Below are 230,686 nucleotides of genomic sequence, written 5' to 3' on the forward strand. Positions count from 1 at the left end.
CACACACAAACACAACATGATCACGCGGTGGCCACTCCACGTCCAGCCCGCTGACCAGCAGCATCATCGATCACAAAGTCCGGCTGGAGTACTAGGCTAGCTATCGCTTGTTCACGTTCATGCGAATACCATTGGGGGGATTGATATCCCAGTTCGTCGGTGATCGGGTGTAACGTTCGAGCAACTCGGAGTGAAGCCATGATGAAGGTGCCGCGCCGCGCGCGGCTGACGATTGGAGTGCCACGGGATGGGCATTGGGGACGAAGTTCGGCGCAACGTAGAGCTGAAGAAGCCGCTCACCGCGCTGATCAACAGGGGGTGCCTACCGGTCGGGGGCATCTTCAGGCTCGACTATGATTCTGCGGTTGTCCTCACCGACGACTTCAAGAAGCGCGAGGCGGGCGGCGTGCCCCGGGGCGGATTCCTACTCGCGGTTGCGGGCGATAACACCGACTCCGGGTTCATTCTCGAGGATCAGGAGATCATTTTGCTCCGAGTGCGTGGGACGGCACCGCTGCCCAACGAGTCGGAGCTGATCCAAACTCGGTTGGCGGTTGTTCGTGACGCTGGTGCGTCGGGCGTCGGATTCGACGATGTCACCGACGTGCTCACTCGGAACGAGCTGCAGCAGTCCGCATTCGATTGCGAGGTGCTCGGCACGTTCTATACCGAGACTGACGATCGAGAGGCCCGGATCGAGTACGGCGCCGATATCGACAACGTTGTGGTATCTGCTCGCTATCAGGTGTTCCTGCCTTCGACGGAGGTTCTGTCCTGGCTGAGTTCGTACCCGGAGCCGACCGAGGCTCGCGATTCCTTGCCTATCGGAAAAGTTCGATTCGCTGCGACTCGCAGGAAAGCGCTGATCGCTGGCACCGACCAGGCCGAGGTCCGCATCGACGTTTCGGACTTCATCGGCCGTAAAACTGCGGTCTTCGGCATGACCCGGACTGGAAAGTCTAACACGATCAAGACTTTGGTCACCGCAGTCCATCGGTATGGCTCGGAGCACGACCGGGCCATTGGTCAGCTGATCTTCGACCCTCAGGGTGAATACGCCAACGTCAACAGGCAAGACGGTACTGGGCTTCGCCTGCTGGGGGACGACGACAGCACGGTCCGGATATACAAGGTGGAGCCGAGCCAGTCAGACAGCCGCGAGAAGTCACTTCGGATCAACTTCTACGACCGTGAGGTGTTGGAAGCCGCCTGGAGCCTGGTAAGCGAGGCCACCGCGACAGTAAACACGAACTACGGCAAGACCTTCCGATCTGCGGTACTTTCCGAACCCGAGACCAATGACCACAGCGCGAAAAGTCGATGGGGCTGGGCACTGGTCGCGTTCTACGGTCTGCTGGCCAAATGCGGCTTCCATGGCGACTCGCTACCACAGAACCTCACCGTTGCCGCTCCGGCGGCATCGATGAACGCCTTCATCGCCGCGAATCCCGGCGCTGCTGCACAGGCCGGCCGGGCTGGAAGCTATCGCGTGCAATCGCCCTCCGGGGCGCGGGCTCTGGCGGAATGGGTGGGCGAACACCCCGACGACTTCCCCAAGTGGCACGAAACCGAGAAGTGCCACTTCAGTGCTTTGTACGGTGTCTACAAGTACACGGGTGTGACCGCCGCGATCCGATCCATCCGTGCATTCCATGGTGCCCAATCCGCTGGAGATGTCAGTGAACATCTGTGGCAGGACATGCTTGCCGGTCGGCTGGCCATTGTTGATCTCTCCAGCGGCAACGACCAAGTGGCCAAGGTCATGTCGGAGCGGATTGTCAGTCACCTCCTGAACCGGGCAGGGGAACGATTCCGGGCCGACCACGAGCCGATAAACATGCAGATCATCGTCGAAGAAGCCCATAACCTGTTCGAACGCGGCGGGCGCGACGTGGCCGACGACCCTTGGGTGCGGCTGTCCAAGGAGGCTTCCAAGTACCGGATGGGACTGATCTACGCGACTCAGGAGGTCACCTCCGTCGACAAGCGAATCCTGTCGAACACTTCGAATTGGCTGATCGCCCATCTGAACTCCGGCCATGAGACGCGAGAGTTGGCGGACTACTATGATTTCAAGGTCTGGACACCCAGCATCATTCGAGCCGAGGATGTCGGCTTCGTCCGGATGAAGACCTACTCCGGCAAGTACATCGTGCCGGTGCAAATCGCCAAGTTCGACCACAGTATGGTCAACGGTGCTCGCAAAGCTGCTGGTCTCGCGGCCGTGGATGTTCAGGCCGAAAGCGAGTAGTCGATGCCCTATCCAGGAGAGAAAGCCTCCCGTCTGGGGCACGTCGGTACAGCCCGCAACAAGGCCGTCAAGGATGCCCTTGAACGGTGGGCCATCACTAGCGCTCGCCCCACCAGCGATGATGACATCGGCGCGCTTTGCGCTCCGCTCGAAGAACTCCCCATGGTCGGAAACCCTGGCGATGTCGACTACTCGATCACGGTCGACGGTTCGGACACTGAGGTTGAGGCCACCCGCGACCACCCCACCGTTAAGGTTGGCTACCTCCGGGTCGCGGGATCAATGGTTCGACTGGACGTATTCCGAGAACTTGCCCGTGTCCGATACATTGACCCGCAGGACGTCCGGCAAGCCCACAGCGAGTATGCGTTCGACGTTGCCCTCCCAGGCTCCCAGCTCGCGCGCCCCGGCCTGAGCGGTGTCGAAACCTGGCGCGCCGAGCTCGATGAGTTCCTTGGCAGCGCGCGGTTCGACTCGAGCACCGAAATGACGCTCGCTGATGGACTTTTGGCTTTGCATGGCACCCGTGATGCTCCTGCCCGTCAGATTGAACTACGGGTCTGCCCTAGTTGTGGGCTCAAGGCTGCGGGCGCGTCAACCCTCACCGTTACCCACACCGGCGGGTCCTGCCCGTCGTGCAAGATGCCTTTGTTTCTCGCGGATGTGCTCCGCACACATGAGGAGTACAAGGTCGAGGGATCGAACTTCGAGCCGCTCGGGCGCGTCATGACAGCAGCTGAGCGCCTGATGTCGTTGTGCTACTTGAACTTCTTTGCTGATACCGCGCCCGATGTGCTGCGGCATACGATCTTCATCACCGATGGTCCGCTAGCACTCCATGGGCCCTTGGCCCCGCTCAAGCGACGGTTCCAGGAACATCTCAGCGATCTGAGTGGTTGGTGCGTGCAACAGGGGCTGGCGGCTCCGCTCATGGTAGGCATCGAGAAGCAGGGGGCCTTTGTCGAACATGCCGAGCTGATCAAGGATTTGATCCCGGTTGGTCAAGTCATGCGGCTCCCGACCAGCTACATCAACCGCGTCCTGGGAAGGGCGGAGACAAATCAATACGGTGAGGACGAGTTCTACGGTCGGCGCTTTATCTATCGCACGCGTGCCGGCGATCCGTTGGTGATCACGGTCCTGCCAGCAGCAGGATTTGCACCCTACGATGGAGGCATCGAGGTCGAGGGCTGGAAGGCGTACCCGACACTGCGCCTGATCTGCGAGGTTCTGGACTCGCTCAGAACGCGGATGTATCAGCACGCGGTCATACCCGTCGCCCTTGCGCACTCGGCTGCCGCGCTGCCGTTGGGTGTCGGACGATCTGTGCTGACCATGATGGCGCAGCAGAACATTCCGGGACTGAGATCCGACTTCCAGGCGGTAAAACCACCGACCTACTTCACCAGGTAGGCGGACGGTGTGCCCGAACGTTCAGCTGTCCGGCAAAATACCACTATGCCGTCATTGATCTTGCCGCCAGCCAACCTCGTCGCTCGCGAACTCGCCCAGGGCGCAAATCTTTTCGGCTCCAGTGAAGCGATCAACGCTGAGGCGCGTCCGCTGGTTGCAGAGTTGGAGCCAGTAGCACACGACCTCGCCCGCGGCCGCTACCAATCGCCCTTGCGCTACCCCGGGGCCAAGTCCTCACTCGCGCCCGTCATCGGGCGAGTGATTACATCGGCGAAGCGATCACGGGAAGTGCCCGAAATCAACCTCCTCGTCGAGCCGTTCGCGGGAGGCGCGTCAGCATCACTGCGCATGATCGGAGACGGCACCGTCGAGCGCATACTTCTCGCCGATGCCGACCCCCTAGTCACCGCATTCTGGCAGACCGCAGCCGATGACACCGAGCGACTGGTCGATCGAATGCATGACGAGTGGAAGCGATACGTCCGGGCCGGTGGCCAGAAGGCCGTTGAACGATGGGACTACTGGCGTACCTGGACACCCCGGTCGAGGATGGCTCGACGTAGCCGTCGGCTGGCCACCGCGACGCAGTGCTTGTTCCTCAATCGGACCACCTTCTCGGGTATCCTGCACGGCAAAGCAGGGCCCATAGGCGGGCGAGCTCAGACCAGCGCGTACCCCATCAGCTGCCGTTGGAATCCTGATGCACTCGCAGAACGAATCCGATATATCGGCCACCTCTACAACACGGGCCGCCTTGTCGACGTGTGGTGCAAGGACTGGCGCCAGACTTTGGACGACGTTCCCGAGTATTACCCACAACTACTTCCCTCACGGGTGGTCGCCTACCTGGATCCGCCCTACGTCGAGAAGGCATCGCACCTGTACCGGGCCTCGTTTGATCCCCTCGGGGGCTACGGCGGAGATGGACTTGGGTCAGCCCGGCCCAGCGATTACACCCTCCACCTCAGCCTTGCTGACTACCTGAGAACGAAGGCACAGTTCCGGTGGTTGCTCAGTTACGACGACCACCCATTGCTCACCGAGAGCGAGTGGCTGTACGCCCGCGACCAAATGACGCCGTCGCGCGCTGACCGCGAGGTACTCGGCGTGCGCTGCTGGCGGATCAGCAAGCGCCTGGTCAGCACTCGATACTCGGCGGCGGGCCGAGTCGGAAAGCGATCTGCCGAGGAGCTGCTGATAACAACCCTCCCACCGGCAACCGTTCCGATCGACGACGAGCTGCGAGTCCTCCAGGGCCCTCCAAAGTAGGGATATCCTGCTGACTTCCCTGGTGAATCTCGGCGAACAAGCGCAATCGGACAGCGCCCGAACCGGGGCGAACCCTGGCGGGATGATCCTGCGACCCGAGGGAATGCAACCATGATCAGTGCGGGGATCGAGGCGGGCCGCGTCGCTGCCGCGAATGCTGCGGCTCGACCACCTGTTGAGTTGCCGTCGGCGATGCCTGGAATCATCCCGCCGGATAGGCTGACCGCGACGGCTGCGGCCGCCGCTTGACAATGGAGCACCCTGGGTCTCAGACGGGATACGCACCCACGATGACCAGGCGTTTTCCAGTTGCCCATGTTTTGCGTGTCCTGCCAAGGGCTCGAACCTGCGACCTGATCTTGATTAGGGTCGCCCCCGCGTTGTCAGCCCCTCATCCAAGACCGCCGACCCGGTTGCTGACCACACGGCGCGACTTGCCATCAATCACGCCATTTAATGTCCCACGCCAGCCAACAGCGTCCACGCACGCCAACGCCAGTAACCATGAGCGCCACGACCGCAGGGCGGGATCGTGCTGTTTCCGCAGTTCAACGGCCAATACCGCCAACGCGATCCAACGCCGGGAGCCCTTGACAACGATACCGATCACGCGCTAGGCCCATGTGAGCACATGGAGTTACCCATGTTCTCGCCGGATCAGTTGTCGCGTATGCATCGACTGATCCGGCGAGGACGGTGCTCAGAAGTTGATCATGTGGCCCGCGAGGCCGTGGATCGCTTCCTGGAGGGCTTCGCTGAGCGTGGGGTGGGTGTGCACGTTGCGCGCCAGCTCGTTGACCGTGAGGTCCCACTTCTGGGCCAGGGTCAGCTCCGGGAGGAGTTCGGAGACGTCGGGGCCGATGAGGTGGCCGCCGAGGAGTTCCCCGTACTTGGTGTCGGCGATGAGCTTGACGAAGCCGGTGGCGTCACCGAGGCCGTGCGCCTTGCCGTTGGCGGTGAACGGGAAGGTGGCGACCTTCACGTCGTAGCCCTCGTCGCGGGCCTGCTGCTCGGTGAGGCCGAAGCTGGCGACCTGCGGCTGGCAGAAGGTGGCGCGCGGCATGAACCGGTAGTCGCCGAGCGTGACGGTGGGGGCGCCGCCGATGGTCTCGGCCGCCACCACACCCTGCGCCTCGGCGACGTGCGCCAGCTGGAGCTTGGCGGTGACGTCGCCGATGGCGTAGATGTGCGGCACGTTGGTGCGCATGTAGTCGTCGATCGCGATGGCGCCGCGGTCGGTGAGCTGCACACCGGTGTTCTCCAAGCCGTAGCCCTCCACGCGGGGCGCGAAGCCGACGGCCTGGAGCACCTTGTCGACGGTGACGGTCTCCACCGAACCGGACTTGTTGTCCTTGATGGCGACGGTCACCTTGCTGCCGTCGTCGTCGATGGACTGCACGGCCGCACCGGTGGTGATGGTGATGCCGAGCTTCTTGTACGCCTTGGTGATCTCCTTGGACACGTCGGCGTCCTCGTTGGGCAGCGCGCGGTCGAGGAATTCGACGATCCGCACGTCGACGCCGTAGTTGCGCAGGACGTAGCCGAACTCCATGCCGATGGCGCCCGCGCCGACGATGAGGATCGAACCCGGCAGGTCACGGGTGAGGATCTGCTCCTCGTAGGTGACCACGTTGGCGCTGAGCTGGGTGCCGGGCAGCAGCTTGGTGACGGTGCCCGTGGCGATGATCACGTTGTCGAACGTGACGGTCTCGGTGCCGCCCTTGCTGAGCTCGACCGACAGCGTGTTCGCGTCGACGAAGGTGCCCTTGCCGTCGAACTCGTCGATCTTGTTCTTCTTCATCAGGAAGTGGACGCCCTTGACGCGGCCGTCCGCGACCTTGCGGCTGCGGTCGAACGCGGCCCCGAAGTCGAAACTGGCTTCACCGGAGATGCCGAAGGTCTTGGCCTCCTTGGTGAAGATGTGCGCGAGTTCGGCGTTGCGCAGCAGCGCCTTCGACGGGATGCAGCCCACGTTCAGGCACACACCGCCCCAGTATTTCTGCTCGACGATCGCTGTTCGCAGGCCGAGTTGAGCGGCGCGGATAGCGGCGACATATCCGCCGGGACCAGCGCCGAGGACGACGACATCATAGTGAGAAGTCACGCCACCGAGCCTAACTCCGCCGCCCCGACTTCACCCACCGTCCCCCCGCATCGGTGAGATCGGCGACGGCGGGCGGTGACGATCCGGCGAACGAGACCGTTTCATACGCAACAGCTATTGACGGGCAATCGGGGCGCGCGTCTCCGGATTGCGGACGGCGCCGTGGGCGGTGTTGCACTCACACCGGCTGGGTGAGCCGCTCGTCGACCCGGACCGACACGCCGAACTCCCGCAACCCGTCCAGCAACCGTGGCGAGTCGACCAGGGTCTCCGGCAGGTACAACCCCGGCGCCGGCGGCGTCTGCCCATCCAGCCCGAGCAGCCGCTCGATGGCGAAGGCGATGCCGCGCGCGCTCAGCGACGCGTACCCCTCCGGGTCCACGATCTCATAGCGGAATCGGCCTCGCCCGCCGGAGCGGTGTTCGCCTTCGATCTCGATGACCGCCTCGTGCGACGGGCTTCCCCCGGTGCGCGAGGTAGTCGACAACCCCTCGGCCAGGTCGATACGCACCGAGGTCGCGGTGCTGCCCGCGCCCAGGCTGAGCACGTCGAGCAGGCCGGCCGCGTGACCTTCGTACTCGGTGCCGTCCACGCCGGCGAACCGGCGGGTGGCGAATTCCGGTCCGGTCCAGTGCCAGCGGCCGTCCCGCACGATCAGCGGCAGCGGGCCGACGCGCTGGATGTGCTCGAGATCCACCGCCGAGACGGGCCCGAAGGGATCACCCGGATCGAACAGCAGGCCGATCTCGATCGCGTCGACGATGCGGAACTCCTTCGCGAAATGCAGTGCGGCGACCAGGGGTACACCGCCGTCGCTGTGCCCGAGCAGCACCACGGGCACGGCCGGGTTGTGCAGGTGGTGCGCCACGGTGGGCCCGATCTCGAACACGCCGTCCGACAGCGCGAGATACGGAATCCCCTGTGCCTGCGCGAATTTCAGCGTGTTCGGCGACCGGTCGCGCACCGCCGTGACCACCACGCCGAACCGTGGGTCCGCGCCGAGCCCGAGATCGGCGCGATCCAGATCCACGGTTGTGGTTGTCGCATAGCCGATTTCGGCGGCCAGCGCCTCGGCCCGGTCGATATTGCGGGCGGCGAGGGTGATCGGCAGGTCGGGGTGGAGCTTGCGCAGCAACCGGGCCGTGCGGGAGCCGAGACTGCCGGTGCCGCCGAGCAGGAGAACGGGAGCCTGGTTCGTCATGCCGACACCGCCTCGTCCGAGCTGGTCGCGACGGTGGCGCCGAACTCTTCCATGCGCCGCACGAAATCGACCGGCGCCAAGATGTTTTCGGGCAGATACAGGCCCGGTTCGGGCGCGGGCCGCCCGTCGAGTCCGATCAGCCGCTCCACCGCCAGCGTCACGCCCAGCGCGGTGAGCGGGGCCTGCCCCTGCGGGTGGACGATCTCGGCGTGGACGCGCGCCCGCGTGCCGTCCTTCCTGACACCGGACAGGTCGGCGATGATCTCCGTGGAGAACGGTTCGCCGCGCCGCGTGCTGGCCGAATCGCCGAAGGCGAAGTCGAGCCGGATGTCGCGCGCGTCGGTGGCGGCGTGCAGGCCGATGATGTCGAACGGCGAGTACGCCTGCCCCTCCAGCTCGACGCCGTCGACGCTGCGCACGGTGGCCGCGGCCTCGTCGCCGGTCACCCAGATGACCTTGCCGTCGCGAATGGTGAGCGCGGCGGGCGCCACGGTGGTGAGGCGCTCGTAATCGTCGGCCGCGGCCTGTCCGCCCATGTCCTGGCCGTCGAGCACCACGCCGATGCGGATGTCGTCGACCCGCTCGAAGTCGGCGGCCAGCTTCAGGACCGGGAAGATCGCCGCGCCGGCCAACCAGTGGCTGCCGAGCACGACCGCGGACCGGCCGGGGTGATGGATGTGCAGCGCGACCTCGGGGCCGATCTCGTAGGTGCCGGTGGAGACGCTGATGTAGGGCAGCCGGTGGGTGAGCGCGTAGCGCAGCGAGTTCGTGGTCGCGTCCTTGACGAAGACGGCGACCGCGCTGAACGCGGCGTCGGCGGGCAGGCCCAGGTCGGGGCGCGCCAGGTCGACGGTGACGCCGACGGCGTTGCCCACCTCGGCGGCGACCGCTTCGGCGCGGGCGAGATCGCGCCCGCCGATGGCCAGCGGCAGGCCGGGATGCAACCGGCGCAGCTGGCGCGCCGTGAGCGACCCCACCACCCCGGACCCGCCGATGATCAGCACCGGATCGTTGCTGTTGGACATGGCCGAACTCCTTACCTCGCGGGACGCATCGTCCCTACTATCCGTAACCTACGATTGGTAGGTTACGGATAGTAGGTTATAAACGAGAAGGCGCTGCAGTCAAGTCCGATGAGGAGGTTCCGTTGTGACAGCCCCCACCCGGCCGCCGAGCAAGCGGATGCCGAAAGCCGAACGGCACGAACAACTCCTGGAAACGGCGCTGGCGATCATCGGCGAACAGGGCGCCGACGCGCTCACCCTCGGCGTGCTCGCCGAACGGGCGGGCGTGAGCAAACCGGTGACCTACGAGCACTTCGGCACCCGCTCGGGCCTGCTGATCGAGCTGTACAAGCGCATCGACGACCGGCAGGCCGCCGATATGACCGAGGCGCTCGCGCACGCGCCGCGGGAATTGGCCGCGGTGGCGCGCGTGATCAGCGTGTCCTACCTGACCTGCCACATCACGGCAGGCCCGGAATGGCACGCGATCTCGGCGGCGCTCAAGGGCAACGCGGAGATGGCCGCCGTCCAGCAGGAACTGGTGGAGCGCTGCATCGAGATCCTCCGCGACGCGCTGGCGCCCTTCTCGGCACTGCCCGCCGGCGAACTGCACGTGCGGTGCGTGGGCCTGATCGGGGCCGCCGAGGCGCTGTCCCAGCGGATCGCGCGCGGACTGCTCGGGGAGGCGCGCGCGATCGACAACCTCACCGCGCTGATCGTCGGCGGCATCGACGCGAAGAACTGAATCCCCCCAGCGAAATTCGGCGCCGACGCGGCGTAAGCCGCGTCGGCGCCGTGGTTTTCACTCCTCCCCGGTGCGCCCCTCCATGAGCATCTGGGTGAAGAACTCGTAGATGAGCGCGGCCTGGAAGGCCATCTGCTTGTTGTCGGCCGCGCCGCCGTGGCCGCCCTCGATGTTCTCGTGGTACCAGAAGGTGTGGCCCTGCTCCTCCAGCAGCGCCGCCATCTTGCGGGCGTGCCCGGGGTGCACGCGGTCGTCGCGGGTGGAGGTGGTGATCAGGATCGGCGGATAGTCGGCGTCGGCGCGCGCGTTCTGGTACGGCGAGTACTTCGAGATGTACTCCCACTCCTCCGGCTTGTCCGGATCGCCGTACTCGGCCATCCAGGAGGCGCCCGCCAGCAGCAGGTGGTAGCGCTTCATGTCCAGCAGCGGCACCTGGCAGACGATGGCGCCGAACAGTTCCGGGTAGCGGGTCAGCATCACGCCCATGAGCAGGCCGCCGTTGGAACCGCCGACGGCGCCGAGCCGGCGCGGCGTCGTGATGCCCCGCGCCACAAGGTCTTTGGCGACCGCAGCGAAGTCCTCATAGACCTTGTGCCGGTTGGCCTTCTGCACCGACGTGTGCCACTCGGGTCCGTACTCGCCGCCGCCGCGGATATTGGTCATCACCCAGGTGCCGCCACGCTCCAGCCAGCCCATGCCCGACGCGCCGCTGTAGGCGGGGGTGCGCGACACCTCGAAACCGCCGTAGCCCGACATCACCGTGGGGCCGGGCGCGCCGTCGTGGTCGCGATGGCGGATCACGAAGTACGGCACCCGCGTTCCGTCGTCGGAGCGGGCGAAGAACTGTTCGGTCTCCACGCCCTCGGCGTCGAAGAACGCGGGCTCCTGCTTGAGCCGGGTGGTGGTGCCGCCGACCGAACCCGCCAGCAGCGTGGCCGGGGTGGTGAATCCGCTGGTATTGAGCATGAATTCGTCGCCGCCCTCGAGCGGGTCGAGGTTCATCACGCTGGTGGTGGCCATCGGCGGCGCGTCGGCCAGCGGTTCCACGGCCCAGCCGTTCGGGCCCGGGGTGAGCACGTGCAGTTTGGTCTGCACGTCCTGCAAGGTGATGAGCAGCAGGTGGTTCTCGGTCCAGCCGTACCCGTGCAGCGAGGTGTGCGCGTCGGGGGTGAACAGCACGTCGAAATCCCGCTCGCCGTCGAGGAAGGCGGCGAAATCGGTGCCGAGCAGCGCGCCCGCCGGGTAGCTCACGCCGCCCACCTCCCACGGCGACTTCAACCGGATCAGCAGCCAGTCCTTGTACCAGGATTCGCTCGCGTCGGTCGGCACGTCCAGGTGCCGCAGCGACCCGTCCTCCTCGAACAGGTACACCTCTTCGTTGAAGAAATCCGTTGCGCGCCCGACGAAGTGGCGCTCGTAGCCGGGGGTGCGGTCGTAGCCCGCCGAGACTGCCACATCGGTCGCCTCGCCCTCGAACACCGTCTCGGCCGCCGCGAGCGGCGTGCCGCGCAGCCAGCGCTTCGCGATGCGGGGGTAGCCGGAGTCGGTGAGCGAGCCGGGCCCGAAGTCGGTGCCCACATACACCGAGTCGATATCGATCCAGCGGATCTCCGACTTCGCCTCCGGCAGGTAGTAGCCGCCCTCCGACGGGTCGACGAACTGTCTTGTCTCCAGGTCGAATTCGCGCACGACCTTGGCGTCCGCGCCGCCCCGCGACAGACTGATCAGCGCGCGCGACTGCTCGGGACGCAGCACGGCCGCGCCGCCCCACACCCAGTTCTCGCTCTCCGCCGCGCCCAGGGCGTCCAGGTCGATGAGCACGTCCCACTCCGGGGACTCCTTGGCGTACTCGGCGAACGTGGTGCGCCGCCACAGCCCGCGCGGGTGCGCGGCGTCGCGCCAGAAGTTGTACAGCCACTGCCCGCGCCGGCCCGGATAGGCGATCTTGGTGTCGGTGTCGAGCATGTCGAGGATCCGCCGCTCCAGTTCGGTGAACCGCTCGGTGGCGGCGAAGCGCCGTCCGACCACCTCGTTGTGGGCGCGAGCCCAGTCCAGGGCCCGATCGTCGGTCACTTCTTCGAGCCAGAGGTACGGGTCGGTCACGTTCTGTGGGGCGCCGGTCATGCTCCACATTGTTGCCCAGCCTCGGTCACATCGCGTGCGCGGTTACCAGAAGTGTGCGACGTCGATCACGACCCGCGACCCGGCGCCCGGCCCGTCCAGGGTGAACACCCGCACCGGCAGCCGGGCCCGCACCCCGAGCCCCAGCGTGGTGCTGCCCTCGAACGAGCCCGCCCACGCGACCTGGCGGAAGGTCGCGTACCCCGCGACCGCCGCCAGTTCCGCCCGGTCGGCGGGCGAATAGGTGGCGCGGCCCGCGTGGTCGTAGGACGGCGCGTGCGCGGTGACGACCAGGAACGCCCCGCCGCGCAGCGGCACCGGCTCGCCCGAGCCGTCCTTGGTGACCGCGTCGGTGTAGGCCACGTGATAGCCGGGCGCGGGGCCCGCGAGATCGACGACGAGCCGGTCGAAGCAGTCGTGACGGCCGGCGCGCACCCCGGTCACCGTGGCCGCCGAATGCTTCGGCACCGATTTGTCGAGCGAGCCCCAGACCAGGCCGCAGTAGGGAGACGCGCCGGCGGCACCGGGGACGAGCAGGAGCCCCAGTGTCGTCGCGAGCGCGGAGATCAGGACGAGTACGCGACGCACGTCGCACCGCCTTCGGCAGAGAATGGTCGATCACCTGGTCCATCGGCCGGCGGAAAGTCGGTGTTAGGCACGGTTGTGTCGCGGAACCGTCTCGGATCGATGGCTTCGTAGGATCAAAGATCCGAGACAACACCCGAGGAGTCCGCCGTGGCACCCTTCTTATGGGAACAGCACTGCTGTCTGCCCTTGCTGCCGAGCGCGGACATCGCCGAGCTCGCCCGGTACCCGCGCGGGTCGTACCTGTCGGTGAACGTCGGGTACTCGCTGCACGACACCGAGCGGGCGCTGGCGCTGGTGCGCCAGTTCCGGCGGGATGCGTTGGTGGACGGACGATTCCGTCTCGTCGACGGGGTGGACGACCTCGGCGACCCCGACACCATCGCGCTGGCCTTCGATCTGGAGGACTCCCGCCCGCTCGGCGGCGACCTGGCCAACGTCGAGGTGTTCGCCGAACTGGGCGTGCGCTCGCTGCTGCCGGTCTACAACCACGCCAACGCCGCGGGCTGCGGCTGCCTGGACACCGACGACACCGGATTGACCGCCTACGGCAAGGATCTGGTGCGCGCGCTGAACGAGGCGGGCGTGTTCGCCGACGGCGCGCACTGCTCGCGGCGCACCGGCCTGGACATCGCGGCGCGCACGCAGGTGCCGATGATCTACAGCCACGCGAATTTCGCGGGCCTGTGGGCCCATCCGCGCAATATCACCGATGAGCAGGCCAGGGCGTGCGCGGAGACGGGCGGCGTGATCGGGGTGAACGGCGTGGGAATCTTCCTGGGGCGCAACGGCGCCGACGAAAGCGTCGAGCGGGTGGAGGCGATGGCCGACCACGTCCAGTACGGCGCGGAACTGGTGGGCATCGACCACGTCGGCATCGGCTCGGACTACTCCTTCGACGGCGACGACTTCAACGCCGAGATCGCCGCCCACCCCGAAGCGTTCTCCGAGGAGTACACGAAGTACGGCCCGCTGCAATGGACCCCGCCGGAGGATCTGATCGGCACCGACTCGGCGCCGGGCCTGGACGAGGTGCTGGCGGCGCGCGGGTTCACGCCGGCGGAGATCGCGGCGGTGTTCGGCGGGAACTTCCTGCGCGTCGCGAAACAGGTCTGGCGCGGCTGATTCGGCCCACCGGAACTAGAACACGTTCTACGATCGAGCGGTGATCAATTCGACTCGAAGAGCACGACGTGGATCCGCCAGGGGGACGCACCGATCTCCGTACCGGCGATTCCTCGGATACATCACCGCCGCCGCCGTCGCCCTCGGCGTCTCGATGACGACCGGCGCGCCCACCGCCTCGGCGATCCCCGATACGACCGACCCCTTCTACATGCCACCCTCGACGCTGGCGCAGGTGCCGCCGGGCACCATCCTGCGGGTGCGCGAGATCCAGTCCAGCGCACTGCAATTGGTGCCGATGCAGGTGCGCGCGTGGCAATTGCTCTACCGCACCACCGATTCCGAGGGCAATCCGTACGCCGCGGTCACCACCGCCCTGGCCGGGCCCGGCGCGCCGACCGCGATCCTGTCGTTCAACAGCATGATCGACGCCATCGCGCCCGATTGCATGCCCTCGCGCACCCTGCGCACCGGCTCGGGGTGGCTGGACCCGGCAAAGTTCGGCGGGCCGGTCACCCTGTCCACCACCGCGAACGAAGCGCCGATGATCGCGGCCGGGCTGCAACAGGGATGGGTGGTGTCGGCCCCGGATCTCGGTGGTGTGCAGAACCGTTTCCTCACGCCGAGGGAACCGGGGTACGTCGCGCTCGACGGCGTGCGCGCGGTGCGGAACTTCACCGCGCTCGGGCTGCCCGCCGATATCCCCAGCTTGTTCTGGGGGTACTCCGGCGGCGGCATCGCGACGGCGTGGGCGGCCGAACTCCAGCCCACCTACGCGCCGGAACTGAACGTGGCCGGGATGGCGGTGGGCGCACCCGTCGCCGACCTGGCGACCGCGCTGTACAACGGAAACGGTTCTCCGGTGGCGGGATTGGTCGGGATCGGCGTGGCCGCGCTGCGCCAGGACTCACCGGAACTCGCCGCGCTCGTCGACCGCTCGACCACGCCGGAGGGCAAGCACCTGATCGACCTGGCGGCGGCGAGCTGCACCCCGCAGAACCTGCTGAACTTCATGCTCCGCGATGTGAATACGCTGCTCACCGTGCCGCTCTCCGACCTGGTCGAGCACCCGATCACCCGCGGCCTGCTCGCCGAACGCCAACTCGGCCGCGGCGCGCCCACCGCGCCGCTCTACGTGTACAACGCCGTGGACGACGAGTTGAGCACGATCGCCTCGGCCGACGCGCTGGTCGAAAGATACTGCGGCACGGGCACACCCGTCACCTACCGGCGCGACGTGATCCCGTCGGCGGTGTCGGCGCACGTGTTCGGCTGGGGCCTCGGGGCGCCGGGCGCCTTCGCCTGGCTCAAAGAGCGCGCCGCCGGGCCCCGTCCGGCCGGGTGCGACGTGCGGACGATGTCGACCCCGCTGAGCGCGCCCGCGCTCGGCACGCTCGGGCCTGACTATCTCGCCGGACTGTTCGCCGCGATCACCGGGGTGCGCTGATCGCGCGCCGCCGGGTCCGGACACATCGGGCCCGGCGGCGTGAAATCAGCGGTCGCGCAACCACTTCTCGATGCGGTCCACCGTGGAGTCCGGGTCCGGAATCCAGCCGTTGTGGCCGAGCCGTTCGGGCTGGCGCCAGGTGGTGATGTCGGCGTCGGGCATCTTGCCCAGCAGGTGTTCGGCGGAGCCGCGCGGGGTGAGTTCGTCACCGGCGATGGTGATCGAGAGCACCGGCAGCTTCAGCCGGGCGATGCGCTCCTCGTAGTCGATATCCGCGCCGACCGGGACGAACCGGCCGGTGCGGGCCAGGCGCGCCCAGTCCGAGACGAGCACCTTCGACTGCGGGCCGAACCCGCCGACGGTGATCTTGTCGCCCGGCCAGAACCCCGCGACGCTCGCGGCCAGCGAGGCCGCCGTGGTGCCGAAAAGCATTCCGGGCGCGAATAACCCGCGATAACCGCGGTAGTAGGGCGTGCCGGAGGCGATGAGGATCAGCCCGCCCAGCCTGCCGCGCACGCGCGCCGCGTACAGGACGGCGAGCTGGCCGCCCATGCTGTGCCCCAGCAGGTAGGGGGTGCTGGCCGGGAACCGGTCGCGCACCACCTGCATCATCGCCGGGAAATCGACGGAGACGAGTTCGTGGTAGCCGTACGTGCTGGTGGGGCTCGGCCGCGGGCGGCTGTCGCCGTTGCCGCGCAATTCGCCTATGGCGGCGTCGAATCCGCGCGCGGCCAACCGCTTGGCGACGAGTTCGTAGTAGGCGCCGGGCACCCCGAGACCGGGCACGATCACCACCACCGGACGCGGCGCGTCGGGGGTCACGGGATGGCGATGCTCGCCCCGCGCCGCGACCAGGCGCACCGGAATGGTGCTGCCGTCGGGCACCTGGATCGGCACTGTCTGCATGCCGCGCACCGTACCCCGCGCGGCGCCGGACTCTCCACGCACGTCGCGGACGCCGGGATCAGGCGCCGACCGCGCCCATGATCACCCGGCTCAGCACCCGGATGACGTCGTCGAGCGGGGGGCGCGGGTCCGATCCGCTCCAGGAGTCGACCACGTAGTTGACCGCGCCGATGATGGCCAGCACCCGCATCTCGTAGTCGCCCGGCGGGATCTCGCCGTGCATGGCGGCGTCCTCGGCGGCGCTGGCCAGCAGCGCGCCCCAGACGCGGCGCAGCTCCAGGCGGAACTTCTCCACCTTGGGCCCGGCGCCGACGACCTCGACGAGGGCGACCCTGGCCTTGCGCGGGTCGGCGCCGATGGTCTCCACGTAGGCGCGCACGGCGGCGTCGATGATCTCGAGCGCGCCGGAGTCGGCCTTCTTCGCCAGGGCGGCGGTGACCGCCTCGCGCGATTCGCGATCGATCTGCTCGTACAGTTCGAGCAGCAGCGATTCGCGTCCGGTGAACTCCTCATAGAACTGGCGCGAGGAGAGCCCGGCGTCCTTACAGATTGCGCCCACCGAACTGTTGGCGTAGCCGTCGCGAGCGAAGACCGTCAGACCGGACTCCAGAAAACGCGCACGCCGCTGGCGCTGCCGGTCCTCGACGGGCTGCCCGGCGTACATACGTCCCGTATTCGCATCCTGTGACATTGGGGCAGACAATACCGAAGCGCCCGATCCCCTCGTCATGGATCGGGCCCTTCGTCTCGCGCCTCAGCCGGCAGCGCGTTAGCCGAAAGTTGGCAGAGGGGAAGGCGATGCCGCCCCGACGCCGCGGAACCGGAGCCGAGCACCGTCGTGTCGACTCGCACCAGCAGCACGAATAGGAAGCCGTTCCCGCGACCACTCCGATTCGTCCTCGGCCATTTCGGTGTCACTGATGATTTGCCGACACGGGAGGTTCCGAGCGTGGCAGCGCCCGCCGAGGCGTGAAGCCGACCCGCTGCGTCCGGCACCGTCGCGCCTGGTCGTAGCGCCGGCGGCGTCGGTTTTCGGCGCTAGCGGCCGGACTCCGCGAGGCGGGCCGCGTCGAAGGCGTCGGCGCAGCGGGTGAGCAGGTCGAGGAGGGTGTCGCGCTCGGCGTCGGTGAAGGCGGCGGCGACGGCGCGTTCGACGCGGATCGCGCGGGCGTCGGCGTCGGCCATGACGGCGTTGCCGCGCTCGGTGAGGCGGGTCTCCAGGACGTTGCGGTGCCAGGCGTGCGGCGTGCGCTCGATGAGCCCGCGGTCGGCGAGGTTGGCCAGCACCGTGTTGATGGTCGGCGGGGTGACACCGCACAGCCGGGCCAGCGCGGCGGCCGAGATACCGGGGTTCTCCGAGAGGTGCAGCAGCGCGGCGTACTGCGCGACCGTGACGCCCGCCGGTTTCAAGGCCGCGTGTTTTGCCGTGGCGAGGGCCTGTTCGGCGCGTTTGACATACGAACCGATGCGGTCCTCGGCGGGCATGGACGTCATGGAGGCATCGTATCCACCCTCCGATTCATTCGAATCTTGACGATCATTAGAATTCTAATCTAAATTCGTGCCGACATGTAAGACAGAGTTCTATTGATCGCAAGGGGTCACCCATGTCGGCCACCCGACTCACCGCCGTAGCCGTGCTCGCGGCCGTCCTCGCCGCCTGCGGCAGCGCCGAACCGGAAGCGCGGGTCCAGACCGCGTACGAATTGCCCGGCGACCGCGTCTATCCCGAGGGCATCGCGCTGGAGCCGAACACCGGCGTCACCTACGTCGGGTCCTACGAGGACGGCTCGGTGTACCGGGCCGAACCCGGCGCGCCGCGCGCCGAGGTCTTCCTGCCCGCGGGCGCGGACGGGCGAGCGACCGCCAACGGGTTGGCCGTGGACCCGCAAGGGCGGCTCTGGGTCACCGACTCGACCAAAGGGGTCACCGTCTACGACACGACCAGTCGCACGGCCTTGGCCCGGTTCGACGTCCCGGATGACGATCCCCGCTTCGTCAACGACGTGACGATCACCCCCGACGGCACCGCCTACCTCACCGACAGCGTGCGCGCCGTGCTCTACCGCGTCACCCCCGACCAGGTGCGCGAAGCCGCGGCGCAGGGCGGAAGTGGCGCGCTCACACCGGCATTCGACCTCACGCCCGAACTCGCACCGCGCGAGGCCGGCGCGGCCAGCCTCAACGGCATCGTGGCCGCGGAGTCCGGGCGGCACCTGCTGGCGGTCGACATGATCGCGGGCCACCTGTACCGCGTCGACCTCACCGGGGCCGCGCCCGCGATCCGCCGCGTCGCGCTGGACGGCGGCGACCTGCGCAACGGCGACGGGCTGGCCCTGCGCGGCGACACCCTGTGGGTGGTGCACAACATGGACGAGACGGTGTCGCGCTGGACCCTCACCGACGACGCCGCCGCGGCCCGGCTCGACGACCGATTCACCGACGAAAGCCTCGACGTGCCAACCACACTCGTGCGCAGCGGCGACCGGCTGCTGGTGGTGGCGTCGCAGTTCGACAAGGGCGGGCCCGCCGGGCCGGGGACGCCGGGACCGTTCCGCGTTGTGACGGTGGACGGGATCTGAGGGGGGTTGCGTGTGGCGCGCGCGAGATGCGCGGCCGCCGGGCCGGCCTCGGATGCGGATGCGGATGCGACCGTAGGTGAGCCCGGCGCGATAGCGAGGACACATGGCGGACAACGGCTGCGGGCGGGGTGGCGGTATTCGGCCGGGTGGCATACGCTTCGCGCGGATGAAAACCGCCTCATGGAGGGACGATTGACCACTCCGACCCTGCCGGACGACGGTGCGGACGGAACCGAGGTCCGGCGCACGGTGCCGCTGACGCAGCTGGTGCACCTGATGGCCGAGTACGAGAAGCTCGGCGCCCACCGCCAGACCTTCCTGGCCGCACCCGTCAGCGACACGTTCGTGCGCGGCTGCGGGATCGTCGCGGGCGGGCTCGCCGCCGTCGGAATCATCAGCGCCGCCGCGGGTTCCCCGGCCGGCGGGGCGGCGATCTGGCTGGTCGCGCTGGTGCCCGCCGTCATGGCGCTGCTGCGCGGCAGGCAGAACCGGCGCAACCGCGCCGCGCGGCTGGACCTGTTCGACAACGGCATGACGGTGTACCGCTCCGGTGAGCGAGTGGCCGGATTCCGGTGGGACACCGCCGAGGTGCGCCAGCAGGTGATCCCCTTCCAGAACACCGCCCGGGTGGACTACGCCATGGAGCTCACCGGGCCCGGCGGCGTCAAGGCCGCTTTCGACGACACCGAGTTCGCCGAGGCGCGCGAATGGGGCCGCGCCATCCAGTCCGCCGTCACCGGCACCCAGCTCCCCCGAGCCGTCGCCACCATCGACGGCGGCGGCAGCGTGCTGTTCGGCGACCTCGGCCTGGACCTGCACGCGCTCACCTACCGCGACCAGTTCTACCCGTGGGAGCGCATCCAGCTCATCGACGCCCGCGGCGGCCTGGTCCGCATCAAGGTCGACGGCACCTGGATCTCGCTGACACCCGTCGCCACCATCCCCAATTTCTACATCTTCAACGAACTCGCCGAGCGCCTGCGCCTGCCCGCCACCGCGTGAATCGCCCGCGGCGACAACGGCTCCCGCACCACACCCGGCGAATTCCCCACCGCGACAGCGCGAACCGATTCCAGCGCGCCAATCCCGAGCTACCGCACCGCAATCCCCCGAACGCGACAAAGGCCGGTCCACTTCGAGAGTGGACCGGCCTTCGCTACCAGCGAGAGCTAGCGAACTTCCGAGGGGATCAGAAGTCCATGCCGCCCATGCCACCGGTCGGGTCGCCCGCGGGAGCAGCGGCCTTCTCCGGCTTGTCGGCCACGACGGCCTCGGTGGTGAGGAACAGCGCCGCGATGGACGCCGCGTTCTGCAGGGCCGAACGGGTGACCTTGACCGGGTCGGCGACGCCGGCGGCCAGGAGGTCCTCGTACTCGCCCGAATCGGCGTTCAGGCCGGAACCCGCGGGCAGGTTCGACACCTTCTCGGCGACCACGCCGGGCTCGAGGCCGGCGTTGAAGGCGATCTGCTTCAGCGGAGCCGACAGCGCGACACGCACGATGTTCGCGCCGGTCGCCTCGTCACCGGTCAGGTTCAGCGCGTCCAGCGCCGGCGCCGACTGCAGCAGGGCCACGCCACCACCGGCGACGATGCCCTCCTCGACGGCCGCCTTCGCGTTGCGGACGGCGTCCTCGATGCGGTGCTTGCGCTCCTTGAGCTCGACCTCGGTGGCCGCGCCCGCCTTGATCACCGCGACACCGCCGGCCAGCTTGGCCAGGCGCTCCTGCAGCTTCTCCCGGTCGTAGTCCGAGTCCGAGTTCTCGATCTCGGTGCGGATCTGCGCGACCCGGCCCTTGATGGCCTCCGCGTCGCCCGCGCCCTCGACGATGGTGGTCTCGTCCTTGGTGACGACGACCTTGCGGGCCTGGCCCAGCAGCTCGACGCCGGCGGTCTCCAGGGAGAGGCCGACCTCTTCGCTGATGACCTCGCCACCGGTGAGGATGGCGATATCGGCCAGCTGCGCCTTGCGGCGGTCGCCGAAGCCGGGGGCCTTGACGGCGACCGACTTGAAGGTGCCGCGGATCTTGTTCACGACCAGGGTCGACAGGGCCTCGCCCTCGACGTCCTCGGCGATGATCAGCAGCGGCTTACCGGCCTGGATGACCTTCTCCAGCAGCGGCAGCAGGTCCTTGACGGTGGAGACCTTGGAACCGACCAGCAGGATGTAGGGATCCTCGAGGACGGCTTCCTGGCGCTCCGGATCGGTCACGAAGTAACCGGAGATGTAGCCCTTGTCGAAGCGCATGCCCTCGGTGAGCTCCAGCTGGAGACCGAAGGTGTTGCTCTCCTCGACGGTGATGACGCCTTCCTTGCCGACCTTGTCCATGGCTTCGGCGATCAGCTCGCCGATGGACGCGTCGCCGGCCGAGATACCGGCGGTGGCAGCGATCTGCTCCTTGGTCTCGACCTCCTTGGCGGTGTCGAGCAGCTTGGCGGTGACGGCCTCGACGGCCTTCTCGATGCCGCGCTTGAGGCCCAGCGGGTTGGCGCCGGCGGCGACGTTGCGCAGGCCCTCGCGCACCAGCGCCTGGGCGAGCACGGTGGCGGTGGTGGTGCCGTCACCCGCGACGTCGTCGGTCTTCTTGGCGACTTCCTTGACCAGCTCGGCGCCGATCTTCTCGTACGGGTCCTCCAGCTCGATCTCCTTGGCGATGGACACACCATCGTTGGTGATCGTGGGGGCGCCCCACTTCTTCTCCAGGACAACGTTGCGACCCTTGGGGCCCAGCGTCACCTTGACCGCGTCGGCGAGGCTGTTCAGGCCGCGCTCGAGGCCGCGGCGGGCCTCTTCGTCATACGCAATTGTCTTGGCCATGGCGTTTTTGAGATCCTCCATGTGGATGGCTGACACACGGGGCGACCGCAGGTCGGATCACCCCATATACGCTGGCCAGGTTCGGTGCCCGCGACGGACGACCGAGGGTGTCGATGGAACCCGGTCTCACCGTCCCGACCTGGCACTCACAGGTCGAGAGTGCCAAAGCCATTTCTAGCACTCTGGGGTGCCGAGTGCAAGGTCCGGGCGGCGCTCAGTGCCGGTCGTCGATGCGCAGCACCAGCGCGACGAACGCGTCGGTGCGCCGCTCCTCGGGGGTGCGCGGTTCCTCGTTGTCGACGGTGACGAGCTCGGCGTCGTGCAACAGCAACTCCGCCTCCACCCGCATGACGGCCCGGATGAACGGTGGCGCCACCTCCGGCGGCAGATTCCCGTTGACGATGTACTCCCCGTCCGGCCCCGCCTCGGTGGACACGTACGACAGCGCGAGCAGCAGATCCGCGCGACTCTCCCCCGCGACTAGGTCGGAATCCGTATCACCAGATTGATCCACCATTGCTATAGGTTACCGGGCAAACCCCCGGCAGCGGTGGTCACGCGCCCAGTACGGCGGCGGTTTCCCGCGGGTCGTCACGGCCCGGTTCCGAGGACCGGCCGGGCAGGCGACCGTCGTCCGGCGGGGCGACCGGGCCACCGACGCCGGGAAGGACCGCTTTACGGGGCATAAAGTGGCCGGGTGAGTGATGGAGCCGGCTGGGACGCGATCGACGGCGCCCTGGCGCAGTTGTACGGCGGGCAGGCACCGGTGCACTGGACGGTGGGGCATCCCTGGTCGCTGGGTGGCCCCGACCCGCTGGAGGGGATCAGCGCGTATCGGCGGGACGACCCGGTGCCGCACTGGCACTACGTCGGATACGGCATGAGCGAGCTGGGTGAAAAGGAATGGGACGACCCCGAGGTGTCGGGGTGGGGGTTCGAGTTCACCTTCCGGTTGACCACCGACGCGGAGCAGCCGCCGGTGTGGCCCGCGAACTTCATGCAGAACCTCGCCAAGTACGTCTTCCAGTCCGGCAAGTGGTTCGAACCGGGGCACACGATCAAGGCGAACGGCCCGATCGCGGCGGACCGGCCGGATTCGGCGATCCAAGCGGTGGGTTTCGTTCCCGATCCGGAGCTGGGGACCATCGCCACCGTCAACGGGCGGGTGGCGTTCCTGCAGATCGTCGGGCTGACCATGACCGAATACCGCGCCGCGCTCGGCGGCAAACTGCTCGGCCTGCTGGACGGGCTCGCGCCGCGGCTGCCGCTGTTCGTCACCGATATCGACCGCTCGTCGCTGGTCGCCGAGCCCAGACCACAGGCCACCTGGCCGAAATGGGGCGGCGGACTGCGCGGGCGGCCGTGACCGAGGCGTAGATTCCGCGGTGGATCATGATCGCCCGAGATCCCCGAGGGGGACGAGATGACCACACCGCCGTTCGATTCGCTCTACCGGCACGGTTTCGCGCGGGTCGCGGTGGCCGTGCCCCGGGTGCGGGTCGCCGATCCCGCCTACAACGCCGAGGAGACGCTCGCGCTGGCGCGCCGGGCCGCCGCCGACGGCGCGGTGCTGACGGTGTTCCCCGAACTCGGCCTGTCGGCCTACTCCTGCGACGACCTGTTCCACCAGGACGCCCTCGACGACGCCGTGGACGCGGCACTCACCCGGCTGGTGGCCGAGAGCGCCGGCATCGACACCGTGCTGATCGTCGGCGCGCCGGTGCGCGATCAGGGCCGATTGTTCAACTGCGGCATCGCGATCTGCCGCGGGCGGGTGCTGGGCGCCGCGCCGAAGAGCTACCTGCCGAACTATCGCGAGTTCTACGAGAAGCGCCAGTTCGCCGCGGCGCGGGAGAACCTCTCGGGCACGGTGACCATCGCGGGACAGCGGGTGCCGTTCGGGGCGGATCTGCTGTTCACCGCGACGAATCTGGAGGGCTTCACCTTCCACCTGGAGATCTGCGAGGACGGCTGGGTTCCGTTGCCGCCCAGCGGATACGCGGCACTGGCGGGCGCCACGGTGCTGGTGAATCTGTCGGCCAGCAATATCGTCATCGGCAAGGCCGAGTACCGGCGCGCGCTGTGCACCTCGCATTCGGCGCGGTTCCTGGCGGCATACCTGTATTCCGCTGCCGGGCACGGGGAGTCGACCACCGACTTGGCCTGGGACGGGCAGGCGCTGGTATGCGAGAACGGCGAATTGCTCGCCGAGGGTGAGCGTTTCGGCGACCACCCGCGACTGGTGACCGCCGATGTGGACCTGCGCCGCCTGGCCGCCGACCGCCTCCGCACCACCAGCTTCGCCGACAACGTGCACGACCACCGCGAGCGGCTGAGCGCGCTGCGGCGGGTGGACGTCGACCTGCCGGTCCCCTCCGGCGCGGTGGAGTTGCGACGCGAAATACCGCGCTTCCCATACGTTCCCGCCGATCCGGCCGCCCGCAACGAGCGTTGCGCGGAGGTGCACCACATCCAGATCGAGGGCCTGAGCACCCGGCTGCGCGCGACCGGGTTGCAGCGGCTGGTGATCGGCGTGTCCGGCGGACTGGATTCCACGCAGGCGCTGCTGGTGGCGGCCGGGACGATGGACCGCCTCGGCCTGCCGCGCACGAACGTCCTCGCCTACACCATGCCGGGTTTCGCGACGAGCGCGCGCACCCGCACCGACGCGCACCGGCTCATGGCGGCGCTGGGCGTGACAGCGAACGAGATCGACATCCGCCCGTCCGCCACCCAGATGCTGCGCGACCTGAATCACCCTGCGGCCGAGGGTGTTCCGCAGTACGACGTGACCTACGAGAACGTACAGGCGGGCGAGCGCACCTCGCACCTGTTCCGGCTGGCCAATCAGCACGGCGCGCTGGTGGTCGGCACCGGCGATCTGAGCGAATTGGCGCTGGGCTGGTGCACATTCGGCGTCGGCGACCACATGGCGCACTACAGCGTGAACGCGTCGGTGCCCAAGACCCTGATCAAGTACCTCATCGCGTGGGCGGCCGAGCGCGAGCGGTTCGGCGCGGCGGCGAGCGAAGTGCTGGAATCCATTCTGCGCACCGAGATCTCACCGGAGCTGGTGCCCTCCGACGATCAAGACAGCGAGGGCCCCGGCCAGAGCTCGGAGGCCGTGGTGGGCCCCTACGAGCTCCAGGATTTCCACTTGTACTACCTGTTGCGCTTCGGCTACCGGCCCAGCCGCATCGCGTATCTGGCGCGGCACGCGTGGGCGGACCCGGCGCGCGGGGCGTGGCCGGATCTGATCCCGGCCGACCAGCGCAACGCCTACGACTTGCCCGCGATCAAGCACTGGCTGGCGGAGTTCCTGCGCCGGTTCGTGCAGACCAGCCAGTTCAAACGCTCGACGCTGCCGAACGCGCCGAAAGTCGGTTCGGGCGGCTCGCTCTCGCCACGCGGCGACTGGCGCGCACCGAGTGACGCGTCGGCCGCCGCGTGGCTGGACGAACTGGCACGCAACGTGCCCTGAGGACTCACCCCTCCTGGGTTTTCGCGGCCAGGATCGAGGCCAGCGCCTCCTGGAGATTCGCCTCCAGGCGGTCCTTGTCCAGTCCGAGACCGGTGAGCAGTCCCTCGCCGTTCTCGCGCTCGAGCAGGGCCAGCAGCACATGCTCGGTGCCGATGTAGTTGTGGCCCAGGCGAAGTGCTTCGCGGAAGGTGAGTTCGAGGACCTTCTTGGCCTCCGCGTCGAAGGGGACGAGTCCGGCCGGGGCGTCGGAGCTCTCGGCGGGCGAGATCGCGGCGGTGGCGGCCTCGCGGACCGCGTCGAGGGTGAGTCCGGTACCGATGATCTGTTGCGCCGCAAGCCCTTCCGGCTCGGCGAGCAGGCCGAGCACCAGGTGCGCCGGGCTGATCCGCTGGTTGCCCGCGGTGCGCGCGGACTCCTGCGCGGCCATCACCACCGCGCGGGCGCGCGGGGTGAACTTGGCGAAGCCGGCGTTGGGGTCCATGGCGGCCGCGTCGGCGGGATCCTTGGGCACGAACCGCTTCTGCGCGGCCTGCTTGGAAACGCCCATGGATTCGCCGATGTCGGTCCAGGACGCGCCGGCGCGGCGCGCCTGGTCGACGAAGTGGCCGATGAGATGGTCGGCCACCTCGCCCAGGTGGCCCCCGACGACCACGGCGTCGGAGAGTTGCTCGAGCACGTTGTCGGGGCGAGCCTTCTTAATGCCGTCGATGAGGTCGTCGAGGCGAATGGAGGAAGTCATGCGTCAACCATAGGTTGACGATCCGGGAATCGTCAACCTATGGTTGACGCTTGGCGGAAACCCGCCTATTTCGCGCCCGCCGACGCCGCCGCGAAGCGCACGATCCGCTCCTTCACCCACGCGCCCGTGCGGCCGCGCAGCACGGTGCCGCGCGGGCTGTCGTCGGCGCGCACGAACTGAACCAGTCCGTCGTGCCTGCCCAGGCTCAGGCATTGCAGGACGTAGCGGAAGCCGAGCCCGCGCGGCTCCCGGCCGGCCAGCCGCGCCAGGGCCGCGTCGGCCGCGTATTTACCGGTGGGCAGCGCGGTGGCGCAGGCCATCCGCAGCTCCCGGTCGCCGGGGCCCGCGACGACGGCGCTGTCCCCGGCCGCGTACACGTTCGGGTGTGAGACCGAGCGCAGCGACGAGTCGGTGCGCACGCGCCCGGCGGCGTCCACCGCGAGTCCCGAGCGCGCCGCCAGATCCGGCACGCCGAACCCGGTCGTCCAGACGGTCACGTCGGTGGGCACGACCTCCCCCGAGGCCAACCGCACGCCGTCGGCGAGCACCTCGGTGACCTTCGCGTCCGGCCGGATCTCGACGCCGAGACGCTCCAGCACGCGGCGGATGTGCGCGACGGCCTTGGGCGAGAGCCACGCGCCCGGCTCGTCGGGGCTGAACAGCGTCACGCGCGAATCCGGCAGCGACTCGGCCAGTTCCGCGGCCAGTTCGATGCCCGTCGCGCCCGCGCCGACCACCGCGATCCGGCCCGCGCCCGCCGTCCAGGTCAGATCCTCCGGTGTGGCAACGAATTTCGCGTGTTCGGCCGCACCGGGCACCCCTGCGGTGTCGGCGATGCTGCCGAGCGCGTAGACGAGCGTGTCGTAAGCGAGCGTGGCGCCGTCGTGCAGCCGCACCTGTCCGGCGGCGGTGTCGATGTGTTCGGCGCGGGCGTGGACGAAGCCGATCCCCTTGCCCCGCAGCAACTCCGCGAGATCCCAGCGCCGCACCGACTGCCCCGCCGCCACCTGATGCAATCGCACCCGCTCGACGAACTCCGCGCGCGCGTCCACCACGGTGACCTCGGCGCCCTTGCCCGCGAACCGGCGCGCGGCCGACAACCCCGCGTAACCCGCGCCGAGCACGACGATCCGATGCTGTCCGGTCATGATGTGGCTCCTCTCGATTGGCCTACACCAGTTCGACCGGACAGCCCCGCGATCCCTGACAGATCCCCGGCGTGACCCGCGTCACCCGAACCCGGACTCCCCGGCCCGCGCCAGCCGCGCGAGCTTGTCGGGATTCACCACCAGGTACAGCGCCGACACCGCGTCGTCGGCCAGCTCGTAGGCGATCACGATCAGCGGTGCACCACCGACGCGCACCACCAGGCCGGGCGCGCCGTTGAACTCCTCGATCGCGAAGTCCATCTCCGGCACCGCCCAGCGCCACAGCCCGACCAGGTAGCGCGCGACTTTGCCGGCCCCGTGCACCGGCCGCCGCGCCGCGTTGACCTTCCCGCCGCCGTCGGCCACGGCGATGACATCGGCGGCGAGCACGCTCTCCAGCTTCTCGACGTCCCCGTTGCGCGCGGCCTCGAGAAAACGCTCGATGAGGGCGGTGGCCTGCGCGGGCGGCACGGTGAACCGCGACTTGCCATCGCGCACACGCTGACTCGCGCGGCGGTAGGTCTGCTGGGAGTTGGCCTCGGTGAGCGAGAGCATGTCGGCGATCTCGCGGTGGGCGTAACCGAACGCCTCACGCAGCACGAACACGGCGCGCTCCACCGGATTCAACCGCTCCATCGCGGCCAGCAGGGCCAGCGAGACGAGTTCGCGCTCCTCGGCCGTCTCCAGCGGGCCCAGTTCACCGCCCGAGGTGGGCACCGGTTCGGGCAGCCACACGCCCACGTAGGACTCGCGACGGGTGCGCGCCGAAACCAGCCAGGTGCGACACAGATTCGCGAGAACGGTGGTGAGCCACGCCTCGGCCGAGCCGATCGCGGCGCGGTCGGCGGATTCCCAGCGCAGGTAGGTCTCCTGCACCGCGTCCTCGGCCTCGGCGGCCGAGCCGAGCATCCGGTAGGCGAGCGCGTACAACCGGGGGCGGTGCGCCTGGAACGCGCTCAATCCGTCGGATTCCACGCCTCACCTCTTCCGCGGTACCGGGGCACACCCCGTTCGGCCTCGCCGCCGAAGCGAAGGGTACCCGCCCACGGCGACTACCTCGTGACGTCGTCGGATTGCTCCCGCTTACCGCCCGGCCTGCGCAGCCGCAGCCGGGCGGTGGACCCGCGCGCACCGGACCGCACCGCCGGACGACGCCGCTGCGCCCGCCGCTGGGCGCGGCGCTCGGCGGGCTTGTGCTGCCAGGTCTCCGGACGGGCCGCGACCCAGCGCTGCGAATGCCAGGCGAACGGGATGTGCGCCAGGTACAGCGCGACCAGGACGAGCAGCAGGACGATCGGGTAGGTCACCAGCAGCGCGGCCGCCAGCGCGACCAGCACCAGCAGGCCCGCGGCCGCCTGCGGCGCCACCGACACCGACTTCATGGCCAGCGTCGGGATGGTGCTCACGCACAGCGCCGCCGCGAACACCGTCCACGCCGCCACCTCGTAGAACCCGACCCACCAGCCGTCGCCGAACTGCACGTACAGCGCGATCGGCACCAGCGCGATCAGCGCGCCCGCGGGCGCGGGCACGCCGACGAAGTACTCGCGCGCCCAGTCCGGGCGGGTGTCGTCGTCGAGCAGGGTGTTGAACCGGGCCAGCCGCAGCACGATGCTCACCGCGAACAACAGCGCGATGATCCAGCCCGCGCTGTTCTCGTCGAGCAGCGTGACGTAGAGGACCAGCGCGGGCGCCACACCGAAGGAGATCGCGTCGGACAGCGAGTCCAGTTCGGCGCCCATCTTGGTGGTGGCGTCGAGCATGCGCGCCAGCCTGCCGTCGAGGGTGTCGAGCACCGCGGCCGCGCCGACCATGGCCAGCGTCAGGTCGAGCCTGCCGTCGAGGGCGAACTTCACCGCCGAGAGTCCCGCGCACAGCGCGAGGATCGTCACGATGCTCGGGAGCAACCGGACGCTGCGTCGCCTGCGCCGCTGCGCGGGCACAGCGGCTTCCATCATGACAACTCGGCCAGGACGGTCTCGCCGCCTATGGTGCGCTGGCCCGGCTGGACCAGCAGTTCGGTGCCCGCCGGGAAGTAGGTGTCCACGCGCGAGCCGAAGCGGATCAGCCCGTAGGTGTCGCCGATGGTGACCTTGTCGCCCACCACGGCGTCGCACACGATGCGGCGGGCGAGCAGACCGGCGATCTGGACGACCACCAGGCGCCTGCCGTCGGCGAGTTCGAGCACGAGGCTGGTGCGCTCGTTGACCGTGCTGGCCTCGGGCAGATCGGCCGAGCGGAACTGGCCGTCCTGGTGGCGCACGTCGACGACGGTGCCGGAGAACGGGATGCGCTGCACGTGCACGTCCAGCACGGACAGGAAGATGCTGACCCGGGGCAGCGGCTGCTCGCCCAGGCCGAGTTCGGCGGGCGGCACCGCGGTGTCGACGAGCGCGATCTCGCCGTCGGCGGGCGCGACGACCACGCCGGCGCGGTTCGGGGGCACCCGGTTCGGGTGGCGGAAGAAGGTGGCGCAGGCCGCCGCGGCGACCAGGCCGGTCCGGCGGACCCACTTGCGTTTGCCGCCGAGCACGGCGACGGCCAGCGGCGCGGCGACGAACGGCAGCCCGGCGGGGTGCAGCGGCGGAATGGTGCTGCGGACCAGATCGATGACATGCCCGATTCCGGTGGTCTCGGGCGTGCCGGGCGGGGTGGGACGGCGTGCCACAGGCTCCTCTTTCGTGCTGGTTCGTGGTCGGTTACGCCACTCCACGATAGGTCCGGCGTAAGCGATCACACACTACGGGAAAGGAGCCCGTGGCACGCGGGTCAGCCGTCAGGCCCTGCGGCCGGTCACCAGCTTGACCAGGAACAGCAAAATCACAGCGCCGCCGAGGCAGGTGAAGAAGCTGAACCACAGGCCGCCGCCCTCGACGTCCACGCCGAGCAACTTCAGCAGGAAGCCACCGAGCAGGCCGCCGATCACGCCGACCACGATGTTCAGCACGATCCCCTGCTGAGCATCCGTTTTCATGAACTTGCTGGCGATCCATCCGGCGAGGCCGCCGATGATGATCCAGCCGATGATCCCGAGACCGAGCATTGATTCCTCGCATCACTAGTTGGGGGCGCGCCGAACAGCAATCGATGCGCTATCCGCAGGTATACCCGGGAAAAGTGACCATACGCACGCCCGCCACGCCGCTGCGAGCTAATATGAGGGGGCCTCATGTCTACGCTCACGTAGCTTCGCCGGGCCTCCCCGGCCGGCAGCGCCGCAGGTTATTAGGAGACGCATCATGTCTGCTCGACTCGCCCAAACCATCGGGGCAGAGCACACCGCGATCCTCGGGCTCGGCGTTTATCGCCCCGCCCGGGTGGTCACCAACGACGAAGTGGCGGGTCCGATCGACTCGAGTGACGAGTGGATCCGGACCAGGTCGGGCATCAAGACCCGCCGATTCGCCGCCGAGGACGAGACGATCCAGAGCATGAGCGTGGCCGCCTCGCGCGGCGCCCTGGCCTCGGCGGGGGTGGACGTCGACCAGGTCGACTGCGTCATCGTCGCGACCTCCACGCACCTGCTGCTCACGCCCGCCGCCGCTCCGCGCATCGCCACCGAGCTGGGCATGACCGGGGCCGCCGCCTTCGACATCTCCGCAGGTTGTGCCGGGTTCTGCCACGCCCTGGCGCTGGCCTCGGACCTGGTGCGCGCGGGCACCTCGAAGAACGTGCTGGTGATCGGTGTCGAGAAGCTGACCGACACCATCAACATGACCGACCGCTCCACGGCGTTCCTTTTCGCCGACGGCGCGGGCGCGGTGGTGGTCGGCCCGTCCGACGAGCCGGGCATCGGCCCCACGGTGTGGGGATCGGACGGCACCCAGCACCACGCCATCCGCCAGGACAAGGACTGGATGGAGTTCTTCGCCGAGATCGAGGAGAAGGGCCTCGACGCCGTGCGGCCCTACCTGACCATGGAGGGCACGGCCGTGTTCCGCTGGGCCGCGCACTCGCTGGAGAAAGTGTGCCGCGACGCGATCGACCGCGCGGGACTGGCCACCGAGGACATCCAGGCGATGATCCCGCACCAGGCCAACGGCCGCATCATCGAGATCATGGCCCGCGTGCTCAAGCTCTCCGAGGACTGCGCGCTGGCCAACGACATCGAGGAGACCGGCAACACCTCCGCCGCGTCGGTGCCGCTGGCCATGGAGGCGCTGCTGCGCAAGGGCGAGTCCAAGCCCGGCGACACCGCGCTGCTCATCGCGTTCGGCGCCGGGCTCTCCTATGCCGCGCAAGTGGTGACGATGCCGAACTGGGCCTGACGACCCCAACCCGGTTCGGCCTGCCGCGCGCTGCCGGGCCGAACCGGGAAGGTCAGCCCAGGCCCCAGGTGACCGTGACGGTGAACGTCACCGTCCGGGTGCCGGGTTCCAGCGCGAACGAGTCGGCGGCGGCGCCGCGTTCCGGGCGGACCGGATCGCCGCTGGTCGATTCGGTGATCGTGATGACGTCCTTCAGATCGTCCCCGGAGAGGTCGGCGTACTGCTGGGCCCGCGCCCGCGCGTCCTCGAAGGCGCGGGTGCGGGCGTCGGCGAGCAGCTGCGAATCGTCGTCCAGATCGAAGGAGACCGAGCGCAGCCGGGTCTCGTCGCCGCCCGCCGCCACCGCGGCGTCCAGCACGGCCGAGGCCTTCGGCAGATCGCGCACCACCACGCGCACCGAGTTGGCCGCGCGGTAGCCGGTGACGGTGCGGCCGTCGCCGTCCGGGGCGTAGACCGGGGTGATGGTGACGTCGGTGGTGGTGATGTCCTCGCGGGGGACGCCCGCCGCGACCACCGCGTCGGTCATCGCGCTCGCGCGCTCGTTCGCGCGGCCGATCGCGGTGGACACGTTGTCGGCGGTGACTTCCACACCGAGATCGGCGGTGAGGATGTCGGGGGCGCCGCGCACCTCACCGGTGCCGACGACGGTGACCTCACGGGCGGGCGAATCCGAGGAACCGCAGCCGGTGAGCAGGACGGCCAGCGCGGCGGCGGCCGCGGCGCAGGGGATCGAAGGTCGCATGACCGGCAACCTACGCACCGCGGGCGTCGTCCGGCGGGCGAACACGCCGGACGACCCGCCGCTCACCCCTCGGCGGCGACCTTGATCTTGGCCAGCGTCTCGTTCATCCCGCGCACCAAGTTGTCCTCGAACGCGGGCTCCCCGCCGAGCACCACATCGATGACCTTGCGGACCACGGGGTTCACGCCTTGGGGCACCGACCGGCGCTCGGTGAGCTTGGTGCCGGTGGCGGTGGGCTCGAGCAGGTAGCTCCAGACGGTGAAGTTCTCGTTCATGCGGAACGCGAACTCGCGGTTGGGCTCCAGGCGCACGATGCGGGAGGTGGTCGGCCAGCGCTTCCAGCCGTCCTTGTTGAGGTTGACCGTCCAGGTGCCCACCTTCACCGAACCCAGCGGCTGCATCCGGACCGTCATGGGACTGAATTCGGGCATCCGCTTCAGGTCGGAGACGATCGCCCAGACCCGCTCCGGGGGCGCGGCGATATCGATGGTCGCTTCGAGATTGTTCGGCAACACTGCCTCCATGGTGCGGCCCGGTCGTCCGAGCTGGTGGGTACGACCAGCCATCCTATCGGTGTCCGGGACAGCAATCTCGGTCACATTCGGCAAATATTCCTTGGCACCCTCCGTAATACGGCGCGCACAATGACGGATAGACGAAGCAGTAGGCGATATCCGTTCGGTGAGGTGATCGGCCGTGAAACTTCGCTCGTTCTTACATCGGCGGCAGCCGGGCAAGGTCCCGCTGCTACCCTCCCTCGGACCCGACGACGGGCAACCGGTCCACGGCGCGGCCACGCGCCGCGCGCCGCGGGCGTTCGCCCAGGAAGAACGCCTGGAGCGGCTGCTCACCCCGTCGGAACTGGAATTGGTGCGCGAGCACAAGGTCTGACCTGCGCCGACATAGGTGCGACGGAGTCCGGCGCGGTCCGGACGCGGGGGTCGGGGTGACGGGGGCCGGGGGAATACATCGGCGACATCGGGGCCGCCGAAGCGACATACTCGTGGGGTGACTGCACCCGCTGCTACGAAGCCGGCGATTCTGAGCGTGGACGACGATCCGGGCGTCTCGCGCGCGGTCGTGCGCGACTTGCGCCGCCGGTACGGCGCCGACTACCGGATTCTGCGGGCGGAATCCGGCCCGCAGGCGCTCGACGCGCTGCGCGAGATGAAACTGCGCGGACAACAGGTCGCGGTGCTCATCGCGGACTATCGCATGCCCGGGATGGACGGCATCGAGTTCCTCGAGCAGGCCATGGACCTGCATCCGTACGCGCGCCGCGTCCTGCTCACCGCCTACGCCGACACCGACGCCGCGATCGACGCGATCAACGTGGTGGATCTCGACCACTATCTGCTCAAGCCGTGGGACCCGCCGGAGGAGAAGCTGTACCCGGTGCTGGACGGACTGCTGGAGGCGTGGCGAAGCAGCGAGCACCGGCCGGTCACCGAGACCAAGGTGGTGGGCAACCGGTGGTCGCCGCGCTCCTCGCAGGTGCGCGAGTTCCTGGCCCGCAACCAGTTGCCCTACCGCTGGTACCTGGCCGATGAGCCGGAGGGCGCGCGGCTGCTGGAGGCGGCGGGCGCCGACCCGGAGCGATGTCCGGTGGTGATCACCTCCGAGGGCGAGGCGCTGGTGCAGCCCAGCGACAGCCTGCTGGCCGAGAGCGTGGGCCTGACGGTGAATCCGGCGGGCGATTTCTACGATCTGATCGTCGTGGGCGGCGGCCCCGCCGGACTGGGCGCGGCGGTGTACGGCGCGTCGGAGGGCCTGCGGACCGTGCTGGTCGAGCGCACCGCCACCGGCGGGCAGGCCGGGCAGAGTTCGCGCATCGAGAACTATCTGGGTTTTCCCGACGGACTGTCCGGCGCGCAGCTGGCCGACCGGGCCCGCCGCCAGGCCGCGAAGTTCGGTGCCGAGGTCATCACCACCCGCGAGGTGGTGGGACTGGAGGTGAACGGGTCGGCACGCACGGTGCGCTTCGCCGACGGCGGACGGCTGTGCGGGCACACCGTCATCATCGCGACGGGCGTGGACTACCGGCGTCATCCGGCGCCCGGTGTGGACGAATTCACCGGGCGCGGTGTGTATTACGGCTCGGCGATGACCGAGGCGTCCGAATGCGCCGGCCACGAGGTGTACATCGTGGGCGGGGCCAACTCGGCCGGGCAGGCGGCGGTCTTCCTCTCCCGCAACGCGCGCACGGTGCATTTGGTGGTGCGCGGCGATTCGCTGGAGAGGTCGATGTCGCACTATCTGATTCAGCAGATCGAGCAGATCCCCACCATAGTGGTGCACACCAACACCGAGGTCACAGCCGCGCACGGCGACGAGCATCTGGGCCATATCGTGTTGCGCGACAACGTCTCCGGTACCGAAGAGAAGGCCGAGGCCGAGCGGCTGTTCCTCTTCATCGGCGCGGCCCCGCAGACCGACTGGCTCGACGGCGTGGTCAAGCGCGACGAAGCCGGTTACGTCCTGGCCGGGCCCGACCTGATGGTGGAGGGCGCGCGCCCGGCCGGCTGGGAGCTGCCGCGCCCGCCGCACCACCTGGAGACCAGCGTGCCCGGGGTGTTCGTGGCCGGCGACGTGCACGCCGAATCCGCCAAACGCGTGGCCTCCGCGGTCGGTGAGGGGGCCATGGCCGTCATGCTCGTCCACCGCTACCTGGCCTGATCGGAGACGCCGATGTCCGAGGAAACCGCCACGCGCACCACGCATCTGGTCTGCGATCCGGAAGAGCTGCGCCGGATGTTCCTGTTCGAGAAGCTGAACGACGAGCAGCTGGCCCGGCTCTGCGCGGAGGGCCGCATCGAGTACATCGAACCGGGACCGGTGTACCGGGAGGGCGATCCGGCGACCTGCTTCTACGTGCTGATGGACGGCGAGGTGCGCCTGACGAAGTTGTCCGGCGGCACCGAGATCGAGCTGACGCGCACCGATCACACCGGCTCCTACGCCGGCGCGTGGACCGCCTACCTGGGCGACAAGGCCGAGCAGAACTACTCGGGGTCGATGTACGTCACCCGCAAGTCGCGGTTCTACGTGCTGGATGCGGGCGCCTTCTCCGGCATGATGCACGACTGGTTCCCGATGGCCGTGCACCTGCTCGAGGGCGCGTTCTTCGGCAACCGCAGCGCCCACGAGCGGGTGGCCGAACGGGAGCGGCTGCTCGCGCTGGGTTCGCTGTCGGCGGGCCTGACCCACGAGCTGAACAACCCGGCCGCCGCCGCGGTGCGCGCCACCTCGGGCCTGCGCGAACGCGTCGCCGGGATGCGGCACAAGCTGGCGATGATGGCCGACGGACGCTTCCAGCCCGACATGCTGCTGACGCTGGTGCGGTTGCAGGAGGAGGCGGCCGCGCAGGTCGCCAAGGCCCCCGAGCTGACGCCGATGGAGGCCGCCGACCGCGAGGACGCCGTGGGCGACTGGCTCGAGCAGCACGACATCGCCGACGGCTGGGCGCTGGCGCCGAACTTCGTGCAGGCCGGCCTCGACGTGGACTGGCTGGAACGGGTGCAGGGCACGCTGGAGGGCTGTCCGGAGAAGGTGTTCGAGGGCGCGGTGCGCTGGCTCAACTACACCATCGAGACCGAGCTGCTGATGAACGAGATCGCCGACTCCACCACCAGGATCTCCACGCTGGTGGACGCGGCCAAGCAGTATTCGCAGATGGACCGGGCCCCGTTCCAGGTGGTGGATCTGCACGAGCTGCTCGACAGCACACTGGTGATGCTCAACCGCAAGCTCGGCGAGGGCGTGCGGGTGGTGAAGGAGTACGACCGCACCCTGCCGCCGGTGCCCTGCTACGCCGCCGAGCTGAACCAGGTGTGGACCAACCTGATCGACAACGCCGTCTACGCCATGCGCGGCGAGGGCACCCTGACCCTGCGCACCGGCCGCGACGACGACTGCGCGTTCGTCGAGATCGGCGACACCGGCCCCGGCATCCCCGAGGACATCCGCCGTCGCATCTTCGAACCGTTCTTCACCACCAAACCCGTCGGCGAAGGCACCGGCCTCGGCCTCGACATCTCCTTCCGCATCGTGGTCAACAAACACGACGGCGACATCCGCGTCGACTCCGAACCGGGCAACACCCGCTTCACCGTCCGCATCCCCCTCCAGAGACGCAACGAGTCCGAACAACCATTGAGCCCCCCGAACCCATGAGCGCCTACGCACGATCCGCACTCTCCCAGCCACCTCGGGGAGGGAGCCCGACGACCGACCGTTCGCGGCCGTCTCGCGTCCCAGCGCTCGAAGCGCATGCGCGCAGCGCGAGTCTCGAGCGCTGGGACGCGAGACAGGAAGGGCCGCGAACACGCGCGCCCCGGCGCGCCAACAACACAGCGCCGTAAACCCGCTTCAACCCGCCAAAGCATCAACAGAATGCGCCAACCACCCAGGAGGTCACACGATGTCCATCGAAGGGATCGATCCGACCGCGGTGCCCAGCGGCCCCGGCTGCCTGGAATGCGAAGCGGCGCAAGGCTGGTGGGTGCATCTGCGCCGCTGCGCGGAGTGCGGGCACGTGGGGTGTTGCGACAGTTCGCCGTCCCAGCACGCCTCCAAGCACGCGAAGGACACCGGGCACCCGTTCATCCAGAGCTACGAGCCGGGTGAGGACTGGTACTGGGACTTCCGCACCGACGAGATGTTCAGCGGCGGGCCCGAACTCGCGCCCCCGCACAGCCACCCGGCCGACCAGGGCGTCCCCGGCCCGCGCGGGCGGGTGCCCGCGGATTGGCAGTCGCACATCCATTGACCGCGTGCCCTGCGATCAGCGATCGTTTGGGCGTTCACAAGCCACCGGGCGCACGGTGGTGGCACAAGGCCGTGCCCCCACTGGACAGCCGCCCACCTCCAACCCCATCATTGCGACCCGACCAGTAACATCCGCACCCTCCCAACCACAACGGAGGGGGCCTGACGACCGACCGTTCGCGGCCGTCTCGCGGACCAGCGCTCGAAGCGCATGCGCGCCAGCGCGAGCCTCGAGCGCTGGGACGCGAGACAGGAAGGGCCGCGAACCCGCGCGCCCCGGCGCGCCAACAAACACAGAGGTTTTACGAAGAATGAAGCGAGTTTCCGTCCTAGTCCTGGCGGTCGGCGCGGTGGCCCTGGCGGCGACCGGGTGCGGCGGCTCCGACGAATCGACCGACGCCAGCGGCCTGCGCAAGGGCAACACTTCGGCGAGCGCGCCCGCGGACACGTCGACGCCCGCGTCCGCCCCGGCGGAACCGGCCGAGGACACGGAATCCCCGGAGTCCTCGCCCACCTCGCCGGTGGACACCTCGTCACTGGGCCCGGCCTCGCGCACCACGTGCGGTGAGTTCAAGGAGCTCGACGGCGACGCGGAGAAGGCGCTGATCGAGCGGATCCTCGCGGAGAACCCGGACAGCCCGTTCGCGGGCAGCCCGAATGTCGCCCTCGGCACGGCCAAGCTGGTGTGCCTGGCGCCGGACAACGAGGACAAGCCGGTCGCGGTCGCGGCGCGGATCGTCTAGGCGGCCCCCGCCACCGCGGCGGCGCGGGCACAATGGCGTGCGTGGCTGAACTGGCGTTGACCGCTCGACTGAATCCGTCCGCCGCCGATGCCAGGCGGGGGGTGGTGCGGCTGCATCCGGAGGCGCTGGCGGCGCTCGGGTTGCGCGAGTGGGACGCGATCGCGCTCACCGGTGCGCGGCGCACGGCGGCGGTGGCCGGTCTGGCCCCCGCGGGCACCCCGGCGGGCGTGGCGCTGCTCGACGATGTGACGCTGTCGAACGCCGGTCTGCGCGAGGACGCGACGGTGGTGGTGGCGCCGGCCCCGGTGGCGGGCGCCAAGCAGATCTCGGTGAGCGGCTCGGTGCACGCCACCCGCAGCATTCCGGCGGCGACGCTGCGCCAGGCGCTGCTGGGCAAGGTGGTGACGGTCGGCGACGCGGTGTCGCTGCTGCCCCGCGAGCTGGGCCCCGACATCCCGACTTCGACCGCGACGCAAGCGCTTTCGCGCGCGTTCGGCATCGCGTGGACGACCGAGCTGCTCACCGTCACCGCGACGGACCCGGCGCGCGGCCCGGTGAGCGTGCAGCCGAACACGGCCGTGGTGTGGGGCGCGGGCGCGGTGGCCGCGATGGACGCCGCCGACCGCGCGGCGACCGGGCGCCCCATCCCGGCGGGCGAGGCGTCGCTGGTCGCGACGGAGGCCACCCCGGATTTCGTGAACGGTCGCGCGGCGGCCGTGCGCGACGAACCGCCGGTGCCGGTGGAGGATCTGGTGGGCGTGCACACGCAGGCGGCCAAGCTGGGCGAGTGGCTGAGCCTGGCGCTGGACGAGCCCGAATTGCTCAAAACCCTTGGCGCGTCGCCGCATCTGGGCGTGCTGATCACCGGCCCGGCGGGCGTGGGCAAGGCGACGCTGGCGCGGTCGGTGATCGCGCCGCGCCGGTTGATCGAGCTGGACGGCCCCACGGTCGGCGCGGCGGAGAGCGGCGCGCGGCTGCGCGAAGTAGCCGCGGCGGTGGCCGAAGTGGGTTCGGGGCGCGGCGGCGTCCTGCTGATCACCGACGTGGACGCGCTCCTGCCCGCCGATCCGGAGCCGGTGGCCACGCTGATCCTGGACCAGTTGCGCGCGGCGGTGGCCGAACCGTGCGTGGCGTTCGTCGCGACGACGGCGCACCCGTCCGCGGTGGACGCGCGGCTGCGCGCGCCGGACCTGTGCGACCGCGAGCTGGCCCTGCCGCTGCCGACGGCGGCCACCCGCCGCTCGCTGCTGGAGCTGCTGCTGCGCAAGGTGCCGACCGGAGATCTGAAACTGGACGAGATCGCCTCGCGCACACCCGGTTTCGTGGTCTCCGATCTGGCCGCGCTGTGCCGCGAGGCCGCGCTGCGGGCGGCCTCGCGCGCCAGCAAGGAGCAGACCGATCCGCTGCTCACCCAGGAAGATCTGCTCGGCGCACTGGGGGTGATCCGGCCGCTGTCGCGTTCGGGCACCGAGGAACTCGCGATCGGCAGCCTCGGCCTGGACGATGTGGGCGATATGGTCGAGACCAAACAGGCGCTCACCGAATCGGTGTTGTGGCCGCTGCGGCACCCGGATTCGTTCGCCCGCCTGGGCATCGACCCGCCGCGCGGCGTGCTGCTCTACGGCCCGCCCGGCTGCGGCAAGACCTTCCTTGTGCGCGCGCTGGCCGGATCGGGCCAGCTCAGCGTGCACGCGGTCAAGGGCGCCGAGCTGATGGACAAGTGGGTCGGCGCCTCCGAGCGCGCGGTGCGCGAATTGTTCCAGCGCGCGCGGGATTCCGCGCCCTCGCTGATCTTCCTGGACGAGGTCGACGCGCTGGCCCCGCGTCGCGGGCAGAGCTCGGATTCCGGGGTCTCCGACCGGGTGGTCGCGGCGCTGCTCACCGAACTCGACGGCGTGGAGCCGCTGCGCGACGTGGTCGTGCTGGGCGCGACGAACCGGCCCGAGTTGATCGACCCCGCGCTGCTGCGGCCGGGTCGGCTCGAACGGCTGGTGTTCGTGCCGCCGCCCGACGCCGAGGCGCGCCTGGCCATCCTGAACACGGCGGGGCGTGCGGTGCCGCTCGCGGACGATGTCGACCTGGCCGCGCTGGCCGCGGATCTGGACGGCTACTCCGCCGCCGACTGCGCCGCGCTGCTGCGTGAGGCGGCGCTGGCGGCCATGCGCCGCGACGTGGACGCCGCCGATGTCACCGCCGCGGATCTGGCGCTGGCCCGCGCCACCGTGCGCCCCTCGCTGGAGCCCGAGCAGGTCGAGCGTTTGCGCAGGTACGCGCGCAATCGCGGCTGATCCGCGCCGCGCGGCCCGGTCGGGGCCGCAATCGCGAACAGCGGAGTGCGCGGCGGGTATGTTGCCGTAGTGCGGCAACGTATCGGTGCGGCGGTCGACGCGACAGCGGCGTTCTTCGGGGCCTCGGTCGCCGGTATCGCGCTGCTGTTGCCGATCGCGTTCTCCTGGACGGCCGCGGGCACCCCGACGCACGTCGCGGGCCTGGTGGCCAGCGTGCCGCGTGGCGCGACGATCGGCATGGTCGTCGCGGTCACCGTCGCGGTGCTCATCTGCTCGTTCGCACGGCCAGCCACGGGCTGGCTCGTGGCATTCGCCGGTGCGCTCGGCATCCTCGTCAATCATTCGGCCGGACGTGCCGCCACTTCCGCCGATCTGCTCATCACCCAGAACTACGTCGACTCGGTCTGCGCGGGCGTCGCGCTCGGCGCGCTGGGCGCCGCCGTGCTGCGCACCTCGTTGCCCGCCCTCGGTTTCGCGCTGGGCGCGGGCGGTGTCGTCGCTGTCGGCGACCTGGCCGACGTGCTCGGCATCCCCGGCCAGGACCCCTGGGCCGTCTTGGAGACGCCGCCGCGCTGGTTGATCGCGGCGGCCGTGCCGCTGCTGCTCATCGCGGCGATTCGCCACCGCGGTCGTGCGACATCGGACGAGGGCGACAGCGGTGCCACCACCACAATCGACCTGCCGATCACGCCGATCCTGGCCTCGCTAGTGCTGGGACTGGTGATACTCGCGGCCAGTGAGTGGCTGTCGCGTCAGTACAGCCACGTATCGGCGCCAGGTGACAACCGTCTCGACATCGCCATCGCCGTCGCGGCCACCGTGGTGGCCGCGTTCGTCGCGGCCATGCTACTGCCGGGCCGTGACGGGGCGGGAGTGCTGCTGGCCGTCGCGCTCACCGCGGCCGCCGATGCGCTCGGCGCCGCCCCGCGGCCGACGTGGAGCCTGTTCGCGGTGATCGTTCTCGTCGCGCTCGGGTTGTACGCGGGCTTGAAGGCGCCCGCGCCGTTCGCCGCGCTGGTGCTGATCGCGGGCTTGTGCGTGCTCGCATCCACCCTGACGAATCAGGGCGACAAGACATTCGTCGCGGGCACCGCCGCGCTCGCGCTCACGGTCGGCTACAGCTGCGGCGCGGCCCGTCCGCGTTACGGTCCGAGCGGCGTACTCGCCCTCGGCGCGTTGTACCTCCCGAGCGTGGTCACGGCCCTGCCGGTCGACGGAGCGGTGTGGCCGCCGCGCGACAACACCGCCGACCCGGCGACACCGGGCCGGGTCGCCCTGATCGTGACCGGCTGCTGCGCGCTCGCGTTACTGATCTTGTACCGGATGCGCCCACGCCCCCGGACCAGCGGCAAAGCCACCGATCCCGGCGTCGGCGGCGACGTGCGCAACACACGTTCCTGGCCGTAAAGAAATCATAAGTAGGGGGTGCGACCAATGATTTCGGCGGCACGTAGGATGAAACCGCACCACCTGGCCGAAACGACCGATGGAGCGCTGGTTTGCTCGTAATCCTTCTCGCACACGCTGTTGCCGCGGTCGCCGCACCGATGTGCGTACGAGCATTGGGGCGCAACGCGTTCGGCGTCCTCGCGCTCGCCCCGCTGGCCGGTCTGGGCTGGGTCGTCGCGAATTGGGGTACGACACAGCAGGTTCGGATCACCTGGGCGCCGTCCATCGAGATGAACATCGACCTGCGCTGGGACTCGCTCTCGGCGATCATGGCCGCGCTCGTCCTCGGCATCGGCACCCTGATCCTGATCTACTGCGCCCGGTACTTCACCGACGACGAACCGCGCCTCGGCGCATTCGCCGCACAGCTGGTCGGCTTCTCCGGCGCCATGTTCGGCCTGGTCACCAGCGACAACATGCTGTTGCTCTACATCTTCTGGGAAACGACCACGGTGCTGTCGTTCCTGCTGGTCGGCCACAACGCGGAGAAGGCCGCCAGCAGGCGCGCGGCCATCCAAGCGCTGCTGGTCACCGGCGCGGGCGGCTTGGCCATGCTGCTCGGCATCATCATCATCGGCCAGAGCTTCGGCACGTATCAGCTCTCGGAACTGCTCGCGATCGGCGTCGCCCCCGACAATGTGGCGGTGCAGGTGGGCGTGGTGCTGCTGCTGGTCGGCGCGCTCAGCAAGTCCGCGATCGTGCCGCTGCATTTCTGGTTGCCCGGTGCCATGGCCGCGCCCACCCCGGTCAGCGCGTACCTGCACGCCGCAGCCATGGTGAAGGCGGGTGTGTACCTGGTCGCGCGGCTGGCGCCGCTGTTCGCGTCCACCGCGCCGTGGCACCCGATGGTGCTGATCCTCGGCGCGGCCACCATGCTGCTCGCCGGTCTGCGCGCCCACCAGGTCACCGACCTGAAATTGCTGCTCGCCTTCGGCACGGTGAGCCAGCTCGGCTTCATGATCGTGATGGTCGGCATCGGCACGCCCGACGCGGCACTGGCCGGCGCCGCGCTGATCGTGGCGCACGCGCTGTTCAAAGCGTGCCTGTTCATGGTCATCGGCATCATCGACCACGGCACCGGCACCAGGGACCTGCGCGAACTGTCCGGGCTGGGGCGCAATTCACCCGTGCTGTTCGGTGTGGCCGCGCTCGCCGCGCTGAGCATGGCGGGCATCCCGGTGCTGCTCGGCTTCGTGGGCAAGGAGAGCGCACTCGCCGCCATCCTCGACGCGGGCAATCTCGCCGAACCCGCGCGGATCGCGCTGTGCGTGGCCATCGTGCTCGGCTCGGTGCTCACCGTCGGATACTCCGCGCGCTTCGTGTGGGGCGCGTTCGCGGACAAAGCGGGCATCCCCCCGTCGCCGTGGCACGCGCCGGGCCCGATCATGCTCGGCCCGGCCGCGCTGCTCTCGGCAGCCGGACTGGTGGCGGGACTCGGCGCGAGCCAGCTGGACAAGCTGCTGAACCCGTACGCGGAGACCCTGCCCGGCGTACTGCACACACACCTGGCCCTCTGGCACGGATTCACCGTGCCGCTCGCGCTCACCGCCGTGATCATCACGCTAGGTATAGCCCTTTTCCTGGTCCGCAAAACCATCGGCGAATCCGAACATCCGCGCCTGGGTAACGCCGACCGCGTCTACGACGCCACCCTGCGCGCGATGGACAAGGTCTCGCTGCGCATGACCGGTTCCGTGCAACGCGGTTCGCTGCCGCTGAGCCAGGCCACCATCCTCGGCACCATGGTGATCCTGCCCGCGGTGCTGCTGGCCCTCGGCACCCGCACCGGCGTGGAGCTGCGCCTGTGGGACTCGCCGCTGCAACTGGTCATCGCGGCCATCATGATCGCTATGGCGATCAGCGCCACCGTGTTGCGCAACAGGCTCGCCAGCGTGCTCGTCGTCGGCGTCACCGGCTACGGGTGCGGTGTGATCTTCGCGCTGCACGGCGCGCCCGACTTGGCGCTCACCCAATTCCTGGTGGAGACGCTCACACTGGTCATCTTCGTGCTGGTGCTGCGGGTCTTCCCCGCCGAGATCGAGGAAGGCCGGATGGCCAGCCGGTTCAAGCTGGGCCGCGCGGCGCTGGCCGTGGCCGTCGGCTTCACCGTCGCGGTGCTGGCCGCCTTCGCCACCGCCGCCCGCAGCGCCGAACCGATCTGGCACCGCATCCCCGAGGCCGCCTACACCTTCGGCGGCGGCAAGAACGCCGTCAACGTGCTGCTGGTCGACATCCGCGCCTGGGACACCCTCGGCGAGATCTCGGTGCTCATCGTGGCCGCCACCGGCGTCGCCTCGATGGTGTTCCGCACCCGCCGCTTCGGCAGCGCCCCGCGCGCGGCCGACGCGCCGAACTACAATCCGGACCTGGTCAGCTGGCTGCCCGCGGCCCGGTTGGTGGACCGCAAGGAACGCTCGATGGTCCTGCAGGTCACCACGCGCCTGATCTTCCCCACGATCATGGTGATGTCCATCTACTTCTTCTTCGCCGGCCACAACGCGCCCGGCGGCGGGTTCGCGGGCGGGCTGACCGCCGGTCTGGCGCTCACGCTGCGCTACCTGGCGGGCGGGCGCTACGAACTCGGCGAGGCGCTGCCCGTCGACGCCGGGCATCTGCTGGGTGCGGGCTTGGCGCTGTCGGCGGGCACCGCGGCGGCTTCGCTGCTGCTGGGCGCGCCGCCGCTGTCCTCGGCCATCATCGAGGTGACGCTGCCGATCTTCGGTGACGTGAAACTGGTGACCGCGCTGTTCTTCGACCTCGGCGTCTACCTCATCGTGGTCGGCCTTGTGCTCGACGTGCTGCGCAGCCTCGGCGCCCGCCTGGACACCGAACTCGGCGACACCGCCGCCGAGGAAGAGCCCGCCGCGATGTCGGGAGGCCGCTCGTGAGCGCGAACCTGATCCTGCTGATCCTGATCGGTGTGCTCACCGCGTGCGGTGTGTACCTGATCCTGGAGCGCGCCGTCTCGAAAATGCTGCTGGGCATGATCTTGTTCAGCAACGCGGTCAACGTGCTCATCCTGACCGTGGGCGGGCCGAGCGGCCATTCTCCGATCGGCGGCCCCGACCAACCAGTCGACGGCATGTCCGATCCGCTGGCGCAGGCGATGATCCTCACCGCGATCGTCATCACCATGGGCTTGTCGGCCTTCGTGCTGGCTCTCGCCTACCGGTCCTACACCCTGACCACCACCGACGACGTGCAGAACGACCCGGGCGACGAAGAAGTCGCCGCCCGGCGTGATGGAGAGGACCCGGAAGATTGAGCCTCTCCCCGGAACTGCTGCCCGCGCTCGCACCGCTGCCGGTGCTGCTGCCGCTGCTCGCGGCGGCCGCCACGCTGGTATTCGGCCGCAGGCCGCGCACCCAGAGCGCGCTCACCCTCGGTACGCTCAGCGCGACCGTCCTCATCTGCGGCGCGCTGCTCTTCCTGGCCGACCAGCACGGCACCACCGCGGTGCAGGTGGGCGGGTGGGACACCCCGATCGGCATCACCTTGGTGGTGGACCGGCTCTCGGCGTCCATGCTGCTCATCTCCTCGATCGTGCTGCTGGCCGTCTCGATCTACGGCGCAGGCCAGAACATCCGCGACGGTGACGACCGCCAGCCCACTTCCATCTACCGGCCGACCTACCTGGTGCTGACCGCGGGCGTTTCCGCGGCCTTCCTGGCCGGCGACCTGTTCAACCTGTTCGTCGGCTTCGAGATCCTGCTCGCCGCGTCGTTCGTGCTGCTCACCGTCGGCGCGACCGCCGAGCGCATCCGCGCGGGCATCGCCTACGTCATGGTGTCGATGCTGTCGTCGGTGATCTTCCTGGCGGGTATCGGTCTGGCCTACGCCACCACCGGCACCCTCAATATCGCCCAACTGGCGGTCCGACTCGGCGAGGCGCCCGAGGGCGTGCGGACCGCGGTCTACGCCGTGCTGCTCGTCGCGTTCGGCATCAAGGCGGCGGTGTTCCCGCTGTCGAACTGGCTGCCCGACTCCTACCCGACCGCACCCGCGCCGGTCACCGCAGTCTTCGCCGGCTTGCTGACCAAAGTCGGCGTGTACGCGATCCTGCGCACGCATACGCTGTTCTTCCCCGACGGCGGCTTCACCACCATCCTGATGGTGTGCGGTCTGCTGACCATGCTCGTCGGCATCCTCGGCGCGATCGCTCAGAACGACATCCGCCGACTGCTCTCGTTCACCCTGGTCAGCCACATCGGCTACATGATCTTCGGCGTCGGGTTGGCCAGCACCAGCGGCCTGGCGGGCGCGGTGTTCTACGTCGCCCACCACATTCTGGTACAGACCGCGCTGTTCCTGGTGGTGGGCCTGATCGAGCGACAAGCCGGGTCCACCTCGCTGCGCAGGCTCGGCGGACTGGCCACGGCGAGCCCGCTGCTGGCCATCCTGTTCCTGATACCCGCGCTGAATCTGAGCGGTATCCCGCCATTCTCCGGCTTCATCGGTAAAGCCGCGCTGCTACAGGCGGGCGCCCTGGATGGCAGCGTCCTGGCCTGGGTGTTGGCCTCCGGCGCGGTGGTGACCAGCCTGCTCACCCTCTACGTGGTGGCGCGCGTGTGGTCCAAAGCGTTCTGGCGGCCCCGCGTCGAGGCGCCCGAAGGGCACCTCACGGCGGCGCGCCCGCCGACGCTGGTCGAGGACTCGACGGATGTGCTCTACGACGAGCGCACCGATCCCGGGCGTATCCCGGCGCTGATGCTGTTCGCCACCGGCGCCCTGGTCGCGGTGAGCCTGAGCCTGACGGTACTGGCCGGGCCGATGCTGTCGATCGCCGACCGGGCCGCGGAAGATCTGCACAACCCGGCGGTCTACATCGGCGCGGTGCTCGGCGGTGGGGAGGAGGGCTCACAATGACGAACTGGCGTCCGAGCAAGGAGACGGTGCTGCGCGTCGCGCTCCTGCTGTGGCTGGCGTTCGTGTACATGCTGTTGTGGGGACATCTGACCGTCGGCAACCTGGTCGCCGGCCTGGCGGTCGGCGCGCTGGTCATGGTGGCGCTGCCGTTGCCGCGCATTCCGGTCGCCGGGCGGTTGAATCCACTGGCGATCATCGAGGTCGCCGCCGTGATGACCTATTACGGCATCGAATCGAGCTTGCAGATCGCCTGGTTCGCCGTCCGGCCGGGTCCACCGCCCGTTTCCGGAGTGCTGCGGGTGGGCCTGAGCACCCGGTCGGATCTGGTGTTGGTGCTGATCGTCGACCTGTTGAACCTCATTCCGGGGACCATGGCGCTCGAGATCGACCGGCACCGATGCCTGGTCTACGTCCATGTGCTCGACGTCGGCAGCGAGGCCGCGGTAGCGAAGTTCTACCACCAGACCCGCCGTATCGAGCGCCTGCTGATCTCCGCTTTCGAGCGGCCCGTTCTCAAACCAGTGCGGAGGTGATTCGGTGACTGTCGTCGCGATCGTCGCGGCCGTGCTGCTGTCGGCCGCCGCAATCCTCACCAGCTATCGGATCTTGGCCGGTCCCAGCACCCTCGACCGGGTGGTGGGCATCGACTCGCTGATGGCGATCGCCATGGCCGGGCTGGCGGTGTGGGCCGCCTACTCCGGCGACACCGCGGTGGTGCCCGCCATCGTGGCGCTGGCGTTGGTCGGCTTCCTCGGTTCCGCGGCCGTGACCCGATTCCGTGTGAGGGACGACCGATGACCGCTTGGCAATGGGTGTCCTCGGCCTTGATCCTGAGCGGCTCGGTGCTGGCGTGCACGGCGGCGATCGCGATCGTCCGATTTCCCGACACTTTCACCAGGATGCATGCGGCTACCAAACCGCAGGTCGTCGGGCTGGTGCTGGTGCTGACCGGCACCGGCCTCGAGATCAGGGACAAGAGCGCCGACGTCTGGATGCTCGCCTTGGTGGCGCTGTTCGCCCTGCTCACTGCCCCCGTGATCGCCCATCTGATCGGCCGCACCGCCTATCGCGAGCAGCGGCACCGCGACGGCCTCCTGCGTGTCAACGAACTCGGCGACGAGCTGGACTGAGGGCCCCGCGCTGTTCCCCGTGCCATTTCCCCCATGACCACGGACGAGGCGATGCTGGTGGGCACCGCACGCGCGCACCGGCGGACGTGAGCGAGTCCGCGGAGACCGGCTCGGCGAACTGTCGTGCGCGCCCGTGCCGCCGAGGCGCCGACCGACCTTACAGAGCACTGGAATGCCCAGCGGTGATATCCCTCGCCGCCGGCCTCGCACTCCGAGTGGCGTTCTCAGGAACGGGTCGACAGGGACGCCTTCTCGACGGGCGCCGCCACGGTCCGCTCCACGAACCACGTCGCGTGGAAGGCGGCCGCCATACCCGCCAGCATGGCGAGCAGTACGGTGCCCGCCGGGACCGCGTACTCCGCCATCGGCACCGCCAGGTATCGGTAACACAGCAGCAGGCCGACGAACAGCAGCGCGCCGCCCGCGACCAGCCGGATGCGGAACCAGCCCCAGCCGCGCTCCGGATCGCGTAGCGCCGACTCCACCGTCAGGCAGAGAACCGCGCCCGCGATCAGGTCGACACCGTAGTGGTAGCCGAACCCGAGGGTGGCGGTCACCGTGCACACCAGCCAGAACGTGCCGCCCCAACGCAACCAGCGCGGCGCGGGTGAACCGTCCGGGGCACGGCGGGTGTGCAGGAACACCGACAGCGCCCACGCCGTATGCATGGACGGCATGCAGTTGCGGGGGGTGTATTCGTCGAACGGCAGCGGCGCGGGGTTGCGGTCCAGCGGCGGCAGCGCGTCGGGCCAGTAGTTGCCGATCTGGAAGCCCTGCCCGTCGGCGCCGAACGCGAACATCGGGCCCACCACGGGGAAGAACACGTACACCAGCGGGCCGACCAGGCCGAGCACCAGGAACGTCCGCACCAGGTAGTGGCTCGGCCAGCGTCCGGAATCGGCCACTCGCCGCAGCTGCCAGGCCGCCACGACGATCGCCGCCACCGGCAGCTCGATGTACACCCAGTGCAGCACCGCGTACACGACCGGCCCGAGCGTGTCGATCACCCGGCCGAGCACCCACGAGGGATCGCCGAGCGCGTGGTCGGCCAGCAACAGGTACTCGTCGAGCACATCCGGCTGACTGATGACGGTGATGTGCAACCACACGTCGCCGACCTTGGTGGCCAGGATCAGCAGCGCGCCCAGGGCGGCGGCGTGCAGCGCGTTGCGGCGCTCGACGCCGGTCCACCGCCACCACGCGACGACCGCGAGTCCGGTGAGCACCAGGGTGGGACCGTTGCCGACGGCGAACGGCCCACCGGCCAGCAGCCGCGCCCCGGCGAACACCGCATCGATGCCGACGGCCAGTCCGACGGCGACGAGCCTGCGCCGCGCGGTGATACCCACCAACGCGAGCAGGAATCCGGCCCACGGCACGGACATGGATTTCGGGGTGCCCGCGTAGTCGCGCCACAGGCTCGCCAGCGGGCCTTCGAAACCTTGCCGGACGGCCACGACCTGTAAGCCGATCAGCAGGACGGGCACCGCGGCGACCGCGATCGTCAGCAGGAGCCGCGCCGGCGGTATCCCCCACCGCCGCACCGCACTTCCCACATCGGAATTCGGGTCTTCGACAAGCACCCGACCATAGTAAACGGGAGATTACGAGGGTCATCCGGCGCTGTGAACGGCCGGCGACCGAAAGGCGCTACTGGTTGAGCTCTTCGACCAGTGCGTCCACCACCGCGACCAGATCGCCCTGGGCGGCGGCCGCCACCTTGCGCTGACGCTGGTAGGAGGCCCCACGCTGGGGAATCTCGGCGACAGCTGCGAGCTCGTCGGCGCAGCCGAGTCGCTTCGCGGTGGGCTCGAGCCGGTTCAGGAGGTCGTTCAGGTCGTCGGTCACCAACCGCTCGTTGCTGGCCGCGTCTGTGATGACGATCGCATCCAAGCCGTAACGTGCGGCGCGCCACTTGTTTTCCTGTACGTGCCAGGGCGGCAGCACGTCGAGTTGTTCGCCCGCCTCCACGCGCCGGTCCAGATCCACCACGAGACAGTGGATGAACGCCGCGAGCGCCGCGAGTTCGCGCTGGGTCGAGATCCCGTCGCAGACGCGGATTTCGATGGTGCCCCACTTCGGGGCGGGCCGGATGTCCCAGTGCATCCCGCCGAGTTGTTCGAACACACCGGTTTTCAGCTGGTCGTGCACGAAAAGCTCGAACTGGCGCCAATTCTCGAACTGGAACGGCAGCCCGGCCGTGGGCAGCTGCTGGAACATGAGCGTGCGGTTGCTCGCGTAGCCGGTGTCGGTGCCCGCCCACATCGGCGAGGAGGCCGACAGCGCCAGCAGGTGCGGATACGCGGAGAGCAGCGAGTTCAGGATCGGAAAGACCTTCTCCCGGTGCGAGACTCCGACGTGCACGTGCACGCCCCAGATCATCATCTGGCGGCCCCACCACTGAGTGCGCTCGATCAGTTCGTCGTAATGCTCGGAGCGGGTGAGCTGCTGGGCCGACCACTGCGCGAACGGATGGGTGCCCGCGCAGAACAGGTCCACGCCGAGCGGGTCCGCGGCGCGGCGCACCGTATCCATGGTGGCGCGCAGATCGTCCACCGCGGCACCGACCGTGTCGTGCACACCGGTGACGATCTCGACGGTGTTGCGCAGCAGTTCCTTGGTGAGCTGCGGGGTGCCGTCCCAGGCGCGCACGTCACCGACGGCGTCGAACACCGCCGAGGCGGTGTTCGACAGGTCGCGCGTCACCTTGTCGACGAGCGCGATCTCCCATTCGATGCCGATCGTCGGCCGAGGCGATCCTGGAAAAGGAACATGCTGGATAGCCCCGCCCATCTGCGCCTGCCTCGTCTACTGGATCACGCCGCAGGCGACGCGGCCGCCCGCGTCACCTGTCGCGAGAGTGGTTTCATCCGGCCCCGTAGCGCCTTCGCCATGGGTGTACCGGTCCGGGATGTTGGCGAAGTTGTCGGCGCCCGCGTGGATGATCAGCGCGCGGTCGGTGAGGTCGTCCAGGGTGACCTTGTCGGTGGTGGTGACCAGCTTGCCGCGGCCGTCCTCGCGGATCTGCAGCGAGGTCAGATCACCGCTGGCCGGGTGGCCGGAGGCGCCGCCGACCTGCAGGTGGCCGCCCGCGGACAGGAAGTCGCCCGGCGCGCCGCCGGTCGGGGCCACCGAGTTGGTCTCACACCTGCCCACCTGGTGGAAGTGCAGGCCGTGGAAGCCGGGGCGCAGGCCGGTGGCTTCGACGGTGATGACGAGGTGCCCGCCCTCGGCGGCGATATCGGCGGTGGCGACCGTGTTGCCCCCCGCGTCCTTCACGTCCACCCGCTTGGCGTCGGAGGAGGACGAATGGCCGCCCTCGTCGCCGTGCCCGTGCCCGTCGCCGTCGCCGTGGGCGGGTTCGGGGGCACCGGTCCACACCGGCGGCGTCGTACCCTGGACGTCACTCGACTCCTGACTGTTCGTGCAGGCAGCGAGGCCGAGGACCGCGATCGCAAGCGCCGGGGTCACAGTCAACCAGGACGGGCGACGAGTTGTGGACGGGGCCATCGGAGAACTCCTTTACGAGTACCGAGTTTACGAGTAAAGCTGGGTGGACACGTTCGTTACCGGACAAGATGATGCCACGGCCGCCGTGTCGCGCCGCGCATGGGTTGGCCGCACGAGGCGTGGCTCTCAGTTGCCCGTCAAGATCACCACGACGCCCGGGGCGCCGCTCGCCAGCCCTGACGTCTTCGGTTCGGCCACCGCGCCGATTTCCTCGGCGATAGCCACCGCCGCTTCCCGCTCCCCGGGTGAATTCCCGTAGTACACAGTCGTTCTCGCCAGATTCTCGCCCGCGTAGTTGCCCGCGGTCACGTTGGTCCAGCCCGAGGCGGTCAGCTGGTTCGCGGTGCGCTGGGCCAGGCCCGCCACCAGACTGTTGTTCAGCACCCGCACCGGCACCGCGCGATCGGCGGCGGCCTCGGTGGTCGTGGTCGTCGTGGTGGTGGTGGTCGGCGCCGCCGTGGTCGTGGTGGGCTCATCGGTGGTGGTGGGCGCGGCCGTCGTCGTGGCGGGGGCCGCCGTGGTCTGCGAGGTGGCCTGCGGCGCGGCCGTGGTCTCCTCGCCGGGCGCCGCCTCGGAGTCCGAACTCGACAGCGACATCGCCCCGAGTCCGGCGAACACGATGGCCAGCGCGATCAACACCATCGCCAGCGCGCGCAGCGGCGGCCCGCCGGAGGTGGGATTGGGGTAGCTCACGCCATCGACCCTAGTCCCACACCGGGCTCTCGCGCCCGTGTCACGCCGGGATCGATCGCCGTCATACCTGGAAACCGAGACGCCGTGCCGCCCTGGCCTTCTGCCTGCTGGCGCGCAGCCTGCGCAGGCGCTTCACCAGCATCGGGTCGGCGGCCAGCGCCTCGGGGCGGTCCACCACCGCGTTGAGCACCTGGTAGTACCGGGTGGGCGACATGCCGAACAGTTCCCGGATGGCTTCTTCTTTGGCCCCCGCGTACTTCCACCACTGTCGTTCGAAGGCCAGGATGTCGAGTTCGCGGCGGCTCAGGCCGCTCTCGTCCGCCGTGTCGTGTTCGCTCGCGGGGCCGTTGGGGATCGCGGAAAGGTTCCGAGCCGCTGCGCCGTCCATCTTGCTCCCTCGCCGAGTTGCCACCAGACGAAAAATGGTGCTTGTACGTCGCGGATCATTGAACCACGCGGCGGCGGGGTTGCTCCCCCTTCACCCCGGCGTGTTGTGTACCCGCAGGTAGGATTCGTGCCCATGGCCATCCTCCCCATCGTCATCGTCGGTGATCCCGTGTTGCACAACCCGACCGCTCCGGTCACCGAGACCCCGGAGGAGCTGGCCGGGCTCATCGCGGACATGTACGAGACGCTGGACGCCGCCAACGGCGTCGGGCTGGCGGCCAACCAGGTCGGCGTCGGCAAGCGGCTGTTCGTCTACGACTGCCCCGATATCGGTGGCGACGGCGTGGCGGTGCGCAGGCGCGGGGCGGTGATCAACCCGGTGCTGGAGACCTCCGCGCTGCCCGAGACCATGCCCGACCCCGACGACGACGAAGAGGGCTGTCTGTCGGTGCCCGGCGAGCAGTTCCCGACCGGTCGCGCCGAGTGGGCGCGCGTCACCGGCACCGACGAGCACGGCGAGCCGGTGGATATCGAGGGCAAGGGTTTCTTCGCCAGGATGCTCCAGCACGAGGTGGGACACCTGGACGGGTTCCTGTACGTGGACATGCTGATCGGCCGCAACGCCCGCGCCGCGAAGAAGGCCATCAAGCGCAACGGCTGGGGCACGCCGGGGCTGAGCTGGGTGCCCGGCACCGTCCCCGACCCGTTCGGGCATGACGACTGAGCCCGCGCACCCGCAGATCCCGCTCGGCCGCCGCGTCGTCATGCGCTACCGGCTGCCCGCCGGCTATCCCCAACCGCTGACGGATGTGATCGGCGAGCTGCTGGCCACCGACCCGCCGACCGTGCGCGCAGCCGACGGCACCGTCGTGTCGGTCGCGCCGGATCAGGTGGTGGCGTTGAAAGCGCTGGGGCCCAGGCCGATTCGCACGCGCGAGATCCGGGCGCTGGAATCGGCCGCGGCCGACGGCTGGCCGGGGGTGGAGCACGCGTGGATCGACGGCTGGTTCGCGCGTGGCGGATACGATTACACGCAGCGAGCTAATTCTGCTGTACCGCTGGGGATCTCGGGACAACCCGCCGCGCTCACCGCCGACACGCTGGACCGGATCGTCGCGTGGTACGCCGAGCGCGGGCTGCCCGCGACGCTGCTGCTGCCCGACCGGCTCGCGTCGGCGCCGCCCGGGTGGAACACCTGGAACGAGACGCTCGTCCTCGGCCTGGACATCGAGAACTTCGTTCTGCCGCAAGGCCCTTCGATGGTGCGCTTCGCCCCCGAGCCCAGCGCCGAGTGGTTGCGGATGCACCGGTATCGCGGCGAGGACCCGGCCACCCACACCTCGCGCGAGCCCGTCGTCGAGGTGCTCACCGCCGTGCGCGACGGGAATGTCACCTTCGCCACGCTCGGCCTGCCGCAGCCGATCGCGATCGGGCGCGGCGCGCACACGGTGGCCACCGACGGGCGGCACTGGGTGGGCCTGACGTGTGTGGCGGTGGCGGCCGAGCACCGCAGGCGTGGCCTGGCCGCGCTGATCTGCGCCGAGCTGATCCGCTGGGGTCACGAGCGCGGCGCCACGCACGCGTACGTGCAGGTGGAGGCGGGGAACGCGGCGGCGCTGGCGCTGTATCGCGAGCTAGGTTTCGTGGAGCACCACTCCTACCGCTACGCGGTGCCCGGCACCGGCGGACAATAGACATCACCCACCCACTGCGAAAGGCATCTCGTGCGCTTGGCGACCTGGAACGTCAATTCGATCCGCTCCCGGCTGGACCGGGTGGCGGCCTTCCTGGACCGCCAGGACATCGATGTGCTCGCCCTGCAGGAAACCAAGTGCCGCGACGACCAGTTCCCCTTCGAGCGTTTCGAGGAACTCGGGTACGAGGTGGCGCACCTGGGCGTGAACCAGTGGAACGGCGTGGCCATCGCCTCCCGCGTGGGCCTGGCCGACGTGGAACTCGCGTTCCCGAACCAGCCCGGTTTCGACAAGGACGCGGGCGAATCCCTGCTCAGCACACCGGTTGTCGAGTCCCGCGCATTGGGCGCCACCTGCGGCGGGGTGCGGGTGTGGAGCCTGTACGTGCCCAACGGCCGCGCGCTGGACGACCCGCACTACACCTACAAACTGGAATGGCTCGCGGCGCTGCGGGACAACGCCGCCGCGTGGCTGGCCGCCGAGCCGGAGGCGAAGATCGCCCTGGTCGGCGACTGGAACATCGCCCCCACCGACGACGACGTCTGGTCGGTATCGTTCTTCGAAGGCAAGACCCACACTTCCCAGCCGGAGCGCGACGCCTTCACCGCCGTACTCGACACCGGCTTCGCCGACGTCATGCGCCCCTTCGCCCCCGGCCCCGGCGTCTACACCTATTGGGACTACACCCAGCTCCGCTTCCCCCGCAAAGAGGGCATGCGCATCGATTTCGTCCTCGCCTCCCCCGCCCTAGCCGCCACGGCCACCGACGCCCTGGTCGACCGCGAGGAACGAAAAGGCAAGGGCGCCAGCGACCACGCCCCGGTGATCACCGAATTCGCCCTCCCCGCAGACCTTTCCTGAGAAACGGAGGAGACCGCGCACCGGGGGTCCGCGGTCTCGCCGACTGACCGGTCGGCGACCGGATCAGCCCGTCGAGGCGGTGCCGCGGGCGGCGCGGCCGTAGCGGGTGCGGGCTTCGGCGGGGGTGACGGTCACAGGGTTGCGCGGGACGTCCGCCGCGAGGTGTTCGCGGTAGAGGCGGGCGGTCATGGGGCCCAGGAAGTTTCCGAGGACGGCGAGTTTGGCCGACTCGTTGTGCAGGGCCTTGACCGCCGTGCGGACCAGCGGGCGGTAGCCCTTGTCGACGAAGGCCGGGTGGTCGAATCCGCCGGTGACGCGCATCCACTTCGGGAGGGTGGCGATGGCGGCGGGGGCGACCAATCGGCTTCCCGCCCACAGCTTCACACCGCGGTCGCGCGGGGTGTGCAGCAGGTAGTGCATGCCCTGGTGGGCGCGTTCGGAGGTGCACAGGCGGGGACGCGCCTCGGCGAAGTACTCGCGCACCTCGGCGCGCGAGCGCGGCACGTCGGCGGCTTTGCAGGTCTGCAACTCGGCCGCGATCACGCATTCGGCCCAGTACCGGTCCTCCTCCTCGGGCGTCAGCGGCCCCGGCCCGTACATCTCGTAGCACTTGAGCACCGAGTGCCACCCGGTGACGTGGATCCACAGCTGCGAAGCGGGATTGTTGGCGCTGTAGCGCTTTCCGGTGATCGGCTCGATCCCCGTGGCCTTCGCGTGCACCGTCATCAGGTGCTCCGACGCCTCGATCGCCATGCGGCTGTCGGCGACGGCGGCGATGAGGAAGTAGGCGAAGGTGTGGTCGAGACGTCCTCGCGGATCGCGGTAGATGCCGTGGACATCGGCCACCGCGGCGGTGAGATCCGGATCGAAGTGCTCGAGCACGACCGACCGCTGGAACCCGATCACGGCGGTCGGCGCGGTCCACACCTTCCATGTCGGAGAGTCCGGCCCGAAGAAGCCGTAGTCGACTTCCCGGATGGTGCGCGCGGGCGCGGCGAACTGGGGGCGCGCGGTGTCCGTCATGGTCTGCTCCTTTGCTCGACCGTCGGTCCGTCTCAGGGGTTCATCTCGTAGGCGCCGGCGTTGGCGCGCGCCGCGCCGAACACCAGGGCGAACCGTTCGGCGTCGGCGGCGGGCCTGCGCACCAGGTCCAGCGCCCTGACCTGCTGCGCCTTCGTCGCGGCGGGCTTGCCGTGCAGGGTGAGCGCGTGCCGGGAGAAGTCCCGCACGAAGTTGTCGAAGAGCTGGTCCAGCACGGCCGGATCGGTGCCATCGAGCGCGGCCTGCTCCAGGATGAGCTGCGCGTACGGGATCGCGGTGAACAACTCGCCGAGCACGAACAGGAAGTCCACGTCACGCTGCTGGGTCGCGGTCGGCTCCGCCGCCACCAGCAGCGACTGGAAGGCGAGCGCCTGCTCCAGGAAGATCGCCACGTTCGGCACATGCGCGAACTTCTCGAACACCGGCCGCCAGTCGGCGAACCGGATGCGCCCGAGCCCGGCGCTGGGTCCCTGCCGGAACAGGAACTCGTCGTCGGCCGCGTCCCGGCGCGTGGGCACCGGAACATACCGCGCCGCAGCGAGTTCCGAGTGCAGCTTGGGCACCGCGCCGCCCGCGCGCGGCACCGCCTTGCGGCTGGCCCAGCTCAGCGCCGTCGCGGCCGCGCGCACCGCGCCCTTGGGTGTGGCCGTCGGCAGCGCGCGCAGCGCGACCAGTCCGGCGTCGGCGGGGTGGAACATGTAGTTGGCCATGAACTTCAGCGACAGCGCCATGTTCACGTGCACCGTGCCCTCCAAGCGCGGGAGCCCGAACAGCCCGAGAATCGCCATGGGGAAGTACATGTCGTTCTCGAACCCGCGCGCGGCGATCACGTCGGCCAGGTCCTCGACGATGCGCTGCCCCTGCCGCGTCACCGTCATCTTCTCGATGGCGTTGAACAACAGGTAGCGCCGGTCCCGCGGCGAGGCCGACCGCATGTAGTCGACGGCCCGCTCGCTGTAGAGCTTCATCCCGATCAGCCGCGCGTAGGAGTCGGTGAGCAGCGAGCGCACCTGCGGGAACTCGGTCACCTTGTGCCCGAACAGGATTCGATTGTCGGCGTGATTGATCGCCTCGTAGAAGGCGTGCTCGCAGGCGCCGATGGCGCCGAAGCCGAGGTTGAACTTGCCGACGTTCACCGTGTTCATCGCGGCGTGGAAGGCGGCCTCGCCCCGGTGCAGCACGTCCTCCTCGGCCACCGGGTACTTCTCCAGATCGAAAGCGGCCACGTACATCTGGCTGTCGACCACGTTCTTGCGGAGCTTGTAGTTCTTGTGCGAGCTGTCCGCGACGAAGAACAGATACCCCTCGTAATCCTCCTGCGTCGGTTTGCTTTCCAGCGCTTTGGCGCTGTCGATGATCGGCTTGTCGGCGCGGCGGCCGAACACCGAGACCATCGCGGCCAGGTTGCCGTTGCCGATGTAGTACTTGCCGCCGTCGGCGGTGAAGCCGCCGCCCCGGCGCGGTGTGAGGACCATATCGGTGGAGTACACGTCGGCGCCGTGCTCGCGCTCGGACAGACCGAACGCGAAGATCTCCCCGGAGTCGAGCAGCGCCGCGGCCTTGCGTTTGGCGGCCTCGTTCTCGCTCTGCCAGATCGGGCCGAGCCCGAGGATGGTGACCTGCCAGACGTACCAATACGACATCCCGTAGAAGCCGAGCACCTCGCTCATCTTCGCGATGCGCGCGGTGTCCCAGCGCTTGTCCGGGTCGCCGTCGGCCAGCGCGGCCGGGGTCAGGAAGGTCGCGAAGACCCGCTCACGCTTGACGAAGTCGAGGAACTCGGCGTACCAGACGCGATCCCGGTCATCCCGCTTGAGCGCCGCTTTGCCGCGCGTCTCGAACCAGTCGACGGTGGCGCGCAGAATGCGCCGGGTCGACTCGTCGAACTCGGCGAAATCGCAGGTCTTCGGGTTGAACAGGGTCGCGGTCATCGGTGACTCCTCGGCCGTGACGCTCGGCCACGGCGTCCGTTCGGGGCATTTTCCTTCACAAATGTAGCATTATTATTCATCAATGTAGGAACCTGAACGCGACAACGGATCCAGCGAGAACATGGGTAACTCGTCGGGTACGGGCTGACCCAACCCGCTCCACCGAGAGACGGCAGCTCGAGTCACCCCAACTCCTGACGCAGCCGCCTTATACGCGGAGAGGCGGACCAGCCAGCTATGTTGGTGGTTATGGGTTCCGAGCACGCCGTCCGTTCGCGTCGGCGCGCGGCCCATCTAGGTCCGGAGCGCCGCCGCCCGCAGGTGCTCGACACCGCGCTGGCCATCGCCGTGGAGCACGGCGTCGCGGCGGTCACCATCGCCGCGGTGGCCGAGCGCATGAACGTCACCCGCCCCGTGGTGTACGCGTGCTTCGCCGACCGCGTCGAACTCATCCAGGCGCTGCTCGCCCGCGAAGAGGACTACCTGGTGCGCGGCCTGTTCGAGGCCACGCCGAAGCGCGCGGTGGACGCGGGCGAGTCGGTGTTCGTGGAGGGCTTCCAGGCGCTGCTCCAGATCGCGGCCAAGCGGCCGGATTCGTGGCGGCTGCTCTACGGCAACCCCGATCCGGCCGTCGCCGGTTCGTTCGGGCGCGGGCGCGCGCTGGCGGTGCGGCGCTGCACCGAATTGCTGCGGCCCACCTTGCGCGCCTGGGGCACCGAGGACGCCGAACGCAAGCTGCCGGTGCTGGTGGAGCAGTGGGTGTCGGCGGGCGAGGGCGCGGTGCGCTCCCTGCTGGCCGACGAGGGCGACTGGACGCCGCAGACGCTGGGCGCGTTCGTGGGCGCGGCGGTGTACCGGGCGCTGCGCAACGCCTGAGGCGCGGCAGCCCGGACACCGCCGAACCCAACGCCGGCGTGCGCCGCCGATGGCGGCGACCGTGGACGGGCAGAGCCGCCGGCCTTCCCGCCCGCGCGGAAACCTGAGCGATCCGGCAATTATTCGGCCCTCGGGACTCGCAGCCGCTGATTCGACTCCCCAGTGCGCATCTCAGCGTCAATCTTTCTCCCGTCGCCGCAGCGATTTCCGATCATCGATCCACCCCGCTCACTACCATGGGTGGCGAGATCCGACCGGTGTCCTGGCGGGAGGTGCGACGATGACGTTCTACCGGCGCGTGGGTGCCGTGCCGCCGAAACGGCACACCCAGCATCGCGATCCGGACGGCGCGCTCTGCTACGAGGAGCTGATGGGCGAGGAGGGCTTCTCCGGCGACTCCTCGCTGCTGTACCACCGCGGACTGCCGCCCGCCATCGTGGACTCCCGGGTCTGGGAGCCGCCCGACCAGTCCACGACGCCGAATCATCCACTGCGACATCGCCATCTGCGCCTGCACGACCTGTTCCCGCCCGAGGTCGCCGCGCGCTCGGACCTGGTGACCGGCCGCCGTCTGCTGCTCGGCAACGCAGACGTGCGCATCTCCTACGTGGCGGCGAGCGGCGTTTCCCCGTTGTACCGCAACGCGATCGGCGACGAGCTGGTGTATGTCGAATCCGGCGCCGCGACGGTGGAGACCGTGTTCGGTGCGATCCCCGCCCGCCAGGGCGATCACGTGCTGATTCCGCGTGCCACCACCCATCGCTGGCTCCCCGAGGGCCCGGATCCGTTGCGCGCGTATGCGATCGAGGCCGCCAGCCACATCACGCCGCCCAAACGCTACCTGTCGAGATTCGGGCAGCTGCTGGAGAATTCGCCCTACTGCGAGCGCGACCTGCACGGACCGGACGAGCCCTTGCTCGACAGCGGCACCGACGTGCCGGTGCTGGTGAAGCACCGGCCGGGCGGACAGGTCGTGGGCACCGAGTTGATCTACGCCACCCATCCCTTCGACGTGGTGGGCTGGGACGGCTGCCTGTACCCGTTCACTTTCAATATCGCCGACTTCGAGCCGATCACGGGCCGCGTGCACCAGCCGCCGCCCGTGCACCAGGTGTTCGAGGGCGGCAACTTCGTGGTGTGCGATTTCGTGCCACGCAAGGTGGACTACCACCCGCTGTCCATCCCGGTGCCGTACTACCACTCGAACGTCGATTCCGACGAGATCATGTTCTACTGCGGCGGAAACTACGAGGCGCGCAAGGGTTCCGGGATCGGGCAGGGTTCGGTGTCGGTGCATCCGGGCGGCTACGCGCACGGCCCGCAGCCCGGCGCCTACGAGCGCAGCATCGGCGCGGAGTTCTTCGACGAGCTCGCGGTCATGGTGGACACCTTCCGCCCGCTGGAACTCGGCGAGGGCGCGCTGGCCTGCGAGGATCCCGAGTACGCGTGGACGTGGTCGGGCCGGGGGCCGCGGTGACGCGCCCGGAGGTGGCGCCGGACTCGCCCTTCGGGGCGGACAACCTGCCGTACGGGGTGTTCGCGCCGCGCGGCGGAACAGCCCGCTGCGGTGCGCGTTACGGGGATTACGTCCTCGATCTCGCGGTGGCGCTGGACGATCCGATGTTCGCCGCGCCCACACTGAATCCCTTTCTCGCGCAAGGCCCTACGCGCTGGCGCGAAGTACGCGAGCGGCTGCGCGCTCTGGTCGACGGCGAAATCCCGGCAGCCGCGGTGCATGCGCTGAGCGATGTGCTGCTCGGGCTCCCGATCCGGATCGGCGACTATGTCGACTTCTACGCCAGCATCGATCACGCCACCAATCTCGGCCGTCTGTTCCGCCCGGACGCCGAACCGCTGCTGCCGAATTGGCGGCACCTGCCCGTCGGCTACCACGGGCGCTCGGGCACCGTCGTGGTGTCGGGCACCGAGATCATCCGGCCGCAGGGGCAGCGCGCAACACCTTCCGGGACACCGGAATTCGGTCCGTCGCGGCGCCTGGACATCGAAGCCGAGCTCGGTTTCGTGGTGGGCGCCGGTTCCACGCTCGGCGTCCCGATCGGGGTGGACGACTTCGCGGAGCACGTGTTCGGCGTCGCCCTGGTCAACGACTGGTCGGCGCGCGATATCCAAGCCTGGGAGTACCAGCCGCTCGGCCCCTTCCTGGGCAAATCCTTCGCCACCTCGATGTCGGCCTGGATCACGCCGCTGGACGCGCTGGACGCCGCGCGCGTCCCGCTGCCGGAGCAGTCCCCGCCGCCACTGCCCTACCTCACGGCCGCCGAGCCGTGGGGTCTCGACATCGACCTGCGCGTCGACTGGGACGGCGTCACCGTCGCCCACCCGCCCTACCGCCGGATGTACTGGTCACCGGCGCAGATGCTGGCCCACCTCACCGTCAACGGCGCGGCCACCCGCACCGGCGACCTGTTCGCCTCGGGCACCATCTCCGGCCCCGGCCGCGACCAACTCGGCTCGTTCATCGAATTGACCAGGGGCGGAACGGAACCCGTCGATCTGAACGGTGCGCCGCGGACATTCCTCGAGGACGGCGACGAGGTGGTCATCACCGCCACCGCCCCGGGAACAGGCGGCACCCGCATCGGTCTCGGCGAAGTGCGCGGGCGCATCCTTCCGGCGGGCTGGATCCCGCCGCAGCCGCAATCGGAAACCTGAACTCCGCTCAGCGCGACTCGCGGCCCGCCTGCACCACCTGCACGAATTCCGTCAGGTCCGCGATGAGCGTCTCCACGCTGTCGCGGTCGCCACCGTCGTCGTGGTGGTGCAACCAGTCCGCGACGAGTTCGAACATGCCGCCGATGGTGGCCAGCGCGAGGGCGAGGCGCCGGCGCGCGGCGCGCTCGTCGGGGGCGGGGCCCGGTGACCACTGCGCGTCCAGGAACGCCGCGGCCCAGCGCCGGTTCTCGCGGCGCTGCCGCTCCACCGCGGGAGAGATGCCGCCCGCCTCGCCGAAGGTCACCTTGGCCAGGCGCGGATCGTCCGCGATGGCGTGCACGAACGCCTCGACCACGGTCGCCGCGAGCTCGGGCCACTCCTTGCCCGCGCTCTCGGCCGCCACTTCGGCGACCCGTTGCTGGATCTGCGCGGTGATCTGCCCCAGCAGGGCGACGTAGCACGCCTCCTTGCTGTCGAAGTGGTCGTAGAACCCCTTCGTGCCGACGTAGGCGCGCTGGCAGATCTGCTCGATCGAGGTGCCCGAATAGCTTTGCTCGGCAAACAGTTCGGTGGCCGCGGCAAGGAGCTGGCTGCGCCGCTGGGCGCTGCGCTGCTCGGCGTCGAGGCCGCGGATCCGGCGGCGCGCCGGTGCCGGAGCGGGCCGCGCGGCAGAGTTGCTGCGGGTCATGCCACGACGATAGTCGGCGCAGTTTCAGAAAGAAGTCTTGTTGATAACACGGCATCGTGCTGTAATCGCTGTCACAGTCGAGGAAGGGACCGCACGTGTCAGCGATCAAAGGCGATCCGGCCGGGCTCCGGCGCGCGTTCACAGCACTGCTGGCGGCGATGACGCTGGTGCTCATGGGCGCGGTCGCCGCCCCGCGAGCGGCGGCCGTGCCACTGCCGCAGCATGATTCGTTCTACGCGCCACCCGAGGGTTTCGAGTCGGCCGAACCCGGGACCGTGCTGCGGTCGCGTGAAGTCCAGCTCGCGGTGCTGACCGCGTTGCCGCTGAACGTGCGGTCCTGGCAGTTGATGTATCGCACGACCGACCTGTTCGACCGGCCGACCGTCGCGGTGTCCACCGTCGTCCTGCCCGCCGGGGCGGACCCGAACCGGTCGCGGCCGCTGGTCTCGCTCCAGTTCTATTACGACAGTGCGAGTCCCGCGTGCGCGCCGTCGTTCGTGTTGCGGCAGGGCGCCGGACTGCCCGGACTCGAAGGCATCCACTCCAACAGCGAGCTCATCGCGCTCGCGGCGCTGATCAGCAAAGGGTGGGCGGTGTCCATCCCCGACTACGAGGGGTTGAACGGGCATCTCGCCGTCGCGAAGGAACCCGGCTACATGACCTTGGACGGCGTCCGGGCCGCGCAGCGTTTCGAACCCCTGGGGCTCGACGGCGCGAATACCCCGGTGGCCCTGTGGGGTTTCTCCGGTGGCGGTATGGCGTCGGGCTGGGCCGCTGAGATGCACCCGGCCTACGCGCCCGAGCTGAACATTCGGGGCATCGCGATGGGCGCGCCCGTCTCCGACGTGGAATCGCTGCTGCACGTGAACGGTTCGATGTTCTCCAGCCTGATCGGCATCGGCATCGCCTCGCTGTCGAACGCCTACCCCGCGTTCAAGGAGGTCACCTACCGCCACCTCACACCGGAGGGCCGAGCCCTCATGGACCGCACGAACGCGCAGTGCCTGCCGCGCAACGCGCTCACCCAGATGTTCGTGGATTACCAACGGCTGCTGACGATTCCGATCGCCGAGTTCCTGGCGCTACCCGAGATCCGAGAGGTCTTCGACGCCACCGTGCTCGGCAAGAACACACCGACCGCGCCGATCTTCCTGTACCAGGGCGTATTCGACGAAGGCGTGCCCGTGTGGACGAATGATCGCCTGGCCCAACAGTATTGCGAGGGCGGCGCCTCGGTCGTCTACACCCGTGACCACCTCAGCGAACACCTCACCCTCCCCACCCTCGGCATGCCCGCCACCTTCAACTGGCTGAAACAACGCCTCGACCCGACCGCCACCACCCAGTCCGGCTGCCGCACCGACAACGTCGTCTCCATGCTCGCCGACCCCACCGCCCTGCTCACCCAACTGGAGATCAACCTCAACGCCACCTTCGGCGCCTTCGGCTACCCCATCGGCCCCCACGAACGCTGACCCGCCGCACCGGTCGGGGTGATTCACGGTGAATCACCCCGGCCTGTGAGCCCCGGACGTGCGCGGATCGGGGGTTGCGGGGCGCGGTATGGTCGGTCGGGACAATTTCATCGCCAACGGGGGCTCGCACCAGCGGGCTGAGAGGACGGCTAGCCCGCGAGGGCGGTCAGGGCCGTCGACCGTATGAACCTGACCGGGTAATGCCGGCGTAGGGAGGAAAGTATGGCTGACATCCGCGCGTCCGTGGACACCGTCACCACCGGCCCCATCGAGGGCAGCGTGAAGCACTACCGCGAGGTCGACGACCTGCGGATTCCAGTGCGCCGCATCAATCTCACCAACGGCGACACCTTCGACGTGTACGACACCTCCGGGCCGTACACCGACGACAACGCGACCATCGACCTGGAAGCCGGGCTGCCGAAGCTGCGCGCGAGCTGGGTGACGCCCGACGTGCCCGGCCCCCGCACCCAGCTCAACTGGGCCCGCCAGGGCGTCATCACCCCGGAGATGCGGTTCATCGCCGCCCGCGAGGAGGTCGCCCCCGAACTGGTGCGCGAGGAGGTCGCCGCCGGCCGGGCGGTGATCCCCGCCAACCACCGGCATCCGGAGCTGGAGCCGACCATCATCGGCAAGAAGTTCCTGGTCAAGATCAACGCCAATATCGGCAACTCGGCGGTGTCGTCGTCCATCGCCGAGGAGGTGGAGAAGATGGTGTGGGCCACCCGGTGGGGCGCCGACACCATCATGGATCTGTCCACCGGCAAGAACATTCACGAGACGCGCGAGTGGATCCTGCGCAACTCCCCGGTACCGGTCGGCACCGTGCCGATCTACCAGGCGCTGGAGAAGGTGAACGGCGACCCGGTGAAGCTCACCTGGGAGATCTACCGCGACACCGTGATCGAGCAGTGCGAGCAGGGCGTGGACTACATGACCGTGCACGCTGGCGTGCTGCTGCGCTACATCCCGCTCACCGCCAAACGCGTCACGGGCATCGTGTCGCGCGGCGGGTCGATCATGGCGGCGTGGTGCCTCGCGCATCACCGGGAGTCGTTCCTGTACACGCACTTCGAGGAACTGTGCGAGATCCTGGCCCGCTACGACGTGACGTTCTCCCTCGGCGACGGACTGCGCCCCGGCTCCATCGCCGACGCCAACGACGCCGCCCAGTTCGCGGAGCTGCGCACCCTGGGTGAGCTCACCAAGATCGCGAAATCCCATGGCGTGCAAGTGATGATCGAGGGCCCCGGGCACGTGCCGATGCACAAGATCGTGGAGAACGTGAAGCTCGAGGAAGAGCTCTGCGAGGAGGCGCCCTTCTACACGCTGGGCCCGCTGGCCACCGATATCGCGCCCGCCTACGACCACATCACCTCCGCCATCGGCGCGGCGATCATCGCGCAGGCGGGCACCGCCATGCTCTGCTACGTGACGCCGAAAGAGCATCTGGGCCTGCCCAACCGGGACGATGTGAAGGTCGGCGTGATCACCTACAAGATCGCCGCCCATGCCGCCGATCTCGCCAAGGGCCACCCCCTCGCGCAACGCCGCGACGACGAATTGTCCAAGGCCCGTTTCGAATTCCGCTGGCGCGACCAGTTCGCCCTGTCCCTGGACCCCGACACCGCGCGGGAGTACCACGACGAAACCCTGCCTGCCGAACCCGCCAAGACCGCCCACTTCTGCTCCATGTGCGGCCCCAAGTTCTGCTCCATGCGCATCTCCGCCGACGTCCGCGACTACGCCGAGAAACACAACCTCACCGACGTGGAAGCCCTCGAAGCGGGCATGGCCGAGAAGTCCGCCGAGTTCGCCGAAACCGGAGGAAAGGTGTACCTGCCGGTGGTGTCGTAACCGGACCGCCGCGCCGTCGCCCGAACGGCGGCGCGGCGCCCATCCGGCGCAAACCTCACGGATTCATGGAACCGATCCGACCGATCGTGCGTCGAAGAACTATGAACAGATGTACCGGGCGGTCGGTCGCCGCCCCCACGCCGTACGGGTGAAGGAGCGGACCGTGAGCGATCAAGTCCAAGTCAGCCCCCGGCAGTTGTCCGGGCACTCGAAGCAAGTGGCGGGCATCTCCGACCGCATCCACGCGGTCGCCGAGGCCGCCAGGAGCGCGACGCAGTCGGCGGATCTGGCCATGGCATTCGGCATCCAGGCACAGCCGATCGGCATCATGTTGCGGACCTTGATCCAGGAACCCGCCGCCGAGCAGATCGGCCAGATCAGCGCGGCGTTGCAGACCGCTGCCGACCGGCTCGCGACCTGCGCGGACCAGTTCTCGGCGGTCGACGAAACTGCCGCGTACCGGATAGGCAACCAGAAGGACGGTCTGACATGAGCCGATCCGACCGACCGCACCACAACACTGCGCATCAGCTCCCTCGGGAAGGTGGCCACCGGTGCTGAATCCGAGCACGATCGACGTACAGGGCAACGACGCAGGCGACTACATCGGCGTCACGGCGGTCGAGGCGCTGGTCCAGATCGGCCACGGCGCAAGCAGCGGCAGCATCTTCAATGCGTTCTCCGGTGCGGCGGCGCTGAGCATCGACATGCTCAGCGCCGCCACCGACCCCATCGGCTACGTCTCGGGGCAGTTGATCTCCTGGATGATCGAGCACTGTGAGCCGATACGCGAGGCGTTCAACTCGGTAGCGGGCGATCCCGGTGTAATCAAGGAATCCGCGGCCGCGTGGTCCGCCATCCAGCAGGAGCTCACCCAGCTCGTCGCCGACTTGTCCACGACGGTCGAAGCCGGTACCACCAACTGGACGGGCGCCACGGCCACCGCCTACGGCACTCGCTCGACGGACCTGGTGCAGCACCTCACGGCCGCCGCGCAGACCGCCGACATCACGGCGCAGCTCACTATGAGCGCAGGGGAATTCGTCGCGGGTATACGCACCGCGATCCGCGACGTCCTGGCGGCGCTGGCCGGCGGACTGGTCACCGACGCGCTCATCATCATGGGCACGCTGACGACCGGGACGCCCGCGGTCGTCTCGCGTGCCCTCGCGCGGATCGCCTCCTCGACGTCGAAGGTGGTGCAGATCTTGAACACGCTGATCCAGGCGATCAAAGCGCTCGGCCCCGCCGCGTCCTCAGTTCGTGACCTGATCGATGGCACGTTCAAGTCGCTGGCGGTCTTCGTGAACTCAAACCCGGCACTTGCCGGCGTCGCCGCCGACATCGGAAAGGATGTTCTGCTGCCGCCGGGGATCGGTGCGATGGTGCGCTGAGTTACGGCGCCTCCGCACGGGTGCGGAGGCGGTGGATGCGGCGGGTGAGGATCTCGGTGGCGGCGTGGGCGTCGTCGACGGGGATCGCGATGGGGTGCGGGGAACGGTGGGTGCGCAGGACGACGGCTTGATCGTGGTGGGGTGGCCAGGCGTAGCCGTCCGGGGATACGTACCAGCGATGGGTGCCGTCCCGTGGGGCGTGGACCGGCCATACCGCGGCGATGTCCGCGTACGGCACTTCGATGCGCTCGGCGGGGAACAGCGGTAGGTTGCCGCGCGCGTCCAGCCAGTGGATCCGGTCGCGGTACGCGTAGACGATGATCGCCCGGACCCCGTGCTTCATCGGGTCGATGCGGTGCTCGAGCTGACGGGTGAGCACGAGATCGATGTCGAGATCACCGAGTTCGGCGCACAGCGGCACCGTCATGCGTTTGCGCGCCAGCCCCGCGCAGATGTAGCCGACCATCGGCACCACCAGCCCGCCGGGAATCGCGGTCCGCACCTCGAACGCCGACAGGTTCGTCCCCGGCAGCGCCAAGAACAGCACCGCCGCCACGGCGACCTGCCCGTAGCCGCTGAGCATCACCCTGGTCCATTGCAACCAGTCCCGAATACCTTTGCGGTACAACCAGAGCAGTGCCCATACCGCCGGCACAGCCACGCACACCGCGCATACCACCCCCGCCGCGAGCCCGGCCGCGTCCACCGGCCTGCCCTCCGGCACCCCCGCCACACCGGCCCACACCACCAGCAGCGCCGGAATCCCGATATAGCTGAGGTAGAGGAGCCGACGAGCCCGCCGCCAGCGTCGCTGCAATTCCGGCGCGGCAGCCGGGTCGGTGAAGTTCGGCACGACCGCCGGGAAGAGGCTCATCGACGCCGATCGTATCGACCGGCCGAACGCACCGGGGCGCGGCAGCCGTCGCGCGTGAAGTTCGATCACCGGGTCGACCGGGACGGGATGTGGGTTGCCCCAACGAGGCCGCCTACGTCAGGGAAGCCGGTCGCCGTGCTGAGAACTGTCGAGTCGACGCGGCTTCGACCGCGCGCGGAGATGCCCGCGGGCCCCGGTCAGTCGACGGCGATGGCCGCCACAATCGGGAGGCGCACCGCGCGCAGTGCGGGCGGTACCGCGCCGATCAGCGCCAGGGCCAGCGCCGCGACGGCGTAGACGACCAGCAGGGGGCTGGGTTCGTAGCGCACGTCCACCGTCACCGCGTGCGACATCGCCGAGGTCGCGATGTACTGGGTGAGGGCGCCGACCGCCAGCCCCAGGCCCGCACCGGCCACCCCGATCCCCGCGGCCTCGGCCAGCACGGAACGCAGCACGAAGCGCCGCCCGGCGCCCATGGCGCGCAGGACACCCAGTTCGCGGCGGCGTTCCAGCACCGAGAGCATCAGCGTGTTCAGCAGCGCGACCGCCGCGACCAGCACCACGATCCACAGGATGGCGTTGCTCATCGCCGCGCCCTGGCCGACCGAGGCCGCGATCGCGTCCAGTGCCTGCGCACCCGACTCCACCGCGTACTGCGGTGGCACCACCGCGCGCACCCGCTCGAGCACCGCCGCCGCGTCGGCGTCCGGTTCGAAGAACACGTTGAGGACGGTCGCGCCGTCGCTGCGGTACCACTGCCTCATCACGTCCAGGTCCATGACGACGATGCCGCCCAGCGCGGAGAAGTACGGAACCACTTGGAGCACTTCGACATCGCGTGGCCCGGTGGGCGTCGGCAGCACCAGCCGCGCGCCGGAACCGGCGTCCAGCGAGGCGGCCACGTCCCGGGAGAGCACCACGCCCTCCCCCGCGATCATCCGTTCAGCCACCCCCGGCTCCAGCGCGTGCAGGACGTCGTTGGGCGTCCCCGGCTGGAAACCTTGCAGCACCACGCGATCGCGCCCGAGCGTGGCGTAGGCCATCTGCCCGGGACCGACGGAGTCGACGCCGGGCACCGCCTCGATCCGCGCGCCCAGATCGCCGGGCAGGGCGGGACCGGTCGGGAAACCCCGCATGCCCGACGGCGTGACGAACGCGTCGATCCGCGCGAGGTCGTCGAATGTCTCGGTGGCCGAATCGATCATGTTGGCCGAGGCGCTGCCCAGCGCCACCGTGGCGGCGACGCCGATCATCACCGTCATCGTGGTCGCCCAGACCCGCCGGGGCGCGCGCTCGAGCGTGACCGCGGCGAGCGCGCCCGGCGCACCGAAACGCCGCGCGACCGCCGCGCAGCAGGCGACGATGGGACCGGTCGCGGCGAAACAGGCCGCCAGCGCGGCGCCGAAGGCGAGCGTGATCGCCGCCAGGGAGTAGCGGCCGAAGTCGATCCACGCGACGGCGACCGCGGCTACCGCGGTGACCACCGCGACCAGCACCGCGCCCCACCGCAGCACCGGCGACACGGCGTCGGCGCGCCCGACCCCCACCGGCGCCAGAGCCTCGATGGGTTCGACCCGGTACACCTGCCGCGCGGCGACCGCGGCGGCGCACACGCCCGCCGCCACGCACGCGACGATCGCGATCGGGATGGCCGTCCACGGCACCACGTATTCGGTCCGCGCCTCCACCGAATCCACGATCGCGGCGGGCAGCGCCGCCAGGGACAGCTGCCCGGCGAACACGCCGACCACGGCCCCGCCGACGGCGCCGTAGGTGGCCAGCAGCGCCGCTTCGAGCAGCAGGTCGCGGACCATCGGCCGCTTGCGTCCACCGAGCACCCGCAGCGTGGACAGCATCGGGCGGCGTTGGGCGACAGCCATGCTCATCGCGTTGTAGATCAGGAACGCCGACACCACCAGCGCGGCCGCCGCGGCCATCAGCGTCGAGTACCGCACGAGCGCGATCGCCCCGCCCGCCTGCGCCGTGCGCAGGCCCGGATCCGCCACGACCGCCTGCCCGCCCACCGCGGTGACCAGGTCCGCGCGCAGCCGCTCCACGTCGGCGCCCGGTTCGGCGACGATCTGGATCGAGTTCAGCTGATCGGTCTGTCCGGCCAGCTGCTGGGCGCGGTCGAGGATCGCGACGACCAGGTGGCCGCCGTTGAGCCGGTCGGATACGTCCTCGGCGAGCACGCCGGTGACCCGCGCCGCCCGTCCGTCCACCCGCACCTCGTCGCCGACCTGGTATCCGGTCGCCGCGCCGACCACCACCCCGCTGAGCAGTTCGGTGGCCAGTCCGCGCAACGGCTCGGCGAGGTCGCTCTCCAGCGCGGTGACCGAGGCGTCGGCGCCGACCAGCAGCATCGGCCCGCGCTCGGTGCCGATCCTGGTCCGCACCATCGGCACCGCCGCGTCGACCCCGGGCACCGGCGCTACCCGCGCGAGAACCGCCTCGTCGAAACCGGTGCCGGTGATGCCGGTGATCTCGAGGGCGGCGTTGCCACCCAGGCCACGGGCCAGGCGGTCCACCGAACCGGTCACCGAGCCGGAGATGCCGAGCATGGCGACCAGCAGCCCGGCCGACACCCCCATGACGACCATGGCCATCAGCGTCCGGCCGGGATGGGCGATCAGCTCCCGGATGTGCAGGATCCGGAATCGCGTCCACGCCGTGATCATCGCGCCTGCGCCTCGACTCGATCGGCGTCCTCGTCCGCACCGGCGGTGCGGGATTCCACCGATTCCACCGACCCGTCGCGCACCCGCACCACCCGGTCGCAGTAGCGCTCGGCGGCGGGGTCGTGGGTCACCATGACCACGGTGTTCCCGCGCCCGGTGATCTCGCGCAACAACTCCAGGATCGAGGTGCCCGACGCGGAATCCAGATTGCCGGTCGGTTCGTCCGCCAGGATCAGCGGCGGGTCCATGATCAGCGCCCTGGCCACCGCGACGCGCTGCATCTGCCCGCCGGACAGTTCGGCGGGCCGGTGGTCGGCCCGCTCGGACAAGCCGACCAGGTCGAGCAGTTCGAGCGCCCGCGGCCGGGCGCGCCGCAGCCGCCCGCCGTCGAGCAGCACCGGCAGCGCGACGTTCTCCCACGCGGACAGGGTGGGCAGCAGGTTGAAGAACTGGAAGACGAAACCGACCTGGTGGCGCCGGAACTCCGACCGGCGCTCGTCGTCGAAGTCGCCGACCTCCTCCGCGCCGAAGCGGATCGATCCGGAATCCGGTGCGTCCAGCGCGCCGAGCAGATGCAGCAGCGTGCTCTTGCCGGAGCCGGAGGGCCCCACGATCACGGTGAACTCACCGACGGGGAAACTCAGCGACACCCGGTCCAGGGCACGCACCACATGGCCGCCGACCCGGTATTCCTTCACCACATCGGTCAGTTCCAGCATTCAACTCTCCCTGGGTGTTTCGGTGCGGGCGGACGGCGGTGAGCCCGCCGAATCGAACAGGCGCCGGACGGGTCCGCGCAGGAACGGCGGCAACAGTTCCAGCGCGCTCAGGCGGGCCGCGCGCAGTTGCGCCACCCGCCGGGCCCGCGCCTGCCCGATCCGGGCCGCGAGCTCGGCCTTGGCCGATTCCGGCAGGTCCGCAATGGATTTCGGCGCGCCGGCGAGCACTCCCGCGGCGAACTCGGCGTCGGTGCTCCCGCTCATGCCGGGCCGCCCTCGAGGTCGGAGCCGTCATAGAAGGAGGTCTCGGCGATCTCCGGCTCGGCGACCCCGGGCGCGGCCAGCCCGGCCCGGCCCCGGCTGGAGTAGGACTGGCCGCGCGCGACCGTGGTGGGGGCGAACCGCGCCCACCCGACGGTGTTGTCCATATCGGTGTAGAGCAGGTCCACCCCGCCGGAGATGAAGTACGCCTCGTGCCAGGCCGCGGTCGAGCGTTTGGGATCGCCCAGGAACCGCCGCCACCAATCCCGGTGCTCGCCGGTGTGGGCGTAGCGGTCCAAGCTGTCGGGATCGCGCCAGAACTGCCGGAAACCGACGTGCAGCGGCAGGAACGACCAGTAGAAGTCCTCGTGGGCGAGCATCCCGTCGGGCGGGTGCGCGGCCAGTTCCCGCAGCTGGGCCCGCATCTTGATGATGTGTCCGTAGCCGCTCGGGCGGACCGCCTTGATGCCGAGGTACAGCACGACGGCGTCCGGCGTGGCGGTCAGATCGACGGTCAACCGTTCTCGAGAACCCTTGTCAGCCATGATATTTCTTTCGCTCAGGTGCGCTGTGCGTCCGGCTCGGGCGCGATGGTCAGCAGGAAGTTGCGCGGCCGGAACTCCCGGACCACCGGCAGCGCTCCGAGGAACGGGTTGAGATAGCCGAACACCAGCCCGCGTCCGGGCGGGAAGCCGATGTCCCGGGCCGCGGCGATGCGCGGATGCAGCGCGCGCAGCCGCTCGAGTTCACCGAACCGGGTGCCCCACGCCATCTCGGGCAGGCGGTATTCGCCGTCACCTCGGGTGCGGTTGCCCCGCATCATCAAGGTGCGCAACCACGAGCCGCCCGTCAGCCACGCGGGCATCGTGTCGAAAATCAGTGTGGCGCCGGGAAAGCGGTCGGCGCACGCGCCGATCAGCCGGTCGACTTCGGCACGGTCGAAGTACATGAACAGGCCCTGCGCCACGACGCACACACCGTTCTCGGTGGCCACCTCGTCCATCCAGCGCAGATCCAGCGCCGAGCACGCCAGGCTGCGGCGGCGCTGTCCGTCGGGCAGCAGCTTGCGGCGCACCTCGATCGTCTCCGGCAGATCCACCGTCAACCACCGCGCCGTACCGTTGTCCACCCGCCAGAACTGGGTTTCCAGCCCTTCGCCCAGCGACACCACGGTTCCTTCCGGATGCCGCGCCAGAAAGTCCTCGACGTACTTGTCGAAGCAGCGCGCGCGCAGCGCGAACGCCGCGCTCGGCCGCCCGAATCGCTCCTCGAACGGATAGTCGACGCGATCGGCGACCGCGACCGCCCGCGCGTCGCGCAGCACTCCGTCGCGCCGCCTGGCTTCGGCCGCGCGGCCGTACAGGGGCCACAGCAGGGTCTCGGGAACGCCGTCGAGCCCCACCGCGATCTTGTCCGTACTCATAACTCGTTGTCGCTCCTCACTCGTCGCTCTCGGGGACACCGGCCGGCGCGCCCGCGGCCACCGCGGCGTGGAACCGGCCGGCCACCGCCTCGCCGAGTTCGCGCGCCGCGCGCTCGGCGACGGCCCGGTGCTCGGCGGGCAGGTGCGGCGCCAGCGCGTCGAACTCGTCCCACAGGTCCGCCTCGGCGACCGCGGCCAGCAGGCCCGGCACCCGCGCCACCGGCGCCGCGCCGATCACCGTGGCGAGGTCCTGTCCCGACTCGACCATCGCCGCGGCGCCGATCAGCGCCCGATCGCTCAGTTCGGCGATGGCGGCCCGCACCGCCGCCTCGGGCAGCTCGCCGACGAGTCCGCCCAGACTCACCCAATCCTGCCGCCGCGCCAGCTCCCGCGCGACCTCCGCGAGCACTCGGGCGGGCAGGCGGCCGACGATCGCCCCGGCGTCGCGGGGCTCGAGTTCGGCGGCCACCTCCGCCAGGAACGCGGGCGGCAGACCCGCCGCCACCTTCGCCGCCCGCGCCGGCTCGATCGCGGCCGCAAGGCAGGCCACGAACACCGGATTGCCGGTGCGCCGCGCGACTTTGGCCATGAGGCCGGTCGGCAGGATCGACGACGCCGAAGCCAGCGCCGCGATCACCTCGCCCGAATCGCGGCGCAGTTCGTCGGCGATGCGCACCCGGAACTCCCGCAGGTCCGGATCCGGTACCTCGGCGAGGAATTCGAGGGGGTCGCCCGGTGCGCCGAGGGTGCGCGCCAGATGGGCGAGCGCGGGGCGCGCCACGCCGTCCCCGCGCGCCGTGTCGTCCGGTGCGGCGTTCATGCCGAACCCACCCGGACGATGCTGGGCAACAGGTCGCGCAACATCGGCATGCGGTCGAGCGTCGCGGCGGGCACCACACCGCGCGACGGACCGTACGCCAGCACGGAGACACCGGTGATCCGCGCGCTCCAACTGCGCACCAGCGGACCCACTTCGCCGCAGTCCACACCCCACGGCATGCGCGGCGTCGTGTAGTACTCGGTGAGCGCGTGGCCTTCCTGGGTCTTGCGGGAGAACCAGCGCGGCACCACGTCGAACACCAGTGTCGCGCCGGGGAACCGGTCCAGGATCCGCGCGCACAGCGCCCGCACCTCCGATTCGCTGAAGTACATGAACAGGCCCTGGGCGCTCACGAAAACCCCACGCGCGGCGTCGACTTCGTCGAACCACGCCCGGTCCAGGGCGCTGACCGGCAGGCAGCGATGTCGCGGCGTGGACGGCAGGAAGCGCTCGCGGACGGCGACCGCGTCCGGCACGTCCACCGCGAGCCAGCGCACCAGGCCGTCGTCGCACCGGAGCATCTGGGTCTCGAGGCCGGCGGCCAGTTCGATCACGGTGCCGCCGGGATGATCGCGCAGCCACGGGCGCAGCGCGTCGTCGAACGCGGCGGCGCGCACCGCCAGGCCGCGGTCCGGCGGACCGAAGCTGCGGTGGTAGTCGTAGTCGATGGACTTGTAGATGCGCACGCAGTCCGGGTCGTGCAGAACGGGATTCGCTTGTCCGTCCTCACCCGCCCGGCCGTGCAGGGTCCACAGCATGGTCTCGGGCACTCCGGTGAGCGTCACCGCCGTTGACATGTTCTCTCCTTCCGGTCACCGGACCGCGGGAATCGCCCGGCCCGCACGCGATTCGGTGATCCACCGATGGATCCGGTCGGTGGTGGCGCGCGGGTCGACGATCCACGCGTTGTGCCCTTCGGTCGGCGCCGTCCACCGGGTCACCCGGGCCGCGCGCATCTTGGCGAGCAGATGTTCTACCGAGCGGTGCGGCGCGAGCCGGTCCGCGTGCTGCCGGATCGCCAGCACCGGCACGGTCATCCGGGCGATCAGCGCCTCGTAGTCGACCGTCGCGCCGTGCGGCTCGAATCGCCCGGTGCGCACCACGTGCGCCCAATCCCGGTGGAACCGGCGGGAATGCGCGGCGAACGCACCGAACGGATCAGCCCGCCCCGACGGCCCGGCACCGCCCGCGAGCGCGCCGAGCAACAGGATCGCCGACATGCCCCGGCCGTGGACGCGGTGATAGTTCGTGCCGGAGGCGACCAGGATCAACCCGTCGAGGCCGCGACCGCCCGCGGCCCCGTACAGCGTCGCCAGCTGGCCACCGATGCTGTGCCCCAGCAAGTAGCGCGGCCCGCCGCCGAACCGTTCCCGCACCGCCGCCAGCACCGCGGGCAGATCGTCCTCGACAATCGTGCGGTAGCCGTATCGGTCACCACAGCAACGGCTTTCACCCTGACCACGCACCTCGCAGACCGCCGCGGCCAGACCCTTCGCGGCGAGGGCACGCGCGAAGAGTTCGTAGTACCCCGCGGCGACACCGAGTCCGGGCACCACCACCACGACGGGCGGTGGACCGGTGCCGGTGCCGCCGCGCGGCGGCACGCAGCGCACCGGAGCGGTGCCGCCGTCCGGGGCCGTCGCCCAGATCTTCTCCACCGTCCACCGCCTCACCGGAGGAGCTGTCGCGCGTACGCGGCGCAGTCGGGAACGGGCCGGAACAGTTCCACCGCGGGCGGCATCCGCACGCCGAGGACCCGCAGTTGGTGCACCCGAAGGGAATACGCGGCGCCCACCATCAGGTTGGCGGCCACCTCGGTGACCGTGCGACGCCCGAGGTCCGACAGCACCGACTCCGCGGCCCAGTCGTTGAACGCGCCTAGCGCCGGGCCCGCCCACAGCTGGTAGTCGACGGTCCGGTCGGCCCGGCCTTCCTGCGCCCACCGCGAGGACAGGCCCAGGTACCACCGGAACACCATCGCCATCCGGCGGCGCGGATCGAGGCTCTCGGGCGCGAGATCCGGCTGGGCGCGGCGCAGGTACTCACACACCCGCGCCCACGCCTCGTCGAGGGTCATCCGCAGCACCCGCCGCTCGAGCCACATCCGATCGTCGGCCGTGAGTTCGTCGAGGCCGCCGTACCTGTCGTACAGCTGCCGCAGGCGCTGGGCCCGCTGGGCGAACATCGTGCCCTTGCGCAGCACCTGAACCTGGGATCCCATCTCGAACATATCGGCCGAGGGCGCCATGGCGGTGTCGGCCGCACCCGCCGCCACCAGCATCGCCTTGGCCGTGTCGGAGACGTCGGCCTCCACGCACGCCTGGTTGACCGAGCCGGTGACCACGTAGTCGGCGCCCAGCGCGAATGCCGCCGCCACGGCGGCGGGCGTGCCGAGTCCGCCCGCCACACCGAGCCGCACCGCGCCCGCCGGTGCCCAGCGTCCGCGCGCGGCTTCCCGCTCCTGCGCGAACTGCGGCAGCAGTGCGGTCAGCGACCGGCCGTCGGTGTGCCCGCCGGAATCGGCCTCGACCGTGATGTCGTCGGCCATCGGCACCGTGCGGCCCAGCTCGGCCTGCTCGGCGGTGAGCAGACCGCGCGCCACCAGGTCGGCGACCATCGGCTCGGGCGCCGGTGCCAGGAACCGGGACCCGACCTCGAACCGGGACACCTTCGCCATCAGCCGGTGCCCGGTCACCGCGCGCCCGCCGTGGCGCGTCAATCCGCTCAACCGCCACCACACCAGGGCGGGCGTGATGTCCAGGAAGGCCGAAGCCTCCACGGCGCGCACACCGTGGCGGGCCAGCAGTTCCACCGTGCCGAACTCCAACCGCGAATCGTGTGGCGAATGCAGCAGATTGACCAGGAACGGGCGGTCGGGAACGGACTCGCGCAGCTCGCCCACCCGGCGGTCGATCGTCTCCAGCGGTAGTCCGCCGGAGCCGAACGAGGCCAGCAGACCGGCCCGCGCCATCGCCCGCACCAGCGGCACCGAGGCGATGCCGTGCGCCATCGCCCCCGCCAGGTATGCCAGATCCACACCGTGTTCGCGCCGGAAGGAACTGGCGCCCAAGCGATCCGGCGGACACGGCGGGACGGTCGCCAGCACCCGCGCCGGTGCGGGCGGGACGGTCGTGCTCACGCCGAGCCGCCCGTCGTCGGACACGACGTGACAGGGCGAGTCGAGCCGCGCGAGCACCGCGCGCATCCCCGCCAGGTCGGTCCGCACCACCGGACCCGCGCCGGGCGCCGCGGGCGCGGATCCGATCCGCTGCGCCACCGTCATGACCGCACCTCCCGCACTTCGACCGCGAGGCCGGAGAATTCGTAGATCCGCATGCCGGGTTTGAAGACACTGGCGTCGGCGACGACCACCAGCCCGGTCTCGGTCCTGCGGACCTCGGTGACGTCGAGTTCGACGTCCATCCGCTCCTCGTGCCGCAGGATCTGCCCGCGATAGCTCCAGGTGAACGGGATCCCGGTGGGGACGGCGAAGCGGACCTCACCCAGGTCGTCGGCCAGTCCGGCGGCGATCACGTAGGTCTGCAACCCCTGCATGGCGGCCTCGACCCCGAGCGAGCCCGGCATCACCGGATCGCCGTGGAAGTGGCAGTCGAAGTACCAGTCGTCGGGGTCGATGCGGCGGGTCCCCTTCAGGTAGCCAAGCCCGTTGCGGCCGCCGTCGCGCACCACCCAGACCCGGTCCAGCAGCCCGAAGTGCCCCTCGCCGAGGCGAAGGCCGTTGTCCGGCAGCCACTCCCGCTGCCCGGTCAGGTCGAGTTCGGCGACCTCGACGTCCGGGCCAGGAGCCTGCTCGTCGAGGCGGCAGCCGACCTCTTTGCCGCCGTCCAGGCCGACCTGGGAGGCCAGCGCCTGGTCGGTGAAGTACCCGAACAGCGAGGTGCCCTCGTAGTACGGGACACCGTCCACCTCCAGCGTGTAGCGGAATCGCTGCAGCACCTGACCGACCACGTGCGTGGTCGAGAGCAACTGCGTGTGCTGGCGCCAGGTACGGCCGCGCACGTCGATATCGGCCAGGAAGGTGGCCGTGCCGTCTAGGTTGCGGACCGAGAGCTTCTGGTCCAGCGGCATCACCGTCATCGTGCCCATGCAGGACCCGGTCACCGCGGCGGCCTGCAACGTCGACTCCATGACGATCGATCCCGGGATGCCGTCGAACGAATTGTCGTGGAAGTACCAGCACTGCCTCGCCGCGTCGTACTCGGTGACCAGCGACCCGCCGCGCAGCTTCGCATCGGCCAGCGTGAAGTCGACGATGCGGTCGACCAGCCGGAACTCGCTGTTGGGCAGGTGCAGCCGGGTCTTGCCCCGGTAGCCGTCGACGACCTGGCCCATCGCCACCGACAGATCGCCGCTCTCCATGTGCGCGAGGTGGAATTCGTTGAGCCAGGCCACCTCTCCGCGCGTGCCGTACCGGCCGAGGAAGACCGACTCGCCGTCGCGCAGTTCGGGACGGTAATCGGAACCGGGGACCTCGCGCACCTCGATGCCGAGGGTCTCGACGGTCGCCACCAGGGCCTCGCCCGCGTAGACGTGCACGTTCGCGATCACTGCCGGGCGCGGCACCATGGCGATCTCGACGACCTCTAGTTCGTAGCGCAGCGTCTGGGCACCGGGATCCGGGACGGGGCCGCAGCGCAGCGTCGCCGCCATGTCGCGGGCGGGCAGCAATTCGGCGTCGGCGAACACGAGCGGCAGACCGAGCCCGATCGCGTACACCCGGACCAGTTGGGAGGCCGCCTCGACCAGCGACGCCGCCGGATGGTCGCGCCACCCACACCGCTCCGCCGCGTCCGGGCGCAGCAGGGCGGTGGCTGAGCCGAAGCGGAATTCGCCACCGCGACTGTCGATCTCGGTGACCTCGGCCAGCAGCTGCGCGCCCGGTGGCGCGGCCGCGATCCGGGAGTTGCCGCCCGGTCTGCGCTGATCCCAGCGCGGACCGAACACCTCCACCATCCGGCCCCGCGCCAGCCGCTCCAGATCCGCGGCCGCCAAGCCGGTGCGCCCGCTGTCCTCGATGGGCTTGAATCCCTTGCGGCGCAAAGCGCGCCGCGACAGCGCACGCGGTTCGACCGGCGCGGGCGCCGGGCTCCGGTGGTCGGTCGCGGCGACGACGCCGTCGGTGACGTCGGCCAGCACGGTCGTCGCGGAGGTGAACCGGCCGATGCACCGCAGGGTGGCCGCGTCGGCCGGATCGCGAGTCAGGTCCAGCCGCAACCGGATCGGCGCGCCCGCCACGGGTGTCCGATCGCGGTGCACCCAGCTCAGCCGCGGTGTCCGAACCGCACGATCGGGGCCGAACGGCGCGGCGAGGGCGAGCACCTCATCGACGGCGCGCACGAACGCCGCGGCGACCACGCGGCCGCCGAGCACCCAGCTCTCGTCCCATGGCGAGTCCAGTTCGGCGAGCACCGTTCTGGTGTCGCCGGTGGTGGAATCGCCGACGATTCGAAGCCCCGCGGCCGGCGCGTCGGGTTCTCCGTGGTCCAGGCCGGCCTGGTGTTCCAGGCGGGTCAGCAGCAGCGTCTGAAACGCCGACTGCGCCTGCAATGCCGCGATATGGGCCTGCGCCACCCATGCGGCCGATGTGGCGACCCCGCGCAGCCCGAGACCGGCCAGGTGGGCGGCCGCGTCGGCCCGCCCGTTCGCCGCGGGGGCGTGGCCGTTCGCCGCGGGGATCGGACGCCGGTCCGGGATCGGCTCGGGCGCAACCGGTTCCGGCGCGCGAACCGGCTCGGGCGGTGGCGGATCGCCCGCCTCCCACAGCAGTGGTTCTTCGATCCGGATGACATCCCAGTCGTCGTCTCCGGCACCGCCCCGCGGCGCGGGCGCGGCGGCGGGGCCGTCGGCCGCCCCGACCGGTTGCCGACCCGTCATCTCCGCCTCCGTCTCCTCGGCCGTGCTTTCCGGCGCGCCGAACAACCTGCTCAGATCGACCTCGAGTCCCGCGCTGATCAGCCGGGCCAGGGCGCGCGCCAGCGACATCGCCAGCGCGCCGCCGCGCTGGTCGATGCTCACCGCAACGTGCGGGCGCTCGGCCAGATTCCGCCCGATCCACCGCGTGCCGTCCGATCCGGGCCCGACCTCGATGAAGTACCGGTAGCCCGCGTCGTGGACCCGCGCGCACAGCGCCGCGAAGTCGACCTCCGAGCGGCACAGCTCCTCGACGACGCCCGCCACCGCCGCGGCATCGCGCAGGTCCACGTCCGGGCGCGTCGCGAAGAACAGCTCCGGCAGCTCGGCGCGGCCCGACAGGTCGTGCTCGGTGAGCGCGCGCACGCTCGCACCCGCCCGCTCGACCAGCGGCACGTGCAGGACCGGACCGCCGCCCGGCAGCGGCACCGACGGCGCGCCCAGCTCCCGCAGCACGGCGCGGCACTGCGCGGGATCGCCGGCGAGGACGACCTCGTCGGCCATGTCGACGTGGGTGATGAACACCCGGTCGTAGCGCTCGACCACGGCCCGGACCTCGGTCACCGGGGCCACCACGACCACGGTCAGCCAGACCTGATCGTCGGGGACCGACGCGTCGAGGTCCCAGGCGCGGCGCACCACCGACCGGCGGCCGAACAACTCGTCGGTGAAGATCGGCGAGCGGCGGACGCCGAGCCCGATCTCCTCGCTCTGCGCCCACACGCCCAGGCCCCAGAGCATGCAGATCTCGCCCATGCTGTAGCCGAATCCGCCGTCGGGCACGATGCCGAGCAGGTCTTTGAGCATCGGTGTGCTGAGCAGTCCGAAGTACACGCCGGCCGAGGAGATGAATCCGACGTCGGAGCGCAGGGCCGTCGCGTGCGCGGCCACCTCGTCGGGCGTGGGTCGGTGCGGGGCGCGCAGGTAGCTGTCGGCGATCGCGAGCGCGTCGAACGGCCTGCTCTCGAAGCTCTCCACGCCGGCGAGCAGCCCGGGAAACAGGCGGAATAGTCCGGCTTCGGCGCCCGGGTGCATGGCGAAGGTGCCGGGGTAGACGAAGGCGACCTTGCCGTCCGGCCCGAGCGGGCGGCCCGTGCAGAAGCTGCCGCCCGGGGTCGCCCACGACCGCTCCTCCCGCACCGCGTCCGCGAGATGTTTTTCGGCCGAATCGAGTTCGCGCCGCAGGCCGTCGGCGTCGGTGGCCACCAGGACGGCGCGCAACCGGCCGGACCCGGTCACGGCCGCCGCGCGACGCGCGATCGCGAACGGGTCGAGGCCGCGCGCGAGATCGGACCGCACGCCCGCCACGCCGGCGAGCAGGGCCGGACCGTCGTCGCCGTCCAGCACGATCAGCGCGGGCCCGCCGTTATCGATCCAATCGATAGGTGTGTCGTAGCCGGAGCCGAGTTCGTTCGACAGCACGAGAGCGCCCGCGCCCCCGGCACTTTCGGGCACGCACAGCATGCCGGTGCGCCGTCCGTCGCGGCGTCGGCGCACCCACGGCTGCCGGGTGACGCTCACGCACACCGGGGCGCCGCCCGATACCGCGCCGGCGATCTCGTCCGGCGTCGCGGGGAGCGTCGCGGTGTAGATGTCGTGGACCAGCCCGAGCACCGCGCCCAGCCCGGTCCGCGCCGACCAGCCCGCCACGCACGACAACTCGCCGGCGTCGGCGTACTCGCGCAACGCCGTGCGCACATCGTCGACCTGTTCGGCGAGGCCGTCGAGCACACCCGCGAAGCGAAGGTGCTCGACCAGGGCCTCGGGCCGCTCCGGAACCGCCAGCGCGGAACGGACCGCGGCGCCCGCGCCGGCCGCCGACACCGCGGCGCCCTCGACCCGCGCGAACTCCCGGTAGCCCGTCGCGTCACCGGAGGCCACCAGCAGCAGCGCACCGGCGGGCGCGTCGTGGCCGCTGCCCACGACCAGCACCGCGTCGGCCGCGCCCGCCGCCGTCAACTCGGCCGCGCGCACCAGCTCGGGCACGCCGGAGGCCGAGGCGGATACCGCCTCGACCGGCCCGCGTCGCGGCGAGCCGGCCAACACGGCGAGTTCCGACCAGAGTTCCCCGGCCCGCTCCGGATCGGCCGCGAGCACCGCCACCCGCTCCGTCGCGGGTCCCCGCAGGCGGCCGACGGCCCGGCGGACGGCCTCCGCCGCGGTCGCGCCCGAACCGTAGGCGACGACCGACAACGCGATGCCTACGGTTCGCTCATCGGACATCGGAGGTCTCCCGCGCCGCCGCGTCGCCGTCCGCACCCGGCATCGGGCCGCCGGCGAACACCTCGTTGAGCGCTTCGCTCGCGATCGCCACCAGCCGGCCGACGACGCACATCACCGCGCCCGTCGCATCGCAGACGGTGATGCTGACCTCGATCGTGTTGGCCGACTTGCGGACGAAGTCGTGACCGAACACCACGAACGGCTCGTCGAACGGGATGCGCCCGAACATGTCGACCCACTTGACCTCCGACGGCAGGCAGCTCATCCCGAGCTTGCGCCGGACCCAGGTGCCGACCACCTGCAACGCCACATCCGACAGCACCGGATCGAAGATGTCGGTCTCGAAATACGGTTCGCGCCGAACAGGTTCGGGGACAAGGCATTCCAGCACGATCTCGGTCTCGGTCTCGCGCAGGATGCGGCGCAGCCCCCGGAACGCCGGTCCGTGGAACATGGTGCCGTCCCGGTAGACGGTCACCGGTTCACCGCTGCCGAACGGCGGCAGCGCGCGCGGCGCGGGCCGCTCGACCGGTTCGCGCGGATCGAGCACGGTGAGCCGGTAGCGCGGCCGGCCGGACTCCTCCCTGGCCACCACGCCGACGGCGCCGTCCGCGCCGCGCCGGATGTCCAGTTCGAGTACCTCCGGCTCGCTGCCATCGACGATGACGCCCTTGAGCACCGAGTAGTTGCGCCACGAGCGCGGCCACACCCCGCACACCTGGGCCACCGCGTTGAGCATCCCGCCCGCCGCGTACGACGCCGGAACCACCACGTGGCCCGCGAGCTGATGATCGGCCAGCACCGGGCTGCGGTACAGCTCGGCCATCTGCCTGCGCACCACCCGGCCCGCGCCGAGCAGGTCGACGCGCGGCCTGCGGACCGCGTGTTCCGGCGGACCCACCAGGTGCACCACGTCGGCCCCGGGCGTGCGCGCGAACAGTTCGGCACAGCACCGGGCGCCCACCGCCACCGGAATCATCGCCACCCCGCGGTCGCGGAACAGCTTCGCCAGTTCCGGGCGGACCATCCCGCCCTCCCACGGCCCCCAGTTCACCGCCGTCACGGCGGTGTCCGGATGGTCGGCGGCGTAGCGGATCCCGAGGCGGCACAGGGCCTCGTTGGCCATCGCGTAGTCGGCCTGGCCCGCGTTGCCGTAGAAGCCCGCCACCGACGTGAACAGCACCAGGTGCCGCAGCCGGGCCGGATCGACCGCGGCCAGGACCGCCTCGATCCCGCCGAGCTTGGGGGCCAGCACCGCGCGCACGTCCTCGGCGGGCTTGTCCACGAGGTGCTTGTCCATGAGCACGCCCGCGCCGTGCACGACACCGGCGATCCGGCCCGCGAACGGGTCCAGCGCCCGCGCGACGGCGTCGGCGTCGCGCACATCGACGGAGAGGTAGTGGGCGCGCTCGGCCACCTCCCGCAGCGCGGCCAGGGTCGCCCGGATCTCCCGCTGCGCGACGAGTTCGCGCACCCGCGCGTCGACCTCGCGCAGACGCACCGGCTCGTCCCGCGACTTCAGCTCTCGCACCAGCGCCGCCCGCAGATCGCCGTCGGCCACGCCATCCGCCCACCCGGGATCGTCGGCCTGTTCGGTACGCCCGAGCAGCACCACCTCGACGGCCGACAGCTCGGCCAGGGCACGGGCGCAGGCAGCGGTCACACCGCGGCCGCCGCCGGTGAACACCACGACGTCGTCGGCGCCGAGCGCGACCGACTCCGGCGCCGGATCGGCGAGCGCCGGTTCGGCCGCCGACGCGGTCACGGTGCGACGGGTCCGCTCGGCGTCGATACCGACCTCCAGCAGCGCGTGATCGCTGTCGGTCAGCTCGGCGACCAGCGCGGCGCACGCCGGCGCCTCGTCGAGGTCCGGTGCCACGTCGACCGCGCGCGCGAACAGGTGGGGCGCTTCGAAGCCGATCGTCTTGACCAGCCCCGTCACGCCCGCGGCCACCGCGCCCGCCGCGCTCGGATCGCGCATCCCGAGGGCACCGTCCACCCGGGTGACGGTGAGGAAGGCGCGTCGGCGTTCACCGGCTTCGGGGGCGGCGCGCAGGAACCACGCGCCGAACATCGCGGCGTCGACCAGTCCCCGTTCGGCATCGGCCGGATCGCCGTCCTCGGGCATCACCCACAGCGCCAGGTCCACCTGGGCGTCCTCGGCGACCTCCGCGCCGGCACGGGCGACCGTCCACCCGCGCTCGGTCAGCGTGGCCACGAGCGCGTCGGCCAGTGCCGTGCGGGCTCCGGCCACCACCGCGACGGGGTGCTCCCGGTAGGCGTCGACGAGGGCGTCGGCCGCGGGCAGCGAGGTAGTCGCGACGATCCGCCGCACCACCTCCTGCCCGCCGTCAGCTTTTGGGTCGGACATCACCTCGGCGGGCACCTCGATCGCCTCGGCGGGCTGCCCGCCGCGCGCCATCTCGGCGATGAAGTCGACGACATCCTGGAGGGTGGCCAGCGCGAACAGCTTCTCCGGCTCCGGCGGCGTGATGTCGGGGTAGCGTTCCTGGACCGAGCTGAGGATCTCGACGCGCTTGATCGAGTCGATGCCCAGGTCGGCCTCCATGTTCATGCCGAGTTCGAGCATGTCCGGCGGATAGCCGGTCTTGTCGGCGATGACCTCGATCAGCATCTCCCCGATCACCACGGGATCGGTCGGGATCTCCGCGGCGGCGGGCACCTCGGCGGGCGCGCTACCGTTCACCGCGGCCGGTTCGGGCGCGGCCTGCGGCGCCACCGGCGCGGCGGGCGCGGGCTCCGGTGCGGCGGGCGGGGTCGCGGGCGGCGGGGTCGCGGGCGGTGCGGTCAGCGCGCGCGGCGGGGCGAACGGCTCCAGGCGCCCGCCGTCGCCGCCGAGGACCCGGCCGTCGAAGTCACCGGGACGCGGCCGCGCGGGTGTGCGCACCCCCGAACCGGATTCGAGTTCGGCGAAACTGCGCAGCACGTCGCTGGCGTGCACGTGCCCCTCGCTGATCGCCTGCGAGTGCCGGGCGATGGCGTCGATACCGCCGATGACTTCGCTGCGCGCGCCGTTGCCCGCCTCGTGGGTCAGCAGATCGCTGATCCGTTCGGCGACCGAGAGCTGGTTGGACAGGTACTCGCGGTGCATGTTCAGGTGCTGGGCCGCGATATCCCAGATCGAGCCCGCGTGCCCGTTGCCGGCATGGCCGTTCGCCGCGTGGTGGGCGACCGGTTCGGCCTGCGCCGGGTGCGGCTGCTGAACGTCGTCGGTGTTCATCGAAGTTGTCGACCTTTCGATCCGATAGCCGTTGGTCAATGCGTCCCGGTACGCCGTGCGGCGGTGTTCGGGCACGTACTCGGCGCCGTTGAGCCACACGGTCGCCGGGCTCAGCGACCGCTCCGGCTCGCCCGTGCCGAGGTCGACGCCCCGGTTCAGCCCGGCCAGCGGCACGCCGAGCACCGTCAGCCGCGCGGCCGCGCTCAACAGGGCGAACTCACCGTCCCCGCCGGGGCCGCCGTCCACCGCGAGGGCGATCGCGTCATCGCCGAGGCAGTCGCGGACCATCCCCGACAGCACCGACTTCGGGCCGAACTCGACGAACACCCGGAAGCCGTCCCGGTGCATCTCGGCGAGGCGATCCGCGAACGCCACCGGCCGCACGATCTGCTCGGTGAGCACCTCGGCGTTCGCCGCCGGATCGGCGCCGTAGGAGGCACCCGCGGTGTCGGCGTACACCGGAAAGCCGGGCTCGCCGATCGTCACCCCGGCCACCGCGTCGGCGAACGCCGAGACGGCGGGCGCCACGAGCGGGGTGTGGAACGCCGCCGCCACCGGGAGCGGACGCGCGCCGATCCCGGCCTCTCCGCAGGCCCCGACGAACGCCTCGACGGCCGCGGTCGGTCCCCCGACCACCACCTGCTTCGGCGCGTTCACATTGCAGATCTGGACGTCCGGGTGTTCGGCCAGCACTTCGCCGACGCGATCGGCGGACGCGTTCACCGCCGCCATGGCACCGGAATCCCCTTCGGCGGTCCCGCATTCCGCCATGGCCCGGCCACGGGCGCGGGCCAGCGCGCCGAACTCCTCGGCATCGATGCTGCCCGCCGCCCACAGCGCGGTCAGTTCACCGAAACTGTGGCCGAGCGCCCCGTCGATGCTCAGTCCCAGCGACCGCAGCTGGTCGAACTGCCCTTGGGCGAGCGCGCCGATGGCGGGCTGGGCGAAATCGGTAGCCCGCAGCCGGGATTGCTGCGCGGCCTGCGTTGCGGGGTCGAAAGCCGAAGGCGGGTAGACGGTTCCGTGGAACTCCCCACCGGGGAACCGGGCCGCGGCGGCGTCCAGCGCGGCGCGGACCGCGGGGAACGCCATGGCCGCCGCCGCGCCCATATCCGTGTACTGACTGCCCTGTCCGGCGAACAGGCCCGCGATCTTTCCGGTCTCGCGCGCCCGCGGTTCGTAGCACACGCCGTCGGGCAATTCGGCGTACCCGTCGGTGCCGATGTGCTCGATCAGCGCCTGGCGCAACGGCGCCAGTTCCGCGCCGTGCGGGGCGACGATCGCCGCCCTGGCGTGGTCGCCGGGCACGGGATCGTCGGCCATGGGCCGCACCGGTTCGCGGTCCAGCGCCACCACCAGTTCCTCGGGAGTCTCGGCGTGCCACAGGTGCACGACGAACCGGCGCCATCCGCGCGTGTCGTTGCGGTCGGCCCGCGGCGCCTCCTCGAGCACGCAGTGGAAGTTGGTGCCGCCGAACCCGAACGCGGACACGCCCGCGCGCCGCACGCCGACACGCGGATCGACCAGCCAGGGCCTTGCCTTGGTGTTGGGATAGAACGGCGAGTCGTCGAACCCCATCTGTTTGTTCGGCGTGACGACGTTGATCGTGGGCGGCAGCACCTTGTGATGCAGCGCCAGAATCGCTTTGATGATGCCCGCCGCGCCCGCCGCGCATTTCGTATGGCCGATCTGCGATTTCACGGTGCCGATCGCGATGCTCTGCCGGTCTATTTCCCGGCCGCTGTACAACTCCTTCAGGGCACCGACCTCGACCATGTCGCCGATCGGTGTTCCGGTTCCGTGACATTCGATGAGGCGCACCGTCTCCGGTGCGACGCCGGCCGCCCGATAGGCCCGCTCCATGGCGTCGACCTGGCCTTCCAGGCGCGGCGCGTAAATACTCTTGAACCGGCCGTCGCTGGACGAACCCATTCCTTTGACAACGGCGTACACGCGGTCGCCGTCGCGTTCGGCATCGGCGAGCCTTTTCAATCCGAGCATTCCGATACCCTGACCGATGAGCGTGCCGTCGTTACGCTCGTCGAAAGGTTTGATCGTGCCTCCCGCGGACAACGCCGGCGTCTTGGAGAAACACAGATACATGATCGGGCTGTTCTCCAGATCGCAACCGCCGGCCAGCATGAAATCGGCCCGCCCGAGCGCCAGCTCGGAGATCGCGAGATTGATCGCGGCCAGCGAGCTGGCACAGGCCGCGTCGGTCGTGCAATTCAGTGCGCCGAAATTGAATCGGTTCGCGATACGCCCGGCGACGACATTTCCCAGGATGCCCGGGAAGGTGTTCTCCTGCCAGGGCGCGAACGCCGTCTTGTATTTTTCCGCGATGGCCTCGGCTTCGTCCTCGCTCAGGCCGCTGCTGCGCAGCACCTCGATCAGCATCGGCGCCTGCATGCGCAGGATCATGTCGCGGGCGAGCGGACTCGCACCCGCGGTCCCGAGCACCACGCCGGACCGGGCGGGGTCGAACCAGCCCGCGTCGGGAATCCCCGCATCGGCCAGCGTCTGCTTGGCCACCAGCAGGCTCAGCAGCTGCAGACCGCTGGTGGCCTCGACCGTCTTCGGAGGGATGCCGAATTCCATCGGGTCGAACGGAATCGTCGGGATGAATCCGCCACGCTTGGAATACGTACGGTCCTCGGCTCGCGGGTCCGGATGATAGAAGTCCTCGATGCGCCAGTGATCGGCAGGAACATCCGTTATGCAATCCTCGCCGGATACGATATTGGCCCAGTAATCGGCCAGCCGCTCCGCTTTGGGGAACAGCGCACCGAGACCGATCACGGCGATGGGCACATCGCTGGGAGCACCCGGCGTATCGAACGTGCGCGCTTCGGATTCAGATTCACTCATACGGCATCCAAGGATTCGCTTCGAACAAGTCGGTAGAACATGTGGGCATCGGTCGGCTGCCCATTCGGCAGTCAACCTTCCCAGGGCACGGCGAATCGCCCGCCGTGCCGTCAGGATTTCGACAAGAAGAACTCTCCGCGAGGAGAGTCCTGGGTCAGCTCGCGCCAGATGTCAACGCACGGAAAAGATGTCGCCCAAGCGCTCGTTCATACATTGATTCTCCCCACCTTCGACAGCCGCCGTCAGGAATTTCACCTTCAGTTGCAAGCACTTAGATGCTGTCACAACGCGATGGGGTCCGCAAGTGGTTCAGTTCACAAATTTCGCACGTAAGTGATCTTGATCATTAAAATATCCGAACAGTATTACTGATTTGCTATCACATAGGAGGCGGGGTGACAGACCCGCCATTCGCGGGGACCCAGTTGCCATGGAATCCGGCCGGAATCCGGTGCGGCAGATGCACCCTCGCGAGTTCTTCCAGGGAGCTCGCATCCAGGATCGCCAAGGCGCTGGTATCGGTGGCGAAGTCGTAGACCAACCCCATCAGCACGCCGTCGTCCTCGGCGGCGTCCGGCGAATTCGGGTGAAATACGAACTCCCCCAGATGCTTTCCCGTGCCGAACGTCTTGACGTCCGCGCCGCCGCGCGCCAGATCGTGTTTGAACAGCATCGAGGTGTCGGCCGGTTCGGCGCTCTCGGCCACCGTGTACCCGTACCGGTGGCGCTTCCCGAGGCGCCGCTCGTCGACCCGGGGGAACTCCTGCACCCGGTCGTCGGACCGCGATTCGCGCACCGCGCCCCGGGCTAGGTCCACGATCCACCGGTCCAGGGTCGGCGACCCGTCGGGGCCCGCTTGGCCGGCGTCGAACATCCTCGGGTACCGGACGACATCGAGCACCAAGGTGTCACCGGCCTCGAAGGCGTTCATCGTGTGGAAGACGTAGCAGGGCTCGACCTCGAACCACCGCACATCGGCGCTCACGCCCTCGCGCGGCATGACGCCCACCCTTGCCGGGTAGCGGGGATTCCAGCGGTACGGGAACCGATGGTCGCCGCGCCGCGTCGGGCGCCGGGCGGCGAACGCGTCCGGGATGCGGACGCGGCCCACCGCGGCCGACAGCAGCATCCGCGCCGGCCCGCGCAGGGCCGGCGCGACGGCCATCTCGACGGCCCGGCGCGCGTCGAACGTGACCGGCAGATCGAAGAACACGACGTAGTTCTCGGTCAGCGCGAAGTCGTGCATCATCGGGCTGCCGCCCACCTCGATCGCCACCTTGCGCCGCGCTCGCCCGTCGACGCCCACCACGGAATACCGCACCGTGTTACCGCGATCGAAGGAGTACGTCACGGCGTGCAGTTCGCCGGTGTCCGGGTCGCGCTTGGGGTGGGCGGCGTACCCGCGGCTCAGCGTGCCGCCGAAGTCGCAGACGCCGACCGTGTCCAGCTCATCGGTGAGTTCGTAGTTCGCCACGCCGCCCTCGACGAGTGCCAGCGTCTTGCCGGCGTGCCCGATGACGTTGGTGTTGGCACCGATTCCGGTGACCGCGCCGCCGCCGTCGGCGCCCTCGCCGAGCGCCGCCGCCGTGGCCGGGCCGCGCACCCAGCGATTGCGGTACCACTCGGCCTTGCCGTCGCGGATCCGTATGCCGTGCACCATGCCGTCGCCGACGAACCAGTGGTAGCGCTCGGGGTCGATCTCCCCGATCGGATTGGGGCCGTTGCGCAGGTATCTGCCGTCCAGATGACCGGGAATCGTGCCGGTGACCGTCAGCTCGGTCAGCGTGTGTTCGCGGCGGACGGGAGCGAAAACGCCTTCGAGGAATCGATTTCCCACCGTTGAACCATCACACGAATCAGCCGGGAGCGCCGCAGTTTTCCGATTCGCCACCGGCGCGCGGCGTCCCTCACCCCCGGCTGGAGATCTGCTGGATGGCCCACTCGTTGCCGTCGGGGTCGGCGAAGAAGAGGAAGCCGACGTTGTCGAGGGGGTCGGGCACCGGGCGGGGGTTCTCGCCGAGCACCTGGACCTCGCCGATGTCGAGGCCGCGCTCGAGCAGTTCCGCGCGCGCCAGGTGGATGTCGGGGACGACCAGTTGCAGGCCCTTGAGGGAGCCCGGCGGCATATCCGGCACCGCCCCCTTGCCGATCACGATCGAGCATCCCGAGCCCGGGGGCGTGAGCTGCACGATCCGGGTGTTCTCGTCGATCACCGTGTCGTGGTCGACGGTGAAGCCGAGCAACCGCGCGTAGAAGTCCTTGGCGCGGTCGATATCGGTTACCGGCACGATCACGACCTCGAGCGTCCAGTTCATGGTCTGCCCTTTCACGTGAGGATGGGTCCGTTCCTACCAGCGGACACGGCACGCCGGACGCGTTCGCGCAGACATTGTCGAACGTAGCGCCCACCGGCCCACCTGACCACGATCGGCTGGCACACCGCGCGCATGGCGTGGCCGAGACGGTAGCCCGACAACGCGACCGCATGAGCTCCGCACCTCACACCGCCCCGCGCCGTCGCCCCCGCCGGAACCACGCGCGCCCGAACCTCCCCGCGCTCAGTGCCGCCGCCCCCGGCGAAACCGCCCGAACCTCCCAGCGCTCAGGTGCGCGGTTTCCAGCGCCAGGCGAACTCCCCCGCTTCGGGCGGGGGGCCGGGCAGGTCCCCCTCGGCGGCCAGGCCCGCGACGAGCAGGGCGAGGGTGCGCCGACGCAGTTGCGCGGTGCGCTCGGCGTCGGGCAGGACGATGGCCGAGCACGCCTCCAGGAGCAACCCGAGGTCTTGGGCGTTGACCTCGGGCCGCAGCCGGCCGGTGGCGTGGGCGCGGCGGACGAGTTCGCCGGTGACCTCGGCGGCGTGCGTCACGGCGGGCACGATCTCGTCGTCCGGGGTGAACGTGCCCGCCAGGTGCACGGTGAGCGAATGCACGTCGGCGTCCACGACTCGCTCGAGGAAGCCGACCAGCCCGCGCCAGCCGTCCGAATCCTCCAGCGCCGCATCGGCTTCCGCGTTGTAGCGGTGTAAGCCCTCGTAGCAGAGCGTGCGCAGCAGCACTTCCTTGCTGGGGTAGCGCCGGTACAGTGCGCTGATCCCGACGCCGGCGCGTTCGGCGACGGCGGCGATGGGGGCGCCCGGATCGGCGAGGAACACCGCCCGCGCGGCCTCGAGGATGAGCCCGTCGTTGCGCGCGGCCTGCGCTTTGCGGCCCGGCAGACCCTTGCGAGCTGGGGCGTCGGATGTCTTCGGCATGAATTCGAGGATAGCACTTGAAACGGAATGATCCGTTCTGCTACTGTTCAAACAGAACAGAACATTCCGTTTCAAAACGAGGAGTCGTCATGACCGCCATCACCCCCTTCCGCATCGACGTCCCGCAGGCCGAGCTGGACGAGCTGCGCGACCGCCTGGCCCGCACCCGCTGGGCCGACCAGATCCCCGGCTCCGGCGACGAGTACGGCGTGAGCACCGACCGGGTCCGGCACCTGGCGCAGCTGTGGCGCGACGGGTTCGACTGGCGCGCGGTGGAGCGCGATCTCAACACCCTGCCGCAGTTCACCACCGAGATCGACGGACAGACGATCCACTTCGCGCACGTGAAGTCCGAGCGCGACAACGCTTTTCCGCTGATCCTGGTGCACGGGTGGCCGGGCACCTTCGTGGAGTTCCGCGCACTCGTCGCCCCGCTCACCGCGGCGGGCTTCGATCTGGTGATCCCCTCGGTGCCCGGCGTCGGATTCTCCGGCCCCACCACGGAATCCGGCTGGCACAGCGCCCGGATCGCGCGTGCTTTCACCGAATTGATGGCGCGCCTCGGCTACACCCGCTACGGCGCGGTGGGCAACGACGGTGGCGCGATGGTCGCTCCCGAGATGGGCCGCGTCGCGCCGGAAAACGTGGTGGCCGTGCAGGTTTCGCAGGTCTACTCGTTCCCGAGCGGCGATCCCGCCGAGCTGGCCGACCTCACCGAGGACGAGCAGCGCGCACTCGAGACACTGACCTGGTTCGCGGAGAACAAGATGGGCTTCAACATCCTGCAGTCCCAGCAGCCGCAGACCCTGGCCCACGCGCTGGCGGACTCGCCGGCCGGCCTCGTCGGCTGGCACGCGCAGCTGCTCGGCCCCGACCTCGACGACGAGTTCGTGCTCACCAATATCGCCATCCAGTGGTTCACCGGCACCGCGGGCTCGGCCACCCGGCGCTATTTCGAGGACAAGAACGCGCCGCACCCCACCGAGCCGACCACGGTGCCGCTGGGCCTCTCGGGCTCGAACGGCGACTTCCACGGCATCCGCCGCTTCGCCGAGCGCGATCACGCGAACGTAGTGTCCTGGCGGACCCACGACGTGCACTCCCACTACCTGCACCACGCCGCGCCCGAGCTGATGGCGCGGGAGATCGCCGACTTCTTCGACCGCTACCGCTGAGACACTCGCTTATGTCTTGGAGACGCGTGGCCATGGATCGTCTCACCTGGCGCTGTTGTACTGGATTCACCGAGAACACAGGGGCTTTCACCAGCCCGGACAGGGAGCACACCATGAGGATCGCAGTCTTCGGAGCCACCGGAACCGTCGGCCGTCTCGTCGTCGAGCGAGCGCTCGGCGAGGGCCACGAGGTCACCGCGTTCACCCGCGACGCCGGGAACATCACCCGCAGCCACGAGCGCCTGCGGGTGGTGGCGGGCGACGTCTTCGACACGCACGCCGCCGAGCGCGCGGTGGCGGGCCAGGATGCGGTGATCGTCGCGCTCGGCGACGGGCGCATCGGGAAGGTGCGCTTCGGCGGCACCAAGGCGGTGGTCGAGGCCATGCACCGCACCGGCGTGAAGCGGTTGATCTGCCAGAGCAGCCTCGGCGTCGGTGACAGCCGCGGCAATCTCGACTTCCTCTGGAAATACGTGCTTTTCGGGGTGATCCTGCGCCGCGCCTACAACGATCACGTCGCCCAGGAGACGTATGTCATGGCGAGCCAACTGGATTGGACGATCGTGCGGCCCAGCGCGTTCACCGACGGCCCGCGCACCGGGACCTACCGGCGCGACTTCCCGGGCACCGAACCCGGTCTCGCACTGAAGATCTCGCGCGCCGATATCGCGGACTTCCTGCTCGAACAGCTCACCGACGACACCTACCTGCACCGCACCCCCGGCATCTCGCACTGATGCCCGCCACCTTGTCGCGACCCACGCCCCCTCAACACCGCGTGGGTCGCGACGTCGACCATCGTTCGGACCACCCGGTACCGAACCGGCTATACGCCGTACTGCTCCGGCGTGTCACCGTCGGCGCGCCACGCCACTTCGCGCGCAGAACGACCCTCCACGAACGCTCGCCTACGACGCGATCGCGGTGCACCACGCGGGCGTTGGCGAACCCACCCCCGCACTCACGCGTGCTGGTGCAGCTCACCCCAGGCCGGGAACGGATCGGCGTACCTGGTCCACACTCGCGGCCCCGCGGCGAATTCCTCGTCCGTCAACAGCGCGGCGTCGAGCAGCGCGCGCACCTTGCCCCCGTCGAGCCGCACGCCGATGAACACCACCTCCTGCCCGGCGGACACCTCCAGCGACGACCACCACGCGGCGGGCTCGAAGGTCAGGTTGGGGCCGGCCTGCGACCAGACCGCCGCCAGCTCCGGACGGCTCGCGATCCAGCAGAATCCCTTGCTGCGCAACATCCCCCGCATCCCGTTCAGCGCCTCGGCCAACCGCGCGGGATGGAACGGGCGGTCCGCGGTGTAGGTGATGCTGCGGATGCCGTACTCCTCGGTCTCGGGCACGTGCCCGCCGGCCAGCTCCTCCTCCCAGCCCTCGCTGGCGGCGGCGACCACCGGGTTGTAGCGGCCGGTGGCCAGCACCTCGGACAGGTCGACCACGCCGCGCTCGGCGCGCAGCACCCGGGCGCGCGGGTTGAGCCTGCGCACCATCGCCTCCACCGTGCCGACGGCGTTCGCGCTCACCAGATCGGTCTTGTTGATCAAGAGCACGTCGGCGAACTCCACCTGATCCACCAGCAGGTCCGCGATGGTGCGCTCATCGCCGTCCCCGGCCTGGAGGTCGCGCGCGGCCAGCGCCTCCCCGCGCACCACCTCGCCGAGGAAGGTCGAGGCGTCGACCACGGTGACCATGGTGTCGAGGCGGGCGATGTCGCCGAGCTTGAAGCCGTCCTCGAACTCCCACTCGAACGTCGCCGCCACCGGCATGGGCTCGGAGATACCCGTGGATTCGATGACGAGCTGGTCGAAGCGCCCCTGCCTGGCCAGTTTCCCGACCGCCTCGATGAGATCCTCGCGCAGCGTGCAGCAGATGCAGCCGTTGGTGAGCTCGACCAGTTTCTCCTCGGTGCGGTCCAGGTGGCCCTGACCCGCGACCAGCGCCGCGTCGATGTTCACCTCGCTCATGTCGTTCACGATGACGGCCACGCGGCGGCCGTCGCGGTTGGCGAGGATGTGGTTGAGCAGGGTGGTCTTGCCCGCCCCGAGGAAACCGGACAGCACGGTGACGGGCAGCGGATCGACGCTCGGCGAAGTGGTCATGCCTTAATGATAATGGTTTTCATTTATGACAGGGCGGCGGGTGCGCGCACACGCGGCCGCGGGGCCGTAGATTCTTGCGGTGTGAAACTGCTGCCCCTTCCCGACAGCGGACAGACCCCGGTCCGCGTCCTCACCATCGCAGGCACCGACTCCGGCGGCGGGGCCGGAATCCAGGCCGATACGCGCACCATGGCGCTGTGCGGCGTGCACGCGTGCGTCGCCGTCGCGGCGGTGACCGTGCAGAACTCGGTGGGCGTGAGCGGCTTCCACGAGATCCCGCCGGGGATCGTGGCCGACCAGGTGCGCACCGTGGTGAGCGATATCGGGATCGCCGCCGCCAAGACCGGCATGCTCGCGTCCACCCCGATCATCGAGGCCGTGGCTGGGGTGTGCCGCGAGGTGGGCATCGGCCGCGACGGCCATATCCCCTTGGTGGTCGACCCGGTCGCCGCCTCCATGCACGGCGACCCGCTGCTGCACGCCGAGGCGCTGGACGCGGTGCGGCACACCCTGTTTCCGCTGGCCACGGTGGTGACGCCGAACCTGGACGAGGTGCGCTTGATCACCGGCGTCGAGGTGGTGGACCGGGCGACCGCGCGCAAGGCCGCCGAGGCGCTGCACGCGCTGGGCCCGAGCTGGGCCATCGTGAAGGGCGGGCACCTGCGGTCCTCGGAGGTCAGCACCGACCTGCTGTTCGACGGCGAGGCGTTCCACGAGTTCACCGCCCCGCGCATCGCGACCGGCAACGATCACGGCGGCGGCGACACCCTCGCGGCCGCGCTGGCCTGCGCGCTGGGGCACGGCTACTCGGTGCCCGACGCGGTGGCCTTCGCCAAGGAGTGGACGCGGCGCTGTCTGGAGGCGTCCTACGATCTGGGCGCGGGCCACGGCCCGGTCTCCCCGCTGTGGCGGCTGCGCCACTCCTGAGACACGCCGTCCCGACCAGCGGGCCGGGCTACCGGAACTTGTCGGTGGGCGGGTCCATACTGGGTGTGTTGCGCAACACCATCGGCCTCAACGGCGCGGCCGGTTCAGGACAACGGCGTTCGCGGTGTTCGCGACGAGGCGCCCTCCCTACCGTCCGCGGCGGTATCGCGGGGCCCGGTCCTAGCGGGCCGAGAAGGCCAGGTGCAGGGGCTGCTCGGCGTCGATCGCGATGCCGTTCAACCGCGCGTTCGCCTCGGCGAGCGCCGAGATGATCTCCGCCAGATACGCCACGAACTTCTCGATCGGCATGGCATTGGCCGCCAGCCGGTTCGCGCCGAGCCACCAGTCGGTGGCCGAGGCGACCGCGCCGAAGATGGAGTAGTTGACCAACTCGATGCTGGCCACGTCGACCGTCTCGTCCAGCAACCCCGCGAACAGCTCCGCCAACCGCCGCGCCGACTGGCGGGCCGATTGCAGCGCCCGCTCCGATTCGTCGGCCTGCTGGGTGAAGTGACTGTGCAGCATGAAGCGGAAGACGTTGGGGTGTTCGGTCACCACCAGCGCGTATTCCGCGGCGCTGCGGCGCACCAGTTCGCGGGCGGAGTCGCCGGTGAGGTCGATGCCCGCCAGGATGCGCTCCCACAGGATGTCGCGCACCCGGTCCACGATGGCGTTGTAGAGGTCGGTCTTGTCCTCGAAATGCCGGTACAGCTTGGGTTTCGCGGCGCCGGCCTCCTTGGCGATATCGCCCATGCTGACCTCGGGGCCGTACTTGTCCAGCGCGCGGAACGCCGCGCTCACGAACTCCTGGCGCACCTGGCGCCGGTGCTCGCGCCACCGCTCGGTTCTGGCATCGACGCGACCTGATCGCGCCCGGTCGGTGCTCCGGCGGCTGCTCTTCACCCTTGCGACCGTATCAATTCCCGGTGGCGACCGGTGGTGCGCCGAGTCCGCCCGCCGTGACCGGATCGACGGCGAATCGGATTCGCCGCGCCGTTGACGTAACTGTCTGTGACAGGCTAGCGTCCTTTTTGAATCCGATTCAAGAACTGGAGGCGCGATGGTCGGCAACCGCCGCGGCGAGGCCGCCCGCGCGACACTGCTGGACGCGGGGCGGGTCGCGTTCAGCACCCAGCGGTACGAAGAGGTGTCCATCGTCGATCTGGCGCGCTCGCTCGGTGTAGCCGCCGGGTCCATCAGTTACCACTTCGGTGGTAAGCGCGGCTTCTACCTGGCCGTCATCGCGCAGGCGGCCGACGAGTTCTGGAGCGAGCTGCTGGCGATGCGCGGCCCCGCGCTGGACCGGCTGACGCGGGGCGTGGAGAAACTGCTCGACCGCGCCCACGCCCAGCCCGGGGCGTTCGAGGCGCTGCTCGCCGACGTCGCCGACGCCGAGGTGCGCAAGATCCGCGACGAGCACCGCAGGCGGCTCGCGCACGCGCTGGCGGTGGAGATCTCCGGGTCGGCGGCCACACCCGTGCTGCGCGCGGCGATCGCCGGGTGGATGTCGTTCATCGAGGGCGCGGTCCTGGACTGGCTCCACACCGGCGACCTCGCGCGCGACCAGGTCCGGGATCTGATCCTGGGCAATTTCTTCGGCACCGTGCTTTCGGCGGTGTCGGTCGATCCGGGCATCGAACTCAGCAAGCGCGTCGTGGACGCGGTGCTGTCGGACGCGCGGCTGGGCTCGTTCCTGGCCGGTATGGCGATGACGATGCCCGCCGGAACCGTGGAGTGATGCGATGCGAAATACCTTGCCCACCGGCCCTTCTCGCGTAGTGCACCATCCGCTCGCGCGCGCCGCGGCCCACGCCGTCGGGCCGCGCGGCCTGCGGGACGAGCGACGGTTGCGCAGCGAGGTCGACGGAAAGGTGGTGGTGATCACCGGCGCGTCCTACGGCGTCGGCGCGGCCACCGCGCGGCTGTTCGCCCGTGCGGGCGCGCACGTGGTGCTCGCGGCGCGGTCGAAGGAGCGCCTGGCCGAGCTCGCCGGGGAGATCGGGGCGGCGGGCGGGCGCGCCTACGCCTACCCGCTGGACCTGACCAGCGAGGAGTCGGTGGCCGAATTCGCCGCCGCCGTCCAGCACGATCTCGGCGGCGTGGACTACCTGATCCACAACGCGGGCAAATCGCTGCGCCGCTCGATCCACCTCTCCTACGACCGGCCGAAGGACGTCACGGCCACCGCCGGCGCCAACTACGTCGGCCCGATGCGGCTGACGCTGGCGCTGCTGCCCGCCATGCGCGCTCGCGGCAGCGGCCACATCGTCAACGTGTCCACGGTCGGCGTCATGTTCCCGGTCGTGCCCAAATGGGGGTTCTACCTGTCGTCCAAGGCGGCGTTCGACTGGTGGATGCGCGCGGTCGGCATGGAGGCGCGCGCCGACGGCGTCACGCTCACGACGTTCTACGCCGGGCTCATGCACACCAGGATGAGCGCGCCGAGCCGGTGGATGCGCGTGCTGCCGGGCCAGACGCCCGACGACGCCGCGCGCGTCCTGGCGCGCGCCGTGGTGGAGAAGCCGCGCACGCTCACCCCGGTGTACGGGCATCCGTCGGCGATCGCGGTGCCGCTGTTGCGTTTTCCGCTCGAAGTGATCATCGGCGCGGTGTATCAGCGGCTCGGGGATACCGAAGCATCGCTGTCGCGGGTGCGGGCGGAGGTCGTGTCGGACAACGGCGAGACGGGTAGCGATGCTCGCCCCTCGCCGGGCGGCGGTGAGTCTGGGCGGCAGGAGAATTCGGCGGGTGCGATCCGGACGCCCCTTGATCGAGGGGCCGATCGGAACGGAGGTGGTTCGCGATGAGAACCGACCTGATTCCCGACGTACAACGCTGGGCCGCAGCGATTCCCGCGATCGCCAAGTCGGGGATGCTGGCTCCCGTCGGCCCGAAGACGGGCGCGCGGCTCGCGCAAGCCTTCTACCGGTACGGCCCCACACCAGCAATGCTGTTGGCCGCCAGCACAATTCGACATCCCCACCGCACCGCCCTCATCGACGACGCCGGTGCGCTCACCTACGCGCGATTGCAGTCGACCTCCGAGGCGATCGCCGCCGCGCTCTACGCGCTCGCCTCGGCACCACCCACCTCGGTGGGGATCATCTGCCGCAACCATCGCGGCTTCGCGCAGGCGATGGCGGCGGGTGCGCAGCTGGGCGCGGAACTGATCTTCCTGAACACCGAACTCACCGACGCGCAGCTGGCCGCGATCCTGGCCCGGCACGCCCCCGACGTGCTGATCTTCGACGAGGAGTACGCGGACGGGGTCGAAGCGGCGGACTACCCGGGGCTGCGCGTGCTGGCCTGGCGCGACGACCCGGCCGCCCCGTCCGCGCTGCCCTCGCTCGCCGACCTCGCGACCCGGTCACACCCGGCGCCGCCGCGAGTCCGGCACTCGGTGCGGATCACCTTGCTCACCTCCGGCACCACCGGACTCGCGAAAGGCGTTCCGCGGTCGGTTGATCCGGCCGCGATCGGACTGCTGTGCGCGACGGCGATGTCGGTGGTGCGGCTGCGCTCCACCGACACCGTGATCGCGGCGCCGCCCTTCTTCCACGGGTTCGGCCTGCTCGCGCTGCTCGGCCCGCTGACGCTGGGCGCGACCGCGATCTGCCGCCGCCGGTTCGACGCGCAGCGCACGCTCGCCGATATCACCGAGCACTCCGCGACGGTGCTGATGGGCGTGCCGGTGATGCTGCGCCGGCTGCTCGCCGCGCCCGCGCTCGACCGCCGCGCGCTGCGCGAATCGTCGCTGCGCGTGGTGCTCACCGGCGCGGCGCCGATCACCCCGGCCACGGTGCGCCAGGTCATCGACGTGTTCGGTCCGATCCTGGCCAACGGCTACGGTTCCACCGAAGCCGGGCTGGTCAGCGTGGCCGGCCCCGCCGATCTCGTCGAGGAGCCCGGCACCCTCGGGCGGCCGTCGCTCGGTGTCTCGGTGCGAATCCTGCGTCCCGACAACAGCATTGCCGTACCAGGCGAGATCGGGTCGATCTTCATCCGCAGCGGATTGGTCTACTCCGGATACTCACCCGACGCCACCGGCCGCCCGGCCACCAAACGGGTGGTCGACGGTTACGTGGATACCGGCGATATGGGCCATCTCGACGCGAAAGGCCGCCTCTACCTGGACGGACGCAGCGACGACATGATCGTCTCCGGCGGCGAGAACGTCTTCCCCGGCGAGGTCGAGAACCGGCTGGCCGAACACCCCGGCGTCGCCGAGGCGGTGGTCCTGGGGACCCCCGATCCGGAGTTCGGCCAGGTGCTGCACGCGTTCGTGGTGCCCGAACCCGGCGCGGGCGAGTTGCGCGACGACGATCTGAAATCCCATGTGCGCGAACGGTTGGAGCGCTACAAGGTGCCCAAGCGCTTCACCGTGGTCACCGAGATCCCCCGCAATGCGGGCGGCAAGGTGCTGCGCGCTCGACTACAACCCGGCACCGCGAGCTGAAACCGGCTCCCCGCGAAAGGAATTACGCCATGGCAACGACGCACCGGCGCGACCCCGAGATCGTCATCATCGGGGCGGGTGTGGCGGGTATCGCCACCGCCGTCACCTTCAAGCAGGCCGGTTTCCACAATTTCGTCATCGTGGAGAAGGGCTCCGATGTGGGCGGGGTGTGGCACTGGAACCGCTACCCTGGACTCACCTGCGACGTGCCGTCGCAGATCTATCAGTTCTCCTTCGCGCCCAAGCCGGACTGGCGACGCGTCTGGGCGACCGGGCCCGAGATCCAGCGCTACCACCGTGAAGTTGTCGAGAAGTTCGGCCTGACAGAGCATTTGCTGCTCGAGTCCGAGGTGGTCGGCGCGCGGTTCGGCGACGACGGGTGGGGGGTGAACATCGCCGACGGGCGAGAGTTGCGCGCCGACTTCGTCATCGCCGCCACGGGCGTGCTGCACCACCCGTTCACGCCCGACATTCCCGGCCTCGGCGAGTTCACCGGTTCGGTCGTGCACACGGCCCGCTGGGACGACTCTATCGAGACGGCGGGCAAGCGCGTCGCGGTGATCGGCACCGGATCGACCGGCGTGCAGATCGTTTCGGCGCTGCAACCCGAGGCGGCCACGCTCACCCAGTTCGCCCGTACCCCGCAGTGGGTGCTGTGGGCGCCGATGGGCCTGCCGCAGCCCTGGCTGCTCGGCAAGGCACTCGATCTCGTGCCCGGGGTACACCGGCGTCTGTACGACGGAATGCTTCGGGCCTCCGGCATTCTGGCCGATGTGGTGTTGCGCCCGAGCTGGCGTCGGCGCGCGGTGCAGGATTTCGCGCGACTGTCGCTGACGGCGCAGGTCCACGACCCGCGGCTGCGCCAGGCGCTCACGCCCGACTACGAACCTTTGTGCAAGCGACAGGTTGTGTCGGGCACGTACTACCGGGCGATCTCCGCGCCGAACGCCGAGCTCGTCACCGACGCGATCACCGCGATCACGCCCACCGGCATCCGCACGGCCGACGGCAGGCATCACGAGGTGGACGTGATCGTCTTCGCCACCGGGTTCAAGCCGCACAACTACATGCGACCCATGAATCTGATCGGCCGCGACGGCCTAACCATCGATGAGGCGTGGTCGAAAGGTCCACGCGCGTACCGGATGACGGCGATCCCCGGCTTCCCCAACCTGTTCACGGTGCTGGGCCCGAACTCGCCGACCGGCTCCATCTCCCTCCAGTACTCCGCCGAACTCACCGCCCGCTACATCACCTCGTGGCTGCGCCGGTTCCGCGCCGGGGAGGTGGACACCGTGGAGGTCACCGAGGAGGCGACTACCCGGTTCAACGACGAGGTGGCCGACGCGCTCGGTCCCACCGTGTGGAACACCGGGTGCCGGTCCTGGTACTTCACCGACCAGCACACCATCGACCTGTGGCCCTTCGACCGCGCGACCATGACCCGGATGCTCACCACCCCGGACGAGCGCGACTACCACCTCACCCGCGCGCCGCGCCTGGCCGCGCTCTGATTTCGAGGACCGACGATGCCGAACACCCACCTGCGTCCCACCTCCGCCGACGACGCCGTACCCGGGCGGATCCTGCGGGCCGAACCGATGACCGCGCGCCTCGTGCCCGGCTGGGCCATCCGCGCCCGCGCCTGGCGGGTGCGGTACGAATCGACTACCGCGACCGGGGAACCCACCGTGGTGTCCGGCACCATCCTGGCTCCCGAACGTCTCCGCTCGGGCGCGCCGTTGCTCGGATTCGCCCCTGGCACACAGGGACTCGCGCACACGGCGGCGGTGTCGCGACTGTTGCGCTACGGGCTGGAGTACGAAGGGGCCTTCCTCGCGGCCGCGCTGGGTCGCGGGTGGGTGCTCGCCGTCACCGACTACCCCGGGCTCGGCACGCCCGGAACGCACCCGTACGTGGTGGGTCCGGCCAACGGGCGCGCGGTGCTCGACATCATGCGCGCCGCTCGGACCTCGCCCGAGCTGGGCCTCGATCCGAGCGGCGTAGCCGGCGTGTACGGGTATTCCGAGGGCGGGAACGCCGCGGGCTGGGCCGCGCAACTGCAACCCGGGTACGCGCCCGACGTGGCGCTGGCCGGGGTGGCGGTCGGCGGCGCGCCCGTCGATCTGATGGAACTGTCCGAGGCCCTGGACACCAGCCTGTTCGCGTTCCTGCTGATCTACGCCGCGATCGGGATGGACGCGAGCTTCCCCGAACTGCGGCTCGACGAATTCCTCAATACGCGTGGGCGACTGGCCGCGGCCGTCATGAAGCGGACGCACATCGTTCCCGCGGTCGCGCTCGGGCTGGCGCTGCCCAAGACTCGCGCGCGGTACCTGGCCGAGGATCTCCTGCGCGATCCCGCCTGGATCGCCCGCATGAGCGAAGCGAGCCTCGGCCACCTCCCGCCGGGCGCGCCGGTGCTCATCGGCCACGGCCGCCAAGACCAGGTGCTGCCCTACCGGCAGTCCGAGTTGTTGCTGCGCCGCTGGCGCGCACTGGGCGCCGACGCCACCCACCACCGCATCGCCTGGGGCGAACACCTCACCGCCGCACCCCAATTCGCCCGCGCCGGGTTCGCGTTCCTCGGTGGGCGGTTCGCCGCCTGGGAGCGGGCGGGGCTGGCCGGGTCGACCGCCGTGTAGCCGCCGCCCCGCGGTCCCGGACTTGCCGGTCCGGCAACGAAAGTGGCCGGTTCGGCACGGTCGACCCACCATGGCGTGAGGCGGAGGTTCCGCCCCGCACGGTGAGCAGGAGATTGCGAATGACCGCGAGCACGGCCGAAGAGTACTGGGAAGGGTTCTACCGCGAGCGCGACAAGGTGTGGACCGGTAACCCGAACCCGCTGCTGGCGCGCGAGGCCGCCGGCCTGGTGCCCGGCTCCGCGCTGGACCTGGGATGCGGCGAAGGGGGCGATGCGCTCTGGCTGGCGGGGCGCGGCTGGCGAGTGCTCGCCGTCGACGTCGCCGAAGTCGCGTTGCGGCGCGGGGCCGCGCACGCCGCCGACGCCGGTGTCGCCGACCGCATCACCTGGGAGCGCCACGACCTCTCGCGCACCTTCCCCGAAGGCGCCTTCGACCTGGTCTCCGCCCAGTTCCTGCACTCCCCGGTCGCCGCCGACGGCGAACGCGACGAGATCCTGCGCCGCGCCGCCGCAGCCGTGGCGCCGGGCGGCACCCTCCTCCTCGCCGCCCACTCCACCTTCCCCACCTGGATGACCGACCCCCCGAAGATCCATTTACCCACCAACGCAAGCCAACTCGAAGCCCTCGCCCTCGACCCCACCGAATGGACCGTCCTCACAGCCGCCCTCATCGACCGCGACCTCCCCGGCCCCGAAGGCCAACCCGGCACCCGCACCGACTCCCTCCTCCGCATCACCCGCCGCAAGTAGGACCAGCCCGATCGCCGGACACCCGCTGACAACCCCTTGATTTGGTAGTCTTCTGACGAAATTGGCCATCTAAGTGCAGCGGGGTGTCGAATGCTCATCCGGTTTGAAGTGGAGAACTTCCGCTCGATACTCGAACCCGCAGAGCTGTCGATGGTTGCGATCGATGACCGGCCGGAGGTGCGGGTCCATCCGAAGTTCGGTGCGTCACTGGTGCCGGTCGCGGGCATCTTCGGGCCCAACGCATCGGGCAAGTCGAACGTGCTGGCGGCGTTGGCCTGGCTGCGTGCAGCGGTTCAGCACTCCCTGCGCATGTGGGACGAGGAGATCCCCGTCGAACCGTTCGCTTTCGGTGATGCGAAGACTCGGGACTCATCATTCGTTCTCGAGTTGGAGATCGACGGAGTTCGCTTCGAGTACCTTCTCGATGTCGGGAGGCATCGAGTCAGCTATGAAGCGCTGTTCCACTATCCCGAGGGACGGCGTCGACGCGTCTTCGAACGCGAAGCCAACGAGCTCACCCTGCAACGCGGGCTGGGGCAGCTTTCGGGCACGCGAACGCTTCTCACCGATCGGTCACTGGCGCTGTCGATTATGCGGCGATTCGATGAGCCGACGACCTCGGCGTTCGCACGATCCGTCGTCCGCATGACAGGGCTGGGAAAGTCGTTGGGCCGGAATCGCCGCTTTCCTGTTGGCACGGCACGCTCGACGATCAGCCTCTTCGGTCCACCTCGGAACGAGCAACTCACATTCTATGACGACGACCCGTTCTACTACTCGGAGTGGCAATCGGGTCGCCACCAAGCGATGTCGTTGCTGAAGCTCGCGGATCTCGGAGTAGCCGATGTACAAGTCGTAGAAACACGAATCGAAGCCGCCGGAGAAAAACCCGTAGTCCGCCGGAACGCACAGCTTGTCCATGTCTCCGACGGCGAACAGCTACCCTTCGCGTACCACGACGAATCGGCTGGCACACGTGCCTGGTTCGAACTGATCGGTCCGGTGCTCGATTCCCTGCGACACGGGGAAATCGTCCTCTTCGACGAACTGGACGCGAGTCTGCACCCGACTCTCACCGCTCAGCTCGTCAAACTCTTCGAGGGGCGGAGGTCCAACCCGCACGGCGCGCAGCTGCTGTTCACCTCCCACGACACCAACCTGTTGAATCACCTCAACCGGGACGAAGTGTGGCTGACGGAGAAATCCGAGAAGGGATCGACACGCTTCGCTGCCCTGTCCGACTTCGCCGGTGAACGCGTTCGCCGATCGGCGAATCTCGAAAGCAGCTACCTCAGCGGCCGATTCGGTGCACTACCCGACGTCTCCCGGCCCGAGGTCCTGCGTGACTTGGGCTTGATCGGATGACCGCCAAGGAGCGAGGTAAACGAGGAAAAGAGCTCAAACGCGTCACGGAGACCACACCGGTTCGGGCGACCTTTCGCGTGTACACGGAAGGAAAGTCGACCGAACCCGAGTACATCGACGCCCTCAAACGGCTCCCTGAGTTCGCCGAAGCGGTGTCGGTGGATATCTCCATCGAGGAGGCCGGAGCGACGCCGATGCACCTCGTGGAAAGCGCGTGTACCGACAAGCGCCGCGCCGACCTAGACGTCGACTTCTACTGGTGCGTGTTCGATGTAGAGTTTCCACAGCGACATCCACATCTCCATCGGGCCAGACTGATTAGCCGAAGCCAACGGTATCCGGTTGGCGATCAGTAATCCCTGCTTCGAGATCTGGCTGATCCTCCACCATGGACACCACGGGAGCCACCTATCCACCGACCAAGCGATTCGGCTCCGGCGCGAACGCGATGGGTCCGATGGCAAACACATCGACAGCGCGCTCTATATGAAACGTATGCCCACGGCCATCCGCCACGCACGTACCCTTCGCACGAAGCATGAGCGGGACGGCACAGAATTTCCCGAGGACAACCCCTCCTCCTCGGTCGACCAGTTCGTAACCCACATTCGTGAGGTGGTTGAGTCCATGACCGACGACGCTGCCCACCAGTAGACGGGCACAGCGGGTTGTCTCTCAGCTTGCCGACGGCTGGCTCGTCCGATGCGATGGCCAGGACAGTCAGTCCCTCATCTGCGCGGGCAGCTCGTGCAACGTCAGTGGGGGTTGTTCAAGGCGGTGTGCAAAGTGATCGCCCACTGGTGGACGATGTCTTTGCGGCGGGCGGAGTCGTCGGTGAGGACGTTGGCGAGGCCGAGGCCGCGGGCCATATCGAGGGTGCCTTGGACGAGGTGGTGGACGACGGGGTCGGTGTCGTCGACGCCGAGGGCTTCGATGGCGAGGCGGTGCTGGATGCGGCCGAAGCGGGCCTCCATCGGGACGATGCGTTCGCGCAGGACCGGGTCGGCGGCGGCGTGGGTCCACACCTGTAGCGCCGCCTTGAACAGGGCGCCCGCGTAGGACTCGACCAGGCCGGTGACCACGGCGTGGGTGCGGTCCACGCCCTGGGTGATCGCGCTGAGGCTCGCCGCTTCGGCCTTCGCCTGCGCCATGCGCGAATCGAACATGTAGTCCAGCGCCGCGGTGATCAGGTCTTCCCTGGTGGGGAAGTGATGCTGGGCCGCGCCGCGCGACACCCCCGCCCGCTCGGCGACCACGGCGACCGTGGCGGCCGCCCAGCCCATGGAGGCCAGGCAGTCGATGGTCGCCTCGAGCAGGCGCTGCCGGGTGGCTCGGCTGCGGTCCTGCTTCGGTTCGTGGGGTGTCGCCATGGCGGTTATTCTGCCCAGCTCGGCGGACGGCGCTGCAGGAAGGCCGTCATGCCCTCGCGCACCTGGTCGGTGCCGAAGAAGCTCGCCGACCGCACCGCCAGCTCCTCGGCGGAGGCGTCGAACTCGGCGAGGATGCCGGAGTTGACGAGCCGCTTGGCCTCCGCCAGCCCCTGCGGCGCGCCTTTGCGCAGTTCGCCGCACAGGCGCGCCACCTCGGCCGCCGGATCGTCGGCCACCACGGTGACCAGCCCGATCTCGGCGGCCTCCGCGGCGCCGAACTTCTCCCCGGTGAGGTAGTACCGGCTCGCGGCGCGCGCATTCAGGCGCGGCAGCAGAGTGAGCGAGATCATGAACGGCGCCAAGCCGATCCGCACCTCGGTCAGCGCGAACGAACTGCCCGGCCCCGCCACCACCAGGTCACACGCCGCCACGATGCCCATGCCACCGGCACGCACGTTGCCGTCGACCTGCGCGATCACCGGCTTGGGGATCTCCACCAATCGGCGCAGCACCCCGATCATCACGCGGGTGCGCTGATCGGCCGCCACCGCCGGATCGGCGTCGCTGGCCTCGCTCAGGTCCGCGCCGGCGCAGAAGGTGTTGCCGGTGTGGGCGAGCACGATGCCGCGCACCCGTTCGTCGCCCGCCGCCTGGTCCAGCCCGGCGATCAGCTCGGCGACCAGCCGCGAGGACAGCGCGTTGCGGTTGTGCGGGGAGTCCAGGGTGAGCACCGCGAAACCGTCGCGGATCTCGGAGCGGACCAGCGGCGCGGTGGAGGTCTCGGTCATCGGGTGAGCTCCTGTCGGATGATCGGCATCCGTGCGACCGCCGCCGCACGGATGCCGTTGTGTCAGTAGGACTTCGGCAGGCCGAGGGAGAACTGGGCCACGAAGTTCAGCACCATCTCCCGGCTCACCGGCGCGATGCGGCCGATGCGGGACGCCGACAGCATCGCGGCCAGCCCGTAGTCGGCGGTGAGGCCTGCGCCGCCGTGGGTCTGGATGGCCTGGTCGAGCGCCTTGATACTGGCCTCGGCCGCCGCGTATTTCGCCATGTTCGCGGCCTCGGCCGCGCCCATCTCGTCGCCCGCGTCGTAGAGGGTCGCGGCCTTCTGCATCATCAGCTTGGCCAGCTCGGTCTCCACCTTCACCTGCGCGAGGGGATGCGAAATGCCTTGGTGCGCACCGATCGGCGTCTTCCACACGGTGCGTTCCTTGGCGTATTCGACGGCCCGGTCGATGGCGTAGCGGGCCAGGCCGACGGCCATCGCCGCGCCCATGATCCGCTCCGGGTTGAGCCCGGCGAACAACTGCATGAGCGCCGCGTCCTCCTTGCCGACCAGCGCCGTGGACGGCAGCCGGACGTCGTCGAGGAACAGGCTGTACTGGTGGTCGGGCTCGATGATGTCCATCTCCTGCGCCACCTTGGTGAAACCGGGGGCGTCGGTGGGCACGATGAACAGCGCGGGCTTGAGCTTGCCGGTCTTGTGATCCTCGGTGCGCGAGACGATCAGCACCGCCTCGGCCTGGTCCACGCCGGAGATGAAGATCTTGCGGCCGTTGAGGATCCAGTCGTCACCGTCACGGCGGGCGGTGGTGGTGATCTGGTGCGAGTTGGACCCGGCGTCGGGCTCGGTGATGCCGAAGACCATCTTCGCCGACCCGTCGGCGAGCTTGGGCAGCCACTCCCGCTTCTGCTCGTCGGTGCCGAACTTGGTGATGATGGTGCCGCAGATGGCCGGCGACACGACCATGAGCAGCAGGCCCGCGCCCTGCGCGGACAGCTCCTCCAGCACCAGCGACAGCTCGTACATGCCCGCGCCGCCGCCACCGTACTCCTCGGGGAGGTTCACGCCGAGGAAGCCGAGTTCGCCCGCCTCGTCCCACAATTCGGTGAGCGGCTCGTTCTTGCGCGCCTTGGGCAGCACGTAGTCGCGGTAGGTGTACTTGGCGGCCAGCGCGGCCACCGCCGCGCGCAACTGCTTGCGCTCGTCGGACTCGATGAAACTCATGTCCCTACTGCTCCTGGTTCTCGTTGGCCGCGTCGTCCGGTTCGACGACGGCGAGGACGGCCCCTATGTCGACCTGGTGGCCGACGGTCACGTTGAGCGCGCTGAGCACGCCGTCGGTGGGCGCGGCGATGGTGTGCTCCATCTTCATCGCCTCCAGCCACAGGATCGGCTGGCCCGCCGTCACGCGGTCGCCCTCCTGCGCGCCGAGCCGGATCACGCTGCCGGGCATGGGCGCCAGCAGCGAACCGGTCGCGAGCTGCGCCGACGGATCGCTGAACCGCGGCAGCCTGCGCACCGACACCGGGCCGAGCGGTGAATCCACGCACACCAGATCGTCGTAGCGGGCGACGGTGAACGCGCGCCGCACGGGCCCGCGCTCGCCCGGCACCGCCAGCACCACCCGGTCCGGGCCGAGCTCGAGCAGTGCCAGCCCCTCGTGCCCGTCCACGGTGACGCCGGAACGCGTGAACCGGTAACCGATCTCGTGCACGCCGCTGGCGCGGCTCTCGTAGGACTTGCGCTGCGACTGCGAGGGCAGGTTGCGCCATCCGCTCGGCAGGCCTGCGCCGACGCGCGCCTTCACCCGGTTCGCCGCGGCATCGGCCAGCGCCGCCGCGACGATCGACAACTTCTCGTCGCCCTCGAAGACCAGTGGCTCGGAAAGCGCTGCCAGCCCGTGGGTTTCGAAGAAGGCGGTGTCGGTGTCACCCGCCAGGAACGCCGGGTGCGTCAGCACCCGCACCAGCAGGTCGCGGTTGGTGACCAGTCCGTGGATGCGCGCCCGCCGCAACGCCGACGCCAGCAGCCGGGCCGCCTCGGTGCGGGTCTCGGCGTAGGAGATGACCTTCGACAGCATCGGGTCGTAGTGCACGCCGACGACCGAACCGTCCACCACACCGGTGTCCAGGCGCACGCCCGCGCGGTCGATCAGATCGAATTCGGCGGCGACCGAGGGGATCTCGAGCCGATGCACGGTGCCGCTCTGCGGCTGCCAGTCGTGCGCGGGGTCCTCGGCGTAGAGGCGCACCTCGATCGAATGCCCGCGCAGGGCGGGCGGTTCGGCGGGCAGCGCCGCGCCGTTCGCGACATCCAGTTGCAGGCGAACGAGATCCAGACCGGTGGTGAGCTCGGTGACCGGATGTTCCACCTGGAGACGGGTGTTCATCTCCAGGAAGAAGAACTCGCCCTGCTCGTCGGCCAGGAACTCGACCGTGCCCGCGCCGGTGTACCCGATCGCGCCGGCGGCCAGCTTGGCGGCCTCGAAAAGCCTTGCGCGCATGCCGTCCACACGTTCCACGAGCGGAGAAGGCGCCTCCTCCACCACCTTCTGATGCCGCCGCTGAATCGAGCACTCGCGCTCGCCGACCGCCCAGATGGTGCCGTGCGTATCGGCCATGACCTGCACTTCGATGTGCCGGCCGGTCTCCAGATAGCGCTCGCAGAACACGGTCGGATCGCCGAATGCCGACTCCGCCTCGCGGCGCGCGGCTTCGATCTGCGGTTCCAGATCGGCCAGCTCGCGCACCACGCGCATCCCGCGCCCGCCGCCACCGGCCGACGCCTTGATGAGCACCGGCAGGTGCGCCGCGGTGACCTCGGCCGGGTCGAGTTCGGCCAGCACCGGCACACCGGCGGCGTCCATCATCTTCTTGGACGCGACCTTGGAACCCATCTGCTCGATCGCCTCGACCGGCGGACCGATCCACACCAGCCCGGCCGCCTGCACGGCGCGCGCGAATTCGGCGTTCTCGGAAAGGAATCCGTAGCCGGGGTGGATGGCGTCGGCGCCCGCCGAGAGCGCGGCCTCGATGATCAGCTCACCGCGCAGGTAGGTTTCGGCCGGGGTGTTGCCCGGCAGCCGCACGGCGGCGTCGGCCTCGGCGACGTGGGGCGAGGCGGCGTCCGCGTCGGAGTACACGGCGACGGTGCCCAGTCCGGACCGGCGGCACGTCGCGAACACGCGCCGCGCGATCTCACCGCGATTGGCGACCAGAACGTTCGAGATCTCCATGCTGGGCCTCACATCCGGAAGACGCCGAAGCCCTCGGCGCCCTTGATCGGGGAGTTGTGGATGGCCGAGAGCGCCATCCCCAACACCGTGCGGGTGTCGCGCGGGTCGATCACGCCGTCGTCGTAGAGGCGGCCCGACATGAACATCGGCAGCGACTCGGCCTCGATCTGCGCCTCGATCATCGCGCGCATCCCGGCGTCGGCCTCCTCGTTGAACGGCACGCCCTTCGCCTCGGAGGCGGCCCGGCTCACGATGGAGATGACGCCGGCCAGCTGCGCGCCGCCCATGACGGCGGATTTCGCACTGGGCCAAGCGAACACGAAGCGCGGATCGTAGGCGCGCCCGCACATGCCGTAGTGGCCCGCGCCGTAGGAGGCGCCCATCAGCAGCGAGATGTGCGGCACCTTCGAATTCGACACCGCGTTGATCATCATCGCGCCGTGCTTGATGATGCCCTTCTGCTCGAACTCCTTGCCGACCATGTAGCCGGTGGTGTTGTGCAGGAACAACAGCGGCGTGTTCGACTGGTTGGCCAGCTGGATGAACTGCGCCGCCTTCTGCGCCTCCTCGGAGAACAGCACGCCGCGCGCGTTGGCCAGGATGCCGACCGGATAGCCGTGCAGCTCCGCCCATCCCGTCACCAGGCTGGAGCCGTAGAGCGGTTTGAACTCGTCGAAATCGGAGCCGTCCACCACGCGCGCGACCACCTCGCGCGGATCGAACGGGATCTTCAGATCCGAGGGCACGATGCCGAGCAGTTCTTCCTGGTCGTACAGCGGCTCGATCACCTCGGCGCGCGGCGCGGGACCCTGTTTGCGCCAGTTGAGCCGCTTGACGATCGAGCGTCCGATGCGAATCGCGTCGTGCTCGTCGGCGGCCAGGTAGTCGGCCAGACCCGAAGTGCGGGCATGCATTTCGGCGCCGCCCAGGGATTCGTCGTCGGACTCTTCACCGGTCGCCATCTTCACCAGCGGCGGACCGCCGAGGAACACCTTGGAGCGCTCCTTGATCATGACCGTGTAATCGGACATGCCGGGCACGTACGCGCCGCCCGCCGTGGAGTTGCCGAACACCAGCGCGATCGTCGGGATGCCCATCGCCGACAGCTTCGTCAGATCGCGGAACATGCGCCCGCCGGGGACGAAAACCTCTTTCTGCGTGGGCAAGTCGGCTCCACCGGATTCGACCAGGCCGATCACCGGCAACCGGTTCTCCATGGCGATGTCGTTCATGCGCAGGTTCTTGCGCAGCGTCCACGGATTCGAGGTGCCGCCGCGCACCGTGGGATCGGGCGCGACGATCATGCATTCGACGCCCTCCACGATGCCGATGCCCGCGATCACGCTGGCGCCCACGTGGAAATCGCTGCCCCACGCGGCCAGCGGGCACAGCTCCAGGAACGGCGAGTCCTCGTCGATGAGCAGTTCGATGCGCTCGCGCGCGGTCAGCTTGCCGCGCTTGCGATGTCGCGCCATCTTCTCCGGACCGCCGCCGCCCACGTTCTTCTCGAACTCGGCCTCGATCTCGGCGAGCTTGGTGTTCATCGCCTCGGCCGCCGCACCGTATTCGGGCGAGCCGCTGTCGAGCGTGCTGCGCAGTGTGGTCATGACTGGTACCCCAATCGCTTCGCGGCCAGGCCGGTGAGGATCTCGGTGGTGCCGCCGCCGATCCCGATGATGCGGATGTCGCGGTACTGGCGCTCGACTTCGGACTCGCTCATGTACCCGAGCCCGCCGAACAGCTGCACGGCCTGGTTGGCCACCCATTCGCCCGCCTCGACGGCGGTGTTCTTGGCGAAGCACACCTCGGCGATCAGATCGGTCTCGCCCTCGGCCGCGCGCCGCGCGACCTCGCGGGTGTAGACGCGGGCCACGTCGATGCGCCGCGCCATCTCGGTCACCGTGTTCTGCACGGACTGGCGGCTGATCAGCGGGCGCCCGAAGGTCTCGCGGTTGCGCACCCAGTCCAGGGTGAGGTCCAGGCAGCGCTGGGCCTGCGAGTACGCCTGCACCGCCAGCCCGACGCGCTCGCTGACGAAGGCGGCCGCGATCTGGTAGAAACCCGTATTCTCTTGTCCCACCAGGTTTTCCACCGGCACCCGCACGTCCACGTAGGACAGTTCGGCGGTGTCGGAGCAGCGCCAGCCCATCTTGTCCAGCTTGCGGCTGACGGTGAAGCCGGGCGTGCCCTTCTCCACCACCAGCAGCGAGATGCCCGAGGAGCCGGGCCCGCCGGTGCGCACGGCGGTCACCACGTAGTCGGCGCGCACGCCGGAGGTGATGTAGGTCTTGGCGCCGTTGACGATGTAGTGGTCGCCCTCGCGGCGCGCGGTGGTGGTGAGGTGGCCCACGTCGGAGCCGCCGCCCGGTTCGGTGATGGCCAGCGACCCGATCTTCTCGCCCACGAGGGTGGGACGCACGAAGCGCTCGATCAGGTCCTCGTTGCCGGAGGCGATGATGTGCGGCACCGCGATCCCGCAGGTGAACAGCGAGGCGAACAGGCCGCCCGAACCGCCCGCCTCGTGCAGTTCCTCGCACACGATCATGGCGTCGATGCCGTCGCCACCCGCGCCGCCCACCGATTCGGGGAACTGGATGCCGAGCAGGCCCAGTGCGCCCGCCTTCTTGTGGAGTTCGCGCGGCAGTTCGCCCTCGCGCTCCCAGTCGGCGAGGTAGGGCAGCACTTCGCGTTCGGCGAAACCGCGGACGGTGGCGCGCAATTCGCGCCGCTCCGGGGTGTTCCACGGACTGACGGCAGTGGTCATGAGAGCAACTCCACGGGGATGTCGAGGTGGCGGGAGCGCAGCCATTCGCCGAGCCCCTTGGCCTGCGGATCGAAGCGGGCCTGGTAGGCCACGCCCTGGCCGAGCAGGCCGGAAACGAGGAAGTTCACCGCGCGCAGATTGGGCAGCACGTGGCGGGTGACGGTGAGCGCGGCCGTCTCGGGCAGCAGCTCCTGGAGTCGGTCCACGGTGAGTTCGTGCACCAGCCAGCGCCATTGGTCGTCGGTGCGGACCCACACGCCGATATTGGCGTCGCCGCCCTTGTCGCCGCTGCGCGCCAGCGCGAGGGTGCCCAGCGGCACGCGGCGGGTTTCCCTGGCGGGCAACGGCTCCGGCAGATCGGGAGGCGGAACCTCTTCCAGCGCTGCGGTTTCCGATGCCTGCGCAACGGCGATTCGAGATCCGTCGGGCAGCACCGCCGTGTGCGGCACCTCGGCGGCGTCCACGAAGCCGGGGCTGAACACGCCGTACGGAGAACCGTTGCCCGGCAAGGTCGTGAAGCTGCACCCCGGGTAGCTGGCCAGGGCCAGTTCCACCGCGACGCTGGAGAACGCGCGCCCCACCTTGTTCGGATCGGGATCGCGGACCACGCAGCGCAGCAGGGCGCTGGCCTGTTCCTCGGTCTCGGCGTCCGGGCGGTCCAGGCGCGCCAGCGTCCACTCCAGCTCGGCCGGGCGGACGGGCAGCCAGGACTCCAGCTGTCGTTGCGCCAGTGCGGCTTTGGCCTCGATGTCGAGTCCGGTGAGCACGAACTCCATCTCGTTGCGGAAGCCGCCGAGGGTGTTGAGCGAGACCTTCAGCGTCGGCGGCGGCGCCTCGCCCCGCACCCCGCTGATGCGCACGCGGTCGGGCGCCTCCTGGGTGAGGCGGATGGTGTCCAGGCGGGCGGTGACGTCGGGCCCCGCGTAGCGCGGGCCCTGGATCTCGTACATGAGCTGGGCCTCGACCGTGTCGACGGTGACGGCGCCGCCGGTGCCCTCGTGCTTGGTGATGACGCTGGACCCGTCGCGGCGGATCTCGGCGATCGGGAAGCCGGGCCTGCCCAGCTCGGGCAGTTCGGTGAAGAAGGCGAAGTTGCCGCCGGTGGCCTGGGTGCTGCACTCGATCACGTGGCCCGCCACCACCGCACCGGCCAGGCTGTCGTACTCGGTTCGGCCCCAGCCGAAGTGGGCGGCGGCCGGGCCCACGATCACCGAGGCGTCGGTGACGCGGCCGGTGACCACGATGTCGGCGCCGGCGTTCAGGCACTCGACGATGCCCCACGCGCCCAGGTAGGCGTTCGCGGTGAGCGGCGCGCCGAGCCCGAGTTCGCCTGCGCGCGAGAGCAGATCGTCACCCTCGACGTGGGCGACCTTGGCGTCCAGTCCGAGGTCGGCGGCGACCTTGCGCAGCCGTTCGGCGAGACCGGCCGGATTCAGCCCGCCGGCGTTCGCGACGATCTGCACGTTGCGTTCCAGCGCGAGTCCGAGACAGTCCTCGATCTGCTTGACGAAGGTCTTCGCGTAGCCGAGGCTCGGGTCCTTCATCCGGTCGCGCCCGAGGATCAGCATGGTCAGCTCGGCGAGGTAGTCGCCGGTGAGCACGTCGAGTTCCCCGCCCTCGAGCATCTCGCGCATCGCGGAGAGCCGGTCCCCGTAGAAGCCGGAACAGTTGCCGATCCTGATCAGGTCCGGATCGGCGCCCAATCTACCCATCTGCCGGGTGCCTCCTGTGCGGTGGACATCACGTTCCGACCCAGGATCACACGCGGGCAAGAAAAAATCAAGCGCGCGTGCTTGTTAAATATCCGCGCAGGTCAGGCCCGGTAAATCCCCGGCATCCGGGGCACGGCAGAATGGGTGTATGTCGACCGACGTGACCATGATCGTGCTGCTCGCCCTCGCCGGATTCCTGCTGGGCGGTGCGTATTCGATGTGGAAGACGGCGCGCCCGGTCGCGATCGGCCTCGCCTCCTGCGGGCTGCTGGCCGTCGCCGGCGCGCTCGTGTGGGGCCTGTCGTAGCTCAGGCCTTCGTGAGCCGGAAGATACGCAGGTCTTCCGGGACGCCGCTGAGCGGGGCGGCGAAGAAACTGCGCCGGTAGGGCTTCACCGAGACGCCCAGCTCCTCGAGGGTTTCCGGGGGCAGCGCGCGCAGGGTGGCGTCGGAGATCATGGTGTTGCCGTTGCCGCCCGCCTCCATGACGCGGGCCGCCACCGTCACGTCCACGCCCAGCCAGTCGCCGCCGATCTCGCGGGGCGACCCGGTGTGCAGGCCGACGCGCATCTTGGGGCGGTAGCCGCGCACGTTCACCTCGGCGAGATTCTCCTTGGCCTGCAGGGCGGCGCGCACCGCGCGCTCGGCCGACGGGAACACCGCCATCACGCCGTCGCCCATCCGCTTGACCACCTGGCCGCGGCGTTCGATCGGCGGCTCGATGGCCTTGGCCACCTCGCGCAACAGCTCGAGGGTCACCTCGTCACCGGCGGACAGCGACCAGCTGGAGAAGGCCACCAGATCGGTGAACATGATGGTTACTTCCTGGCTACCTTTTCCGCGGCCGACTCGCTCCAGCATCGCCTGCCACACCTGCAGCGCGCCGAAACCGATCTCGCGGGCCGCGCTGGGGGTGTCGCCGACCAGCTTGTCGGCGGCCCGCGCGACGGCGCGCGCGCCACCCGGCCCGGACACCGACAGCGGATCGCCGAAGGAAGGGTCGCCCGGCAGCTGTTCGCGCGCCTTGCGCAGCACCCCGATGAAGTCGGGCCGCTGGTTGGCGGCGTTCATCAGCGCCGAGAACTGCTCTTTGCGGAAAACCCGTCCGGGTCCGCGCGTTTCGCTCGCCTCGTCCGCGGGCACCAAGGGAATCACCACCTCGGGCGCCGCGCCCCCGTTGTCCTCCGGCCGCGGTCCCGATTCGGGACCGCCGGAAGGTGTATCGCTCACGCCCCGAGCGTATCTCAGCGGTCGGGCGGTCGGCTGATTACTCATGATCGCCACTGTGCACCCCTCGATCGGACGGAGCGGCCGCCTCTTTGGGCCCGCCGATGGATAGCGCATTGGTTGCTGCCAGTGATGCTACCGTCCGGAAGCTCTCACGCCGTGGTGTCCTGCGTCACAGACACCAACCGGCCCGGTGCGGAAGGGGGATTGTTCTTCACGCACCGGGCCGGTGGTCGGCACCTCCGCCGGGCAGTGGCGGGGCGGTGCCTCGGGGTCGCGGACCTCCCGACAAGGTCGCTTCCCTGGTACCCGAGTGGCGAGGGAGGGCAACTCGGGTAGATCTTCGGGTCAGGCGTCGCGCTTGTTCACCACGTAGAGCGCGGCGCCGAAGATCACGGCGACGAAGGCCGCGAAGTAGAACAGGGCGGGCCACGGGCCCCAGTGCCAGGGCAGATCGGGGTTCTCCAAGCCGAGGAACCGGTTGGCGTTCTGGAAGGGCAGGAACACCTGGATCTCCCGGCCCCACCGGCCGAACGCGCCGATGATCGGCTCGATCAGCACCGGCCACACGATCAGCAGCGACAGCGCGCCCGCCGACTGGCGTACCAGCGCACCCACCGCGACGGCCAGGAACACCGCCAGCGCGATGAAGATCGGCACGCCGTAGAACACCGTGAGGTCACCGTCGGTGAGGCTGAGCCTGCCGCCCACCTCCGCGTCGGTCACCGCCCGCAGGATGAGGAAGCTCAGGAAGGTCAGGATCGCCGAGAGCACCGCGGCGCCCACCGCGATCATGCCCGCCTTGGTGACCAGCACCGACGCGCGGTGCGGGACGGCGAGGAAGGTGGCGCGGATGGTGCCGAAGCGGTACTCGCTCGTCACCGCCAGCGCGGCCAGGATCATGATCAGGATGTAGCCGAAGCCGGGCATGCCCGCCGCGCCGGTGATGCCGAGGCCCGCCAGCGCGTTCTCCGCGTACGGCGCCTCCGGGAAATCCTGCGGATTCTCCTTGTAGGCGTTCATCGACACGTTGAGCAGCAGGGCGAACAACGCGGTGATGCCGAGGGAGAACACGATGGCCAGCGCCGTGCCCCACCACGGCGACCTGGTCGAGGTCAGTTTGATACGTTCCGCCGCCAAGACGCCCATCAGAGCGCACCTCCCATCGCCACGGCCGCCGCCGGGTCGTCCATGCCTTCACCGTGGTACTGCACCGCGCCGCCGGTCATCCGCATGAACGCCTCCTCCAGCGAGGCGCGCTGCGGGGAGAGCTCGAACAGGGTGATGTCGTTGGCCGCGGCCAGTTTGCCGACGGCGTCGCTGGGGACGTTGGCCACCAGCAGCGCGGGGCCCTCGGCGCCCGCGCCGTCCTCGCGCACGGTCATGCCGTTGGAGGTGAGCAAGCTGCGCAGCTGGTCCAGTTGCGGGCTGCGCACCCGCACCGACTGTTCGGAGGCCTTCTCGATGAACTCGGTGGTGGTGGAGTCGGAGATCAGCTGACCGCGCCCGATCACCACCAGGTGTTCGGCGGTCTGCGCCATCTCCGAGAGCAGGTGGCTCGACACCAGCACCGTGCGGCCCTCGGCCGCCAGACGCTGCATGAACCGGCGGATCCACAGGATGCCCTCGGGGTCGAGGCCGTTGACCGGCTCGTCGAAGAGCAGCACCTTCGGATCGCCGAGCAGCGCGCCGGCCAGGCCGAGGCGCTGGGACATGCCGAGCGAGAACCCGCCCGCGTTGCGTCCCGCCACCTCGGACAGGCCCACCAGCCGCAGCACCTCGTCCACGCGGGACTTGGGGATGCCGTTGGAGGCGGCCATCCACTGCAGGTGGGCGCGCGCCGAGCGGTTGGGATGCACCCACTTGGCGTCCAGCAGCGAGCCGACCGTCCGCAGCGGATGGTCCAGCTCGTGATACTGCTTGCCCTCGATCAAGGCGGTGCCCGCGGTGGGCTTGTCCAGCCCGAGGATCATCCGCATCGTCGTCGACTTACCCGCGCCGTTCGGTCCCAGGAAGCCCGTCACCTGTCCGGGGCGAACGGTGAAGGTCAGATCCTGAACCGCGGCGGTCCGGCCATAATGCTTGGTCAGGCCCCTCAGTTCGATCATGGCGTCCAGCATTCCGCAAATTCCCGGCGTTCGCGTCACTACTAGGTGTCGTTTTCGGTCATCCTCGAGGATGACTTCCCCCGCCGGGGTCCTCCGGAAGTACCCCTCGGGGTCACCTGGCGGGCGAGGAGGCCTGCGCCCAGAAACGCTTGGGGATGCGGCCCGCGCGCCGCGCCAGCAGGCCGGCGCGCACGGCGTCGGCCATGGCGGCCGCCATCAGGGCGGGCTCCTTGGCCCGGGTGACGGCGGTGGCCAGCAGCACGGCCGCGCATCCGAGTTCCATGGCCAGGGCCGCGTCGCTGGCGGTGCCGATGCCCGCGTCCAGGATCACCGGCACCCGCGCGCCCGACACGATCATCTCGATATTGTGCGGATTGCCGATGCCCAAGCCGGTGCCGATGGGCGCGCCCAGCGGCATGACGGCCGCGCATCCGGCCTCCTCTAGCCGGCGCGCCAGGATCGGATCGTCGTTGGTGTACGGCAGCACCACGAAGCCCTCGTCGACCAATTGTTCGGCGGCGCTGAGCAATTCGACCGGATCGGGCAGCAGGGTGCGCTCGTCGGCGACGACCTCGAGCTTCACCCAGTTGGTGTCGAGGGCCTCGGCCGCCAGCTGCGCGGTGAGCACCGCCTCGGCGGCCGTGCGACAGCCCGCGGTGTTGGGCAGCGGCGTGATGTCGAGCCGTTTGAGCAGGTCCAGCACGCCCGTGCCGCCCGCGGCGTCGATGCGGCGCATGGCGACGGTGGTGAGTTCGGTGCCCGAGGCGACCAGCGCCTCCTCCAGCACCGACAGGCTCTCCGCGCCGCCGGTGCCCATGATGAGCCGGGAGCCGAATTCCCGGTCGGCGATGCGCAGCGGCTCGAGTTCGGTGGCCGTCATCCGCCCTGCACCGCGGTGAGCACCTCGATGGTCCAGCCACGCCCGACCGGCTCGTCCCAACGCGACTTCGGGAACACCGCGCCGTCCACGGCCAGCGCGACGCCCTGGCAGGGCAGCTCGAGGCGGGCCAGCAGTTCTCGCACGGTGAGCGGTTCGGCGAACTCGTGGTCGGCGCCGTTGACGGTGACGCCGATGGGGATGGATGTCGCGGTCATCGAACTCCTCCTGCGATGGATGGGGACGACGCGGCCGGCGTCGCCGATAAGCGTTGCGGGAGCGCGTCGCGCGCCTCGGGCAGCGTTTCGCCGTCCAGCAGCGCCAGCACCGCGTCGGCGGTGAGCGGCGTGGTGAGCATGCCGTTGCGGCCGTGGCCGGTGGCGGCGATCACGCGCTCGGAGAGCGGGCCGATCAGCGGCAGGTTGTCGGGGCTGCCCGGCCTGGAACCCGCCGCGGCCTCCGCCAATTCGTACTCGCCGATGCCGGGCAGCACGGCCTCGGCGTCGGCGATCAGGTCGCGCACGCCGGCCACGGTGACGGCGGTGTCGAAGCCCGCTTCGTATTGCGTTGCGCCGACGACGATTCCGTCGCCGCGCGGCACCAGGTACACCGGCCTGCCATGCACCCTGGCGCGGATCACCCGGCGCGGCGCCGGCGCCGCGCCCGGCCGGTGCCGCAGGCGCAGGATCTCGCCCTTGACCGGACGCACCGGCAGGTCCGGCCACAGCCGCGCCGAGGCGGCGCCCGCCGCGAGCACCACCCGGTCGTGGGGCAGATCCGCGAGCGCGGTGACCCGCTCGGCGCGGATCTCGACGCCGGCGGCCGCGCAGGCCGCTTTCAGCGCCTCCAGTAACCGGCGGTTATCGACGGCCGGTTCGGCGGGGGCGAGCAGCCCGGCGCGGACGGTGCGGGCCAAGGCGGGTTCGAGCGCGCGAACGCCCGCGCGGTCCAGCAACCGCATGTCGTGACCGCGTTCGCCCACCCACTCGGCGACGGTGCGCAGATCGGCGGCGTCGGCACCGTCCAGCGCGACGGTGAGGGTCTCGTCGGCGACGACGACCTCGAGGCCCGTCACCTCGGCCAGACGCGCGGCGAACCCGGGCCAGCGCGCCAGCGACGCGGCGCCGAAGGCGAGGACGCGGTCCTCCCCCGGCCAGCCCTCCGAGAGGGGGGCGAGCATACCGCCGGCAACCCAGGAGGCGCCGGAGCCGGTGGCCGGGTCGAACAGCGTCACCCGCCGGCCCGCCTCGGCCGCCCGCCACGCCACCGCCATACCGATGGCGCCGCCACCGACGACGGCGACAGTGCGCATGTCAACCAACCTCCTGTTTCGCTCCCCACGGTAGCGCGGCTACCGTCGAAGGCGTGCAACCCTCCCACCACAACCGGCCGCTGCCACCGCGGGATCGCCTGGCCACCGCGCGGCTGTACCTGTGCACCGACGCCAGGCGTGACAAAGGCGATCTGGCCAAGTTCGCCGAGGCGGCGTTCGCGGGCGGGGTGGACATCATCCAGCTGCGGGACAAGGGCTCGCCGGGCGAGGCCAAGTTCGGCCCGCTGGAGGCCAAGGCCGAGCTGGGCGCGCTGGCCGAACTGAAGGCGGCCGCGCGCAGGCACGGCGGGCTGGTCGCGGTGAACGACCGCGCCGATATCGCGCTCGCCGCCGGCGCCGACGTGCTGCACCTGGGCCAGGGTGACCTGCCGCCCTGGTACGCGCGCCGCATCCTCGGCCCCGACGTGGTGATCGGCCGCTCCACCCACAGCCGCGCGCAAGCCGGCCTCGCCGCCATCGACGAGCACATCGACTACTTCTGCACCGGCCCCGTCTGGTCCACCCCCACCAAACCCGGCCGTCAGGCCGCCGGCCTGGACCTGGTGCGCTCCACCGCCGACTCCCACCCAACCCGCCCCTGGTTCGCCATCGGCGGCATCGATCACGAACGCGTCCGGGACGTGCTGGCCGCGGGGGCGGAACGGATCGTCGTGGTGCGCGCGATCACCGAAGCGCGCGACCCGGAAGCCGCGGCCCGGGAGTTGAAGACGGCCCTGCTTGCCAAGGGGTGAGACGCTCCGGCGGCTGCCTTCGATCCGGATGTGACGGCGCGGCGCATCGAGTCGCACGTCTCCCGGCCGACACGAACGGGGGTGACGCGGTATCCGGAGCCGCCGCCCACGGTGACGCGCGGGCGGTCGAGTGAGTGCTGACGGTGCGGGCGGGCACGCCGGATCGCCGCCGATACCGGTGTGCCCACCCCGTTTTCGTGCGGTCCATGCGCGACCGGACGACGAACGCGACCCGACTCACGAGTCCGCCGAGTCCGGCCAACGCGATCGCGGCTGGGTGTGCGCCAACTCGTGGCCGTATTCGCGGGCGGAGACGCAGCGGTCGGGATACCCGGCGGCGCGGGGCGTGCCGGACATCCCGGTGCGGGATCGCGACGCTACTGCGACAACGAAGCCAGGACCTGTCGCATCGTGAGCGAGAGCACCGGCTCGAATTCCTTACCGGCCGAGGGTGTTTCCACCGACACACCCTCCTCGTCGGTGATTCTGGCGTACCCACCCGGCCCGTCCCGCACCGTGTGGAGCCAGACGAAGCCCTGGTCGGCGAGGTCGAGGGTGCGCGGGAGGGCGGCGGCGACGGTGTGGGCGTCGGTGAGGCCCGCGAGGCAGGCGCGGGCGGGGGCGGCGCGCAGGGCGGGCCAGGCCTCGGCGAAGGCGGGGTGCAGGGGGCGGGTGGCGACCTCGTCCTCGGGGACCCAGGCCAGTTCGGTGCTCTCCCGGTTGCGGCTGGTGGGCAGGGTGGCGACGGCGTCGGCCACGACGGTCGTGTAGGTCCAGCCGCCGGTGACCCCGGCCGTCACGCGCTCGCCGCGCACCCGGACGTCGGTGGGCTGGATGCCCGCTTCCTCCCAGGCCTCCCGGACGGCGGCGTGCAGTGCGGTCTCGTGACTGTCGCGCGCGCCGCCGGGCAGCGCCCAGGTGCCGCCCTGATGACTCCACGGGGCCCGGTGCTGGAGCAGCACCGCCGAACCACCACCGGCCAGTGGCGCACGCAGCAACAATCCGGCAGCGCCGAAGCGGCCCCAGTGCTTGGTCCCGCCCGGACCGAGCGACCAACCGTCGCCGTCACCACGCATCGCCCACCGTCCTCACTCGCACCGCCCACCCCGGCAGGTCCCCGCGCGGGGTTCCGGGGCGGGCAGATCTCACATCCGCCGGTCCGCGGGGGGTGTTTCACACGCCGCTAGCCCGGTAGGACCACAATAAACTCCGACGCAGGCGCACAGGTGGGGCGCGGACCCGGAGGTGGACATTGGCTCGGACCGAGCAGTTGGCGACCGCTCGGCCACCGTCGGCCGTCGCCGACCAGGTGCGCAAGCATCTCGGCGGCCCCGCCACGGCCGCCGTGCGCGCCCAGCTCGACCCGGCCGATCTGCGGTCCTTCGCCGGTTCCTCCCCCGGCCGCTTGATTGCCATGAGTTTGCTCTTACTGCTGCTCTGCCTGACGGCGGGCGCGGTCACCTCCTCGACGGTGAACCATCGCCAGGACGCGCTGCACACCCTGCTGGCCGACACCGAACCCGACGCGCACTCCGCGCACCGCCTCTACACCTCGCTGTCGATCGCCGACGCCGCCGCCAGCACCGCCTTCATCGCGGGCGGGGTGGAACCGCAGGAGGTGCGCGACCGCTACACCCAGGCGATCGGCGAGGCGTCTGCCGAACTCGTCGCGCAGACCGCGCACACGGCCGGCTACGACGAGAGCGGCCCCGACGCCCAGCTGCGCACCGGCATCGCGACCGGCCTGCCCGTATACACCGGCCTGGTCGAGACGGCGCGCACGAACAACCGGATCGGCTACCCGGTCGGCGCTGCGTACCTGAGCGAGGCGTCGCACCAGATGCAGACGACGCTGCTGCCGATGGCCGAGGAACTGCACGACCACCGCGCCGAGGCCGTGCACGCCGCCCAGCGCGCGCACGTGCGCCCGCCGTGGACCGCCATCGCGCTGCTGATCGCGGCGCTCGCCGCGCTGGTGTGGGTGCAGACCCAGCTGGCCAAACGGTGGCGGCGTACCTTCAACGCCGGATTGTTGCTGGCCTCCGGCGCGGTGCTGATCCTGTTGGCGTGGACGGTGATCGCCGGGTCGGTGTCGGCGGCGGCGATGATCAGCGGCCGCGACGAGGGCGCCGTGCCCGTCTCCCGTCTCACCGAGAGCCGCATCCTGACCCAGCAGGCGCGCGCCGCCGAGACGCTGAAACTGGTGCGCCGCGACGCCACCGGCGACTACGACCGCGTCTACGACACCAGCGTCACCCGGCTCGCCGAACTCCTCGACGGCCATCCCGCCGGCGCGCCCGCCGCCGAGGATCTGGCCAATGCCCGTGGGGCGCTGGACCGGTGGCGCGAATCGCACGCCCGCATGAACGAGGCGCTGGCGCGCGGCGATTTCACGGGCGCGGCGGCGGTGGCGACCGGACCGGGCGCGGCCCAGTCCACCGCGCACGTGCACGCGCTCGACCTGTCGCTGGACAACGGCATCGAGGAGACGCGAAACGCGTTGCGCGGCGACATCTCCCGGGCCGTGCAGGTGCTGGACTTCCTCTCGCCGGGCGCGTTCGTCCTCGGTGTGCTCGCGGCCGCCGCCGTGGTGCTCGGCCTGTGGCCGCGACTGCGGGAGTACCGATGAGCGCCGCGCGCGGCCTGCTGGCCGCCGCCTCCGCCCTCGCGCTGCTGCTCACCGGGTGCGCCGACACCCGCGACACCGCCCACACCGAGAAGATCGCCACCTACACCGACCCGCCGCTGCCGGCGCAGGCGACACAGCTGCCCAGCGACGCGCCCCCGCCGCCGGAGACCGGCGAGGACTGCGGCGACCCGGCCGCGAGCCTGCGCCCGACCGGTGGTCGCGGCGCGCGCGGCCCCAGCCTGGACGCCATCCGCGCCAGGGGCCGGCTGCTGGTGGGCCTGGACGCGGGCAGCAATCTGTTCAGCTTCCGCGACCCGATCAGCGGCGCCATCGTGGGTTTCGACGCCGATATCGCCCGCGAGGTCGCGCGGGATCTGCTGGGCAGCCCGGATCTGGTGGAGTTCCGCAGCCTCGGTTCGGCCGACCGCGAGCAGGCTTTGCAGGACCGCACCGTCGACATCGTCGCCAAGACCATGACGATCACCTGCGAGCGGCGCACCAAGGTCGCCTTCTCGACGGTGTACCTGCGCGCGGGCCAGCGCGTGCTGACCATGAAGAACTCCGGGATCGACGGCATCGCCGATCTGGCGGGCAAGCGGGTGTGCGTGGTCAGCGGCACCACCTCGCTGGACCGCATCCGCCGCGAACAGCCCGCCGCGACCGTGCTGACCGTGCCCACCTGGGCGGACTGCCTGGTGGTGCTGCAACAGCGCCAGGTGGACGCGGTGAGCACCGACGACTCCATCCTGGCCGGGCTGGCCGCGCAGGACCCCTACACCGAGGTGGTCGGCGAGGCTATCAGCGTCGAGCCGTACGGCATCGGCATCACCAAGGGCAACGACGATCTGGTGCGTTTCGTCAACGCCACGCTGGACCGGCTGCGCCGCGACGGCACCTGGACGACGATCTACAACCGGTGGCTCACCTCACTCGGCCCGAACCCCGGCCCGCCCGCACCCACGTACGAGGACTGACGGCCGATGACCATGCGATACCAGCCCTTTCCGCGACCGGAGGACCGGGACGCGCGCGGATCGGAGCCGCCGGAAGAAGCGCCGGCGACGGTGCGGTGGTCCGAGCCCGTCGGCGACCCGCATGCGACGCAGTTGAATCCGGCGTCGGCGCGAACCGGTGACGACGATCCGCACACCGAACCGATCCCGTCGACCGGCGCCGAGGAGCAACCCGGCACGGCCGCCGCGGATTTCGGCCCCGGCACCCAGCGCTCCGAACCGGATTCCGGTGCCGCGATGCGCACTTCGGGCCGCAGCGTGCGCACGGCCCGTTCCCGGCCGTCGGTGCGCAGGCTCGGCGGCGGACTGGTGCCGATCCCCACCGTGCCGCCCGCCGACCCGCGCGCGGCGGTGCTCACCGACCCGGTGGTGTCGGAGGGCAAGCGATTCTGCTGGCGCTGCGGCAATCCCGTGGGCCGCGCCACCGCCGTGCGCCCGGCGACAACGGTTGGCGTGTGCGAAACCTGCGAAGCCCCTTACGATTTCCGCCCGTCACTGCATCCGGGCGAAATGGTCTCGGGTCAGTACGAGATCCAAGGGTGCCTGGCACACGGCGGTCTGGGCTGGATCTACCTGGCGATCGACCGGAACGTGAGCGACCGGTGGGTGGTACTCAAGGGCCTGCTGCACGCGGGCGACGCCGAGGCACAGGCCGTCGCGGTGGCCGAACGCCAATTCCTCGCCGAGGTGGCGCATCCCAGCATCGTGAAGATCCACAACTTCGTGGAACACCCCGGCACCGACGGCGAACCGGTCGGCTACATCGTGATGGAGTACGTGGGCGGGCGTTCGCTGCGCGCGCTGCTCGACGCCCACCCGCGCCCGGAGCGGATGCCGGTGGCCGAGGCCATCGCCTACGTGCTCGAGATCCTGCCCGCGCTGGACTACCTGCACTCCATCGGGCTCACCTACAACGACCTCAAACCCGATAACGTGATGATCACCGAGGACCAGGTCAAACTCATCGACCTGGGCGCGGTGGCCACCATCGAGGCGTACGGAAACCTGTACGGCACCAGGGGTTTCCAGGCACCCGAGATCGCGAAGACCGGGCCGACGGTCGCCTCCGACATCTACACCGTCGGCCGCACGCTCGCGGTGCTCACGCTGGACCTGCCGATGGAGCACGGCCGCTACCGCGACGGCATCCCCGACCCGGCTGACCATCCGGTGCTCGCGCGCTACGAGTTCTTCCACCGGCTGCTGCTCAGCGCCACCGATCCCGACCCGGCCCGCCGCTTCCCCTCGGCCCGCGCCATGGCCGCGCAACTCTCCGGCGTGCTGCGCGAAATCCTCGCACTGGACACCGGTTCCGAACATCCCCAGCTGTCCACGGTGTTCAGTCCCCAGCGCGCCAGCTTCGGCACCGAGGAACTGATCAGCCAGACCGACGCCTACGCCGACGGCGTCGGGCGCAGCCCGCTGCTCAATGCCGCCGATATCGCCGCGGCACTGCCGATTCCATTGATCGACCCGTCCGATCCGGCCGCTCCGCTGCTGGCCGCCGTAGTGCACCCCGAACCCGAACAGGCGCTCGAAGCGCTGCGCGAAGCGCGCGACCGCGCCGAGACCGATTCCGAGAACACCCCGGAGACAGCGGAACTGGAGTTCACGCTCGCCGAGGCGCGGGTCCGGCTGGACATGGGCGAATCGGCGGCCGTGCTGTACCTGCTCTCCCGGCTGCCGCACTACGACTGGCGGGTCGACTGGTTCACCGGCCTCGCGGAGCTGCGCGAACAGAACTACGAGCGCGCCTACGACGCCTTCGACGCGGTGCTGCAGGTGCTGCCCGGTGAGATCGCCCCCAAACTCGCCCTGGCCGCCACGGCGGAACTCGTTCTGCAGCACTGGGATTCCGAGGACCGGGAGCAGTGGCGCAGCTACGCCGAGAAGTTCTACGCCACCGTCTGGCGCACCGACCGGGCCGTGGTGAGCGCCGCGTTCGGCCTCGCCCGCCAGCTCGCGGCCGACGGGCGCGTCCCCGACGCCGTCGCGGCGCTCGACGAAGTCCCGCCCACCTCACGGCATTTCACGACCGCCCGCATGACGGCGGTCCTGCTGCTGCTCACCGCCGCCCCGGTCGCCGAACTCGACGAGGCGACCCTGCACTTGGCGGCCGCCCGCGTCCAAACCCTCCCGCCCGGCGAGAACCGCGTCCTCCAGATGCGCGTGCTCGTCCTCGGCGCGGCCCTCGCCTGGCTCCAATCCGGCCACCAACCGAAACGCCCCAACGCCACCCTCTTCGGCGCCCCTTTCGCCGAACGCGACCTGCGCGACGGCACCGAAACGGGTCTGCGCGCCCTGGCCCGCGGCGCTCCGGGGCGCACCCACCGCTACGCGCTCGTGGACCTGGCGAACGCGATTCGCGCGAAGACCTGGTTCTGACCCGACGACGCGGGACCCGACCGACCCGCGTCTCACCCACTCTGAGCCACATACACCCTTGCATCTGAGCCAAAATGATGCCAGACTGGCTCACATGGATCTCAGGCCCTATCTCGACAGCATCCGGTACGAGTTGGCCATTGCCGCGCAAGCCGCCGGCGATGAAGCCCATGAACTGGCCGAACGGCTCACGTCGACCCTTCATTCGGCCACCCGGCTGGCCCTGCTCAACGCATTGTCGGACGCGGCAGACGAGATCACCCGGGACCTCGCGCCCGGGTCGGTCGAAGTGCGGTTACGCGGCGTCGATCCCACCTTCGTCGTGACACCGCCCCCCACGGAGCCGCCGGAGAGTGGCGCGGCGCCACCATTCGTGGCACCACCAGTGGCGCCAATCGATGACAGCGGTGGCACCTCCCGGATCAACGTCCGGCTCCCCGACCGACTCAAGCAGCGTGTGGAAGAGGCCGCGAGCCGGGAGGGCCTCTCGGTGAACGCCTGGCTGGTCCGCGCGGCCGCCGCCGCGCTGGAGCCGCGACCGGCCACCGCCACGGGCTGGGGCGTCCCCCCGACCTCCGGTGGCAACACCTTCAAGGGCTGGGCGCGCTGACGCGGCGCCTCGCCACCCTCTGCACCACCCACACCCCGACCGGGGTTTCTCATCACACCACCAAGGAAGGGCACCGCCATGCCTGAATTCGACACCCCCGAACCCATTTCCGTCGTCGTGGACACCTACGTGGGCGACGTCAGAATCATCGCCGGAGACCGCGACACCACCGTGGTCGACGTGCGCCCGGTCAGCAAGGACCGCTTCGATGTCGAGGCCGCCGACCAGACCCGCGTGGACTACTCCGCCGGGCTGCTGCGGGTGCTCACGCCGCGACCGCCGGTATGGAAACAGGCGATCATCTTCGGCCGCAAGCACGGTTCGGTCGAGGTCGTGATCGAGGTGCCGAGCGGTTCACAGATTCAGGCCGACACGGATATGGGCAACATCCAGACCAGGGGCACGCTCGGCGAATGCCGGCTCGAGAGCGGGTTCGGCGACATCCAAGTCGACGCCGCCGACGCGCTGGAGCTGAACTCCGGGATGGGCAGCATCGTGGTGGAGCGCGCCCGCGGCATGCTGCGCGCGCACACCAGCTCCGGCGAGGTGCGTATCCGGCACATCGACGGCTCCGCCGAGATCGACAGCGCCAACGGCGCCGCCACCATCGACGAGGTCACCGGTGAGCTGCGGGTGAAGTCTGCCAACGGTGATATCACCGTCGGCACGGCGAAATCCGGTGTCACCGCCAAGACCGCCGCCGGCGCCATTCGCATCGGAGAGGTCACCCGGGGATTGGTCACGCTGGAGTCCGCCGCCGGTCGGCTGGACGTCGGCATCCGGCAAGGCACCGCCGTGCTGCTCGATCTGCACACCAAGTTCGGCTCGGTGCGCAATGAACTCGACACCGCCGCGGGCCCGGAACCATCCGACGAGAAGGCCGAGGTGCGGGCGCGCACCTCCGCCGGCGACATCATCGTCCGCCGCTCGGCCTGACAACACCGCGGGTCGTGAGAGGGAAAAAGCAGTGTCCACCACCACAACTCACGCGCGCGAGCCGCTCTGGGACAAGATCATTCTCGACGAAGGCAGGACCGCCCGATGACAACACCACCTACTCCCGCGATCCGGGTACGGGGCCTGGAGAAATCCTACGGGGACCATCACGTGCTGCGCGGCGTGGACTTCGAGGTGGAGCGGGGCAGTGTCTTCGCTCTGCTCGGCTCCAACGGAGCGGGCAAGACCACGGTCGTGAAGATTCTGTCCACGCTGATGCGCGCCGACGCGGGCACCGCGCACGTCGGGGGCTTCGACGTCGCCGCGCAGCCCGCGCAGGCTCGCGGGGCCTTCAGCCTCACCGGGCAGTTCGCCGCGGTCGACGAGATCCTCAGCGGGCGAGAGAATCTCGTGCTGATCGCCCACTTGCGCCATCTCGACGACCCGGGCGCGATCGCCGACGACCTGCTCGAGCGGTTCTCGCTGACCGAGGCCGCCGCGCGCAAGGTCTCGACCTATTCGGGCGGTATGCGCCGCCGCCTCGACATCGCCATGAGCCTCGTCGGAAATCCGCCCGTCATCTTCCTGGACGAACCGACGACCGGCCTCGATCCGCAGGCGCGCGTCGAGGTCTGGACGACAATCACCGAGCTCACCGAGCGCGGCACCACGGTACTGCTGACCACGCAGTACCTGGAGGAGGCCGAGCAACTGGCAGACCGGATCGCGATCCTGCACGAAGGACGGATCGTGGTGAACGGCACCCTCGCCGAGCTCAAACGGCTGCTACCGCCCGCCGAGGTCGAATACGTCGAGAAGCAACCGACCCTCGAGGACATCTTCTTCGCCGTCGTCGGTGACGACAGCACCGCGGCGGCGGCGCACACGGGTAAGGAACAACGATGACCGCACACTTCGCCGGCGACACCACCTACCTGCTCGGCCGGTCGCTGCGCCACGTCACCCGCAGCATGGACACCATCATCACGACCGCGATCACGCCGATCGTCATGATGCTGCTGTTCGTCTACGTGTTCGGCGGCGCGATCGAGACGGGAACGGATTCGTACGTGCAGTATCTGCTGCCCGGAATCCTGCTCATCACGATCGCCTCGGGCATCTCCTACACCGCCTACCGGCTGTTCATGGATATGAAGAACGGCATCGTCGAGCGATTTCAGTCGATGCCGATCGCACGGTCGTCGATCCTGTGGGCACACGTGCTGACCTCGTTGGTGGCCAACCTGATCTCCCTCGTGGTGGTCATACTCGTCGCCGTGCTCCTGGGCTTTCGTTCCAGCGCGAACATCACGGCGTGGCTGGCGGTCGGCGCCATCCTGCTGCTGTTCACCCTCGCGTTGACTTGGCTGGCCGTCATCCCGGGTCTCACCGCGAGCACCCCGGACGGCGCGGGTGCGTTCTCTTATCCGCTGGTCTTCCTGCCTTTCGTCAGCTCGGCTTTCGTCCCGACCGACACGATGCCGGGACCGGTTCGCGCCTTCGCCGAACATCAACCGGCGACGTCGATCGTCGATACGATCCGAAATCTGCTCGCCGAGCAGCCCGTCGGCTCCGGGGTCTGGGTCGCTCTCGCCTGGTGCGTCGGCATCCTGGTGGTCGCGTACGCGGTCGCCATGACCACCTACCGCCGCAAGATCGCCTAGCATCCGAACGGCCGCGCACCCCGGCGCGCGGCCGTTCGGTCCTGCGTCCGCGAGCGGGGGCATGCCGCTGTCACGCCGGTTTCGCGCAGCCGCCGATATCCGCCGCCGCACTGCCATTCCACTGATGGACCCGTCCGATCCCCTGTCGGCCGCCGTCGTGCACCCGAGTGGGCACTCGAGCATCGCACGAGGCGAGGCCGCGAGCTCAACCCAGCTCCGCCACGACCCCCCGTGCGCCCCGCGCGATGGCGAGCTCTTCGTTGGTGGGAACCACCAACACCGCGACCGGGGCACCCGGTGGTGAAATACGCCGCGCGGCGCGGTCTCTGGCCGTGTTGAGAGCCGGGTCCACCTCGATGCCGAAGGCCGACAGATCGGCCAGGGCGTCGGCGCGGACCTGGGCGCTGTTCTCCCCGACGCCCGCGGTGAAGGTGATCGCGTCGACGCCGCCCAGCTCCACCAGATACGCGCCCAGGTAGCGGCGCAGGCGGTGGATGTAGACGTCGTAGGCCAGCTTCGCGGCGGCGTCGCCCTCGTCGATGAGCCGGGTGAGTTCGCGGAAATCGTTCACCCCGGACAGGCCCTTGAGTCCCGAATTGCGGTTCAGGAGTCGGTCGATCCGCTCGATGTCGTACTCGCCCGACCGCACCAAGTGCCCGATGATGCCCGGGTCGATGTCACCGCCGCGCGTGCCCATCACCAACCCCTCCAGCGGGGTGAGCCCCATGCTGGTGTCGATCGGCTTCGCGCCACGGATCGCCGACGCCGACGCGCCGTTGCCGAGGTGGAACACGATCTGCCGCAACGTCTCCGGGTCGCGCCCGAGCACTTCGGCGACCCGCCCCGACACGTACTCGTGCGAGGTGCCGTGGAACCCATAGCGCCGAATGCCGTGCGCGGCCGCCACTTTCGCGTCGATGGCGTAGGTGCGCGCGGCCTCGGGCAGTCCGTGGAAGAACGCCGTGTCGAACACCGCCACCTGCGGTACGCCGGGCAGCAGTTCCCGGGTGCTCTCGATGCCGGTGAGGTTGGCCGGATTGTGCAGGGGCGCGAGGTCGGACAGCTTCGCGATGGTGTCGACCACCTCGTCGGTGATCAGCGTCGGCCGGTAGAACACCTCGCCGCCGTGCACCACCCGATGCCCGACCGCGCAGACGTTCGCCTCGGCCAGATCCAGGCCGGTCTCGGCGAACATGTCGAAGGCCAACCGCAAGCCCGCCTTGTGATCCGGAATGGGCCCGGTGTGTTCGAGGGTGTCATGCCCCGGAACGCTGTGCTCGATCGCGCCGGTCGGCTCGCCGATCCGTTCCACCAGCCCGGACGCCGCGACCACCCCGGTGGCCGGATTCAGCAGCTGGTATTTGATCGAGGAGGAGCCGGAATTGATCACCAGCACGAGTTGGTCGTCGCTCATCAGGCCTCCTGCCGGTCGTTCTGCCCCTGCCGCAACCGCGCCGCGCGCGGGTTTGTTCCGCGCCGGCTCACTGCGCGCCCGCCTGGATCGCCGTGATCGCCACCGTATTGACGATGTCGGCCACCAGCGCGCCACGCGACAGGTCGTTGACCGGCTTGCGCAGGCCCTGCAGCACCGGACCGATCGCGATCGCGCCCGCGCTGCGCTGCACGGCCTTGTAGGTGTTGTTGCCGGTGTTCAGGTCGGGGAAGATGAACACCGTGGCCCGGCCCGCCACCTCCGAATCGGGCATCTTGGCGTCGGCGACGGTCGGTTCGATGGCCGCGTCGTACTGAATCGGACCCTCCACCAACAGGTTCGGCTCGCGTTCGCGCACCAGTTTCGTGGCGACGCGCACCTTGTCCACGTCGGCACCGCTGCCGGATTCGCCGGTGGAGTACGAGAGCATCGCGACCTTCGGGTCGATGCCGAACTGTTCTGCGGTGCGCGCCGAGGAGATGGCGATATCGGCCAGCTGCTCGGAGGTGGGGTCGGGCACCACGGCGCAGTCGCCGTAGGCGAGCACCCGGTCGGCCAGGCACATGAGGAACACGCTGGACACGGTGGACACGCCCGGCACGGTCTTGATGATCTCGAAGGAGGGCCGGATGGTGTGCGCGGTGGTGTGCGCCGCGCCCGACACCATGCCGTCGGCGATCCCCTTGTAGACCATCATCGTGCCGAAATACGAGATATCGACGACGGTTTCGCGGGCACGCTCCAATGTCATGCCCTTGTGCTTGCGCAGTTCGGTGTACTCGGCGGCGAAATCGTCCAGGTGGCCGGAGCTGCGCGGGTCCAGCACTTCGGCCTCGGCGATGTCGACGCCGAGTTCGGCGGCGCGGGCGCGGATCGAGTGCTCGTCGCCGAGGATCACCAGGTCGGCGATCCGGCGCTGCAGCACCCGTCCGGCGGCGCGCAGGATGCGGTCGTCGTCGCCCTCGGGCAGCACGATGCGCTTGCGGTTGGCCCGCGCGCGCTCGATGAGCTGGTACTCGAACATCTGCGGGGTCACCACGGTGCTGCGCGGAATGCTGATGCGCCGCAACAACTCCGGTGCGTCCACGTGCTCCTCCATCAGCGCCAGCGCGGTGTTCACCTTGCGCGGGTTGCCCGCCGACATGCGGCCCCTGGTGCGGTAGGCGGCGCTGGCGGTGTCGTAGGTGCCCAGCGCGGTGGTGAGGATCGGCAGCCGCGGTTTCAGGCCCTCCATCAGTCGCGCGACGGTGGGGTGCGGCAGCAGCCCGCCGTTCATGATTATGCCCGCCAGCGACGGAAAGCCTTCGGCCTCATGGGCGTTCACCAAGCCGAGCAGCACGTCGGAGCGGTCGCCGGGCGCGATCACCACGACGCCGTCCACCAGGCGCTCCAGGATGTGCTCGGCGGTCATGCCGCCGACCATCACCTTCATCGCCTCGCGCTGCAGCAATTCCGGGTCGCCGCTGTACATTTCGCCGTCCACGGCTTCGCACAGCTCGGCCATGGTGGGCGCGATCAGCAGCGGCACCTCCGGCAGCGACCAGGACGGGACATCGAATCCGCCCAGCGCCGAACAGACTTCGTTCAGCTGGTCGGGATCGCACCGGTTGGCGACCACCGCGACCAGCGTGGCGTGCTCCTGCTCCAGCTCGCCCTCACACAGCTCCACCAGCTGCTTGACCTCGGCGGGCGTGCGGTCGGCGCCGCGCACCACCAGCAGCACCGGCGCACCCAGGTTGACCGCGATCCTGGCGTTGAAGCGCAGCTCGCTGGGGCTGGCCACATCGGTGTAGTCGCTGCCCACGATCACCACGGCATCGCAGACCTTGGCGACCTCGTGGTAGCGCATGACGATCTCGGAGATCGCGGCGTCGGGGTCGGCGTGCACCTGCTCGTAGGTGACGCCGATCGCCTGCGCGTAGTCGATGTCGGCGGTGGAGTGCTCCAGCAGGAGTTCGAGGATGTAGTCGGGCTCGGTGGTGGAGCGGGTGATCGGGCGGAACACGCCGACCCGTGCGGCCGTCGCGCAGACGATCTGCAGTACGCCGAGCGCGACCGTCGATTTGCCGGTGTCGCCCTCGGGGGACGCGATGTAAACGGAGGACGCAGCGGATTCGACCATGGGCCCGAGCTTAGTGAGCCGAAGGGCACTGTCTCGGCCAACCGACGGCAAATACCTCCGAAATCACTTTCGCGCCGGATTCCGGACACTTCGGGCGAGCCGGGTTCCGTACGCTCGCGCGTATGACGACGTCCTTCCCGGATCGGCAGTGGGGTTCGCGCACCGGCATTCTCGGGCGCGCGGCCGACAGACTGGCCGCGTCCGGCTTCGGTTCCCGGCTCATCCCGCACGCTCACGCCGCTGGATCGCAAGCTGCTCGAGCGCACCGACGCGAAGTACACGGTGCTCGGCCCGATCGGCGCGCCGGTCATCCTGCTCACCACCACCGGGCGCAAGTCCGGGCAGCCGCGCACGCAGCCGCTGCTGTACGTGCACGACGGCGACACCCTGTACGTGATCGGGAGCAATTTCGGGCAGGCGCACCATCCCGCGTGGACGGGGAATCTGCTGGCCGAGCCGCGCGCGACGGTCGCGATCGCCGGGGAGCGCATCCGGGTACGGGCCACGCCGGTGACGGAGGAGGCGGTCAAGGAGTCGGTGTTCGCGCGGTTCGTGGAGATCACCGGGGCGTATGCGGCGTATCGCGATCGGACCACGCGTGACCTGCGCATCTTTGCCCTGACTAGGGACTGAGGGTTTGGTCATTGACAGTATGCTGTCAAATATGACAACATACTGTCATGCTCACGAAGACCGTTCACGTCGCCGTCTACGACACCCTCGCCGACTGGGAAGTCGGTGCCGCCACCGCGCACATCAACAACCCCAGCTGGCAGATCGCGCCCGGCACCTTCCGGATCGAAACCGTCGCGCTGACCGCCGAGCCGATCACCACCAAGGGCGGCCTGCGCATCACGCCCGACCGCACGCTGGATCAGCTCACGCCGGCCGAGAGCGCGATGCTGATCCTGCCCGGCGCCGACACCTGGGTGACGGGTGAACTCGCGCCTTTCGCCCGCAAGGCGCGTGAATTCCTGGACGCGGGCGTGCCCGTCGCGGCGATCTGCGGCGCGACCTTCGGCCTGGCCGCCGAAGGTCTGCTCAACACCCGCAACCACACCAGCAACGTCGCCGAATTCCTCGGCTACAGCGGGTACGCGGGAGCCGACCGGTACGTCGACGCGCCCGCCGTCACCGACGGCACCCTCGTCACCGCCGCGGCCATGGCGCCGTTCGAGTTCGCACGCGAAGTGCTCGGGGTGCTCGGGGTGTACGAGCCGCACATCCTCGACGCCTGGTACCGGCTGTACGCGCACAGCGATCCGGAGGGGTACGCGGTGTTGGACGCGTATGAGCACGCGCGGGCCGGGGCCGGGGCGTGAATGGTGTCGAGTCACAGCGTGCCTCGCGCGCCGGAGCCGAGGTGACGGCGTGAGCGAGAACCCCGAGCAAGTCCTGTTCAGCACCGCCGCCATCACCTCCTTCCGCCTCAACGGCCAATTCCTCACCATCGCCGAAGAACTCGCCGCCCCCGCCGGCCTGACCGCCGCCTGGTGGCAGGTGCTCGGCGCGGTCCTCCCCGAACCGCTTCCGGTCGCGGGCATCGCCCGCACCATGGGCATCACCCGCCAGAGCGTGCAGCGCATCGCCGACCTCCTCGTCGACAAGGGCCTCGCCGAATACCACCCCAACCCAGCCCACCGCCGCGCCAAACTCCTCACCCCCACCCCCGAAGGCCGCGCCGCCATCGCCCGCATCAACCCCCACCACGCCACCCTCGCCCACCGCCTCACCGAAGAACTGGGCCTCGACCACTTCACCCGAATAGTCGAAGCCCTCACCGCCCTCTCCACGGCTTTGGACCGGGTCACCGACCAGAAGTAGATACGCCGTCAGGCCGTCAGCGCCGTGGGTTACGCTGCTGCGCAGCAGATTCGGCGCTGATCAGGGGGTTCAGTGGCACGAGGCGGTCCGACGCGCGGCCAGATGGTCAGGTTTCGCGCCTTTCGTGAGTACGAGGATCACAAGGCCGAGGCCAATAACGCGATGATGGCGCTGCTCGCCGGCGCCCAGTTATCGGCCCACCTGCTGAAGCTGACCGAGGGTTCGGACCGCTTGCTACCCGAAGTATTCCCGGCGGTCGATCACATCCACCGATTCAATCTGAAGTCCGACCAGGCACGGCAAATCCTGCACGGAGCCGACACTCACCTCGGCAAGATGGCCGTACCCTACGTGCTGTCTTTGCACGAGGACTTCATGCGAACTTGCGTCGGGATGCTGGCCGACAATGGCCTATGCGCGAAAGCCCTCGCCAAACGAAACCTCAGTGACCTGCACACGGACTTCGAGAGCGTGACGAGCCACGTCTACGACACCGACATGATGTCGTATATGACGGTGCTGGGGCACATGCGAAACGCCGTGATCCACAACGGCGGCACAATGACCCGGGTTCTGTTCGACACCCTGGCCCACTGGAGTGGCGCCCAGGAACAAGGCTGGGGCGACCTGGCCAAGCGGAACCCGAAGGACTCCGGGTAGGAGACCGGATCGACTTCGGACAGGGCGAGATGATCGCCGCATTGGCGATTACCAAACGTTCCGATCGCGAGACGAACCTCGGCTTGCAGTCCGCTCTCCCCCGGCCGTGCTGGGCCGCGTTGGTCGTAGACGAAGTGGTCGCCGCTCATCCCAAGATCTTGAACGACGCCAAGGTCGCGCTGCGGAACGCACGGGGAGTCGCCCGGCACAGCTACGGCGTGCTCGGGCTCACCGAGGCCGAGCTCACGGCCGAGATAGCGTCCAGATAGCAGATCGGGCGGCCCTCCTGGGCCGCCCGATCGCGATGACAAAGCGGGGCTCTACAGCTTGAGCTATCGGTTGTGGCCGACCGGGGTGTCAATCCCGGATCTCCGCGCTTCTGTGGAAACTCCGGTCGTGAACCGGCAGGGCCTCGAACCCAGTTCCCGCACCCACTCGGGCGCATGGCCACTATAGCACCCGTCCGGGCCGCGAGCAGGCGTCGTTTTGCCTGCTCCCGGCGATGCGAACCGATCTACTCGAAGGGCTTTCGGGTGCGGCCGATGAGGTCGGCCACGGAGTCGATGACGGCGGTGGGGCGGTAGGGGAAACCTTCCACGGAGGCGCGGGTGGAGATGCCGGTGGTGACGAGGATGGTGCGCATGCCCGCTTCGAGGCCGGCGATGACGTCGGTGTCCATGCGGTCGCCGATCATGACCGTGGACTGGGAGTGGGCGCCGATGCGGCGCAGGGCCGAACGCATCATGAGCGGGTTCGGTTTGCCGACGTAGTACGGTTCGCGGCCGGTGGCGCGGGTGATGAGCGCGGCGACCGAGCCGGTGGCTGGCAGGACGCCCTCGCGGGAGGGGCCGGTGGCGTCGGGGTTGGTGGCGATGAAGCGGGCGCCGCGTTCGACCAGGCGGATCGCGGTGGTGATGGCCTCGAACGAGTAGGTGCGCGTCTCGCCGAGCACCACGTAGTCGGGGTCGCGTTCGGTGAGCACGTACCCGATCTCGTGCAGCGCGGTGGTCAGCCCCGATTCGCCGACCACATAGGCGGTTCCGCCGGGACGCTGGTCGTTGAGGAAGGTGGCGGTGGCCAGCGCCGACGTCCAGATCGACTCCTCGGGGACGTCGAGACCGGTCTGGCGCAGGCGAGCTTGGAGGTCGCGCGGGGTGCGGATGGAGTTATTGGTGAGCACGAGGAACGGCGTCTCGTTGGCGCGCAGTTCGGCGAGGAACTCGTCGGCGCCGGGCACCAGGTGTTCCTCGCTCACCAGCACCCCGTCCATGTCGGTGAGATAGGACAGGATCGGTTCGGTTTCTGCGGTCACCGGACAATTGTCGGCTATCGCGCCCGAACAAGCACGCGACTTGCGGCAGAACCGGCCCGCCCCACGCGGGTTCACCGCGCTGACTATGGTCGGAAAGGACGCCTCCGGACCCGGCCGCCGCTGCCCCCTCGCGACACCGGCCGCGTCCCGGTGGCCGACGGCGTGCGGAACTCCGCACCCACACAGCGAAGCGACAGGAGTGGCGCACATGAGTGAGCTGAAGCTCGGATACAAGGCGTCGGCGGAACAGTTCGGACCGCGCGAACTGGTGGAGATCGCGGTGCTCGCCGAGGAACACGGCCTCGACAGCGCGACGGTCAGCGATCATTTCCAGCCGTGGCGGCACAAGGGCGGCCACGCGCCGTTCTCCCTGGCGTGGATGGCCGCGGTCGGTGAGCGCACCCAGCGCATCCTGCTGGGCACCTCGGTGCTCACGCCGACCTTCCGGTACAACCCGGCGGTCATCGCGCAGGCGTTCGCCACCATGGGCTGCCTGTACCCGGGCCGCGTGATGCTCGGCGTGGGCACGGGCGAGGCGCTCAACGAAATCGCCACCGGCTACACCGGCGAATGGCCGGAATTCAAGGAGCGTTTCGCGCGCCTGCGCGAGTCGGTCGAGCTGATGCGCGCGCTGTGGACCGGCGACCGCGTCGATTACGACGGGCAGTACTACAAGACCGTCGGCGCTTCCATTTACGACGTGCCCGAGGGCGGCATTCCGATCTATGTCGCGGCGGGCGGCCCGCTGGTCGCGCGATACGCCGGCCGCGCGGGTGATGGTTTCATCTGCACTTCCGGCAAGGGCATGGACCTCTACACGGAGAAATTGATGCCGGCCGTCGCGGAGGGTGCGGCGAAAGTGGGCCGCGAGGTCTCCGATATCGACCGCATGATCGAGATCAAGATCTCCTACGACACCGATCCCGAACTGGCGCTGGAGAATACGCGCTTCTGGGCACCACTCTCCCTCACCGCCGAGCAGAAGCACTCCATCACCGACCCCATCGAAATGGAAGCCGCCGCCGACGCCCTGCCCATCGAGCAGATCGCCAAGCGCTGGATCGTCGCCAGCGACCCCGACGAAGCCGTCGACCAGATCAAGCCCTACCTGGACGCGGGCCTCAACCACCTCGTCTTCCACGCCCCCGGCCACGACCAACGCCGCTTCCTCGACCTCTTCGCCCGCGACATCGCCCCCCGCCTGCGCAAACTGGGCTGAGCTACAAGAGAATTCGAGCGCACCGGAAGCGAAATCGCGCGCACCGCATGGGCGCGGCACCGTAAGTGATGGCGATCCGATACTTCCACGGGCGAATCAACCGTTCCGACTGTCGGCAGTCACCGCCAACGACACGGTCGACCGTGAAAGGCGGTGCGGGCGCACTTACAACCCGCGGCCGCACCGCCTTTCGCTCCGCGACCAGGATGGCCAGCGAAGAGGAACCCTGCTACTGATCACGGGTACGCTCCGTGATCAGTAGCCCGACGAGCCCCGGCCAGGTGCGAAGCCGATCGCATCCGCATATTGCTGTTGACAGCAGAGCAACCTCGAACCGCGAACGCGATATCCGCATGCACGGGCAGCGCACCGTCGTTCTCTTGGTCGCCAACTTCCGCCAAGATCTTCCCGGGTCCTGGGTCCGAGAGGTCCGGGACGGCAACTTCCAGACCAACCCCTGGGATGGGACGCCATCCCAGGAGGCCGAGTTCGCACTGTGGGAAGACGTGACAATTCACGGTAACCCGTGACCTCGAAGCCGGTTTCCGCGCTCGAACGAATCACGCGCGGCCCGCGAGACCAGCGAGCCGCGCGGGAATCGTTCCTACCCCAGCGCCTGTTCCAGATCCGCGAGCAGGTCCTCGGTATCCTCCAACCCCACCGAAATCCGCACCACACCATCGGTCAATCCGATGGTGGCGCGACCCTCCGGACCCATGGCGCGGTGGGTGGTGGTGGCGGGGTGGGTGATGAGGGATTTCGCGTCGCCGAGGTTGTTGGAGATGTCGATGATGCGCAAACGGTTGAGCACCTCGAAGGCGCGCTTCTTCCCTTCGCCCTCGGGGGCGTCGAGTTCGAAGGTGACCACGGTGCCACCGCCCGACATCTGGCCGCGGGCCAGATCGTACTGCGGATGTGATTCCAGGAAGGGGTATTTCACCCAGCGCACGCCCTTGTTCTCCTCGAGGAAGCGCGCGACGCGCAGCGCGGACTCGGTGGAGTAGCGCACCCGCAGCGGCATGGTCTCGAGCCCCTTGAGCAGGGTCCAGGCGTTGAAAGGGCTCAGCGCCGGACCCGTATGGCGCATCAGGGTTTTCACGGGTCCGTCGATGTAGTCCTGCGTGCCGAGGATGGCGCCGCCCAGCACGCGGCCCTGCCCGTCGATGTGCTTGGTGCCCGAGTAGACCACCACGTCGGCGCCGAGCTCGAAGCCCTTTTGCAGCAGCGGGGTCGCGAAGACGTTGTCCAGCACCACCTTCGCGCCCGCCGCGTGCGCGAGCTCGGTCACCTTGCGCACGTCGACCAGGGTCTGCATCGGGTTGGCCGGCGTCTCGAAGAACACCGCGGCGGTGGGCTTCGACAGCGCCGCCTCCCACTGGTCCAGATCCTCACCGTCGACGAAGACGGTCTCCACCCCCCAGCGCGGCAGGATCTCGTTGCACACCACGAAGCACGAACCGAACAGGCTGCGCGCCGCCACCAGCCGGTCGCCGGCGCCGAGCAGCGCGCCGAGCGCGGTGAACACCGCCGACATGCCGCTGGCCGTGGCGAACGCGGCCTCGGCCCCGTCGATCAGGCGGATGCGCTCCTCGAACATGGCGACCGTCGGGTTGCCGTAGCGGGAGTAGACGAAGTGCTCCACCTCGCCGGTGAACGCGGCCTCGGCGGCCTCGGCGCTCTCGTAGACGAATCCGGAGGTCAGATACAGCGCCTCGGCGGTCTCCTCGAAACCGGAGCGGCGCAGGCCGCCGCGCACGCCGAGCGTGGCGGGACCGACGCCCTCGGGCAGCGGTTTGTCGAAGGCGCCACCGGTGATCACGACTGGCTCCACGGGAGGCCCTCGGCGCGCCACCCGGTCGAACCGCGGTGCCCGGACGCGTCCAGACCGCCCTCGAAACCCTCGGACACGTTGTAAGAAGGCCCGATGCCGAGTTCGGTGGCCACGCGCGCCGCGTGCGCGGAACGCTGGCCGGAGCGACAGATGAACAGCACGGGTGCGTCCTCGGCCCGGTCGGCCAGTTCCTGCTTCAGCTGGTCGGCGAAGCGCGGGTTGCGGGCGCCCGTGCTGTCGACCCACTCGATCAGGACCGTGCGGCGGTCGAGCGAACTGACGTCGGGCACGCCGACGAAACGCCATTCGGCGTCGGTACGCACGTCGACCAGGACGGCGGCGGGGTTGTCGCGCAACACTTCCCACGCCTGCCGCGGGGTGATGTCACCGGCATAACTCATGTGGACCTCCTGTGGAATCCGCACTTGCCGCGCCCGGGTTCGGCGCGCGGCCAGGTCGTCACCCGGAGCACCCCACCGCGGAGGAGGGTTGCCGACCAGCCAGCCGGGGCTTGACGCTGGTTCTCATGACCTCAGCGACGAGATTGCACCGCGGGCCCGCACCCTGTCAAACAGTGCAGACCAGCCATTTACCGTCGGCGCGGATCAGGTTCCAGGTGGCGGTGCGCTCGGCGCCCTCGACGTCGGTGGTGACGGACACGGTCGCCTTCTCGCCGTCGATGGCGGGCGCGGCGATGTTCTTCACCTGAATCGTCTTGCCCGAACCCTCTTGTCCGGCCAGCGGGGACCGTTCGGGGTCGAAGTCGGCGCAGCCGGTGCCGGGCGGCGGCACCAGGTCGCTGCTGTTGGTCCCCTCGACGAAGTTGCGCACGGCCGCGGAGACCCGGTCGGCCTCTGTGACATTTTTCTCAGCGGGCGCGAGCACGCCGCCGAGCACGATCGCCACCAGGACGATTCCCGCCACCACGGCGGCGGCCACGAACGGCGCCAACGAGCGCCGATCGGTCTGGTCGATCGGAATTGATTCACCTTCGTCGGGCGGCTGCTGCTCGGTCATGGATCGATGATCCCCGACCGTGTTCGACGCACCGGCGCGGGTAGTGCACAGTGGCACGGATAGAATCGCCACAACCACAGCCGTCGCGGTGGGCGTTGGGGGGCGTACCCACGGCGCTCGATGAACTTAGCCTAAGCTAAGACCGCCGACGTTGACGTTTCGACCATAAGGGTGCGCGTAAGAGATGACCGAACAGAGTGCAGTGTCCAATGGCGGTGTTCGCGAACCCTCCGTGGTGACGCAGGCTGCCGCCTCCGGGTCTGACGCGCCCACCGCGGGGCCCCGACCGCTCCGCATCGCGATCGTGGGTGCGGGCCCGGCCGGTATCTACGCCGCCGACGCGTTGATGAAGTCCGACGCCGACGTGTCGATCGACCTGTACGAGCGCATGCCCGCGCCGTTCGGGCTGATCCGCTACGGCGTCGCCCCCGACCACCCGCGCATCAAGGGCATCATCACCGCCCTGCACAAGGTGCTCGACAAGGAGCAGGTGCGCCTGCTCGGCAATATCGACTACGGCACCGACATCACCCTCGACGACCTGCGCCGCTTCTACGACGCGGTGATCTTCTCCACCGGCGCCAACGCCGACCGCGCGCTGCCGATCCCCGGCATCGACCTGGACGGCTCCTACGGCGCCGCCGACTTCGTCTCCTGGTACGACGGGCACCCCGACGTGCCGCGCACCTGGCCGCTGGACGCCGAGAAGGTCGCGGTGCTGGGCGTCGGCAACGTCGCCCTCGACATCGCCCGCGTGCTGGCCAAGACCGGTGACGAACTGCTGCCGACCGAGATCCCGCCGAACGTCTACGAGGGCCTCAAGCAGAACAAGGCCGTCGAGGTGCACGTGTTCGGCCGCCGCGGCCCGGCGCAGGCCAAGTTCACCCCGCTGGAGCTGCGCGAGCTGGACCACTCGCCCACCATCGAGGTCATCGTCGATCCCGAGGACATCGACTACGACGAGGGCTCCGAGGCCGCGCGCAGGCACTCCAAGCAGGTCGACATGGTGGCCAACACCCTCGAGCAGTGGGCCATCCGCGACCAGGGCGACCGCCCGCACAAGCTGTTCCTGCACTTCTTCGAATCGCCCGCCGAGGTGCTGGGCGACGAGAACGGCAAGGTGATCGGCCTGCGCACCGAGCGCACCCAGCTCGACGGCACCGGCAACGTCAAGGGCACCGGCACCTACCGGGACTGGGACGTGCAGGCCGTCTACCGCGCGGTCGGCTACCTGTCGCAGAACATCAGCAGCCTGCCGTTCGACGACCAGGCGGGCACCGTGCCGAACGAGGCAGGCCGCGTCATCGCCGACGAGAACGCCGACGGCGCCGCCCGCTACCTGCCCGCCACCTACGTGACCGGCTGGATCAAGCGCGGCCCGGTGGGCCTGATCGGCCACACCAAGGGCGACGCCAACGAGACCATCGCCTGCCTGCTCGACGACGCCGCGAACTTCACCCCGGCGCCGGAGCCCGATCCGCAGGCCGTGGTGGACTTCCTCGAGGGCAAGGGCATCCCGTTCACCACGTGGGCCGGCTGGTACCGACTGGACGCGCACGAGCGCTCGCTGGGCGAGCCCGAGGGCCGCGAGCGGGTGAAGGTCGTGGAGCGCGAGGACATGCTCCGCGCCAGCGAACCGCACAAGGTGTGAGCGCACGGTCGCGGCGGGTGCACCCGCCGCGACCCTTTGCTTTCGGCCACCGCACCGCCGTCCGCGCCCGTCGGGGCGGCCCGACCGGCAAACCGTTCCCGGCCGACGCGCCGCGAACCCCTACTCGAGGCATTCTGTACCCGTGTTCGATGCCCATGTCCACATCATCGATCCGCGGTTTCCGCTGATCGAGAACGAGGGCTACCTGCCCGACCCCTACACCATCGCCGACTATCGAAAACGGATGTCGCGCTTCGATATCGGCGGTGGCGCCGTGGTGAGCGGGTCGTTCCAGGGGACCGACCAGACGTATCTGAAGGCCGCGCTGGCCGAACTCGGCGAGGGCTGGGTGGGCGTCACCAACCTGCACCTGGACGCCACCGACGACGAGATCGCCGACCTCGACCGCGCCGGCGTGCGGGCGATGCGGTTCAACCTCAAGCGCGCCGCCACCGACATCACCCAGATGACCGTGCTGGCGCTGCGCGCGCACGAACTGGTGGGCTGGCACGTCGAGCTGTATATCGACGGCCAGATGCTGGCCTCGCTGCAACCGGTGATCACCAAACTGCCCGCGCTGTCGATCGACCACCTCGGCATGTCGGCCGACGGCCTGCCCTACCTGCTGGACCTGGTGGACCGCGGGGCGCGGGTGAAGGCGACGGGGTTCGGCCGGGTGGAGATGCAGGTCGCCGACACGCTGCGCCGCATCCACGCGGTGAATCCGCAGGCGCTGATGTTCGGCACCGATCTGCCCGGCACCAGGGCCGGGCGCCCGTTCGAAGACACCGACGTGGATCTGATCTGCGATGTGGTGGGCGTGGACATGTACGCGGTGCTGGAGGACAACGCGCGCGCTTTCTACCGGCTGCCGCCGGTGGAACGGAACGTGGAGGATCCGGCCCCGACACTGCCGCTGCATCCGATCGAGCCCACGACGCCGTTGCGCCGCGAGGCACCGCCGAAAAACACCCAGACGGACACGATTCCGTTCCCGACGGTCGAATAGGCGCGCGGCCGGATCGTCCGACGTGCGGTATACGGTGGGGATCGAACGAACCGCCCTGAACGATTCGATCCGGAGGCCCCACAATGAAGTTCGGCTCCATCGCGGGACTGGGCATCGCCCTGGCCGCCGCGGCCCTCTCCGTCGCCCCGGCCGTCGCCACCGCCGACGACCCCGAATTCCCGCGCAACGGCGTCATTCCGCCCGGGAACTACCACATCGTCCGGCACCCCTCCAATGTCGTGGGTTCGCCACTGGAGAACTGCGAACTGCGCGTCCACCCGAACGGCGTGAACACCGATCTGGCCTGCTTCGGCGGCGTCCACCCCGGTAGGCAGCGGCCCATCGGCCCGGACCAGACGTACGTGACGTTCGCGTTCCCGCTCGGGTTCGACCTGCGCGATATCGACCCGCGGCAGGGGCACTGGATCGGGACGGTGAACATCGCCGACACCCCGGCGAGCATTCCGTATCCGCTGGCCGGGGTCACGCTTCAGCGTCGCTGAGTGCCCGGTGGTGAGCCCGCGGGAGTGGGCTCACCACGGTCAGGCGATGAACGCCCCCACGATCCACACGCCGGTCGCCAGCAGCGCGCCGAAGAGTTCGATGAGGATCGACAAGCCCACACCTTTGAGCGCGTGTTTCGTCGCCACCCAGGCCTGCCGGTTCTCGCGCAACCGATGCAGTTCCGAAAGATAGACGCCGAGTACGAAACCCACGAACAACCCGACCACCGGGATCACGAAGAAGCCGATGATTCCGAGGACGAAGCCGAGGAAGATCGCGCGGTTCGACACGCCCGCGTCCTTCATCTTCCGGCCGGGCCACGTGTATTTGATGACGCCGGAGATCACCAGGAACACCGTGCTCACCGCGAACACCACCCACGCCGTGGTGCCGCCCGTGACGATCGCCCACACCAGGATCGCGCCGAAGATCAGGATCACCCCCGGCAGGATCGGCACGATGATGCCGAGTATCCCGACGAAGATCGCCACCGCGACGAGAATCTCGCCCCACACACTCACCGCCGGTATTCCTCCCGTTTCCGCGCACAGGCACGCCGCAGGGATTCTCGCCCACCGGGCGCCCGCGCGCACGACGGAAGTTCCCCTGGAACCGCGCGCCGTTATTGTCGTAATGTCAACATCGGCGGGCACGCGCCCGCGACGCGGCACCGTCCGCCGGTGCACAAGGATCAACGACGAACCGAGGTAGGGCGTGAGCACACCATCCACCGCCACCAAGCAGGGCCCGCTCGCGGGCATCCGAGTTGTCGAACTGGCCGGTATCGGCCCCGGTCCGCACGCGGCGCTGCTGCTCGCGGACCTCGGGGCCGACGTGGTGCGGGTGCAGCGGCGCAATCTGCTGCCCGGCTTCATGGAGCGCCCGCAGTGGCGCGGCCGCACCATCGTGGAGGCCAACCTCAAGGACCCCGCCGATATCGAGAAGGTGCTCGGGCTCGTCGAGAAGGCGGACGTGCTCATCGAGGGCTTCCGCCCCGGCGTCACCGAGCGCCTGGGCCTGGGCCCCGAGGAGGCGCTGGCCCGCAACCCGCGCCTGGTCTACGGCCGGATGACCGGCTGGGGCCAGGACGGGCCGCTGGCCGAGCGCGCGGGCCACGACATCAACTACATCTCGCTCACCGGCGTGCTCAACGCCATCGGCCGCAAGGGTGAGCGCCCGGTGCCGCCGCTGAACATGGTCGGCGACTTCGGCGGCGGCTCGATGTTCCTGGTGTTCGGCATCCTCGCCGCGCTGGTGGAGCGGCAGAGCTCCGGCAAGGGCCAGGTGATCGACTCGGCCATGATCGACGGCGCGCTGGCGCTCTCGCACATGATCTGGGGCATGCGCGGCGTGGGCCTGTGGTCCGACGAGCGCGGCACCAACCTGCTCGACACCGGTATGGCGTTCTACGACACCTACGAGACCTCCGACGGCAGGTACATGGCCGTCGGCGCGATCGAACCGCAGTTCTACGAACTGCTGCTGAAGGGCCTCGAGATCGACCCCGAGGGCCTGCCCGCCCAGATCGACCCGAACGGTCAGGACCAGCTGCGCAAGCTGTTCACCGAGAAGTTCAAGACCAAGACCCGCGACGAGTGGACCGCCGTGTTCGACGGCACCGACGCCTGCGTCACGCCGGTCCTGACCCTCACCGAGGCCACCGAGAACGCGCACATCGTGGCGCGCAACGGGCTGGTGGAGATCGACGGCGTCGTCCAGCACGCCCCGGCGCCGCGCTTCTCCCGGACACCGGCCGGAATTCCGACGCCGCCGCCGGACGAGGCGACGCCGATCGAATCCGTCTGGGCGGATTGACCATTCGCGTGGACGCCCGGTTTCCCGCTGGGCGTTCACGCGGGGGTGCGGCCGTCGCGATCGCGGTCATCGACCGCCGGGTCGGACCCGCACGTCGATGTCCCGTATTCGCGCCGCCGAAACATGCTGCGGCAGCGAGGAGTTCGTCAGTACAGCGTGAGCGGGTTCAACGGGTCGGCGGCCCGCGGGGTCAGCGCGTCGTAGGCCGCGGCGATGCCCTTCACCGCGATCCGCAAGTCGCCCTCACTGTGGGTGTAGGGCAGGCGGAGGAAGCGTTCGAACGCCCCCTGTACGCCGAATCGCGGTCCGGCGGCGAGTAATACGCCGTGGTTGGGCGCGGTGGCGGCCAGAGCGGTCGACACCGGCGCGGGCAGTTGCGCCCACACCGACATGCCGCCCGCGCCGGGGCTCACCTTCCACTCGGGCAGTTCCTCGGCGAGCGCGGTGAGCAGCGCCGAACGCTGGGCGCGCAACTGGTCGCGGCGCAATTCCAGGATGGCGTCGGCGTTTTCGATGAGGTGCACGGTGGCGAGCTGGTCCACCACGGGCGTGCCGAGGTCGACGGTGGACCGGATGCCCAGCAGTTTGGTGATGAGCGACTGGTGGGTGCGAATCCAGCCGACGCGCAGACCACCCCAGAACGATTTCGACGCCGACCCGATGGTCACGATCTCGGCGCCCTTGCCGAACGCGGCAACCGGCGGGGGCATGGTGTCGACGTCCAGCCCGAGGTCGGCCATCGACTCGTCCACCACGATCGTCATGCGGGTGTCGCGGGCGATGGCGGCCAGTTCGGCGCGGCCCGCCTCGTCGAGCAACATGCCGGTGGGGTTGTTGAAATCGGGCACCAGGTAGGCCAGCGTGGCGGCGGTTTGCCTTGCGGCGCTGCGGATTCCGTCTAGATCCCACCCGGCCGAGGGGTTCTCCGGCAGCAGCGGCACCGGCACCGGGCGGGCGCCGACGTCGCGGATCGCCTCGATGGCGTTCGGGTAGGTGGGGTGCTCGATCAGCACGCGGGCCGCGGGCGCGGTGAGCACGTTGAGCAGCAGGCGCAGACCGTGCTGGGCGCCGAGCGTGATGAGGATCTGCCCGGGTTCGGTGGGCAGCCCGCGCGCGGTGTAGCGGCGGGCGACCGCCTCGCGCAGCGCGAGCACACCGACGGGGTCCATGCCGTGCGTGCCGAGATAGGTCGGAAGTCCTTGCAGCGCAGCCGCATACGACTCCTGCATTTCGGCGGGGGCGGCCATCGCGGCATACGTGAGGTCCACGGTGGCCAGTTCCGGCTGCGACATCGTCGCCAGGATGCTGCGCGCGGGACGCTCCCCGTCGTGCGGCACGGCGGGCGGCAGCGCCACCGTGCTGCGTGACCCCTGGCGGCTGATCAGGTAGCCGTGCTCGCGCAGCAGCGCGTAGGTGGAGGTGATGGTGGTGCGGCTGACACCGAGCGTGGCCGCGAGATCCCGCTCACTGGGCAGCGCGACGCCGAGCGGGGCGCGACCGTCGTGGATCAGCAGCCGGATGCCCTCGGCCAGGGCCAGGTAGGCCGGGCGGGCCCGGCGCGCCGCCTCGTCCGCGCCTATGTCGCGCCAGTTACCCAGGTCACGCGCCAGGCCGGCCGCGCCGATCACTCGTGTCGCCATAAGGTCCAGTATTCCGGTAGTGGCTATTTAGGCGCAAGGCCAGTTGGCCCGATTCTGGTGTCATGACCGCCTTGCTCACCGTCCTCATCTTCGCCGCCGCGGGCGGCGCCGCCTATCTGCTCCTGCGTCGCGACGCCGTAGCCGCGCTGCTCGACGACCAGCTCCACCCGTGGGCGTCGATCCGCGAGGGTGGTGTGAATCACTACGATGAACTGCGGCAATACGCTGACATCGCCGCCGTTCGGGCGCACTCGGACGCGCAGGGGCTGCCGTCGGCCGCAGCCGAGGGCACCCTCGAATCGCTCACCATGCGCACGGCGCTCCAGCCGGAGGCCACCCCGTCGCCCACGCCCATCTCGTAACGAAGCCACCAGCAGGCCAGTTTCAGAAAACTGGCCTGCTGGTCGCGAACCTGTCGGGGGCCGGGTGCACACTGGGGACATGAGTGCGCCCGTCCGTCCGTTCTCCGCCGCGCTGTTCGACACCGCCGTCGGCGTGTGCGCGATCGCGTGGAGTGACGCGGGCGTGATCCGCTTCCAGCTCCCCGAGGCCGATCCCGACGCCACACGCACCCGCATCACGCGCTCCCGCGCCGGCGCCGAGGTGCGCGAGGAGGAGCCGGGCGGCGCGATCGCCGAGGCCGTGGCCGGTGTGCGCGCTCACCTCGCCGGAGAACTCGACGACCTGCGCTGGATTCCCGTCGACCTCGGCGGCGTCCCCGAATTCCACCGCTCGGTCTACGATATCACCCGGGCCATCGACCCGGGCCACACCCTCAGCTACGGCCAGGTCGCCGATCGCCTCGGGTTGCCCGGCGCGGCGCAGGCCGTGGGACAAGCGTTGGGGCGCAACCCGATTCCACTCATCATCCCGTGCCACCGCGTGCTCGCCGCCGACCACGCGCTGCACGGGTTCTCCGCGCCGGGCGAGATCGATACGAAGGCGCGGCTGCTCGAGATCGAGCGGACGCCGGGGTTCGGGGAGCCGACGCTGTTCTGAGGGTGTGGGTGCACGCAGGTATGCGCGTTCGCGGTTCGCCGCCCCGTGTGCGGACTGCCGAACTCCCGCACGGCACCGGCTGGAATCAGGGTCCGCTGTACCGCACGGTGCTGGGTCACGCCGAGATGGAACCCGGCACACGTTCGTCGGGGCGCACGGGGTCTCGACCTTCGCGCTCAGCCGACACGCGTGGCGTGCCCAGGTGCGGCGGGCGGTGCGCGAACACCGGTCGGTACCGTTTCCAGGAGTCGAGCCAGAGGTGGAGGAGCAAGCATGGAGACCGTCACATCGGCGGACGGGACCGTCATCGCCTACGACCGGATCGGGGAGGGTTCGGCGGGGACGGTCATCGTGGTCGGCGGCGCGCTCAGCTTCCGGAAGTTCCCGAAGATGGTGCGGCTGGCCGAGCGACTGGCCGCCGACCACGGGCTCACCGTGCTCAACTACGACCGGCGCGGGCGCGGCGACAGCGGCGACACCCCCGGCGTGTACGACGTGCGGAGCGAGATCGACGACATCGGCGCGCTGATCGAGGCGGCGGGCGGTTCGGCGGCGCTGCTCGGGTGGTCATCGGGCGCGGTGCTCGCGCTGCAAGCCGCCGGATCGGAGCGGGCACCCGGCGTGACGAAGGTGGTGGCGTTCGAGCCGCCGTTCGTGGTGGACAAGTCCGGGCACGTGCCGCCGAAGGACGCCGACGCGAAGCTGCGCGCGCTGGTCGCCGCGGGTAAGCGCGGCAAGGCGGTGAGCTACTACCTGCGCAAGATCATGGGCGTGCCGTGGACGATGGTGTCGGCCATGCGGATCACCCCGTACTGGAAAACCCTGAAGGGCCTGGCGGATTCAACGCCTCACGATTGGACGGTGCTCAGCCCGTTCGCGCGGGGGGAGAAGCTGCGCGGCGTCGAGTGGGCGCACGCCGACGTGCCGGTCCTCGTGCTCTCCGGTGCACAGAGCGCGGCCACCCTGAAGACCGCGGCGAAAGCGATCGCCGCGGTGCTTCCGGACGCCGAACATCGCGAACTCGACAAGCTGGGCCACGACCCGAACGTCGACCTGATCGCCGCACCGGCGGGCGAATTCCTCACGCGTTAGGCAACTTCGACGCCACTTGGCCCAGATGGACGACGCGTTCATGGACGGCAACGGCGAGGTACTCGGGCTGCTCGGGCCGGACCTGTTCGGATCGGCCGATTCGCTGCTCGATAGGCACCCGCGTCACTCACGCCCAGCGCTGACACTGCCGGACCGGCCCGTTGAACAGCATCGACGCGTCGTCGAAGTACCGCGTTCGGCGCGCCACGCATGCCGCGCGGACCGGTCCGATGCTCGCGCCCGGGTCGCTGACCCAGCGGTCTTGCGGGACTCGGACTTCCGCCACGCTCCACACGAATCACACGATCCGACAACCACATTCACCCGAGGCGGGTGCCCATCGCCCAACCGGCTCACGGAGGGTGCTGCCGATAGAACTCACACACCTCACCGGTGAGCAACCCATCCATGCACGCGAAGTACGTCTGAATACAACTGTTGGTGGTGCACCCGAGCTCCCGCAGCCGCTCCACCAGATCGAGGTTCCGCTGCTGCTCCGGATTCGGCGCCGGCGCCCCCGGCACCGACGTCAGCGTCTCGCTCACCGGCACCGCCGTCCCCGGCTCCGAGCACGCGGCCAGCGCCAGCACGACCACCGCCGCGCCCATCACCACACCACGCACCATCATCGAACCTCCGAGAACACCTCCGATTTCGCCAGCGTAATCCCATTCGCGAGAGGAAGCTCGCACGGCGTCGAGATCCATCAACCTGCATGCGAACGAGGAGGAATCAACACCGCCACGCGTGCTATTTCGTCTTCACCAACGCCCAGAACTTCTTGATCCGAGGATCCTCAGAGTCTTCATCGAGGATATTCGTAGGCCCAGATTTAAGCCTGAGACGAACCTTTCGCGCGCCTCTAGCGGCAAGAGTTTCCACACGAGCAAGATCAGCATTCTGCAGGTTGTCAATGAACGGCTTCCACTCGTTCGAATATTCATGAGCCCAGCTCAGACGGTGGTCCTCCGGCTGATAACTGTCTTTGAGAATCAAGGTCGTGTGGGCGTATTCCAAATTCTTCAGATAGTGACGTGTGGCCTCCAACCTAACCGGTATCTCGGCCACTGCCTGTTCGCCTGCATCCACCACTTCGGCGCCACTGGACCGCAGCGCCCTCAAGATTTCTGGACGCCGGTAATTGTATTCCCCATTCCGGAACATGAGTTCGACAAGATCTTTGTGATGCACACCGGTGAGCCCCTTTAGATCCGCATTCGAGGACGGCACAGTCATCTTCTTGACCTTAGTTTCCACGAGTTCGAGGCGCCAACCGGAACCGGTGGGCAATACCAGAGAATCTATCCGGCAATCAACTAAGCTGACATTTTCCACATTGACCCTGCTGAGATCGAGCGGATCCACAAAGGCAGCACCTACAATTTGCGCGCCCGGCATATAGCCTGCAGCCGCTATAAAAGCAGACCACATGGCGCCAAGATTCGTAGCCGCGACCGCGTCATGAACAACACCGTGACGCCGATCTGTTGCTTGAAACTTATTCAGCGCACCTACAATGGCCGAAAGGTCCGAGGAAGCAACTACACTGCTAACCGTCGCAGATCGCCACTCCGTTCGAGCCATCAGCCTGTGGAACGACCCGAGTTGACCTTCACTGAGGTGGTTCGACGCCATGCCGGCGAGGAAGTTGTCGAAAAAAACTTCATGCTGAAACCTGAACCGCGTCGGACCGCGCGTACCCGATTCCGAAGTCAATCCGCAGAGAACTTGCAGACGTTCTCGAAGCCCGGTACGCTCATCCAACTCATCTACATCAGACAAACCCAATGCCATAGCAGCCGCTAGCTCGAGGTCGCCTGAGTCTACTTCTCGCTCGCGGCTGTCGACCATAATTTCCGCGACATATTCGAATGTGCGTTTGAGTTCTTTTCTATTCAGTAGTCCGGTACCGCTCTCCTCCGAGTACGCCAGCTTTCTCTCTTCCCGAACTATATAGTAATTTAGAAGTTGCTCGGTAAAAGACAGTTCCTGACTTGAGGTTTCATAGTCGCCAGAGAGACACATCTCCGCGAACGCCCGGGCAAAGAACAGGAGTCCCAGTAACAAGCGATCTCGCCCGGAGAGCCTCAGGAATAGATCGGCCGAAAGACCATAGTCCTTCAAGAAGGAAAGGACCTCATCGGATGACCAACGTTGCACTTCGGCTATTCTGTGACGCACAGCGGCGTTACCCGTCTTGGTCGCACGCTGCACACTTGAACGATACTGATTCACATAGAATGACGAGCGCGCTGAAACCACCAATACACCCCGGCCGCCGAGGGCGTCGAGCCAGCCCTGCAATGAATCGAGTGCATCACTATAGGCAGCTCCGCCGAGTAGCTCGTCGAATCCGTCGATGAGTAGCGCAATCAGACCATTTCTACACAACGCCTTGACTCGCTCGTCAGTCAAGTTTTGAGTCAATGCAACTGCGTCGTTGACGGCCGCATCCAAGTTGTCGAGCACCCGACCGGTGGACCGGACATAGAGAAACAGTGGGGAATCGCCACCGTTCTTTCCCGTCCCATTCTCCACTTCGTATGCCCGATTCCTGGCAGCTTTCACCATCGCCCGCGTCTTACCTATGCCGGCCTCACCGTTTATGAAGACGACCTGCGTCTGCCCCTTCTCGACCCCTAGATCTTCGTCGACACCGTCGATCAACTGTGAGAACATCTGCTTGGCAGGATTACCGCCGCCATATTCGGTCACCATCACATGTGCTTCACGGTGAGCCTTAACGTCAGATTTCCAACCCAGATGCTTTACTTCTTCTTCCGCGAATTGGCGCTCGATATCGTCGAGCTTGTAGCGGAGTCGACTGGCAATGATAGGCCAATTGGCCAGTTGCCTCAGGTACTCTCGATACGGGACCCATCCTTGCTCACTCTGCCACTGGGGCCCGTCCGGACCCAGACGAAAGTAGTCTCTACGCGCCTGCACGCCTTCGCTTACGGATTTTCCCCACTCGTACCCGAAGCCATGATCGTGCTCGAAGTACTGTGGAGCGAGGTACGCGACATCAGAGAAGGCGCTGAGATCGCTCTCGACGTCCGCGCGGAATACCTCCAGCACAGAGTCGGGCACCCGCTTGCTGACCAGCCGCTGCCGCAGTAGATCAACTAGACCTTCATCGACGACGACTCGCCTGTAATCGTGCGTTCCAAACTCCAAGAATACTGGCTGCCCGCCGTGAAAATTGGAGTATACACACCATACATCGGCGGAACGCGCGAAGATGAACGGCCATAGCGACACGCTCACACCCGGCCAGGCCAAGGTTGGGCGAAGAAGCCGGCTTTCATCGACCTCCACGAGGTTGACCTCAGCCTCGGAAAGAAGTAGTGCGACTTCGTCGGAAATGGCACGAACCAGCTCCTCGACAATTTCAGAAAGTCCATCAGGGATAGCGCCACCATGACTGACGTGATCGCGAAGGTTCTTTGTCGAGCGAATCATCGGAGGCGCATCAGGAATTCCCAGATCGTAGCGGGACAGAACCCGATCCAACACTGAGTTCAAGTCGGATCCCAGCGTTCCAGATGGCGCCTGCTCAAAACTTCGGCGAAGATTCCTGAGCAACGAGACCCATTCGCCCAATCCGGGAGACCTTCCGATGCTCACCGTTGGCAAACCTAGCGAATGAAGAGATGATACTGCAATCAGCGCCAAGAACCTCACCTGAAAGTCCAGGGCTGAGAAGCTCTCATGCACGCTCAGCGGCCTGTCTGCCGAAGTTCTCGCATATGCTGCTTCAATTCCACGAAATGCGGCTAAAGCAGAGCTGGTCATAGCGAACCTCTACACTGTTGTGCGGCTTGCGATTCACTCGCCGCGAAATCTGTGAGTAGAAGGCTAGCACCGCCCCCTTGCGCATGTGTCACTGTTGTCGCTTACGCCGACCTCAGATGCATCAGACGTACGCGACTTCCCAGGACAGACTGTTCCCCACTAAACAAGCAAACGTGGTCGAACCATATAATGCGAAATCATCGTTTTGCAGTCATCGATTCCGAAACTTCTGAAACAAATACCCACCTATCTCAGACCTGCGTGGCGAGGTCCTCGCGGAAGGGAGGGCGGCATCGGTGACAGCCTGGTCGACGTACTTGGGGACGTCGTAGAAGTCCACGTAGGCGCCTCCTTCGACCACCACGAGCTTCTTCGGGCCGAGGGCGCGGGCGCGAAAGTTCGGTCGAGTGCCAGAGCGAACAGCCTCGCCGCCCGCGACGATGAAGACGGGCTGAGCGAGCAGGTCCTCCCCCAGGTCGAAGGCGAGGATGCGGGGATGCCGTGCGCGGCGAGGTGCCGGTTCTTCGCGTTGGGGTGCTGGGCGCGCGGGTGAGGCAGTACCACAACTAGCCCGGCACCCTGGGACCCATGGCCTCGCCCTCACTCCGCCCCGGCCAGAAGTGCGGATGGACGCGGCGGAGTGAGGGGCGCGCATTTGCGTGCCCGAGGCAGTTCAGCGCGGAAGGTGCTGTGCCGGAGAGTGTTTACGATAAGACCGCCGGCCAGATGGCCGCCTCGATACCACGCGCACCGCCGGCCACTCTGCACGCCGCTGGCGTATTCGCCGGGGAGGTCATCCGCACAGGAACCGGTGCACGTCCTAGAGCAACCTGCTACCTCGGCGACCGGCGCCGTCGCCCGCCACGACGGCAGCCTGGAGGCCGTGTGTGATGCTCTCCGCCCGGACGTGCGGGTGCTACTTCGAATCCGCACGGTAGCTCGAGCCGCCGGCGCCCCTGGAACACGCTGCTTGGGCCAGCGGCAGGGAGGCCGCGAGCGTCAAGGACACCGCTGCGCGCCGGGCATGGTCATCACCGAATCCGCCTCGGTGATCGCATCGTCGAGGCGGTCCTCGTTCACCGCGCCCGCCGAAGAAGCCCGACCTGCGTGGCGACAATCTGCGGGTGCTGTGGAAGCGCCGGGGGCGCGAGCCTCCACGAGTTCCCGGGCCGTGGGAGTAGGAGGGTTGGCGGCGAGCGCCGGCTCAGATCGTCGCGCCGTAGCTGGCGCCGGCAGTCCCGCCGAGGATGCCGCCGACCACCCCGCCCGCGACGGCGGCGGGGATGCCGAGGGCGGCGGCGCCCGCCGCGGCGCCGACGCCGAGGCCGATGAGGGCGCCCGCTCCGGCGGTGGCCGCGCCGGCACCGGCGATGACGGGTACCGCGCCGGCGAGGACGGTGGGCAGGGTGGCGACGGCGGCGGGGCCGGTGGCGGCGGCGACCACGCCCGCGATGGCGGCCGCGCCGGCGGCGGTGGCGCCCGCGCCGACGATCACGCCGATGCCGGCGCCGACACCCGCGCCGAGGGCGCCGCCCGCGACGCCGCCGACGACGGCGGCCGGGACGCCGGCGATGGCCGCGCCCGCCAAGGCCCCGCCGACCGCGCCCGCGGCGGTGGCGGCGGCGATCTTGTCGGAGCGGCTGGGGTTGATGCCGACGGAGCGGCCCTGGGTGGCGATGAACGCCTCCACGTCGGCGGCGGTGCCGTTCACACCGCCGAGGAGGTCGTCGGGCACCTCGTCCGGGACGGGGGTGCTGAACTCGCCGACGCGCAGGGTGCGCGGCGGCGGGGCGATCGGGGCGACGGGCTCGACCGGCTCCGGCAGGTGCAGGTCCTCCACCGCGATGGGCGGCGGGGGCGGGGCGCTCGGCGAAGGAGCCGGGCGCTGCTGCGGGCGCAGGTGCTGGACCGGCGCGTCGTCCGAGGGGCCGGGGCCGGTCAGGTTGTCCTGGTTCGGTGCCGCGACGCCCGGCTGCTCCGGTGTGGGAGCGGGCGCGGGCGCGCTCGGCGTGGTGACGCCGGGCTGCACCGGCGCCGGATCGGCGAGTGCGGTGCCCGCGCACGCCACGGCGATCGCCAGCGGCAGCGCCCCCACCATCGGCCGCACACCGCGCCGGCCGTTCATATCTCGATTACGCCGCGCCACAACACCCTCACTTCGGTTCGAGCACGCCACGTCCCCGCGTGCCGTGCGCAGGCACGATAGCCGTCATCGATCAGATGCTGTCAAGTCGCCGGTTATCCCCAGGGCCGCCCGATTCGACCCGATTCCGGCACATTCCGGCCGCTCGGAACAATCATCCGCACATCAAGATCATTTGCTGAAAAGTGACTATCACCGCATTGCGGAACCGAACCGCGGAACCTCCGGCCCGGATCACTCCACACCCATCCCCAACCGGCGCAACGGCCCCCAACTCACCGCGACTCCCCACGGATCAACGCGGCGAGGGACTCGCGATCCGTCACATCCATCTTCGTGCACGCGCGGTACAGATGCCCCTCGACGGTGCGCACCGATACGGTGAGGCGGTCGGCGATCTGGCGGTTGGACAACCCCGCCGCGACCAGGTTCGCGATCTCGCGTTCGCGGGCGGTGAGCGGGAGGGGTTGGGCGGTCTGGCGCAGCGCCGGGGTGGCCGCGCCGCCGCAGGCCGCGGCGAGGCGGTTGGCGTTGGCGGCGGATTCGAGGACGCGGCGGCGGTCGCCCGCCCGCTCGTGCGCCGAGGCGGCCTGGGCGGCGGCGTCGGCGGCGGAGAGCTGCGCGCCGATGGCTTCGAATTCCGCTGCGGCGGCGTCCAATCCGGGCCCGTCGTGCGCGGCGAGAGCCACCGCGTGTTTGGCCTGCGCCTGCACCAGCTGTCCGTCGATGCGCGCGGCGAGATCGGCGAGCCGGCCCGCCACCGAATGGTCACCGAAGCGGGCGGCCGCGTGCAGCGCCATCGCCTCGATGGCGTGCTGATGGGAGCGGGCCGCGGCGTCGGCCGCCCCCAGCGCCAGTTTCACGGCCGGGGTGACGCTGCCCTCGGCGGCCGCCGCGCACGCCTTCGCGATCTGCAATTGCGGTTCGTAGACGGCGCTGTGCCGCCCGCCCCGGCGCACCGCCTCCGCGATGGACTCGGTGGCGTCGCTGCCGCGCCCCAGCGCCGAATACGCTTCGGCCAGGCGCACTCTCGCGGGGAACAGCCAGGCCGCCGCGCCCTCGGTGGTGAGCGCGGCCAGCGCCTGTTCGAGGTTCTCGATGCCGTCGAGGAAGCGCCCCTGCGCCACGTCGACGGTGCCCTGCAGGATCTTCGACATCCCCCACGCCAGATACTGTCCCGGCGCCGAGTATCCGAAATACGAAGTGGCGCAACGCCTCGCCGCTTCGAGCTCGCCGGTGAAGGTGAGCGCCAGCACTTCGGCGTGGGTGGACATGAACCGGTTGAGCCCGTCGATCTCGGTCTCCACCTCGTGCCCGCGCGCGGTGTATTTGCGGGCCGCCTCCCCTTTGCCCATGAGCGCCAACGCGAGTCCGCCGCCGAACGCCGCCCACCACACCGCCCACGGCGGCGCGTCGGGCATGGTCATCACCGAATCCGCCTCGGTGAACGCGTCGTCGAGGCGGTTCTCGTTCACCGCGCACGCCGAGGAGAGCCCGGCCAGCGTGGCGACGATCTTCGGGTGCCGCACCCGGGCGCGCACCTGCGCGAGCACGTCGTCGGCGCGATCGGCATCGCCCATGGCCCACAACAGATTCGACACGCGGGTGCTGCCCCAGCGGGCCAGCTGGACTTCGTTGAGCTGGTCGGGATCGAAACTGGCCAAGGTGCGTTCGGCCTCGATGCGGTGCCCCTGCCACAGCAGCGCCCGCGCCAGCAGATCCGCCGATTCCACACCGCCGCGCCGTTCCACCGCCGCCCGCGCGAACCGCTCGCCGAGCGGCAGATTCGCCAGTCCGATCGCATCGGCGGCCGCCGCCTCGAACAGTTCGAGATCGGCGGATTTGTCACTGTCCAAAGCCAATTCGGCCAATCGGATGCGATCGGCGGCCGAGTTCACCGGGCGCTCCTTGAGCGAGGAGTACAGCCGCCCACGTAGTCGCCGCGCCGAGGCGATTCCCAATCGGCGGCGGATGACCTCGCCGAAGAGCGGATGGTTGTAGCGCACGATCAGCTGGTGGGAGTTCTCCACCACGCGGATCACGCCGCGCGTCTCGGCCGCCTCCACCGCGTCGTCGCCGGCGAGTTCGGTGAGCACGTCGAGGTCGATCGGCTCGCAGAAGGTGAGCAGTTCCAGCACGCGCAGCACCGGTTCGGGCAGCTGCTCCACCCGATCCTCCAGCAGCGCGGCCAGTTCCGAGGTGACCGCGGCGCGCCCGCGCAACTGCCACACGCCGTTGACCTGCCGCAGCGTGCCCGCCTCCAGCGCACCCTCCACGAGATGCCGCAGGAACAAGGCGTTTCCGCCGGAGGACTCCCACATCAGGTTGGCGGTGAACCCCTCCAGCTGCCCGCCCAGCATCGATTCCACCAGCCGCACGCTCTGCGGCTGGGTGAACGGCCGCAGGTCGACGCGCAGCAGATGCCCGTCCTTCCACAGCGAGGTCACCGCGTCGGGCACCGGCACGCCGCTGCGCACGGTCGCGACGATGTGGGCCGCCTTGTCGATCGCCAACTGCAGCAACAGCGTTGCCGAGAGCTGGTCCAGCAGGTGCGCGTCGTCGACGCCGATGATGGTGTGGCCCTCGGCGAGCAGGGCTTCCCGCGCCGCCGCCATGTACGCGACCGGGTCGTGCGCGGTGTACACGCCGACCATGTGCGCGAACACGCCCAACGGGATGCTGCGCGCCGATTCGGTGCCCGCGACCCAGCGCACGCTGCCGCCGACGGCGGCCGTGGCCTGCCTGGCCAGGGTGGTCTTGCCCACCCCCGCGTCACCGGTCAGGATCGCGCCGACATACGCCGGGCCGGTCAGCGCGGAGCGAATCGTCTCGAACTCGCTCTCCCGCTCGATCATCGGCCAGTTCCGAGCCATGCGTCAACTGTAGATCTTCGCGGTTCACCACGGGTGAAACCGCCGGTGGCTCAGCCCAGCACGTCGTGGCGCACGATCGTCTGATCGCGGCCGGGACCCACGCCGATGCAGGAGATCCGCGCGCCCGACAGCTCCTCGAGCCGCAGCACGTAGGCCTGCGCGTTGGCGGGCAGCTCCTCGAAGGTGCGCGCGGCGGAAATGTCCTCCCACCAGCCCGGCATCTCCTCGTACACGGGCTTGGCGTGGTGGAACTCGGTCTGCGTGGTCGGCATCTGCTCCACGCGCTCGCCGTCGATCTCGTAGGCGACGCACAGCGGCACCCGCTCCAGGCCCGAGAGCACGTCCAGCTTGGTGAGGAAGTAGTCGGTGATGCCGTTCACACGGGTGGCGTAGCGGGCGATCACGGCGTCGAACCAGCCGCAGCGGCGGGCGCGACCGGTGGTGACGCCCACCTCGCCGCCCTGCTTGGCCAGGAATTCGCCCCACTGGTCGAACAGTTCGGTCGGGAACGGGCCCGAACCGACGCGGGTGGTGTAGCACTTGAGGATGCCGAGCACCGTGTTGATCTTGTTCGGCCCGATGCCCGAGCCGACGGCCGCGCCGCCCGAAGTCGGGTTGGACGAGGTCACGTACGGGTAGGTGCCGTGGTCGACGTCGAGCAGCGTGCCCTGCGAACCCTCCAGCAGCACGGTCTCGCCGCGCTCGAGGGCCTCGTTGAGCTGCAGGCGGGTGTCGGCGATGCGGTGTTTGAAGCTCTCCGCCTGCGCCAGCACCTCGTCCACCACCTGCTGCGCGTCCAGCGCGCGGCGGTTGTAGATCTTGACCAGCACCTGGTTCTTGAACTCGAGCGCGGCCTCGACCTTCTGGGTGAGGATCTTCTCGTCCAGCACATCGGCCACGCGCACGCCGACGCGGGCGACCTTGTCCTGGTAGCAGGGGCCGATGCCGCGGCCGGTGGTGCCGATCTTCTTGTTGCCGAGGAAGCGTTCGGTGACCTTATCGATGGCCACGTGGTACGGCATGATCAGGTGCGCGTCGGCGGAGAGCAGCAGGCCGCTGGTGTCGACGTCGCGCTCCTCCAGGCCCGCGAGCTCGTCGAGCAGCACGCCGGGATCGACCACCACGCCGTTGCCGATGACGTTGCGCACGCCGGGAGTGAGGATGCCGGACGGGATCAGGTGCAGCGCGAACTTGTCACCGTTGGGCAGTACCACGGTGTGACCGGCATTATTGCCGCCCTGGTACCGGACGACCCATTGCAGTCGGCCACCGAGCAAATCGGTAGCTTTGCCCTTACCCTCGTCGCCCCACTGGGCGCCGATGAGGACGATTGCCGGCATCGTGGTGTCTCCTACGGTTCGACGCGCAACACACCTGTGTTGCAGCTACCTGCCGTACTGAGGCGGTGGCCGGAAGCACAGCTTACCGAATGCCCCTGGCCACCTCGGCGACCAGGCACCGCCGCCGGGTCACAGTAGCGACTCGGGCCGGGCGGGACCGGATGATCGCGACTATGGTGGCTCCGGGCGGTCCCGGGGCAGCGAGTCCGTCCGGCGAGCGAAGGATGTCGACGGGCGAGTTGTCGGCGGGATTCGAGGAGGGTGTACGGCAGTTTGAGTACCCACGTTGTCCGCTGCGACGGCGCCCCCGTCCCGATCGCCCTCGCCGCGCTGCCGACCACTCAGACGGCGGCCCTCCCCGACCCGGCCGTCATCGATGAACTCCTCCCGGTGCTGGCCGCCGACAGCCTGCCCCGCCTGATCGTGCTGGGCGAGGACGCCGGATTGGCCGCTGTCCTCACCCATTTGATGCGCACCGAACGACTGCACGTGGAGATCGGGTACGTGCCCGTCGACAAGACCTATGGTTCCCGCGCGTACGAGACCGGCACGGGGAACGCCGCCGCCAAACGGGCGATCGAGGGCAAAGCGCGCGAAACGCCGCTGATCCGGGACGACACCGGCAAGGTGCTCATCGGCCGCGCCACCCTCAACGGCGTGGAAGGTGCGAAGCTGGAAGGTGAAGCGTACGTGGACGATACGCTGCTGTTCACCGGAAAGGTCACGGCGATGCACGTTTCGCCGACGCTGCACATGCCCGGCGTGCGGGCGACCGTGGAAAAGGGTATGCGCAAACGGCGTTGGGTCGAGGGGCGCGCCGCGCAACTCGGCACCGTGGGCGCGGTGGTGACCCGCGACGGCATCACGACCGAACGGCCCGTGCCGCGCTCCACGTTCTACCGGCATCACGAACCCTGGCTCCTGGTGCGATGAATTACTCCCTGCCGCAACGGCGTTCGGGGCGGGGAGCCGTGCGGCCCAGCCCGGTGTTCCTGCTCGTCCTCGCCGTGACGCTCGGCGGCGGTGTGCTGGCGTGGCTCTCGGACTACGGCTCGACCGAAGCCAAGGTCGGCGTGTTCGTGATGGTGGTGGCGGGGTGGATCGTCACGCTCTGCCTGCACGAGTTCGCGCACGCTTATATGGCGTGGCGGGCGGGTGATCACGAAGTGGAGTTGCGCGGGTATCTCACGCTCAACCCACTGAAGTACTCGCATCCGCTGCTGTCGATCGTGCTGCCGGTGGTGTTCATCGCGCTCGGCGGTTTCGGCCTGCCCGGCGGTGCGGTGTACGTGCACACGCACAGCGTGAGCGCGCGGATGCAGCGGATCATCAGCGGCGCGGGCCCGGCCGTCAACGCGGCGTTCGCGGTGGTGCTGCTGGTGATCGTGGAGATCTTCGGCAGCCAGACCTCGCATGCGGCGTTCTGGTACGGGCTGGCGTTCCTCGCCTTCCTGCAAGTGACGGCGGCCGTGCTGAACCTGCTGCCGATCCCGGGACTCGACGGCTACGGCATCCTCGAACCCTCGCTCAGCTACCGGACGCGGCGGTCGCTGGACCAGCTCAAACCGCTCGGCATGCTGCTGCTCTTCGCGCTGATCCTCACACCCGCGATCAACGGGCCGTTCTTCGATTTCATCTACACCGTGTGCGGGGTGTTCGGCGTGGAGTCGTCGTGGATCGCGCGCGGCGCCGGTCAAGTGCGGTTCTGGCTGTGATCCCCCCGGTCGCCCGGCTCGCGGCGTGAACCGGGCGACCTTCTCCGCCGAGCCGCCGTGCCCACCCGCAAGGCCACCGTATCCAGAGAACGGGTGTTTCGGCAGCGTCGCGCGAAGTGTGTCGACCGCGACACCCCTCGAATCACCGCGGTCTGGATAGGACAGTAGGGGCGCTGGTCGTGCGGGTCGTGAGTAGTGGACTACCCGAACAGTGGGGTGTGCGGGGCGTGGAATGTTCGGGCAGAGCCGGATTCAGCGAGTAGAGGTGCTGATCGCGCCTGGTGGGCGGGGATTCGCGGGAGGTGTGCGCACATCGGATCCGTCCGATGCCGATTCGGTTGCCGAAGGTATCCCGGGCCCTGATTCAGCCGTCAGAGAGCGTCAATCCTCCGGCCGCACATACGGATTGGGAACCGTGGGCGGCAGCAGCGCTATCGCCGAGATGCGGTTCATCCCGCACACCTGCATCAGATCGACCACGATCGACCGCACCTGGGCGAACACCACGTGCGCCGAAAGTCCCGCGCCCTCCACCAGTTCCGGGCGGGCCGCCTTCGCGACCGAACGCAGCACGCGGGCGGCCTCGGCCTGGTCGGGTTGTTCGCCGGGATCGGCGAGCATCATCTTGCGCACCACCTCCACCGACTGCGCGAGCCGCTCCACCTCGTCGATCAGGCGCGGGTCGAGGATTTCGTCGTCGCGCACCAGGGTGAGCGAACGGCGCAGCAGCACGCGGGTGTTGCGGATGGCGTTGTCGAGCGGGTCGGCGGTGGCGCGGACGCGTTCCAGGCGGGCCCGGGAATTCCAGTACAGCGGTGAGATCCGGCTGATCTCGCGGCCGCCCTCCAAGCTGGAGCGCAGCGAATCGATCTTGGGCTGGGTGTCGCGCGCCTGCGCGAGCGCGTCGCGGATCTTGTCCGGGTCCTGTTCGAGCAGGCCGTCGGCGCAGTCGGAGAGGGCCTTGCCCATCACGGCGAGGATGTCGGCCGCGTGCTCACGGGCGCGGCGCACCGGGTGCAGCGGGATCGCCGCCACCACGATCACGCCCACCAGGCCGCCGACCAGCGCGTCGATCATCCGGGAGAAACTGCCGCCCGCCGAGGGCGGCATGAGCGTGGCCACCAGTACCGCCGAACCGGCGGCCTGCATGGTGATGACCGAACCGCCGTCCAGGAACACGGCCAGCGCCATCGCCACCGCGACCACCAGCGCGATCTGCCACGCCCCCGAGCCGACGCCCGAGATGAACAGATCGCCGATGCCGATGCCCACCGCGACGCCCACCACCAGCTCGAGCGCGCGTTTGATGCGCGCGCCGAACGAGATGCCGATCGACACCACGGCCGCGGTCGGCGCGAAGAAGGGCTGGACGTGGCCGATGATGTTGTGCGCGACGAACCAGGCCAGCGCGGCGCCGAGCGCGCACTGCACGATCGGCAGGGCGGACAGCCGCAGCCGGGCCGACGCGCTGCGCAGGCGTTGCAGGCTGTCGGCCTTCGCCGTGCCGAAACGTCCCGCCGCGGGCGGGCTCGGTACCGCGCTCACCCGCCGCTCAGTCGAGGCCGAGCTCGGCCGCGGCGCGCGGGTCGCAGTCCTCCAGCAGGTCCAGGCAGCGGGCGTACTCGTCGGCCTCGCCGACGGCGCGGGCCGCCCGCGCCAGCGCGCCCACGCTGCGCAGGAAGCCGCGGTTGGGTTCGTGGCTCCACGGCACCGGGCCGAAACCCTTCCAGCCGTTGCGGCGCAACAGGTCCAGGCCGCGGTGGTAGCCGGTGCGGGCGAACGCGTAGGCGGCGACGACGTCGAGGTTGACGACCTCGTCCGCGCCCGTCACACCCCCGCGCTCCAGCGCCGCCTCCGCCAGGTGCGCCCACGCGATCGAGGCCGCCGGATAGTCCGCCGCCACCCGCACCGGGTCCACGTTGTCGAGCAGCGCTTCCTCCGCCTCGGAGATTTCCGGGAGGAGCACAGGCTGCGGTCCGAGCAGATCACCGAACGAAGTCATGCGCTCATTGTGCACCGCGTGGGGACGGGGGTGGGGTGGGGAGCCGTGCGGGGGCACCATGCGCATGAACGCGGGCAGCACGGGCTCGGGTGCGGTGGGAGCCCGTGCGGGACCGGCTGCGCCCCGGTCCGGGCATCCACCAGTGGTGGACGTTGCCGGTTCGAGCCCTCAACACCGCCCGAAAACCAACGTCACGTTGTGCCCACCGAACCCGGCGCGGGCCGCGGCGCGGGTAAAGACCGTGCGGTGTTCGCGCTGGCTATTAGGCTGGCGCACGAGTTCGATTGTTCAGGCTGAGCGAGGGGTAGTAGGTGTCCGACCCGAACGACAACAAGAACCGGGCCGACGGCGGCGCTGGTTCCGCCGAACAGGCCGCCGCGCGGGATGCGCGCGGTGAGAACCCTGCGCCGCAGGACACCGCGAAAGGCGGGGCGCGTCCCGGTGACGGCGCGGGTGGGGGTGCGCCCAGTCGTTCCGGCGCCGACGCCGATTCTCCTGCGGGACAGGCGGATTCGCGCGGAGGTGATGCGCCGACCACCGAGATCCCGCAGAGCAGTCGCGCTCCGGGCACCTCGGGAACAGCTGCGCCGGAGGCCGTCGGCGGACGGGTCGAGGATCAGCTCGCCGACGCGAAGACCACCGAGATCCCGCGCAACTCGCGCGGTGACGAGGAACCGGTGACGGAGGGCGGGGACGAGTCCGCCGCCGAGGGACGTGCACCCGTGGTGGCACCGCACGGTGATGTCTCCGGCTCGGACACCGCGGGCGAGGGTGGAGCGGCGGGTGCGGAATCGCGCAATGCCGGTTCGGCAGAGGACGCGAAGACGGTCGCGTTCCCTCAGGTGGCCGCGGGAGGTGGGAGCACGGCAGCCGGCGGCCCGGGTAACGAGGCTTCGGCCGGTGGAGCCGGCAGCGGTGCGGTGACGGGTTCCCAGGAGGCGGACGCGAATACCGAGGCTGGTGCGAATTCATCGAGGACCGAGGGTGACGCGGGAGCGGGGGATGTACATAGCGCTGCGGCTGCGGGCGCGACAGCAGCTGCCGCCGCGGGTGTAGCGGCCGGGGCCGACGGTGACGCGGAGCCCGCGCGAGGAGCGGCAGGCAACGGTCCGGCCACCGGCGGTGCGGCAGCCGGGGGCGCCTCAGCCGGCGGTACAGCAATCGAGGGTGCGGCGGCCGGGAACGCGGCAGCTGGGGCCGAGAGCGCGGCGGCCCCACCCGGGAACACGACAGCCGGAGCCGAGAGCACGGCAGCGCCCGGAGGTCTGGAGGTGGCCGGGAGCGCCGGTGAGCGTGGGGCGGACGCGGCGGGTTCGGAGGGGGCGGATGCCGAAGACGCAGACGCTCAGGACTCGGAAGGGGGTGCGGGGCAGGGGGATTCGGAGGTTCCCGAGCCCGGGGCCGAGCACGCGACGATGGTGATGCGGCGGGTCGATCTGCTCGCCGATGACGAGGACGGCGGGGCGGGGCCCGACGCGCAGACCGTCGTGATGCGGCGGGATCAGCAGGGGGAGCCGGATATCGCCGGGGCCGACGCGGCGACCGTCTCGATGCCGATCGCGCCGCACGCCGGTGACGCCGACGCGCAGACGGTGGCGATCCCCGTGCAGCGCCCGACCACCGACCGCGTCGTTCCGCCCGGCCAGCGCCAGCCCTTGAGCAAGCCACCGAACACCCCGCGGCCCGCGTCGGGTCCGCGGCAGGCCGGACAGCAAGGCGCGTCCGGTCCGGTGCAGGGACCGTCCGGTCCGCAGCACCAGGGCCCCGGCGCCTCCCATCAAGGGCCGCGCGGCCCGCAGGCACAGGCCGACCCGGCGGGCTCAGGCCGACCGGGCCGTCCCGAAACCGACGCACCCCGGCCCGCCGCTTCCCCGCAGGGTGGCAGCACCCCGCAAGGCGACGGTCCCCGACCGGGTTCCGACGCGCCGCAAGGTTCCGGACCACAGCCGGGTGGTGGCGACCGGTCGGCCGACGACAAGCGGGACTCCGGCGCGAGCAAGCAGGGCCCGAGTGCCGCGGCGCTCGGTGCCGCGGGTGCCGCCCTCGCGGCCGGCGCTACACCGGGTCCCGGCGACGGACCGAGTGGATCGCGGCACGACCACGGCGGCGCCCCGCAGCAAGGACCGGCCGAGGCCACGCACGATTCCGAGGCGGGTCGACCGGGCGGCTCGGCAGCCGATGCGGCAACTGCTGCGGGAGGCGCGGCCGCCGCCGCGCAGGATGCCGGATCACCGACTGCCGCCGGTCCGCAAGGGCGTGGACCCCAGCAGGGCCCGGGGCAGCGCGGGCCCGGTGGGCCGCAGGGGCCCGGACCCCAGCAGGTCGCCGGTTCGCCGCAGGGCGGTCCACAGCACGGGCCGGGCGCACCGAAACAGGGCCCAGGTGAGGCACCGCTCGGGCCGGGCGGGCCGCAGCAGGGGCCCGGCCAACGTCCGGGCTCGCAGCAAAGTGCGCAGCAGGGTCCGGGGCAACGCGGGCCCGGTGGGCCGCAGGGGCCCGGACAACAGGGCAGCCAGCCGCGGCCCGGGGCGCAGCAGGGGGCCGGTAGCCAGCAGGGCCCCGGACAACAGGGTCCCGGCGGCCCACAAGGCCCCGGCCGGCAAGGCGCCGGTGGGCCGCAGGGACGGGGACCCCAACCGGGCGGACAGCAGATCACCGGCTCGCCGCAGGGCGGGCCCCAACAAGGGCCGCCCAAGCAGGGCCCGGGCGGAGTGCCCCTGGGTCCGGGCGGGCCGCACCAAGGTCCCGACCGGCGGCCAGGTCCTCAGCAGGGTCCGGGTGGTACACCGGGCAGTCCGCAACAGGGGCAACCCCAACCCCCGCACCTGACGAAACCCGCTCCCCCGCACCAGGACGACGTGGAGACGACCAGACCGTCGTCCACTCCCCCTGGCGCACCGCGACCGGGCTCCGCCCCTTCCCCCGCGGACCAGAATGCCACCCGCCCCGCAGCCTCCCTGGCCGGACAGGGCCGGGCGATCGCACCTCCGCAGCGGGTCGAGCCGGCGGCGGCGAAACCGGCGGGCGACACGCCCGGGGAGCCGGGCCGTCCGAAGAAGTGGTTGCTGGCGGTGGGCGCCGCCGTGGTGGTCGCGGTGCTCGCGGTGGCCGGACTGGTGGCGCTGCTGACGGGTGGCGACAGCCCGGAGGAGCAGGTGCGCGCCACCATCTCCGACTACACCGGCGCGCTGCGCGACGGCGATCTGAGCACGCTGCGCAGCAGTACCTGCGGCTCGCTGCACGAGTACTACCGCGACATCCCCGAGGAGCAGTTCGCCGGCGTGCACCAGATCTCCCGGGAGCAGGGCACGGTCCCGGTGGTGGACAGCGTGGACGCGATCCGGATCACCGAGGACACCGCGATCGCGCAGGCCACGGTGTACACCGAGGCCGATCCGGGCAACCGCACGCAGCGCACGTTCGACCTGCAGCGCACCGACGACGGCTGGAAGGTGTGCGACCCGCCCGCGGCGAACCCGTAGGGACATCGAATCGGTAGGTGTGACCACCCTGGTAGACGGTGCGGGTGGTCACACCTACTTGGTCAGCGGACCGGTACGGCCAGTAGCATGGCCCGATCATGGGCAGGGAGCAGACGATGGCGCAGCCGGACACCGGCACAGTGGACACGGCGACGCTCGCGGGACGGCGATTCCTGGTACGCGACCACTACGAGGTCGGCAGGGAGAAGATCCGCGAGTTCGCGAGCGCGATCCAGAACGCGCACACGGCGCATCACCGCGCGGCGGACGCGCTCGCGCTCGGCTACCCCGGCGTGGTCGCGCCGCCCACGTTCGCCTCGGTGATCGGGGTGGCCTGCACACGCGCGCTGCTGGATTCGGTGCTCACCGACTACCACCTGACCCAGATCCTGCAGACCGACCAGGTTTTCGAGATCCACCGCCCGATCGTGGCGGGCGATTCGATCCGCACCGGCATCGTGATCGAGTCGATCCGCCAGTTCGGTGACAACGACTTCATCACCGTCCGTTTCGAATTGGTCAATCAGCACGGCGAGCTGGCGCAGGTGGGGTCGACGACGATCGTGGCGCGGCGCGGCGCCGAGATCGACCCGAACCTGACACAGACGGTCGAGGCCATCTACATGCATCCGCGCCCCGCGGGCAGCACCGACCCGAGCGCGCTGGTCGACGCTCCCGACGCGGTCACGGCCCCGGCCGCACCGGCCGCGCCGGTGCACACCCGCCCCGATTTCGACGCGCTGTCGGCTGGTGACGTGCTCCCCGCGGCCACCGCGAGCCTCACCCGCGGCGACCTCACCAACTACGCGGGCGTCTCCGGCGACCCGAACCCGATCCACTTCAGCGAGAAGGCCGCCCGGCTGGTCGGCCTGCCGACGGTGGTGGCGCACGGCCTGCTGACCATGGGCCTCACCGCCGACTACGTCACGTCCTGGCTCGGCGACCCCACGGCCGTCGAGAAGTTCAGCGTGCGGTTCTCGGGTTACGTTCCGGTGCGGGCGGATTCGGCGAGCGAGATCGAATTGGGCGGCAAGATCAAGTCGCTCGATCCGCGGCGCCGCGCCGCCACCATCGTGCTGACCGCGACCTCGGAGGGCCGCAAGCTCTTCGGCCGCGCGGTCGCCGAAGTGCGCCTGAGCTGAGGTTCTCCGAAACCCCTTGTCACTCTTCGATTTCGGCGTGCATCAAGTACACGTTGTAATCGCTCCACGTGGTGATGTTGAAGTAGAGGTCCGACCCCGTCGACCACGGGTGGATGAACCCGCCGTAGAGCTCCGGGTAGTCCAGCACGGTCACCGTCGGCGACGGCTCGGACCACACTCCTTGCGGTGAATCCGATTCGCGCACCACGATCGCCGCGCGCGAGGTGTCGAGATAGCTCATCTGCCAGACGTCGCGGCTCGCGTCGAACCGCACCGACAGCTCACCGGCGGGCGCGTGCACCACCGGCGTCGCGCCGCCCGCACCGCCCACGGGCGTCCACTGTCCGTCGCGCCAGTACTGGTAGGCGGTGACGTTGAGGATCTGGTCCTTGGCCACCCGCGCCAGCCCCACCGCGCCCAGCCGGGTGTTGGGCGTGCCGAACATGTAGACGTGGTCGCCGTGCGGAACCATCGCGCTCACTTGGAAATTCGACAGCCCGAAGATGTTGTCCCAGCGCGCGTGCGGGTCCTTGGTCCAGGTCTGCCCGCCGTCGTCGGAGTAGGCGATGCCGCCGTAGTTGGTGTAGAAGGTGCCGGGCAGGCTGTGCCAGGTGCGGATGGACATGTAGCTCAGGTACTGCCGGTCGCCGAGGGCGAAGCCGGAGGTCGGGATGGTGGTGATCTCGACGTTGTCCATCTTGCGGCTGGACAGGATCTCGGCGGCGTGGCAGCGGCTGTCGGTGACCATCCGGTCGTAGGTCATGCCGTCGGACAGGTCGCGATCGGAGCTGAACGCCAGCACATTGCTGCGCCAGTCTCCGCCCATGCCGCCGGGCGGGTGGAAGCCCTGCCCCACGGTGTCGCCGAACGCGACGGCGATCTCGCCCGGCGCGCTCTCCCACATGATGCCGAGGTCGGTGCCGTCCACCTGCCAGCGCTTGTCGGTGCGGTTCACCGAGTTCGCGCCGGTCTGCTTGGACACCTCGCGCACGTTCCTGACGCGGGGCGCGGGCCGCTGCGCCGACACGGGCGCGGCTTCGACGGGTGGTTCGACGCGCTCCGGGGGCGGCGGCACGTCGCCGGGGTCCGGACCGGGCCCGGGGACGGCGAAGTGAAAAGGCTGGGGGTTCAACAGGATTTCGGGAATCCCGAGCTGTGTGGCCAGGCTCGGCGGCGGCTTCGGGCCGTCGGTGAGGTCGGGGCACGGGTTGACGCACGGGTCCTCGGGCAGCGTCATCTCGGTGCGCACGGGCTCCGGATCGGGCCGCTGCGGCGGCAGCACCGTGATCACCGGATACGGCACAGGCACCTCGAGCGTCTTGGGGATGAGCGGCTCGTGCACCGGCGCCGGATCGGTCGCGCACGGCCCCGCGCCCGGCACCGGCGGCTCGGGTTGCGCGAACGCGATCGACCGATCGCCGTACAGCAACGCACCAGCACCCAGCACCACGGCTCCGACCGCGGCCAGCACCCGCTTGGCCATGCACCAACCCCTCGACGCTCCGCCGAACGCAATCGGGCTAGACCCTACCGGGCGCGCGGCGAATCCACCGGAAACGGATCGAAATACACCGGGCAGCACCCTCGCCATGCGGCTCGGACGGGAGCACGATGGAAGATGTGAACAGCTCGCCCACCCGCCGATGGGCCGCCGCGGCCTGCGGCGCGCTCATCCTGGCCGGCACCGCGGCCGCCGTCGCGCAACCCCCGCCCGGCGCCCCGCTCACCCGGCCGTCCGACCATCCGATTCCGACCGAACGCAACGGTCCCCGCTACGGGAACCAGCCGAAACAGGACAGCGAGGAAGACCAGCCGCGCCGCGTGCCCTACATCAACTGCACGCAGGTGATCAACGACGGCGCGTGGCCGCTGTATCGCGGGCAGCCGGGCTATTCGCGGCTGCTGGATCGCGACGGCGACGGCATCGCCTGCAACTGACTCAGGACACGGCCTCGAAGGTCAGGATCGTCGCGCCGATCCGGATCGCGTCGCCGTCGGCCAGCAGTGACCCGCTCTCGATCGGCTCCTCGTTGATGTAGACGCCGTTGGCCGAATGCAGATCCTTGATGAGCAGGCCGGCCCGGCTGGGCATGATGTGCGCGTGGTACCGGCTGGCCTTGGGGTCGTCGAGCACCAGGTCGTTATCGGTCATCCGGCCGATCCGCATGCCGCCCATCGCGATCGGCAGCACGCGCCCGTCGGCCATCCGCAGCTGCCCGCTGCGCACCGCGCGCGGCACCTCGGTGACGGTCTCGGTCATGGCGGCCGCCAGCCGCTCGGTGCGCTTGAACTCGACGGTGTTCAACGGCTCCTGGCGCAGCACCCGCTGTTCCAGCTCGACCAGCGCCGGGCCGGGATCGATGCCCAGTTCGTCGGCGAGCACGGTGCGCACCCGGCGGCAGGCGTCCAGGGCGTCGGCCTGACGGCCCGACAGGTACAGCGCCGTGATGAGCTGGCCCCACAGCGGTTCGCGCAGCGGATGCTCGTTCGTCATCGAGACCAGTTCGCTGATCACCGAAGCGGCACGGCCGCAAGCGATCTCGGCGTCGATCCGGGCCGCGACGGCGAGCAGGCGCTCCTCGTCCATCGCGGTGGCGAAGCCCTCGGCGAATTGCAGGCCCGCCAGATCCGAGAGCGCGCGCCCGCTCCATTCGCGCAGCGCCTCGCCGAACAGCTGCGCCGCCTGCTGATGGTCGCCGCGGTCGGCCGCCTTGGCCGCGCTGTCGCGGGTAGCCTCGAAACGGCCGATATCGCAGGCTTCCTCCGGGATCTCCAGCCGGTATCCCGACGACTCGGTGCGCAGCACCTGCGCCGGATCGACACCGGAATTGCGCAGCGCCTTGCGGATGTTGGAGACGAACACCTGCAGGCTGGCGGCGTAGGAATCCGGCGGATCCTCGTTCCACACCATGTCGGCCAGCGCGGCCGAGGCGACGGCGCGCCGCCGGTTCACGGCGAGCGCGGCCAGCAGAGCTCGCGGCTTGGGCCCGCCGACCGCCACCGGCTCACCGCCGACGAACAACCGGACGGGCCCGAGCACACGCACGTCAAGACTCATGAGCTCGGGCCCCCGAAGTACGAAAGAAGGGTCAGGCGCTGATCGACCGTCCCGCGGACTTCAGATCATTGCACGCCTCGACGATGCGCGCCGCCATCGAGGTCTCCGCCTTCTTCAGGTAGCTGCGCGGGTCGTAGGTCTTCTTGTTGCCGACCTCGCCGTCGATCTTGAGCACACCGTCATAGTTGGTGAACATGTGCGCCGCCACCGGACGGGTGAACGCGTACTGGGTGTCGGTGTCGACGTTCATCTTCACCACACCGAAGCGCAGCGAGTCCTCGATCTCGGACTTCAGCGAGCCCGAGCCGCCGTGGAAGACGAAGTCGAACGGCTGCGCGTCGGCGGCCAGGCCCAGCTTGGCGGCGGCCACGCGCTGGCCCTCGGCCAGCACCTCGGGCTTGAGCACCACGTTGCCCGGCTTGTACACACCGTGCACGTTGCCGAAGGTGGCGGCCAGCAGGTACTTGCCGTTCTCGCCCGCGCCGAGCGCGTCGATGGTCTTCTCGAAGTCCTCCGGCGAGGTGTAGAGCTTCTCGTTGATCTCGGCCTCGACGCCGTCCTCCTCGCCGCCGACGACGCCGATCTCCACCTCGAGGATGATGTTGGCGGCCGCGGTGGCCTTGAGCAGTTCCTTGGCGATCTCGAGGTTCTCGTCGATCGGGATGGCCGAGCCGTCCCACATGTGCGACTGGAACAGCGGCAGGCCGCCCGCGTTGACCCGCTCCTGCGAGATCGCGATGAGCGGGCGCACGAAGGTGTCCAGCTTGTCCTTCGGGCAGTGGTCGGTGTGCAGGGCGATGGTGACGTCGTACTTGGCGGCGACCACGTGGGCGAACTCGGCCAGCGCGACCGCGCCGGTCACCATGTCCTTGACGCCGAGGCCGGAGCCGAACTCCGCGCCACCGGTGGAGAACTGGATGATGCCGTCGCTGCCCGCGTCGGCGAAGCCCTTGATGGCCGCGTTGATCGTCTCCGACGAGGTGCAGTTGATGGCGGGGAAGGCGAACGAGTTCGCTTTGGCCCGACCGAGCATCTCGGCGTAGACCTCCGGAGTCGCGATGGGCACTGTGAAGACCTCCGTGTCGTGCGGCGTAGGCAGAAGCCAATTCTGTCAGGCCTAACCCTAGAGGCTGGAGCGTTTCGCCAGCCATGGGGCCCTTGGTCACGCGGGCGTGGGCCAGACCACAACGGTGGGCGGAACCGGAGGTGAACGGCCCGGTTAACCGCCGGTAATTTGCCGCTCGAGGGGGGATTCTCAGTTCGGCACGGTACTGTGGGGCCCGGAAATCGAGGTCGGCGCTCCCTTCGGGCGGGCCGATCGGATCGGACAGGAGGCCGCGTGATTGGGCAGGCAGTGACGACTTCGGTCACGAGCGATCTCGCGCTGACGAACGAGACCACCCGCTGAGGCCGGTGTCCACCGCTTCGACGCCCCTCGCGCTGGGCAGTTTCGATCCTCTCCTCTCGGCGGGTCCCGCACTCGTCTGGACAGTGGTCCTGACCTTCGTCTTCCTGGAGTGCGCGCTCATCATCGGGCTGTTCCTGCCCGGGGATTCGATGTTGATCACCGCGGGCATCGTGATGGCCTCGCACGCCACCGGAGAGGCGCAGGTGTGGGCGCTCTCGGTGGGCGCCATGGTCTCCGCGATCGTCGGTAACCAGGTCGGCTACGTGGTCGGGCAACGCACCGGGCACCGCCTGGTGGCGCGCAAGGACGGCCGCTACATCAACACCCGCAACCTACAGCGGGTGGCCGAGTTGCTGGCGCGGCACGGATTCCTCGCGGTGCTGGTGGCGCGCTGGATTCCGTGGGTGCGCACGCTGTGCCCGATGGTCGCGGGCGCGGCGGGCATGGACCACCGCAAGTACACGATCGCCAGCACGCTCGGCGCGATCATCTGGGCGCCGGTGCTGTTGCTGATCGGCTACTACGCGGGCGGATTCCTGCAGCGGGTGCCCTGGCTGATGCCGGGCGTGGTGTGCCTGCTGGTGATCGGGTTGATCATCGGCACCGTGATCGGGATCCGGCAGTACCGGATGGAGATGGCCCGCCCCGCCGAGGACTTCGACGTGGAGATGGACGACGCTCCCACCGCGGTGCTGCCGCGCGTGGAGTCCTGAACCCGGCGCTCAGAGCCCGGCGCCGCTCACCTGGTAGGCCGCCTCCATCAACATCCAGCCCGACAGCTGCACCGACAGGTCGCGCTCGGGCACCTTCGACGCGGTGACCGACCCGCCCGAGGTGAAATGCCCCGCGCCCGAGGTGCCGCCGGGCAACTGCGCCGGGCGGCTCCAGTCGGCGCCGAACAGCGGCTCGCCCTCCACCTCGAGCCGGTTCGCCCACGCCGCCTCCGCCGAGGCGCGCACCAGGGCCGCGGCGGCCTTGCGATCCTCGACCTGCTGACGCTCGTCGCCGGGCAACATCAGGGCGACCACCGCCAGGTACCGCGCCAGGATGCCGTTGAACAGGCCGCCGTCCCCGCCGCCACCCCCCTTGACGACACCGCCCGCCGTCATGTGCTCGGCGACGGCCGCGAGCAGGTTGTGCACGCGGTCCAGATGGCGCTGTTCGCCGGTGTGCACGGCCAGTTCGGTCTCCACACCGAGCACCACGCCCTGGCAGTAGGTGAACGTGGGGCGTTCGATCACGCCGGAGGGCAGGTGGATGCCGTCCAGGATCAGGCCCGACTCCTCGTCGCGCAGCGTCGTGTCCAGCCAGTCCGCCATCTCCTGGCCGCGGGCGTGGCGGCCGAGTCGGACCAGCGCGATCGCGGCCGGACCGTTGGCCGGGGCGTTGAAGTAGTCGCTGCGCACCCGCCACGGGATGCCGCCGCCGATCTCGGGCTGCCACGCCTCGTACAGGCGCTTCTCCAGCGCCACCAGCGCGCCGCGCGCCTCGGTGATGCCCTGCGTGCGCTCGGCGCGCTCGAGGGCGATGGCCAGCCAGGCCATGTCGTCGTAGTACTTGTTGGTCCAGCCCGTGAGGTTGCGGGCGCGATGCGAGCGCACCAGCTCGCCGATGCGCTTGCGGCGGGCCGGGGTGGGGGTGCGGTTGGCGGCGTCCACCGCGCAGTCGATCAGGTGGGCCTGCCACCAGTAGTGCCAGGAGAAGAAGGCGCGCTCACGCCGGGTCGCGGGCCAGCCTACGACGCCCAATTCCGTTCCGGGACATACCCACAGCGCCCGCAGGTGCCGGGAGACGATCGCGGATTCGGCCATGTCCGCCCGCTCCGACCACAGCGCGGGCGTCGATGCAGCATCCTGCCCGGTGTGCGGGCTCCGCGAGGTCATCTCTCAATGGTGCCAGCTCCGAACGAATTCTCGCCGCCGAATTGTTACCCGGCCGACGCCGAATCGTGCACCCGGCGGCCGGGAGTCCCGCGATCGGCGCGGTCGCCGAGCCCCGTCGGCCGGCACGCGCGGGACGGCCGCGCACCCCGCACCCGTTCACCAAGCCGTCGACAGGTCCGCGTGCTGACGAATCCACGCGTGCATCGCGATGCCCGCCGCGACACCCGCGTTGATGCTGCGCGTGGAACCGAACTGCGCGATCGAAACCGTCATGGCCGCGGCGTCTTTCGCGTGATCGGTGACGCCGGGGCCCTCCTGCCCGAACAGCAGCAGGCACTCGCGCGGCAGCTGCGCCGTCTCCAGCGGGACCGCGCCGGGCACGTTGTCGACGGCGACCACCGCGAGGCCGTGTGCCGCGGCGTACTCGACCAGGTCCGCGACGCTCGCGTGATGTTCGAGGTGCTGATAGCGGTCGGTGACCATGGCGCCGCGACGATTCCAGCGGCGCCTGCCCACGATGTGCACGGCGGCCGCGGCGAACGCGTTTGCGGTGCGCACCACGGTCCCGATGTTGGCGTCGTGCCCGAAGTTCTCGATCGCCACGTGGAACGGGTGGCGGCGGGCGTCGATGTCGGCGACGATCGCCTCGCGCGTCCAGTAGCGGTAGGCGTCGACCACATTGCGGCGGTCGCCGTGTTCGAGCAGTTCGGGGTCCAGGCGCGGATCGTCCGGCGGGGGCGTGTCGTGTTCGGCGCGCCACGGGCCCACCCCGTGCGGGTGCTCGCCCCACTCGGTGGGTCCGGGTAGGTCCTGCTCCGGCGGCGCTTCGTTCACGCCGACGATGCTAGAGCGGCCGGTCAGGACGGCGAGGTGGAGGCCACCACCAGCGAGATCACGATGATCGCGACGACGCCGATCACCACCAGCAGCATCAGGATCGTGCCGATCACGCCGCAGATGTAGCCGGCCTTGACGTTGCTGCGCCCGCCGATCGCGCCGCCCGAGGCGTCGATCTCCGCCAGCGCCTTGCGGCCCAGGAACCACGCGACCGGCGCGAACAGCTGGCAGAACACCAGGCCGAGGATGCCGAGCACCAGGATCGTGGTGGCTTGGGGATGGTCCGGCGGCGGACCGTACGGGCTACCGTAGGGCTGTGGATAACCGGACGCCGGTGGCATGGACATGCACTCGATGCTAACTCCCGGCAACCCTTCGATGGTGTAGCTGGCCACACCCGCGATCCGGGGGCGGGCTCCATCGAGAACGCGGCCGCACGCGAGAAACATGGGGTTCATGACCGAGACGCATGCCGAACCGACCCTCGTGCTCGACCAACCCGACGCCCCGCCGGGCCCGGCGGGGCGCTCGCCGCTGCGCGCGGTGCTGCGCGCGCCGATCGAGGCCAGGACCTGGAAGGAACTGGCGTACCTGATCGCGGTGTGCGTGCTCGGCGGGGTCGCGATCAGCTACCTGTTCTTCGGGTTCGGCGGCAGTCTCTACCTCTCGATCTTCCTGGTCGGCATCCCGATCCTGGCGCTGGTGCTGCTCGGGGCGCGCCTGTCGGGCTACGTGTATCGCGCGCTGTGCCGCGATCTGCTCGGCACCCCGGTCGACGCGCCGCCGCCGTTCCAGCCGCCGCGCGGCTTCTTCGGATTCCTGCGCGGTGCGTTCACCGACCGGCCCAGCTGGCGGGCGGTGCTGTTCCTGCTCGTGCAGTCGGTGCTCGGGCTGATGGCCGGATACGTCGTGCTCGTCGTCATCGCGATGACGGTGTTCCTGGCCATCTCCCCGATCCCGTGGGCGGTGTTCCGGCCCACCAACGTCGACGCGAGCGGCGTGGAGCGGCAGTCGCTCATGCAGTTCGGCGAGTTCTACATCGACACCTGGCCGCGGGTGCTCGGGCTCGCCGCGCTCGGCGTGCTCGGGTGCTTCGCGCTGCCGTGGCTGGTGCGCGGCGTCTGCCACATGCACCGGTGGCTGACGGTGCAGCTGCTCGGCGCCACCCCGCGCGACCGCCAGCTCGTCGAGTTGCGGGAGAGCAGGCGCGCCGCCGTCGACGATTCGGCCGCCACGCTGCGCCGCGTCGAACGCGACCTGCACGACGGCACCCAGGCCCGACTGGTCACCATCGCGATGGCGCTCGGGCGCGCCGAGGAGCGCATCGCCGCCGGTGGCGACCCCAGCGACCTCATCGCCGACGCGCACGCCAGCTCCAAGGAAGCGCTCACCGAGCTGCGCGAACTCGTGCGCGGCATCCACCCGCCCGCCCTGGAACTGGGGCTCGGCCCCGCGTTGGAGACGCTGGCGGCACGCTGCGCGATCCCCGTGGAGCTGCGGGTGCACCTGCCGCGGCGGCCGAACCCGGCCGTGGAGGCGATCGCCTACTTCTCCGTCGCCGAACTGCTCACCAACGTGGTGAAGCACGCGCACGCCGAACGGGCCTGGGTGTCGGTGATGCCCGACAGCCAGCGCACCATCCGGGTGACCGTGCGCGACAACGGAGTGGGCGGGGTGCTCCAGCCCGCCGAGGGCGCGCCCGTCGCGGGCAGCGGGCTGGCCGGGCTCGCGGCGCGGGCGCGCGCCGTGGACGGCACCCTGACGGTGGACAGCCCGCCCGGCGGACCGACCGTGGTGACGATGCTGCTGCCGGTCGAGGACCTGCGATGAGCACGCCGCTGCGGATCGTCATCGCCGAGGACAGCGCGATCCTGCGCGACGGGCTGGCCGGGCTGCTCACCGAGCGCGGGCACGAGGTGGTGGCGATGGTGGGCGACGCGTCCACCCTGGCCGATGTGGTGGCGGCGCACAATCCCGACGTGGCGGTGGTGGACGTGCGGATGCCCCCCTCGTTCACCGACGAGGGGCTGCTCGCCGCCATCGAACTGCGCCGCAAGTTCCCCATGACCGGGGTGCTGGTGTTCTCGCAGTGGATCGAAACCCGGTACGCGACAGAACTTCTCGCCGGCGGCGCGAGTGGGGTCGGCTACCTGCTCAAGGACCGGGTGGCCGACGTGCGCGAGTTCGTCGACGCGCTGGGCCGCGTCGCCACCGGCGGCACCGCCCTCGACCCGGAAGTGGTGAGTCAGCTGATGGGTGCCGCACGCCAACAGGATTCGCTGGCCCGCCTCACCCCGCGCGAGCGCGAGGTGCTCGAACTCATGGCGCAGGGGTTGTCCAACGGGGCGATCGCCGAAGCGCTCACCGTGACCGAGCGGGCGGTGGAGAAGCACATCGGCAACATCTTCACCAAACTCGATCTGCCGCCGTCGGACACCCACCACCGGCGGGTGCTGGCGGTGCTGCGGTTGAAGGGGTAGGGATCGGCGCGAAGGCCGGTTCATCCACCCGGAATCGGCCTATCCTGGAGGGATAAGGGCGGGTCAGGGGGTGGAGGCTGCCATGGATCACGCACGGATTCTGCGCACGGTGCTCGGCGTCACCGCCGGATACCTGATCCTGCTCGGCCTGTGGCTCGGCTGGCTCGTGCACCACACCCCGCCCGGCACCGTCCCGTATCAGATCGTGGCGCTGGTCGGCCTGTTCGGCTCCTGCGTCGGCCTCGGCATGCTGCTCGCCGCCCGCCCCTCCCGCGCCGACCGCAAACTCTGGCGCCACGGCCTCGAAGGATGGGCCACCATCGAAGGCGTCCACCCTCTCGCCCGCACCGACCACTACACCGAACTCACCGAACTGGACCTCGAACTCACCGTCCCCGGCTCCGAAACCTACCGCGGCACAATAGTCTTCGACGTCACCCCCGCCGACAAACCCAAGCTCTCCCCCGGCGAAACCATCTCCATCCGAGTAGACCCGGAGAACCGCGACCGCATAATCCTGGTCCTGTAGGTGCCACCGCTCGCGGGCCGAGACTCAATCCGAGTGGAAGTGCGACTCACGAGCGAGGTCCGGGCGCCCCTCGGCGCGGCGTTCGGCCAGCTTTCGCCCGCGCTCGATCACCCCGGCCGCGCGCAGCGCGAACCAGGCGGTCACCGACTCCCAGCGCCGCTCGGCGCGGCCCGTCTCGTGGAGCAGCCAGAGCGGCGGGTCGGCGCGCAGCAGGTCGCCGCCGTCCACTACGACGTAGCTGTACGCCCCGGCCTCCGCGATCACCAGCAGATCGGCGGGGGCACGCAGCGGGACGGTCTCGGCATCGTCGAAACAGCCCAGGGCGTCACGCTTGGTCGCGGCGTCGACCATCCGCACACCGAAAGATGTTCCGGAGAACCAGATTCCCGGGTCCTCCCCGATCAACCGCAGCACTTCACGAACAGCCGCGGGAACCGTCTCGACGCCTTGCTCGGCTGCCCATCGGTCGATCTGCGCGTCTGTGGCTCCGGTCGCCGAATCCGGGTTCCATCCCCGCGCGACCACCTGGTCGCGGGACCGGCGGATGGCGGCGGCGGCGCGATCGTCCGCTGGTGACGTCACGGGTCCGTCCGGACCTACTTTTCGTGGGCTCGGGGGTCGGTGAGGAGGTACTGGGCGGCGGCGTAAGTGGCCAGGATGATGCCCTCGGTGGTGCGGCGGGCGCGGGGGGAGCTGGCGAAGATGCGGCGGAGCACGATCAGGCCGTCGGAGAGGGTGAAGAGGAGGGCGCCGAGGCCGAGGCGGGAGCGGGGGTCGGGGCCCGGGATATTCAGGCCCGCAAGATTTTTCGCACCGGGGGCCAGGGCCGGGTCGGAGGCGAGGGTGGCCGCCGTGCCGAGGGTGGCGCCGTAGGCGGTGAGGGGCGCGGCGACGGTGGGGGCCTTGACACGCATCAGCGCGGCCGCGCCCAGCCAGGCCGCGAGGCGCTGGCCGGCGATGGCCGCGCGGGGCCGGGCGCCGCGCCGCCACCACAGCACGGAGTAACCCGCCTGCATGACGGCGAACGACGACGCGCCCGCGATCAGCCTGCGATCGTCGTCGGGATCGATGAGCAGCACGTCACCGAGGGTGGCCGCACCGAGCGAACCGAGCAGCACGGTGCGGTCGACGGGGTCGAGCGCCACCTCCGAGGTCGCCACGTCGGCGGCCAGCAGCGGCATCATGAGCGGCTTGGCCACCCACTGGAGCTTGTCGCGACCGGTGACGGCGCCGAACACCGTCACCGCCGCCGCGCCGACGAACGCCGCGCGAAAGGGCCTCGCCATAGTCAGAAACTGGCCTCGGCCGGCTTCGGGGGCAGGGTCACGACCTGGCCGGCGTAACTCAGGCCCGCGCCGAACCCGAGCAGCAACGCCAGTTGCCCGCCCTTGGCCTTACCCGTCACCAGCATCTCCTCCATCGCCAGCGGAATGGACGCGGCGGAGGTGTTGCCGGTGTTCTCGATGTCGTTGGCCATCGGGATCTCGTCGGCCAGCCCGAGGTTCTTCTTCATCAGCTCGTTGATGCGGGCGTTGGCCTGGTGCGGGATGAACACCTCGATATCGTCCTTGGACACCCCCGACACCTCCAGCGCCGAGGCCAGCGCGCGCGGCAGAGTGACGGCGGCCCAACGGAATACGCGCGGCCCCTCCATGCGCAGCGACATCCGGCCGACCGGCTCCACCGCCGGGTCGGTGCCCTGCAACCGCTGTGCCTTGTTCATGTACTCGAGGAAGTCGACGTCCTGGGCGATCGCTTCGGCGTTCTCGCCGTCGCTGCCCCACACCGTCGGGGAGATGCCGTTCTCCTCGCTCGGCCCGACCACCACCGCGCCCGCGCCGTCACCGAAGATCATCGCGGTGCCGCGGTCGGTGGGGTCCAGGCCCACGGTCATCGTCTCGGCGCCGATGACCAGCACGTAGTCGGCCGAGCCCGCGCGGATCAGGTCGGCGGCCACGCCCAGCCCGTAGCCGAAGCCACCGCAGCCGGAGGTGAGGTCGAAGGCGGGGATGCCGTTCATGCCCAGGTCGGAGGCCACGGTCGGCGCGCCGTGCGGGGTGAGCTTGAGCCAGCTCGAGGTACACAGGATGAGCGCGCCGATCTTGGCGCGGTCGATGCCGGTATTGGTGAGCGCGCGTTCGCCCGCGCCCGCGGCGATGGAGCGCAGGGTCTCGTCGCCGCTGATCCAGCGCCGGTTGCGGACGCCGGTGCGCTCGAAGATCCACTGGTCGGTGGAGTCCAGGACCTCGCACACCTCGTCATTGCTGACGATGCGCTGGGGTCGGTAGGCACCGATTCCGAGCATCGCAACATTCTGGCGACTCTTGTTTACCGCAATGCTCACCACTGGTGACTCACACGTCCTTCACCGTCCGGACAAACTTGAACAGCGTCCAGGCTATCCCAGGGCCAAATCCTTCAGGCCGAGGATGGATCGATATTCCAATCCCTCGGCGGCGATCACCTGATCGGCCCCGGTCTCCCGGTCCACGACGGTGGCCACGCCCACCACGGTGGCACCGGCGTCCCGCAGCGCGCGCACGGCCGTGAGCGGGGAGTTTCCGGTGGTGGTGGTGTCCTCGACGACGAGCACGCGCTTGCCGACGATGTCGGGGCCCTCGATCTGGCGCTGCATGCCGTGGGTCTTGGCGGCCTTGCGCACCACGAACGCGTCGATCGGGCGGCCCGGCGCGTGCATGACGGCCAGCGCGACGGGGTCGGCGCCCATGGTGAGACCACCGACGGCGTCGAAGTCCCAGTCGGCGACGAGTTCGCGCAGCAGTTTGCCGATCAGTGGCCCGGCCCGGTGGTGCAGGGTCGCGCGGCGCAGGTCCACGTAGTAGTCGGCCTCCTTGCCGGACGACAGCGTCACCTTGCCGTGCACCACGGCCAGCTCGCGCACCAGCGCGGCCAATCTGTCGCGGTCGGCGCCGCCCCCGTGCTCGGTGTCACCGTGCACCGCACTCGCCTGGTCGATCATGTCTAAGTCCTTCCGCGTGAATTGAACAAGCCCCGATTCATTCGGACCTGCAGGGTTCGCGGGATGAGTCCGGCCGCGGTGGTGATCGCCTTGTACTGCACGCCGGGCACGCTGACGACCCGGTTCTTCTCGAGATCACGCAGCGAACCGGCGACGACCTGTTCGACGGACAGCCACAGCGGCGCGGGCAGCGAGGACATCTCGATACCCGCGCGGTCGTGGAATTCCGTGCGGACGAATCCGGGGCACAGCGCCTGGATACGGACACCGGTTCCGGCCAGGCCGCCCGCCAACCCTTCCGTGAAGGATACGACGTAGGCCTTGGAGGCCGAATAGGTCGAGCCCCGCCCCGGCACGAGTCCGGCGACGCTGGCCACATTGACGATGGTGCCCTTGGCCGCGGCGATCATGGACGGCAGCGCGGCGTGGGTGAGTTCCAGCACGGCGCCGACGTTGAGGTCGAGCTGGGCGCGCACCCGGTCGAAGGGCAGCTCCCAGAACTCGCCTTTGAGCCCGATTCCCGCGTTATTGACGAGGAAATCGACGCCCTCGGCGGCCCGCGCCGCGACGTGTTCGCGATCCGCGTCGACCGTGAGGTCGGCGGTCAGCACCTGCGAGCGGGTATCGAATTTGCGGGCCACCTCGGCGGCGAACGCGGCCAGGCGATCGGCGTCCCTGGCGACGAGCACCAGGTCGTAGCCGAGCGCGGCCAGGCGCTGGGCGTAGGCCTGGCCGATGCCGGAGGTGGGACCCGTGACGAGGGCCACGGGGCGGGTGGCGCCGGGCAGGCGCGCGGGGGCGGAACCATCGGTCATGACGACGCGAATCCCCTCGGGTGGGTCACTTGGGCACGGGGCCCTGGTACGGGCGGAAGCCCGGGTGGAAGGGTCCGCCCGGACGGTCGGGCGTGCTCTCCGGAGCGCGCGCGGGGTCCTCGTCGAGGTCCCACTCACCGCGCGGCAGCGGGTCCTCGTCCTCGCGGCGCTGCTCGTCGCGGGACTTGGCGTCGGGGACGACCGCGAGGGAGGGGCGGCGCGCGGGTTCGGCGGCGGGTTCCTTGCGCAGCGGGGCGGGCTCGGCGGGCTCATCGTAGCCCTCGTCCTCGAACAAGGCTTCGTCGTCGTAGTCCGGCTCGTCGTCGTAGGCGCGATTCTCGGCGCGGTCGGCGTAGGCGCGGGGGCCGTCCGGATCGAAGTCGTCGTCGTAGTCGGGCTCGTCGTCGTAGGCGCGATTCTCGGCGCGGTCGGCGTAGGCGCGATTCTCGGCGCGGTCGGCGTAGGCGCGGGGGCCGTCCGGATCGAAGTCGTCGTCGCCGTCGAGTTCGTAGCCGCGCGGGCCGACGCCGCGGGAGGCGGGCAGGTCACTGTCCCGCTCGTCGCCTTCGGGCGGCGCGACACGTGCTGCGCCGCGCGGGGATTCGGCTTCGCGCTCCGGGGCGCGGCCGCGCGCGCGATCCTCGAAACCGCGCGGATCGGCGACGGGCGGCAGCACGTGCAGCAGACCCGAGAGGCGCAGCACCGCGTCGATGGCGCTCTCCCAATCCTTGGCCACCGTGCCGACATTCAGCATGCCGAGGGTCCAGTTACCCTCGCTCCACAGCATCTGCACGGTCTCGGGCAGCGACTCGATGAACGCGACCATGCGCTGATCCACCGCGTGCCTGGCGATCTCGGGGTTGGTGGCGAAGACCACGCGGTCGCCGATGGCGCCGAGCAGCTCCAGGTCGGCGTCCTTGGGCGGCGAGGCGGTCTTGAGCCGCATGTCGACGTCGATGTCCGAACCGATCTGGCGGCGCACCGCGACCAGCGTGGCCGCGTCCTCCAGATCGAAGAGCACGAACTTCTCGCCCTTGCGGATACCGGAGACCACGTCCACCGCGGACAGGTAACCGAGCTTGGCCAGCGCGCCGCGTCGCCACGTCGACGGGAGCGCCGGTTCCACCGACACATAGGTGTATCCCTGTGCCTTCGCCCAGACCTGGCGCGCGTGACCGGTCCGCTGCCGTTGGACCCGATCGAAATACAGCAGCACGATCGCACCCACGAGCGCGATCGCCGCCAACCCGAACCACATTGCCGTCATCAGGGTCCAGCGTAACTGGCGATGGCGGTCAATGAGCCGCGTACACGCTCAGCGTCCGCCGCCGGGCAGCGCGGTGCTGATGATGATCCGCGCGAGGATGGCGCCGTCGGCCTCCTCGTCGCCCTGCACCATCACCAGATCCCCGACGGGCAGGTCGGCGACCGACGCGCCGGACAGCGCGATCACCTGCGTCGACGCGTCGGTGCGCACCGTGACGGTGCCGCCCGACACGGTGCTGATGGTGAGCGTGCCCGCGTCGTTGGCGCTGATGGTGCCCATGGTGGCGCCGAGTCCTTCGATGCCGGGCAGGCCGGGCACACCGCTCGGCGACGGGCGGGTGGGCCGCGGATTCTCGGTGGGTGTGGGCCCGCCCGTCGGAACCGACAGGGTGGTCGTCGAACCCGCTGTCGTGGACGAATCGTTATTGCCGATCAGCAGCCCGGCCACCACACCGCCCACGGCGATGAGCGCGATCACACCTATGGCGAGCGCGATCCACAGACCCGTATTGCGTTTGGGCGGTTGTTGATCCGGTGGCTGCACCCCCGGAGGTTGCGCACCCGGCGGCACGTACTGGGGTGGTGCGCCCGCCCCCTGCGGGGCATCCTGCGCGCCCGCCCACGCCCCGTACCCGCCGTCATAGGCGCCCCACGACTGACTCTCCAGCGGCGGGAACTCCTTGGTGGCGTTGGCCGGAGGCGGGCCCCACGGTTCGTAGCGCTCGGTGGTCGGGTAACTCGTCGTCTCCCCGGCCTGGTCGAACGCGGACGCCCCCGGCGCTCCGAGATGCTCGGTCGGCGCATCCTCCGGCCGCTGTCCCCAGGGGTCCTTCGGGTTCGTCATGACTCCAGGGTAGGCCCGCCGGTCCGTCCGGCCCGGCAATCGCCGGATGCCGGGCCCGACTCGGCACGTTGTTCGCGCCACCGCACGGCCGCGCGGACACGAGACAGCGCGACCCCGACGCCCACGCCGGGCGTCGGGGTCGCGACGCACTCACTTGCCGACGATCAACCCGTCGCTCTCCAGGCTGACGCCCACCTTCACGGTGTCGCCGTCGGTGATCTCCCCGGCCAGCAATTCCTTGGCGAGGGTGTCGCCGATGGACTGCTGGATCAGCCTGCGCAGCGGCCGCGCACCGTACACCGGGTCGTAGCCGCGCACCGCCAGCCAGAACCGCGCCGAATCGCTCACGTCCAGCTTCAGCCTGCGCTGCGAGAGCCGCTTCTGGAGCTGGTCGAGCTGGATGTCGACGATCCGCTCCAGCTGCTCCTCGTCCAGCGCGTGGAACATCACCACGTCGTCGAGACGATTGAGGAACTCCGGCTTGAACGCCGAGCGCACCGCGTTCATGACGAACTCCTTGTCACCGCCCGCACCCAGGTTCGAGGTCAGGATGAGGATGGTGTTGCGGAAGTCCACCGTGCGGCCCTGGCCGTCGGTGAGCCTGCCCTCGTCCAGCACCGCGAGCAGGATGTCGAAGACGTCCGGGTGCGCCTTCTCGATCTCGTCGAACAGCACCACCGTGTACGGCCTGCGCCGCACCGCCTCGGTGAGCTGACCGCCCTGGTCGTAGCCGACGTAGCCGGGCGGCGCACCGACCAGGCGGGCCACCGCGTGCTTCTCGCTGTACTCGCTCATATCGATGCGGACCATGGCGCGCTCGTCGTCGAACAGGAAGTCCGCGAGCGCCTTGGCCAGCTCGGTCTTGCCGACGCCGGTGGGGCCGACGAACAGGAACGAGCCGGTGGGCCGGTTCGGATCGGCCACGCCCGCGCGCGCCCGGCGCACCGCGTCCGACACCGCCTGCACGGCCTCGGTCTGGCCGACCACGCGCCGGCCCAGCTCCTCCTCCATGCGCAGCAGCTTCTGGGTCTCGCCCTCCATCAGCCTGCCCACCGGGATGCCGGTCCACGCCGACACCACCTCGGCGATGTCGTCGGGGCCGACCTCCTCCTTGAGCATCACCTCGCCGTCGGCGGCCGCGCCGGAGGCCCGCTCGGCCTCGGCGAGATCCTTCTCGAGGGTGGGGATGCGGCCGTAGCGCAGCTCGGCGGCCTTGCCCAGATCGCCGTCGCGCTCGGCGCGCTCGGACTCCCCGCGCAGCGCCTCGAGCTGTTCCTTGAGCACGCGCACCTGGTCGATGGCGTTCTTCTCGTTCTGCCAGCGGGTGGTGAGCTGGTTGAGCTTCTCGCGGCTGTCGGCCAGTTCGGAGCGCAGCTTCTCCAGGCGCTGCTTGGAGGCCTCGTCGGTCTCCTTGCTCAGCGCGACCTCCTCGATCTCGAGGCGGCGCACCGCGCGCTCGACCTCGTCGATCTCCACCGGGCGCGAGTCGATCTCCATGCGCAGCCGCGAGGCCGACTCGTCCACCAGGTCGATGGCCTTGTCGGGCAGGAACCGCGAGGTGATGTAGCGATCCGACAGGGCGGCGGCGGCCACCAGCGCGGAGTCGGTGATGCGCACGCCGTGGTGCACCTCGTAGCGCTCCTTGATGCCGCGCAGGATGCCGACGGTGTCCTCCACCGAGGGCTCGCCGACCAGCACCTGCTGGAAGCGCCGCTCCAGCGCCGCGTCCTTCTCGATGTGCTGGCGGTACTCCTCCAACGTGGTCGCGCCGACCAGCCGCAGCTCGCCGCGCGCCAGCATGGGCTTGATCATGTTGCCCGCGTCCATGGCGGATTCGCCCGTGGCGCCCGCGCCGACGATGGTGTGCAGCTCGTCGATGAACGTGATGATCTGGCCCGCGCTGTTCTTGATGTCCTCCAGCACGGCCTTGAGCCGCTCCTCGAACTCGCCGCGGTACTTCGCGCCGGCCACCATCGCGCCCAGGTCGAGCGAGACGACGGACTTGCCGCGCAGCGATTCCGGGACGTCGCCCGCGACGATGCGCTGGGCCAGGCCCTCCACGATGGCGGTCTTGCCGACGCCGGGTTCGCCGATCAGCACCGGGTTGTTCTTGGTGCGGCGGCTGAGCACCTGCACCACGCGCCGGATCTCGGTGTCGCGCCCGATGACCGGGTCCAGCTTGCCCGCGCGCGCCGCCTCGGTGAGGTCGGTGGAGTACTTCTCCAGCGCCTGGTAGCTGCCCTCGGGATCGGGGCTGGTGACGCGCGCGCTGCCGCGCACGGCGGTGAACGCCTCGCGCAGCGCGTCGGCGGTCGCGCCGTACTTGGTGAGCAGCATCGTCACGTCCGAATCGCCCTGGGCGAGACCGACGACGACGTGCTCGGTCGAGACGTATTCGTCCCCCAGTTCGGTGGCCTGCCGCTGCGCCGCGGTGATGGCGGCCAGCGCCTCGCGGCCGAGTTGGGGAGTGGTGGTCGCACCGGTCGCGCGCGGCAGCCGGTCGACGATGTCCTGTGCCTCGCGCCGGACGGCGGCGGGGTCCACGCCGACGGCCTTGAGCAGCGGGGCGGCGATCCCGTCGGTCTGATCCAGCAACGCCACCAGCAAGTGCGCCGGGCGAATCTCCGGATTGCCCGCGGCGGAGGCCGCCTGCAGGGCCGCGGTCAGGGCCGCCTGGGTCTTGGTGGTGGGATTGAACGAGTCCACGCGTCACCTTCCTACTTGTCGTGTCCGCAGCGTCGAGTGCCCTTTCCCGCACGCGCGGGCTCGCGCTGTTCTCTGGGTTCAACGTCGGAGAGGTTGAGTCTGTTCCGCTCAACTTTGAAAAAGTTTCGCGCGGATCCACCGGTCGCGTCAACGCTACGCCGCGCCGCCCCCGGATGCGATGAATCACACCGTGCGTGGTGTAGGGATGACTACGGGCAACCCGCCGCTTCCGGCGCGCGCGGCAAGACAGTCCCGGTGATCTGCGAACGGAGCACGAAATGACCACTCGGCAGCCCGAATTCGGCCTCTTCCTGATCCCGGAGGCCGACAACTACGCCGGACTCACCGACCTGGCCGCCTACGCCGACACCCACGGGCTCGACCTCATCGGCATCCAGGACCACCCCTATCAGCGCCGCTTCTTCGACACCTGGACCCTGATCACCGCGCTCGCCGTGCGCACCACCCGGCTCGCGTTCTTCCCCGACGTCGCCAACCTGCCGCTGCGCAATCCGGCCGTGCTGGCCAAATCGGTTGCCTCCCTGGACATCATCACCGGCGGACGCGTCCACCTCGGGCTCGGCGCCGGCGCGTTCTGGGACGCGATCGCCGGGATGGGCGGGGCGCGGCTCTCGGGCGGCGAGGCGTTGCGGGCGACCGGCGAGGCGATCGAGATCATCCGGGCCATGTGGTCCGACGAGCGCACCGCGCGGGTGCCGGGCGAGTTCCATCGCCTCGTCGGGATCCACCCCGGCCCCGCGCCCGCCCACGCCCCCGGCATCTGGCTCGGCGCGAGCGGCCCGCGCATGCTGGCGCTGACCGGCGCGCGGGCCGACGGCTGGCTGCCCTCCTCGTCGTGGGCGACGCCGGAGTTCCTCACCGAGGCGGGCGCGCGGATCGACGACGCGGCCGCGGCGGCGGGGCGCGACCCGTCGGCGGTGCGGCGCCTCTACAACGTCTCGGGCACGATCACCGACGGCGCGGACGGCGGCTTCCTGGCCGGTCCCGTCGAGCGGTGGGTCGATGACCTCACCGCCCTGCACCTGGAGCGACGGGTGGACGGCTTCGTCTTCTGGCCCAGCGAGGGCGACGCGGCCGCACAGGTCCGCCGCTACACCGAGCAGGTCGTGCCCGCGGTTCGCGCGGCCGTTGCCCGCTGACCGGGCACATCGGGTCGTCGCGGCGGCGTCGCGCCGCTATCCTGGACAGCGGCCCAGACCCATGGGCCGAGCGCAGCGACGGTGCCGTCGGCGCGTCGACGCCATGAGCCCGTCGTGTTGGACCTCCGCAGGCAGTGAAATAGCCGAGCGATAGCTCTCGGCGGGCTCGGTACGTGCTGCGCATCCCGACACGGCCACGGACTTTTCGGGGATACTTGATCCCCGAGGACCGCCGGTTTCGGGTACGTCCCTGCTGAGAAAGGAAGCTCTCGTCGTGGATGCGCGTTCGGCTGCGCTGGTCCGCGCCAACTTCCGTTCGGTGACCGAATCCCCGGGCGGACCCGAGCGGTTGATCAGTGCCTTCTACGGTCACCTGTTCGCCGAGAGCCCCCGGCTGCGCGAACTGTTCCCGCCCGCGATGGACATGCAACCCAAGCGCCTGACCACCGCCATCCAGTACGTGCTCGACCACCTCGAGGACTGGGATCGCGCGCAGCGGTTCCTGGAGCAGTTGGCCCGCGACCACCGCAAGTACGGTGTCGAGGCCCAGCACTACGACCAGGCGGGCCGGGCCATGCTCACCGCGTTCCGCGTCTACAACGGCAACGGCTGGACCCGCGAACTGGAGGAGGGCTGGCGCGATATCGCCATCCTCATCTCGGCCGCGATGGCGATCGGCGCGAACTCCGACAAGTCGCCGCCGTACTGGGAGGCCACCGTGGTCGGTCACCGCAAGGTGCTCGACGACCTGGCCATCGTGCGCCTGCAATCGGACACCCCGGTGCCGTATCAGGCCGGGCAATACGTGCCGGTGGCGATTCCGCAGCGGCCCAAGATGTGGCGGTACCTCTCGCCGGCGATTCCCTCGAATCCCTACGGGGAGATCGAGTTCCACGTGCGCAAGGTCCGCACCGGCTGGGTGAGCCCGGCCATTGTGAACGAGACGCAGGTGGGCGACCGCTGGCAGATCGGCGGACCGCTGGGCGGCCTGCACGTGGATCGCGAATCGGGCCGCGACGTGCTGCTGATCGGCGCGGGCACCGGTATCGCGCCGCTGCGCGCCCAGCTGATCGAGATGAGCCAGCGCGGGGTGAACCCGCGCGTGCACTTCTTCATCGGCGGCCGCTATCCCTGCGACCTGTACGACGTGGAGAACATGTGGCAGCTCTCGCAGAGCAACCCGTGGCTCACCGTGGTGCCGGTGTGCGAGCAGAAGACCAACCCGTGGTGGTACCCCCACCCGCCCGCCGACGCCCCCTACGGCATGCACCGCCGCCTCATCGGCAACCTCGGCGCCGTCGTCGCCAGCTTCGGCTCCTGGTCCGACCGCCAGATCCAGATAGCCGGCTCGGCCCGCATGATCGCCGACACCAAACGCGCCCTCATCGCCGTCGGCGCACCGGAACACATCATCGCCAGCGACCCGGTGTGATGTGCCCACTCGGCCCGGCTCAGCCCTCACCTGCACGCACGATCCGCACTCTCCCAACCACATCGGGGAGGGAGCCCGACGACCGACCGTTCGCGGCCGTCTCGCGGCCCAGCGCTCGAAGCGCATGCGCGCAGCGCGAGTCTCGAGCGCTGGGCCGCGAGACATCAAGGGCCGCGAACACGCGCGCACCAGCGCGCCAACAAACACAGCCCGTACACCCATTTCGGGCTCGCCCCAACCATGACACACCCGCCTCGAAGACAGGACTCTCCTGAATGACGGACCCCCAGCATCTCGGTAACGGTGTGGCGCAACAGGAATGGACCGCGACCGTCGTCGGCCACCATCGCCTGCGTCACGACGTGGCGGTGATCCGCCTGATCGGGGAGTTCGTGCCGTTCGTCGCCGGGCAGTCGGTGGAGATCCGCACGCAGCGCCATCCCGGGGTGCGGCGCAGGCTCTCCCCCGCGCTGCCGCCGTCGCTGGACGGGAAGCTGGAGTTCCACGTGCGGGCGGTGCCGGGTGGGTGGCTGAGCGGGTCGCTGGTGGCCGACACGGAGGCGGGTGAGGAGTGGTTGATCTCCGCGCCGCAGGGGTCGTTCGCGGTGGATCCGGAGGGCGGCGAGGTGGTGATGATCGCGGGCGGCACCGGTCTGGCGCCGCTGCGCGCGCAGATCCTGGAGCTGGCCAGGCTGGCCGAACCGCCGCGCACCTACCTGTTCGTGGGCGGCCGCTACCCACGCGACCTGTACGCCGCCGACATGCTCTACCTGTTGGCCGAGGAGCTGGAGTGGCTCACCGTGGTGCCGGTGGTGGAGAGCCTGGAGGACCCGGACTGGCCCGACGAGTGGTTCGAGCACTCCCGGGTGGACGTGGGCTTCCCCGCCGACGAACTGCTGGAGGGCACGCTCGCCGAGGTGGTGGGCGCGCACGGTGCGTTCGCCGAGCACCAAGTGCTGGTGTGCGGGTCACCCGCCATGGTGCGGGCCACGGTGGACCGTCTGGTCGAGACCGGCACCCCGGCCGAACGCATTCAGTACGAAGGACTCTGAGCGCTCAGAACAGCGGGTCGTGGCGGATGTTCTTGGTCTGCGTGCCCGCCGCCATGAGCCGGAACTTGGTGGTCTGCACCATCGAGGGCGAGCCGACGATCTGCACGTCGCGGTCGGCCCAGGACCCGAAACTCGCCACGACCTTGCCGATCTGCCCGGTCATCCGCGGCTCCAACCCGGGCCACTGCCGGTCGACCGAGCCGGAATCGTAGTACCACCAAGGGTTCTCATCGCTCTCGCTGACCGGCGTGACGGTGAGCCACTTGTTGGCGACGGCCAGATCGCTCAGCGTCTCCAGGTCGTAGAGATCGCACGGGTGGTGCCCGCCGACGAACAGGTGCACCTTCGGGTTGGTGCGCCGCTGCGCCATCTGCATGAGTTGCGCACGCAGCGGGGCGATTCCGGTGCCGCAGCCGACCATGAGCATCTTGCGCTTGGTGTTGCGCGGCACCCCGAGCCCGCCCAGCGGCGAGCCGATGTGCCACTGGTCGCCGACACCGGTGTGCCCGACGATGGCCGGACTCACCCAGCCGCCGAGCACACCGCGCACGTGGAATTCGATCTCCCCGTTGGCATTCGCGGGCACGGCGGGCGAGAGGTAGCGCCACATCCGGGGCCGCGCGGGGATCTGCACGCTCATGTACTGGCCCGCGGCATAGGAGATGGGCTGGTCCAGTTGCAGGCGGACGATCGCCAGATTCCGCAGCACCAACCGATTTTCGACCACGGTGCCCGACCACACCGCCGGCGTGGTCTCCTTGTCGGCCGCCTCCTGCATCGTCGCGCCGATGACGGCGAGTCCCTCGTCCCAAGCCTTGCCGACCTCGTCGGTCCACATCTCGGTCCCCGCGAAGCGGCGCACCGCCTCCTTCAGCGAGGTGGCCACCGCGACGTAGTGTTCGGCCCGCACACCGTATTTGCGGTGATCGCGGCCGAGCTGGGCGAGGAACGGCAACAATTTGTTCGGTTCCTCGAGCCGGTCGAGGGCGTAGGAGATGGCCTTGACAAGACGGTCACGCTGTGAATCCATCGCCGCGGGGAAGAAGTCGCGGGTTTGCGGGTAGTCGGTGAACAGGATCGAGTAGAACGACCGCGCCAGCCTCTCCGGCCCCCCTTCTTCCGCAGCAACCGCCTTGAACGTCGTTCTGATCAAAGCGACAGTCCGCGAATCCATTTGTGTCACAACCCCATTTCGCACGAGAACACAAACCGTGCCGGCGAGTGAGGTGCTGCGGGACACTCGACAGCAGCCGATGCCCACTGAGTGTAGGCGAGGTTTGCCGGGTACGGAATGATCCGTCCGAAACACACACGTGTAATTCCCCTGAACCAAGAAGCCCGCGCGCAAAATCGCCGAATAACAGACCGAAAGACCGTTCAGGAGCAATGAATTCGATCACAGATACACCAAATGCGCGCGATCCACTTTGCAAGACTCACCTGGTCAAGCCACCTAGAGCGACCCTGTGGCTACCCTCACGAGCCGCCGACCACGGCCGATGGGCAACCTCCGCGCATTCCGCGCGGAATCCGAAAATACCGACCGGTCCGCTGAATTCATGCCGACAGGCAAAGGCAGCTCGACGGAATTCCCTGCGCGCCAGCAAACTTGAACACTGTTCCAGCAAACCCCGCACCGGCCGGAAAGGACAATCGGGCCCCGCCGCTTCCGAATTCCGGAGAGTTCGAAAGAAACGGGGCCCGATCGGCATTCGTTCAGCGCTGGTTGCGCGGCTTCCACACCACCAGCGCGGTACTGCGTTGCGGCGGCGAGAGATCCGGGCGGTAGCCCGCCCGCAGCCGCTCCAGTTCGGCGCGCGTCTCGGCGAGTTGTTCGCGCAACTCCTCGACCTGATTGGTCAATTCGATGATGCGCTTGATCCCCGCCAGATTGACGCCCTCGTCCTGGGAAAGCCGCTGCACCTCGCGCAGCAGCTCCACATCCCTGGCCGAATACCGGCGACCCCCACCCGAAGTGCGTTGCGGCGTCACCAGACCGAGACGGTCGTAGGTGCGCAGCGTCTGCGCGTGCATACCGGCCAGCTGCGCCGCCACCGAGATCATGAAGAACTCGGTGCGCGACGCACCCGCCGACGCCTTCTTCGGATCAGTGGTCATCACGCACCCGCCCATCCCGCACGTGGATCGAACCCGCCGGCCCGTTCCGCCTCCTGATAGCGCTTCAGCGCCTCGGTGGCGTCGGGGTCCAGCTGTTGCGGCACCGCGACCTTGACCGTGACCAGCAGGTCACCGGCCCCGCCGCCGCGCTTGGGCACACCGCGCCCGCGCACCCGCAGGATCCGCCCGTCGGCGGTGCCGGGCGGCACCTTCACCCCGACGCGGCCCTCCAGCGTCGGCACGGAAACCGTTGTGCCGAGCACCAGTTCACTGTAACTGACCGGCAGCACCAGGGTCAGGTCGTCGCCGTTGCGGCCGAACACCTTGTCCTGGCTGACGTGCACCGTCACGTACAGATCGCCCGAGGGCGCGCCGCGCAGGCCCGCCTCGCCCTGCCCGGCCAACCGGATCCGCTGGCCGTCGCTGACGCCCGGCGGGATGCGCACCGTGATGGTGCGGGTCCGGTTCTGGATACCGCTGCCGTGGCAGTCGACGCACGGGTCGTCGATGATCGAGCCCGAACCGCGGCACTCGTCGCAGGGTTCGCTGAACCCGAACGCGCCCTGGTTGCGGCTGACCACGCCGGCCCCGTTGCAGATGGGGCACACCCGGGGACTGGTCCCCGGCTTGGCGCCGCTGCCGTGACACGTGGTGCACGGCGACGGACTGGTCATCCGCAGCGGAACGGTCACACCCTGGGCGGCCTCGCGGAACCCGAGGGTCGTCTCGGTCTCCACATCGGCGCCGCGCCGCGGACGGCTCGTGGTGCGCGTGCCGCCCCGGTTGAACAGCCCGCCCAGCAGATCGCCGAGCCCGCCGTCACCGGCCGAGGCGCCACCGAAGATGTCGCCGATATTGAAGTCCTGCGAGAACCCGCCGCCCGCACCGGGACTGAACCCGCCGCGTGGGTAGCCGCCGCCGGCGAAGAGCCTGCGGGTCTCGTCGTACTCCTTGCGCTTGGCCGGGTCCGACAGCACGGCGTGCGCCTCGCTGACGGTCTTGAACCGCTCCTCGGCCTTGGTGTCGCCGGGGTTGGCGTCGGGGTGCAGGTCACGAGCGAGCTTGCGGTAGGCCTTCTTGATCTCGTCCTGCGAGGCGCCGGAGGAGACACCCAGCTCCTTGTAGAAGTCCTTTTCGATCCACTCCCGTTGGCTCACCGGGTCTCTCCTCCTCTCGCGTGATCAGTGACTGTCAGCACTGGCATCAGCGTCCGATGCCTCTGTCTCGGCCGTCTCCGGCGTCTCGGCCAGGTCGGCGACGCCGTCGGTGACGCCGACCAGCGCGTGCCGCAGCACCCGGTCACCGAAGCGGTAACCCTTGCGCATCACCACGCCGAGCACCGGGTCGTGCCCGGAGCCCTCGTGCTGCACGGCCTCGTGCAGGGTCGGGTCGAAGGGCTCGCCCTCCGCGCCGAACTCCTCGAGGCCCTGCTTGCGCAGCGCGTCGACCAGCTTGTCCGCCACCGACTTCAGCGGCCCGGACTCCAGGTCGCCGTGCGCCTTGGCCCGGTCCAGATCATCGAGCACGCCCAGCAGTTCGGTGACCACCGCCGCCTTGGCCGCGTCCACGGCGGCCTTGCGATCGCGTTCCACCCGCTTGCGGTAGTTCGCGTACTCGGCGGTCAGCCGCTGCAGATCGGCGGTGCGCTCGGCGAGTTCACGACCACCGTCGCCGGTGACGGGCGCCGCCTCGGGGGCGGTGCCGTTGCCGCCCTCGGGCGCGGCGTCCTCGGCCGCGCCCTCGCGGACCTCACCGGTTTCGGGGTCGATCTTGCGCTTGTCGACCACCGAGATCGGCTCCTGCTCGGAGGCGTGCTGCTCCGAATTCCCCTGCGTCACTTCTTCTCCGTGTCCACCGGCTCGTCCACGACCTCGGCGTCGACGACCTGGTCGTCATCGGCGGCCGAGCTCGACGCGCCGTTGCCGGACGCGGCCTGCTCGGCGGCCGAGGCCTCGTAGATGGCCTGGCCCAGCGCCTGCGACTCGGTCGCCAGCTTCTCCACCGCGGCCTTGACGGCGGCGATGTCGGTGCCCTCGAGCGCCTCGTTCGCCTCGGCGATGGCCGCCTCGACCTTGGACTTCACGTCCGCCGGCACCTTGTCCTCGTTGTCCTTGATGAACTTCTCGGTCTGGTGCACCAGCGACTCGGCCTGGTTGCGGGTCTCGGCCTCTTCCCGGCGGGCCTTGTCCTCGGCGGCGTGCGCCTCGGCGTCCTTGACCATCCGGTCGATCTCCTCCTTGGACAGGCCGGAGCCGTCCTGGATCTTGATCGTGTTCTCCTTGCCGGTGCCCTTGTCCTTCGCGGTGACGTGCACGATGCCGTTGGCGTCGATGTCGAAGGTGACCTCGATCTGCGGCACGCCGCGCGGGGCCGGCGGGATGCCGGTCAGCTCGAAGGAGCCGAGCAGCTTGTTGTGCGAGGCGATCTCGCGCTCACCCTGGAAGACCTGGATCTGCACCGAGGGCTGGTTGTCGTCGGCGGTGGTGAAGGTCTCCGACCGCTTGGTGGGGATGGTGGTGTTGCGCTCGATGAGCTTGGTCATCACGCCGCCCTTGGTCTCGATGCCCAGCGAGAGCGGGGTCACGTCGAGCAGCAGGACGTCCTTGACCTCACCCTTGAGCACACCGGCCTGCAGGGCGGCGCCGACGGCGACGACCTCGTCCGGGTTCACGCCCTTGTTGGGCTCCTGGCCGCCGGTCAGTTCCTTGACCAGCTCGGAGACGGCGGGCATGCGGGTGGAGCCACCGACGAGGACCACGTGGTCGATATCGGCGACCTTGATGCCGGCGTCCTTGATGACCTGCTGGAACGGCGCACGGGTGCGGTCGAGCAGATCCGAGGTGATCTTCTGGAACTCGGCGCGGGTCAGCTGCTCGTCCAGGAACAGCGGGTTCTTGTCCGCGTCCACGGTGATGTAGGGCAGGTTGATCGAGGTCGACTGGCTCGAGGACAGTTCGATCTTGGCCTTCTCCGCCGCCTCGCGCAGGCGCTGCATGGCCATCTTGTCCTTGGTCAGGTCGATGCCCGAGCTGGCCTTGAACTTCTCCACCAGCCAGTCCACGACGCGCTGGTCCCAGTCGTCGCCGCCGAGGTGGTTGTCACCGGAGGTCGCGCGGACCTCCACGACGCCCTCGCCGATCTCGAGCAGGGACACGTCGAAGGTGCCGCCGCCGAGGTCGAAGACCAGGATGGTCTGTTCCTTGTCGCCCTTGTCCAGGCCGTAGGCCAGCGCGGCCGCGGTGGGCTCGTTGACGATGCGCAGGACGTTGAGGCCCGCGATCTGGCCGGCTTCCTTGGTGGCCTGGCGCTGCGCGTCCTCGAAGTAGGCGGGGACGGTGATGACCGCGTCGGTGATCTCCTCACCGAGGTAGGCCTCGGCGTCGCGCTTCAGCTTCATCAGCGTGCGCGCGGAGATCTCCTGCGAGGTGTACTTCTTGCCGTCGATCTCGACGGTCCAGTCCGTGCCGATGTGGCGCTTGACGGAGCGGATGGTGCGGTCGACGTTGGTGACAGCCTGGTTCTTGGCGGGCTGGCCGACCAGTACTTCGCCGTTCTTCGCGAACGCGACGATCGACGGGGTGGTGCGCGATCCCTCCGAGTTGGCGACGACGACCGGTTCGCCGCCTTCGAGAACGGCGACGACCGAGTTCGTGGTCCCGAGGTCGATTCCGACCGCACGAGCCATGGTGGTTCCTCCTAGTTGACGTACCTGTTGTGCCGGTGCCGGGCGAGACTGCCCGCCCTGCGGCCTGTTCTTTCGTTGTGCCGCGAGACCTCGCCCCGGCACCTCACGGAGCACGGTCCCAGCAACGCTGAGCGTGGTCGGCTCAATCCTGCCCCCGCTATCGCCGGGAGTCAACTGAAACTTGAGTCGGACACGCTCAATGTTGTCGTACTGACCAACGGGTGGTGCGGGCCGGATAATTCCCGCGGCGGGGAATGTGGTGTAGATCACTTTGGTGAGATAGCAACTGGTGGGGCCGGTGATCCGCAGGCGGGGACGACCTGCTGGCGCGGGTCCCGCTGCCTACCGAGAGCACGGAGGGCGCGGGCGGCCACGAGCCCGTTCGCGCGGGTCCGTCGCTCTCGCTCCGCGTCGTGCGCCCCGGTGATAGGTTGCGGCCAGGTGAGCCGACCGTCAGGAGTGCCCATGCGTGCCGCTGTTGTCACCGATACGAAGTTCTCGGTCGAGCGGCGGCCGACGCCGCAGCCGGGCCGGGGGCAGGTGCTGCTGAATGTGCTGCGGTGCGGGATCTGCGGATCGGATCTGCACGCGCGCGCCCACGCCGACGAGATGGCCGACCTGGCGGCGGCGAGCGGATACGACGAGTTCATGCGCGCCGAGCACAGCGTGGTGCTCGGACACGAATTCAGCGGCGAGGTGGTCGATTACGGGCCCGGGTGTCGCAAGCGGTGGCGGCCGGGCACGAAAGTCGTTGCACTGCCGATTCTCCGGGAGTCCGGGAAACCCCAGCTGATCGGCCTGTCGCCCGCCGCGCCCGGCGCCTACGCCGAGCAGGTCGTGGTGCAGGAATCCATGACGATGCCGGTGCCGAACGGGCTCTCGGCCGAACTCGCCGCGTTCACCGAACCGATGGCGGTGGCCTGGCACGCGGTGCGCAAGGGGCAGGTCGGCAAGGGGCGGCCCGCGTTCGTGATCGGTTGCGGGCCCATCGGTCTGGCCGTGATCAGCATGCTGAAGGCGGCGGGCGTGCGCACCGTGGTGGCCAGCGATTTCTCGCCGCGCCGCCGGGACCTGGCGGCGGCGTGCGGTGCGGACGTCGTGGTGGACCCGGCCGTCGAATCACCGTGGGAGGCGGGGCCGAAGCCGCGGATCGGCGGCGCCACCGACCTGCTCACCCTGGCCTTCGACACCATGGAGCAGCTGCGGCGCATCCCGAACCTGCCCTGGTGGTACGTCTTCCGCGCGGCGGGCGCACTGGGGGCCGCGCCGACGGGGCCGGTGATCTTCGAATGCGTCGGCGTACCGGGGGTGATCGACCAGATCATCGCCGCCGCGCCGCCGAGTTCGCGCGTGGTGGTGGTCGGAGTGTGCATGGAGACCGACCGTTTCCACCCGGCGCTGGCCGTCAACAAGGAGATCGAGTTGCGCTTCGCCCTCGGGTACGACCCCGGGGAGTTCCGCGACACCCTGCACATGATCGCGGACGGAAAGGTCGACCCGCGCCCGCTGCTGACGGGGACGGTGGGGTTGGCGGGTGTGGCGAATGCCTTTGACGCCCTCGCGAATCCGGAGCATCACGCGAAGATTCTGATCGATCCGGGGAGCGGTGCGCTGGAACCGTGAGGTGCGACGGGGCGGATCGTCGCGTCGGCGTAGCTCCGGCGGGCTGCGCATCCGGTGAATTCATCCCGGCGGCAACGCATCCAGAATCCCTTCGGCGCTGCGCGCGGCAGTCAGGCACGCGCGGGCGGTGAGCTGGTCGGCGAGCGGGTGGCGGGCGCGGTCGCGCCACTTGCGGACGGCGGCGAGGGCCTGGGTGCGCAGAGCGTCGAGGGGCACGTCGGCGGGTAGGTCGAGGCGCAGGTGCGGGGCTATGCCGGAGCCGCCGACGAGGCGGTGCAGTTCGGTGAGATCGGCCGGGGGCAGGGTGAGTTCGTCGGTGCGCAGGCGGCCCAGCAGGCGGAGTTCGGTAAAGCCGTGCACGTCGGCGAGGAGGTTGTGCACGCGCGGCAGCAGCCCGTCGGCGGAGGTGCCAGGGTAGGCGGTGATCACCCTGGCCAGCGCGGCCAGCGCCGAGTGCGCCTTCAATTGGTCGGCGCGCTGGCCGAATTGGACGTCGAGCACCGACCGCAACTCGTCCACTCCGCTGCGGGCGGTGAGTTCCGCTGCGAGCGCGGCGGAATCGCGCACCCCGAGACGAATCAGCGTGACCGCCATGCGAATACCGAACATGCCGAAACGTTCGGCCAGCTGAGCTCGCAGCTCGGCGGGCACCGGCAGCGCTGTGTCGTTGTGCGCGAAGCGATCCGCCGAGAGCATCGCCACGGCGAGATCGTCCACCGGCACACCGGCCAGCGCCTGGAACGCGGCGAACTCCTGCTGGCGCAGCGTGGCGGCGGCGAACGCCAGCAGACCGGCCACCGGAATCACCGCCTGGCACAAGCCGGTTCGCTCCAGTTCGGTCGCGAAACGAGTGGCGACGTCGCGGGCGGAATGCAGGGCGTCGATGCGGCCCGCGCCGATCTCGTCGGCACGGGAGACCACGCCGATCACGCCGAGCGGACCCGCCGGAGCCGAATCATCCTGCTGCGCGGCGGTTCCCGCACCGATGCGCTCCAGGAACCGCACGTCGGTGGCGTCGAGCCTGCGCAGCAGGTAGACCACCGCGTCGGCACCCGGCACCGCCACGTGCTCGGTGTCGTCCTCGTCGTCGGGGGTGAGCAGCCGGGCGGTGCGCCGCGACACCTCCCGCGACAGCGACGACGTGCCCGGCGTATCGATGATCGTGGTCTGCGCCAGCGTCGAGGCCGGCCACTCCACCTCGAGGTGGTCCACGTCGCGCGGGCCCGCCACGTCCCAGGCCAACCCGCTCAGGTCGAAGGTCAACCCGCCCGCGCCCCGGCGCACCACCACATTGGCGCGCGCCCCGTCGGCGGCGTACGCGGTGACGCTCGGCGTGGGACCGCCCCGGTACCAGGTGACCACGCGGGTGCATTCCGTCGCGTCGGTCGGGGCGATGTCCTGCCCCACCAGCGCGTTCAGCAGCGTCGACTTGCCCGCCTTGAGCGAGCCCGCCAGCGCCACGCGCAGCGGCTGATCCAGGCGGCGGGCGCAGTCGGCCAGCAGCGCGCGGGGGCGCGGCTCGCTCGCGAAGGAGCGCGCGGCCGCACCGATCAGCGCGTGCGCCGCGCCGACCAGACCGGGGGCCGGCCGCGTTGTCATCGCGCGCTCGAACGGCGTGTCGTCGTGATCACCCGGCTACCGTACCGGCGGCTCCCGGGACGGCGTCGGCGTAGCGGCGCAGTTCGGCGACCACCCGCAACTGACGCTCCAGCTCCGCGCAGCGCTCGGCGCGGCGGGCGGTCTCCATGGTGGCCGCCTCCTGCGCGGCGCGCAGCGAGTCCTCCAGGGAACGCAGGCTGCGCTCGGCCACCCCGGCGTAGTGGTCGCGCAGCGCGCGGTGGATGCGGTGCAGGCGGTCCTTGGACTCTTTGCCCGCCTGGAAGGCGACATCGTCGACGAAGCGGCGCACCGCGTTCTTCGCCTCCGCGCGGCGGCGCGCCAGCCTGGCCTGTTTGTCGTCGCGGAAAGCCTTGCCGCCCACGATGACTCCCGCGCCCAGCGAGATCGGGTTCAGCATCGCCAGCCCGGCGAACGTGCTGGCCAGGCCGACCATCAGCACGCCGCCGTAGGAGCCGCGCAGGCCGACCAGGACCTTGCTGGTGAACCCGATGTCGGGCTCGAGATCGGCGAGGGTGCCCGATCCGGCGCGGCTGTCGCCGTCGTCCAGGCCGGCGCGCACATCGGGCAGATCGACCGCGCCGACGTGGGCGAAGTGCTCACCGACGCGTTCGGCCAGCTGCACCGCCCGCTTGTGCGTCCACAGCAGGTTGTCACCGAGCGCGGAATCGACTGTCTCGGCGAGCCATTCGGCGATCGCGTCCCAGTGCCTGCCGGGATCGTGGCCGTCGATCCACTCCTCGCCGGTGCGGGTGATGCCGCGCAGCCGGTCGCGCAGATCGTGGTCCACATCGCCCGCGAGGTCGGTGATGCCGTCGGCGAGGGTCTGCTGCCAGGTGGCGGTGCGGCGGTGCAGATCCTCGGCGGCGGCCTTCGCGCCGGTGAGTTCGCCGATCGCGGCCGCGGCCTGCTCCGGATCACGCAGCGCGACAAGTTCGCTGCCCAAGGTGAGCGCGAGATGTTCTGCGGCGGCATGGATGTCGCGCGCGACGGCGGCGCGGGTTGCGGCCATGTCGCGGGCGACGACCTGCTCGCGCAGGAACTGGTACAGCGTGCCGAAGCCGGATTCGGCGCCGAGGCGCGGGTCCTGGGTGCGCATGGCGTGGGTGCGCAGCAGCGAGGAGACCGGGATGATCGGCACGTCGAGGCCGGCGCGGTCCAGGTGGGCGCGGTCGGCGTCGAGGACGCGGCGCCAGTGCGGGTACAGGTCGATCTTGGTGAGCACCAGGGCAACCGTGGGGCACAGTTCGCGCACCTGGCGCAAGAAGGAGAGTTCGGGCTCGGTGAGTTCGGTGGACGCGTCGGAGATGATCAGCACCGCGTCGGCCGCCGGTACCATGCCGAGAACCGTTGACACACCGGCATTTCCATGACCGCCGACGCCGGGGGTGTCGACCAGGACGATGCCGTCGGCCAGCAGGGGATTCGGCAGCTGGATCTCGAGGCGCGTCACGCGGCGGCCCTCGGCGAGCGGGGTGCGCGCGTCGACGGCGCCCGTCTCGTCGACCGGGACCGCCACCCGGGCCTCCGGGCCGCCGCCATGCGGATCGGCGAGTACCAGGTGGGCGTCGGCTTCCGCGCCGTGCGCGAGCACCGCCGGGACCACGGTGGTGGCGTCATCGCCCACCGCGCAGATGTCGACGTTGAGCAGAGCGTTGACGAACCGGCTCTTGCCCTGCCCCACCTGTCCGGCGATCACGATCCGCCGCCGAGGATCCCGCACCCGCTCCACCGCCGCCCCCAACCGCGCCACCAGATCCCCCCGCCCCACGGCGCGCGCCACCGTCGCCGCTTCCCCCAAGACCGAAAGCAACGGCACGGCAGGCGCTTTCGTCACCGCGACAGGAGCAACCATCTCACCCGACCTCTTTCATTGTTGCGAGAACTGCTGGCGGACAGGGTCTTGCGTGCGCGCTCGGCGTGCGACCCCACCCGCTCGCTCCGGGGCGCCCGGGTGGGTGCTCGTGGAGGCGAGGCGGGTGGGGTGCATGGGTGGGGCCTTCCGGTGGGTCAGTTGAGGAAGGAGTCGGTGGAGAGGTCGGCGGAGGCGCCGGTGTCCATCGACGTGTCGGTGTCGGCGAACAGCGAGGTGTCCGTGGTGCCGAGGGTGTCGAAGCCGGAGCCGAAGGCACCCGAGACGTCCAGGGAGGACCAGGTGTTCGCGGTGGAGTCGAGGGCGCCTTGGGCCGAACCACCTGCGGCGGCACCGGTATTCGCGGTCGCGCCGATACCGGTGGTGAGGCCCGCGCCCGCATCCGCAGCAGCACCGGCACCGGTCGACAGGCCACCGGCCGCACCGCCGACCGCACCCGCGCCACCGTCGATACCCGCCGAGAGGACTCCACCCGCGCCACCTGCCGCGCTGCCATCGAAGGCGCCGCCGAGGCCGGTCGACAGGCCGCCGGCCGCACCGCCGACCGCACCCGCGCCGCCCTCCAACGCGCCACCGATGCCGGTCGACAGACCCGCCCCGGCTTCCGCGGCACCGCCGATACCGGTCGAGAGCCCGGCACCGGCCTGGCCCGCGGCATCGAGGCCGGCCGACAGACCGCCGTCCAGCGTGCCGCCGAGGCCGCCCGCCGCCTGCGCGCCACCCTCCAACGCACCGGTCAGGCCACCGGAGAGCTCCGCGCCCGCGTCGGCCGCCGCACCGAGCCCGGCGGTCAGACCCGCACCCGCGTCGAACGCGCCGCCGAGTCCCGATTCCAGACCGGCACCCAGCTCGCCGGCCGCGCCGGCCGCGATATCGGCGCCCGCCTGCGCGCCCGCGCCGAGACCCGTTTCGAGTCCGGAGGCAAACTCACCACCGGCCGCGATCGAGCCGGAAAGCCCTGTCTCCAAACCGGTTCCGGCCGCACCGCCACCGATGCCGGCCACACCGCCGACCAGCCCCTGCCATCCACCGCCCAACTCCGCGCCGCCCTGCGCCCCACCGGCCAGCGCACCGCCGAGCTCACTGCTCAACCCGCCACCGATCTCGGCGCCGGCCCCGAGCACGGTCCCCAGCCCGGCCGACACACTCGATTCGAGTCCACCCCCGGCCTGCCCGCCGACCGCACCGGAGACGCCACCGACCGCGTCGATACCACCGGAGACCCCGGCTCCGAACTCACTCCCGAGACTTCCGGCCGCCCCGAGCGCGCCTTCGGCCGCCGCACCGAGATCGGCACCCAGGCCGCCTCCGGCACCCACCGCACCGTCGAGCCCCGCACCGATTCCGGCCACCGCCCCGAGCGCACCTTCGAGCCCCGCGCCACCTTCCGCAACGGCACCGAGCGCACCCTCGACCCCACCGGCGACCGCGCCCTCCACTCCGGCACCGATTCCGGCCCCAGCCCCGAGCGCACCCTCGAGCCCGGACTCCACCGAACCGGCCGCACCGAGCGCGCCTTCCAGTCCCGCCCCGACACCACCGACCGCGCCACCGATGCCGGCCGCGAGGTCTCCACCAAGACCACCCCCGACCTCGGCCACAGCACCGAGCGCACCCTCAACGCCCGCAACCGCACCCGAGGCCCCGCCTGCCCCCAACTCCCCACCCGCACCGAGCGCACCCTCGAGCGCACCCGAAAGACCAGCCCCCACACCGGCACCCGCGTCCACCGCACCTCCGACACCGGCCGCCAGATCTCCAGCCCCGGCGAGCGAACCTTCCAGCCCCGCACCGAGATTCGCCACCGCATCCACCGCGCCACCGAGGCCCGCCGTCAGGTCGCCGCCCGCGCCGAGCGCGCCCTCGACCGCGCCACCTACGCCAGCACCCAGACCGGCCGCCGCACCGAGCGAAGCTTCGACACCGGCTGCCAGATCACCAGCCGCGCCGAGCGCACCCTCCAGCCCCGCACCGATACCCGCAGCAGCGTCCGCACCGGCCTCCACAGCGCCGCCCACTCCCGCACCGATCCCGGCCGCCGCATCCCCCACCACACCAAGCGCACCCTCGACCGCGCCACTCACGCCAGCGCCAATCCCCGCAGCAGCCCCCAGCGCTCCGCCAACTCCGGCCGTCACATCTCCCACCGCACCGAGCGAACCCTCCAGCCCCGCACCGAGATTCGCCGCAGCGTCCACCGCACCGCCGACGGCGGCACCCACGCCGGCGCCGAGCCCGGCGGCCGCGTCTACCGCACCGCCCAGGCCGGCCGTCACATCGCCGACCGCGCCGAGCCCGCCGTTCAATCCGGCACCCAGCCCCGCGCCGACGCCGGCGGCGGCGTCCACCGCGCCGCCGACCGTGGCACCCAGGCCGGCGCCCAACCCGGCGGTCAGGTCGGTCACCGCGCCGAGGGAGCCGCCCAGGGTCGCACCCAGGCCGGCGGCCGCGTCCACGCCCGCTTGGACCGCTCCGCCAAGGCCGGCGGTCACGTCGCCGACCACGTCGAGTGCGGCGTCCAGTCCCAGGTCCAGGCCGCCGCCCAGCCCCAGATCGATATCGGTTCCGCCGCCCAGCCCCAGGTCGATGTCAGTTCCACCACCCAGACCCAAGTCGATATCGGTGTTCACACCACCGCCGAGATCCACGCCGATTCCGGCGGTCAGGTCGGTGGCGGCGTCGATGCCGGCGGAGGCGGCAGCCCCCACCACGGCGGCCGCGGCGGCCGTGGCCGTGGTGGCGGCGCCCGCGGCGATGATGGCGGAGAGCTGGGAGCCGCCGGCGACGAGGGCCGATTCGGCGACCATGGGGGCGCAGGCGGCGATGTCTTCGGGCGTCACCTCACAGAGGCCCGCCGCGGCCAACGCGCCCTCGGGGTTCGCGCAGTAACCCACCGCGGCTTCGCGGTCGCGCAGCAGGCCGAGGATGAACTCGAGAATCGCGTTGGGAGTCATCGTGCATCATCTCCTGGAATCGGCGGACCGGGCGATCCGCACTCGTTGGAATGCATTTCACGCTAGGCACGCATCGTGTTACGGAGAAACGGGGCGAACCCCCACTCTTCGCCGGGGGCACACCGTTAGGGGGTTGCCCGGCATTAGGGGAATTTCCCCGAACCTGCCCCCAGAAGTAACGGCGGACACCCAGCAACCGACAGATCGAACAAGTCGGCCGGACCACACGGCTTTCGCAGGACATGGCAACAGACAGCAGGGGCTACCGGGCCCCGGTCTCGGCGAAGAGGTTCACGAATGACACAGCGTCTGGCGCTCGGCATCACCGTCGGGTCGTCGAATTCGGTCGCGGTCGCGGCGGTGGGGGAGAACGGCACGGCGGAGGCCACGGGTGCGGTATCGACCCGCCCCAGCGTGCTCCGGCTGGCCGCCGACGAGCCGCCCGCTCTGGGCGCGGCCCGCGCGGGCAGGCATTCCGGCGACGTGGTGGTGGAGGGTTTCCTGGCCCGCGTCGGCGATCCGGTCGCGATGCTGGCCGAGGACGGGTCCGCGCACGCCGCGCACGATCTGGTCGCCACCGCCGTGACCTGCCTGATGGCCGAGGCCGCGCACCGCGAGGGCGCGGAGCCCACGGCCACCGTGGTCTGCCACCCGGCCTGGTGGTCGCGCCACACGGTCGACGTGCAGCGCGCCGCACTCGAGGCCGCCGTCACCGGCGACGTCACGTTGGTCCCGGAGCCGATCGCCGCGGTGCGCTGGCTCGCCGCCGCGCACGGTCCGCTGGGCGACGGCGCGCTCGTCGTCGTGGATCTGGGCGCCACGGCCACCACCGTCTCGGTGGTGCGCACCGGCGCGCAGACCGCGCTGCTGGCCGCGCAGCACACCACCGAAGCCGCTGGCACGGAATTCGATCTGCTGACCATGCGCTATGTCCTGGCTAACGCGGTGCGCGGAAATGATTTCGACCCGTTCGATCCCGTGGTGGAACGGGAATTGTCGGTATTGCGCGACCGCTGCCGAAAAGCGAAAGAAGAGCTTTCCATCAATACCGCCACGGTGGTTCCGGTGCGGGTGGACCCGGCCGAGGAGGCGGGTGAACGCGTCCGCTTGGTGCGCGACGAACTGGAGGAGCTGCTGCGCGGCCCGCTGCTGACGGCGGTGGAGTTGGTGCGCGAGGTGACCCGTCGCGCCGGCCTGGACGTCGCCGATCTCGGGCGCGTCCTGCTGACCGGCGGCGGGGGCGCGATTCCCCTTGCGGCCGAACTGATCTCGACGGAGTTCGGCCTGCCCGTCACCGCCGCGCCCGAGCCCGCCCACACCGCGGCGCGCGGCGCGGCCCTGCTGGCCGCCGACCTTCTCGACGCCGACGCGGCCGCCGCCGTCGCCATGCCGCTCGCGGCGCAAGCCGAGGCGGCCACCGTCCGGCTGCCCGCCGTCGAGCGCGACAACGGCGGCGCGACGCTGCCGACCGACCCCGAAGCCCCGCCCCGCAAGCCATCGGGCGGCAAGCGGATCGCGATCGTGGCGGGCGCCGCGCTCGCGATCGGCCTGCTCGCGACGGGCACCGTCGCGATCGGCACCGGCGTGCAGTCCAGCCCGTCCCCGGCCTCGCCCACCCAGCAGACCACCGTCGCGACCGAGGCCGCCACACCGGGCGCACCCGACGCGGCGCCGACGGACGCACCGGCCGCGGAGCCCGTGTCCGGCCCAGCCGACCCGTCGAATCCGGCTGTGGCCCAGACCGGTTCGCCCGCGAGCGCCCCGCAGGGCTCGACCGGCGCTCCGACGGCGAACGACCAGCCCGGCACCCAACAGCAGACGCCAGGCACCCCGGCCGCGCCGCCCCCGGCGCAGGGCCAGCAGCCCGCCCCGAGCCCGAATTCCCCTGCACCGCAACCTCAACCGCAGCCTCAACCGCAGCCTCAGCCGCAACCCCAGCCCCAGCCCCAACCGCAACGCCCCGGCGGCACCGTCGGCGGTGCGGTCGAGGACGTCGTCGGCGGTGTGGGTGGCGTGGTCGGCGGCGTCGGCGAAGGCGTCGGCGGGGTCGTCGGCGGACTGGGCGGTGCAGTCGGCGACGTCCTCGGAGGCAATGGTGGCTGAAACGGCGTTCGACACCCTGCCGACCGCTCGCGAACTGCTCCGCGACATCGATTGCCCGGACGCCGAACCCACCGCCTATCTGATCCGCGGCAGGTCCGGCACCGGTAAATCGACATTGCTGAGCGCGATCCGCACCCGCCTGAGGGCCCGGGGTGTCCCGCTGCGCGACACCCTCACGGCCCTCGAACCGAACGGCGCGGGGCCGCATCAGGCGCTGATCGTCGACAACGCACACACCCTCCCCCAGGGTGATCTCGAAAGACTGTGCGCCGTAGTCGAATCCGGTCACCTCACGGTGGTCATCGCGGCCCAGCCCCGCCCGCACGAACCGGCACTGCGCACGCTCACCGACGCCGTGACGCGCCGCGGCCGCGTGGTGGATCTGCGCCCGCTCGGCGTGGCCGACATCCTGCCCTTCGCGCGCGAACTCGGGATGATGGTGCCGCGCCCGGTCGCCCAGCACATCCACCAGCAGACCGGCGGTATCCGCGGCGGCGTGGTGGCCGCGCTCTCCGCCGCGGGCACCGGCCGACTGGACGCGGGCACCGCGGCGGTGGACGAGGCCGTCACGAAATGGGCACGCGCGCAACTGGAAAGCATCGAACCCGATCTGCTCGAGACGCTGGCCGTGGCCACCACGGGCACCGGCCTGGACGCCACCGAACTCACCGAGGTGCTGGGCGTGCCGCCCGAGACCGCGCAGTCGCTCATCGACCGCGCCCGCGCCAGCGCCCTGGTGACCGACGCCGATCTGCTCCTCGCGCCCGCAGTCGCGCCGCTGCGCACCATGCTGGGCGACCGCCGGTTCGTCGCGGTGCAGCGCCGCCTGCTCGGCGCGCGCCTGGACGCCGGACTGTTGCGCGACCACACCGCCCTGCTGCTCGCCGAATCCGGCGTGCAGGACCCCCGGCTCGCCGAATTCCTCAGCGCCGCAGCCGAACAAGCCGGACGTGACGCGGTGCGCTACTACGCGGCCGCCGCCTCGGCGGGCGCCGAACCCGGTCTGATCGGCCTGCGCTGGGCCGAAGCCGCCGCCAATATCGGCGACGGCGAGACGGCGATGCGGCTGGCCGAACCCGTACTGGCCCGCGCGGGCGCGGCGGGTGCGGATCTCACCGCCGCCGTACGGATCTGCGCGGGCGTGCTCACCCGGCGCGGGCTGGTCGGGCGGGCAGCCCAGCTCTACGGCTGGCTCGGTCCCGACCGCGTCGGCCCCGACTGGGCTGTCGGCGCGACCGTGCTCTACCTGGCGGGCAACACCCCCGCCGCGGCCGATCTCCGCGCCACCGCCGACCGCTGGCCGCCCACCCAGGCCGGGGCGCACGCGAGCCTCATCGCCACCTCACTGGGCCGCTCGATCGACGGAAAGTCGACCGCGACAGCCATTTCCGCGCTCATCCAGGCCTCGCACGCCGATTCGGGCATCGACCGCTTCCTACCCTGTACGGCGGTGTCCATCGCCGCGCTGCTGTGCCTGAGCACCGGCGACCCGCGCCGCGCGGGCGAGGCACTGCGCCGCGCCGCCGCCAGCGGGCTGCGCTGCCACCAGCTCCAGGTGCTCACCGCCTGGACCGCGATGCTCGGCGGCGACGAGCGCACCGCCGCCGACACCGTCGCCGACCTCGACTGGGACCGGCTCGACCTGCGCGACAAGCTGCTCGCGCACGGCGTCACCGTCGGGCTGGCGCGCCGCGCGGGCGACCACACCGCGCTGACCCGGGCCTGGCAAGCCGCAGCTCCCATGTTCGACCAGGTCGACGCCGACCTGCTCACCGTGCTGCCGGTCGGCGAGCTGTGGCTGGCCGGTATCCGCCTGCGCGACGAGGAACGCGTCCAGCGGCTCGTCGAGGCCACCCGCGAGCTGCTGCACCGCCTGCACCAGCCGCCCGCCTGGGCGAACGCCTTCCACTGGTACGGCGTGCAGGCCGCCATCGCGCACGAGCGGCCCGACGAACTGCTGCCGCCCGCGCACCGGCTCAAGGCGGCCGCCGCCGCGGGCGACCGGCACGCCGCCGTGCTGGCCGACGCGGGCCGCACCTGGGTGCTGGTGCTGCGCGGGCAGGTCGAGGTGAAACTGGTGGAAGTGGCCGTCACCGGACTGCGCGGCATCGGCCTCACCTGGGACGCGGCCCGGCTGGCCAGCGAGGCGGCGCTGGCCGCCGCCGATTCGGCCACCGCGACCGCGCTGCTCAAGCTGGCGCGCACCGTGCGCACCGAATCCCGCCCGCAGGAACGCCCGATCACGACGGCCGTCACCACCCCGGAACCGGCGGCCACAGGCGCGGCGATGCTCAGCGAACGCGAACGTGAGGTGGCCGAACTGGTGCTGCTCGGCCTCACCTACCGTGAGATCGGAGCGCGGCTGTACATCTCCGCCAAGACGGTGGAGCATCACGTCGCACGGATTCGGCGCCGGATCGGTGCACGGTCGCGTTCGGAGTTATTGTCAATGCTCCGCGCCATGGGACACGGATCGTTGCTCGTGTGATCGCCCCGGTGCGGCCGATCGAAGAGCCGAAGCGAGGAATGTGATGGCCACAGGGGTGGGCCTGCGGATCGCCGACGAGGACAGCACCGCCGCCATCGTCACCGACGGCGGGGAACTGCACTACGTGGTGCGCGAATCGGTGCTGCACATGTCCGACGACGGCGACACCGTGCTCGGCGGCGAGCCGCCCGCCGACCATTCGCACTCCATCACCGGTTTCGTGGCCGCCGTCGGCGACCCGGCCGGCATCACCGTGGACGACGGCGAGGCCTACCGCGCCGAGGACCTGGTCGCGACCGCGCTGTTCTGCCTGATCAACCTCACCGCCGAACACCTGAGCGGCGCCGCCGAGTTCTACGCCACCCACCCCGGCGGCTGGCCCGCCGAGCAGGTGCAGGCGCTGCGCGAGGCGCTGGACTACCTGGGCCTGAAGTCGGTGGTGCTGGTCAGCGAGGCCGATCTGCCCGCCGTCGACACCGCCGAGCCGGGCAAGTCCTTCTCCTACGACGCCGCCCGCGCCGCGCTGGCCGCCGTGCTCGCGACCCCGGCGGGTGCGACGCCGCCCGATCCGACCGCGGCGGAGAATTCGACGATCGTGACCGACGTGATCCCGGCGGTGCCCGTGCCGGAGGCGCAACAGGCGTACTCGGCGGCGATGCCGATCGCGACGGCCCTGCCCACCGAGGCCATCACCGACGTCCCCGAGACGCCCGCCCCCGCGCCGCAGCCCACCCCGAAGGAGGACCGCAAGCGCGTCACGGTGCTCATCGCGGCCGCGGCGCTGGTCGGCCTGACACTGGGCGGTGTGGGCGTGGCCCTGCTCTTCCGCGGTGAAGACTCCCCCGCGGTGCCGCCCGTGCGCGACGCACAATCGGGCGTGTCCACCACCAGCACGGTCGCACCGCCCCCGCCGCCGCCCGCGCAACCCGTCGCGCCGCCGCCCGCGCCGATCACCACGGAACCTCCGATCGTCACCACGACCACGACGGAGCCGGAGCCTGCGCCGCCACCCCCACCGCCGACGACCACCGAGGAACCGACCACCACCACGGTCCCGCCCACCACCACGCCGGAGGAGACCACGAGTCCGACCAGGACCCGTCCGCGCAATCCCTGGCAGCCCTACGACCCGGAGAATCCGTTCGAGTGGTGGGAGACCCCCACGGTTCCCCGATGATCATGCCGATTGGTAGCGACCGATCGGGGTTTGTGCCTTAAAGTGAAGCGCTGACCGGATCGGACGGGGTTTCCCGGTACCCTCCGGTCGCTCGACGAGGACTTGTGCGCCAACGGATTCGCCGCCGCGAGCGCACGGATGTAGCTGGCACCCGTGTGCCGACGAAGGGACTTCATGCGCAAGTTGGTGGCGCGTCGCGCCTCGGTCAAGGCTGCCTCGATCGCGGCGGCGGCGACCGTTCTCCTGGTTCCGATGTCCGGCACGGCGGCGGCGGAACCCGCGCCACCGCAGCTGAGCCCCGACGCGCTGCCCGCCGAACTCGTGGAGGCCGTCACCCGGGATCTGAAGATGAGCCCGACCGAGTACCTGGATCGCGCCGCCCGCGCCCAGCAGCTGCGCGAGTACGCGCGCGACTTCCGCTCCGAGCGCCCCACCGACTTCGCGGGCGCCTGGATGAGCGCCGAGGGCAAGGCGGTCGTCGCGGTCACCTCCCCCGACGCCGCGCGCGTCGCGGCGGGCGACGGCTACCAGACCCGCCTGGCGCCCGTCTCGGCCGACAACCTGGAGAGCTCGCTGAACCAGCTCACCCAGTGGATCGGCACGCTGCCGCGCGAACTGTCCGAGGCGATCAACTCCGTCGCCATCGACTTCCTCAACAGCCAGCTGGTGCTCAGCGTCGCGAACACGCCCGTGGGCCACATGCTCAACCTGCCCACGCTGATCGCCAACGTGAAGGTCATCCTGTCGCCGGGCGGCGGCGGGCCGGTGGAGCGGCGCCCGATGGGCGGCGACACCTACATCAGCGTGCCCGGCTCGTTGCGGGACACCTCGCTGCGCGGCGTGGACGTGTGCTCGTTCGGTTTCAACAGCGTGGACGCGGCGGGCAACGCCCTCAATATCAGCGCGGGCCACTGCGACCCGAACCTGGGCAAGTCCGATCAGCGGGCCGGCGTCTACCTGCCCAACGTGCGCGATATCGCCAACAGCCCCGAACTGGGCACGTTCGTGCGCGCCGAACTGGGTGGCAGCAGCGCGCTGGACTACTCGGTGATCCAGCTCAACGACCGCGCCGTGCGCGCGGGCATGGACCAGCCCTCGGTGCGCGCCGCCAACGGCACCACGCTCTCGATCACCGGCACCGCCGATCCGATCGTCGGCGCCCCGGTGTGCAAGTCGGGCCAGACCTCCGCGTTCACCTGCGGTTTCGTGGTGGCCGACCGGGTCGAGACGCAGCTCTACACCGCTGACGGCGAGAGCAAGACCGTGCGCGGTTTCGCCAGCTCCGCCTGCACCCTGGGCGGTGACAGCGGCGGCGCGATCGTGTCCGGCACGCTGGCGCTGGGCATCACCAGCGGTTCCAACGCCGCCGACGCCCCCGACTGCGACGAGGCCAACCTCGCGCTGGCCCCGTACGGCGGCACCGCGACGCTGGGCATCCCGATCCGCTCGATCCTGGCCGATATCAACGCCTCCTCCGGCGGCGGGCTCGGCAGCGGCATCACCGTGCGGACGCGCCCGAACGCGGGCTGAGCGCGACGCGCCGAGCGAGGAGAACAAGCCGGGCGAGGAGTGGGATTACCGGCTCGGACCCCATATAGTCTCCCCATGCTCCTGCCACGTATCGGTCTGTTCCGATCCACTGCGCGACAGACCGGCTTCCGCAAGTCCGTGATCGCCGCTTCGGCGGCGATCCTGCTGTTCGGTCCCAGCGCCGCGGTGGCCAACGCCGAACCGGCCGGGCCCGGCCTGCCCGCCGAGCTGCTCAGCGCCGTCACCCGCGATCTGAAGATCTCGCCCGACGAATACCTGCGCCGCGCCGAGCTCGGCCAGCAGGTCGCCGCGTTCGCCACCTCGGCGCAGCGCCAGTACCCGCAGGTGTTCGCGGGCGCCTGGCTCGACGACGCGGGCAAGGCCGTCGTCGCGCTGGCGCAGGGCCCCGGCGCGCAGGAGGCGCGCCAGGCGGCCCAGTCGGCGGGCTTCGAGGTGCGCGACGTCGCCAAGAGCGAGGCGGCGCTGCGCGGGGAGAAGAGCGCGTTCGAGCGGTGGCTGGACAGCCAGCCCGCGGCGGTGTCGGCGCTGGTGCGCGGCGTCGTGATCGATACGGTCAACAACAGCATCGCGGTGCGGGTGGACCAGGCGGGCGTCCCGATGCCCAGCTTCGTGGACCCGGCCCGCGTGATCGTCACCGCGCCGCCCGTGGCGGGTGAGACGCTGCCGCAGGGCACCCCGATCGCCGAGGGCGTCGACCGCGCCTCGCTGACCGGTGGCGACGGGTACGCCGCGGTGGGCGGCGACGTGCAGCTGCGCTGCTCTTTCGGGTTCAACGGCACCGACCGCTCGGGCAACGTCGTCAACATCTCGGCGGGCCACTGCGATCCGAACGGCGCCGCCGCGGGCGGTGCGAACGCGTCGGGCGTGCACGAGATGCTGCCGCAGGACCGGCGCGGGGCGCGCCTGGGCTCGTTCGCCAAGTCGGTGCTCGGCTCGCAGGACTACTCGATCATCCGGATCGACGACGCGGTGGCGGATCGCTTCCGCAATAACGGCGTCCGCGTCCCCGGCGCCGCGCCCGTGCTCATCGAAGGCGTCGCGACGCCTGTGATCGGCGCGCCGGTGTGCAAGTCGGGTTCGCGCACCGGCTTCAGCTGCGGAATCATCAGCGCGGTCGACCAGACCGTGCAGGTCGGCGAGCGCCAGCTCACCCAGAGCTTCTCCGCCACCATCTGCGCGCTGCCCGGCGACAGCGGCGGCGCCGTGGTGACCGGACGGATGGCGCTCGGCATCTCCAGCGCCTCGTCGGTGGCCGACTTCCCGATCTGCGAGATCCCGAACCTCATCGGCGCGCTCACGGGCAACGCGCCGCAGCTGTTCGCGCAGCCGCTGAGCGTGGTCCTGTCGGACAACCCGGGTCTGCGGGTCCGCACGAACTGAGATACCGCGAGAAGGCCGCCGGTTGGGAGCACCGGCGGCCTTTTCGCTGTCTCGGGGACCGTTCCACTGCCCTTGCGCCCCGATAACCGCGATCCGTTCCGGCCGTTCCGGCATTCTGGAATGCATGTGTTTGGTGTTGATCGGCTGGCGCGCCCACCCGGACTACCGGTTGATCGTGGCGGCCAACCGGGACGAGTTCTATGTGCGGCCCGCAGAGCCGATGCGGTGGTGGCCGGAGGTGTCCGGTCTGCTCGCGGGCCGCGACGTGGGCGCTCCGGGCTACGCACCGGGCGTGCGGCCCGGTACTTGGCTCGGTGTGGCGGAATCACCCGCCCGTTTCGCGGCCGTCACCAATGTGCGCAACCCGCGCGACGAACGCCGCGACGCCCGTTCGCGGGGCGCGCTGCTGATGGACTTCCTCGACAGCGCCGAACATCCCGGCCCGCGCCGCTACCTCGATGCGGTCGCCGCCGCCCCGGACGACTACAACGGCTACAACCTGGTACTGAGCGACCTCGAGACGCTGTGGTGGCACTCCAACCGTTCCCAGCGACCCCCGCGAGCACTGGAGCCCGGCTTCCACGGGCTGTCCAACGGCCCGTTCGTCACCTCGGCGGCGCCCGCGCCGGACGCCGAACTGTCCGCGCCGCGACGGATCTGGCCGAAGGTGCGCGGCGGCCTGACCGAACTGCGCAAGGTGGTGGAATCCGACCCCGATGCCCTCGACCGCTACTTCGACGTGCTCTCCGATCGCACCGAGGCGCCCGACGACCAGTTGCCGGGCACCGGCGTGCCGCTGGAGATGGAACGATCGCTCTCGGCCCGGTTCATCGCCCACCGGATCCACGGCACCAGGGCGAGCACAGTGCTGCTGGTGCGTGAGGACGGGTCGTTCACGGTGGCGGAGCGCTCGTTCGGCGAGCTGGGTGAGAGTCTGGGCGCGGTGAGCTTTCACGGCACGCTCGCGCTGCCCTGACCACGCGAAAGGCCCGCTCCCTTCGCGGGAGCGGGCCTGATTTCGTGCGGTACCGCGGGTCAGTTCGCGGCCTGGGCGGCCTTCGGCTTGTCGGCCCACTGCGTGGTGCCTTCCGGCGCCTGCAGGGTGTTGATCAGCTCGATGCCCGCGGCGAGCAGCGTGGGACCACCGACGGCGATGGTGCCCAGGATCCCGCCGATGCCCGCGCCGATCGGCAGGCCCGCGATGCAGCCGACGCCGAACAGCGGCAGGCCGAATACGCAGCCGACGACCGCGCCGATGGCGGTGCCGACGAAGCCGCCGATGGCGGTGCCGATGCCGAACTTGCTGGCGAAGTCGTTCATCGCGCGCTGATTCTCGATGGGACCCGCGATGGGCTTGACCTCGACCGGCTTGTCCAGCTGCACGCCCTCGGGCTTCTCCGGGGTCACCTCGAGGACGGTGCCGTCCTTCTTGACCTCGGTGGCGACCGGGATGTCGGTCCCGTTGACGTTGAAGCTCAGCGGCAACGAGATGACCGTGTTGCCTGCGTCGTCCTTGATGTCCAGGATGTTCGTCTTCGGGTCGTCGACGGTGGCTCCATCCTTCTCGACCAGCGAGAAGGTCCCCCCACGGAGCGATGCGACGACGGTCTTGTCCACCAGCTTGACGGAGTAGCTGATGTCCTCAGCAGGCGCGGGCGCGGCGGGCTCGGCATGAGCGGTCCCCATACCGACGGTCAACGCACCGATGACCAGCGCGGCAGCCGCAGTGGTTCTGCGGAAGTTCATTCGGTTTTCCAATCCATCATCAGGGTGTGCGCGGGCCGCTGTCGTCACGCGAGAGCTCATTCAATCCGAAAGCTGGTCAGGCACTTCGGATTCTCCCCGAGCGGTGGGCAGCGGATGCCGCGAACAGAACGGTCGTGAGCGTAGTCGACCCCGGCGACTAATGCGAGATCCGTTACATGTGCACACGAGTAAGCCTGCCCTTACCGAATGGGCCTACTTCCTCGGCGTTTACGGTGGTTACCGGCCGATAGCCCCGCGGGCCGGATTTTCTTGGTGTGACATTGATCACACCGGAAATCCGGCCCGCGCCCCAGGAAATAGGGCTGGGTCACAAAAGTGGATCGTACGATGGACACGTAAGTTACCGGTGGGTAACTTACTGGGGGTTACGATACGAGCCAACCGGGGCGGCGCGCATGCCGCGCCCGTACAGCTCGTGTTGCCGCAAAGAAAGGTCGCGACATGAATGCCCTGACAGTGACGCTGGGCACGATCGGGGCGACGCTCAGCATCGTGTGCTGGGCGTCGTTCTTGGGCGGCGTCAGGAACATCGCGCGCACCATCATGATCGGGCAGAGCGCGCCGGACCGCTGGCGGCCGTTCTTCCCGCGCTTCAAGCAGATGGTCATCGAGTTCCTCGCTCATACGCGGATGAACAAGTTCCGTACGGTCGGCTGGGCGCACTGGCTCGTCATGATCGGCTTCATGGGCGGCGCCATCCTCTGGTTCGAAGCCTACGGCCAGACCTTCGACCCGTCGTTCCACTGGCCGATCATCGGCAACCTGGCGATCTACCACCTGTGGGACGAGATCCTCGGCATCGGCACCGTCGTCGGCATCACGGCGCTGATCATCATCCGCCAGCTCAACCACCCGCGGGTGCCCGAGCGCCTGTCGCGATTCAGCGGCTCCAAGTTCGCCCCGGCCTACGTCATCGAGACCATCGTGCTCCTCGAGGGCCTCGGCATGATCTTCGTCAAGGCCGGCAAGATCGCGACCTACCACCACTCCAACACCGCGACCGACTTCTTCACCATGCAGGTGGCCAAGCTGCTGCCCGCCAGCCCGGTGATGGTGTCGATCTTCGCGTTCATCAAGCTCATGTCGGGTATGGCCTTCCTCTACCTGGTCGGCCGCAATATCACCTGGGGCGTGGCCTGGCACCGCTTCTCGGCCTTCCCGAACATCTACTTCAAGCGCGAGGACGACGGCGACGTGGCCCTCGGCGCCGCCAAGCCGATGATGTCCAAGGGCCGCGCCCTGGACATGGACAACGTCGACCCCGACACCGACACCCTCGGCGCGGGCAAGATCGAGGACTTCTCCTGGAAGGGCATCCTCGACTTCACCACCTGCACCGAGTGCGGGCGCTGCCAGTCCCAATGCCCCGCCTGGAACACCGGTAAGCCGCTCTCGCCCAAGCTGCTCATCATGTCGCTGCGCGACCACGGCTACGCCAAGGCGCCCTACCTGCTGGCCGGCGGCCGCAAGGACATGGGCGGCGACGAGATCGGCCTGGTCGACGCCGACGGCAAGCCCGACGAGGCCGCGCTGGCCAAGATCCCCGAGGCCGCGCGCGCCGAGGCCGAGCGCCCGCTGGTCGGCGGTGAGGACGCGCACGGCATCATCGACCCCGAGGTGCTGTGGAGCTGCACCACCTGCGGCGCCTGCGTGGAGCAGTGCCCGGTGGACATCGAGCACGTCGACCACATCATCGACATGCGCCGCTACCAGGTGCTGATCGAATCGGAGTTCCCCTCCGAGCTGGCCGGCCTGTTCAAGAACCTGGAGAACAAGGGCAACCCCTGGGGCCAGAACGCCAAGGACCGCCTGAACTGGATCAACGAGCTGGACTTCCAGATCCCGGTCTTCGGCAAGGACGCCGACAGCTTCGACGGCTACGAATACCTGTTCTGGGTCGGCTGCGCCGGCGCCTACGAGGACCGCGCGAAGAAGACCACCAAGGCGGTCGCCGAACTGCTGGCCACCGCGGGCGTGAAGTTCATGGTGCTCGGCCAGGAGGAGACCTGCACCGGCGACTCGGCGCGCCGCGCGGGCAACGAGTTCCTGTTCCAGCAGCTGGCCATGCAGAACATCGAGCTGCTGAACTCGGTGTTCGAGGGCGTCGAAGAGCGCAAGAAGAAGATCGTCGTCACCTGCGCGCACTGCTTCAACGCGCTCAATAACGAGTACCCGCAGGTCGGCGGCACCTACGAGGTGGTGCACCACACCCAGCTGCTGAACCGCCTGGTGCGGCAGAAGAAGCTGGTGCCGGTGGCCTCGGTGTCGCAGAACGTCACCTACCACGACCCCTGCTACCTGGGCCGCCACAACAAGATCTACAACGCCCCGCGTGAGCTGATGGAGGCGTCGGGCTCCAAGCTGGTCGAAATGCCGCGTCACGGCGAACGGTCCATGTGCTGTGGCGCCGGTGGTGCGCGTATGTGGATGGAGGAGCAGCTCGGCAAGCGCATCAACGTCGACCGTGTGGACGAGGGCCTCGGTGCGCTCACCGAGTCGGCCAACGGCTCCGGCCCCGGCAAGATCGCGACCGGCTGCCCGTTCTGCCGCGTGATGCTCACCGACGGTGTGACCGCGCGCCAGGAGAAGGGCGAGGGCGAGGGCGTCGAGGTCGTCGACGTCGCGCAGCTCATGCTCGACGCCGTCGACCGCGTCGACGCCGGTGTGCTGACCGAGAACCTGACCGTCATCCAGGAGCCCAAGGCCGAGCCGGAACCCGAACCGGAACCCGAGCCCGTCGCCGAGGCGGCCCCCGCGGCCGCGAAGGCGGCGCCGAAGGGCGGCGGCCTGGCGATGAAGGGCGCGAAGGCGCCCGGCGGTGGCGGTCTCGCCATGAAGGGTGCGAAGGCGCCCGGTGGCGGTGGACTCGGCATGAAGGGCGCGGCCAAGGCGCCCGGTGCCAAGGCCGACGCGCCGGCCGCCGAGGAGAAGCCGGCCGCCAAGGGTCTCGCCATGAAGGGCCCCGCGAAGGCGCCCGGCAAGGGTCTGGGCATGAAGGGCGCCGCCAAGGCGCCGGGTGCCAAGGCTGCTGCCGACGCTCCCGCCGCGGAAGCCGAAGCACCTGCCGCTCCGCCCGTGAAGGGGCTGGGGATGAAGGGTGCGGCCAAGGCACCCGGCAAGGGTCTCGGCATGAAGGGCGCCGCCAAGGCGCCCGGTGCGAAAGCCCCTGCGGCCCCGGCCGAGTCGGCTTCCGAAGCTCCGGCCGAGGCGACCGAGTCCAAGCCTTCGGTGCCCGCCAAGGGGCTGGCGATGAAGTCCGGGTTCAAGCGACCCGGCCCCAAGGCGCCGGGCGGCGCGACCCCGGCCACTGCGGAAGCGGCCGTCTCGGAGACGGCTGTTTCGGAACCGGCTGTCCCGGAGACGGCGGAGTCGGCGACGGCCGAATCCACGTCGGCGGCAACGGCTTCGGCTCCCACCGAAACCAAGCCGTCCATCCCGGCCAAGGGACTCGCCATGAAGTCGGGCTTCAAGCGTCCCGGCCCGAAGGCCCCAGGCGCTCCGGCCCCGGCTCCCGCTCCGGAGCCGACCCTGGCCACCGAGGAGCCCGAGGCGGTCGCCGAACCGGAACCCACCCCGGAGCCGGAGCAGCCCACCAACGGCACCGGCCACGACGCCAACGGCACCTCCGGCAACGGCGCGGGCACCATCGCCCCACCCACCGCCAAACCCGGCGCCCTCGGCTTCAAGTCGGGCGCGAAGGCGCCGGGCCGCAAGAGCTAGGCACGTGAGAGTGGCCCGGATCCCTATGGATCCGGGCCATTTTCGTTGAGTCGAGGGCTCGACCAGGGACCCCTGAACGCGCCGGTAGCGGGCGATCAGCTCACCCACCGACGCGCGGACGCCCGGCAGCACAGGGGTGCTGCCGGGCGGCGTTTCGGTCTTTACGCCCGCGTCGGCTGCGGGCGGGTGAGGTGGGCGTAGCGGGTGCGGTGGTGGTCGGCGGTGCCGTGTTCGCGTTCGAGGGCGGTGAGGCGTTTGAAGTAGTGGCCGATGGCCAGTTCTTCGGTCATGCCCATGGCGCCGTGCAGTTGGACGGCGTTCTGGCCGACGAAGCGGGCCGCGCGGGAGATGGTGGCCTTGGCGGCGGAGACGGCGCGGGCGCGGGCGGGTGGGGCGGCCGTGAGGGCGTGGGCGGCGAGGTGGGCCGCGGCCACGGACTGTTCCAGCTCGATGTACATGTCGACCATGCGGTGCTGGAGCACCTGGAAGCTGCCGATGGGCACGCCGAACTGATGCCGCTGCTTGGCGTATTCGACGGTGTCGGACAACACCTTTCGCAGGCAGCCGACTGCCTCGGCGCAGATCGCGGCGGTGGCGGCATCCACGGCGGCCGAGATCGTCTCCCCCGCTTCGCCTTCCGCGCCGAGCAGCGCGTCGGCGGGCAGGCGGCAGCCGGTGAACTCGAGGTCGGCGGCGGCGCGGTCGTCGATGGTGCGGTACGGGTGCACTCGCACACCCTCCGGCGGGGCGGAGGCATCGAATTCGGTGAGGAACAACGAGATTCCCGCATCATCCAGTCGCCCACCGGAGGTGCGCGCCGAGACGACGAGGTGCGTCGCGGCGGGCACGCCCACCACCACGACCTTCGCGCCGTCGATCACCCACGACTCCCCGTCGCGCCGCGCCGAGGTACCGACGTGCAATGGCACGGCACCCGAGTCCGCTTCCAGCGAAGCGAACGCGACCCGCGCCTTCCCGAGCACGATGTCCCGCAACACAGCTGACGCGCGTTCCCCACCGGCGCCGGCCAGAAGGCCGCCGCCGAGTACCACGGTATCCACGAAAGGTTCCACGACCAGCGCACGCCCCAATTCCTCGGCGATGACCATGGTTTCGATCGGACCGCCCCCATCGCCGCCGACGTCCTCGGGCAGCGCGGCGCCGAGGATACCCAGCTCCTCGGCGAATCCGCGCCACACGTCCGGCTGCCACCCGGCGGCCGATTTCGCCGCGGCGCGGCTGGATTCCAGGTCGTATTTCGCGCCGAGGTACCCGGCGACGGAGTCGCGGAGGAGCTGCTGCTCCTCGGTGAGTGTGAAGTCCATCAGAGCCCCAATGCTGCCTTGGCGAGAATGTTCCGCTGAATTTCGTTGCTGCCCGCGTAGATCGAGCCCGCGCGATCGTTGAAGTACCGCAGCGGCGCGACCGCCTGCCAGTCCGCCCCGCTGTGGTAGCCGTCGGTGGGCGGGGTGTAGTCGGCGACGGGACCGCCGGGCGCCGTGGCGTGCGGCTGGTAGGCCCGGCCGAGCGGCCCGGCCGCGTCCAGCGCGAGTTCGGTGAGCTGCTGGCTCAATTCGGTGGCGAGAATCTTCAGCAGCGAGGACGCGGGACCCGGGTCGCGCCCCTGCGCCATCGCGGAAATGGTCCGGTACTCCAGGACTTCCAGGACCTCGGTGCGAATCCTGGCGTCCGCCAACCGGTTCGCGAACAGCGGATCGTCGATCAAGGCGTTGCCGTCCGGACCGGGCTGCGCGGCCGCCGCCTCGGCGATGTCCTGCGCCATCACCTGCAACCACGGGGCCGCCGCGCCGCCGCGCTCGTGCACCAGCAGGTACTTCGCGACAGTCCAGCCCTCGTCGACCCGGCCGAGCACGTTCGCCTTCGGCACCCGCACGTTGTCGAAGAACACCTGGTTCTGCACCTGCTCACCCGAAGTCATGACCAGCGGCCGGATTTCGATGCCGGGCGCGGTCATGTCGATGAGCAGGAAGGTGATGCCCTGCTGCTTCTTGCCGGTCTTGGCGGTGCGCACCAGGCAGAAGATCCAGTTGGCCTCGGTGGCGTGCGTGGTCCAGATCTTGCTGCCGGTGCAGACGAAATCGTCGCCGTCGTCCACGGCCGCCATGGTGAGCGAGGCGAGGTCCGATCCGGCCTCCGGCTCCGAATAGCCTTGGCAGAAGAACACTTCCCTGGTCAGGATGCGCGGCAGGTAGAACGCCTTCTGTTCGGGGGTGCCGAAGGCGATGATGGCGGGCGCGACCATCCGGATGCCCATCGGCGAGAGCGGGGGCGCGCCCGCGAGGGTGAGTTCGCGGTGGAAGATGTAGTGCTGGGTGAGGCTCCAGTCGCAGCCGCCGTGCTCGACGGGCCAGTGCGGCGCCGCCCACCCGCGCTCGTGCAGGATGTGCTGCCACTCCATGCTGGCCTCGTGGTCGGGGTAGACGCTCGTCGCCGAGCGCCCGGCCCGCCGCAACTCCGGCGTGAGCTTCGCGTCGAGGAACGCCCGCACCTCGTCCCGGAAGGCCAGATCGGCCGCTGACCAGTCGTAATCCATCTGTCCTCCCGGCGGTGATGCCACGGCGCACAACAATTGGCCACCGGCCAATACGCCCCCAATGTAGGCCCATCGGGGTCCGGAAATCAAACTGACGCCACCCGCCATCAGTTTTGCGCGCCAGCCGGGCGCGACACGGTGCCGCCATCCCTGCCGACAGCCCGGGGACGGGCGCGGCACCACGCGCCGCACCGCACGCGCGTATGATCGGCACGGTGACCACTCATCCCGAGCAAAGATTGGGGGTCCCGTTCGTGCCAGGTGAGTGCTGATGGGCACTCGATTCACGAACAGGGACGATTCCCGCCTCGCCTTCTGGCTGCGCGTGCGCGAGTACGCCGTGCCGCCCACGATGATCGAAACCGCGACCGCCCGGCGTCATGCCGGTGATTGGGTTGGTGCTTGTGCCGCAGCGGGTTTCGATACCGATATCAATCCACGTGCCGTAGCTCGCGTCCACGGCACCGAGACCGCCGCCCAGCTCCGGGCCGACTTGCGCCATCTCGCACCCGATCTGCTGCGATGGCACCTCCCCCGCGTCGCACCCGACGGATTGCTGCGTCCCGGCCTGACCATCGCCCTGGCGCGATACGGTCCACCGGACTTGGGAAAGCATTGCGGTGCAGTCTATTTGGTGGCCCGCACTGCACCGGCGTGGGCCGATGCCGGGCAACGGATCACGCTCGCGCTGTGGGACGGATCCGACACCGGACCGCATCCGCACCCGCGCCCCAACCGGCGCTTCCGCCTGGATCTCCACCGCCACCTGTGGGATGCGCGGAGAACCAGTGAGCTTCGAATACGTTCCGGGGCAGACAAATTCGAAGTTCTCACTGGGCCGTATTCAGTGTCGGAAAACCTCGCCGGGAAGACCGCCGACCTCCCCGAAGGCTGCGCCATCCACACCTGGGCGTCCGAAGCGGAAATCCTGCTGCGCGCCGAGGGCCGCCCGAAGGGCCTCGTCCGGGTGCGGTTCGGCGCGCGGCGCGAGGTGGTGGCCGAGGTTTCGGACGACAAGGCGTTGCGGATCGCAGATCCCCCGCGCGGCACCGTATCCGGACTCCCACTCCTCCCCGACGCGTCGGTCTGGACACCGCCCGATCTGGAATTGCTCCGCGCCGGTGCGATAACGGCCGACCGCCTGCATCCGCTGATCGCCGAGGCGCTCGCACCGGATCGCACGCCGATCACGACAGCCCCTCCGGATCGAACCGACCGGGTGAAGCTCGTGGAATGCCGAGGCGAACAGCACCGAATCGGCCTGTCCGAGGGCGTGCTGACCGCGCTCGATCACGATCCCGCCGAAATCCGTCGCGAAGAACTGCTCGCCGCCCTGACCGGCGCTCCCCTGCCCTGCCTACGCGCCATCGACCGAGCCCACCGTCACCCGGACTGCCTCACCGGCGTCCGGGAACGCCTCGACCACGGCGACACCGCGGGCGCGCTGGCAGTGGTCGAGGGCCTGCTCGGACCCGATGCCGTGCTGCGCGACGGCCCGTTGCGCGACGAACTGGAACTCGCCGCGCAACGGCGGATCACCTACGGACTGTTCAAGGCCGGGCTCATCGCAGCCGGCCCCACCCGCGTGCGGCCCGATGCGCGCCGCCGCGACCGTCGCGCGCATCCGCGCCACGCGACCACGCGCTGACGCGCACTCCCCAATTCCTCTACACCACAAGGTGATTCCCACATGACGAATACCGCCCTCCGTGAACGCGCCCAACTCGACGTCGCCGGCGAACTGCTCGGCTTGCTCGGCGCGGTGTCCACCGAACCCCGCCCCGACAATCAACTCGAAGCGCTCACGCTGGCCGTGGCGGCCGACCTGCCCGTACTCCTGTGGGGCGAACCGGGGATCGGCAAGACCGCGGCCCTCACCCAGCTCGCGGCGTCCCTGGAACTGCCGCTGACCACGGTGATCGCGAGTGTGCACGAGCCCTCGGACTTCGCCGGCCTGCCCGTGCTCGGCGACGACCCCGCCGAACAGGGCGTCCCGATGGCCCCGCCCGATTGGGCGGTCCGCCTCGTGCGCGCCGGCCGGGGCCTGCTGTTCCTGGACGAACTGTCCACGGCGCCGCCCGCCGTCCAGGCCGCGCTGCTGCGCCTCGTGCTGGAACGGCGGATCGGCGCGCTGCGGCTGCCGCCCGAGGTCCGGATCGTGGCCGCCGCCAACCCGCGCGCGTCGGCGGCCGACGGCTGGGAGTTGAGCCCGCCGCTGGCCAACAGGTTCGTGCACCTGCACTGGGCGCACGACCACGAGGTGGTGGTGCGCGGGCTGGGCGGCACCTGGCCGCGCGCGATCATGCCCCGGCTCGATCCCGAAAAGCTTACGGAAGCAGTAGCTTTCGCTCGTCAGGCGGTGTGCGGTCTGCTCGGCGGCCGACCCGCCCTCGTGCACCAGCTCCCCACCACCGAGACGCGCCGGGGCGGTGCGTGGCCGTCGCCGCGCAGCTGGGATATGACGGTGCGGCTGCTCGCGTTCGCGACCGCGGCGGGCTCGTCCCGGGACGTGCTGTCGCTGCTGGTCCGGGGCTCCGTGGGCGACGGTCCCGGTTTCGAATTGCTGGCCCACATCGATCGGATGGATCTCCCCGACCCCGAAACGCTGCTCGCCGATCCGGACGCCGCCGACCTGCCCGAACGCGGCGACCTGCGGCTGGCCGCGCTCGATGCCGTGGTGGCGGCGGTCCGGCGGCGGCCGGAACGGGCTCGCTGGGACGCGGCCTGGGCGCTGCTGGTCAAGGCGGTGGAGACCGGTGCGCCGGATCTGGTGGTCGTCCCCGCGACCACGCTCGCCACGCTGCGCCGCGAGGGCTGGGACGTGCCCGCGTCGATCGAACAGCTCGCCGGGATGGTGTCGATGTCCCGGGAGGCGGACCGCGTCGCCGCGCAGGTGCGCCGATGACCCTCGACAAACTCTTCACGGCCCGCCTGCACGCTGCCCGCGCGCGGCCCTACCTGGCGACCGCGCTGTACGCGCTGCACCTCGTGGAATCGCGACAGGTGCCCACGATGGGCGTGGACCGGTACTGGCGCTGCTACTTCTCCCCCGCCTTCGTAAATCGCACGCCCGTAGCGGATTTGGCGTCGGTGCTGGTGCACGAGGTGTCGCACCTGCTGCGCGATCATCACGGCCGCAGCGACCGCTACGCCCGCGCGCACAACCTGACCGGGCCCGCCGAGCGCCTGCGGATGAACATCGCCGCCGACGCCGAGATCAACGACGACGCGTTCGGCGACGGGTTGGTGTGTCCCGAGGGCGCCGTCCTGCCCGCGGACCTCGGGCTGCCCGCGGGCGAACTCATGGAGGACTACCTGCGGCAGTTCCGCCTCGGCCCGCACACCGAGAACGCGGCCTGGCTCGACTGCGGCAGCGGCGCCGACGGCCTCGACCGCGACTGGGACATGGGCCCCGACGGCGCGCACGGGCTCACCGATCAGGAGCGCGATGCCGTGAGATTCCGGGTGGCGCAAGGCATCGTCGGCCGTCCGGGGAACGCCTCGCGGGGCTGGCGGCGCTGGGCCGAGGAGGCGCTGCACCCGCCGCAGCCGTGGCGGGAACTGCTCGGTGCCGCCCTGCGCGCGGCGGCCACCGCACCCGGCGCCGGCGACTACAGCTATGGTCGCCCGGCGCGACGCTCGGCCGCGGTGCCCGGCGCCGTGCTGCCGAGTCTGCGGCGCACACCACCCCGCGTCAGCGTGGTCATCGACACCTCGGGATCGGTCAGCGACGCCGAATTGGGCAGTGCGCTACTGGAAGTGGCGGCGATCGCCCGAGCCGTGGGCGGCCGGCGCGACCTCGTCACCGTTGTGTCCTGCGATACTGCGGCACGGATCGCGCACCCGCTGTGCCGCGCCGAAGGGATACCCCTGATCGGCGGCGGCGGAACGGATCTGCGCTCCGGCATCGCGAAAGCCATTCGCGGACAATCCCACCCGGACGTCCTCGTCGTCCTGACCGACGGCCAGACACCCTGGCCACGCAACCCGCCGGGGTGCCGCACCGTGGTCGGCCTCTTCCGCCGATCCCGGACCTCCTACGACCCCGCCTACGTGCCGGACCAACCACCGGATTGGGCGCGGGTCGTGCAGATCGGATAGCTGAGGAGTCCCGCCGAGTGTTCTCAGGACCACCCGCGTGGGCGGTCGCGCGGCCACTCCTCTGGTTCGAGCCGCACACGCTCACCGGTGCGGAACCGAGAAGTGTTGCGTGTCAACACTACTGAACCTCTCGACACGCCGACGCGGCGTGCGTCGGAGCTCGAATCCGTCTAGCGTTGATGGCCGATGCTTCGGCTGACAGGGGGAGACGGGAGCGTTGAAGTATTTTCCGGAGTCGGGATTCGCGGCCAGGCGGGGCAGCCCAGCAGAACCAACCCGCGCGACTGGCTCGTCTGGCATTTCACGCACGTCGACAACCTGCCGGGAACGGCGGACTCGACTGGGCCGACGTCAAGCCTCGGTTGATCGCGACGTTCGCCGAACGTACGGGCCTGGAAGTCGTCCTGTTCACACCGTCCGATCGGCCTCGAACTCTGGACGCGCCGTCCGATGTCCCGATGACCTGGGGGCGAGCGCTCGTGCTCCAGTTGCTCCGTTCCTATGCCGCGAAACGGCGATCCCTGGAACTGCGCGACGGGCCCGACGGCGCGTCGCATCTGGAGATTCAGAAACTCATGTACTTCGCGAATCAGGTGGAGCCCGCGCTGGGGCTGAAGTTCGCTCCGGCACGCTACGGCCCCTACAGCGAGACGATCCGCCATTTGCTACAAGATATGGAAGGTGCCTTCACGACAGGACTCGGAGACGGGACGGCGCGCACGCTGGACAACAATCCGATCTCGCTGACCGCGGACGGCTCGCGCGCCCTGAACGAATTTCCGGCGTCGGAGCGCGGGGCGCGCGTTACGGAAGCCTGCGACGCGGTGCTGAGAATCGTTGAGGGTTTCGAAGGCCCTTATGGTGTCGAATTGTTGGCCAGCGCACACTGGGTCGTGACCAACCAGGACGCGCACGAGAAGAGAGCAGCGGCCGAGGCGGTACGGGGGTGGACGGAGCGCAAGGGACGAATCTTCACCGACGCGCATGTCGAAGCGGCGCTCGAGCAGCTGGCGGAGCGGATCATGCCGCGGGCGTAGCAGTCGGCACCGCATCGATAGCCGCGAACTCGACGGACTCCGCCAGTTGGTCCAGATTCGTCTCGCCACGGTGGACAAGAACGAAAGGTGTTCCGACCTCGCGGTTTTCGGTCCGGTTGGTTGATGGGAGACACAGCGCGGTCAGCAGTCCTCGAAGAAGGCTTTCACGTAGGCCGCGGATTGGTAGAGGTAGTCGTAGGCCCAGCGGGGTGGGGACAGGTTCGGTTGCGGGTCTACGAAGAGAAGTTCGCCGTCCCAGCACTTTTCGAAGATGTAGCGGGCGCGGGAGATGTGCGGGGTGAAGGTGACGACGATGACGCGGGTCCAGCCTTCGGCGCGGGCGCGGCGGGCGAGTTCGCGGCCTTCGCCGCGCGTGGTGCGCGGGTCGGGGTCGAAGCAGATCACCTCGACGCGGTAACCGCCGTGGCAGATGCGGTTCATCACCGAGCTGTACTCGTACGGGTTGGAGAACAGCACGCGCGGCGCATACCCCTCCCGCGCCAGCCGCAACCCCAGCGCCTCGCGTCCATCGTGCGCCCCACCCAACACCAGAATCGCGTCGGCGGCCGCGGGCACATCCACCCGCGGCCGCACATACACCGGCCACAGCGCCGCCACCCCCACAGCCACCACCACCGCGAGCCCGATCACACTGCGAACCATCAACCGCCCTGGCACACGCCAAACTCTATGCCGACGTGAGCCACAACCTGGGCAGCGGCAAAGACTGCCGATCGTGGGTCGGTCGGGGGCGGTTCGCGCAGTTCAGAAGCGTGCGCCCGGCGCTGTTGCCGCTTGTACACCCAATGTTGCCTCGACTCTTGCCTCGCTGACGTGGCGCGGCCACGCACGGGGCATACCAATCGATCATGCGATGCACTGTCTTCGGAACCGGGTACCTCGGGGCTACGCACGCGGCGTGCATGGCCGAGCTCGGGCATGACGTGATCGGGGTGGATGTCGATCCGGGCAAGGTGGCGAAGCTGTCGGACGGCGTGGTGCCGTTCTACGAGCCCGGGCTCGAGGATGTGCTGCGGCGCAATCTCGACGCGGGCCGGCTGCGTTTCACCACGTCCTACGCCGAGGCGGCCGCGCACGCGGATGTGCACTTCCTCGGGGTCGGCACGCCGCAGAAGAAGGGCGAGTACGCCGCCGACCTGAAGTACGTGCACGCCGTGGTGGACACGCTGGCGCCGATGCTGGAACGCCCGTCGGTGCTGATCGGCAAGTCGACCGTCCCGGTCGGCACGGCCGCCGCACTGGGCGAGCGGGCCCGCGCGCTCACCGCCGCCGAGGTGGAGGTGGCGTGGAATCCCGAGTTCCTGCGCGAGGGCTTCGCCGTGCAGGACACCCTGCGCCCCGACCGCCTGGTGCTCGGCGTCGACGACGCGCGCGAGAGCGCCGGGTGGGTCGAGGATCTGGTGCGCGAGATCTACGCCGACCTGCTCGACGCGCAGGTCCCGTTCCTGCGCACCGACCTGGCCACCGCCGAACTGGTGAAGGTGTCGGCGAATGCCTTTCTGGCGACGAAGATCTCGTTCATCAACGCGGTCTCTGAGGTGTGCGAGGCGACGGGCGCGGACGTGACGGTGCTGGCCGACGCGCTCGGCTACGACGCGCGCATCGGCCGCCGATTCCTCAACGCGGGACTGGGTTTCGGCGGCGGCTGCCTGCCCAAGGACATCCGCGCGTTCATGGCGCGCTCCGGCGAACTCGGCGCCGATCACGCGGTGGCGTTCCTGCGCGAGGTCGACAACATCAACATGCGCCGCCGCACCAAGGTGGTAGACATGGCCGCGAAGGCCTGCGGCGGTTCGCTGCTCGGCGCGAACGTCGCGGTGCTGGGCGCGGCGTTCAAACCGGAATCCGACGATGTGCGCGACTCGCCCGCGCTGAACGTGGCGGGCATGATCCAGCTGCACGGCGCGGTCGTCACCGTGTACGACCCGAAGGCACTGGAGAATTCGCGCCGGGTGTTCCCGACCCTGAACTACGCGACCTCGGTGGCCGAGGCGTGCGACCGCGCCGACGTGGTGCTGGTGCTGACCGAATGGGACGAGTTCACGGCGCTGCGACCTGCGGATCTGGACGGGGTGGTGCGTGAACGATCCATCATCGACGGACGAAACTGTCTCAATCGTGCCACCTGGAGAGGGGCGGGATGGGTGTACGCCGGACTCGGTACACCGTAGAGTTGCCTGGCGAGGCCTCCTCCGCCTGCCTCGTGTGCGACCCAGTGTCGCCGGTAGGGTCCCGGGAGCGGATCGCGTCCCACGGCGCGAACCCTTGTCGTGAAGCGTGGAACGAGATGGGCAGCTGATGAGTTCGGTACTGGGAGTTTCGGTGGGGGCCGGCGCTGTCCGCTTGGCGCGCCCGCACGCCGGTATCCAGCCGGGTCATGTCACGCCCGACGCGTTCGACTTGCACACCGTACCCGTCGACGAGCAGCGCGCGGAGGAATTGGCCGCCGAGGCCGTCGGTGTGACGCTCGCCACTCCACCGGGCATCGCGGCCACCGCGATCGCCTACCGCAGCGAGCAGCAGGCGCACGGGGTGCGCGCGGCGATGGCTCGCCAGCAGGTCACCAATTACGAACTGGTGCCCGAGATCTTCGCCGCGCTCGAATTCGCCCAGGCCACCGGCGATATCCGCGGCATCTCCTCGCTGGTCGTCTACGACCTGGGCGCCACCGGGCTCTCGGTCAGCGTGGTCGACGCCCAGACCAAGCAGGTCCGCCACACCGAACGCACCAGCGATATCAGCGGTGACTACCTGGATTCGCTGATCCGCGAACAGCAGATCGCCTCGGGCCGGATCGCGCACCCGCAGGACCCGGCGGGTCTGGCGGCGCTGGACGCGCTGTGCCGGGAGGCGAAGGAACAGCTCTCGTCCAATACCGCGGTCGCGCTGCCCAGCGAGCAAGGCCTGGTGCTGCTGGCGCAGGAGAACTTCGAGTCGCTGATCATGCTGGCGGTGGAGTCGTCGGCGCGGATGGCGCGCGACGTGATCTCCCGCTCCGGCCACCCCGTGCACGGCGTGCTCGCCATCGGCGGCTGCGCGCGAATTCCGTTGATCGGCAAGGTACTCGAGCGCTGGATGGGTGTGCCGGTGATCGTGCCGGAGAGCCCGGAGACGGTGATCGCGCGCGGCGCGGCGCTGCTGGCCCGGCCGGTGCGCCCAGCCGCCCCGGTCCCGGCCTCGGCGCCCGCGCCGTCCCAGGCCCCGGCGGAGGATTTCACCGACGACGACCTGTCGCCCGCGTGGCTCTCGGCCCCGCCCAAGCGCAAGCAGAAGCGCCGCCCCCAGCCGGACCCGGACTTCGACGATATCGACGGGCTGGCCGACGACTGGCTGGCCGCCACGCCGCGCCGCCGCAAGAAGCGCGAACTCAACGCCGCGGTGCTCACCGTGAGCGCGCTGGTGGTGGTGGCCGCGATCGGCATCGGTCTCGGCTACGGACCCCAAGTGCTGGAACGGGATTCGCGCTCGAGCGAACTACCCCCTTCGGCCACCCCCACCAGCGCGCCCCGCACCACCACCTTCGATCCCCAGATCGCGGTCGCGCCCGCCACCACCACCGAGACCGAGACCGAGTCGGTGGCCGCGCCGCCCCCGCGCCGCCAGACCAGCGAGCCCCCGGCGCCGACCCAGGGGCCCAACACGTTCGTCGTGCCGGGCCTGCCCCCGATTGTCGTCCCGACGATCCCGCCGGAGCTCATTCCCCCGCTCCCGCCCCCGCCGGGCTGACGAGCCAGGGCGAATCACCAGCGCTGACAACGTAATCCGGCATGCCACGGACAGGCTATCAGCGGAACCGGACCTGACCACCCCGCGCGGATCGGCTACCCCAACTGGTCCGCCGAACGCGCGGTCTGCGGTCGTGGCGTGCGCTGCGCAACCGGGAAGTCGTCGAACCCCTCGGCAGCTACCTCGATCTCACGGCCGGGGCCTACGACGTGACCATCCCGCAGGCAATCGAGTCAGCGGCCACCACGATCCGTCGGCTGGGGTCCACGACGTGACCATCCCGCAGGTAATCGAGTCAGCGACTACCTCGATACCTCGGCCGGGCTCCACCGAGAGTAAGGCGTGCGCTGCGCGGCAGCCGCCAAGGACGCGGGCGCGCCCCAACCCTCAGCCGCGCGCGTGCCGCCCGTGCCGGGGCGCGCTCACTTCCGTCTTCTGCCCGAAGGGGCGGGCGAGCAGGACGGCGATGCCGGTGGTCAGCGGCACCGACAGCGCCAATGCGATGCCGCCGACGGCCGAGCGGGCGATCTCGATGGCGACCGCGTCGCCGACCAGCACGTCGCGGATCGAGCGGCCCGCGACGCTGAACAGCAGCAGCAGCGGCAGCGCGCCACCGGCGTAGGCGAGCACCAGGGTGTAGACGGTGCTGGCGATGTGGTCGCGCCCGACGCGCATGGCGGCGGCGAAAACCTCACGGCGGGAAGCGCCTTCGTCGAGCGCCGCGAGTTCGAACGCCGCCGACGCCTGCGTGATGGTCA

General features: G+C 69.9%; 192 protein-coding genes, 3 pseudogenes and 1 riboswitch (1 of these 196 cut by a window edge). Of the genes and pseudogenes, 95 read left to right on the plus strand and 100 right to left on the minus strand.

Going from position 1 to position 230,686, the window contains the following annotated elements; all coding sequences use genetic code 11:
- The first annotated feature begins 247 nt into the window (after positions 1 to 247).
- From DFR74_RS22620 to DFR74_RS22630, 3 genes are read left to right on the plus strand one after another with little or no spacing between them, the layout of a single operon-like run.
- Positions 248 to 2,251, plus strand: coding sequence for an ATP-binding protein (locus tag DFR74_RS22620; protein ID WP_067511374.1), 2,004 nt, complete (start codon positions 248 to 250; stop codon positions 2,249 to 2,251).
- 3 nt (positions 2,252 to 2,254) lie between these two features.
- Positions 2,255 to 3,664 (plus strand): hypothetical protein, encoded by a 1,410-nt coding sequence (locus DFR74_RS22625; RefSeq protein ID WP_147265883.1) that lies wholly within the window; start codon positions 2,255 to 2,257, stop codon positions 3,662 to 3,664.
- A gap of 45 nt (positions 3,665 to 3,709) precedes the next feature.
- Positions 3,710 to 4,933 (plus strand): DNA adenine methylase, encoded by a 1,224-nt coding sequence (locus DFR74_RS22630; RefSeq protein ID WP_084537920.1) that lies wholly within the window; start codon positions 3,710 to 3,712, stop codon positions 4,931 to 4,933.
- A 700-nt stretch (positions 4,934 to 5,633) separates the two neighbouring features.
- On the opposite strand, the gene lpdA is transcribed toward DFR74_RS22630, so the two are convergent.
- The 3 genes from lpdA to DFR74_RS22645 all read right to left on the minus strand — a co-directional run bounded on the left by lpdA (position 5,634) and on the right by DFR74_RS22645 (position 9,263).
- Positions 5,634 to 7,037 (minus strand): dihydrolipoyl dehydrogenase, encoded by a 1,404-nt coding sequence (gene lpdA, locus DFR74_RS22635; RefSeq protein WP_067511377.1) that lies wholly within the window; start codon positions 7,035 to 7,037, stop codon positions 5,634 to 5,636.
- Positions 7,038 to 7,215: 178 nt separating this feature from the next.
- The gene (locus DFR74_RS22640; RefSeq protein WP_067511378.1) at positions 7,216 to 8,238 is read right to left on the minus strand and encodes a saccharopine dehydrogenase family protein; all 1,023 of its coding nucleotides are present in this window, start codon (positions 8,236 to 8,238) and stop codon (positions 7,216 to 7,218) included.
- Complete coding sequence (locus tag DFR74_RS22645) at positions 8,235 to 9,263, minus strand: saccharopine dehydrogenase (protein WP_067511379.1); 1,029 nt, start codon at positions 9,261 to 9,263, stop codon at positions 8,235 to 8,237. Before DFR74_RS22645 ends, DFR74_RS22640 begins: the two co-directional genes overlap by 4 nt.
- 124 nt (positions 9,264 to 9,387) lie before the next feature.
- On the opposite strand from DFR74_RS22645, the gene DFR74_RS22650 reads away from it, so the two are divergent.
- Positions 9,388 to 9,987 (plus strand): TetR/AcrR family transcriptional regulator, encoded by a 600-nt coding sequence (locus DFR74_RS22650; protein ID WP_198161803.1) that lies wholly within the window; start codon positions 9,388 to 9,390, stop codon positions 9,985 to 9,987.
- A gap of 57 nt (positions 9,988 to 10,044) precedes the next feature.
- Here DFR74_RS22650 and DFR74_RS22655 read toward each other — a convergent pair whose 3' ends face one another.
- Both DFR74_RS22655 and DFR74_RS22660 read right to left on the minus strand, forming a co-directional pair.
- Positions 10,045 to 12,111 carry a prolyl oligopeptidase family serine peptidase gene (locus DFR74_RS22655; protein ID WP_067511381.1) on the minus strand — a complete coding sequence of 689 codons (2,067 nt, stop codon included), beginning with the start codon at positions 12,109 to 12,111 and terminating at the stop codon, positions 10,045 to 10,047.
- A gap of 42 nt (positions 12,112 to 12,153) precedes the next feature.
- On the minus strand, positions 12,154 to 12,696 hold the full coding sequence (locus DFR74_RS22660) for an AMIN-like domain-containing (lipo)protein (RefSeq protein ID WP_067511382.1): 543 nt from the start codon (positions 12,694 to 12,696) through the stop codon (positions 12,154 to 12,156).
- A gap of 147 nt (positions 12,697 to 12,843) precedes the next feature.
- On the opposite strand from DFR74_RS22660, the gene DFR74_RS22665 reads away from it, so the two are divergent.
- Both DFR74_RS22665 and DFR74_RS22670 read left to right on the plus strand, forming a co-directional pair.
- On the plus strand, positions 12,844 to 13,818 hold the full coding sequence (locus DFR74_RS22665; RefSeq protein ID WP_067511383.1) for a dipeptidase: 975 nt from the start codon (positions 12,844 to 12,846) through the stop codon (positions 13,816 to 13,818).
- A gap of 154 nt (positions 13,819 to 13,972) precedes the next feature.
- Positions 13,973 to 15,265, plus strand: a complete 1,293-nt coding sequence (locus DFR74_RS22670) for a lipase family protein (protein WP_067511384.1) — start codon at positions 13,973 to 13,975, stop codon at positions 15,263 to 15,265.
- 45 nt (positions 15,266 to 15,310) lie between these two features.
- Here the strand turns inward: DFR74_RS22670 and DFR74_RS22675 are convergent, their stop codons facing one another.
- From DFR74_RS22675 to DFR74_RS22685, 3 genes are all read right to left on the minus strand, one after another.
- Positions 15,311 to 16,171 carry an alpha/beta hydrolase family protein gene (locus tag DFR74_RS22675; protein ID WP_067511436.1) on the minus strand — a complete coding sequence of 287 codons (861 nt, stop codon included), beginning with the start codon at positions 16,169 to 16,171 and terminating at the stop codon, positions 15,311 to 15,313.
- Between the two features lie 58 nt (positions 16,172 to 16,229).
- Positions 16,230 to 16,862: a TetR/AcrR family transcriptional regulator gene (locus DFR74_RS22680; RefSeq protein WP_228788980.1), complete on the minus strand. Its 633-nt coding sequence runs from the start codon at positions 16,860 to 16,862 to the stop codon at positions 16,230 to 16,232.
- 347 nt (positions 16,863 to 17,209) lie between these two features.
- Positions 17,210 to 17,665, minus strand: coding sequence for a MarR family winged helix-turn-helix transcriptional regulator (locus DFR74_RS22685; RefSeq protein WP_228788978.1), 456 nt, complete (start codon positions 17,663 to 17,665; stop codon positions 17,210 to 17,212).
- Between the two features lie 113 nt (positions 17,666 to 17,778).
- Here DFR74_RS22685 and DFR74_RS22690 point away from each other — a divergent pair, with 113 nt between their 5' ends.
- Both DFR74_RS22690 and DFR74_RS22695 read left to right on the plus strand, forming a co-directional pair.
- Positions 17,779 to 18,753 carry an SMP-30/gluconolactonase/LRE family protein gene (locus DFR74_RS22690; RefSeq protein WP_067511386.1) on the plus strand — a complete coding sequence of 325 codons (975 nt, stop codon included), beginning with the start codon at positions 17,779 to 17,781 and terminating at the stop codon, positions 18,751 to 18,753.
- Between the two features lie 192 nt (positions 18,754 to 18,945).
- A complete protein-coding gene (locus DFR74_RS22695) occupies positions 18,946 to 19,755 on the plus strand; it encodes a DUF6585 family protein (protein WP_228788976.1) in 810 nt (269 codons plus the stop codon).
- A gap of 187 nt (positions 19,756 to 19,942) precedes the next feature.
- On the opposite strand, the gene groL is transcribed toward DFR74_RS22695, so the two are convergent.
- Together groL and DFR74_RS22705 are read right to left on the minus strand one after the other, a co-directional pair.
- The gene (groL, locus tag DFR74_RS22700; protein WP_067511439.1) at positions 19,943 to 21,568 is read right to left on the minus strand and encodes a chaperonin GroEL; all 1,626 of its coding nucleotides are present in this window, start codon (positions 21,566 to 21,568) and stop codon (positions 19,943 to 19,945) included.
- A gap of 214 nt (positions 21,569 to 21,782) precedes the next feature.
- Complete coding sequence (locus DFR74_RS22705) at positions 21,783 to 22,085, minus strand: hypothetical protein (RefSeq protein ID WP_067511387.1); 303 nt, start codon at positions 22,083 to 22,085, stop codon at positions 21,783 to 21,785.
- A 180-nt stretch (positions 22,086 to 22,265) separates the two neighbouring features.
- Here DFR74_RS22705 and DFR74_RS22710 point away from each other — a divergent pair, with 180 nt between their 5' ends.
- Together DFR74_RS22710 and DFR74_RS22715 are read left to right on the plus strand one after the other, a co-directional pair.
- A complete protein-coding gene (locus DFR74_RS22710; protein ID WP_067511388.1) occupies positions 22,266 to 22,934 on the plus strand; it encodes a suppressor of fused domain protein in 669 nt (222 codons plus the stop codon).
- Positions 22,935 to 22,991: 57 nt separating this feature from the next.
- On the plus strand, positions 22,992 to 25,049 hold the full coding sequence (locus DFR74_RS22715; RefSeq protein WP_067511389.1) for an NAD(+) synthase: 2,058 nt from the start codon (positions 22,992 to 22,994) through the stop codon (positions 25,047 to 25,049).
- 4 nt (positions 25,050 to 25,053) lie between these two features.
- On the opposite strand, the gene DFR74_RS22720 is transcribed toward DFR74_RS22715, so the two are convergent.
- The 6 genes from DFR74_RS22720 to DFR74_RS22745 form a co-directional block, all read right to left on the minus strand.
- Positions 25,054 to 25,788 (minus strand): Clp protease N-terminal domain-containing protein, encoded by a 735-nt coding sequence (locus tag DFR74_RS22720; RefSeq protein ID WP_067511390.1) that lies wholly within the window; start codon positions 25,786 to 25,788, stop codon positions 25,054 to 25,056.
- A gap of 65 nt (positions 25,789 to 25,853) precedes the next feature.
- Entirely contained in the window at positions 25,854 to 26,936 is a 1,083-nt protein-coding gene (locus tag DFR74_RS22725; protein WP_067511391.1) for an NAD(P)/FAD-dependent oxidoreductase, read from the minus strand.
- A gap of 81 nt (positions 26,937 to 27,017) precedes the next feature.
- Positions 27,018 to 27,911, minus strand: a complete 894-nt coding sequence (locus tag DFR74_RS22730) for an RNA polymerase sigma-70 factor (protein ID WP_067511392.1) — start codon at positions 27,909 to 27,911, stop codon at positions 27,018 to 27,020.
- A gap of 77 nt (positions 27,912 to 27,988) precedes the next feature.
- The gene (locus DFR74_RS22735) at positions 27,989 to 28,891 is read right to left on the minus strand and encodes a CDP-alcohol phosphatidyltransferase family protein (RefSeq protein ID WP_067511393.1); all 903 of its coding nucleotides are present in this window, start codon (positions 28,889 to 28,891) and stop codon (positions 27,989 to 27,991) included.
- A complete protein-coding gene (locus DFR74_RS22740; RefSeq protein WP_067511394.1) occupies positions 28,891 to 29,604 on the minus strand; it encodes a phosphatidylserine decarboxylase in 714 nt (237 codons plus the stop codon). The genes DFR74_RS22735 and DFR74_RS22740 overlap by 1 nt, the downstream gene beginning before the upstream one ends.
- Before the next feature lie 108 nt (positions 29,605 to 29,712).
- Entirely contained in the window at positions 29,713 to 29,979 is a 267-nt protein-coding gene (locus DFR74_RS22745; RefSeq protein WP_067511395.1) for a GlsB/YeaQ/YmgE family stress response membrane protein, read from the minus strand.
- A gap of 196 nt (positions 29,980 to 30,175) precedes the next feature.
- On the opposite strand from DFR74_RS22745, the gene DFR74_RS22750 reads away from it, so the two are divergent.
- A complete protein-coding gene (locus DFR74_RS22750; protein WP_067511396.1) occupies positions 30,176 to 31,204 on the plus strand; it encodes a beta-ketoacyl-ACP synthase III in 1,029 nt (342 codons plus the stop codon).
- Positions 31,205 to 31,256: 52 nt separating this feature from the next.
- On the opposite strand, the gene DFR74_RS22755 is transcribed toward DFR74_RS22750, so the two are convergent.
- Positions 31,257 to 31,946 carry an SIMPL domain-containing protein gene (locus tag DFR74_RS22755; protein ID WP_067511441.1) on the minus strand — a complete coding sequence of 230 codons (690 nt, stop codon included), beginning with the start codon at positions 31,944 to 31,946 and terminating at the stop codon, positions 31,257 to 31,259.
- 62 nt (positions 31,947 to 32,008) lie between these two features.
- The gene (locus DFR74_RS22760) at positions 32,009 to 32,458 is read right to left on the minus strand and encodes an SRPBCC family protein (RefSeq protein ID WP_067511440.1); all 450 of its coding nucleotides are present in this window, start codon (positions 32,456 to 32,458) and stop codon (positions 32,009 to 32,011) included.
- Positions 32,459 to 32,642: 184 nt separating this feature from the next.
- On the opposite strand from DFR74_RS22760, the gene DFR74_RS22765 reads away from it, so the two are divergent.
- From DFR74_RS22765 to mnhG, 13 genes are all read left to right on the plus strand, one after another.
- On the plus strand, positions 32,643 to 32,837 hold the full coding sequence (locus tag DFR74_RS22765) for a hypothetical protein (RefSeq protein WP_067511397.1): 195 nt from the start codon (positions 32,643 to 32,645) through the stop codon (positions 32,835 to 32,837).
- Positions 32,838 to 32,954: 117 nt separating this feature from the next.
- Entirely contained in the window at positions 32,955 to 34,622 is a 1,668-nt protein-coding gene (locus DFR74_RS22770; protein ID WP_067511398.1) for an NAD(P)/FAD-dependent oxidoreductase, read from the plus strand.
- Positions 34,623 to 34,634: 12 nt separating this feature from the next.
- A complete protein-coding gene (locus tag DFR74_RS22775) occupies positions 34,635 to 36,119 on the plus strand; it encodes an ATP-binding protein (RefSeq protein ID WP_067511399.1) in 1,485 nt (494 codons plus the stop codon).
- Positions 36,120 to 36,366: 247 nt separating this feature from the next.
- Positions 36,367 to 36,714 (plus strand): UBP-type zinc finger domain-containing protein, encoded by a 348-nt coding sequence (locus DFR74_RS22780; protein ID WP_067511400.1) that lies wholly within the window; start codon positions 36,367 to 36,369, stop codon positions 36,712 to 36,714.
- A gap of 310 nt (positions 36,715 to 37,024) precedes the next feature.
- A complete protein-coding gene (locus DFR74_RS36165) occupies positions 37,025 to 37,456 on the plus strand; it encodes a hypothetical protein (protein WP_067511401.1) in 432 nt (143 codons plus the stop codon).
- A 32-nt stretch (positions 37,457 to 37,488) separates the two neighbouring features.
- Positions 37,489 to 39,744 carry an AAA family ATPase gene (locus DFR74_RS22790; protein ID WP_067511402.1) on the plus strand — a complete coding sequence of 752 codons (2,256 nt, stop codon included), beginning with the start codon at positions 37,489 to 37,491 and terminating at the stop codon, positions 39,742 to 39,744.
- Between the two features lie 69 nt (positions 39,745 to 39,813).
- Positions 39,814 to 41,151, plus strand: a complete 1,338-nt coding sequence (locus DFR74_RS22795; protein ID WP_067511403.1) for a hypothetical protein — start codon at positions 39,814 to 39,816, stop codon at positions 41,149 to 41,151.
- A 92-nt stretch (positions 41,152 to 41,243) separates the two neighbouring features.
- Positions 41,244 to 44,081 (plus strand): Na+/H+ antiporter subunit A, encoded by a 2,838-nt coding sequence (locus tag DFR74_RS22800; RefSeq protein WP_067511404.1) that lies wholly within the window; start codon positions 41,244 to 41,246, stop codon positions 44,079 to 44,081.
- Entirely contained in the window at positions 44,078 to 44,458 is a 381-nt protein-coding gene (locus DFR74_RS22805) for a Na(+)/H(+) antiporter subunit C (protein WP_067511405.1), read from the plus strand. The genes DFR74_RS22800 and DFR74_RS22805 overlap by 4 nt, the downstream gene beginning before the upstream one ends.
- Positions 44,455 to 46,059, plus strand: a complete 1,605-nt coding sequence (locus DFR74_RS22810; protein ID WP_067511406.1) for a Na+/H+ antiporter subunit D — start codon at positions 44,455 to 44,457, stop codon at positions 46,057 to 46,059. Before DFR74_RS22805 ends, DFR74_RS22810 begins: the two co-directional genes overlap by 4 nt.
- The gene (locus tag DFR74_RS22815; protein ID WP_067511407.1) at positions 46,056 to 46,592 is read left to right on the plus strand and encodes a Na+/H+ antiporter subunit E; all 537 of its coding nucleotides are present in this window, start codon (positions 46,056 to 46,058) and stop codon (positions 46,590 to 46,592) included. The genes DFR74_RS22810 and DFR74_RS22815 overlap by 4 nt, the downstream gene beginning before the upstream one ends.
- 4 nt (positions 46,593 to 46,596) lie before the next feature.
- Positions 46,597 to 46,857 carry a monovalent cation/H+ antiporter complex subunit F gene (locus DFR74_RS22820; protein WP_067511408.1) on the plus strand — a complete coding sequence of 87 codons (261 nt, stop codon included), beginning with the start codon at positions 46,597 to 46,599 and terminating at the stop codon, positions 46,855 to 46,857.
- Positions 46,854 to 47,189 carry a monovalent cation/H(+) antiporter subunit G gene (gene mnhG / locus DFR74_RS22825; RefSeq protein WP_067511409.1) on the plus strand — a complete coding sequence of 112 codons (336 nt, stop codon included), beginning with the start codon at positions 46,854 to 46,856 and terminating at the stop codon, positions 47,187 to 47,189. Before DFR74_RS22820 ends, mnhG begins: the two co-directional genes overlap by 4 nt.
- Before the next feature lie 224 nt (positions 47,190 to 47,413).
- On the opposite strand, the gene DFR74_RS22830 is transcribed toward mnhG, so the two are convergent.
- From DFR74_RS22830 to DFR74_RS22850, 5 genes are all read right to left on the minus strand, one after another.
- Positions 47,414 to 48,733, minus strand: coding sequence for a phosphatase PAP2 family protein (locus DFR74_RS22830; protein ID WP_411719958.1), 1,320 nt, complete (start codon positions 48,731 to 48,733; stop codon positions 47,414 to 47,416).
- A 106-nt stretch (positions 48,734 to 48,839) separates the two neighbouring features.
- Positions 48,840 to 49,982, minus strand: a complete 1,143-nt coding sequence (locus DFR74_RS22835; RefSeq protein ID WP_067511410.1) for a glutamate--cysteine ligase — start codon at positions 49,980 to 49,982, stop codon at positions 48,840 to 48,842.
- 15 nt (positions 49,983 to 49,997) lie between these two features.
- Positions 49,998 to 50,699 carry a superoxide dismutase[Cu-Zn] gene (sodC, locus tag DFR74_RS22840; RefSeq protein WP_067511411.1) on the minus strand — a complete coding sequence of 234 codons (702 nt, stop codon included), beginning with the start codon at positions 50,697 to 50,699 and terminating at the stop codon, positions 49,998 to 50,000.
- A gap of 126 nt (positions 50,700 to 50,825) precedes the next feature.
- Positions 50,826 to 51,392, minus strand: coding sequence for a LytR C-terminal domain-containing protein (locus tag DFR74_RS22845; protein ID WP_067511412.1), 567 nt, complete (start codon positions 51,390 to 51,392; stop codon positions 50,826 to 50,828).
- Positions 51,393 to 51,453: 61 nt separating this feature from the next.
- The gene (locus DFR74_RS22850) at positions 51,454 to 51,780 is read right to left on the minus strand and encodes a DUF3263 domain-containing protein (protein ID WP_067511413.1); all 327 of its coding nucleotides are present in this window, start codon (positions 51,778 to 51,780) and stop codon (positions 51,454 to 51,456) included.
- A gap of 132 nt (positions 51,781 to 51,912) precedes the next feature.
- Between DFR74_RS22850 and DFR74_RS22855 the strand changes: the two genes are divergently transcribed.
- Genes DFR74_RS22855 through DFR74_RS22865 form a run of 3 tightly spaced genes read left to right on the plus strand, consistent with a single transcriptional unit; the run spans position 51,913 to position 54,334 of the window.
- Complete coding sequence (locus DFR74_RS22855; protein ID WP_067511414.1) at positions 51,913 to 52,503, plus strand: peptide deformylase; 591 nt, start codon at positions 51,913 to 51,915, stop codon at positions 52,501 to 52,503.
- On the plus strand, positions 52,493 to 53,473 hold the full coding sequence (locus DFR74_RS22860) for an N-acetylglutamate synthase, CG3035 family (protein WP_067511415.1): 981 nt from the start codon (positions 52,493 to 52,495) through the stop codon (positions 53,471 to 53,473). Before DFR74_RS22855 ends, DFR74_RS22860 begins: the two co-directional genes overlap by 11 nt.
- Positions 53,474 to 53,503: 30 nt before the next feature.
- Entirely contained in the window at positions 53,504 to 54,334 is an 831-nt protein-coding gene (locus DFR74_RS22865) for an exodeoxyribonuclease III (protein WP_067511416.1), read from the plus strand.
- Between the two features lie 63 nt (positions 54,335 to 54,397).
- Here the strand turns inward: DFR74_RS22865 and DFR74_RS22870 are convergent, their stop codons facing one another.
- Both DFR74_RS22870 and DFR74_RS22875 read right to left on the minus strand, forming a co-directional pair.
- The gene (locus DFR74_RS22870; protein WP_067511417.1) at positions 54,398 to 55,357 is read right to left on the minus strand and encodes an oxygenase MpaB family protein; all 960 of its coding nucleotides are present in this window, start codon (positions 55,355 to 55,357) and stop codon (positions 54,398 to 54,400) included.
- A gap of 32 nt (positions 55,358 to 55,389) precedes the next feature.
- Complete coding sequence (locus tag DFR74_RS22875; protein ID WP_067511418.1) at positions 55,390 to 57,306, minus strand: acyl-CoA dehydrogenase family protein; 1,917 nt, start codon at positions 57,304 to 57,306, stop codon at positions 55,390 to 55,392.
- A 249-nt stretch (positions 57,307 to 57,555) separates the two neighbouring features.
- Between DFR74_RS22875 and DFR74_RS22880 the strand changes: the two genes are divergently transcribed.
- The 3 genes from DFR74_RS22880 (at position 57,556) to fahA (ending at position 60,855) form a co-directional block, all read left to right on the plus strand.
- A complete protein-coding gene (locus tag DFR74_RS22880; protein WP_067511419.1) occupies positions 57,556 to 58,182 on the plus strand; it encodes a TetR/AcrR family transcriptional regulator in 627 nt (208 codons plus the stop codon).
- Between the two features lie 280 nt (positions 58,183 to 58,462).
- On the plus strand, positions 58,463 to 59,659 hold the full coding sequence (locus tag DFR74_RS22885; protein ID WP_067511420.1) for a homogentisate 1,2-dioxygenase: 1,197 nt from the start codon (positions 58,463 to 58,465) through the stop codon (positions 59,657 to 59,659).
- Positions 59,656 to 60,855: a fumarylacetoacetase gene (gene fahA, locus DFR74_RS22890; RefSeq protein WP_067511443.1), complete on the plus strand. Its 1,200-nt coding sequence runs from the start codon at positions 59,656 to 59,658 to the stop codon at positions 60,853 to 60,855. Before DFR74_RS22885 ends, fahA begins: the two co-directional genes overlap by 4 nt.
- A 7-nt stretch (positions 60,856 to 60,862) precedes the next feature.
- Here fahA and DFR74_RS22895 read toward each other — a convergent pair whose 3' ends face one another.
- Entirely contained in the window at positions 60,863 to 61,543 is a 681-nt protein-coding gene (locus DFR74_RS22895) for a TetR/AcrR family transcriptional regulator (protein WP_067511421.1), read from the minus strand.
- 95 nt (positions 61,544 to 61,638) lie between these two features.
- On the opposite strand from DFR74_RS22895, the gene DFR74_RS22900 reads away from it, so the two are divergent.
- From DFR74_RS22900 to DFR74_RS22915, 4 genes are all read left to right on the plus strand, one after another.
- Positions 61,639 to 63,018, plus strand: a complete 1,380-nt coding sequence (locus DFR74_RS22900) for a lipase family protein (RefSeq protein ID WP_067511422.1) — start codon at positions 61,639 to 61,641, stop codon at positions 63,016 to 63,018.
- Positions 63,019 to 63,240: 222 nt separating this feature from the next.
- Positions 63,241 to 64,875: a phosphomethylpyrimidine synthase ThiC gene (gene thiC / locus DFR74_RS22905; RefSeq protein WP_067511423.1), complete on the plus strand. Its 1,635-nt coding sequence runs from the start codon at positions 63,241 to 63,243 to the stop codon at positions 64,873 to 64,875.
- A 163-nt stretch (positions 64,876 to 65,038) separates the two neighbouring features.
- Entirely contained in the window at positions 65,039 to 65,368 is a 330-nt protein-coding gene (locus DFR74_RS22910) for a type VII secretion target (RefSeq protein WP_170160793.1), read from the plus strand.
- 61 nt (positions 65,369 to 65,429) lie between these two features.
- Positions 65,430 to 66,269 carry a WXG100 family type VII secretion target gene (locus DFR74_RS22915; RefSeq protein ID WP_067511425.1) on the plus strand — a complete coding sequence of 280 codons (840 nt, stop codon included), beginning with the start codon at positions 65,430 to 65,432 and terminating at the stop codon, positions 66,267 to 66,269.
- A gap of 1 nt (position 66,270) precedes the next feature.
- Here DFR74_RS22915 and DFR74_RS22920 read toward each other — a convergent pair whose 3' ends face one another.
- The 15 genes from DFR74_RS22920 to DFR74_RS22990 form a co-directional block, all read right to left on the minus strand.
- Positions 66,271 to 67,143: a hypothetical protein gene (locus tag DFR74_RS22920; RefSeq protein WP_067511426.1), complete on the minus strand. Its 873-nt coding sequence runs from the start codon at positions 67,141 to 67,143 to the stop codon at positions 66,271 to 66,273.
- Between the two features lie 197 nt (positions 67,144 to 67,340).
- Positions 67,341 to 69,821 (minus strand): ABC transporter permease, encoded by a 2,481-nt coding sequence (locus tag DFR74_RS22925; protein ID WP_067511427.1) that lies wholly within the window; start codon positions 69,819 to 69,821, stop codon positions 67,341 to 67,343.
- Entirely contained in the window at positions 69,818 to 70,540 is a 723-nt protein-coding gene (locus DFR74_RS22930; RefSeq protein ID WP_067511428.1) for an ABC transporter ATP-binding protein, read from the minus strand. The genes DFR74_RS22925 and DFR74_RS22930 overlap by 4 nt, the downstream gene beginning before the upstream one ends.
- Entirely contained in the window at positions 70,541 to 70,804 is a 264-nt protein-coding gene (locus DFR74_RS22935) for a hypothetical protein (protein WP_067511429.1), read from the minus strand.
- Positions 70,801 to 71,346: a monooxygenase family protein gene (locus tag DFR74_RS22940; RefSeq protein ID WP_067511430.1), complete on the minus strand. Its 546-nt coding sequence runs from the start codon at positions 71,344 to 71,346 to the stop codon at positions 70,801 to 70,803. The genes DFR74_RS22935 and DFR74_RS22940 overlap by 4 nt, the downstream gene beginning before the upstream one ends.
- Before the next feature lie 14 nt (positions 71,347 to 71,360).
- Complete coding sequence (locus tag DFR74_RS22945; RefSeq protein WP_067511431.1) at positions 71,361 to 72,224, minus strand: class I SAM-dependent methyltransferase; 864 nt, start codon at positions 72,222 to 72,224, stop codon at positions 71,361 to 71,363.
- A gap of 16 nt (positions 72,225 to 72,240) precedes the next feature.
- Complete coding sequence (locus DFR74_RS22950; protein WP_067511432.1) at positions 72,241 to 73,044, minus strand: hypothetical protein; 804 nt, start codon at positions 73,042 to 73,044, stop codon at positions 72,241 to 72,243.
- The gene (locus DFR74_RS22955; RefSeq protein WP_067511433.1) at positions 73,041 to 73,841 is read right to left on the minus strand and encodes a class I SAM-dependent methyltransferase; all 801 of its coding nucleotides are present in this window, start codon (positions 73,839 to 73,841) and stop codon (positions 73,041 to 73,043) included. The genes DFR74_RS22950 and DFR74_RS22955 overlap by 4 nt, the downstream gene beginning before the upstream one ends.
- A 15-nt stretch (positions 73,842 to 73,856) precedes the next feature.
- Positions 73,857 to 74,717 carry an alpha/beta fold hydrolase gene (locus DFR74_RS22960; RefSeq protein WP_233444457.1) on the minus strand — a complete coding sequence of 287 codons (861 nt, stop codon included), beginning with the start codon at positions 74,715 to 74,717 and terminating at the stop codon, positions 73,857 to 73,859.
- Positions 74,714 to 76,327, minus strand: coding sequence for a PfaD family polyunsaturated fatty acid/polyketide biosynthesis protein (locus DFR74_RS22965; RefSeq protein WP_067511435.1), 1,614 nt, complete (start codon positions 76,325 to 76,327; stop codon positions 74,714 to 74,716). The genes DFR74_RS22960 and DFR74_RS22965 overlap by 4 nt, the downstream gene beginning before the upstream one ends.
- On the minus strand, positions 76,324 to 81,198 hold the full coding sequence (locus DFR74_RS22970; RefSeq protein ID WP_147265885.1) for a hypothetical protein: 4,875 nt from the start codon (positions 81,196 to 81,198) through the stop codon (positions 76,324 to 76,326). The genes DFR74_RS22965 and DFR74_RS22970 overlap by 4 nt, the downstream gene beginning before the upstream one ends.
- Positions 81,188 to 87,307 carry a type I polyketide synthase gene (locus DFR74_RS22975; protein ID WP_113975255.1) on the minus strand — a complete coding sequence of 2,040 codons (6,120 nt, stop codon included), beginning with the start codon at positions 87,305 to 87,307 and terminating at the stop codon, positions 81,188 to 81,190. The genes DFR74_RS22970 and DFR74_RS22975 overlap by 11 nt, the downstream gene beginning before the upstream one ends.
- 379 nt (positions 87,308 to 87,686) lie before the next feature.
- On the minus strand, positions 87,687 to 89,144 hold the full coding sequence (locus DFR74_RS22980; protein WP_067511807.1) for a carotenoid oxygenase family protein: 1,458 nt from the start codon (positions 89,142 to 89,144) through the stop codon (positions 87,687 to 87,689).
- A 70-nt stretch (positions 89,145 to 89,214) separates the two neighbouring features.
- Positions 89,215 to 89,622 (minus strand): VOC family protein, encoded by a 408-nt coding sequence (locus tag DFR74_RS22985; RefSeq protein WP_067511809.1) that lies wholly within the window; start codon positions 89,620 to 89,622, stop codon positions 89,215 to 89,217.
- A gap of 287 nt (positions 89,623 to 89,909) precedes the next feature.
- The gene (locus tag DFR74_RS22990) at positions 89,910 to 90,557 is read right to left on the minus strand and encodes a TetR/AcrR family transcriptional regulator (RefSeq protein ID WP_067511811.1); all 648 of its coding nucleotides are present in this window, start codon (positions 90,555 to 90,557) and stop codon (positions 89,910 to 89,912) included.
- Positions 90,558 to 90,646: 89 nt separating this feature from the next.
- Between DFR74_RS22990 and DFR74_RS22995 the strand changes: the two genes are divergently transcribed.
- Together DFR74_RS22995 and DFR74_RS23000 are read left to right on the plus strand one after the other, a co-directional pair.
- Complete coding sequence (locus DFR74_RS22995) at positions 90,647 to 91,732, plus strand: epoxide hydrolase family protein (protein WP_067511813.1); 1,086 nt, start codon at positions 90,647 to 90,649, stop codon at positions 91,730 to 91,732.
- A gap of 113 nt (positions 91,733 to 91,845) precedes the next feature.
- Positions 91,846 to 92,469 (plus strand): NAD(P)-dependent oxidoreductase, encoded by a 624-nt coding sequence (locus DFR74_RS23000; protein ID WP_067511815.1) that lies wholly within the window; start codon positions 91,846 to 91,848, stop codon positions 92,467 to 92,469.
- Positions 92,470 to 92,693: 224 nt separating this feature from the next.
- On the opposite strand, the gene DFR74_RS23005 is transcribed toward DFR74_RS23000, so the two are convergent.
- Positions 92,694 to 93,842 carry a GTP-binding protein gene (locus tag DFR74_RS23005; RefSeq protein ID WP_067511817.1) on the minus strand — a complete coding sequence of 383 codons (1,149 nt, stop codon included), beginning with the start codon at positions 93,840 to 93,842 and terminating at the stop codon, positions 92,694 to 92,696.
- A gap of 81 nt (positions 93,843 to 93,923) precedes the next feature.
- Here DFR74_RS23005 and thiD point away from each other — a divergent pair, with 81 nt between their 5' ends.
- Positions 93,924 to 94,769, plus strand: a complete 846-nt coding sequence (gene thiD / locus DFR74_RS23010; protein WP_067511819.1) for a bifunctional hydroxymethylpyrimidine kinase/phosphomethylpyrimidine kinase — start codon at positions 93,924 to 93,926, stop codon at positions 94,767 to 94,769.
- Between the two features lie 180 nt (positions 94,770 to 94,949).
- On the opposite strand, the gene DFR74_RS23015 is transcribed toward thiD, so the two are convergent.
- A complete protein-coding gene (locus DFR74_RS23015) occupies positions 94,950 to 95,672 on the minus strand; it encodes a TetR/AcrR family transcriptional regulator (protein ID WP_067511820.1) in 723 nt (240 codons plus the stop codon).
- Between the two features lie 157 nt (positions 95,673 to 95,829).
- On the opposite strand from DFR74_RS23015, the gene DFR74_RS23020 reads away from it, so the two are divergent.
- The 9 genes and pseudogenes from DFR74_RS23020 to DFR74_RS38050 all read left to right on the plus strand — a co-directional run bounded on the left by DFR74_RS23020 (position 95,830) and on the right by DFR74_RS38050 (position 104,638).
- The gene (locus DFR74_RS23020) at positions 95,830 to 96,507 is read left to right on the plus strand and encodes a TetR/AcrR family transcriptional regulator (RefSeq protein WP_067511822.1); all 678 of its coding nucleotides are present in this window, start codon (positions 95,830 to 95,832) and stop codon (positions 96,505 to 96,507) included.
- 4 nt (positions 96,508 to 96,511) lie between these two features.
- Positions 96,512 to 97,429, plus strand: a pseudogene (locus DFR74_RS23025) (SDR family NAD(P)-dependent oxidoreductase); the annotation flags it as partial.
- Positions 97,430 to 97,572: 143 nt separating this feature from the next.
- Positions 97,573 to 99,225, plus strand: a complete 1,653-nt coding sequence (locus DFR74_RS23030; protein ID WP_067511824.1) for an AMP-binding protein — start codon at positions 97,573 to 97,575, stop codon at positions 99,223 to 99,225.
- 29 nt (positions 99,226 to 99,254) lie between these two features.
- Positions 99,255 to 100,739, plus strand: coding sequence for a flavin-containing monooxygenase (locus DFR74_RS23035; protein WP_067511826.1), 1,485 nt, complete (start codon positions 99,255 to 99,257; stop codon positions 100,737 to 100,739).
- Positions 100,740 to 100,754: 15 nt separating this feature from the next.
- The gene (locus DFR74_RS23040; protein WP_067511828.1) at positions 100,755 to 101,870 is read left to right on the plus strand and encodes a lipase family protein; all 1,116 of its coding nucleotides are present in this window, start codon (positions 100,755 to 100,757) and stop codon (positions 101,868 to 101,870) included.
- Positions 101,871 to 101,989: 119 nt separating this feature from the next.
- A complete protein-coding gene (locus DFR74_RS23045; protein WP_067511830.1) occupies positions 101,990 to 102,619 on the plus strand; it encodes a class I SAM-dependent methyltransferase in 630 nt (209 codons plus the stop codon).
- A 90-nt stretch (positions 102,620 to 102,709) separates the two neighbouring features.
- Positions 102,710 to 103,984 carry an AAA family ATPase gene (locus tag DFR74_RS23050; protein WP_067511832.1) on the plus strand — a complete coding sequence of 425 codons (1,275 nt, stop codon included), beginning with the start codon at positions 102,710 to 102,712 and terminating at the stop codon, positions 103,982 to 103,984.
- Positions 103,981 to 104,340 carry an RloB family protein gene (locus DFR74_RS23055; protein WP_084537970.1) on the plus strand — a complete coding sequence of 120 codons (360 nt, stop codon included), beginning with the start codon at positions 103,981 to 103,983 and terminating at the stop codon, positions 104,338 to 104,340. Before DFR74_RS23050 ends, DFR74_RS23055 begins: the two co-directional genes overlap by 4 nt.
- Positions 104,327 to 104,638, plus strand: coding sequence for an RloB domain-containing protein (locus DFR74_RS38050; protein WP_170160794.1), 312 nt, complete (start codon positions 104,327 to 104,329; stop codon positions 104,636 to 104,638). Before DFR74_RS23055 ends, DFR74_RS38050 begins: the two co-directional genes overlap by 14 nt.
- A 101-nt stretch (positions 104,639 to 104,739) precedes the next feature.
- Here the strand turns inward: DFR74_RS38050 and DFR74_RS23065 are convergent, their stop codons facing one another.
- The 7 genes from DFR74_RS23065 to DFR74_RS23095 all read right to left on the minus strand — a co-directional run bounded on the left by DFR74_RS23065 (position 104,740) and on the right by DFR74_RS23095 (position 113,852).
- Positions 104,740 to 105,354: a TetR/AcrR family transcriptional regulator gene (locus tag DFR74_RS23065; RefSeq protein WP_067511836.1), complete on the minus strand. Its 615-nt coding sequence runs from the start codon at positions 105,352 to 105,354 to the stop codon at positions 104,740 to 104,742.
- A 5-nt stretch (positions 105,355 to 105,359) separates the two neighbouring features.
- A complete protein-coding gene (locus DFR74_RS23070) occupies positions 105,360 to 106,142 on the minus strand; it encodes an enoyl-CoA hydratase family protein (RefSeq protein ID WP_067511838.1) in 783 nt (260 codons plus the stop codon).
- Between the two features lie 62 nt (positions 106,143 to 106,204).
- Entirely contained in the window at positions 106,205 to 107,365 is a 1,161-nt protein-coding gene (locus DFR74_RS23075) for an acyl-CoA dehydrogenase family protein (RefSeq protein ID WP_067511840.1), read from the minus strand.
- A 4-nt stretch (positions 107,366 to 107,369) separates the two neighbouring features.
- A complete protein-coding gene (locus tag DFR74_RS23080; protein ID WP_067511843.1) occupies positions 107,370 to 109,376 on the minus strand; it encodes an ATP-binding protein in 2,007 nt (668 codons plus the stop codon).
- 8 nt (positions 109,377 to 109,384) lie between these two features.
- A complete protein-coding gene (locus tag DFR74_RS23085) occupies positions 109,385 to 110,983 on the minus strand; it encodes an acyl-CoA carboxylase subunit beta (RefSeq protein WP_067511845.1) in 1,599 nt (532 codons plus the stop codon).
- On the minus strand, positions 110,980 to 112,140 hold the full coding sequence (locus DFR74_RS23090; protein ID WP_067511847.1) for an acyl-CoA dehydrogenase family protein: 1,161 nt from the start codon (positions 112,138 to 112,140) through the stop codon (positions 110,980 to 110,982). Before DFR74_RS23090 ends, DFR74_RS23085 begins: the two co-directional genes overlap by 4 nt.
- Positions 112,137 to 113,852: an acyclic terpene utilization AtuA family protein gene (locus tag DFR74_RS23095; protein ID WP_067511849.1), complete on the minus strand. Its 1,716-nt coding sequence runs from the start codon at positions 113,850 to 113,852 to the stop codon at positions 112,137 to 112,139. The genes DFR74_RS23090 and DFR74_RS23095 overlap by 4 nt, the downstream gene beginning before the upstream one ends.
- Positions 113,853 to 114,000: 148 nt before the next feature.
- Here DFR74_RS23095 and DFR74_RS36170 point away from each other — a divergent pair, with 148 nt between their 5' ends.
- A complete protein-coding gene (locus tag DFR74_RS36170) occupies positions 114,001 to 114,159 on the plus strand; it encodes a hypothetical protein (RefSeq protein ID WP_170160795.1) in 159 nt (52 codons plus the stop codon).
- Between the two features lies 1 nt (position 114,160).
- Here DFR74_RS36170 and DFR74_RS23100 read toward each other — a convergent pair whose 3' ends face one another.
- The 6 genes from DFR74_RS23100 to thiO form a co-directional block, all read right to left on the minus strand.
- Positions 114,161 to 114,922 carry an adenylate/guanylate cyclase domain-containing protein gene (locus tag DFR74_RS23100; RefSeq protein WP_067511913.1) on the minus strand — a complete coding sequence of 254 codons (762 nt, stop codon included), beginning with the start codon at positions 114,920 to 114,922 and terminating at the stop codon, positions 114,161 to 114,163.
- Between the two features lie 504 nt (positions 114,923 to 115,426).
- Positions 115,427 to 116,227 carry an ABC transporter permease gene (locus tag DFR74_RS23105; RefSeq protein WP_067511851.1) on the minus strand — a complete coding sequence of 267 codons (801 nt, stop codon included), beginning with the start codon at positions 116,225 to 116,227 and terminating at the stop codon, positions 115,427 to 115,429.
- Complete coding sequence (locus DFR74_RS23110; protein ID WP_067511915.1) at positions 116,227 to 117,186, minus strand: ABC transporter ATP-binding protein; 960 nt, start codon at positions 117,184 to 117,186, stop codon at positions 116,227 to 116,229. Before DFR74_RS23110 ends, DFR74_RS23105 begins: the two co-directional genes overlap by 1 nt.
- 112 nt (positions 117,187 to 117,298) lie before the next feature.
- Positions 117,299 to 118,066 carry a thiazole synthase gene (gene thiG, locus DFR74_RS23115; protein ID WP_067511853.1) on the minus strand — a complete coding sequence of 256 codons (768 nt, stop codon included), beginning with the start codon at positions 118,064 to 118,066 and terminating at the stop codon, positions 117,299 to 117,301.
- Positions 118,063 to 118,281 (minus strand): sulfur carrier protein ThiS, encoded by a 219-nt coding sequence (gene thiS / locus DFR74_RS23120; RefSeq protein WP_067511855.1) that lies wholly within the window; start codon positions 118,279 to 118,281, stop codon positions 118,063 to 118,065. Before thiS ends, thiG begins: the two co-directional genes overlap by 4 nt.
- Positions 118,278 to 119,375, minus strand: coding sequence for a glycine oxidase ThiO (gene thiO / locus DFR74_RS23125; RefSeq protein WP_067511857.1), 1,098 nt, complete (start codon positions 119,373 to 119,375; stop codon positions 118,278 to 118,280). The genes thiS and thiO overlap by 4 nt, the downstream gene beginning before the upstream one ends.
- A 53-nt stretch (positions 119,376 to 119,428) precedes the next feature.
- On the opposite strand from thiO, the gene thiE reads away from it, so the two are divergent.
- Positions 119,429 to 120,127: a thiamine phosphate synthase gene (gene thiE, locus DFR74_RS23130; protein WP_067511859.1), complete on the plus strand. Its 699-nt coding sequence runs from the start codon at positions 119,429 to 119,431 to the stop codon at positions 120,125 to 120,127.
- Between the two features lie 377 nt (positions 120,128 to 120,504).
- On the opposite strand, the gene DFR74_RS23135 is transcribed toward thiE, so the two are convergent.
- Positions 120,505 to 121,203, minus strand: a complete 699-nt coding sequence (locus tag DFR74_RS23135; RefSeq protein WP_067511861.1) for an NUDIX hydrolase — start codon at positions 121,201 to 121,203, stop codon at positions 120,505 to 120,507.
- Between the two features lie 176 nt (positions 121,204 to 121,379).
- Here DFR74_RS23135 and DFR74_RS23140 point away from each other — a divergent pair, with 176 nt between their 5' ends.
- From DFR74_RS23140 to DFR74_RS23170, 7 genes are all read left to right on the plus strand, one after another.
- Positions 121,380 to 122,756: a hypothetical protein gene (locus DFR74_RS23140; RefSeq protein ID WP_084537972.1), complete on the plus strand. Its 1,377-nt coding sequence runs from the start codon at positions 121,380 to 121,382 to the stop codon at positions 122,754 to 122,756.
- Positions 122,753 to 123,730, plus strand: a complete 978-nt coding sequence (locus tag DFR74_RS23145; RefSeq protein WP_067511863.1) for a glutamate ABC transporter substrate-binding protein — start codon at positions 122,753 to 122,755, stop codon at positions 123,728 to 123,730. The genes DFR74_RS23140 and DFR74_RS23145 overlap by 4 nt, the downstream gene beginning before the upstream one ends.
- A gap of 6 nt (positions 123,731 to 123,736) precedes the next feature.
- Entirely contained in the window at positions 123,737 to 126,154 is a 2,418-nt protein-coding gene (locus tag DFR74_RS23150; protein WP_228788975.1) for a serine/threonine-protein kinase PknG, read from the plus strand.
- 94 nt (positions 126,155 to 126,248) lie between these two features.
- Positions 126,249 to 126,764: a toxin-antitoxin system HicB family antitoxin gene (locus tag DFR74_RS23155; protein WP_067511865.1), complete on the plus strand. Its 516-nt coding sequence runs from the start codon at positions 126,249 to 126,251 to the stop codon at positions 126,762 to 126,764.
- A 78-nt stretch (positions 126,765 to 126,842) separates the two neighbouring features.
- Entirely contained in the window at positions 126,843 to 127,700 is an 858-nt protein-coding gene (locus DFR74_RS23160; RefSeq protein ID WP_067511867.1) for a DUF4097 family beta strand repeat-containing protein, read from the plus strand.
- 105 nt (positions 127,701 to 127,805) lie between these two features.
- Positions 127,806 to 128,606, plus strand: coding sequence for an ABC transporter ATP-binding protein (locus DFR74_RS23165; protein ID WP_067511869.1), 801 nt, complete (start codon positions 127,806 to 127,808; stop codon positions 128,604 to 128,606).
- A complete protein-coding gene (locus tag DFR74_RS23170; RefSeq protein WP_067511872.1) occupies positions 128,603 to 129,364 on the plus strand; it encodes an ABC transporter permease in 762 nt (253 codons plus the stop codon). Before DFR74_RS23165 ends, DFR74_RS23170 begins: the two co-directional genes overlap by 4 nt.
- Before the next feature lie 205 nt (positions 129,365 to 129,569).
- Here the strand turns inward: DFR74_RS23170 and DFR74_RS23175 are convergent, their stop codons facing one another.
- Positions 129,570 to 130,778, minus strand: a complete 1,209-nt coding sequence (locus DFR74_RS23175; RefSeq protein ID WP_067511874.1) for an acetate kinase — start codon at positions 130,776 to 130,778, stop codon at positions 129,570 to 129,572.
- A gap of 67 nt (positions 130,779 to 130,845) precedes the next feature.
- Entirely contained in the window at positions 130,846 to 132,918 is a 2,073-nt protein-coding gene (gene pta / locus DFR74_RS23180) for a phosphate acetyltransferase (RefSeq protein ID WP_067511876.1), read from the minus strand.
- Between the two features lie 122 nt (positions 132,919 to 133,040).
- Here pta and DFR74_RS23185 point away from each other — a divergent pair.
- From DFR74_RS23185 to DFR74_RS23205, 5 genes and pseudogenes are all read left to right on the plus strand, one after another.
- Positions 133,041 to 133,551 (plus strand): annotated as a pseudogene (locus tag DFR74_RS23185) (nitroreductase/quinone reductase family protein).
- A gap of 47 nt (positions 133,552 to 133,598) precedes the next feature.
- Positions 133,599 to 134,240, plus strand: a complete 642-nt coding sequence (locus DFR74_RS23190; protein ID WP_067511880.1) for a DJ-1/PfpI family protein — start codon at positions 133,599 to 133,601, stop codon at positions 134,238 to 134,240.
- 49 nt (positions 134,241 to 134,289) lie between these two features.
- Positions 134,290 to 134,742 carry a MarR family winged helix-turn-helix transcriptional regulator gene (locus tag DFR74_RS23195; protein WP_067511882.1) on the plus strand — a complete coding sequence of 151 codons (453 nt, stop codon included), beginning with the start codon at positions 134,290 to 134,292 and terminating at the stop codon, positions 134,740 to 134,742.
- 72 nt (positions 134,743 to 134,814) lie between these two features.
- The gene (locus tag DFR74_RS23200; RefSeq protein ID WP_147265886.1) at positions 134,815 to 135,402 is read left to right on the plus strand and encodes a hypothetical protein; all 588 of its coding nucleotides are present in this window, start codon (positions 134,815 to 134,817) and stop codon (positions 135,400 to 135,402) included.
- Positions 135,403 to 135,443: 41 nt separating this feature from the next.
- On the plus strand, positions 135,444 to 135,671 hold the full coding sequence (locus tag DFR74_RS23205; protein ID WP_147265887.1) for a hypothetical protein: 228 nt from the start codon (positions 135,444 to 135,446) through the stop codon (positions 135,669 to 135,671).
- A gap of 245 nt (positions 135,672 to 135,916) precedes the next feature.
- Here DFR74_RS23205 and DFR74_RS23210 read toward each other — a convergent pair whose 3' ends face one another.
- Complete coding sequence (locus DFR74_RS23210; protein WP_067511921.1) at positions 135,917 to 136,672, minus strand: HAD-IIA family hydrolase; 756 nt, start codon at positions 136,670 to 136,672, stop codon at positions 135,917 to 135,919.
- Positions 136,673 to 136,922: 250 nt separating this feature from the next.
- Here DFR74_RS23210 and fgd point away from each other — a divergent pair, with 250 nt between their 5' ends.
- Positions 136,923 to 137,933, plus strand: a complete 1,011-nt coding sequence (gene fgd, locus DFR74_RS23215; protein WP_067511888.1) for a glucose-6-phosphate dehydrogenase (coenzyme-F420) — start codon at positions 136,923 to 136,925, stop codon at positions 137,931 to 137,933.
- A gap of 604 nt (positions 137,934 to 138,537) precedes the next feature.
- On the opposite strand, the gene DFR74_RS23220 is transcribed toward fgd, so the two are convergent.
- From DFR74_RS23220 to DFR74_RS23230, 3 genes are all read right to left on the minus strand, one after another.
- Positions 138,538 to 139,752, minus strand: a complete 1,215-nt coding sequence (locus DFR74_RS23220; protein WP_067511922.1) for an O-succinylhomoserine sulfhydrylase — start codon at positions 139,750 to 139,752, stop codon at positions 138,538 to 138,540.
- The gene (locus DFR74_RS23225; protein WP_067511924.1) at positions 139,749 to 140,165 is read right to left on the minus strand and encodes a rhodanese-like domain-containing protein; all 417 of its coding nucleotides are present in this window, start codon (positions 140,163 to 140,165) and stop codon (positions 139,749 to 139,751) included. The genes DFR74_RS23220 and DFR74_RS23225 overlap by 4 nt, the downstream gene beginning before the upstream one ends.
- Before the next feature lie 15 nt (positions 140,166 to 140,180).
- A riboswitch (SAM riboswitch) is annotated at positions 140,181 to 140,296 on the minus strand.
- A 35-nt stretch (positions 140,297 to 140,331) separates the two neighbouring features.
- Positions 140,332 to 140,781: an Rv0361 family membrane protein gene (locus DFR74_RS23230; RefSeq protein WP_067511890.1), complete on the minus strand. Its 450-nt coding sequence runs from the start codon at positions 140,779 to 140,781 to the stop codon at positions 140,332 to 140,334.
- Between the two features lie 295 nt (positions 140,782 to 141,076).
- Between DFR74_RS23230 and DFR74_RS23235 the strand changes: the two genes are divergently transcribed.
- The 3 genes from DFR74_RS23235 to DFR74_RS23245 all read left to right on the plus strand — a co-directional run bounded on the left by DFR74_RS23235 (position 141,077) and on the right by DFR74_RS23245 (position 143,944).
- The gene (locus DFR74_RS23235) at positions 141,077 to 142,432 is read left to right on the plus strand and encodes an FAD-dependent oxidoreductase (RefSeq protein WP_232331847.1); all 1,356 of its coding nucleotides are present in this window, start codon (positions 141,077 to 141,079) and stop codon (positions 142,430 to 142,432) included.
- A gap of 142 nt (positions 142,433 to 142,574) precedes the next feature.
- Positions 142,575 to 143,441 carry an amidohydrolase family protein gene (locus DFR74_RS23240; RefSeq protein ID WP_067511892.1) on the plus strand — a complete coding sequence of 289 codons (867 nt, stop codon included), beginning with the start codon at positions 142,575 to 142,577 and terminating at the stop codon, positions 143,439 to 143,441.
- Between the two features lie 83 nt (positions 143,442 to 143,524).
- Positions 143,525 to 143,944 (plus strand): hypothetical protein, encoded by a 420-nt coding sequence (locus tag DFR74_RS23245; protein ID WP_067511894.1) that lies wholly within the window; start codon positions 143,525 to 143,527, stop codon positions 143,942 to 143,944.
- Between the two features lie 39 nt (positions 143,945 to 143,983).
- On the opposite strand, the gene DFR74_RS23250 is transcribed toward DFR74_RS23245, so the two are convergent.
- Positions 143,984 to 144,466 (minus strand): DUF456 domain-containing protein, encoded by a 483-nt coding sequence (locus DFR74_RS23250; protein ID WP_067511896.1) that lies wholly within the window; start codon positions 144,464 to 144,466, stop codon positions 143,984 to 143,986.
- A 193-nt stretch (positions 144,467 to 144,659) separates the two neighbouring features.
- Here DFR74_RS23250 and DFR74_RS23255 point away from each other — a divergent pair, with 193 nt between their 5' ends.
- On the plus strand, positions 144,660 to 145,760 hold the full coding sequence (locus tag DFR74_RS23255) for a CaiB/BaiF CoA transferase family protein (protein ID WP_067511898.1): 1,101 nt from the start codon (positions 144,660 to 144,662) through the stop codon (positions 145,758 to 145,760).
- A gap of 146 nt (positions 145,761 to 145,906) precedes the next feature.
- On the opposite strand, the gene yczR is transcribed toward DFR74_RS23255, so the two are convergent.
- Positions 145,907 to 147,400: a MocR-like transcription factor YczR gene (yczR, locus tag DFR74_RS23260; RefSeq protein ID WP_067511900.1), complete on the minus strand. Its 1,494-nt coding sequence runs from the start codon at positions 147,398 to 147,400 to the stop codon at positions 145,907 to 145,909.
- Between the two features lie 62 nt (positions 147,401 to 147,462).
- Between yczR and DFR74_RS23265 the strand changes: the two genes are divergently transcribed.
- From DFR74_RS23265 to DFR74_RS23275, 3 genes are all read left to right on the plus strand, one after another.
- On the plus strand, positions 147,463 to 147,762 hold the full coding sequence (locus DFR74_RS23265; protein WP_067511902.1) for a hypothetical protein: 300 nt from the start codon (positions 147,463 to 147,465) through the stop codon (positions 147,760 to 147,762).
- Between the two features lie 79 nt (positions 147,763 to 147,841).
- The gene (locus DFR74_RS23270; RefSeq protein ID WP_067511904.1) at positions 147,842 to 148,399 is read left to right on the plus strand and encodes a methylated-DNA--[protein]-cysteine S-methyltransferase; all 558 of its coding nucleotides are present in this window, start codon (positions 147,842 to 147,844) and stop codon (positions 148,397 to 148,399) included.
- Positions 148,400 to 148,672: 273 nt separating this feature from the next.
- Positions 148,673 to 149,491, plus strand: coding sequence for an alpha/beta fold hydrolase (locus tag DFR74_RS23275; protein ID WP_067511906.1), 819 nt, complete (start codon positions 148,673 to 148,675; stop codon positions 149,489 to 149,491).
- Positions 149,492 to 149,844: 353 nt separating this feature from the next.
- Here DFR74_RS23275 and DFR74_RS36175 read toward each other — a convergent pair whose 3' ends face one another.
- The 5 genes from DFR74_RS36175 to DFR74_RS23300 all read right to left on the minus strand — a co-directional run bounded on the left by DFR74_RS36175 (position 149,845) and on the right by DFR74_RS23300 (position 159,642).
- Positions 149,845 to 150,198 (minus strand): hypothetical protein, encoded by a 354-nt coding sequence (locus tag DFR74_RS36175; RefSeq protein WP_157115861.1) that lies wholly within the window; start codon positions 150,196 to 150,198, stop codon positions 149,845 to 149,847.
- Between the two features lie 43 nt (positions 150,199 to 150,241).
- Positions 150,242 to 153,286 carry an NACHT domain-containing protein gene (locus DFR74_RS35510; protein WP_147265888.1) on the minus strand — a complete coding sequence of 1,015 codons (3,045 nt, stop codon included), beginning with the start codon at positions 153,284 to 153,286 and terminating at the stop codon, positions 150,242 to 150,244.
- 1,204 nt (positions 153,287 to 154,490) lie between these two features.
- The gene (locus DFR74_RS23290) at positions 154,491 to 155,411 is read right to left on the minus strand and encodes a hypothetical protein (RefSeq protein ID WP_113975257.1); all 921 of its coding nucleotides are present in this window, start codon (positions 155,409 to 155,411) and stop codon (positions 154,491 to 154,493) included.
- Positions 155,412 to 155,704: 293 nt separating this feature from the next.
- Positions 155,705 to 158,302 carry a helix-turn-helix transcriptional regulator gene (locus tag DFR74_RS23295; RefSeq protein ID WP_113975258.1) on the minus strand — a complete coding sequence of 866 codons (2,598 nt, stop codon included), beginning with the start codon at positions 158,300 to 158,302 and terminating at the stop codon, positions 155,705 to 155,707.
- Between the two features lie 50 nt (positions 158,303 to 158,352).
- Complete coding sequence (locus DFR74_RS23300; RefSeq protein ID WP_067513092.1) at positions 158,353 to 159,642, minus strand: adenylosuccinate synthase; 1,290 nt, start codon at positions 159,640 to 159,642, stop codon at positions 158,353 to 158,355.
- Positions 159,643 to 159,915: 273 nt separating this feature from the next.
- Here DFR74_RS23300 and DFR74_RS23305 point away from each other — a divergent pair, with 273 nt between their 5' ends.
- Both DFR74_RS23305 and DFR74_RS23310 read left to right on the plus strand, forming a co-directional pair.
- A complete protein-coding gene (locus DFR74_RS23305) occupies positions 159,916 to 160,575 on the plus strand; it encodes a hypothetical protein (RefSeq protein ID WP_228789818.1) in 660 nt (219 codons plus the stop codon).
- Positions 160,572 to 161,357 carry a site-2 protease family protein gene (locus DFR74_RS23310; RefSeq protein ID WP_067513096.1) on the plus strand — a complete coding sequence of 262 codons (786 nt, stop codon included), beginning with the start codon at positions 160,572 to 160,574 and terminating at the stop codon, positions 161,355 to 161,357. The genes DFR74_RS23305 and DFR74_RS23310 overlap by 4 nt, the downstream gene beginning before the upstream one ends.
- A 381-nt stretch (positions 161,358 to 161,738) precedes the next feature.
- On the opposite strand, the gene DFR74_RS23315 is transcribed toward DFR74_RS23310, so the two are convergent.
- Both DFR74_RS23315 and DFR74_RS23320 read right to left on the minus strand, forming a co-directional pair.
- Complete coding sequence (locus DFR74_RS23315; RefSeq protein ID WP_067513160.1) at positions 161,739 to 162,833, minus strand: FUSC family protein; 1,095 nt, start codon at positions 162,831 to 162,833, stop codon at positions 161,739 to 161,741.
- Between the two features lie 76 nt (positions 162,834 to 162,909).
- The gene (locus tag DFR74_RS23320; protein ID WP_067513161.1) at positions 162,910 to 163,359 is read right to left on the minus strand and encodes a DUF3151 domain-containing protein; all 450 of its coding nucleotides are present in this window, start codon (positions 163,357 to 163,359) and stop codon (positions 162,910 to 162,912) included.
- 2,858 nt (positions 163,360 to 166,217) lie between these two features.
- Between DFR74_RS23320 and DFR74_RS23330 the strand changes: the two genes are divergently transcribed.
- Together DFR74_RS23330 and DFR74_RS23335 are read left to right on the plus strand one after the other, a co-directional pair.
- Positions 166,218 to 166,841 carry an Rv0361 family membrane protein gene (locus DFR74_RS23330; RefSeq protein ID WP_147265889.1) on the plus strand — a complete coding sequence of 208 codons (624 nt, stop codon included), beginning with the start codon at positions 166,218 to 166,220 and terminating at the stop codon, positions 166,839 to 166,841.
- A 98-nt stretch (positions 166,842 to 166,939) separates the two neighbouring features.
- On the plus strand, positions 166,940 to 167,983 hold the full coding sequence (locus DFR74_RS23335) for a fused (3R)-hydroxyacyl-ACP dehydratase subunits HadA/HadB (protein WP_067513100.1): 1,044 nt from the start codon (positions 166,940 to 166,942) through the stop codon (positions 167,981 to 167,983).
- A 19-nt stretch (positions 167,984 to 168,002) separates the two neighbouring features.
- Here the strand turns inward: DFR74_RS23335 and DFR74_RS23340 are convergent, their stop codons facing one another.
- The gene (locus DFR74_RS23340; protein WP_067513102.1) at positions 168,003 to 169,466 is read right to left on the minus strand and encodes a DUF4185 domain-containing protein; all 1,464 of its coding nucleotides are present in this window, start codon (positions 169,464 to 169,466) and stop codon (positions 168,003 to 168,005) included.
- Positions 169,467 to 169,603: 137 nt separating this feature from the next.
- Here DFR74_RS23340 and DFR74_RS23345 point away from each other — a divergent pair, with 137 nt between their 5' ends.
- On the plus strand, positions 169,604 to 169,921 hold the full coding sequence (locus DFR74_RS23345; RefSeq protein ID WP_232331878.1) for an excalibur calcium-binding domain-containing protein: 318 nt from the start codon (positions 169,604 to 169,606) through the stop codon (positions 169,919 to 169,921).
- 1 nt (position 169,922) lies between these two features.
- Here DFR74_RS23345 and DFR74_RS23350 read toward each other — a convergent pair whose 3' ends face one another.
- Complete coding sequence (locus tag DFR74_RS23350) at positions 169,923 to 171,041, minus strand: BTAD domain-containing putative transcriptional regulator (protein WP_067513106.1); 1,119 nt, start codon at positions 171,039 to 171,041, stop codon at positions 169,923 to 169,925.
- 31 nt (positions 171,042 to 171,072) lie between these two features.
- Complete coding sequence (gene fbaA, locus DFR74_RS23355) at positions 171,073 to 172,107, minus strand: class II fructose-bisphosphate aldolase (protein ID WP_067513108.1); 1,035 nt, start codon at positions 172,105 to 172,107, stop codon at positions 171,073 to 171,075.
- A 347-nt stretch (positions 172,108 to 172,454) separates the two neighbouring features.
- Here fbaA and DFR74_RS23360 point away from each other — a divergent pair, with 347 nt between their 5' ends.
- Entirely contained in the window at positions 172,455 to 173,162 is a 708-nt protein-coding gene (locus tag DFR74_RS23360; RefSeq protein ID WP_067513110.1) for a DedA family protein, read from the plus strand.
- Between the two features lie 9 nt (positions 173,163 to 173,171).
- Here DFR74_RS23360 and DFR74_RS23365 read toward each other — a convergent pair whose 3' ends face one another.
- The 3 genes from DFR74_RS23365 to DFR74_RS23375 form a co-directional block, all read right to left on the minus strand.
- The gene (locus tag DFR74_RS23365; RefSeq protein ID WP_084538073.1) at positions 173,172 to 174,260 is read right to left on the minus strand and encodes a glycoside hydrolase family 76 protein; all 1,089 of its coding nucleotides are present in this window, start codon (positions 174,258 to 174,260) and stop codon (positions 173,172 to 173,174) included.
- A gap of 228 nt (positions 174,261 to 174,488) precedes the next feature.
- Positions 174,489 to 175,175 carry a TrmH family RNA methyltransferase gene (locus DFR74_RS23370; RefSeq protein ID WP_407675233.1) on the minus strand — a complete coding sequence of 229 codons (687 nt, stop codon included), beginning with the start codon at positions 175,173 to 175,175 and terminating at the stop codon, positions 174,489 to 174,491.
- 14 nt (positions 175,176 to 175,189) lie between these two features.
- A complete protein-coding gene (locus DFR74_RS23375) occupies positions 175,190 to 175,516 on the minus strand; it encodes a DUF4190 domain-containing protein (protein ID WP_067513117.1) in 327 nt (108 codons plus the stop codon).
- Between the two features lie 109 nt (positions 175,517 to 175,625).
- Here DFR74_RS23375 and DFR74_RS23380 point away from each other — a divergent pair, with 109 nt between their 5' ends.
- The 3 genes from DFR74_RS23380 (at position 175,626) to DFR74_RS23390 (ending at position 178,178) form a co-directional block, all read left to right on the plus strand.
- Positions 175,626 to 176,999 (plus strand): sensor histidine kinase, encoded by a 1,374-nt coding sequence (locus DFR74_RS23380; protein ID WP_067513166.1) that lies wholly within the window; start codon positions 175,626 to 175,628, stop codon positions 176,997 to 176,999.
- Positions 176,996 to 177,649: a LuxR C-terminal-related transcriptional regulator gene (locus DFR74_RS23385; RefSeq protein ID WP_067513119.1), complete on the plus strand. Its 654-nt coding sequence runs from the start codon at positions 176,996 to 176,998 to the stop codon at positions 177,647 to 177,649. The genes DFR74_RS23380 and DFR74_RS23385 overlap by 4 nt, the downstream gene beginning before the upstream one ends.
- A gap of 82 nt (positions 177,650 to 177,731) precedes the next feature.
- Positions 177,732 to 178,178 carry a DUF3592 domain-containing protein gene (locus DFR74_RS23390; RefSeq protein WP_067513167.1) on the plus strand — a complete coding sequence of 149 codons (447 nt, stop codon included), beginning with the start codon at positions 177,732 to 177,734 and terminating at the stop codon, positions 178,176 to 178,178.
- Between the two features lie 24 nt (positions 178,179 to 178,202).
- Here the strand turns inward: DFR74_RS23390 and DFR74_RS23395 are convergent, their stop codons facing one another.
- From DFR74_RS23395 to clpB, 8 genes are all read right to left on the minus strand, one after another.
- A complete protein-coding gene (locus DFR74_RS23395; RefSeq protein WP_067513121.1) occupies positions 178,203 to 178,760 on the minus strand; it encodes a hypothetical protein in 558 nt (185 codons plus the stop codon).
- A 14-nt stretch (positions 178,761 to 178,774) separates the two neighbouring features.
- Positions 178,775 to 179,464, minus strand: coding sequence for a lysoplasmalogenase family protein (locus tag DFR74_RS23400; protein ID WP_067513122.1), 690 nt, complete (start codon positions 179,462 to 179,464; stop codon positions 178,775 to 178,777).
- Positions 179,465 to 179,466: 2 nt separating this feature from the next.
- The gene (locus DFR74_RS23405) at positions 179,467 to 180,525 is read right to left on the minus strand and encodes a beta-ketoacyl-ACP synthase 3 (protein ID WP_067513124.1); all 1,059 of its coding nucleotides are present in this window, start codon (positions 180,523 to 180,525) and stop codon (positions 179,467 to 179,469) included.
- A 51-nt stretch (positions 180,526 to 180,576) separates the two neighbouring features.
- A complete protein-coding gene (gene pyrE, locus DFR74_RS23410) occupies positions 180,577 to 181,158 on the minus strand; it encodes an orotate phosphoribosyltransferase (protein WP_067513127.1) in 582 nt (193 codons plus the stop codon).
- A gap of 2 nt (positions 181,159 to 181,160) precedes the next feature.
- Positions 181,161 to 181,973 carry an SDR family NAD(P)-dependent oxidoreductase gene (locus DFR74_RS23415; RefSeq protein ID WP_067513129.1) on the minus strand — a complete coding sequence of 271 codons (813 nt, stop codon included), beginning with the start codon at positions 181,971 to 181,973 and terminating at the stop codon, positions 181,161 to 181,163.
- A 25-nt stretch (positions 181,974 to 181,998) separates the two neighbouring features.
- The gene (locus tag DFR74_RS36725) at positions 181,999 to 183,240 is read right to left on the minus strand and encodes a type III secretion system chaperone family protein (RefSeq protein WP_067513131.1); all 1,242 of its coding nucleotides are present in this window, start codon (positions 183,238 to 183,240) and stop codon (positions 181,999 to 182,001) included.
- 48 nt (positions 183,241 to 183,288) lie between these two features.
- Positions 183,289 to 184,083, minus strand: coding sequence for a DUF5666 domain-containing protein (locus DFR74_RS23425; protein WP_067513133.1), 795 nt, complete (start codon positions 184,081 to 184,083; stop codon positions 183,289 to 183,291).
- A gap of 150 nt (positions 184,084 to 184,233) precedes the next feature.
- A complete protein-coding gene (clpB, locus tag DFR74_RS23430; protein ID WP_067513135.1) occupies positions 184,234 to 186,789 on the minus strand; it encodes an ATP-dependent chaperone ClpB in 2,556 nt (851 codons plus the stop codon).
- A gap of 278 nt (positions 186,790 to 187,067) precedes the next feature.
- Here clpB and DFR74_RS23435 point away from each other — a divergent pair, with 278 nt between their 5' ends.
- From DFR74_RS23435 to DFR74_RS23445, 3 genes are all read left to right on the plus strand, one after another.
- Positions 187,068 to 187,949: an LLM class flavin-dependent oxidoreductase gene (locus tag DFR74_RS23435; RefSeq protein ID WP_067513138.1), complete on the plus strand. Its 882-nt coding sequence runs from the start codon at positions 187,068 to 187,070 to the stop codon at positions 187,947 to 187,949.
- A gap of 274 nt (positions 187,950 to 188,223) precedes the next feature.
- A complete protein-coding gene (locus DFR74_RS23440) occupies positions 188,224 to 189,381 on the plus strand; it encodes an FAD-binding oxidoreductase (protein ID WP_067513140.1) in 1,158 nt (385 codons plus the stop codon).
- 275 nt (positions 189,382 to 189,656) lie between these two features.
- Positions 189,657 to 190,433, plus strand: coding sequence for an FAD-binding oxidoreductase (locus DFR74_RS23445; RefSeq protein ID WP_067513142.1), 777 nt, complete (start codon positions 189,657 to 189,659; stop codon positions 190,431 to 190,433).
- A gap of 4 nt (positions 190,434 to 190,437) precedes the next feature.
- Here DFR74_RS23445 and DFR74_RS23450 read toward each other — a convergent pair whose 3' ends face one another.
- The 5 genes from DFR74_RS23450 to dnaK all read right to left on the minus strand — a co-directional run bounded on the left by DFR74_RS23450 (position 190,438) and on the right by dnaK (position 196,236).
- Positions 190,438 to 191,607 (minus strand): globin domain-containing protein, encoded by a 1,170-nt coding sequence (locus tag DFR74_RS23450; protein ID WP_067513144.1) that lies wholly within the window; start codon positions 191,605 to 191,607, stop codon positions 190,438 to 190,440.
- A gap of 542 nt (positions 191,608 to 192,149) precedes the next feature.
- Positions 192,150 to 192,551, minus strand: a complete 402-nt coding sequence (locus tag DFR74_RS23455; RefSeq protein WP_067513169.1) for a heat shock protein transcriptional repressor HspR — start codon at positions 192,549 to 192,551, stop codon at positions 192,150 to 192,152.
- Entirely contained in the window at positions 192,551 to 193,708 is a 1,158-nt protein-coding gene (dnaJ, locus tag DFR74_RS23460) for a molecular chaperone DnaJ (RefSeq protein ID WP_067513145.1), read from the minus strand. Before dnaJ ends, DFR74_RS23455 begins: the two co-directional genes overlap by 1 nt.
- Before the next feature lie 24 nt (positions 193,709 to 193,732).
- The gene (gene grpE, locus DFR74_RS23465; RefSeq protein WP_067513146.1) at positions 193,733 to 194,389 is read right to left on the minus strand and encodes a nucleotide exchange factor GrpE; all 657 of its coding nucleotides are present in this window, start codon (positions 194,387 to 194,389) and stop codon (positions 193,733 to 193,735) included.
- The gene (gene dnaK / locus DFR74_RS23470; RefSeq protein ID WP_067513148.1) at positions 194,386 to 196,236 is read right to left on the minus strand and encodes a molecular chaperone DnaK; all 1,851 of its coding nucleotides are present in this window, start codon (positions 196,234 to 196,236) and stop codon (positions 194,386 to 194,388) included. Before dnaK ends, grpE begins: the two co-directional genes overlap by 4 nt.
- 465 nt (positions 196,237 to 196,701) lie before the next feature.
- On the opposite strand from dnaK, the gene DFR74_RS23475 reads away from it, so the two are divergent.
- Complete coding sequence (locus DFR74_RS23475) at positions 196,702 to 197,859, plus strand: zinc-binding dehydrogenase (protein WP_067513150.1); 1,158 nt, start codon at positions 196,702 to 196,704, stop codon at positions 197,857 to 197,859.
- A 60-nt stretch (positions 197,860 to 197,919) separates the two neighbouring features.
- Here DFR74_RS23475 and DFR74_RS23480 read toward each other — a convergent pair whose 3' ends face one another.
- The 3 genes from DFR74_RS23480 to DFR74_RS35515 all read right to left on the minus strand — a co-directional run bounded on the left by DFR74_RS23480 (position 197,920) and on the right by DFR74_RS35515 (position 204,303).
- Positions 197,920 to 199,458 (minus strand): dynamin family protein, encoded by a 1,539-nt coding sequence (locus tag DFR74_RS23480; protein WP_067513152.1) that lies wholly within the window; start codon positions 199,456 to 199,458, stop codon positions 197,920 to 197,922.
- A 28-nt stretch (positions 199,459 to 199,486) separates the two neighbouring features.
- The gene (locus DFR74_RS23485) at positions 199,487 to 201,331 is read right to left on the minus strand and encodes a dynamin family protein (protein WP_067513154.1); all 1,845 of its coding nucleotides are present in this window, start codon (positions 201,329 to 201,331) and stop codon (positions 199,487 to 199,489) included.
- Between the two features lie 155 nt (positions 201,332 to 201,486).
- A complete protein-coding gene (locus tag DFR74_RS35515) occupies positions 201,487 to 204,303 on the minus strand; it encodes an IniB N-terminal domain-containing protein (RefSeq protein ID WP_147265890.1) in 2,817 nt (938 codons plus the stop codon).
- A 297-nt stretch (positions 204,304 to 204,600) separates the two neighbouring features.
- On the opposite strand from DFR74_RS35515, the gene DFR74_RS23500 reads away from it, so the two are divergent.
- The 6 genes from DFR74_RS23500 (at position 204,601) to DFR74_RS23525 (ending at position 213,978) form a co-directional block, all read left to right on the plus strand.
- Entirely contained in the window at positions 204,601 to 206,406 is a 1,806-nt protein-coding gene (locus DFR74_RS23500) for an Hsp70 family protein (RefSeq protein ID WP_113975259.1), read from the plus strand.
- Positions 206,396 to 208,894 (plus strand): LuxR C-terminal-related transcriptional regulator, encoded by a 2,499-nt coding sequence (locus DFR74_RS23505; protein WP_228801464.1) that lies wholly within the window; start codon positions 206,396 to 206,398, stop codon positions 208,892 to 208,894. Before DFR74_RS23500 ends, DFR74_RS23505 begins: the two co-directional genes overlap by 11 nt.
- Positions 208,895 to 208,937: 43 nt before the next feature.
- Positions 208,938 to 210,071, plus strand: a complete 1,134-nt coding sequence (locus tag DFR74_RS23510; protein ID WP_067503965.1) for a hypothetical protein — start codon at positions 208,938 to 208,940, stop codon at positions 210,069 to 210,071.
- A 174-nt stretch (positions 210,072 to 210,245) separates the two neighbouring features.
- Positions 210,246 to 211,601: a S1 family peptidase gene (locus DFR74_RS23515; protein WP_067503962.1), complete on the plus strand. Its 1,356-nt coding sequence runs from the start codon at positions 210,246 to 210,248 to the stop codon at positions 211,599 to 211,601.
- A 75-nt stretch (positions 211,602 to 211,676) separates the two neighbouring features.
- Entirely contained in the window at positions 211,677 to 213,002 is a 1,326-nt protein-coding gene (locus DFR74_RS23520; RefSeq protein ID WP_067503959.1) for a S1 family peptidase, read from the plus strand.
- 124 nt (positions 213,003 to 213,126) lie between these two features.
- Positions 213,127 to 213,978 (plus strand): NRDE family protein, encoded by an 852-nt coding sequence (locus tag DFR74_RS23525; protein ID WP_067503956.1) that lies wholly within the window; start codon positions 213,127 to 213,129, stop codon positions 213,976 to 213,978.
- Positions 213,979 to 214,037: 59 nt separating this feature from the next.
- Here the strand turns inward: DFR74_RS23525 and DFR74_RS23530 are convergent, their stop codons facing one another.
- Positions 214,038 to 214,748 carry a hypothetical protein gene (locus DFR74_RS23530; protein ID WP_067503953.1) on the minus strand — a complete coding sequence of 237 codons (711 nt, stop codon included), beginning with the start codon at positions 214,746 to 214,748 and terminating at the stop codon, positions 214,038 to 214,040.
- Between the two features lie 462 nt (positions 214,749 to 215,210).
- Here DFR74_RS23530 and DFR74_RS23535 point away from each other — a divergent pair, with 462 nt between their 5' ends.
- Positions 215,211 to 218,489 carry a (Fe-S)-binding protein gene (locus tag DFR74_RS23535; RefSeq protein WP_067503950.1) on the plus strand — a complete coding sequence of 1,093 codons (3,279 nt, stop codon included), beginning with the start codon at positions 215,211 to 215,213 and terminating at the stop codon, positions 218,487 to 218,489.
- Positions 218,490 to 218,650: 161 nt separating this feature from the next.
- Here the strand turns inward: DFR74_RS23535 and DFR74_RS23540 are convergent, their stop codons facing one another.
- The 3 genes from DFR74_RS23540 to DFR74_RS37855 all read right to left on the minus strand — a co-directional run bounded on the left by DFR74_RS23540 (position 218,651) and on the right by DFR74_RS37855 (position 221,659).
- The gene (locus tag DFR74_RS23540) at positions 218,651 to 219,814 is read right to left on the minus strand and encodes an acyl-CoA dehydrogenase family protein (protein ID WP_067503946.1); all 1,164 of its coding nucleotides are present in this window, start codon (positions 219,812 to 219,814) and stop codon (positions 218,651 to 218,653) included.
- Positions 219,814 to 221,043 (minus strand): acyl-CoA dehydrogenase family protein, encoded by a 1,230-nt coding sequence (locus DFR74_RS23545; RefSeq protein ID WP_067503941.1) that lies wholly within the window; start codon positions 221,041 to 221,043, stop codon positions 219,814 to 219,816. The genes DFR74_RS23540 and DFR74_RS23545 overlap by 1 nt, the downstream gene beginning before the upstream one ends.
- 223 nt (positions 221,044 to 221,266) lie before the next feature.
- The gene (locus tag DFR74_RS37855) at positions 221,267 to 221,659 is read right to left on the minus strand and encodes a hypothetical protein (RefSeq protein ID WP_324192252.1); all 393 of its coding nucleotides are present in this window, start codon (positions 221,657 to 221,659) and stop codon (positions 221,267 to 221,269) included.
- Positions 221,660 to 221,890: 231 nt separating this feature from the next.
- Here DFR74_RS37855 and DFR74_RS37860 point away from each other — a divergent pair, with 231 nt between their 5' ends.
- The 5 genes and pseudogenes from DFR74_RS37860 (at position 221,891) to DFR74_RS23570 (ending at position 226,181) form a co-directional block, all read left to right on the plus strand.
- A complete protein-coding gene (locus DFR74_RS37860) occupies positions 221,891 to 222,691 on the plus strand; it encodes a hypothetical protein (RefSeq protein WP_324192251.1) in 801 nt (266 codons plus the stop codon).
- 42 nt (positions 222,692 to 222,733) lie between these two features.
- Positions 222,734 to 223,948 (plus strand): AAA family ATPase, encoded by a 1,215-nt coding sequence (locus DFR74_RS23555; RefSeq protein ID WP_067503934.1) that lies wholly within the window; start codon positions 222,734 to 222,736, stop codon positions 223,946 to 223,948.
- Positions 223,945 to 225,144, plus strand: a complete 1,200-nt coding sequence (locus DFR74_RS23560) for a vWA domain-containing protein (RefSeq protein WP_067503930.1) — start codon at positions 223,945 to 223,947, stop codon at positions 225,142 to 225,144. The genes DFR74_RS23555 and DFR74_RS23560 overlap by 4 nt, the downstream gene beginning before the upstream one ends.
- Before the next feature lie 217 nt (positions 225,145 to 225,361).
- Positions 225,362 to 225,471, plus strand: a pseudogene (locus DFR74_RS37295) (DUF4433 domain-containing protein); the annotation flags it as partial.
- Positions 225,472 to 225,506: 35 nt separating this feature from the next.
- Positions 225,507 to 226,181, plus strand: coding sequence for a Panacea domain-containing protein (locus tag DFR74_RS23570; protein ID WP_067503926.1), 675 nt, complete (start codon positions 225,507 to 225,509; stop codon positions 226,179 to 226,181).
- A 141-nt stretch (positions 226,182 to 226,322) separates the two neighbouring features.
- Here the strand turns inward: DFR74_RS23570 and DFR74_RS23575 are convergent, their stop codons facing one another.
- Entirely contained in the window at positions 226,323 to 226,844 is a 522-nt protein-coding gene (locus tag DFR74_RS23575) for a YdcF family protein (protein WP_067503924.1), read from the minus strand.
- A gap of 206 nt (positions 226,845 to 227,050) precedes the next feature.
- Here DFR74_RS23575 and DFR74_RS23580 point away from each other — a divergent pair, with 206 nt between their 5' ends.
- Together DFR74_RS23580 and DFR74_RS23585 are read left to right on the plus strand one after the other, a co-directional pair.
- Positions 227,051 to 228,373: a UDP-glucose dehydrogenase family protein gene (locus DFR74_RS23580; RefSeq protein ID WP_067503920.1), complete on the plus strand. Its 1,323-nt coding sequence runs from the start codon at positions 227,051 to 227,053 to the stop codon at positions 228,371 to 228,373.
- Between the two features lie 127 nt (positions 228,374 to 228,500).
- Positions 228,501 to 229,928 (plus strand): Hsp70 family protein, encoded by a 1,428-nt coding sequence (locus tag DFR74_RS23585; protein ID WP_067503917.1) that lies wholly within the window; start codon positions 228,501 to 228,503, stop codon positions 229,926 to 229,928.
- A gap of 387 nt (positions 229,929 to 230,315) precedes the next feature.
- Here the strand turns inward: DFR74_RS23585 and DFR74_RS23590 are convergent, their stop codons facing one another.
- A protein-coding gene (locus DFR74_RS23590) for a YibE/F family protein (protein WP_067503913.1) crosses the window boundary here: on the minus strand, positions 230,316 to 230,686 show its 3' end. It continues 904 nt past the right edge of the window; only the last 371 of its 1,275 coding nucleotides appear in the window; its start codon lies beyond the right edge, outside the window — the gene reads right to left on this strand; its stop codon occupies positions 230,316 to 230,318.

Source organism: Nocardia puris, assembly GCF_003315035.1.
Lineage (GTDB): Bacteria > Actinomycetota > Actinomycetes > Mycobacteriales > Mycobacteriaceae > Nocardia > Nocardia puris.

Coding starts and splice junctions, on each gene's coding strand:
- DFR74_RS35510 (WP_147265888.1), bottom strand. CDS start 153,286: ATGACCAGCTCTGCTTTAGCCGCATTTCGTGGAATTGAAGCAGCATAT.
- DFR74_RS22775 (WP_067511399.1), top strand. CDS start 34,635: ATGTCCGAGGAAACCGCCACGCGCACCACGCATCTGGTCTGCGATCCG.
- DFR74_RS23000 (WP_067511815.1), top strand. CDS start 91,846: ATGAGGATCGCAGTCTTCGGAGCCACCGGAACCGTCGGCCGTCTCGTC.
- DFR74_RS23425 (WP_067513133.1), bottom strand. CDS start 184,083: ATGACGAACCCGAAGGACCCCTGGGGACAGCGGCCGGAGGATGCGCCG.
- thiO (WP_067511857.1), bottom strand. CDS start 119,375: ATGCGCACTGTCGCCGTCGTCGGTGGCGGCGCCATCGGTATGGCGGTG.
- DFR74_RS23030 (WP_067511824.1), top strand. CDS start 97,573: ATGAGAACCGACCTGATTCCCGACGTACAACGCTGGGCCGCAGCGATT.
- DFR74_RS23575 (WP_067503924.1), bottom strand. CDS start 226,844: ATGGTTCGCAGTGTGATCGGGCTCGCGGTGGTGGTGGCTGTGGGGGTG.
- DFR74_RS22640 (WP_067511378.1), bottom strand. CDS start 8,238: ATGACGAACCAGGCTCCCGTTCTCCTGCTCGGCGGCACCGGCAGTCTC.
- DFR74_RS23105 (WP_067511851.1), bottom strand. CDS start 116,227: ATGGGCGTCTTGGCGGCGGAACGTATCAAACTGACCTCGACCAGGTCG.
- DFR74_RS22990 (WP_067511811.1), bottom strand. CDS start 90,557: ATGCCGAAGACATCCGACGCCCCAGCTCGCAAGGGTCTGCCGGGCCGC.
- DFR74_RS22975 (WP_113975255.1), bottom strand. CDS start 87,307: ATGAGTGAATCTGAATCCGAAGCGCGCACGTTCGATACGCCGGGTGCT.
- DFR74_RS22945 (WP_067511431.1), bottom strand. CDS start 72,224: ATGAGTACGGACAAGATCGCGGTGGGGCTCGACGGCGTTCCCGAGACC.
- DFR74_RS23210 (WP_067511921.1), bottom strand. CDS start 136,672: ATGGACGGGGTGCTGGTGAGCGAGGAACACCTGGTGCCCGGCGCCGAC.
- DFR74_RS23050 (WP_067511832.1), top strand. CDS start 102,710: ATGCTCATCCGGTTTGAAGTGGAGAACTTCCGCTCGATACTCGAACCC.
- DFR74_RS22625 (WP_147265883.1), top strand. CDS start 2,255: ATGCCCTATCCAGGAGAGAAAGCCTCCCGTCTGGGGCACGTCGGTACA.
- DFR74_RS22895 (WP_067511421.1), bottom strand. CDS start 61,543: ATGACCCGCAGCAACTCTGCCGCGCGGCCCGCTCCGGCACCGGCGCGC.
- DFR74_RS22645 (WP_067511379.1), bottom strand. CDS start 9,263: ATGTCCAACAGCAACGATCCGGTGCTGATCATCGGCGGGTCCGGGGTG.
- DFR74_RS23510 (WP_067503965.1), top strand. CDS start 208,938: ATGGCCACAGGGGTGGGCCTGCGGATCGCCGACGAGGACAGCACCGCC.
- DFR74_RS23110 (WP_067511915.1), bottom strand. CDS start 117,186: ATGATCGAACTGAGGGGCCTGACCAAGCATTATGGCCGGACCGCCGCG.
- DFR74_RS23080 (WP_067511843.1), bottom strand. CDS start 109,376: ATGGAGATCTCGAACGTTCTGGTCGCCAATCGCGGTGAGATCGCGCGG.
- DFR74_RS35515 (WP_147265890.1), bottom strand. CDS start 204,303: ATGACTCCCAACGCGATTCTCGAGTTCATCCTCGGCCTGCTGCGCGAC.
- DFR74_RS23070 (WP_067511838.1), bottom strand. CDS start 106,142: ATGACCGAGACCTCCACCGCGCCGCTGGTCCGCTCCGAGATCCGCGAC.
- DFR74_RS23040 (WP_067511828.1), top strand. CDS start 100,755: ATGCCGAACACCCACCTGCGTCCCACCTCCGCCGACGACGCCGTACCC.
- DFR74_RS36725 (WP_067513131.1), bottom strand. CDS start 183,240: ATGACGGCAATGTGGTTCGGGTTGGCGGCGATCGCGCTCGTGGGTGCG.
- DFR74_RS23535 (WP_067503950.1), top strand. CDS start 215,211: ATGAATGCCCTGACAGTGACGCTGGGCACGATCGGGGCGACGCTCAGC.
- thiS (WP_067511855.1), bottom strand. CDS start 118,281: ATGACCGCGACATCCATCCCCATCGGCGTCACCGTCAACGGCGCCGAC.
- DFR74_RS22745 (WP_067511395.1), bottom strand. CDS start 29,979: ATGCTCGGTCTCGGGATCATCGGCTGGATCATCATCGGCGGCCTCGCC.
- DFR74_RS22630 (WP_084537920.1), top strand. CDS start 3,710: ATGCCGTCATTGATCTTGCCGCCAGCCAACCTCGTCGCTCGCGAACTC.
- DFR74_RS22755 (WP_067511441.1), bottom strand. CDS start 31,946: ATGCGACCTTCGATCCCCTGCGCCGCGGCCGCCGCCGCGCTGGCCGTC.
- DFR74_RS23145 (WP_067511863.1), top strand. CDS start 122,753: ATGAGCGCCGCGCGCGGCCTGCTGGCCGCCGCCTCCGCCCTCGCGCTG.
- DFR74_RS22950 (WP_067511432.1), bottom strand. CDS start 73,044: ATGAACGCCGCACCGGACGACACGGCGCGCGGGGACGGCGTGGCGCGC.
- thiC (WP_067511423.1), top strand. CDS start 63,241: ATGGCTGACATCCGCGCGTCCGTGGACACCGTCACCACCGGCCCCATC.
- DFR74_RS23170 (WP_067511872.1), top strand. CDS start 128,603: ATGACCGCACACTTCGCCGGCGACACCACCTACCTGCTCGGCCGGTCG.
- DFR74_RS22725 (WP_067511391.1), bottom strand. CDS start 26,936: ATGACCGGACAGCATCGGATCGTCGTGCTCGGCGCGGGTTACGCGGGG.
- DFR74_RS22940 (WP_067511430.1), bottom strand. CDS start 71,346: ATGGCTGACAAGGGTTCTCGAGAACGGTTGACCGTCGATCTGACCGCC.
- DFR74_RS23165 (WP_067511869.1), top strand. CDS start 127,806: ATGACAACACCACCTACTCCCGCGATCCGGGTACGGGGCCTGGAGAAA.
- DFR74_RS22885 (WP_067511420.1), top strand. CDS start 58,463: ATGACGTTCTACCGGCGCGTGGGTGCCGTGCCGCCGAAACGGCACACC.
- DFR74_RS23045 (WP_067511830.1), top strand. CDS start 101,990: ATGACCGCGAGCACGGCCGAAGAGTACTGGGAAGGGTTCTACCGCGAG.
- DFR74_RS22860 (WP_067511415.1), top strand. CDS start 52,493: ATGACGACTGAGCCCGCGCACCCGCAGATCCCGCTCGGCCGCCGCGTC.
- DFR74_RS23390 (WP_067513167.1), top strand. CDS start 177,732: ATGGATCACGCACGGATTCTGCGCACGGTGCTCGGCGTCACCGCCGGA.
- DFR74_RS23100 (WP_067511913.1), bottom strand. CDS start 114,922: ATGAACGCCGCCAACCAGCGGCCCGACTTCATCGGGGTGCTGCGCAAG.
- DFR74_RS23375 (WP_067513117.1), bottom strand. CDS start 175,516: ATGTCCATGCCACCGGCGTCCGGTTATCCACAGCCCTACGGTAGCCCG.
- DFR74_RS23135 (WP_067511861.1), bottom strand. CDS start 121,203: ATGCGTGGTGACGGCGACGGTTGGTCGCTCGGTCCGGGCGGGACCAAG.
- DFR74_RS23415 (WP_067513129.1), bottom strand. CDS start 181,973: ATGACCGATGGTTCCGCCCCCGCGCGCCTGCCCGGCGCCACCCGCCCC.
- DFR74_RS23540 (WP_067503946.1), bottom strand. CDS start 219,814: ATGGACTTCACACTCACCGAGGAGCAGCAGCTCCTCCGCGACTCCGTC.
- DFR74_RS22790 (WP_067511402.1), top strand. CDS start 37,489: ATGGCGTGCGTGGCTGAACTGGCGTTGACCGCTCGACTGAATCCGTCC.
- DFR74_RS22835 (WP_067511410.1), bottom strand. CDS start 49,982: ATGGGCGGGGCTATCCAGCATGTTCCTTTTCCAGGATCGCCTCGGCCG.
- DFR74_RS23380 (WP_067513166.1), top strand. CDS start 175,626: ATGACCGAGACGCATGCCGAACCGACCCTCGTGCTCGACCAACCCGAC.
- DFR74_RS22930 (WP_067511428.1), bottom strand. CDS start 70,540: ATGCTGGAACTGACCGATGTGGTGAAGGAATACCGGGTCGGCGGCCAT.
- DFR74_RS22880 (WP_067511419.1), top strand. CDS start 57,556: ATGGGTTCCGAGCACGCCGTCCGTTCGCGTCGGCGCGCGGCCCATCTA.
- DFR74_RS23580 (WP_067503920.1), top strand. CDS start 227,051: ATGCGATGCACTGTCTTCGGAACCGGGTACCTCGGGGCTACGCACGCG.
- DFR74_RS23400 (WP_067513122.1), bottom strand. CDS start 179,464: ATGGCGAGGCCCTTTCGCGCGGCGTTCGTCGGCGCGGCGGCGGTGACG.
- DFR74_RS22870 (WP_067511417.1), bottom strand. CDS start 55,357: ATGACGGACACCGCGCGCCCCCAGTTCGCCGCGCCCGCGCGCACCATC.
- DFR74_RS23055 (WP_084537970.1), top strand. CDS start 103,981: ATGACCGCCAAGGAGCGAGGTAAACGAGGAAAAGAGCTCAAACGCGTC.
- DFR74_RS23270 (WP_067511904.1), top strand. CDS start 147,842: ATGAGTGCGCCCGTCCGTCCGTTCTCCGCCGCGCTGTTCGACACCGCC.
- DFR74_RS23090 (WP_067511847.1), bottom strand. CDS start 112,140: ATGACCACTGCCGTCAGTCCGTGGAACACCCCGGAGCGGCGCGAATTG.
- DFR74_RS22955 (WP_067511433.1), bottom strand. CDS start 73,841: ATGTCAACGGCGGTGACGCTCACCGGAGTGCCCGAGACCATGCTGTGG.
- DFR74_RS36165 (WP_067511401.1), top strand. CDS start 37,025: ATGAAGCGAGTTTCCGTCCTAGTCCTGGCGGTCGGCGCGGTGGCCCTG.
- pta (WP_067511876.1), bottom strand. CDS start 132,918: ATGGTCGAATCCGCTGCGTCCTCCGTTTACATCGCGTCCCCCGAGGGC.
- DFR74_RS23300 (WP_067513092.1), bottom strand. CDS start 159,642: ATGCCGGCAATCGTCCTCATCGGCGCCCAGTGGGGCGACGAGGGTAAG.
- DFR74_RS22850 (WP_067511413.1), bottom strand. CDS start 51,780: ATGGACGGCGCAGCGGCTCGGAACCTTTCCGCGATCCCCAACGGCCCC.
- yczR (WP_067511900.1), bottom strand. CDS start 147,400: ATGGCGACACGAGTGATCGGCGCGGCCGGCCTGGCGCGTGACCTGGGT.
- groL (WP_067511439.1), bottom strand. CDS start 21,568: ATGGCCAAGACAATTGCGTATGACGAAGAGGCCCGCCGCGGCCTCGAG.
- DFR74_RS23095 (WP_067511849.1), bottom strand. CDS start 113,852: ATGGGTAGATTGGGCGCCGATCCGGACCTGATCAGGATCGGCAACTGT.
- DFR74_RS23340 (WP_067513102.1), bottom strand. CDS start 169,466: ATGGCCAAGCGGGTGCTGGCCGCGGTCGGAGCCGTGGTGCTGGGTGCT.
- DFR74_RS36170 (WP_170160795.1), top strand. CDS start 114,001: ATGTCGACCGACGTGACCATGATCGTGCTGCTCGCCCTCGCCGGATTC.
- DFR74_RS23265 (WP_067511902.1), top strand. CDS start 147,463: ATGACCGCCTTGCTCACCGTCCTCATCTTCGCCGCCGCGGGCGGCGCC.
- dnaK (WP_067513148.1), bottom strand. CDS start 196,236: ATGGCTCGTGCGGTCGGAATCGACCTCGGGACCACGAACTCGGTCGTC.
- DFR74_RS23225 (WP_067511924.1), bottom strand. CDS start 140,165: ATGAGTTATGCCGGTGACATCACCCCGCGGCAGGCGTGGGAAGTGTTG.
- pyrE (WP_067513127.1), bottom strand. CDS start 181,158: ATGATCGACCAGGCGAGTGCGGTGCACGGTGACACCGAGCACGGGGGC.
- DFR74_RS23065 (WP_067511836.1), bottom strand. CDS start 105,354: ATGGCGACACCCCACGAACCGAAGCAGGACCGCAGCCGAGCCACCCGG.
- DFR74_RS22985 (WP_067511809.1), bottom strand. CDS start 89,622: ATGAACTGGACGCTCGAGGTCGTGATCGTGCCGGTAACCGATATCGAC.
- DFR74_RS22680 (WP_228788980.1), bottom strand. CDS start 16,862: ATGTCACAGGATGCGAATACGGGACGTATGTACGCCGGGCAGCCCGTC.
- DFR74_RS22815 (WP_067511407.1), top strand. CDS start 46,056: ATGACGAACTGGCGTCCGAGCAAGGAGACGGTGCTGCGCGTCGCGCTC.
- DFR74_RS23320 (WP_067513161.1), bottom strand. CDS start 163,359: ATGACTTCGTTCGGTGATCTGCTCGGACCGCAGCCTGTGCTCCTCCCG.
- DFR74_RS22925 (WP_067511427.1), bottom strand. CDS start 69,821: ATGATCACGGCGTGGACGCGATTCCGGATCCTGCACATCCGGGAGCTG.
- DFR74_RS23190 (WP_067511880.1), top strand. CDS start 133,599: ATGCTCACGAAGACCGTTCACGTCGCCGTCTACGACACCCTCGCCGAC.
- DFR74_RS23385 (WP_067513119.1), top strand. CDS start 176,996: ATGAGCACGCCGCTGCGGATCGTCATCGCCGAGGACAGCGCGATCCTG.
- fgd (WP_067511888.1), top strand. CDS start 136,923: ATGAGTGAGCTGAAGCTCGGATACAAGGCGTCGGCGGAACAGTTCGGA.
- DFR74_RS22655 (WP_067511381.1), bottom strand. CDS start 12,111: ATGACCGGCGCCCCACAGAACGTGACCGACCCGTACCTCTGGCTCGAA.
- DFR74_RS22875 (WP_067511418.1), bottom strand. CDS start 57,306: ATGACCGCGACCCTGTTCAACCCGAAGACCTGCGATTTCGCCGAGTTC.
- DFR74_RS23230 (WP_067511890.1), bottom strand. CDS start 140,781: ATGACCGAGCAGCAGCCGCCCGACGAAGGTGAATCAATTCCGATCGAC.
- DFR74_RS23245 (WP_067511894.1), top strand. CDS start 143,525: ATGAAGTTCGGCTCCATCGCGGGACTGGGCATCGCCCTGGCCGCCGCG.
- DFR74_RS22675 (WP_067511436.1), bottom strand. CDS start 16,171: ATGCAGACAGTGCCGATCCAGGTGCCCGACGGCAGCACCATTCCGGTG.
- DFR74_RS22735 (WP_067511393.1), bottom strand. CDS start 28,891: ATGGAAGCCGCTGTGCCCGCGCAGCGGCGCAGGCGACGCAGCGTCCGG.
- DFR74_RS22970 (WP_147265885.1), bottom strand. CDS start 81,198: ATGTCCGATGAGCGAACCGTAGGCATCGCGTTGTCGGTCGTCGCCTAC.
- DFR74_RS23275 (WP_067511906.1), top strand. CDS start 148,673: ATGGAGACCGTCACATCGGCGGACGGGACCGTCATCGCCTACGACCGG.
- DFR74_RS23155 (WP_067511865.1), top strand. CDS start 126,249: ATGGATCTCAGGCCCTATCTCGACAGCATCCGGTACGAGTTGGCCATT.
- DFR74_RS23545 (WP_067503941.1), bottom strand. CDS start 221,043: ATGGATTACGACTGGTCAGCGGCCGATCTGGCCTTCCGGGACGAGGTG.
- DFR74_RS23450 (WP_067513144.1), bottom strand. CDS start 191,607: ATGGATTCGCGGACTGTCGCTTTGATCAGAACGACGTTCAAGGCGGTT.
- DFR74_RS37855 (WP_324192252.1), bottom strand. CDS start 221,659: ATGCTTTCCCAAGTCCGGTGGACCGTATCGCGCCAGGGCGATGGTCAG.
- DFR74_RS22750 (WP_067511396.1), top strand. CDS start 30,176: ATGTCTGCTCGACTCGCCCAAACCATCGGGGCAGAGCACACCGCGATC.
- DFR74_RS23290 (WP_113975257.1), bottom strand. CDS start 155,411: ATGAACGGCCGGCGCGGTGTGCGGCCGATGGTGGGGGCGCTGCCGCTG.
- DFR74_RS23455 (WP_067513169.1), bottom strand. CDS start 192,551: ATGACCACTGATCCGAAGAAGGCGTCGGCGGGTGCGTCGCGCACCGAG.
- DFR74_RS23350 (WP_067513106.1), bottom strand. CDS start 171,041: ATGAGTCTTGACGTGCGTGTGCTCGGGCCCGTCCGGTTGTTCGTCGGC.
- DFR74_RS36175 (WP_157115861.1), bottom strand. CDS start 150,198: ATGGATCTCGACGCCGTGCGAGCTTCCTCTCGCGAATGGGATTACGCT.
- DFR74_RS23295 (WP_113975258.1), bottom strand. CDS start 158,302: ATGGCTCGGAACTGGCCGATGATCGAGCGGGAGAGCGAGTTCGAGACG.
- DFR74_RS22715 (WP_067511389.1), top strand. CDS start 22,992: ATGACCACACCGCCGTTCGATTCGCTCTACCGGCACGGTTTCGCGCGG.
- DFR74_RS22855 (WP_067511414.1), top strand. CDS start 51,913: ATGGCCATCCTCCCCATCGTCATCGTCGGTGATCCCGTGTTGCACAAC.
- DFR74_RS23485 (WP_067513154.1), bottom strand. CDS start 201,331: ATGGTTGCTCCTGTCGCGGTGACGAAAGCGCCTGCCGTGCCGTTGCTT.
- DFR74_RS23150 (WP_228788975.1), top strand. CDS start 123,737: ATGACCATGCGATACCAGCCCTTTCCGCGACCGGAGGACCGGGACGCG.
- DFR74_RS23520 (WP_067503959.1), top strand. CDS start 211,677: ATGCTCCTGCCACGTATCGGTCTGTTCCGATCCACTGCGCGACAGACC.
- DFR74_RS23445 (WP_067513142.1), top strand. CDS start 189,657: ATGACGGACCCCCAGCATCTCGGTAACGGTGTGGCGCAACAGGAATGG.
- DFR74_RS23530 (WP_067503953.1), bottom strand. CDS start 214,748: ATGAACTTCCGCAGAACCACTGCGGCTGCCGCGCTGGTCATCGGTGCG.
- DFR74_RS22670 (WP_067511384.1), top strand. CDS start 13,973: ATGACGACCGGCGCGCCCACCGCCTCGGCGATCCCCGATACGACCGAC.
- DFR74_RS23075 (WP_067511840.1), bottom strand. CDS start 107,365: ATGAGTTTCATCGAGTCCGACGAGCGCAAGCAGTTGCGCGCGGCGGTG.
- mnhG (WP_067511409.1), top strand. CDS start 46,854: ATGACCGCTTGGCAATGGGTGTCCTCGGCCTTGATCCTGAGCGGCTCG.
- DFR74_RS23475 (WP_067513150.1), top strand. CDS start 196,702: ATGCGTGCCGCTGTTGTCACCGATACGAAGTTCTCGGTCGAGCGGCGG.
- DFR74_RS23515 (WP_067503962.1), top strand. CDS start 210,246: ATGCGCAAGTTGGTGGCGCGTCGCGCCTCGGTCAAGGCTGCCTCGATC.
- DFR74_RS23365 (WP_084538073.1), bottom strand. CDS start 174,260: ATGGCCGAATCCGCGATCGTCTCCCGGCACCTGCGGGCGCTGTGGGTA.
- DFR74_RS22620 (WP_067511374.1), top strand. CDS start 248: ATGGGCATTGGGGACGAAGTTCGGCGCAACGTAGAGCTGAAGAAGCCG.
- DFR74_RS23585 (WP_067503917.1), top strand. CDS start 228,501: ATGAGTTCGGTACTGGGAGTTTCGGTGGGGGCCGGCGCTGTCCGCTTG.
- DFR74_RS23505 (WP_228801464.1), top strand. CDS start 206,396: ATGGTGGCTGAAACGGCGTTCGACACCCTGCCGACCGCTCGCGAACTG.
- DFR74_RS23480 (WP_067513152.1), bottom strand. CDS start 199,458: ATGACAACGCGGCCGGCCCCCGGTCTGGTCGGCGCGGCGCACGCGCTG.
- DFR74_RS23500 (WP_113975259.1), top strand. CDS start 204,601: ATGACACAGCGTCTGGCGCTCGGCATCACCGTCGGGTCGTCGAATTCG.
- DFR74_RS22720 (WP_067511390.1), bottom strand. CDS start 25,788: ATGACTTCCTCCATTCGCCTCGACGACCTCATCGACGGCATTAAGAAG.
- DFR74_RS23020 (WP_067511822.1), top strand. CDS start 95,830: ATGGTCGGCAACCGCCGCGGCGAGGCCGCCCGCGCGACACTGCTGGAC.
- DFR74_RS23175 (WP_067511874.1), bottom strand. CDS start 130,778: ATGAGCGACGACCAACTCGTGCTGGTGATCAATTCCGGCTCCTCCTCG.
- sodC (WP_067511411.1), bottom strand. CDS start 50,699: ATGGCCCCGTCCACAACTCGTCGCCCGTCCTGGTTGACTGTGACCCCG.
- DFR74_RS23335 (WP_067513100.1), top strand. CDS start 166,940: ATGGGCAGGGAGCAGACGATGGCGCAGCCGGACACCGGCACAGTGGAC.
- DFR74_RS22685 (WP_228788978.1), bottom strand. CDS start 17,665: ATGACGTCCATGCCCGCCGAGGACCGCATCGGTTCGTATGTCAAACGC.
- DFR74_RS22690 (WP_067511386.1), top strand. CDS start 17,779: ATGTCGGCCACCCGACTCACCGCCGTAGCCGTGCTCGCGGCCGTCCTC.
- DFR74_RS23560 (WP_067503930.1), top strand. CDS start 223,945: ATGACCCTCGACAAACTCTTCACGGCCCGCCTGCACGCTGCCCGCGCG.
- DFR74_RS22935 (WP_067511429.1), bottom strand. CDS start 70,804: ATGAGCGGGAGCACCGACGCCGAGTTCGCCGCGGGAGTGCTCGCCGGC.
- DFR74_RS23035 (WP_067511826.1), top strand. CDS start 99,255: ATGGCAACGACGCACCGGCGCGACCCCGAGATCGTCATCATCGGGGCG.
- DFR74_RS23555 (WP_067503934.1), top strand. CDS start 222,734: ATGACGAATACCGCCCTCCGTGAACGCGCCCAACTCGACGTCGCCGGC.
- DFR74_RS23310 (WP_067513096.1), top strand. CDS start 160,572: ATGAATTACTCCCTGCCGCAACGGCGTTCGGGGCGGGGAGCCGTGCGG.
- thiG (WP_067511853.1), bottom strand. CDS start 118,066: ATGACGGCCACCGAACTCGAGCCGCTGCGCATCGCCGACCGGGAATTC.
- DFR74_RS23525 (WP_067503956.1), top strand. CDS start 213,127: ATGTGTTTGGTGTTGATCGGCTGGCGCGCCCACCCGGACTACCGGTTG.
- DFR74_RS23005 (WP_067511817.1), bottom strand. CDS start 93,842: ATGACCACTTCGCCGAGCGTCGATCCGCTGCCCGTCACCGTGCTGTCC.
- DFR74_RS23085 (WP_067511845.1), bottom strand. CDS start 110,983: ATGACCACACTGCGCAGCACGCTCGACAGCGGCTCGCCCGAATACGGT.
- DFR74_RS22965 (WP_067511435.1), bottom strand. CDS start 76,327: ATGACGGTGGCGCAGCGGATCGGATCCGCGCCCGCGGCGCCCGGCGCG.
- DFR74_RS23160 (WP_067511867.1), top strand. CDS start 126,843: ATGCCTGAATTCGACACCCCCGAACCCATTTCCGTCGTCGTGGACACC.
- DFR74_RS22920 (WP_067511426.1), bottom strand. CDS start 67,143: ATGAGCCTCTTCCCGGCGGTCGTGCCGAACTTCACCGACCCGGCTGCC.
- DFR74_RS22995 (WP_067511813.1), top strand. CDS start 90,647: ATGACCGCCATCACCCCCTTCCGCATCGACGTCCCGCAGGCCGAGCTG.
- DFR74_RS22705 (WP_067511387.1), bottom strand. CDS start 22,085: ATGGTGGATCAATCTGGTGATACGGATTCCGACCTAGTCGCGGGGGAG.
- DFR74_RS23435 (WP_067513138.1), top strand. CDS start 187,068: ATGACCACTCGGCAGCCCGAATTCGGCCTCTTCCTGATCCCGGAGGCC.
- DFR74_RS22780 (WP_067511400.1), top strand. CDS start 36,367: ATGTCCATCGAAGGGATCGATCCGACCGCGGTGCCCAGCGGCCCCGGC.